This is a genomic window from Pseudomonas sp. PsB (assembly GCF_043658375.1).
GTDB lineage: Bacteria > Pseudomonadota > Gammaproteobacteria > Pseudomonadales > Pseudomonadaceae > Aquipseudomonas > Aquipseudomonas putida_Z.
In genome coordinates, this window is the sequence record NZ_JBIGLU010000002.1 from 114,518 (window position 1) to 332,644 (window position 218,127).

At 63.4% G+C, this 218,127-nt stretch carries 192 protein-coding genes, 3 tRNA genes and 2 pseudogenes (1 of these 197 running past the window's edge); 60 read left to right on the top strand and 137 right to left on the bottom strand.

The genetic code is table 11. From position 1 onward, the window contains the following. From ACGLHT_RS05295 to ACGLHT_RS05305, 3 genes are all read left to right on the top strand, one after another. Positions 1-99, top strand: partial view of a flagellar hook-length control protein FliK gene (locus tag ACGLHT_RS05295; RefSeq protein ID WP_137164516.1) — the 3' end only. 1,458 nt of this gene lie to the left of the window's left edge; 99 of the gene's 1,557 nt are visible here — the last part of the coding sequence; its start codon lies off the left edge, out of view; its stop codon occupies positions 97-99. After that, positions 96-437: an EscU/YscU/HrcU family type III secretion system export apparatus switch protein gene (locus ACGLHT_RS05300; protein WP_075045906.1), complete on the top strand. Its 342-nt coding sequence runs from the start codon at positions 96-98 to the stop codon at positions 435-437. Before ACGLHT_RS05295 ends, ACGLHT_RS05300 begins: the two co-directional genes overlap by 4 nt. Before the next feature lie 91 nt (positions 438-528). Then, positions 529-1,500, top strand: a complete 972-nt coding sequence (locus tag ACGLHT_RS05305; protein WP_023663289.1) for a GlxA family transcriptional regulator — start codon at positions 529-531, stop codon at positions 1,498-1,500. A gap of 10 nt (positions 1,501-1,510) precedes the next feature. Here ACGLHT_RS05305 and ACGLHT_RS05310 read toward each other — a convergent pair whose 3' ends face one another. The 6 genes from ACGLHT_RS05310 to ACGLHT_RS05335 form a co-directional block, all read right to left on the bottom strand. Next, positions 1,511-2,437, bottom strand: a complete 927-nt coding sequence (locus tag ACGLHT_RS05310) for a dienelactone hydrolase family protein (protein WP_085691633.1) — start codon at positions 2,435-2,437, stop codon at positions 1,511-1,513. 71 nt (positions 2,438-2,508) lie between these two features. Further along, the gene (locus ACGLHT_RS05315) at positions 2,509-2,736 is read right to left on the bottom strand and encodes a hypothetical protein (protein WP_085588993.1); all 228 of its coding nucleotides are present in this window, start codon (positions 2,734-2,736) and stop codon (positions 2,509-2,511) included. Beyond that, positions 2,729-3,994, bottom strand: coding sequence for an aminotransferase class I/II-fold pyridoxal phosphate-dependent enzyme (locus tag ACGLHT_RS05320; RefSeq protein ID WP_137164517.1), 1,266 nt, complete (start codon positions 3,992-3,994; stop codon positions 2,729-2,731). Before ACGLHT_RS05320 ends, ACGLHT_RS05315 begins: the two co-directional genes overlap by 8 nt. A gap of 50 nt (positions 3,995-4,044) precedes the next feature. After that, a complete protein-coding gene (locus tag ACGLHT_RS05325; RefSeq protein ID WP_024087451.1) occupies positions 4,045-5,274 on the bottom strand; it encodes an MFS transporter in 1,230 nt (409 codons plus the stop codon). Between the two features lie 23 nt (positions 5,275-5,297). Next, on the bottom strand, positions 5,298-6,020 hold the full coding sequence (locus tag ACGLHT_RS05330) for a TenA family transcriptional regulator (protein ID WP_075045910.1): 723 nt from the start codon (positions 6,018-6,020) through the stop codon (positions 5,298-5,300). 75 nt (positions 6,021-6,095) lie between these two features. After that, positions 6,096-6,671 carry an N-acetyltransferase gene (locus tag ACGLHT_RS05335; RefSeq protein ID WP_013973573.1) on the bottom strand — a complete coding sequence of 192 codons (576 nt, stop codon included), beginning with the start codon at positions 6,669-6,671 and terminating at the stop codon, positions 6,096-6,098. A 234-nt stretch (positions 6,672-6,905) separates the two neighbouring features. Here ACGLHT_RS05335 and ACGLHT_RS05340 point away from each other — a divergent pair, with 234 nt between their 5' ends. Continuing rightward, complete coding sequence (locus tag ACGLHT_RS05340; RefSeq protein WP_137164519.1) at positions 6,906-9,659, top strand: dermonecrotic toxin domain-containing protein; 2,754 nt, start codon at positions 6,906-6,908, stop codon at positions 9,657-9,659. After that, positions 9,656-12,520 (top strand): dermonecrotic toxin domain-containing protein, encoded by a 2,865-nt coding sequence (locus ACGLHT_RS05345; RefSeq protein WP_274120215.1) that lies wholly within the window; start codon positions 9,656-9,658, stop codon positions 12,518-12,520. Before ACGLHT_RS05340 ends, ACGLHT_RS05345 begins: the two co-directional genes overlap by 4 nt. 56 nt (positions 12,521-12,576) lie before the next feature. On the opposite strand, the gene ACGLHT_RS05350 is transcribed toward ACGLHT_RS05345, so the two are convergent. The 56 genes and pseudogenes from ACGLHT_RS05350 to ACGLHT_RS05625 form a co-directional block, all read right to left on the bottom strand. Next, complete coding sequence (locus tag ACGLHT_RS05350) at positions 12,577-12,972, bottom strand: DUF2802 domain-containing protein (protein ID WP_025340064.1); 396 nt, start codon at positions 12,970-12,972, stop codon at positions 12,577-12,579. Between the two features lies 1 nt (position 12,973). Beyond that, a complete protein-coding gene (locus ACGLHT_RS05355; RefSeq protein ID WP_003254393.1) occupies positions 12,974-13,453 on the bottom strand; it encodes a chemotaxis protein CheW in 480 nt (159 codons plus the stop codon). Positions 13,454-13,494: 41 nt separating this feature from the next. Then, a complete protein-coding gene (locus ACGLHT_RS05360; RefSeq protein WP_025340065.1) occupies positions 13,495-14,388 on the bottom strand; it encodes a CheW domain-containing protein in 894 nt (297 codons plus the stop codon). After that, positions 14,388-15,176 (bottom strand): ParA family protein, encoded by a 789-nt coding sequence (locus ACGLHT_RS05365; protein WP_274120214.1) that lies wholly within the window; start codon positions 15,174-15,176, stop codon positions 14,388-14,390. The genes ACGLHT_RS05360 and ACGLHT_RS05365 overlap by 1 nt, the downstream gene beginning before the upstream one ends. Before the next feature lie 221 nt (positions 15,177-15,397). Beyond that, entirely contained in the window at positions 15,398-16,255 is an 858-nt protein-coding gene (gene motD / locus ACGLHT_RS05370; RefSeq protein WP_075045915.1) for a flagellar motor protein MotD, read from the bottom strand. A gap of 3 nt (positions 16,256-16,258) precedes the next feature. Then, positions 16,259-16,999: a flagellar motor protein gene (locus ACGLHT_RS05375; protein WP_085614522.1), complete on the bottom strand. Its 741-nt coding sequence runs from the start codon at positions 16,997-16,999 to the stop codon at positions 16,259-16,261. Continuing rightward, positions 16,999-18,132 (bottom strand): chemotaxis response regulator protein-glutamate methylesterase, encoded by a 1,134-nt coding sequence (locus tag ACGLHT_RS05380; RefSeq protein ID WP_137164523.1) that lies wholly within the window; start codon positions 18,130-18,132, stop codon positions 16,999-17,001. Before ACGLHT_RS05380 ends, ACGLHT_RS05375 begins: the two co-directional genes overlap by 1 nt. Before the next feature lie 46 nt (positions 18,133-18,178). Next, a complete protein-coding gene (locus ACGLHT_RS05385; RefSeq protein WP_274120213.1) occupies positions 18,179-20,404 on the bottom strand; it encodes a chemotaxis protein CheA in 2,226 nt (741 codons plus the stop codon). 12 nt (positions 20,405-20,416) lie between these two features. Next, on the bottom strand, positions 20,417-21,205 hold the full coding sequence (locus ACGLHT_RS05390) for a protein phosphatase CheZ (RefSeq protein WP_025340071.1): 789 nt from the start codon (positions 21,203-21,205) through the stop codon (positions 20,417-20,419). Positions 21,206-21,225: 20 nt separating this feature from the next. Further along, positions 21,226-21,600, bottom strand: a complete 375-nt coding sequence (locus ACGLHT_RS05395) for a chemotaxis response regulator CheY (RefSeq protein ID WP_161551427.1) — start codon at positions 21,598-21,600, stop codon at positions 21,226-21,228. A gap of 103 nt (positions 21,601-21,703) precedes the next feature. Then, entirely contained in the window at positions 21,704-22,444 is a 741-nt protein-coding gene (gene fliA, locus ACGLHT_RS05400) for an RNA polymerase sigma factor FliA (RefSeq protein WP_274120212.1), read from the bottom strand. Then, positions 22,441-23,274: a flagellar synthesis regulator FleN gene (gene fleN, locus ACGLHT_RS05405; protein ID WP_274120211.1), complete on the bottom strand. Its 834-nt coding sequence runs from the start codon at positions 23,272-23,274 to the stop codon at positions 22,441-22,443. Before fleN ends, fliA begins: the two co-directional genes overlap by 4 nt. Positions 23,275-23,367: 93 nt before the next feature. Next, a complete protein-coding gene (gene flhF / locus ACGLHT_RS05410) occupies positions 23,368-24,675 on the bottom strand; it encodes a flagellar biosynthesis protein FlhF (RefSeq protein ID WP_274078403.1) in 1,308 nt (435 codons plus the stop codon). A gap of 11 nt (positions 24,676-24,686) precedes the next feature. Continuing rightward, entirely contained in the window at positions 24,687-26,816 is a 2,130-nt protein-coding gene (flhA, locus tag ACGLHT_RS05415) for a flagellar biosynthesis protein FlhA (protein ID WP_025340073.1), read from the bottom strand. 218 nt (positions 26,817-27,034) lie between these two features. Beyond that, the gene (flhB, locus tag ACGLHT_RS05420; protein WP_274078404.1) at positions 27,035-28,177 is read right to left on the bottom strand and encodes a flagellar biosynthesis protein FlhB; all 1,143 of its coding nucleotides are present in this window, start codon (positions 28,175-28,177) and stop codon (positions 27,035-27,037) included. 2 nt (positions 28,178-28,179) lie between these two features. Then, on the bottom strand, positions 28,180-28,956 hold the full coding sequence (gene fliR, locus ACGLHT_RS05425; protein WP_025340075.1) for a flagellar biosynthetic protein FliR: 777 nt from the start codon (positions 28,954-28,956) through the stop codon (positions 28,180-28,182). A 7-nt stretch (positions 28,957-28,963) separates the two neighbouring features. Next, positions 28,964-29,233 carry a flagellar biosynthesis protein FliQ gene (gene fliQ, locus ACGLHT_RS05430; protein WP_013973591.1) on the bottom strand — a complete coding sequence of 90 codons (270 nt, stop codon included), beginning with the start codon at positions 29,231-29,233 and terminating at the stop codon, positions 28,964-28,966. A 21-nt stretch (positions 29,234-29,254) separates the two neighbouring features. Continuing rightward, positions 29,255-30,010, bottom strand: coding sequence for a flagellar type III secretion system pore protein FliP (gene fliP / locus ACGLHT_RS05435; protein ID WP_003257293.1), 756 nt, complete (start codon positions 30,008-30,010; stop codon positions 29,255-29,257). Beyond that, on the bottom strand, positions 30,010-30,444 hold the full coding sequence (fliO, locus tag ACGLHT_RS05440) for a flagellar biosynthetic protein FliO (RefSeq protein WP_085589202.1): 435 nt from the start codon (positions 30,442-30,444) through the stop codon (positions 30,010-30,012). The genes fliP and fliO overlap by 1 nt, the downstream gene beginning before the upstream one ends. Positions 30,445-30,456: 12 nt before the next feature. Continuing rightward, positions 30,457-30,927 (bottom strand): flagellar motor switch protein FliN, encoded by a 471-nt coding sequence (gene fliN, locus ACGLHT_RS05445; protein WP_025340077.1) that lies wholly within the window; start codon positions 30,925-30,927, stop codon positions 30,457-30,459. 47 nt (positions 30,928-30,974) lie between these two features. After that, positions 30,975-31,943: a flagellar motor switch protein FliM gene (fliM, locus tag ACGLHT_RS05450; RefSeq protein WP_013973595.1), complete on the bottom strand. Its 969-nt coding sequence runs from the start codon at positions 31,941-31,943 to the stop codon at positions 30,975-30,977. Between the two features lie 9 nt (positions 31,944-31,952). Beyond that, positions 31,953-32,450, bottom strand: a complete 498-nt coding sequence (gene fliL, locus ACGLHT_RS05455) for a flagellar basal body-associated protein FliL (protein WP_025340078.1) — start codon at positions 32,448-32,450, stop codon at positions 31,953-31,955. A 420-nt stretch (positions 32,451-32,870) separates the two neighbouring features. After that, entirely contained in the window at positions 32,871-34,139 is a 1,269-nt protein-coding gene (locus ACGLHT_RS05460) for a flagellar hook-length control protein FliK (protein ID WP_274120210.1), read from the bottom strand. Positions 34,140-34,211: 72 nt separating this feature from the next. Then, a complete protein-coding gene (locus ACGLHT_RS05465; RefSeq protein ID WP_025340080.1) occupies positions 34,212-34,559 on the bottom strand; it encodes an Hpt domain-containing protein in 348 nt (115 codons plus the stop codon). 48 nt (positions 34,560-34,607) lie between these two features. Further along, positions 34,608-36,299, bottom strand: a complete 1,692-nt coding sequence (locus tag ACGLHT_RS05470; protein ID WP_274120209.1) for a fused response regulator/phosphatase — start codon at positions 36,297-36,299, stop codon at positions 34,608-34,610. A gap of 8 nt (positions 36,300-36,307) precedes the next feature. Further along, a complete protein-coding gene (locus tag ACGLHT_RS05475; RefSeq protein ID WP_015271215.1) occupies positions 36,308-36,613 on the bottom strand; it encodes an STAS domain-containing protein in 306 nt (101 codons plus the stop codon). Between the two features lie 244 nt (positions 36,614-36,857). After that, on the bottom strand, positions 36,858-37,310 hold the full coding sequence (gene fliJ, locus ACGLHT_RS05480; protein WP_025340083.1) for a flagellar export protein FliJ: 453 nt from the start codon (positions 37,308-37,310) through the stop codon (positions 36,858-36,860). A 6-nt stretch (positions 37,311-37,316) separates the two neighbouring features. After that, a complete protein-coding gene (gene fliI, locus ACGLHT_RS05485) occupies positions 37,317-38,672 on the bottom strand; it encodes a flagellar protein export ATPase FliI (protein WP_274120208.1) in 1,356 nt (451 codons plus the stop codon). Continuing rightward, positions 38,662-39,450 (bottom strand): flagellar assembly protein FliH, encoded by a 789-nt coding sequence (fliH, locus tag ACGLHT_RS05490; RefSeq protein WP_274120207.1) that lies wholly within the window; start codon positions 39,448-39,450, stop codon positions 38,662-38,664. Before fliH ends, fliI begins: the two co-directional genes overlap by 11 nt. Positions 39,451-39,618: 168 nt before the next feature. After that, positions 39,619-40,638, bottom strand: coding sequence for a flagellar motor switch protein FliG (gene fliG / locus ACGLHT_RS05495; RefSeq protein WP_003257289.1), 1,020 nt, complete (start codon positions 40,636-40,638; stop codon positions 39,619-39,621). Next, complete coding sequence (gene fliF / locus ACGLHT_RS05500) at positions 40,631-42,409, bottom strand: flagellar basal-body MS-ring/collar protein FliF (RefSeq protein WP_274120206.1); 1,779 nt, start codon at positions 42,407-42,409, stop codon at positions 40,631-40,633. Before fliF ends, fliG begins: the two co-directional genes overlap by 8 nt. 15 nt (positions 42,410-42,424) lie before the next feature. Then, entirely contained in the window at positions 42,425-42,757 is a 333-nt protein-coding gene (gene fliE / locus ACGLHT_RS05505; protein ID WP_013973606.1) for a flagellar hook-basal body complex protein FliE, read from the bottom strand. A gap of 262 nt (positions 42,758-43,019) precedes the next feature. After that, the gene (locus ACGLHT_RS05510) at positions 43,020-44,375 is read right to left on the bottom strand and encodes a sigma-54 dependent transcriptional regulator (protein WP_274120205.1); all 1,356 of its coding nucleotides are present in this window, start codon (positions 44,373-44,375) and stop codon (positions 43,020-43,022) included. Continuing rightward, complete coding sequence (locus ACGLHT_RS05515) at positions 44,375-45,592, bottom strand: PAS domain-containing sensor histidine kinase (RefSeq protein ID WP_274120204.1); 1,218 nt, start codon at positions 45,590-45,592, stop codon at positions 44,375-44,377. The genes ACGLHT_RS05510 and ACGLHT_RS05515 overlap by 1 nt, the downstream gene beginning before the upstream one ends. Positions 45,593-46,229: 637 nt before the next feature. After that, a complete protein-coding gene (locus ACGLHT_RS05520; protein ID WP_264316411.1) occupies positions 46,230-46,685 on the bottom strand; it encodes a transposase in 456 nt (151 codons plus the stop codon). Between the two features lie 451 nt (positions 46,686-47,136). After that, positions 47,137-48,612, bottom strand: a pseudogene (gene fleQ / locus ACGLHT_RS05525) (transcriptional regulator FleQ). A gap of 167 nt (positions 48,613-48,779) precedes the next feature. After that, complete coding sequence (locus ACGLHT_RS05530; protein ID WP_274120203.1) at positions 48,780-49,073, bottom strand: flagellar protein FliT; 294 nt, start codon at positions 49,071-49,073, stop codon at positions 48,780-48,782. 18 nt (positions 49,074-49,091) lie between these two features. Beyond that, positions 49,092-49,487: a flagellar export chaperone FliS gene (gene fliS, locus ACGLHT_RS05535; protein WP_274120202.1), complete on the bottom strand. Its 396-nt coding sequence runs from the start codon at positions 49,485-49,487 to the stop codon at positions 49,092-49,094. Between the two features lie 79 nt (positions 49,488-49,566). Beyond that, the gene (fliD, locus tag ACGLHT_RS05540; protein ID WP_274120201.1) at positions 49,567-50,922 is read right to left on the bottom strand and encodes a flagellar filament capping protein FliD; all 1,356 of its coding nucleotides are present in this window, start codon (positions 50,920-50,922) and stop codon (positions 49,567-49,569) included. A gap of 78 nt (positions 50,923-51,000) precedes the next feature. Then, on the bottom strand, positions 51,001-51,351 hold the full coding sequence (locus tag ACGLHT_RS05545; protein WP_274120200.1) for a flagellar protein FlaG: 351 nt from the start codon (positions 51,349-51,351) through the stop codon (positions 51,001-51,003). A gap of 77 nt (positions 51,352-51,428) precedes the next feature. Next, positions 51,429-53,450 (bottom strand): flagellin hook IN motif-containing protein, encoded by a 2,022-nt coding sequence (locus ACGLHT_RS05550; protein ID WP_274120199.1) that lies wholly within the window; start codon positions 53,448-53,450, stop codon positions 51,429-51,431. Positions 53,451-53,910: 460 nt separating this feature from the next. Beyond that, positions 53,911-54,840, bottom strand: a complete 930-nt coding sequence (locus ACGLHT_RS05555; RefSeq protein ID WP_137164540.1) for a ketoacyl-ACP synthase III — start codon at positions 54,838-54,840, stop codon at positions 53,911-53,913. 494 nt (positions 54,841-55,334) lie between these two features. Next, the gene (locus tag ACGLHT_RS05560; RefSeq protein ID WP_274120198.1) at positions 55,335-56,900 is read right to left on the bottom strand and encodes a flagellar hook-associated protein 3; all 1,566 of its coding nucleotides are present in this window, start codon (positions 56,898-56,900) and stop codon (positions 55,335-55,337) included. A 13-nt stretch (positions 56,901-56,913) separates the two neighbouring features. After that, positions 56,914-58,956 carry a flagellar hook-associated protein FlgK gene (gene flgK / locus ACGLHT_RS05565; RefSeq protein WP_274120197.1) on the bottom strand — a complete coding sequence of 681 codons (2,043 nt, stop codon included), beginning with the start codon at positions 58,954-58,956 and terminating at the stop codon, positions 56,914-56,916. A 12-nt stretch (positions 58,957-58,968) separates the two neighbouring features. After that, positions 58,969-60,123, bottom strand: a complete 1,155-nt coding sequence (flgJ, locus tag ACGLHT_RS05570) for a flagellar assembly peptidoglycan hydrolase FlgJ (RefSeq protein WP_274120196.1) — start codon at positions 60,121-60,123, stop codon at positions 58,969-58,971. An 11-nt stretch (positions 60,124-60,134) separates the two neighbouring features. Continuing rightward, positions 60,135-61,244, bottom strand: a complete 1,110-nt coding sequence (locus ACGLHT_RS05575) for a flagellar basal body P-ring protein FlgI (RefSeq protein ID WP_015271237.1) — start codon at positions 61,242-61,244, stop codon at positions 60,135-60,137. Positions 61,245-61,256: 12 nt separating this feature from the next. Further along, on the bottom strand, positions 61,257-61,952 hold the full coding sequence (gene flgH, locus ACGLHT_RS05580; protein ID WP_015271238.1) for a flagellar basal body L-ring protein FlgH: 696 nt from the start codon (positions 61,950-61,952) through the stop codon (positions 61,257-61,259). A 50-nt stretch (positions 61,953-62,002) separates the two neighbouring features. Then, complete coding sequence (gene flgG, locus ACGLHT_RS05585) at positions 62,003-62,788, bottom strand: flagellar basal-body rod protein FlgG (RefSeq protein WP_013973621.1); 786 nt, start codon at positions 62,786-62,788, stop codon at positions 62,003-62,005. A gap of 47 nt (positions 62,789-62,835) precedes the next feature. Continuing rightward, on the bottom strand, positions 62,836-63,576 hold the full coding sequence (flgF, locus tag ACGLHT_RS05590) for a flagellar basal-body rod protein FlgF (protein ID WP_025340097.1): 741 nt from the start codon (positions 63,574-63,576) through the stop codon (positions 62,836-62,838). A 160-nt stretch (positions 63,577-63,736) separates the two neighbouring features. Then, the gene (locus ACGLHT_RS05595; protein ID WP_025340098.1) at positions 63,737-63,919 is read right to left on the bottom strand and encodes a hypothetical protein; all 183 of its coding nucleotides are present in this window, start codon (positions 63,917-63,919) and stop codon (positions 63,737-63,739) included. Positions 63,920-64,214: 295 nt separating this feature from the next. Beyond that, positions 64,215-65,537 carry a flagellar hook protein FlgE gene (flgE, locus tag ACGLHT_RS05600; RefSeq protein ID WP_274079312.1) on the bottom strand — a complete coding sequence of 441 codons (1,323 nt, stop codon included), beginning with the start codon at positions 65,535-65,537 and terminating at the stop codon, positions 64,215-64,217. 28 nt (positions 65,538-65,565) lie between these two features. Next, on the bottom strand, positions 65,566-66,267 hold the full coding sequence (flgD, locus tag ACGLHT_RS05605; protein ID WP_025340100.1) for a flagellar hook assembly protein FlgD: 702 nt from the start codon (positions 66,265-66,267) through the stop codon (positions 65,566-65,568). A gap of 12 nt (positions 66,268-66,279) precedes the next feature. Continuing rightward, entirely contained in the window at positions 66,280-66,723 is a 444-nt protein-coding gene (gene flgC / locus ACGLHT_RS05610) for a flagellar basal body rod protein FlgC (protein WP_025340101.1), read from the bottom strand. Between the two features lie 2 nt (positions 66,724-66,725). Next, positions 66,726-67,136: a flagellar basal body rod protein FlgB gene (gene flgB, locus ACGLHT_RS05615; RefSeq protein WP_137164545.1), complete on the bottom strand. Its 411-nt coding sequence runs from the start codon at positions 67,134-67,136 to the stop codon at positions 66,726-66,728. 368 nt (positions 67,137-67,504) lie between these two features. Continuing rightward, positions 67,505-68,332, bottom strand: a complete 828-nt coding sequence (gene cheR / locus ACGLHT_RS05620; RefSeq protein WP_015271244.1) for a protein-glutamate O-methyltransferase CheR — start codon at positions 68,330-68,332, stop codon at positions 67,505-67,507. A gap of 50 nt (positions 68,333-68,382) precedes the next feature. Beyond that, entirely contained in the window at positions 68,383-69,312 is a 930-nt protein-coding gene (locus tag ACGLHT_RS05625; RefSeq protein WP_039612677.1) for a chemotaxis protein CheV, read from the bottom strand. Between the two features lie 77 nt (positions 69,313-69,389). Between ACGLHT_RS05625 and flgA the strand changes: the two genes are divergently transcribed. The 4 genes from flgA (at position 69,390) to ACGLHT_RS05645 (ending at position 71,962) form a co-directional block, all read left to right on the top strand. Further along, entirely contained in the window at positions 69,390-70,142 is a 753-nt protein-coding gene (flgA, locus tag ACGLHT_RS05630) for a flagellar basal body P-ring formation chaperone FlgA (RefSeq protein WP_025340103.1), read from the top strand. A 164-nt stretch (positions 70,143-70,306) separates the two neighbouring features. Next, positions 70,307-70,621 carry a flagellar biosynthesis anti-sigma factor FlgM gene (flgM, locus tag ACGLHT_RS05635; RefSeq protein ID WP_025340104.1) on the top strand — a complete coding sequence of 105 codons (315 nt, stop codon included), beginning with the start codon at positions 70,307-70,309 and terminating at the stop codon, positions 70,619-70,621. A gap of 49 nt (positions 70,622-70,670) precedes the next feature. After that, entirely contained in the window at positions 70,671-71,138 is a 468-nt protein-coding gene (locus tag ACGLHT_RS05640; RefSeq protein ID WP_061304389.1) for a flagella synthesis protein FlgN, read from the top strand. An 80-nt stretch (positions 71,139-71,218) separates the two neighbouring features. Beyond that, positions 71,219-71,962, top strand: a complete 744-nt coding sequence (locus tag ACGLHT_RS05645) for a flagellar brake protein (protein WP_274120195.1) — start codon at positions 71,219-71,221, stop codon at positions 71,960-71,962. 340 nt (positions 71,963-72,302) lie between these two features. Here ACGLHT_RS05645 and ACGLHT_RS05650 read toward each other — a convergent pair whose 3' ends face one another. Then, positions 72,303-73,643 carry an MFS transporter gene (locus ACGLHT_RS05650; RefSeq protein ID WP_003257254.1) on the bottom strand — a complete coding sequence of 447 codons (1,341 nt, stop codon included), beginning with the start codon at positions 73,641-73,643 and terminating at the stop codon, positions 72,303-72,305. 250 nt (positions 73,644-73,893) lie between these two features. Here ACGLHT_RS05650 and ACGLHT_RS05655 point away from each other — a divergent pair, with 250 nt between their 5' ends. Beyond that, positions 73,894-74,478, top strand: a complete 585-nt coding sequence (locus tag ACGLHT_RS05655) for a hypothetical protein (RefSeq protein WP_137164547.1) — start codon at positions 73,894-73,896, stop codon at positions 74,476-74,478. Between the two features lie 24 nt (positions 74,479-74,502). Here ACGLHT_RS05655 and bkdR read toward each other — a convergent pair whose 3' ends face one another. Beyond that, complete coding sequence (gene bkdR, locus ACGLHT_RS05660; RefSeq protein WP_012273540.1) at positions 74,503-74,988, bottom strand: Bkd operon transcriptional regulator BkdR; 486 nt, start codon at positions 74,986-74,988, stop codon at positions 74,503-74,505. 198 nt (positions 74,989-75,186) lie between these two features. On the opposite strand from bkdR, the gene ACGLHT_RS05665 reads away from it, so the two are divergent. The 4 genes from ACGLHT_RS05665 to lpdA are packed head-to-tail and all read left to right on the top strand — an operon-like array spanning position 75,187 to position 80,148. Next, a complete protein-coding gene (locus tag ACGLHT_RS05665) occupies positions 75,187-76,419 on the top strand; it encodes a 3-methyl-2-oxobutanoate dehydrogenase (2-methylpropanoyl-transferring) subunit alpha (protein ID WP_085614551.1) in 1,233 nt (410 codons plus the stop codon). 1 nt (position 76,420) lies between these two features. Then, a complete protein-coding gene (locus ACGLHT_RS05670; protein WP_015271253.1) occupies positions 76,421-77,479 on the top strand; it encodes an alpha-ketoacid dehydrogenase subunit beta in 1,059 nt (352 codons plus the stop codon). After that, complete coding sequence (locus ACGLHT_RS05675; protein WP_274079315.1) at positions 77,480-78,766, top strand: dihydrolipoamide acetyltransferase family protein; 1,287 nt, start codon at positions 77,480-77,482, stop codon at positions 78,764-78,766. It begins immediately after the preceding gene. Positions 78,767-78,768: 2 nt separating this feature from the next. Next, positions 78,769-80,148 (top strand): dihydrolipoyl dehydrogenase, encoded by a 1,380-nt coding sequence (gene lpdA / locus ACGLHT_RS05680; protein ID WP_274120194.1) that lies wholly within the window; start codon positions 78,769-78,771, stop codon positions 80,146-80,148. 243 nt (positions 80,149-80,391) lie between these two features. Here the strand turns inward: lpdA and ACGLHT_RS05685 are convergent, their stop codons facing one another. Beyond that, a complete protein-coding gene (locus ACGLHT_RS05685; RefSeq protein WP_274120193.1) occupies positions 80,392-81,390 on the bottom strand; it encodes a diguanylate cyclase in 999 nt (332 codons plus the stop codon). 251 nt (positions 81,391-81,641) lie between these two features. Continuing rightward, a complete protein-coding gene (locus tag ACGLHT_RS05690; protein ID WP_274120192.1) occupies positions 81,642-82,520 on the bottom strand; it encodes a LysR family transcriptional regulator in 879 nt (292 codons plus the stop codon). A 121-nt stretch (positions 82,521-82,641) separates the two neighbouring features. Here ACGLHT_RS05690 and ACGLHT_RS05695 point away from each other — a divergent pair, with 121 nt between their 5' ends. Further along, positions 82,642-83,376: an AzlC family ABC transporter permease gene (locus ACGLHT_RS05695; RefSeq protein WP_274120191.1), complete on the top strand. Its 735-nt coding sequence runs from the start codon at positions 82,642-82,644 to the stop codon at positions 83,374-83,376. Next, entirely contained in the window at positions 83,373-83,699 is a 327-nt protein-coding gene (locus ACGLHT_RS05700; protein WP_025340115.1) for an AzlD domain-containing protein, read from the top strand. The genes ACGLHT_RS05695 and ACGLHT_RS05700 overlap by 4 nt, the downstream gene beginning before the upstream one ends. Positions 83,700-83,887: 188 nt before the next feature. Here the strand turns inward: ACGLHT_RS05700 and ACGLHT_RS05705 are convergent, their stop codons facing one another. From ACGLHT_RS05705 to phnN, 3 genes are all read right to left on the bottom strand, one after another. Beyond that, the gene (locus ACGLHT_RS05705) at positions 83,888-85,216 is read right to left on the bottom strand and encodes an MFS transporter (protein WP_085589083.1); all 1,329 of its coding nucleotides are present in this window, start codon (positions 85,214-85,216) and stop codon (positions 83,888-83,890) included. A gap of 306 nt (positions 85,217-85,522) precedes the next feature. Beyond that, positions 85,523-85,599, bottom strand: a tRNA-Arg gene (locus ACGLHT_RS05710). 111 nt (positions 85,600-85,710) lie between these two features. Next, complete coding sequence (gene phnN / locus ACGLHT_RS05715) at positions 85,711-86,304, bottom strand: phosphonate metabolism protein/1,5-bisphosphokinase (PRPP-forming) PhnN (protein ID WP_264316440.1); 594 nt, start codon at positions 86,302-86,304, stop codon at positions 85,711-85,713. Positions 86,305-86,649: 345 nt separating this feature from the next. Between phnN and ACGLHT_RS05720 the strand changes: the two genes are divergently transcribed. Next, the gene (locus ACGLHT_RS05720; protein ID WP_003254499.1) at positions 86,650-86,976 is read left to right on the top strand and encodes an Arc family DNA-binding protein; all 327 of its coding nucleotides are present in this window, start codon (positions 86,650-86,652) and stop codon (positions 86,974-86,976) included. Between the two features lie 226 nt (positions 86,977-87,202). On the opposite strand, the gene mgtE is transcribed toward ACGLHT_RS05720, so the two are convergent. The 6 genes from mgtE to alaS form a co-directional block, all read right to left on the bottom strand. Then, on the bottom strand, positions 87,203-88,645 hold the full coding sequence (mgtE, locus tag ACGLHT_RS05725; protein ID WP_025340118.1) for a magnesium transporter: 1,443 nt from the start codon (positions 88,643-88,645) through the stop codon (positions 87,203-87,205). A gap of 515 nt (positions 88,646-89,160) precedes the next feature. After that, a tRNA-Arg gene (locus ACGLHT_RS05730) sits at positions 89,161-89,237 on the bottom strand. Positions 89,238-89,343: 106 nt separating this feature from the next. Next, positions 89,344-89,434 (bottom strand) — tRNA-Ser (locus ACGLHT_RS05735). Positions 89,435-89,506: 72 nt separating this feature from the next. Continuing rightward, the gene (csrA, locus tag ACGLHT_RS05740) at positions 89,507-89,695 is read right to left on the bottom strand and encodes a carbon storage regulator CsrA (protein WP_003254503.1); all 189 of its coding nucleotides are present in this window, start codon (positions 89,693-89,695) and stop codon (positions 89,507-89,509) included. A gap of 165 nt (positions 89,696-89,860) precedes the next feature. Then, a complete protein-coding gene (locus ACGLHT_RS05745) occupies positions 89,861-91,096 on the bottom strand; it encodes an aspartate kinase (protein ID WP_013973645.1) in 1,236 nt (411 codons plus the stop codon). Between the two features lie 148 nt (positions 91,097-91,244). Then, positions 91,245-93,869, bottom strand: coding sequence for an alanine--tRNA ligase (gene alaS / locus ACGLHT_RS05750; RefSeq protein WP_137164555.1), 2,625 nt, complete (start codon positions 93,867-93,869; stop codon positions 91,245-91,247). A gap of 265 nt (positions 93,870-94,134) precedes the next feature. Between alaS and ACGLHT_RS05755 the strand changes: the two genes are divergently transcribed. Next, positions 94,135-95,412 (top strand): M91 family zinc metallopeptidase, encoded by a 1,278-nt coding sequence (locus ACGLHT_RS05755; RefSeq protein ID WP_137164556.1) that lies wholly within the window; start codon positions 94,135-94,137, stop codon positions 95,410-95,412. A gap of 21 nt (positions 95,413-95,433) precedes the next feature. On the opposite strand, the gene astE is transcribed toward ACGLHT_RS05755, so the two are convergent. The 13 genes from astE to acs all read right to left on the bottom strand — a co-directional run bounded on the left by astE (position 95,434) and on the right by acs (position 110,349). After that, complete coding sequence (gene astE, locus ACGLHT_RS05760; protein ID WP_085589087.1) at positions 95,434-96,441, bottom strand: succinylglutamate desuccinylase; 1,008 nt, start codon at positions 96,439-96,441, stop codon at positions 95,434-95,436. A gap of 10 nt (positions 96,442-96,451) precedes the next feature. Beyond that, on the bottom strand, positions 96,452-96,742 hold the full coding sequence (locus ACGLHT_RS05765) for a topoisomerase II (RefSeq protein WP_003256592.1): 291 nt from the start codon (positions 96,740-96,742) through the stop codon (positions 96,452-96,454). 14 nt (positions 96,743-96,756) lie between these two features. Beyond that, entirely contained in the window at positions 96,757-98,106 is a 1,350-nt protein-coding gene (astB, locus tag ACGLHT_RS05770; RefSeq protein WP_274120190.1) for an N-succinylarginine dihydrolase, read from the bottom strand. A 23-nt stretch (positions 98,107-98,129) separates the two neighbouring features. Continuing rightward, a complete protein-coding gene (gene astD / locus ACGLHT_RS05775; protein WP_137164557.1) occupies positions 98,130-99,593 on the bottom strand; it encodes a succinylglutamate-semialdehyde dehydrogenase in 1,464 nt (487 codons plus the stop codon). After that, positions 99,594-100,622, bottom strand: coding sequence for an arginine N-succinyltransferase (gene astA, locus ACGLHT_RS05780; protein ID WP_085589092.1), 1,029 nt, complete (start codon positions 100,620-100,622; stop codon positions 99,594-99,596). 78 nt (positions 100,623-100,700) lie between these two features. Beyond that, positions 100,701-101,720: an arginine/ornithine succinyltransferase subunit alpha gene (aruF, locus tag ACGLHT_RS05785; protein WP_085601600.1), complete on the bottom strand. Its 1,020-nt coding sequence runs from the start codon at positions 101,718-101,720 to the stop codon at positions 100,701-100,703. A 146-nt stretch (positions 101,721-101,866) separates the two neighbouring features. Next, positions 101,867-103,087, bottom strand: a complete 1,221-nt coding sequence (locus tag ACGLHT_RS05790; RefSeq protein WP_013973653.1) for an aspartate aminotransferase family protein — start codon at positions 103,085-103,087, stop codon at positions 101,867-101,869. Positions 103,088-103,634: 547 nt separating this feature from the next. Further along, on the bottom strand, positions 103,635-104,615 hold the full coding sequence (gene argR, locus ACGLHT_RS05795) for a transcriptional regulator ArgR (RefSeq protein ID WP_274120189.1): 981 nt from the start codon (positions 104,613-104,615) through the stop codon (positions 103,635-103,637). Positions 104,616-104,713: 98 nt separating this feature from the next. After that, complete coding sequence (locus ACGLHT_RS05800; RefSeq protein WP_025340127.1) at positions 104,714-105,478, bottom strand: ABC transporter ATP-binding protein; 765 nt, start codon at positions 105,476-105,478, stop codon at positions 104,714-104,716. A 22-nt stretch (positions 105,479-105,500) separates the two neighbouring features. Next, the gene (locus tag ACGLHT_RS05805; RefSeq protein ID WP_003260115.1) at positions 105,501-106,199 is read right to left on the bottom strand and encodes an ABC transporter permease; all 699 of its coding nucleotides are present in this window, start codon (positions 106,197-106,199) and stop codon (positions 105,501-105,503) included. Then, positions 106,196-106,885: an ABC transporter permease gene (locus ACGLHT_RS05810; protein WP_003260113.1), complete on the bottom strand. Its 690-nt coding sequence runs from the start codon at positions 106,883-106,885 to the stop codon at positions 106,196-106,198. Before ACGLHT_RS05810 ends, ACGLHT_RS05805 begins: the two co-directional genes overlap by 4 nt. An 88-nt stretch (positions 106,886-106,973) precedes the next feature. Beyond that, positions 106,974-107,759, bottom strand: coding sequence for an ABC transporter substrate-binding protein (locus ACGLHT_RS05815; RefSeq protein WP_075045965.1), 786 nt, complete (start codon positions 107,757-107,759; stop codon positions 106,974-106,976). A gap of 628 nt (positions 107,760-108,387) precedes the next feature. Next, positions 108,388-110,349 carry an acetate--CoA ligase gene (gene acs, locus ACGLHT_RS05820; protein ID WP_015271271.1) on the bottom strand — a complete coding sequence of 654 codons (1,962 nt, stop codon included), beginning with the start codon at positions 110,347-110,349 and terminating at the stop codon, positions 108,388-108,390. A gap of 397 nt (positions 110,350-110,746) precedes the next feature. Between acs and ACGLHT_RS05825 the strand changes: the two genes are divergently transcribed. Beyond that, positions 110,747-111,001, top strand: a complete 255-nt coding sequence (locus ACGLHT_RS05825) for a DUF2790 domain-containing protein (protein WP_003260110.1) — start codon at positions 110,747-110,749, stop codon at positions 110,999-111,001. Positions 111,002-111,144: 143 nt separating this feature from the next. Here the strand turns inward: ACGLHT_RS05825 and ACGLHT_RS05830 are convergent, their stop codons facing one another. Then, entirely contained in the window at positions 111,145-112,704 is a 1,560-nt protein-coding gene (locus tag ACGLHT_RS05830; RefSeq protein WP_274120188.1) for a sigma-54-dependent transcriptional regulator, read from the bottom strand. A gap of 256 nt (positions 112,705-112,960) precedes the next feature. Between ACGLHT_RS05830 and phhA the strand changes: the two genes are divergently transcribed. From phhA to ACGLHT_RS05850, 4 genes are all read left to right on the top strand, one after another. Further along, entirely contained in the window at positions 112,961-113,749 is a 789-nt protein-coding gene (gene phhA / locus ACGLHT_RS05835) for a phenylalanine 4-monooxygenase (protein WP_025340130.1), read from the top strand. Between the two features lie 39 nt (positions 113,750-113,788). Beyond that, complete coding sequence (locus ACGLHT_RS05840; RefSeq protein WP_003254532.1) at positions 113,789-114,145, top strand: 4a-hydroxytetrahydrobiopterin dehydratase; 357 nt, start codon at positions 113,789-113,791, stop codon at positions 114,143-114,145. Between the two features lie 290 nt (positions 114,146-114,435). After that, complete coding sequence (locus ACGLHT_RS05845) at positions 114,436-114,564, top strand: hypothetical protein (RefSeq protein WP_015271274.1); 129 nt, start codon at positions 114,436-114,438, stop codon at positions 114,562-114,564. Between the two features lie 90 nt (positions 114,565-114,654). Next, positions 114,655-115,842: an MFS transporter gene (locus tag ACGLHT_RS05850; RefSeq protein WP_274120187.1), complete on the top strand. Its 1,188-nt coding sequence runs from the start codon at positions 114,655-114,657 to the stop codon at positions 115,840-115,842. Positions 115,843-115,965: 123 nt separating this feature from the next. Here ACGLHT_RS05850 and ACGLHT_RS05855 read toward each other — a convergent pair whose 3' ends face one another. Next, positions 115,966-118,986, bottom strand: coding sequence for an FAD-binding and (Fe-S)-binding domain-containing protein (locus ACGLHT_RS05855; protein WP_274120186.1), 3,021 nt, complete (start codon positions 118,984-118,986; stop codon positions 115,966-115,968). Positions 118,987-119,138: 152 nt separating this feature from the next. Between ACGLHT_RS05855 and ACGLHT_RS05860 the strand changes: the two genes are divergently transcribed. Beyond that, positions 119,139-120,023, top strand: coding sequence for a LysR substrate-binding domain-containing protein (locus ACGLHT_RS05860; RefSeq protein WP_013973663.1), 885 nt, complete (start codon positions 119,139-119,141; stop codon positions 120,021-120,023). 177 nt (positions 120,024-120,200) lie between these two features. On the opposite strand, the gene ACGLHT_RS05865 is transcribed toward ACGLHT_RS05860, so the two are convergent. From ACGLHT_RS05865 to ACGLHT_RS05890, 6 genes are all read right to left on the bottom strand, one after another. Then, positions 120,201-121,619 carry an amino acid permease gene (locus ACGLHT_RS05865; RefSeq protein ID WP_170978866.1) on the bottom strand — a complete coding sequence of 473 codons (1,419 nt, stop codon included), beginning with the start codon at positions 121,617-121,619 and terminating at the stop codon, positions 120,201-120,203. Positions 121,620-122,361: 742 nt separating this feature from the next. Next, positions 122,362-123,429 (bottom strand): 23S rRNA pseudouridine(2605) synthase RluB, encoded by a 1,068-nt coding sequence (gene rluB / locus ACGLHT_RS05870; protein WP_274120185.1) that lies wholly within the window; start codon positions 123,427-123,429, stop codon positions 122,362-122,364. Between the two features lie 274 nt (positions 123,430-123,703). Beyond that, on the bottom strand, positions 123,704-124,474 hold the full coding sequence (gene scpB, locus ACGLHT_RS05875; RefSeq protein ID WP_274120184.1) for an SMC-Scp complex subunit ScpB: 771 nt from the start codon (positions 124,472-124,474) through the stop codon (positions 123,704-123,706). Further along, the gene (locus ACGLHT_RS05880; protein WP_162276787.1) at positions 124,461-125,186 is read right to left on the bottom strand and encodes a ScpA family protein; all 726 of its coding nucleotides are present in this window, start codon (positions 125,184-125,186) and stop codon (positions 124,461-124,463) included. Before ACGLHT_RS05880 ends, scpB begins: the two co-directional genes overlap by 14 nt. Before the next feature lie 125 nt (positions 125,187-125,311). Then, complete coding sequence (locus tag ACGLHT_RS05885) at positions 125,312-125,941, bottom strand: L-threonylcarbamoyladenylate synthase (RefSeq protein ID WP_038408376.1); 630 nt, start codon at positions 125,939-125,941, stop codon at positions 125,312-125,314. A gap of 13 nt (positions 125,942-125,954) precedes the next feature. Further along, complete coding sequence (locus ACGLHT_RS05890; protein WP_274120183.1) at positions 125,955-126,815, bottom strand: PHP domain-containing protein; 861 nt, start codon at positions 126,813-126,815, stop codon at positions 125,955-125,957. Positions 126,816-126,882: 67 nt separating this feature from the next. Here ACGLHT_RS05890 and ACGLHT_RS05895 point away from each other — a divergent pair, with 67 nt between their 5' ends. From ACGLHT_RS05895 to ACGLHT_RS05915, 5 genes are all read left to right on the top strand, one after another. Then, positions 126,883-127,476 carry a septation protein A gene (locus tag ACGLHT_RS05895; RefSeq protein WP_003259096.1) on the top strand — a complete coding sequence of 198 codons (594 nt, stop codon included), beginning with the start codon at positions 126,883-126,885 and terminating at the stop codon, positions 127,474-127,476. Position 127,477: 1 nt separating this feature from the next. Next, complete coding sequence (locus ACGLHT_RS05900) at positions 127,478-127,777, top strand: YciI family protein (RefSeq protein WP_015271283.1); 300 nt, start codon at positions 127,478-127,480, stop codon at positions 127,775-127,777. Positions 127,778-127,982: 205 nt separating this feature from the next. Then, positions 127,983-128,660, top strand: coding sequence for a response regulator transcription factor (locus tag ACGLHT_RS05905; protein WP_274120182.1), 678 nt, complete (start codon positions 127,983-127,985; stop codon positions 128,658-128,660). A 101-nt stretch (positions 128,661-128,761) separates the two neighbouring features. Continuing rightward, positions 128,762-129,178 carry a Spy/CpxP family protein refolding chaperone gene (locus ACGLHT_RS05910; protein ID WP_137164566.1) on the top strand — a complete coding sequence of 139 codons (417 nt, stop codon included), beginning with the start codon at positions 128,762-128,764 and terminating at the stop codon, positions 129,176-129,178. Positions 129,179-129,238: 60 nt separating this feature from the next. Then, the gene (locus ACGLHT_RS05915) at positions 129,239-130,579 is read left to right on the top strand and encodes a HAMP domain-containing sensor histidine kinase (protein ID WP_085691668.1); all 1,341 of its coding nucleotides are present in this window, start codon (positions 129,239-129,241) and stop codon (positions 130,577-130,579) included. Between the two features lie 147 nt (positions 130,580-130,726). On the opposite strand, the gene ACGLHT_RS05920 is transcribed toward ACGLHT_RS05915, so the two are convergent. Next, positions 130,727-131,284, bottom strand: a complete 558-nt coding sequence (locus tag ACGLHT_RS05920; RefSeq protein ID WP_025340139.1) for a nitroreductase family protein — start codon at positions 131,282-131,284, stop codon at positions 130,727-130,729. 102 nt (positions 131,285-131,386) lie between these two features. On the opposite strand from ACGLHT_RS05920, the gene ACGLHT_RS05925 reads away from it, so the two are divergent. After that, a complete protein-coding gene (locus ACGLHT_RS05925; RefSeq protein WP_013973677.1) occupies positions 131,387-132,841 on the top strand; it encodes a TrkH family potassium uptake protein in 1,455 nt (484 codons plus the stop codon). Here ACGLHT_RS05925 and ACGLHT_RS05930 read toward each other — a convergent pair. Further along, a complete protein-coding gene (locus ACGLHT_RS05930) occupies positions 132,798-133,859 on the bottom strand; it encodes an AraC family transcriptional regulator (RefSeq protein WP_025340140.1) in 1,062 nt (353 codons plus the stop codon). The genes ACGLHT_RS05925 and ACGLHT_RS05930 overlap by 44 nt on opposite strands. A 152-nt stretch (positions 133,860-134,011) precedes the next feature. Here ACGLHT_RS05930 and ACGLHT_RS05935 point away from each other — a divergent pair, with 152 nt between their 5' ends. Beyond that, the gene (locus ACGLHT_RS05935) at positions 134,012-134,323 is read left to right on the top strand and encodes a DUF962 domain-containing protein (protein ID WP_025340141.1); all 312 of its coding nucleotides are present in this window, start codon (positions 134,012-134,014) and stop codon (positions 134,321-134,323) included. A gap of 83 nt (positions 134,324-134,406) precedes the next feature. Here the strand turns inward: ACGLHT_RS05935 and ACGLHT_RS05940 are convergent, their stop codons facing one another. Then, complete coding sequence (locus ACGLHT_RS05940) at positions 134,407-135,219, bottom strand: UDP-2,3-diacylglucosamine diphosphatase (protein ID WP_085589115.1); 813 nt, start codon at positions 135,217-135,219, stop codon at positions 134,407-134,409. A gap of 131 nt (positions 135,220-135,350) precedes the next feature. On the opposite strand from ACGLHT_RS05940, the gene ACGLHT_RS05945 reads away from it, so the two are divergent. Both ACGLHT_RS05945 and ACGLHT_RS05950 read left to right on the top strand, forming a co-directional pair. Next, positions 135,351-136,124 carry an AraC family transcriptional regulator gene (locus tag ACGLHT_RS05945; RefSeq protein ID WP_085691671.1) on the top strand — a complete coding sequence of 258 codons (774 nt, stop codon included), beginning with the start codon at positions 135,351-135,353 and terminating at the stop codon, positions 136,122-136,124. 178 nt (positions 136,125-136,302) lie between these two features. After that, positions 136,303-137,193: a DMT family transporter gene (locus ACGLHT_RS05950; RefSeq protein ID WP_274120181.1), complete on the top strand. Its 891-nt coding sequence runs from the start codon at positions 136,303-136,305 to the stop codon at positions 137,191-137,193. Between the two features lies 1 nt (position 137,194). Here ACGLHT_RS05950 and ACGLHT_RS05955 read toward each other — a convergent pair whose 3' ends face one another. Further along, the gene (locus ACGLHT_RS05955; protein ID WP_274120180.1) at positions 137,195-137,476 is read right to left on the bottom strand and encodes a SelT/SelW/SelH family protein; all 282 of its coding nucleotides are present in this window, start codon (positions 137,474-137,476) and stop codon (positions 137,195-137,197) included. A 67-nt stretch (positions 137,477-137,543) separates the two neighbouring features. Here ACGLHT_RS05955 and ACGLHT_RS05960 point away from each other — a divergent pair, with 67 nt between their 5' ends. After that, entirely contained in the window at positions 137,544-139,730 is a 2,187-nt protein-coding gene (locus ACGLHT_RS05960; protein WP_274120179.1) for a patatin-like phospholipase family protein, read from the top strand. A gap of 115 nt (positions 139,731-139,845) precedes the next feature. Here the strand turns inward: ACGLHT_RS05960 and ACGLHT_RS05965 are convergent, their stop codons facing one another. After that, entirely contained in the window at positions 139,846-140,283 is a 438-nt protein-coding gene (locus ACGLHT_RS05965; RefSeq protein WP_046614656.1) for a MarR family transcriptional regulator, read from the bottom strand. A gap of 150 nt (positions 140,284-140,433) precedes the next feature. Next, the gene (recQ, locus tag ACGLHT_RS05970; protein WP_085589121.1) at positions 140,434-142,581 is read right to left on the bottom strand and encodes a DNA helicase RecQ; all 2,148 of its coding nucleotides are present in this window, start codon (positions 142,579-142,581) and stop codon (positions 140,434-140,436) included. A gap of 246 nt (positions 142,582-142,827) precedes the next feature. Between recQ and ACGLHT_RS05975 the strand changes: the two genes are divergently transcribed. The 3 genes from ACGLHT_RS05975 (at position 142,828) to ACGLHT_RS05985 (ending at position 145,458) form a co-directional block, all read left to right on the top strand. Beyond that, a complete protein-coding gene (locus ACGLHT_RS05975) occupies positions 142,828-143,415 on the top strand; it encodes a YecA family protein (RefSeq protein WP_025340148.1) in 588 nt (195 codons plus the stop codon). Further along, positions 143,369-143,788: a YbaN family protein gene (locus tag ACGLHT_RS05980; protein ID WP_162276778.1), complete on the top strand. Its 420-nt coding sequence runs from the start codon at positions 143,369-143,371 to the stop codon at positions 143,786-143,788. Before ACGLHT_RS05975 ends, ACGLHT_RS05980 begins: the two co-directional genes overlap by 47 nt. Before the next feature lie 311 nt (positions 143,789-144,099). Continuing rightward, the gene (locus tag ACGLHT_RS05985; protein ID WP_085618603.1) at positions 144,100-145,458 is read left to right on the top strand and encodes a TolC family outer membrane protein; all 1,359 of its coding nucleotides are present in this window, start codon (positions 144,100-144,102) and stop codon (positions 145,456-145,458) included. Between the two features lie 128 nt (positions 145,459-145,586). Here the strand turns inward: ACGLHT_RS05985 and ACGLHT_RS05990 are convergent, their stop codons facing one another. The 3 genes from ACGLHT_RS05990 to ACGLHT_RS06000 form a co-directional block, all read right to left on the bottom strand. Then, positions 145,587-146,186, bottom strand: a complete 600-nt coding sequence (locus ACGLHT_RS05990) for a tRNA-uridine aminocarboxypropyltransferase (RefSeq protein ID WP_085618605.1) — start codon at positions 146,184-146,186, stop codon at positions 145,587-145,589. Positions 146,187-146,350: 164 nt separating this feature from the next. Then, positions 146,351-147,916, bottom strand: a complete 1,566-nt coding sequence (locus ACGLHT_RS05995) for a PAS domain-containing methyl-accepting chemotaxis protein (RefSeq protein ID WP_137164573.1) — start codon at positions 147,914-147,916, stop codon at positions 146,351-146,353. A 140-nt stretch (positions 147,917-148,056) separates the two neighbouring features. Continuing rightward, on the bottom strand, positions 148,057-148,950 hold the full coding sequence (locus ACGLHT_RS06000; RefSeq protein ID WP_025340153.1) for a LysR family transcriptional regulator: 894 nt from the start codon (positions 148,948-148,950) through the stop codon (positions 148,057-148,059). A 225-nt stretch (positions 148,951-149,175) separates the two neighbouring features. Between ACGLHT_RS06000 and speB the strand changes: the two genes are divergently transcribed. After that, complete coding sequence (speB, locus tag ACGLHT_RS06005) at positions 149,176-150,126, top strand: agmatinase (protein WP_025340154.1); 951 nt, start codon at positions 149,176-149,178, stop codon at positions 150,124-150,126. Between the two features lie 264 nt (positions 150,127-150,390). Then, complete coding sequence (locus ACGLHT_RS06010) at positions 150,391-151,770, top strand: sodium:solute symporter (protein WP_025340155.1); 1,380 nt, start codon at positions 150,391-150,393, stop codon at positions 151,768-151,770. 189 nt (positions 151,771-151,959) lie between these two features. Here the strand turns inward: ACGLHT_RS06010 and ACGLHT_RS06015 are convergent, their stop codons facing one another. Then, complete coding sequence (locus tag ACGLHT_RS06015; RefSeq protein WP_009683677.1) at positions 151,960-152,088, bottom strand: PA1414 family protein; 129 nt, start codon at positions 152,086-152,088, stop codon at positions 151,960-151,962. 124 nt (positions 152,089-152,212) lie between these two features. Next, a complete protein-coding gene (locus ACGLHT_RS06020; RefSeq protein ID WP_137164575.1) occupies positions 152,213-153,106 on the bottom strand; it encodes a LysR family transcriptional regulator in 894 nt (297 codons plus the stop codon). Between the two features lie 106 nt (positions 153,107-153,212). Between ACGLHT_RS06020 and ACGLHT_RS06025 the strand changes: the two genes are divergently transcribed. After that, the gene (locus ACGLHT_RS06025; protein ID WP_137164576.1) at positions 153,213-154,385 is read left to right on the top strand and encodes an MFS transporter; all 1,173 of its coding nucleotides are present in this window, start codon (positions 153,213-153,215) and stop codon (positions 154,383-154,385) included. Positions 154,386-154,512: 127 nt separating this feature from the next. On the opposite strand, the gene ACGLHT_RS06030 is transcribed toward ACGLHT_RS06025, so the two are convergent. Beyond that, positions 154,513-155,439, bottom strand: coding sequence for a DMT family transporter (locus ACGLHT_RS06030; protein ID WP_137164577.1), 927 nt, complete (start codon positions 155,437-155,439; stop codon positions 154,513-154,515). A gap of 106 nt (positions 155,440-155,545) precedes the next feature. Continuing rightward, positions 155,546-155,941: a hypothetical protein gene (locus ACGLHT_RS06035; protein WP_013973698.1), complete on the bottom strand. Its 396-nt coding sequence runs from the start codon at positions 155,939-155,941 to the stop codon at positions 155,546-155,548. 176 nt (positions 155,942-156,117) lie between these two features. On the opposite strand from ACGLHT_RS06035, the gene ACGLHT_RS06040 reads away from it, so the two are divergent. Next, positions 156,118-156,420, top strand: a complete 303-nt coding sequence (locus ACGLHT_RS06040) for a type II toxin-antitoxin system RelE/ParE family toxin (RefSeq protein WP_025340160.1) — start codon at positions 156,118-156,120, stop codon at positions 156,418-156,420. Next, on the top strand, positions 156,413-156,706 hold the full coding sequence (locus ACGLHT_RS06045) for an addiction module antidote protein (RefSeq protein WP_025340161.1): 294 nt from the start codon (positions 156,413-156,415) through the stop codon (positions 156,704-156,706). The genes ACGLHT_RS06040 and ACGLHT_RS06045 overlap by 8 nt, the downstream gene beginning before the upstream one ends. A 45-nt stretch (positions 156,707-156,751) precedes the next feature. On the opposite strand, the gene ACGLHT_RS06050 is transcribed toward ACGLHT_RS06045, so the two are convergent. The 3 genes from ACGLHT_RS06050 to ACGLHT_RS06060 form a co-directional block, all read right to left on the bottom strand. Continuing rightward, positions 156,752-157,552: a LuxR family transcriptional regulator gene (locus ACGLHT_RS06050; RefSeq protein WP_274120178.1), complete on the bottom strand. Its 801-nt coding sequence runs from the start codon at positions 157,550-157,552 to the stop codon at positions 156,752-156,754. Between the two features lie 85 nt (positions 157,553-157,637). Next, positions 157,638-158,870, bottom strand: a complete 1,233-nt coding sequence (gene eutH, locus ACGLHT_RS06055; protein ID WP_025340163.1) for an ethanolamine utilization protein EutH — start codon at positions 158,868-158,870, stop codon at positions 157,638-157,640. Between the two features lie 98 nt (positions 158,871-158,968). Further along, positions 158,969-159,733 (bottom strand): SDR family NAD(P)-dependent oxidoreductase, encoded by a 765-nt coding sequence (locus ACGLHT_RS06060; RefSeq protein WP_274120177.1) that lies wholly within the window; start codon positions 159,731-159,733, stop codon positions 158,969-158,971. A 156-nt stretch (positions 159,734-159,889) separates the two neighbouring features. Here ACGLHT_RS06060 and ACGLHT_RS06065 point away from each other — a divergent pair, with 156 nt between their 5' ends. Further along, positions 159,890-160,162, top strand: coding sequence for a hypothetical protein (locus ACGLHT_RS06065; RefSeq protein WP_274079297.1), 273 nt, complete (start codon positions 159,890-159,892; stop codon positions 160,160-160,162). 126 nt (positions 160,163-160,288) lie between these two features. Here ACGLHT_RS06065 and ACGLHT_RS06070 read toward each other — a convergent pair whose 3' ends face one another. Then, entirely contained in the window at positions 160,289-161,650 is a 1,362-nt protein-coding gene (locus ACGLHT_RS06070) for a DEAD/DEAH box helicase (protein WP_274120176.1), read from the bottom strand. A gap of 103 nt (positions 161,651-161,753) precedes the next feature. Between ACGLHT_RS06070 and ACGLHT_RS06075 the strand changes: the two genes are divergently transcribed. After that, the gene (locus tag ACGLHT_RS06075; RefSeq protein ID WP_274120175.1) at positions 161,754-163,055 is read left to right on the top strand and encodes a mechanosensitive ion channel family protein; all 1,302 of its coding nucleotides are present in this window, start codon (positions 161,754-161,756) and stop codon (positions 163,053-163,055) included. A gap of 133 nt (positions 163,056-163,188) precedes the next feature. Here the strand turns inward: ACGLHT_RS06075 and ACGLHT_RS06080 are convergent, their stop codons facing one another. From ACGLHT_RS06080 to ACGLHT_RS06095, 4 genes are all read right to left on the bottom strand, one after another. Beyond that, the gene (locus tag ACGLHT_RS06080; protein ID WP_274120174.1) at positions 163,189-164,565 is read right to left on the bottom strand and encodes a cytosine permease; all 1,377 of its coding nucleotides are present in this window, start codon (positions 164,563-164,565) and stop codon (positions 163,189-163,191) included. Between the two features lie 72 nt (positions 164,566-164,637). Next, entirely contained in the window at positions 164,638-165,519 is an 882-nt protein-coding gene (locus tag ACGLHT_RS06085) for a carboxylate/amino acid/amine transporter (RefSeq protein ID WP_274079300.1), read from the bottom strand. Between the two features lie 284 nt (positions 165,520-165,803). After that, positions 165,804-166,403, bottom strand: a complete 600-nt coding sequence (locus ACGLHT_RS06090) for an FMN-dependent NADH-azoreductase (protein ID WP_085704974.1) — start codon at positions 166,401-166,403, stop codon at positions 165,804-165,806. A 109-nt stretch (positions 166,404-166,512) separates the two neighbouring features. Then, positions 166,513-166,827 carry a hypothetical protein gene (locus tag ACGLHT_RS06095; RefSeq protein ID WP_012051530.1) on the bottom strand — a complete coding sequence of 105 codons (315 nt, stop codon included), beginning with the start codon at positions 166,825-166,827 and terminating at the stop codon, positions 166,513-166,515. Positions 166,828-166,875: 48 nt separating this feature from the next. Between ACGLHT_RS06095 and ACGLHT_RS06100 the strand changes: the two genes are divergently transcribed. The 4 genes from ACGLHT_RS06100 to ACGLHT_RS06115 all read left to right on the top strand — a co-directional run bounded on the left by ACGLHT_RS06100 (position 166,876) and on the right by ACGLHT_RS06115 (position 171,071). Next, positions 166,876-167,799, top strand: a complete 924-nt coding sequence (locus ACGLHT_RS06100; protein ID WP_137164599.1) for a LysR family transcriptional regulator — start codon at positions 166,876-166,878, stop codon at positions 167,797-167,799. A 13-nt stretch (positions 167,800-167,812) separates the two neighbouring features. Next, a complete protein-coding gene (locus ACGLHT_RS06105; RefSeq protein WP_137164600.1) occupies positions 167,813-168,625 on the top strand; it encodes an alpha/beta fold hydrolase in 813 nt (270 codons plus the stop codon). Then, positions 168,619-169,176: a peptidylprolyl isomerase gene (locus tag ACGLHT_RS06110; RefSeq protein WP_085618620.1), complete on the top strand. Its 558-nt coding sequence runs from the start codon at positions 168,619-168,621 to the stop codon at positions 169,174-169,176. Before ACGLHT_RS06105 ends, ACGLHT_RS06110 begins: the two co-directional genes overlap by 7 nt. A 62-nt stretch (positions 169,177-169,238) precedes the next feature. Beyond that, positions 169,239-171,071, top strand: a complete 1,833-nt coding sequence (locus tag ACGLHT_RS06115) for an ABC transporter ATP-binding protein (protein ID WP_274079301.1) — start codon at positions 169,239-169,241, stop codon at positions 171,069-171,071. A 164-nt stretch (positions 171,072-171,235) separates the two neighbouring features. Here the strand turns inward: ACGLHT_RS06115 and ACGLHT_RS06120 are convergent, their stop codons facing one another. Beyond that, the gene (locus ACGLHT_RS06120; protein ID WP_274120219.1) at positions 171,236-172,363 is read right to left on the bottom strand and encodes a GNAT family N-acetyltransferase; all 1,128 of its coding nucleotides are present in this window, start codon (positions 172,361-172,363) and stop codon (positions 171,236-171,238) included. A gap of 263 nt (positions 172,364-172,626) precedes the next feature. Here ACGLHT_RS06120 and ACGLHT_RS06125 point away from each other — a divergent pair, with 263 nt between their 5' ends. After that, a complete protein-coding gene (locus ACGLHT_RS06125) occupies positions 172,627-173,871 on the top strand; it encodes a putative porin (RefSeq protein WP_025340175.1) in 1,245 nt (414 codons plus the stop codon). A gap of 231 nt (positions 173,872-174,102) precedes the next feature. Here the strand turns inward: ACGLHT_RS06125 and ACGLHT_RS06130 are convergent, their stop codons facing one another. Beyond that, positions 174,103-175,224 carry a beta-ketoacyl-ACP synthase III gene (locus tag ACGLHT_RS06130; protein ID WP_274120173.1) on the bottom strand — a complete coding sequence of 374 codons (1,122 nt, stop codon included), beginning with the start codon at positions 175,222-175,224 and terminating at the stop codon, positions 174,103-174,105. A 237-nt stretch (positions 175,225-175,461) separates the two neighbouring features. Next, a complete protein-coding gene (gene hrpA, locus ACGLHT_RS06135) occupies positions 175,462-179,367 on the bottom strand; it encodes an ATP-dependent RNA helicase HrpA (RefSeq protein ID WP_047933722.1) in 3,906 nt (1,301 codons plus the stop codon). Positions 179,368-179,936: 569 nt separating this feature from the next. Between hrpA and ACGLHT_RS06140 the strand changes: the two genes are divergently transcribed. Then, complete coding sequence (locus tag ACGLHT_RS06140) at positions 179,937-181,301, top strand: glutamine synthetase family protein (RefSeq protein ID WP_274079310.1); 1,365 nt, start codon at positions 179,937-179,939, stop codon at positions 181,299-181,301. A 24-nt stretch (positions 181,302-181,325) separates the two neighbouring features. Further along, on the top strand, positions 181,326-182,633 hold the full coding sequence (locus tag ACGLHT_RS06145) for an FAD-binding oxidoreductase (RefSeq protein WP_274120172.1): 1,308 nt from the start codon (positions 181,326-181,328) through the stop codon (positions 182,631-182,633). Between the two features lie 158 nt (positions 182,634-182,791). On the opposite strand, the gene fadD1 is transcribed toward ACGLHT_RS06145, so the two are convergent. Then, positions 182,792-184,489: a long-chain-fatty-acid--CoA ligase FadD1 gene (fadD1, locus tag ACGLHT_RS06150; protein ID WP_025340179.1), complete on the bottom strand. Its 1,698-nt coding sequence runs from the start codon at positions 184,487-184,489 to the stop codon at positions 182,792-182,794. Positions 184,490-184,849: 360 nt separating this feature from the next. Then, positions 184,850-186,538 carry a long-chain-fatty-acid--CoA ligase FadD2 gene (gene fadD2, locus ACGLHT_RS06155; RefSeq protein ID WP_274120171.1) on the bottom strand — a complete coding sequence of 563 codons (1,689 nt, stop codon included), beginning with the start codon at positions 186,536-186,538 and terminating at the stop codon, positions 184,850-184,852. A gap of 219 nt (positions 186,539-186,757) precedes the next feature. On the opposite strand from fadD2, the gene ACGLHT_RS06160 reads away from it, so the two are divergent. Together ACGLHT_RS06160 and ACGLHT_RS06165 are read left to right on the top strand one after the other, a co-directional pair. Continuing rightward, positions 186,758-187,702 carry an alpha/beta hydrolase gene (locus tag ACGLHT_RS06160; RefSeq protein WP_085691688.1) on the top strand — a complete coding sequence of 315 codons (945 nt, stop codon included), beginning with the start codon at positions 186,758-186,760 and terminating at the stop codon, positions 187,700-187,702. Positions 187,703-187,736: 34 nt separating this feature from the next. After that, positions 187,737-188,207 carry a MaoC family dehydratase gene (locus ACGLHT_RS06165; RefSeq protein ID WP_012273633.1) on the top strand — a complete coding sequence of 157 codons (471 nt, stop codon included), beginning with the start codon at positions 187,737-187,739 and terminating at the stop codon, positions 188,205-188,207. A gap of 126 nt (positions 188,208-188,333) precedes the next feature. On the opposite strand, the gene ACGLHT_RS06170 is transcribed toward ACGLHT_RS06165, so the two are convergent. The 7 genes from ACGLHT_RS06170 to ACGLHT_RS06200 form a co-directional block, all read right to left on the bottom strand. Further along, on the bottom strand, positions 188,334-189,572 hold the full coding sequence (locus ACGLHT_RS06170) for an RNA polymerase sigma factor (RefSeq protein WP_274120170.1): 1,239 nt from the start codon (positions 189,570-189,572) through the stop codon (positions 188,334-188,336). Continuing rightward, positions 189,572-190,057, bottom strand: coding sequence for an SRPBCC family protein (locus ACGLHT_RS06175; protein ID WP_015271313.1), 486 nt, complete (start codon positions 190,055-190,057; stop codon positions 189,572-189,574). The genes ACGLHT_RS06170 and ACGLHT_RS06175 overlap by 1 nt, the downstream gene beginning before the upstream one ends. Positions 190,058-190,078: 21 nt before the next feature. Next, positions 190,079-190,423, bottom strand: coding sequence for a YciI family protein (locus ACGLHT_RS06180; RefSeq protein WP_013973721.1), 345 nt, complete (start codon positions 190,421-190,423; stop codon positions 190,079-190,081). Positions 190,424-190,467: 44 nt separating this feature from the next. Further along, complete coding sequence (locus ACGLHT_RS06185; RefSeq protein WP_137164610.1) at positions 190,468-190,893, bottom strand: nuclear transport factor 2 family protein; 426 nt, start codon at positions 190,891-190,893, stop codon at positions 190,468-190,470. A 158-nt stretch (positions 190,894-191,051) separates the two neighbouring features. After that, complete coding sequence (locus ACGLHT_RS06190) at positions 191,052-191,384, bottom strand: type II toxin-antitoxin system HicB family antitoxin (protein WP_015271315.1); 333 nt, start codon at positions 191,382-191,384, stop codon at positions 191,052-191,054. Beyond that, entirely contained in the window at positions 191,381-191,635 is a 255-nt protein-coding gene (locus ACGLHT_RS06195; RefSeq protein WP_015271316.1) for a type II toxin-antitoxin system HicA family toxin, read from the bottom strand. Before ACGLHT_RS06195 ends, ACGLHT_RS06190 begins: the two co-directional genes overlap by 4 nt. Before the next feature lie 138 nt (positions 191,636-191,773). Next, positions 191,774-192,031, bottom strand: a complete 258-nt coding sequence (locus ACGLHT_RS06200) for a DUF2790 domain-containing protein (RefSeq protein ID WP_004375752.1) — start codon at positions 192,029-192,031, stop codon at positions 191,774-191,776. 354 nt (positions 192,032-192,385) lie between these two features. On the opposite strand from ACGLHT_RS06200, the gene ACGLHT_RS06205 reads away from it, so the two are divergent. Continuing rightward, positions 192,386-192,754 (top strand): GNAT family N-acetyltransferase, encoded by a 369-nt coding sequence (locus tag ACGLHT_RS06205; RefSeq protein WP_337993832.1) that lies wholly within the window; start codon positions 192,386-192,388, stop codon positions 192,752-192,754. On the opposite strand, the gene def is transcribed toward ACGLHT_RS06205, so the two are convergent. The 3 genes from def to ACGLHT_RS06220 all read right to left on the bottom strand — a co-directional run bounded on the left by def (position 192,709) and on the right by ACGLHT_RS06220 (position 194,539). Next, the gene (gene def / locus ACGLHT_RS06210; RefSeq protein WP_013973724.1) at positions 192,709-193,245 is read right to left on the bottom strand and encodes a peptide deformylase; all 537 of its coding nucleotides are present in this window, start codon (positions 193,243-193,245) and stop codon (positions 192,709-192,711) included. The two genes, ACGLHT_RS06205 and def, sit on opposite strands and share 46 nt — an antisense overlap. Beyond that, entirely contained in the window at positions 193,242-194,201 is a 960-nt protein-coding gene (locus ACGLHT_RS06215; RefSeq protein ID WP_025340186.1) for a YihY/virulence factor BrkB family protein, read from the bottom strand. Before ACGLHT_RS06215 ends, def begins: the two co-directional genes overlap by 4 nt. A 158-nt stretch (positions 194,202-194,359) precedes the next feature. Beyond that, positions 194,360-194,539: a CsbD family protein gene (locus tag ACGLHT_RS06220; protein WP_015271319.1), complete on the bottom strand. Its 180-nt coding sequence runs from the start codon at positions 194,537-194,539 to the stop codon at positions 194,360-194,362. 186 nt (positions 194,540-194,725) lie between these two features. Here ACGLHT_RS06220 and ACGLHT_RS06225 point away from each other — a divergent pair, with 186 nt between their 5' ends. After that, positions 194,726-195,106 (top strand): hypothetical protein, encoded by a 381-nt coding sequence (locus ACGLHT_RS06225; RefSeq protein WP_013973727.1) that lies wholly within the window; start codon positions 194,726-194,728, stop codon positions 195,104-195,106. On the opposite strand, the gene ACGLHT_RS06230 is transcribed toward ACGLHT_RS06225, so the two are convergent. After that, positions 195,107-195,943 (bottom strand): S1 RNA-binding domain-containing protein, encoded by an 837-nt coding sequence (locus tag ACGLHT_RS06230; RefSeq protein WP_013973728.1) that lies wholly within the window; start codon positions 195,941-195,943, stop codon positions 195,107-195,109. A 131-nt stretch (positions 195,944-196,074) separates the two neighbouring features. Between ACGLHT_RS06230 and ACGLHT_RS06235 the strand changes: the two genes are divergently transcribed. Further along, entirely contained in the window at positions 196,075-196,935 is an 861-nt protein-coding gene (locus ACGLHT_RS06235; RefSeq protein ID WP_137164612.1) for a DUF6279 family lipoprotein, read from the top strand. 129 nt (positions 196,936-197,064) lie between these two features. Here the strand turns inward: ACGLHT_RS06235 and aceK are convergent, their stop codons facing one another. Further along, on the bottom strand, positions 197,065-198,780 hold the full coding sequence (gene aceK, locus ACGLHT_RS06240) for a bifunctional isocitrate dehydrogenase kinase/phosphatase (RefSeq protein WP_137164613.1): 1,716 nt from the start codon (positions 198,778-198,780) through the stop codon (positions 197,065-197,067). 248 nt (positions 198,781-199,028) lie between these two features. Here aceK and ACGLHT_RS06245 point away from each other — a divergent pair, with 248 nt between their 5' ends. Continuing rightward, a complete protein-coding gene (locus ACGLHT_RS06245; protein ID WP_274120169.1) occupies positions 199,029-199,904 on the top strand; it encodes a DMT family transporter in 876 nt (291 codons plus the stop codon). A gap of 13 nt (positions 199,905-199,917) precedes the next feature. Further along, entirely contained in the window at positions 199,918-200,376 is a 459-nt protein-coding gene (locus tag ACGLHT_RS06250; RefSeq protein ID WP_025340190.1) for a DUF4265 domain-containing protein, read from the top strand. A 3-nt stretch (positions 200,377-200,379) separates the two neighbouring features. On the opposite strand, the gene ACGLHT_RS06255 is transcribed toward ACGLHT_RS06250, so the two are convergent. Continuing rightward, positions 200,380-201,261 carry a DMT family transporter gene (locus tag ACGLHT_RS06255; RefSeq protein WP_041505660.1) on the bottom strand — a complete coding sequence of 294 codons (882 nt, stop codon included), beginning with the start codon at positions 201,259-201,261 and terminating at the stop codon, positions 200,380-200,382. Between the two features lie 116 nt (positions 201,262-201,377). Then, on the bottom strand, positions 201,378-201,542 hold the full coding sequence (locus ACGLHT_RS06260; RefSeq protein ID WP_170978868.1) for a hypothetical protein: 165 nt from the start codon (positions 201,540-201,542) through the stop codon (positions 201,378-201,380). Positions 201,543-201,851: 309 nt separating this feature from the next. On the opposite strand from ACGLHT_RS06260, the gene ACGLHT_RS06265 reads away from it, so the two are divergent. Continuing rightward, entirely contained in the window at positions 201,852-202,712 is an 861-nt protein-coding gene (locus ACGLHT_RS06265) for a formylglycine-generating enzyme family protein (RefSeq protein ID WP_137164614.1), read from the top strand. A 126-nt stretch (positions 202,713-202,838) separates the two neighbouring features. Beyond that, positions 202,839-205,301 (top strand): TonB-dependent siderophore receptor, encoded by a 2,463-nt coding sequence (locus ACGLHT_RS06270; protein WP_274120168.1) that lies wholly within the window; start codon positions 202,839-202,841, stop codon positions 205,299-205,301. A 156-nt stretch (positions 205,302-205,457) separates the two neighbouring features. On the opposite strand, the pseudogene ACGLHT_RS06275 reads toward ACGLHT_RS06270, so the two are convergent. After that, positions 205,458-218,127 (bottom strand): annotated as a pseudogene (locus tag ACGLHT_RS06275) (amino acid adenylation domain-containing protein); the annotation flags it as partial.

Genomic DNA, 218,127 nt, shown 5'->3' on the forward strand with positions numbered 1-218,127 from the left:
CGGGGCCTGGATGTGGGTGATCTGGAATGCCATCCTGGTATCCCGCCACAAGGCCCGCGTACGCGGGTTGAACAACGCTGGGTGGATGAGAACGCATGACGCACCAACCTGCACGGCAGGCGATTGCCCTGTTCTACGACGGGCAGCAAGCCCCTACCCTCACCGCCAAGGGCGACGATGCGCTGGCCGAGGCCATCCTGGCATTGGCCCGCGAGCACGAGGTGCCGATCTACGAAAATGCCGAGCTGGTGCGCCTGCTGGCGCGCCTGGAGCTGGGGGACCAGATACCGGAGGCGCTGTACCTGACCATTGCCGAAATCATCGCCTTTGCCTGGCACCTGCGGGGCAAAGTGCCTGCGGGCTTCGATGACGAACCTGCCGCCCCAGGGCCTACCCCACCGCTGCTCGGAAGGCTGCCCGGAGGCGAAGGCGCCTGACCGCCATGGTATCCATGCAAATTGCCTTTTTGCGCCATATTGGTAACGTGCCGTTCAAGGTCAGGCGCTTGGCGATGTAAGGAATACTGTAATGCGTACCATCTGGTTCTTGCTGCTCCCGGGCACCCACATCCTTGATCTAGGCGGCCCGCTACAAATCATGGCGAGCCTCGAAGAACTCCAGCTGGCACCGGTCAACGTACGTTGCATAGCCGCCAGACAACAGGTCAGCAGTTTTCAGGGCGTGACACTGAGTGGCCTGCACCAGTTGCCTGAGCGGCTCGCACCGCAGGACTTGCTGTTCGTGGTGGGCAACAAGCTCTCTGCGACACCCGCCGAAACAGCGATATTGACCGCCACCGCCCTGTGGCTGGCGAAGGTGGTCAGGCAAACGCCGGATATAAAGCTGTGCTCCATATGCACCGGTGCGTTCCTGCTGGGCGAAGCTGGCTTGCTGGATGGCCGACAGTGCACCACGCACCATCGTTACGTCGATTTGCTTCGAATGCGCTACCCAGCAGCCAAGGTGCTGGAGAACCGCCTGTTCGTCGAGGACGATGGCGTGTTCACCTCGGCAGGCGTGTCCAGCGGAACTGACCTGGCACTGCACATCGTCAGCCTGGAATTTGGCAAGGTCGTGGCCAACCAGGTGGCGCAGGAGCTGGTCATCTACCGGCGCCGCGCTGGCGAAGATGTGCAGCTGCGCGCGGCAGACCTGGCGCGCAATCACATCCACCCGTTGGTGCATGCGGCCCAAGACTACATCGATGCACACCTGGGTACCCACTTCAGCTTCGAACAACTGGCCAGCCAGTTCAATGTCAGCTACCGGCACCTGGCGCGGCTGTTCCGCGACAATACCGGTCAAACGCTGCAGAGCTACCTGCGCACCCAACGCATCGACCTGGCCCGTGAGCTTTTGCGCAGCAGCCACCTCAACGTGGAACAGATTGCCGAACGTTGCGGCTACGGCAGCAGCCATGCCTTTCGCCTGGCATGGCGCCAGGAAATGCCGCAACCGCCCCTGCAGTTTCGCCATGCTCTCGCCCACGAGCGCGCCTAGATTTCGACTGCTACCGCTCGCTTATCGCAGTCGGGGCGAAGCTTTCGGTGAAGAACTCCACCACGGCCTGGCGCGAAGCGTCGCGCGCCGCCGGGTCAGGTGCCGAACGCCCCACGCCGCCCTGACCACGGTGCAGGAACGGGTCCTGATACTCCTGGGCGGCCTCCAGCCCGTTGAAACCGTGCTCTGCGCCGGGGTAAACCAGCACCTGCGCACGCGCCTGGTCTTCGCTGGGCAGGTTTGAAATCAGCGACGGGCAGGCACGCGGGTCATCGTCGTACTGGTCGTTTTCGCCTACCAGCACCAGCAAGCGAGCCGGGGCCAGATGCTTGAAGGTATAACCTGGCACATGGTTGTAACCCCAGCACACGGGGTAAAACGCTGCCATCGAGATGGGGCGAATACCTGAGGCTTGCTCCAGCTCGTCGTTGATGGGCGCAGAGGCGGCGAGCATGGCCTGTACGCCCCCCCAGGAAAACCCGAGCACTCCCACGCGCTGGCCGTCGACGCCAGGCTGCTTGGCCAGGTAAGCCAGGGCGCCTGCCAGGTCCGGCAGGGTATCGTGCACGCGTGGCGGCCGCCCTTGTGCACCGCCAGTGAGCCTGCGCGCGCCCCACATGTCCAACTCCAGCGTTGCGATGCCGCGGGCATTGAGGTCACCGCCATGCAAGGGACCACGCGAATCCATACCCGCCGAGCCATGCAGGATGATCACAGCCGGTACCGGGCCCGCGGCCTTGGCCGGCAACGACAACACCGCCGGAACCCGAATCGGTATCGCCTTGCCGGCGGATGGCAGTGGCTGACTATAGAAAGAGACGAGCCGTTTGCTGACTGTGGCAACGGTGCCGCTATTGGTGGCAGCGACCTCAGCCCGAGCCGTTGCGACCTGAAGGGCACAGCCCAGCACCAAGCTGATGGCCATTACTTTGAACATCTGGTTACCCCTGAACGTCATGAGCGGGTCTTGAACCGGCACCCGTTATCGAAAATTGACGGCGCCCGGCATCATCCGCACATCGCCATTACTGCGAGGCCGTCGACATGCCATTGGGTGAATGCCAATGGGTCGAGCATCGCCATGCCTGCCATCACGCAACTCGCCAATGCGAAAGCCACGGCATAGAAACGCACTTCCTTCGCGCAGGCCGTGCCATACACCGCGATCAATGCAAGGATCTGCACGCCCACGGCGAACACGCCAATGCCGAATCCTGAAGCGAGCAGTTCAGCCATTGAATACCGCGTTCCGGTTATGGCCGACCGGCGCTGCCATGGATGTTTGCAAGGACACGGCCTGGAAAGCCTGTTGCAGGTCGGCCTTGATATCGTCCACACGCTCCAGGCCGACGCACAACCTGATCAAACCATCCGAGATACCCGCCTGATGCCGCGCCTGTGCGTCCAGCCGCCCGTGTGTGGTTGTGGCTGGATGCGTGACCATGCTGCGGGTGTCGCCAATGTTGGTGCAGCGCGCCACGCAACGCAGTTGGTCAATCCATTGCCAGGCTGCGGCCTGGCCCCCGACGATCTCGAAAGCCAACAGTCCGCCATGGCCGTCCTGCTGGCGGCATGCCAATGCATGCTGGGGGTGGTGCTCCAGGCCGGTGTAATGCACCGCGGTCACCAGCTCCTGATGGCTAAGCCAGCGGGCCAGCTCGAAGGCGCTCTGCTGTGCCCGCATCATCCTGACTTCGAGGGTTTCCAGGCTTTTGAGCAGCAGCCAGGCGTTGAACGGGCTGCAAGAAATGCCCAAGGTACGCAGAACACCCCGCAACACCTGCATCAGGCTTTGCGACCCCGTCACGACGCCCGCCAATGCGCGCCCCTGGCCATCCATGTACTTGCCAGCGGAGTGGATGACCAGGTCCGCTCCCAGTGTGTGTGGCCGCTGAAAAACCGGGGTCAGCAAGGTGTTGTCCACCACCAGCAACGCCCCTTTTTCATGTGCCAGCAAGCTTACGGCGCGGATATCACCGATTTTCAGCAGCGGATTGGAGGGCGACTCCAACACCACCAGGCGGGTCCTGCCGTCGATTGCCGACTTCCACTGCGCCAGGTCTGTCAAATCGACGAACCGGGCCTCGATCCCGAAGCGGGCCATGTAGTAGCTGAAGGCATTGACGGTAGTGCCGAACACGTCACGGCTGCAGACGATGTTGTCGCCTTGCTGGAGAAAGGCGTGACAAAGCGCGGTGAAAGCGCCCATGCCGGAAGCGAACGCCACTGCACTTTCAGCGTGTTCGAGCGCCGCCACACGGCTTTCAAACGCTTGAACGGTCGGGTTGGTGAAGCGGCTGTATACATTGCCCTGCTGTTGCCCGCTGAAGCGCTCGCAAGCCTCTTTCGCTGAAGCGAAGGTATAGGCGGACGTCATGGCCAACGGCTCGCAGAACACATCGGACAAGTCGCTGACCCGGTGAGCATGCAGTGCCCCAGTTGCATTGAAATCAGTTGCGTTGAAATCATCCAGGCCAATCACGGTCGATTGCATGGTTTTGCGCCTCCTTGTTTGCATTGAACAATGCGCAATTGATTGGTGGACTATTCAGGTTCAGCGAGTTGAGCAGCCAGGGTTTCGCTTGATGGGCGAACCGCTATCAGCCACAACGATGCCAGGGCAGCCACCGCCGTGGCCGTGGCCAGGCCGGCCAAGGTCAGCTGATAGCTTTGATGCCGGTCGAAATCCAGTGCGCCCAGCTGCGTGGCCACCAACGCGCCAAGTTGATGTACCAGGAACAGCATCCCGAACACCTTGCCTTTGATTTCGGCGCCATACAGCGCGAAGCAGAAGGCAGATGTGAGCACCACCGTTCCGAGGTAACTGGCGCCAAACAGCACAGCGAACACGTACGTTCCAAGGGGCCCGGGCGTGGTCAGCAGCACGATGACCGCAGCGGTTCGCAGCAGGTAGAACATCATCAGCAGCAGGCCCTTGTTGTAGCGGGTAGCCAACCAACCCGCGAGCAGGCCGCTGACCAGCTCCAGCACACCTAACAGGCTCAGGCCGCTGGCCTGCACCGAACTGGGCAGCGCCTCACCCTGCCAGAACGACACCAGATGAACATCGATGAACGCCATGGTGGCACCACAACTGGCGAAACTGAGGGCCAGCACGAAGAAGCGCGGGTCACGCAGCAGAAACATCACCGGATGCCTGACCTTCGCAGCCTGCGGGTCGGGCTTCAACGGCACGGTGCGGGATACCCAATACAGCGCCAGGCTCAAAGGCACCAGAAAGATCAGGCCAACCCAGGAGAACACCGACTGCCAGGGCACGCTCTGCTGCAGCATGATCCACAACGGCGACAGCACGATGAAGCCAATGGAGGTGCCGTTGGTGACGAATGCGAAAGCGAAGGCCTTGAACCGTTCAGCGACCAGGCGATCGACCAGAATACCCATGGGTACATAGGTCATCGCAGCGAGGGCAAAGGCGCCGAGCAGGCCATACAACAGTGTGAACACCAGCAGGTGCGTGCCTGCGAATGTCACGCCCAGCAGCACCACCCCGCCGCTGACACTGCCCAGGGCCACCGTGCTCAAGGGCCCAACCCTGTCGCTCAGCCACCCCACCACGGGCGATACCAGGCCAATGGTCAGGACGAACAGCGATCCTGCGGTAGCCAAGGCTGCGCGCCCCTCGCCAAAGTGGGAGGCCAGGTCGACGAAGTAGACTTGGTACAACCCCTTCAAGGCGCTGGACAGAAACATCACCACGAAGCCGACGACCAGCACCGAGACGATCAAGGTAGAGCTGAATTTCTGTTTCATGGCCAATCCTTATCGTGTGGGCATTACACCGCCTCGGCCTGCGGAGCTCGGCAATACGCCTGGTACATGTTTTCGTACATCGCGTAGAACAGCTGGCAGGTGTGGTCTACAGCCTGCAACGCCTCTTCTTGCATCTGCGCCGTGGTGCACAACTGCGAGACAAGGTCCAAGCCTTCATTGACGTGGCCCACGTCTTCCTTCTGGTGCACCGAGAAGAACAGCAAGTCTTGTTCGGCCAGGCCATAGGCACGCCCCAGCAACACATGCCGTGCATCTCCAGCGACGGTCTCGAGGTTTTGCCCTTCGCTGGCGATCATCACTGCTGCCGCACCAATGTGGTAACGCGCCGGGTCACGTACCGCCTGCAGGCGGAAATCGATCAGTTCCCAGGTGGCTGGCAGCGGCTGCTCGGCATCACGCTCGGCATCGCTGATGCCGAGCGCCCTCAGGAAATTCTGCATGAGCACGACATGGTTGTCGGTGCGGGAAAGCCGGCCGGTTTCTTCTTCGAAACAATTGGTGATCAGTGCCCGCTTGTGGGCAGGCAACGGGCAATGAAAGAACAAGTGCTCGACATAGGTCAGGAAGTACTTGGTGAGCTGATAGCCTTGCAACGCGACCTTGCGCAGCAGCGGCCTGTTGCCCTCAGGCGCAAGCAGTTCCTTGAATATCGGGTGGGACAGGGTCAGATGGTGGTGCAGTTTCTGCTCCAGCTGATCGCGAAAGGCTGCAGTAGATAAGGCCATTCAGGGTGTTCCTTGGGTGAGAGAGGCAGGTGCCGTTGACCGCGATGGCCACAGGCAGAGTCGACGAAGGGCAACTCAGTCCAGGTTGAGTCGCAGCGCAAGGCTTTCCACGGGCTGGGCCATGTAATGGCCGCGATGCTTCACGCCATCGACACGTGCGTAGTCGTCCAGCACGCCGTAGGTCTGGAAGCCGAAGGTTTGCCATAACCGGTGTGCACGGGTGCCCTCGCGTACATCCAGGGTCAACAGCTCGATACCTTGGGCCTGGCACAGGCGCACGACTTCGCTGAAAGCCCGTGCCACCAGGCCGGTCCCGCGATAGGCCGGGTGCACCACGCCTTTGCTCAGGTCGGCAATATGCCGGCAGTTCGGCATGCTGCTGCGCGAAACAATGACCAGGCAGGCCGGCCCCGCCATTGCCTGGCCGAGCAAGACATGGGTATTGCCGCCATGGATGCGCTCTTGCAACGAGGCCGTGAATTCGACGCTCTGCCCGGCAGACATCTCATGCTCGTAACCCAGAACACCGCCATCGCCAACCGTGCTGTTGATCAGTTGCATGATGGCCGGCGCGGTATCGCTGTCGGCCTGACGCAACCACTGCAACTGTGGCTCGCCAGGGGCCACCTGCTTTGAAGAGAGGGTGTTCATTGCGTAAATCCCTTGTGCGTACAAGCAGGGATTTAAACGTTTAAGTGCGATGCCGGGTAAGAAGGGAACCGGACAGGAAGCGGAAGGATAGTGACATCCACGACCAAAATGCCATCAGCGCGCGAGGGCCAGGGGGTGACGAGATCGGCCAGGCGCCGTACCGACATATCTACCACCGTCTTTTCGTGCCCCTGCTTCAACCTTGCCGGCTTCATCTCAGCGCAAGGTACCCCCATGCATTCGACTCGCATCAACGTGATGGGCACGCATTACGTTATAGACCACCTCGGCCATGTGCCTCGTCCCGATCGTGAAGCCAACCGCGCCATCCGCCAATGGCTCGCAAAGCAAGGCCATGACCTGGACCCGGACCAGCTCGACGTCGTTACCCTTCACTATTGCCCGGACGGCGCAGGTGGCCATCTGGCCGCAATCAGCCAGCGCACCAGCCTGACTCAGGCACTGCTGGGCAACTGGCAGGGCGAGTCTGCCAGTGACATGTTCGGCAAGCTGCTGCAAGCACCGTGGGCCGGTGCGCTACCCGCAGGCCCGATACGGTTGGTGGGAACCCTCCCGCAACCCATCTTCAATCACTACGGGGCACCCTTCGAAGTATTCAACGGCCTGTTTCGGCGCACTACCCCGCAACGCTACGACGCTTCCACCCATTTGCCGGTAAGCGCCGAAGCCTTCCAGCAGTTCATCAGCAACCTGGACTTCCAGCAGCCTTTCAAGGCGGCGCTGGATGTGTACTGGCGTGACCATCTGCACAGTCACAGGCTGGCGCTGAAGCTCAACTTCATCGCAGCCTGCAACAGACAGGTCAGCGAGGGCAGCCTCAGCGAGCCTGCACGGCAACTGGTCTGGCAAGCGGCCGGGCTGATGCCACGGCGTAACAGGCTGCGATGCAGTACCTTGAGCATCTACGGCTATGCAGCGACCGACCTGCTGTACCTGAACGACCCCGCCACCGACCTGACGGTGCTGTACGTACCTGGCAACAGCTCACCGTTGCTGACGTTCAGCAGCGAACGAGAATTGAAGGCCTGGGTCGGCGAACAATGTAAAGACCCGACCAAACGCCAGGCCCTGAAACAGCATTTTCGCCTGGCAGATTGCCCGCAAGGCCTCGACTTCAGCGGCCTGGACACTGCCATGGAGGGGCTGGGTGCCTACCCTGAACGGCACCTGCTGCCTCCCGAACACGGCTATTTCAACGACGACGGCACCTGGCCGCCGCAGACCTATGTCAACTATCGACCTACCAGGTACAACCCAAGGATCAAGGGCGACCTTTTCCAGGCATTGGCCGAGCGCCAGCGTCAGCGCAGCTACGACGATGCCGCGTTTCTGATCACGGCTGACAGCGAAATCATCAAGGCCAGGTGGCGTGGCTACCTGGCCACTACGCTCAACCTGCTGGCGCCACTGTGCCTGGTGGTACCCGGCCTGGGGCCGCTGCTGGCCATCGGTGGCATCGCCCAGCTTGGCCTGGGGCTCGACCAGGCAATCAACGGCAAGTCACTGCAGCAACAGCAAGAAGGTATCGGCAACATCACCTGGGGCCTGTTCAACGCCTTGCCCCTGGCGGCAGGCGCTGCCGCAAGGGGCAAGGCACTGTTCGAATTCAAGGTCGAGGGTTTCGCGCCGCCGACGCGGCTGAATGAACAGATCGGCTACCCTCTGAGCCCACTCTCGCCACCGCGCTTTCCCGAGCCCGAGGGCGCAAGCTACTTCCATATCACCGACCCGATAGAGCCACTGCCGGACTGTGACCAGGCGGTTGCCGACGCAGTCATTCGTACGCCCCAGTACGATGGTGAGCCAGACACCCTGGCAGCGAACATCAAGGGCTACAACGCCAGAATGATCTACGACATGGAGCGGGATGTTTTCATTCGGGCCGAAGACCTGAACCAGGTCGACCCTGTAGGCTTCGTGGCGGTACCCGACAGCCGGAACCTGAGCCCCGCGCCGCAAGGGCGCGTGGTTACCCATGCAATGCGCAACCGCACCCTGCGGGCGCTGGGCGTGGACCTGCCATTGCCGCTACAGGTACCTGCCAGAGCGCCGGGCAGTTGGCCAATACCCAAACGCATCTCCTGCCTCTGGGTCGGTGACCGGGTCATCGGCCCGGAGCTGCTGGCCAATCTGGGCCAGAACGCAGCGCAGTTGCAAGACAGCGAATACAGCATACGGTTGTTCCTTTCCAGCACTGCCCGGCACGCCTATGCCGAAAACCTGGATCTGCTGGCCAGTCATGCTCCGGGCTTGCAAGTTCTGCCGCTGGAGGAGCAGGCCTTCTTCAGGGCTTTTCGACAAAGCAGATACTACGCGCAGTACGACGCTGCCCTGGATGGCAACGGCGGCGTTGCCAGCAACTATGCATCGGCATGCGATGTGCTGCGCTACCCGATGCTGCACCACGAAGGTGGCTTGTACATGGATGTCGATGACACCTTGCTCGCGCCAGGCGAGTACTCATTGATCATCGACGGGCAACCGGTAGGTCCCGCCGGTGAACCCATCGATCAGGTCGAACTGAGCACGGACGCCACAGGGCTGCTGCTGGTACCGCCCATGTCCAATGAAAAGATGAGCATGAACAGCCTCTACAATTCCAGCCTTATCGGCAGCCACCCCGGCAACCCCACCCTGGAGGCCATTTCCGAAGAGATGCTCGCACGCTACCAGCTCAATCGCGACTTCTACGACAGCAAGCCCAGCCTGGCTGAAGACCCGGGGAATTTCTATGAGTATGCCAGGCGCCTGAGCTACCTCACCGGCCCTGCCCTGCTCAGCGACGTGGTCGATCGGCAACTGCCGAGCCTGCGCATCCTGCGCCAGCTCACCAATCTCTATGGGATGCCGCGCATCAATGCCTACCGGTTCGTCGATCTGCCACGCATGCGCGACTCGGTGCGTACGCTCCTGCCCCTCAACCGGTTCGCCACTGTCGGCGGCAACCATTCCTGGAGCCGAACATGAACCCGCGTCAACCTGTGGTCGGCGCAGCCGGCCAAGACTACGTCAAGGCAATGCTGGGTTCCGTGCCTCGCCCTGACCGCAGTGCCAGTGCAGCCATCCGCGAATGGGCCAGCCAGCAGCGGCTGGACGTGGAACCCGACAACACGCTTGCAGTGACCTTGCATTGCAAATTCGTTCCCAAGCAGGGCTGGCTGGCCAAGGTCGTCCAACAAATGAGCATGACCGAAGCGCTGCTTGGCAACTGGCAGCAAAGCGGCTACTCCAAGGTTGCCGAGCAAACCGCGCAGCTGCTGCTGAGAGGCGGGATGGCCACCGTCGACCTGCTCGGTGTACTGCCAGAGCTGTCCCTGCCACACGGTCGAGCGCCCTGGGCCCAGGCCTTCAGCCATGGTCAGGTGACGATCGTCGATGAATTGCCAGGAAGCGGCCTGGCCCATGACATCGATGTGCACACCGAATTCCATGGCCTTTTCCGCCAGACCGCACCCATGCGCTACGACGCCAGCACTTATGTGCAGTTCGACGCCACGACCTTCCAGTCCTTCATCTGGCAACTCGACTTCCAGGGCGTATTCAAACGCCAGCTCGATGACTTCTGGGCCCATGCCGCCAGCCAGTACAGCGTCAGCGCGTGCATCGCATTCCTCGCTGCCTGCAACCGGCAGGCATTGCGGGGCAACCTCAGTGAACAGGGACGCAGCCTGGCGTGGCGGGCGGCAGGCGTGGAACGCTGGCACCACGGCGCCAGCCTCAGTGGCAACGGGGTAGACGCCAGGCTGCTGAACATCAATGGCTACCCATCAAGCGACATACTCTGCCTGAGCGATACGCGCAGCCGCCTGACCTTGCTGTACATACCGGGCAATACGGCGCCGTTGCATGAGTTCGCCAACCCGGGCGCCATGCGTGCGTGGCTTGCCAGGCAGTGCCGCGACGCCGACAAACGGGCGGCCCTGCTTGCCCACTTCAGGGCCTGCGATATTCCGGACAGGATTGGCCGGTCGGGGTTGAGCCGGGTACTTCAGGGCATGGGCGATTTCCCGCCCCGACGGATCATCCTGCCTGCAACCAGCGTGTATCGCCTGGCCAGGGTATGGAACCCGCACACCCTGATCAACTACAAGGCGGACACTTACAGCCCACGCATCGAATACAACCTGTTCGAGGCATTGACGGTGGCACAACGTCAACGCAGCCAATCCGACGCCGACTTCCTGATCACGGGCGACAGTGAAGTGACCAAGGCCGCATGGCGCAGCTATTTCTACCTGACCATGAACCTGGCCACACCGTTTCTGCTGGTGGTTCCCGGACTGCTACCCCTGGCTGCCGTGGCCGGGGTGGCCCAATTTACAGTGGGCCTGGACCAGGCGCTGCACGGCAAGGATGTGAACCAACAGCTCGAAGGCGCGGAGCAGGCCGTGTTCGGCCTGCTGAACGCAGCCCCGGGGCTGGCGCGCGGGGTCAAGGCGAGCAAGGCGCTGTTCGGCCAACGCCCCATTGGCTTCATCAAACCGGTGAGGCTCAATGGCCGCATAGGCTACCCGCTGAGCCCGGTCTCGCCGCCACGCTGGCCCGGGCCTGCGATGACACCCTATTTCCAGGATCTGGCAGTAGCGGGCGACCAGGTAGCCGCCAGCTGGTCCGGCGCCGATTCACACATTGCCCGTTGCGTAACGCGGCGCAGGGCATTCGGCACGGGTGACGAACTGATCGGCGATGTGGGCAATGGCCCGCACCCGCTCTACTACGACGCCCGACGGGACAGCTTCGTGCTCAAGTACCCCAACGGTACACGCGGCGCCCAGCACTATGTGGCCAGCGCCGATCCGCTGCAGCCCTCGATCAGCCGACTGCTGCCCGATACGGACCCGTTGCGGGAAATCAGCCCGGCATCGCGCTCGCGCACACTGCGGGCACTGGGTATCGATCTGCAGCTGCCCGTCGACCTCGATGCACTGGGGACTGCACCAGGCATACCCGTCCCCAGGCAGGTATTTCACATCTGGCTGGGTGACAGGACGATCGCCGGTGATTACCTGGCTGCGCTCGACAACAATGTGCAGGCACTGCGCAACAGCGATTTCACGCTCAAGCTCTACCTCTCCAACGCCACCCCTCGGGCATTCGAACGCAACATGACCCTGCTGCAGCCCCGCATCGCCGAGGGGCTGGAGGTTGCTGTGCTGGAGTATCAGACCTTCTATCATCAATTCGCGGCAAGTGAATACTTCGGCCAGTACCAGGCTGCGCTGGAAGGGAATGGCGGTGTGGCGAGCAACTTCTCCTCGGCCTCCGACATCTTGCGCTACCGCGTCCTGCACAGCGAAGGGGGCATCTACCTGGATATCGACGACCATCTGCTGGTCGAGCCGGACGCAACCGGGCAGCTGCGGGCAAAGATCGACAGCGTACCGCTCACCACACCCCTCGACGGGCTGCTGTTGAGGAGCCCGGTGTGCAATGCGCAATTGGGCATGTATACCAGCTACAACACCAGCATGATTGGTAGCCGTGCTGGCAATCCGGTGCTGAACGCCATTTCCGACGAGATACTGGCCCGTTACCTCACCCCGGAGGGCCAGGCGTTCTACGAGGCCCCCAAACCGCCGCGACAGCATGCGGCGGCATTCCAGGCCTATACCGAAAGGCTCAACACGCTGACCGGGCCTGCGGTGCTCAACCATGTGATCGACCAACGTCTACCTGAGCTGTACACCTTCAGGCAGGTGGCGGACCTGGCAAACATGCACACCCTGAACTACGACGCGCTGCTGGATGAAGCAGCACAACGGCGTGCAGAGCTGCGGCTTCTACCACTGGAAGAGGTCGCAATGGCGGGGAACGCACAGGGCTACTGACTGCCGGGCGAGCTTGCGCGGCCACTGTATCAGGGGCCGCGCAATGCTCATGGCAATCAGTTGCTGCGATGCAGCTTGCTCATCAGCTCCGCCTCGGCCTGGGTCAGGCCGCAGCTTTCGGTCAGCTCTGCCACGCTGGCGCCCATGCCCACCAGCTTGGCCGCCTGGGTAAAGGTGACGTTGTGCGGGTCGCGCTGCTCCAGCTGCTGGATCTTGTCTGGCAGCGGGGCAACCGCCACGCGCAGGTCGTGCAGCGCCTCGCCCATGCGCACGGTACCGTTCTGGTAGTCGTCCAGGCGCTTGGCGAGGTCCTTGATGCGCTGGTCACGCAGGGCATCACCCTCGGCCTGTTGCGCGGCCAGCTCGCGCTGGCGCTTGCTGTAGTTGAGGAAGAACCACAGGCTCAGCGCCCAGACCAGCGCCAGGAAGATGACAGCAACCTGTAGGATCAACTCAGATGTTCTCCAGCTCGGACCACTCTTCCTCGGTCATCATCTTGTCCAGCTCGACCAGGATCAGCAGTTCGCCATTCTTGTTGCACACGCCCTGGATGAACTTGGCCGATTCTTCGTTACCCACGTTCGGCGCGGTCTCGATCTCGGACTGGCGCAGGTAAACCACCTCGGCCACGCTGTCGACCAGGATACCGACCACTTGCTTGTCGGCCTCGATGATGACGATACGGGTGTTGTCGGTGACTTCGGTCGGCATCAGGCCAAAGCGCTGGCGGGTGTCGATCACGGTCACCACGTTGCCGCGCAGGTTGATGATGCCCAGCACGTAGCTTGGCGCACCCGGCACCGGGGCGATCTCGGTGTAGCGCAACACTTCCTGCACCTGCATCACGTTGATGCCGTAGGACTCATTGTCCAGACGGAAGGTAACCCACTGCAGGATCGGATCTTCGGAACCTTGTGCAGACGACTTTTTCATTCCCCTACCCTCAAAATCCGCCATCGGCGGTGTATTCGGTGTCATTTCTGTTTGGCATGCATCTGCTTGACCGCACCGCTGGCGATCAGCTCGGCCAGTGCAGCGACGTCGAGCAGTGCACACATGTGTTCAATCACCGTGCCGGCCAGCCACGGGCGCTGGCCACGCTGGCTGCGCCACTTGATCTCGGACGGGTCCAGGCGCAGCGAGCGGCTGACCTGGTGCACGGCCAGCCCCCATTCGTAGCCCTGCACGGAAATCACGTATTGCAGGCCCTGGCGAAAATCATCGCGGTAGCGGTCGGGCATCACCCAACGCGCGGTATCCAGCACCTTCAGGTTGCCGGCCTGGCAGGTCAGGATGCCGAGGAACCAGTCGGGCTGGCCGAACAACGGTGTCAGCTCCTGGCCGGCCAGGGTGTAGATCGAACCCAGGCACACCAGCGGCACCGCCAGGGTCAGGCCCGCGACGTCGAACAGCAGGCATTCGAACGGCTCGGCGGCCCAGGCCGGGCGGCCATCGACCGTGGCCGGGGGCACGGGCACCTGCGGCGCCGGCAGGTGCACATCCACCAGCGGCACTGCCGGTTCCACGGTTTGCTCTTCGACCAGCACCGGGATGCTGGCTTCGGCCACCACTTCGCGCTCGACCACCGTCACCACCGGTGCTTCCACCGGCATCACGCGGGGCAGCACCGCCAGCCTGGGCTCGGCGAACGGCCGTGGTGCGGGGCTGACGGTCGCTTCGGCTGACGCCGGCCTGGCTTGCTGCAAGGCATCACGCGCCTGCTCTTCGCGCACCGCTTCGGCGAACTCGTCCGCCGCCGCTGGCGCCTCGAACAGGTCTTCGGCTTCGGTGGCCTCCTGCAGCAGGCCGTCGAGGTATGACTGCAGGGCCATCTGTGGCCGGGTATTGGTTTGCCGGGTCTGGGTCATCAGGCCACCTGCGCTGCAGTCTTGTAGGTCAGCAGGTGCTTGAGCAGCGCCCGATAGGCAATCAGCCCGCGGCTCTTGCTGTCGAATTGCGAGGGCGTGACGCCCTTGCGGCTGGCATCGCGCAGGCGCGTATCCACCGGGATGTAGCCCTGCCATACATGCTGGTCGTAGGTGTCACGCAGCAGCTTGAGCGTGGCCAGCGAGGCCTGGGTGCGGCGGTCGAACAAGGTCGGCACGATCTGGTACGGCAGCGCTTGCTTGCGCGAGCGGTTGACCATGGCCAGGGTACCGACCATGCGCTCCAGGCCCTTGACCGCGAGGAATTCGGTTTGCACCGGGATCACCAGCTGCTGGCTGGCTGCCAGGGCATTGACCATCAGCACACCGAGCAAGGGTGGGCTGTCGATCAGGGCAAAGTCGAAATCCTGCCACAGCTGCGCCAGACTCTTGGCGATCACCAGGCCCAGGCCGTTCTGCCCCGGTGACTGGCGCTCCAGCACCGCCAGCGCGGTACTCGACGGCAACAGCGAGATGCGTTCGTCACTGGTGGGCAGCAGCAGTTGCCCGGGCAGGCCCTCGGGCACCGCGCCCTTGTGCAGGAACAGGTCGTAGCAGCTGTGCTCCAGGGCATCGGGGTTGTGCCCGAAATAGCTGGTCATCGAGCCGTGCGGGTCGAGGTCGACAATGACCACGCGCTTGCCGGCCTCGGCCAGCAGGCCGGCCAGGGCGATGGTAGTGGTGGTCTTGCCGACGCCACCTTTTTGATTGGCTACTGCCCAGACTCTCATCAAGCAAACTCTATCTATTGATTTGGCAGGGACACTGCTGGGGCAACTGTCTTGCTCAACATCGGAAGCTGGCGCGATCCCTGTGGGAGCGGGCGCGCCCGCGAACACCGGCGCAGCCGGTGCCATTTACCGTATCGCCTGATTCGCGGGCTCGCCCGCTCCCACAGGGGACAGTACTGCATTCAAATTTGTGTTCGTGGCAACGTCGGGGAATTGACGGATCACTGCCCCGCCACCGTTGCTGGCGTAGCCGGTGCACTTTGTGTGCCAGCCCGGCGCAATGCGGCATCCGGCGTGGCATTGGCACTGCCCGAGCCCGTCAGGCTGCGGCGCACTTCGAGGTTGCGCGAAATCACCAGCACCACGCGGCGGTTGCGCGCACGGCCTTCGGCAGTGTCGTTGCTGGCCACCGGCTGGTACTCGCCATAGCCGACCGAGGCCATGCGTGCCGGGTTTACCCCTTCCATGGCCAGCAGGCGCACGATGCTCGCCGCCCGCGCCGATGACAGCTCCCAGTTGGTCGGGTACTGCGCGGTGCGGATCGGCAGGTTGTCGGTAAAGCCTTCGACGTGCACCGGGTTGGCGAACGGCTTGAGAATGCCGGCCACCTTCTCGATGATGGCAAATGCCTTGTCGCTGGGCATGGCATCGCCACTGCCGAACAGCAACGAGGAATTGAGCTCGATCTCGATCCACAGCTCATTGCCGCGCACCGTCATCTGGTCGCTATTGATCAGGTCGCCAAAGGCATCGCGCACGTCATCGCTGATGGTTTTCAGCGGGTCGACACTGGTCGCCCCAAGGCCTGCATCGGTCTGCTCGCTGTCCTTCACCAACGGCTCGGCCGGGCGCACGCTCAGCGGGCGCTCTTCACCGATGGGGATCGGCTTCATGCTGCGCTCGGGGTCGTTGAACACCCCGAGCAATGCCTGGGAAATGACCTTGTACTTGCCCTCGTTGATCGAGGAAATCGAGTACATCACCACGAAAAAGGCGAACAGCAAGGTGATGAAGTCGGCGTACGACACCAGCCAGCGTTCGTGGTTTTCGTGTTCCTCGGTATGACGACGGCGACGCATGGGTTACTCCATGAAGCCTTGCAGCTTCAGCTCGATCGAGCGCGGGTTCTCACCCTCGGCAATCGACAGCAGGCCCTCGAGCAGCATCTCGCGGTAGCGCGACTGGCGCATGACGATGGCCTTGAGCTTGTTGGCGATCGGCAGCAGTACCAGGTTGGCGCTGGCCACGCCGTAGATGGTCGCGACGAAGGCCACGGCAATGCCGTTGCCCAGCTGCGACGGGTCGGCCAGGTTGCCCATCACGTGGATCAGGCCCATCACCGCACCGATGATGCCGATGGTCGGCGCGTAGCCACCCATGCTTTCGAACACCTTGGCGGCCTGGATATCACGGCTTTCCTGGGTCAGGAAATCCACTTCAAGGATGCTGCGGATGGCCTCTGGCTCGGCGCCATCCACCAGTAGTTGCAGGCCCTTGCGCGCATACGGGTCAGGCTCGCTGTCGGCCACCCCTTCCAGGCCCAGCAGGCCTTCCTTGCGCGCGGTCAGGCTCCAGTTGACGACGCGGTCAATCCCGCCCGCCAGGTCGACCCGTGGCGGAAACAGGATCCAGCGCAGAATCTGCAAGGCACGCTTGAACGACGACAGTGGCGACTGCAGCAAGGCCGCCGCCAGGGTACCGCCCAGCACGATCAGAGCCGCCGGGCCATTGATCAGGGCGCCGACATGGCCGCCTTCGAGGAAGTTGCCACCGACGATGGCGACAAAGGCGAGGATCAGGCCGATCAGGCTGAGCACGTCCATCAGACGCACGCCTCCACCAGGTGCTTGCCGATTTCGTCCAGGCTGTACACCGCGTCGGCCAGGTTGGCCTTGACGATGGCCATGGGCATGCCATAGATCACGCAGCTGGCTTCATCCTGGGCCCACACCGTACTGCCGCCCTGCTTGAGCAGGCGCGCACCTTCACGGCCATCGGCGCCCATGCCGGTAAGCACCACCGACAGCACCTTGTCGCCATACGACTTGGCCGCCGAGCCGAAGGTGATGTCCACGCACGGCTTGTAGTTCAGGCGCTCGTCACCGGGCAGGATCTTCACCGTGCCACGGCCGTCGATCATCATCTGTTTGCCACCCGGGGCCAGCAGGGCCAGGCCCGGGCGCAGCATGTCGCCGTCTTCGGCCTCCTTGACGTTGATGCGGCACAGCTTGTCCAGGCGTTCGGCAAAGGCCTTGGTGAACGCCGCCGGCATGTGCTGGATCAACACGATCGGCGCCGGGAAGTTGGCCGGCAACTGGGTCAGCACCCGCTGCAGGGCGACCGGGCCACCCGTGGAGGTGCCGATGGCCACCAGCTTGTAAGGCTTGCGCTTGGGTGCCGGCGAATGTGCTGGCGCCGCAGCCGGGGCCGCCGCACGAGCAGGCGCAGGCGTGCGCGCCGCTGCCGGGCTGGCGAAACTGCTGGTGGGTGCGTGGCTGCTGCCTGCCGGCGCAGGTGCGGCAACCGGCGCATGGCTGGCGTAGCTGCCAAAACGGCGGTTGCTGCGGGAAATGGTATGCACCTTCTCGCACAGCAGTTGCTTGACCTTGTCTGGGTTGCGCGAGATGTCCTCGAAGTTCTTCGGCAGGTAATCCACCGCACCGGCATCCAGCGCATCGAGGGTGACACGGGCGCCTTCATGGGTCAGCGACGAGAACATCAACACCGGCGTCGGGCAGCGCTGCATGATGTGCCGCACCGCGGTGATGCCGTCCATCATGGGCATTTCGTAGTCCATGGTGATGACATCGGGCTTCAGCGCCAGCGCCTGGTCGATTGCTTCCTTGCCATTGGTCGCGGTACCCACTACCTGGATCGTCGGATCCGCCGAGAGGATTTCCGAGACGCGGCGGCGGAAGAAACCGGAATCATCCACCACCAGGACCTTGACTGCCATAAACACTCCATTAGGCGGCGCAACCCGCCAGGGTGCGCCACCGAAATCAAATACGCCGCGCGGCGTAACGCTTGAGCATGCTCGGGACGTCGAGAATCAACGCGATGCGACCGTCGCCGGTGATGGTGGCCCCGGACATGCCCGGGGTGCCCTGCAGCATCTTGCCCAGCGGCTTGATTACCACTTCTTCCTGGCCAACCAGTTGATCGACGACAAAGCCGATGCGCTGGGTGCCGACCGACAGGATCACCACGTGGCCCTCGTGCTGCTCTTCGTGCACCTGGCCCTGGACCAGCCAGCGCTTGAGGTAGAACAGCGGCAGCGCCTTGTCGCGCACGATCACCACCTCCTGGCCGTCGACCACGTTGGTGCGCGACAGGTCGAGGTGGAAGATCTCGTTGACGTTGACCAGCGGGAAGGCGAACGCCTGGTTGCCCAGCATCACCATCAGGGTGGGCATGATCGCCAGGGTCAGCGGCACCTTGATGACGATCTTCGAGCCCTGGCCCTTGGCCGAGAAGATGTTGATCGAGCCGTTGAGCTGGGAGATCTTGGTCTTGACCACGTCCATGCCCACACCGCGGCCGGACACGTCGGAAATCTCGGTCTTGGTCGAGAAGCCCGGGGCGAAGATCAGGTTGTAGCAGTCCGACTCGCTCAGGCGATCGGCGGCATCCTTGTCCATCAGGCCCTTTTCCACGGCCTTGGCGCGCAGGATGTTGGGGTCCATGCCCTTGCCGTCGTCAGAGATCGACAGCAGGATGTGGTCGCCTTCCTGCTCGGCCGACAGCACCACGCGGCCGGTGCGCGCCTTGCCGGAGGCTTCACGCTCTTCGGGCATTTCCACGCCATGGTCGACGGCGTTGCGCACCAGGTGCACCAACGGGTCGGCCAGGGCCTCGACCAGGTTCTTGTCGAGATCGGTCTCTTCGCCGACCAGCTCCAGGTTGATCTCTTTCTTGAGCTGGCGGGCCAGGTCGCGCACCAGGCGCGGGAAGCGGCCGAAGACTTTCTTGATCGGCTGCATGCGGGTTTTCATCACCGCGGTCTGCAGGTCGGCGGTGACCACGTCGAGGTTGGACACGGCCTTGGACATGGCCTCGTCGCCGCTGTTCAGGCCCAGGCGCACCAGGCGGTTACGCACCAGCACCAGTTCGCCGACCATGTTCATGATCTCGTCCAGGCGCGCGGTATCGACCCGCACGGTGGTTTCCGCTTCGCTGCCATGCTTCTCGGCAGCCGGCGCCGGGGCGCGGGGTGCTGCGGCAGGTTTGCTGGCAGGTGCCGGTGCCGGCGCAGCAACTGCGGCTGGCTTGGCCACGGGCTGGCTGTCGGCCTTGGCCGCGACCGGCGCTTGCACCTTGGCCGCAGCCGGGGCTTCGACGGCGGCAACGTCGCCACCGAACTTGCCCTTGCCGTGCAACTGGTCCAGCAGCGCCTCGAACTCGTGCTCGCTGATTTCGTCGCTGGCTGCGCTGGTGTCGGTTGCGGCAGGCGTCTGCGCCTTGGCAGCGGGCAAGGCATCGGCCTGGAAGGTGCCCTTGCCATGCAACTGGTCCAGCAGCGATTCGAACTCGGCGTCGGTAATTTCGTCGCTGGCCGCTTCCGGCACGCTGGCAACCGGCTGCGCGGCAACCTCGGCGCTGAACTGGCCTTTGCCGTGCAACTGGTCGAGCAGCGACTCGAACTCGGCGTCGCTGATTTCGTCACCCTCACCGCTGACGGTCTCGCCCTGCATCTGCTCGTCGGCCGCAGCTTGTGCCTTGACCGCATCGAGCGAATCGAGCAGCTGCTCGAACTCGCTGTCGGTGATGTCCTGCTCCTCGGCAGGCGCTTCGGCAACCGGTGCCGCAGCGGCAGGCACTTCAACGGCTTCGGCGCCGCCCGGCTCGGCCAGGCGCGACAGCGCCGCCAGCAGCTCGGGGGTGGCCGCGGTTACTTCGGTGCGCTCGCGCACCTGGCCAAACATGCTGTTGACCGTGTCCAGTGCCTCGAGCACCACATCCATCAGTTCCGCGTCGACCCGGCGCTCACCTTTGCGCAGGACGTCGAACACGTTCTCGGCGATATGGCAGCACTCCACCAGCTCGTTCAGCTGAAGGAAGCCGGCGCCCCCTTTTACAGTGTGGAAACCGCGAAAGATCGCATTGAGCAGGTCGGCATCGTCGGGCCGGCTTTCCAGCTCGACCAGTTGCTCGGACAGTTGCTCAAGAATTTCGCCGGCTTCTACCAGGAAATCCTGGAGGATTTCTTCATCGGCGCCGAAGCTCATCAAACGTGCTCCTTAAAAACCCAGGCTGGACAGCAAATCATCGACATCGTCCTGACCGGACACGACGTCTTCACGCTTATCGGCATGAATCTGCGGACCTTCACCCCGAGTCGGATGTTTTTCTCGATCTTTTTCTGCGCGCAGTTGATCGTGGTCATGCTGGATGCCCGCAAAGCGGTCGACCTGGCTGGCCATCAGCACCAGTTTGAGCAGGTTGCTTTCCACCTCGGTGACCAACGTGGTGACGCGCTTGATCACCTGGCCGGTCAGGTCCTGATAGTCCTGGGCCAGCAGAATGTCGTTGAGGTGGCCGGCGACCTTGCGGTTACCTTCGGCGCTGTGCGTCAGGAAACTGTCGACGCGCTTGACCAGCTCACGGAACTCCGGCGCAGCCACTTCGCGGCGCATGAAACGCTGCCAGTCGGTGCTCAGGGCCTGGGCCTCGCTGGCCAGGTCGTTGAGCACCGGGGTACTTTCCTCGACCAGGTCCATGGTGCGGTTGGCCGCGCCCTCGGTGAGCCTGACCACGTACGACAGGCGCTCGGTGGCGTCGGTTATCTGCGACACCTCCTCGGCCTGCGGCATGGTCGGGTCGATCTGGAAACTGACGATGGCACTGTGCAGCTCGCGGGTCAGCTTGCCGACTTCCTGGTACAGGCCGCGGTCGCGGGTCTGGTTCAGCTCGTGAATCAGCTGCACCGCCTCGCCGAAACGGCCCCGCTCCAGGCTTTCGACCAGCTCCTGGGCATGCTTCTTCAGGGTCGATTCGAATTCGCCCAAAGACGTTTGTGATGAATCCATGGCGCGCCCCCTGACGTGACTCAGCCGTTGACGCGTTCGAAGATCTTCTCGATCTTTTCTTTGAGCACCTGGGCGGTGAACGGCTTGACCACGTAGCCATTGACGCCGGCCTGGGCCGCTTCGATGATCTGGTCGCGCTTGGCTTCGGCGGTCACCATCAGCACCGGCATGGTTTTCAGGCGATCGTGGGCACGCACCTTGCGCAGCAGGTCGATGCCGGACATGCCAGGCATGTTCCAGTCGGTCACCAGGAAGTCGTAGTGGCCGTTCTCCAGCATCGGCAGCGCCGTGGTGCCGTCGTCGGCTTCTTCGGTGTTGGTGAAGCCCAGGTCACGCAACAGGTTCTTGATGATCCGCCGCATCGTCGAAAAGTCGTCAACGATGAGGATTTTCATGTCTTTGTTCAAGTAGACCTCCAAGCAGTCTCAAACGCGCTCGGCCCCGAGCGCGCATTCACAATTCGGTACAACGTAGAAAACGACTGCAACGACAGCGGGCTCAACGCGCCCGCCATTCCCCCAGGCGGCTGCGCAGGCGCGCGGCACACTGGCTGTGCAACTGGCTGACCCGCGACTCGCTGACCCCCAGCACCTCACCGATTTCCTTGAGGTTCAGCTCTTCGTCGTAGTACAGCGCCAGCACCAGGCGCTCACGCTCCGGCAGGTTGGCGATGGCCTCGGTCAGGGCGACCTGGAGGCGCTCGTCCTCCAGGCCACGCGCAGGTTCTACCTGGCCACTGGCGCCATCCTCATGCAGCCCTTCGTGCTCGCCGTCCTGCAACAGGTCGTCGAAGCTGAACAGGCGGCTACCCAGGGTATCGTTCAAGATCCCGTAGTAATCATCGAGACTCAATTGGAGTTCGGCAGCAACTTCATGATCTTTAGCGTCACGACCGGTTCTGGCTTCAACCGCACGCATCGCGTCGCTGACCATGCGGGTGTTGCGGTGCACCGAACGCGGTGCCCAGTCACCCTTGCGCACTTCGTCCAGCATGGCCCCGCGAATGCGGATGCCGGCGTAGGTTTCAAAGCTGGCGCCCTTGCTGGCGTCGTACTTGTTGGCCACTTCCAGCAGGCCGATCATGCCGGCCTGAATCAGGTCCTCGACCTGCACGTTGGCCGGCAGCCGCGCCAGCAGGTGGTAGGCGATGCGCTTGACCAGCGGGGCGTAGCGCTCGATCAGCTCGTACTGCGCGTCTTTCGACGCCCGGCTGTACATCTTGAAGCCGCTGGCGTTCATAGCACAGGTCCCGCGCTGGTGGGCTGCACCAGACGCTCGACAAAGAACTCCAGATGGCCGCGCGGGTTGGCCGGCAGCAGCCAGCTGTCGACCTTCTGGGCAATCGCCTTGAAGGCCAGCGCGCATTTGGAGCGTGGGAAGGCTTCGTACACGGCACGCTGCTTCTGCACCGCCTTGCGCACGCACTCGTCATAGGGCACGGCGCCCACGTACTGCAGGGCAACGTCAAGGAAGCGGTCGGTGACCTTGGTCAGCTTGGCGAACAGGTTGCGGCCTTCCTGCGGGCTCTGCGCCATGTTGGCCAGCACCCGGAAACGGTTCATGCCGTAGTCGCGGTTGAGCAGCTTGATCAGGGCGTAGGCATCGGTGATCGAGGTGGGTTCGTCGCATACCACCAGTAGCACTTCCTGGGCGGCGCGGACGAAGCTGACCACCGAATCACCGATACCGGCCGCAGTGTCGATCACCAGCACGTCAAGGTTGTCGCCGATTTCGCTGAACGCCTGGATCAGCCCGGCATGCTGGGCCGGGGCCAGGTGCACCATGCTCTGCGTGCCCGAGGCTGCCGGCACGATGCGCACACCACCTGGGCCCTGCAACATCACGTCGCGCAGCTCGCAGCGCCCTTCGATGACATCGGCCAGGGTCCGCTTGGGGGTAAGGCCCAGCAGCACGTCGACATTGGCCAGGCCCAGGTCAGCGTCGAGCAGCATGACCCTGCGGCCAAGCTCGGCCAGCGCCAGGGACAGGTTCACTGAAACGTTAGTCTTGCCGACGCCACCTTTGCCACCGGTCACGGCGATCACCTGTACGGGATGCATGCTACCCATGTCTGTTCTTTACCTTGTCTCGCTGGGACTCAGGCCACACGTAGGGCAATTCTGCGTACCCTTTGGCATAGCTACCTTGCACACACTTCATCATCAACCCGCTCGCCGTGGGTTGTGATAGAGATCAGCGAACATGTCGGCCATGGCCTCTTCGCTGGGCTCGTCCTGCTGCTGCACATTGACCGCGCGGGTGACCAACTGGTGCCCCCGAGGCAGGTGCAGGTCGTCAGGAATGCGCGGCCCATCGGTCAGGTAGGCCACTGGCAGTTCATGACTGATGGCAAGGCTCAGCACATCGCCAAGGCTCGCCGTTTCATCGAGTTTGGTCAGGATGCAACCGGCCAGGCCGCAGCGCTTGTAGCTGTGGTAGGCGGCGGTCAGCACCTGCTTCTGGCTGGTGGTGGCCAGCACCAGGTAGTTCTTCGCGGCAATGCCACGCCCGGCCAGGGTTTCCAGTTGCATGCGCAGGGCCGGGTCGCTGGCCTGCAGGCCGGCGGTATCGATCAGCACCACGCGCTTGCGCAACAGCGGCTCCAGCGCCGCGGCAAGCGACTGGCCCGGGTCGACGTAGGTCACCGGCACGTTGAGGATGCGGCCCAGGGTCTTGAGCTGCTCCTGGGCGCCGATGCGGAAGCTGTCCATGCTCACTAGCGCCAGGTTCTGCGCGCCGTACTTGAGCACGTAGCGGGCGGCCAGCTTGGCCAGGGTGGTGGTCTTGCCCATGCCGGCCGGGCCGACCATGGCGATCACCCCGCCCTCTTCGATCGGCTCGACCTCGGGGATTTCGATCATCCGCGCCAGATGCGCCAGCAACATGCGCCAGGCCTGGCGTGGCTCGTCGATCTCGGCAGTCAGGTCCAGCAGCTCACGGGCGATCGGCCCGGACAGGCCGATGCGCTGCAGCCGACGCCAGACGGTGGCCTGCTGCGGCTTGCTGCCCTGCAGCTGGTTCCAGGCCAGCGAGCCGAGCTGCACTTCCAGCAGCTCGCGCAGGCCCGACAGCTCGGAGCGCATGGCATCGAACAGGCGCGGGTCGACCGGCGCCGACGCAGGCGCTGCAGCAGCCTCGGGAACATCGACGTGCGGTTCGATCAACGGCTCGGCGGCGGTCAGCGACTGCCCGGCGAACAATTGGCGGTTGTTGTCGCTGCTGTCCGGGCGGTGGTCCAGCTCGGCCTGGGCAGTGGCGATGCGCGTATGGGTCTTGCGCAGCTCTTCTTCCAGCTCGGCGTTGGGCACACGCGGGGCCAGGGCGGACAGCTTGTAGTCCAGCGCGGCCGTCAGCTCGACACCGCCGGCGATGCGACGGTTGCCGATGATGGCGGCATCGGCGCCCAGCTCATCACGGACCAGCTTCATGGCCTGACGCATATCGGCGGCGAAAAATCGCTTAACTTGCATTATCCCCTACCTCAGCCGTTAGGGCCCACGGTGGCAACGATGGTGACTTGCTTGTTGTCCGGTATTTCCTGATACGCCAGAACATGCAAATTCGGTACAGCCAGGCGACCGAAACGCGACAGCATGGCGCGGATCGGGCCGGCGACCAGGAGGATGGCCGGCTGGCCCTGCATTTCCTGGCGCTGGGCCGCCTCGATCAGCGAACGCTGCAGCTTCTCGGCCATGCTCGGTTCCAGAAGAACACCGTCTTCCTGACCTTGCCCGGCCCTTTGCAGACTATTGAGCAAAATCTGTTCCAACCTTGGCTCCAGGGTAATCACTGGCAGCTCCGACTCAACGCCGACAATGCTTTGCACGATGGCGCGACACAATCCGACGCGCACTGCCGCCACCAGCGCGGCGGTATCTTGACTCTTGCCGGCGTTGTTCGCGATCGCCTCGGCGATACTGCGAATATCGCGCACTGGCACTTGTTCAGACAACAGCGCTTGCAGCACCTTGAGCAGGCCCGACAAGGAAATGACACCCGGCACCAGCTCTTCTGCAAGTTTAGGCGATGCCTTGGCCAACACCTGCAGCAGTTGCTGGACCTCTTCATGGCCGATCAGCTCGTGGCAGTGCTTCTGCAGGATCTGGTTCAGGTGGGTGGCCACCACGGTGCTGGCGTCGACCACGGTGTAGCCCAGCGACTGCGCCTGGGAGCGCTGGCCGACATCGATCCACACGGCTTCAAGGCCAAACGCCGGGTCGCGCGCGGCGATGCCGTTGAGGGTGCCGAACACCTGCCCCGGGTTGATTGCCAGTTCGCGGTCCGGGTAGATCTCGGCCTCGGCCAGGATCACCCCCATCAGGGTCAGGCGATAGGCGCTGGGCTGCAGGTCGAGGTTGTCGCGGATGTGCACGGTGGGCATGAGGAAGCCCAGGTCTTGCGACAGCTTCTTGCGCACGCCCTTGATCCGCGCCAGCAACTGGCCACCCTGGTTGCGATCGACCAGCGGGATCAACCGGTAGCCGACCTCCAGGCCAATCATGTCGATCGGCGTGACGTCGTCCCAGCCCAGCTCCTTGGTTTCCAGCGCACGCTGTGGCGAGGGCAGCAGGTCCTGCTGGCGCTGCGCCTCCTGCAGCGCCTGCGCCTTGGCCTTCTGTTGCTTCTTCCATACCAGGTAGGCGCCACCACCGGCCAGCAGGCCGAGGCTTAGGAAGGCCACGTGCGGCATGCCCGGCACCAGGCCCATGACGATCATCAGCGCGGCGGACACCGCCAGGGCCTTGGGCGAATCGAACATCTGCCGGTTGATCAGCTTGCCCATGTCCTCGGAGCCCGAAGCACGGGTAACCATGATCGCGGCAGCGGTGGACAGCAACAGTGATGGCAACTGCGCCACCAAACCGTCACCGATGGTCAGCAAGGCGTACACCTTGCCGGCATCGCCAAAGCTCATGCCGTGCTGCAGCATGCCGATCAGCATGCCGCCGATCAGGTTGATGAACAGGATCAGCAGGCCGGCGATGGCGTCACCGCGGACGAACTTGCTGGCACCGTCCATCGAACCGTAGAACTCGGCTTCCTGCGCCACTTCGGCACGACGGTGCTTGGCCTGGGCCTGGTCGATCAGGCCGGCGTTGAGGTCGGCGTCGATGGCCATCTGCTTGCCGGGCATGGCGTCGAGGGTGAAACGCGCGCTCACTTCCGAGATACGCCCGGCGCCCTTGGTCACCACCACGAAGTTGATGATCATGAGGATGGCGAACACCACGGCACCGACCACATAGTTACCGCCGATCACCACCTCGCCGAAGGCCTGGATAACCTTGCCGGCAGCGCCGTGGCCCTCCTGGCCATGCAGCATCACCACCCGGGTGGAAGCCACGTTCAGGGCCAGGCGCAACAGCGTGGCCACCAGCAGGATGGTGGGGAATGCGGCGAAGTCGAGCGGGCGCAGGGCGTAGACGCAGACCAGCAGGACCACGATCGACAGGGCGATGTTGAAAGTGAAGAACACGTCGAGCAGGAACGGCGGTATCGGCAACATCATCATTGCCAACATCACCAGCAGCAACAGCGGCACACCCAGGTTGCCCCGGCCGAGCCCGGCCAGGTTGTTACGGGCGTTGCTGATTAACTGAGTGCGATCCACCGCGAGTCCTCTTGATGCAAAACTTTGACGCACAGGGGGCGCCTGGCGCTGGCTGTGCAAGAAGCCTTCCAACTTTGCTCGACGGGGGATTTATGTTGTCTGTTCCGGCCTCTTCGCGGGTGAACCCGCTCCCACAGGGGCCGCACAGCCTTCAAGGCCCGCAGAGGACCTGTGGGAGCGGGTTCACCCGCGAAAGGGCCAGAAGCCCTGACACAAGGTCAACTGTCGCGGCGCAGGTCCGGCGGAATCGGCAGGTCGTCCTTCAGCGGCTCTGGCCGCTTGCCCTTGCCTGCCCGGTACTGGCGGATCTGGAACACATAGGCCAGCACCTGCGCCACCGCCAGGTAAAGCCCGGCAGGGATTTCCTGCTCGAGTTCGGTGGAGTAGTAGATCGCCCGCGCCAACGCCGGCGATTCGAGGATCTGGACCTTGTGCTCCACGCCGATCTCGCGAATCTTCAGGGCAATGAAATCCGTCCCCTTGGCCAGCAGCAACGGCGCCGCCCCGCCTCTCTCCGGGTCGTATTGCAAGGCCACCGCATAATGCGTCGGGTTGGTGATGATCACATCGGCCTGCGGCACCGCCGCCATCATGCGCCGCTGCGACACCTCACGCTGCAGCTGGCGAATACGCTGCTTGACCTCGGGCTTGCCTTCGCTGTCCTTGTACTCGTCGCGCACTTCCTGCTTGGTCATCTTCATTTTCTTGTGGGTCTGCCACAGCTGGAACGGCACATCCGCCGCCGCAATCAGCAACAGCCCGGCCGACATCCACAACGCACTCCAGCCCACCACCTGCAGGCTGTGGATGATCGCCTGCTCCAGCGGCTCGTTGGCGATCGACAGCAAGGCCTGACGATCGCTGACCAGCACCACCACCGCCACCACCAAAATCACGAAGAACTTGGCCAGCGCCTTGAGCAGCTCGGTCAGGGCATGCATCGAGAACATGCGCTTGATCCCCGACAGCGGGTTCATGCGGCTGAACTTGGGCTGCAGCAGGCTGCCGGAGAACAGGAAACCGCTCAGCGCGATAGGTGCCACGAAGGAGATCACGAACAGCAGGATCAGTACCGGCTGCGTCGCCCATATCGCCATCTTGCCCGAGGCCAGCAGGAAGGCGCCCATGGCCCGCTCGTCGACGATGATGTCGCGGGTCAGGCTGAAGTTCATGCGCATCATCTCCAACAGCGTCTCGGCCAGGTGGCCGCCGAACGCCAGCAGGCCACCGGCGCCGGCCAGGGTCACCGCCACCGTGTTCAGCTCCTTGGAGCGCGCGATCTCGCCTTTCTCGCGGGCATCGCGCTTGCGCTTTTCGGTGGGGTCTTCTGTCTTGTCCTGACCGCTCTCGCTTTCCGCCATGCTCAGCGCGCCCTCGCCAGTTCACGCAGCCATTGCAGCGCTTCGCTGGCCAATGCCTGGTAGTGGGACAGCACATCGGCCAGGCCGACCCAGAAAATGAACATGCCCATGACCAGGGTCAGCGGAAAACCGATGGAAAAAATGTTCAGTTGCGGCGCGGCGCGGGTCATCACACCAAAGGCAATGTTCACCACCAACAGCGCGGCGATCACCGGCAGAATCAGCAGCAGGCCCGCGGCAAACACCCAGCCCAGGCGCCCGGCCAGCTCCCAGAAATGATTGACCACCAGCGCGTTGCCCACCGGCAAGGTGGTGAAGCTTTCGGTCAGCACCTCGAATACCACCAGGTGGCCATTCATCAGCAGGAACAACACACTTACCAGCATGGTCATGAACTGGCTGATCACCGTGACGTTGACCCCGTTGGCTGGGTCGACCATCGAAGCGAAGGCCATACCCATCTGCACCGCGACGATCTGCCCGGCAATCACGAAGACCTGGAACAGCAACTGCAACGCCAGGCCGAACAGCGCGCCGACAATGATCTGCTCGGCACACAGCAGCAAACCGCGCAGGCTCAGCGGGTCGAACTCAGGCAGGGGTGGCAGTGCCGGGACGATTACCACGGTAATCGCCACCGCCACGTACAGGCGCACCCGCGCCGGCAACATGCGGGTGCCGAAGATGGGCATGGTCATCAGCACCGCTGTCACCCGGAACAACGGCAGGATGAAGGTGGCGACCCAGGTGCCGATCTGCGTGTCGGTCAGCTCCAGCATCGGCGCGTCAACCGATCAGCTGCGGGATGTTGGTGTACAGACTGGTGATGTACTCCATGAACTTCTGCACCAGCCACGGCCCGGCGATGATCAGTGTGACCAGCATCACCAACAGGCGCGGCAGAAAACTCAGGGTCTGTTCGTTGATCTGCGTGGCGGCCTGGAACATGGCCACTACCAGGCCAACCAGCAGGCTCGGCACCACCAGCACGGCGACCATCAGGGTGGTCAGCCACAGGGCATCACGGAACAGGTCGACTGCGACTTCAGGTGTCATCGGCGGCTCTCCTTGACGGCTTCAGACGCCGCCGAAACTGCTGGCCAAGGTGCCCATGATCAGCGCCCAGCCATCGACCAGCACGAACAGCATGATCTTGAAGGGCAGCGAGATGATCAGCGGCGACAGCATCATCATACCCATGGCCATCAGCACGCTGGCTACCACCATGTCGATGATCAGGAACGGGATGAAGATCATGAAACCGATCTGGAACGCGGTCTTCAGCTCGGAGGTGACGAACGCCGGCACCAGGATCGTCAGCGGCACCTGGTCCGGGCCGGCGATGTCGGTACGCTTGGACAGGCGCATGAACAGGTCGAGGTCGCTTTGCCGGGTTTGTGCCAGCATGAAGTCCTTGAGCGGCCCCTGGGCCTTGTCGATGGCCTGCTGGGCAGTCATCTGCTCCTTCAGGTACGGCTGCAGTGCGTCCTGGTTCACCCGGTCGAACACCGGCGCCATGATGAACATGGTCAGGAACAGCGCCATGCCCGTCAACAGCTGGTTCGACGGCGTCTGCTGCAGACCCAGGGCCTGACGCAGGATCGAGAACACGATGATGATGCGGGTGAAGCTGGTCATCAGGATGACGAACGCCGGGATGAAGCTGAGCGCCGTCATGATCAGCAGGATCTGCAGGCTGACCGAATACTCCTGCTGCCCGTCCGCGGTATTGGACAGGGTAATGGCCGGGATCGACAGCGGGTCGGCCCCCAGGGCCAGCGGCGCCGCCAGCAGCAGCGCCAGAGTCAACAACACACGCAGCGCGCCACTCATCACTTCTTGTCCTTAGGGTCCTTGCCCATCAGCTCCATCAGCCGCTGGGCAAACTCCGGCGTCGCCTGGCGGGCGTTTTCCGGCACTTCCACGGGTTCGGCCAGCACATGCAGGGCCTCGATGCTGCCAGGGGTATGGCCGATCAGGATCTGCTCCTTGCCCACCTGCACCAGCAGCAGGCGGTCACGCGGGCCGATGGCCCGGCTGCCGACGATCTCGATCACCTGCCCGCCCTTTACCGCCGTGCTTTGCATGCGCCGCAGCAACCAGGCCAGGAAGAAGATCAGGCCGACCACCAGCAGCAGGCCGAAGACCATCTGCGCCAGCTGCCCACCGAGGCTGCCAGGCGCGGTTGCCGGGGTTGCCGCCGGTGTGGCCGCGGCCAGGCAAGCCTGGCTGGCGAGCAGCGCGGCGAGCGCCGCGATGGCGCGCATCGTGCCCTTCACTCAGCGCAGCTTCTTGATACGTTCGCTGGGGCTGATCACGTCGGTCAGGCGGATGCCGAACTTCTCGTTGACCACCACCACCTCGCCATGGGCAATCAGCGTGCCGTTGACCAGCACGTCGAGCGGCTCGCCGGCCAGGCGGTCGAGCTCGATCACCGAGCCCTGGTTGAGCTGCAGCAGGTTGCGGATGTTGATCTCGGTACTGCCCACTTCCATGGAAATGTTCACCGGGATATCCAGGATCACGTCCAGGTTAGGGCCTTCGAGGCTGACGTTTTCGTTCGGCTTCGGCGAGCTGGCGAACTCCTCCATCGGCAGGCGGCCCGTGCCGCCGGTGCTGCTACCGGTGTCACCACCCAGCAGTGCATCGATATCGGCCTGGCCGGCCGCACCGGTTTCTTCCAGTGCCGCAGCCCATTCATCGGCCAGTGCCTGGTCCTCTGCGGAGGTGATCTCGTTTTCGTTAGCCATGGTTTCCTCGACAGGCATTCAATTCGTTATGAGCGACCGGCACGCCGTCAGCGGCGTTCGATCGGGTCGATGATCTGCAGCGCCAGGTTGCCCTTGTGCGAACCCAGGCGCGCCTTGAACGACGGCACGCCGTTGGCGCGCAGCACCAGGTGCTCGGGCAGCTCCACCGGGATCACGTCGCCAGGTTGCATGTGCAGGATGTCGCGCAGTTTCAGCTGGCGCCGGGCTACGGTGGCGGTCAGCGGCACGGCCACGTCCAGCACGTCCTCGCGCAAGGCCTTGACCCAGCGCTCGTCCTGGTCGTCCAGGTCGGACTGGAAACCGGCGTCGAGCATTTCCCGCACCGGCTCGATCATCGAGTACGGCATGGTCACGTGCAGGTCGCCGCCACCGCCGTCCAGCTCGATGTGGAAGGTGGACACCACCACCGCCTCGCTGGGGCCGACAATGTTGGCCATGGCCGGGTTTACCTCGGAGTTCATGTACTCGAAGGTGACCGGCATGATTGCCTGCCAGGCTTCCTTGAGGTCGACGAAGCACTGGTCCAGCACCATGCGCACCACGCGCAACTCGGTGGGGGTGAACTCGCGGCCTTCGATCTTGGCGTGGCGGCCGTCGCCGCCGAAGAAGTTGTCCACCAGCTTGAACACCAGCTTGGCGTCGAGGATGAACAGCGAGGTACCGCGCAGCGGCTTGATCTTGACCAGGTTGAGGCTGGTCGGCACATACAGCGAGTGCACGTATTCGCCGAACTTCATCACCTGCACGCCGCCCACTGCCACATCGGCGGAGCGGCGCAGCAGGTTGAACATGCTGATACGGGTGTAACGGGCGAAACGCTCGTTGATCATTTCCAGGGTCGGCATGCGACCCCGCACGATACGGTCCTGACTGGTCAGGTCGTAGCTTTTGATGCTGCCAGGCTCGGATGCACTCTCGGTCTGCACCAGCCCGTCGTCGACGCCATGCAACAGGGCATCGATTTCATCCTGGGACAGCAGGTCCTGTACGGCCATTGCGGACTCCTACTGCAATACGAAATTGGTGAACAGCAACTGGTCGACGACCGGCTTGCCGACTTCCTTCTGCGCCACTTCCTGAACCACTGCGGTGGCCTTCTGGCGCAGCATTTCCTGCCCCACCGGGCTGCCAGCCAGGGTGTCGAAGCCTTGCCCGGAGAACATCATCACCAGGTTGTTGCGGATCACCGGCATGTGCACCTTGAGGGCGTCCAGGTCAGCCTGGCTGCGCGCTTGCAGGGTGATGCTCACCTGCATGTAGCGCTGGCGGCCGTTCTGGTTGAAGTTGACCACGAAGGCCGGGGCCAGCGCTTCGTAGATAGCCGCTGGCTTGACGTTGCTGGCTGCAGGATCGGCGGCCGGGGCCGGCTCGCTCTTGTGCATGATGAACCAGGTAGCGCCCACCGAAAGGCCGATCGCCAGCAACAGGCCCACTACCGCCAGCAGGATCAGCTTGAGTTTGCCTTTAGTGGCGGGGTCTTTGACTGCTTCGCTCTTCGCCATGCCAATAATCCGTCGTCCATCGGGGGGTTCAAGGGAGGATGGCTTGGCTTGAGCAAGTGTTATGCCAGTTTTGGCTGGAGGGATGGGATGGGGCTTAGAGGGGTTCGACGGTAGATGTGTTGCGCTTGTGAGATCGAGCGCCGCCCGCGCGGCGCTTCGCAGCACAAAGCTGCTCCTACATCTGTTTCGGACCAGTCACTCCTGTGAGTTCACCTCTGTCCGCCTTGTTTGTTCCATTCAATATCGAGGGAGGGCGCGGCTGCTTTTCATCAATCCTCAGCCATGCACCAAGGCTGCAACCCACCTGGCACAGGAGATATTGGCCCGAAACAGATGTAGGAGCAGCCTTGTGCTGCGAAGCGCCGCGCGGGCGGCGCTCGATCTAACAGGCGCAAAAAACCTTAAGGCATGCACCCCGCATCACGCGTAATAATCGACCGCACTGTCGCCAACAACCACCTGCTGCTCCACAGGCCGGGCGCTATCGACTGCCTCTGCCCCGCCCTGCTCGGCCCGGCGCGCCGCCACCCCGGACAGGTTGCTGCCCTGCGCCTGCCCCTGCTGCTGTTGTTGCTGCCCACGCGACTGGTCGGCCACGTTGACATCCGGCTGTGCCAGCCCCTGCTGGGCAAACAGCTCGCGCAGGCGGTGCACCTGGCTGTCGAGGGCGTCACGCACGCCGGCGTGACCGCTGATGAAGGTGATCTGGGTCGACTGGTCCGTCGCAACATTGACGCGAATGTCCAGGCGGCCCAGTTCCGCCGGTTCCAGCTGGATATCCGCCGACTTGAGGTTCTGGCTGGACAGGTACATGACCCGGTTGACCAGGCCCTCGGCCCAGGCGTTCTGGTTCATCGGCAGCGGTTGGTGCAATGGGCTGGCATTGGCCGGCACGGCATTGGCGGTCTTGGCCGTGGCGGCCTGGGTCAGGTTGGCCAGGCGGTTGGCGAAATCGTCTACGCGTGTATCGCTGCCAGCGCTCTTGGTGTCTTTCAGGCCATCTTCAAGCAAGCCAGCAAAGGCCTTGTCGCCAGGCTCGCCCGTTTCACCCTCGGCATTCTCGACCAGATTCGCCAAGGTATTGACGGCCATCTGCCCCTCTTCGCCCTGAGCCTGCGAAGGGTCCAGCGCATGCGCCGAGGTCGCTCCCTTGGCCTGGGCGCTTTGTTCCAGCGCCAGGCGCAGGGTCGGCAGGTTGGCCAAAGGGTCGGCGTCAGGGTCGAAGGCTTCCTCGGCGGCCGCCTCCTCGGGTAGCTCGGCGGTGACCTGCGCCTGCGCCGCGGCGGCCTGCAACACCGGCGCCACCGCCTCGGCCTGGGCCTGGATCAGTTGTGCGCCAGGCTGGGCGTCGGTGACCTGGCCGGCAACCAGGCTGGCATCGCGCAAGCCGGCGTCGGCCTGGGCTTGGTCGTCGGCTGGCAATTGTTTGCCGTCATCGGCAACCGCGGGTTTGTCGGCAGCGGCTTTCTTGCCGCCCTGCGCCGCCTCGGGCTTGTCCTTGGGCTTGGCCTCGGCGACCTTGTCGTCCTGCCCGGCGGCCTTGTCGCGGCCCTGCCGGGCCATCACCTGGCCGAAGCCGTCGCCCTTGTCGCCCGGCGCCTGCAGCGGCTTGTCGGCCTGTGCGGTGGCCGAACGCGAGGTGTTGGCAATGGCGTTGCCTTGCAACAATGGGTTGGGTGCGACAGGCATCGAGCGGTCTCCGCGCCAGAAACAAAAAAATCATCCAGCCAGAGACAGGCAAGACTCGCGCCAAGTCGTGTTTCAACCCGCCGAAATGCGCTGCTGCTCACCTCGGTAGAAGCGCTGCACCTCGACGAACTCCAGGTCGATGCGGTTGATCAGGTCCTCGATGCCATACAGCGGGGGCCGCCGCGCGCGCTCCTCCAGCTGCTGGCACAGGCTGGCCAATGCAACCGCGCCCATGTTGCTGCTGCTGCCCTTGAAACTGTGGGCTGCGGAACCGAGCTCTTCGGCACTTTTGGCCGCGTGCAGCTGGCCCAGGCGCCGTTCGGAGTCGTCGAGAAAGGTTTGCACCAACTGCAGGTAGCCATCTTCCATGACCTCACGCAGGTCGCTGAGTACCTTGTGGTCAATATGCATGTCAGTCACTTGTTCACTCCTTGATCAAGCCAGATTATGCCCGAGCCAACCCGTGGCTCACCAGACGAACTCCACATGCGCGCAGCGCCCACCCTCACTCCAGTGCGCGCTGCTGGCCAGCCGCTGCACCAGGTTCAGGCCTCGCCCGCTCAGCCCCTGCTCCAGCGAGGGCCGCGACAGCACCCGTTGCACATCGAACCCGGCACCACTGTCACGGACCTCGATCATCAGACGCCCGCCGTCAGCTTGCGGTTCAACCTTGAAATCGATGCGCACGTAACCGTCGGCCAGTACCCCAAGGCGCCGGGCGCGCTCCTGATAATAGTCGGCAAAGCCCTGTACATCGCGCTTGAGTTGAGAGTCCAGGCCCAGCACGCCGTGCTCCAGGGCGTTGGAATACAGCTCGCTGAGCACGCTGTGCAGGTTGCCGGTACGCGCGCGCAGGCCATGAATCTCCTGCAACAACTGCACCAGGTACGGCACCGGGTTGAAGCGCTTCAGGCTCTGGCCACGCACCTCGAACCCTAGCGACCAGTCCAGCGGGCTGGAGCGGCCGCTATCAGAGTAGATCATCGGCGCCGGCACCCGCTCCTCGGCGCTGAACATACGAATGTCGCACAGGCTGATGTCATCGCGCGGGCGCCCGCCAAAGCGCTCCAGGGCCTGCATCACTTCGTCGAACAACCGCACCGGGTCCCGGTTGTCGGCCAGCACCCTGCGCAGGCGCTGCACACCAAACAGGCGTTCCTGGTCGTCGGCGGTGTCCAGCACGCCGTCCGACAGCAGCAGCAGGCGCTCGCCCGGTGCCAGCGGCAACACCTCGGTACTGTCATCGAAACGCTCGGCGTCCAGGATGCCCAGCGGCAGGTGTCGCGAAGTCAGCGCCGACAGCACCTGGCCATCCACTGCCAGACGATAGCCATCAGGCATGCCACCGTTCCACACCTCCACCGAACCGCGCTGCATGCTGAGGTTGAGCAGCAGCGCACAACAGAACATGTCCACCGGCAGGATACGTTTGAGCTTGGCATTCATCTCGCGCAGGATCTGCGCCATGCCGTAACCCTTGGCAGTCATGCCGTAGAACACTTCGGCCAGCGGCATGGCGCCTACCGCCGCCGGCAGGCCGTGGCCGGTGAAATCGCCAAGCAGCACGCGCATGTCGCCGGACGGGGTGAACGCGGCCAGCATCAGGTCGCCATTGAACAGCGCATAGGGCGATTGCAGGTAGCGGATGTTGGGCGCGGCCAGGCAGCCGGAGTGGGCCACCTTGTCGAACACCGCCTTGGCCACCCGCTGCTCGTTGAGCAGGTGGTGGTGGTGCCGGGCAATCTGGTCGCGCTGCTCCAGCACGGTGGCCTGCAGCCGGCGCAGGCGGTCCATGGCGCGGATCTTGGCGCCGAGAATCACCGCACTGTAGGGCTTGGCCATGAAGTCGTCGCCCCCGGCCTCCAGGCAGCGCACCAGGCCTTCCTCCTCGTTCAATGACGTCAGGAAAATGATCGGCACCAGCGCTTCGCCGGCCAGGGCCTTGATCTGCCGCGCCGCCTCGAAGCCATCCATCACCGGCATCAGCGCATCCAGCAGCACCAGTTGCGGGCGCCGCTCGACGAACAGCGCCACCGCCTGCTCGCCGTTTTCTGCGGTGAATACCTGATGGCCCTGACGGCGCACGATCTGCGCCAGCAGCAGGCGGTCGGCGGCACCGTCTTCGGCGACCAGCACTGTCAACGCCTGTTCGGCCGGCATGTCGGCGCTCAACTGATATCGAAGAGTTTTTCGAAATTGGAGATGGCGAGGATCTTGCGCACATCGGAGCTGGCATGCACCACACGCACATCCGACTCATCGCCGCCCGCATGGTCACGCAGCAACAGCAGCATGCCGAGCGCGGAACTGTCGAGGTAGGTGGTGTCCTTCAGGTCGACGACCACCGAATCTGGCCGGTTGGGCTGGCGTTCGTAGGCGTCACGAAATTCCTGGTGCTTGCCGAAATCGAAGCGCCCCTTGATCTTTATCGTCAGCTTTTTCCCGTCCTGCGAAAAATCAGTCTCGACTGCCATGCTAGCGATTCCTTCGATGATGGCGGATGCAACTCCTTAAAGGTTTAGCAGGCGATGGCGGGGGTGGCAAGCATGCCATTCCCACAGGCGGTGCACCCAGTGTAGGAGCGGCCTTGTGTCGCGAAAGGGCCGCAGAGCGGCCCCGGCGATATTTGCTGCGAAGCTGAAATCCTGGGGCCGCTGCGCGCCCCTTTCGCGACACAAGGCCGCTCCTACAGGGTACCGCGCAAGCCCAATGGGCAGCTTAAAGGTGATTCTGCCGCGGCAGACGTTGTGACAGCTCGTCGAGCAAGCGCTGCTCGCGCTTGTCTTCGGCGCGCCGGGCTTCGTCCAGGTAGCGCTGCACCAGCTTGCGCAAGCCTTCCACCCGGGCATAGGCCTGCTGCCAGGTGCCGCGTGCGTTGTCGAGGTTGTTCTGGTGCCAGACCAGGCTCTGGCGCTGCTGGGTCATGGCCGTTTCCAGCTGCCCGAGGAAGCGCTGGTAATTGACCAGCCAGCTGCCATTGACCCCCTGCCCGCCACGGTTGATCCACTGCAGCTGGTAATCCTCGCGAAACCGCTCGAGTTCGGCCAGCTTGGCCTGGGCCGTGGCCACCTGCTGCTGGAAATGCCCAAGGCGCTGGGCAGCCTTGCGCTCGGCCTCCTCGGCCATGTCCACCACCGGCGCCAGGCGCGCGGCACGTCCGGGCAGCGCCATGATCTATCAGCCGGCCGGGGGCGTGAAGATCGCCCCCAACTGGTCGCGGCTTTGCGCCATGCCCACGTTCTCGCGCAAGCCCTGACGCAGAAACTCCACCAGCTTCGATTGCAAGGCAATGGCCAGGTCGGTTTCCGGGTCGCCACCGGCCACATAGGCACCCACGCTGATCAAGTCGCGGCTCTGCGACAGGCGCGACCACAACTGCTTGAACTTCTGCGCCTGGCGCAAATGGTCGGCATCGACCACCTGGGGCATGACTCGGCTGATCGAGGCTTCGATGTCGATGGCCGGGTAATGGCCTTCCTCGGCCAGCCGCCGCGACAGCACGAAGTGGCCATCGAGTACACCACGCGCCGAGTCGGCAATCGGGTCCTGTTGGTCGTCGCCCTCGGACAACACGGTGTAGAACGCGGTGATCGAACCACCACCTGGCTCGCCGTTGCCGGCCCGCTCTACCAGTTTGGGCAGCTTGGCGAACACCGACGGCGGGTAACCCCGGGTGGCCGGCGGCTCGCCGATAGCCAGGGCAATTTCACGCTGGGCCTGGGCGAAACGGGTCAACGAGTCCATCAGCAACAGCACGTTCTTGCCCTTGTCGCGGAAGTACTCGGCAATACGTGTGCAGTACATGGCGGCGCGCAGGCGCATCAGCGGCGCATCGTCGGCGGGCGAAGCGACCACCACCGAGCGCTTGAGGCCTTCCTCACCAAGGATATGCTCGATGAATTCCTTGACCTCGCGGCCCCGCTCGCCGATCAGGCCGACGACGATGATCTCGGCTTCGGTGAAGCGGGTCATCATGCCCAGCAACACCGACTTGCCCACACCGGTACCGGCGAACAGGCCCAGGCGCTGGCCGCGACCGACGGTGAGCAGGCCATTGATGCTGCGAATACCCACATCCAGCGGCTTGCTGATGGGGTCGCGGTTCAACGGGTTGATCACCGGGCCGTCCATCGGCACCCAGTCCTCGGCCTTCATCCCGCCCTTGCCATCCAGCGCACGGCCGGCGCCGTCGAGCACCCGGCCGAGCATGCTCATGCCCATGGGCAGGCGGCCGCCGTCATCCAGCGGCACCACCCGGGCGCCGGGGGCGATGCCGACGATGCTGCCGACCGGCATGAGGAATACCTTGGGCCCGGCAAAGCCCATGACTTCGGCCTCCACCTGCACCGGTTGGTAGCTGTCGTCGTTGATTACCAGGCAGCGGCTGCCGACTGCAGCGCGCAGGCCTTCGGCTTCCAGGGTGAGGCCGACCATACGCAGCAGGCGGCCTTCGACGATGGGCTGGGCCGGCAGCTCGATGGCCTCGGCATAACTGCCCAGGCGCTTGCCGAAACTGGTGCGCTTAAGGTGCATCGGGGGTATCCACCGGGCGGTCCAGGTCAACGGACATATCCGCTGCCGCCGGGTGCAGCGAATGGTCGTGCAACTGGTCGAACAGTTGCGCCACGGCTTTCTCGATGCGGGTTTCCATGGTCGCGTCGATGCGGCTGTGCGCGGTCTCGATACGGCAGCCGCCTGGTAGCAGTGCGCTGTCCTCGAGCAGCCGCCAGCTTTCCTCATGGCGCTCGCGCAGGGCCTTGGCCAGCTCGAAATCCTGCGGGTTGAGGTGGATGCGGATATTGTCCGCGCCCATGGGCAGCAGCTTGAGCGCTTCGCGCAGTACCTGGGTGATCTGGCTGGAATCGCCCCGCAGTTCGCGACCGATCACCTGGCGGGTCATGTGAGCCACCAGGTGGACCAGAGCCTTCTCGATCTGCGTGTCCTGCTCGGCGATCGGCTCCATCAGGTTGGTCATCAGCCGGTCGAGGCTTTCCAGCTTGGTCTTCAGGGCCTCTTCGGCCTCCTGGCGGACCTTGAGCTGGGTGCTATGGAAGCCCTCGCGCTCACCGGTGGCGAAGCCTTCGTTGTAGGCCTCCTGGCGGATGGCCTCGAGTTCTTCCAGGGTCAGCGGCTGGACTTCTTCCAGCGGCACTTCCTCGACTTCTTCCTCGATTACCTCGGGTTCCGGTTCCGGCTCCGGTTCGGGCTCAGGCTCCGGTTCCGGGTCGAAGCTGGGCAGCGCCCATACGTCCACGCCCTCGAGGTCGCGGGCGCGGATCAGGTCGCTGGGGTGATGTTCTTTGGTGGACATGTTTTCAGGTACTCAACGCATGTTCGACCAACGCGGGTCTCTGTGGGAGCGGGCATGTCGAGGCGTCGAACCGCCGCGAACACGGGCAACGCCCGTGCCATCCACCGCGGCGCCTGCTTCGCGGGCACGCCCGCTCCCACAAGGTCAACGGTGGGTTCACCATCAGTGTCAGATCATTTCCTCGGCACCCTTGCCGCCGAGCACGATCTCGCCGGCCTCGGCCATGCGGCGGGCGATGGTGAGGATTTCCTTCTGCGCCGTTTCCACGTCGCTGACCCGCACCGGCCCCTTGGCTTCCAGGTCGTCGCGCAACAGCTCCGAGGCACGCTTGGACATGTTCTTGAAGATCTTGTCCTTGACCCGCTCGTCGGCGCCCTTGAGCGACACCACCAGCACGTCGGACGAGACTTCGCGCAGCAGCGCCTGGATGCCTCGGTCGTCGACGTCGGCGAGGTTGTTGAAGACGAACATCAGGTCTTCGATCTGCTCCGACAGGTCGCTGTCGATCTCGCGGATCGCGTCCATCAGTGCACCTTCCACCGAGCTGTCGAGGAAGTTCATGATGTCGGCGGCGCGCTTGATGCCGCCCAAGGTGGTACGCGCTGCGTTGGAGTTGCCCGAGAACTGCTTCTCGAGGATCTGGTTCAGCTCCTTCAGCGCCGCCGGCTGCACGGTGTTCAGCGACGACACGCGCAGGACGATGTCCAGGCGCACCTTGTGGTCGAAGTTGCTCAGCACTTCACCGGCCTGGTCGGGGTCGAGGTAGGCAACCACGATGGCCTGGATCTGCGGGTGCTCGTAGCGGATCACGTCGGCAACGGCGCGCGGCTCCATCCACTTGAGGCTGTCCAGGCCGCTGGTGTTGCCACCGAGCAGGATGCGGTCGACCAGGCCGTTGGCCTTGTCCTCGCCCAGGGCCTGGTTGAGCATCTTGCGGATATAGGCATCGGAGCCCACGCCCAGGCTGGTCTGGTCGCCGACGATTTCGACGAACTCGCTCATCACCTGCTCGACCTGTTCACGGTGCACATTGCCCATCTGCGCCATGGCCACACCCACCCGCTGCACTTCCTTGGGCCCCATGTGCCGCAGCACCTGGGCGGCATCGGTCTCGCCCAGCGAAAGCAGGAGGATCGCCGCCTTGTCGACGCGGCTCAGCTTGGCGGTAACGGCTCGGTTATCACTCATCGGCGTTGATCCACTCTTTCACGACCTGGGCAACGCGGCCCGGGTCTTCGGCCACCAGGCCTTTGATTGCGTTGAGCTGTGCCTCGTAACCCTCGTTCGGGCTAGGCAGCAGAATGCTTGTCGGGCCACCCAGACTGACGCGGTCGTTGGCCAGTTCGCCATCCAGACCCATCATGCCGCCCAGCTCCATGTCGCTATCCGGGGCAGCCTGCTTGCCGCCCCCTGTAATGTTGTTCAGCACCGGGCGCAGCACACCGAACACCAGCACCAGGATGAACACCACGCCCAGCACTTGCTTGACGATGTCCCAGAACCACGGCTGCTGGTAGAAGGCGATGTCGGCGATCTCTTCGCCGCGGTCGGCGGCGAACGGCACGTTGATCACCGTCACGCTGTCGCCACGGCTGGCGTCGAAGCCGACCGCGTCCTGTACCAGGCGAGTGAAGCGTGCCAGGTCCTCGGCACCCCATGGCGCACGGGTGGCGTCGCCGGTGGCCGGGTCGATCTTGACCTGGTCGTCCACCACCACCGCCACCGACAGGCGGGTCATGCGCCCCTGCTGCTGGCGGGTGTGGCTGATGGAACGGTCCAGTTCGAAGTTCTTGGTGCTTTGCTGGCGCTTGTCCGACGGGTACGGCGCGAGCATCGGCTGGCCGGTGGCCGGGTCCATGATCTGCTGGCCGTTGGCATCCACCAGCGGCTGGCCAGGCTGGATGGCCGCGGCCGGGGTAGCGGCACCACCGGTGGTCTGCGGTGCCGAGGCCGGGCCTGGCGGCTGGTTGCTCAGCGCACCGGGTACACCTTGCGGGCCCTGGCTGCTGGCACGTTGTTCATCGACCGACTGCTCGCTGCGCAGCGCCGGCTGATCTGGGTTGAATTGCTCGGAGGTGGACTCGACCGCACTGAAGTCCAGGTCGGCGGACACTTCGGCCTTGTAGCGGTCATTGCCCAGCACCGGCTGCAGGATGTTGTGCACCCGCTGGGTGAGCATGCTTTCCACCCGGCGGCTGTAGTCGAACTGTTTGCCTGCCTGGGTCAGGGCGGTGTCCTGGATCTGCTCGGACAGCAGGTTGCCCTTCTGGTCGACCACGGTGACCTGGGACTTGTCCAGTTCCGGCACGCTGGTGGCCACCAGGTTGACGATGGCCATCACCTGCCCGGCTTCCAGGGCACGGCCCGGGTACAGCTCGACCAGTACCGAGGCGCTGGGCTTGCGTTCGTCACGCACGAACACCGAGCTTTTCGGGATGGCCAGGTGCACGCGCGCACCCTTGACGTTGTTCAGGCTGGACACGGTACGCGCCAGCTCGCCTTCCAGGCTGCGACGGTAACGGGTGGCTTCCATGAACTGGCTGGTGCCCAGGCCCTGCTCCTTGTCGAGCAACTCGAAGCCGACGTTGCCATCGCTTGGTGCCACGCCGGCGGCCGCCAGTTTCAGGCGCGCACGGGAGAGGTCGTCGGCCTTGACCAGCAGAGCACCGGAATTGGGCTCGACGTTGTAGGGGATGTCGGCGGCGGCCAGGGTGTCCATGACCTGCTTGGTGTCCATGCCCGCCAGGCTGCCGTACAGCGGACGGTAATCGGGTTGTTGCGACCACAGCACCACGGCAAAGCCGATCGCCACGCTGGCGGCCAGGCCGACCAGAAGGCCGATCTGACGCAGCATGGGCATCTGCGCGATGTTTTCCAGAAACGCCATGCCGAACAGCGGCGGTTTGGCCGCGGGCGGGCCGCTTTTGGCAGGGGCGTTGTCGACGACTGCTTCAGCCATGGTTTACGTCCGTCCTCAAACCGGCATCTGCATGATGTCCTGGTACGCCTGGACCAGCTTGTTGCGTACCTGGGTCAGGGCCTGCATCGACACGCTGGCCTTTTGCGAAGCGATCATCACGTCGGTCAGGTCGACGCCACTCTTGCCGATCTCGAAAGCGTTGGCCAACTGGGTCGAAGCCTGCTGCGTCTCATGCACCTTGCCGATGGCCTGGCCGAGCATGTCGGCAAAGGTACTTTGCCCGGGTGCCAACTCGGGGGCAGCGGCCACCTTGGGCAGCGACATGGCATCGGCCTGCATGGCCCGCATGTCCAGCATCAGACGATTGAATTCAACACCTTGGCTCATGACCCTTCTCTCTCCTGCGGCCGCATTTTTTTGACAGTGATGCGGCGAATAGCCAACCTAAAGCAACAAAGGTGCCAGCCTTGGGAATCACCGCCCCGTCCGCTTGCGCGATCTTTGTAGGAGCGGCCTTGTGTCGCGATAGGGGCGCGGAGCGGCCCCACATCTGCGCTTCGCCGCCGATATCGCCGGGGCCGCCTTGCGGCCCTATCGCGACACAAGGCCGCTCCTACAGGGGGCGCATCTGCAGCGGCTGCAGTGTCAATCAGCCGAACAGGCTGGCCTCGACGTCAAACCCGGCATCGCGCATCTGCGCCAGCTTGTAGCGCAGTGTACGCGGGCTTATCCCCAGGCGTTCGGCGGCCTCTTTGCGGCGGCCGCGCTCGGCGCGCAGGGTGTCGATGATCATCTGGTACTCATGACGACGCATGTCATCCCCCAGCCCGCCAGGCTCGGCCAGCACCTCAGGTGATGGCTCGATGCCAGCTGACAATGGAATGGCGCCTGCCAGACAAAAATCCGCCGCCTCGATCACCCCGCCCTGCTGCAGGATCAGCGCCCGCTGCAGGGCGTTGTCCAGTTCGCGTACGTTGCCCGGCCAAGCGTACGCCTGCAGGCAGGCTCGGGCCTGGGGCGACAGCTGCACCGGGGCGTGCTTCATCTTCGCCACGTGACGCGCCAACAGGCGCTCGGCCAGTTGCAGGATGTCACCCGGGCGTTCGCGCAGCGGGCGCCAGGCCAGGGGGAACACCGACAGGCGGTAGTACAAATCTTCACGGAAACGCCCGGCCGCCACTTCGCCAGCCAGGTCACGGTTGGTGGTGGCCAGCACGCGAATATCCAGACTGATCGGCTTGCGCCCGCCCACCCGCTCCACCTCGCGCTCCTGCAGCACGCGCAGCAGCTTGGCCTGCAAGGCCATTGGCATTTCCGAGATTTCGTCGAGCAGCAAGGTGCCACCTTCGGCCTGCTCGAACTTGCCGGCCTGGGCAGCGATGGCGCCGGTGAAGGCACCCTTCTCGTGGCCGAACAGGGTGGCCTCGAGCATGTTGTCGGGGATGGCAGCACAATTGATCGCCACGAAGGGCTGCGCCGCCCGCGGCGACTGCTGGTGAATGAAGCGCGCCAGCACTTCCTTGCCGGTACCGGATTCGCCGGAAATCAGCACGGTCGAGTCACTGCGCGCCACCCGCGTGGCCAGCTCCAGCAACTGTCGACTGGCCGGCTCGCAGGCCACCGGGCCTTCCTCTTCAGCCACGCGCCCGGCGGCATGCCGCTCGACCAGGCTGAGCAAGGCCTTGGGTTCGAATGGCTTGACCAGATAGTCGGCAGCCCCTTGGCGCATCGCCTCGACGGCACGCTCCACCGCGGCATGCGCGGTCATCAGCAACACGGGCAGTTGCGGTTGCTGGCGGCGCAGCTGGGCCAGCAGTTGGTGCCCATCCATGCCAGGCATGTTCACATCGCTGACTACCAGGCTGAAGGCCTCCTCCAGCACCGCTTCCAGCGCTTCTTCGGCACTGCCCACCGCCTGGTAGGCGAAGCCGCCGATTTCCAGGGTATCGCCCAGCGCCTGGCGCAATACGCGGTCGTCCTCGACCAGCAGCACCTTGATCGCCATTACATGCCCTCCGCCAGTTGCCCGTCGATCAACGGCAGCTCCACCCGCACACAGGTACCACGGCCAACCTTCGAGCGCAGGCGCAGCGTACCCTGGTGCGCGCGCACCACGGCCTTGACCACGGCCAGGCCCAGGCCGGTGCCGGTAGTCTTGGTGGTCAGGAACGGTTCGCCCAGGCGGCCGAGCAGCTCGGCATCGATGCCACTGCCGGCGTCGCTTACACACAGCTGCAGGCTGCGCTCGCGGCGGAACAGGTGCACCTTCAGTCGCGCCGGGCCGTCGCTGGCTTGCAGCGCATTTTCGATCAGGTTGAGCAATGCACCAACCAGGGTGTCCCGGTTGCACAGCAGCTCACCCAGGTGGCTGTCACACTGCCAGCGCACGGCGTGCCCTTGCACATGCGCCTGGGCAGCCTGCTGCAGGGCCTGGAACAAGGCTTTTGGCGTGACTCGGTCATTCAGCGGCAGTTCGCCACGGGCGAATACCAGCATGTCGCGCACCTGGTGTTCCAGCTCATGCAGGCGCTCCTTCAGGGTGCCGGCAAAGCGCTGGCGGGTTTCCGCGCCCAGCTCTTGTTCGGGATCAGCCAGGTGGCTGGCGTAGAGCATTGCCGCGGACAGTGGCGTGCGGATCTGGTGCGCCAGCGAGGCGACCATGCGCCCCAGCGAAGACAGGCGCTCGTGGCGGGCCAGTTGGTCTTGCAGGCGACGGGTTTCGGTCAGGTCGTTGAGCAACACCAATTGGCCAGGCTCGGCATCCAGCGAGCGAGTGGCAATGGACAGACGGCGGCCGTCGCGCAGCGAGACTTCGTGACCGTCATCCTTGCGCGGGGCAAAGCTGCGGGCGATTACCTGGCGCCACAGCTGGCCGACCAGCGGCTCGCCGAGCAGTTCGCAGGCGGCCGGGTTGGCTTCGCGTACCAGGCCGTGGCCATCGATCACGATCACCCCGCCAGGCAGCAGGTCCAGCAGGTTCTGCAGGCGGTTGGCCAGGCGTTCCTTTTCGCTCAGTTCATCGATGCGCTGGGCGCTGACCACCGCCAGCTCGCCCTTGAGTTCGCTGACCCGGGCTTCGAGCAGGCTGTAGGACTGGCTCAGTTGGCTGGACACCTGGTTGAACAGCGCGAAGGCTTGTTCGACACCCTGGCGGCTGTCCTGCTCGACCGGGGTTTGCCCCTGCGGATCGGGGGCTAGGGATACGTGGGCGGCCTGGGGCATCTTGCTCTCTCGCGTGGCTGACCGTCATAAAAACGGTGTGTTGCCAGCGGTGTAGCAATAGCCGTGCCGGAGATGGGGTTTAATGCAGGGCTTGAGATTTGTGGTGGGGCGCAAATCGAGCGCCGCCCGCGCGGCGCTTCGCGGGTATACGCCTTGACACTTTCTGCGCCCGTGAGACCGAGCGCCGCCCGCGCGGCGCTTCGCGGGTATTCGCCTTGACACTTTCTGCGCCTGTGAGATCGAGCGCCGCCCGCGCGGCGCTTCGCGGGTATTCGCCTTGACACTTTCTGCGCCTGTGAGACCGAGCGCCGCCCGCGCGGCGCTTCGCGGGACAAGCCCGCTCCCACATTTGTTGCAACGTGGCCATGCCTGTGGGAGAGGCGTTGCCAGCCTTGGTGCAAGGCTTGAGACAAGTGGAGCGGCAGTAGTGCCAACCCAGAAATACAGCCACCCCACCAAGGCTGACAACCATGGCCTGACAGGTTCGGCACGTTGCAACAAATGTGGGAGCGGGCTTGTCCCGCGAAGCGCCGCGCGGGCGGCGCTCGATCTCACAGGCGCAGAAAGTGCAACGGCAAACGCAACGACAAACACTCGCGAAGCGCCGCGCGGGCGGCGCTCACCGCTTCCAGATGACTCAGACCCATACGGCGTCCCAATGTGGATAATCACCGACCCTACTTGCCAACCCCGCCCGCAATGGGTTGCAAATTACATATTTCGCCACCCTGCGAATGTCTTCCTCTCGCCGAATGGCATGGTCCTGATAGCCCGCTTGCCACACTTTTTCGCGCCTCATTCCTCGGTGATACAACGCATGACTGCTGCGCGACTTAAATCGTCGCATCAAGCTACATAATGTCGAGTCGTTCAGCTGAATCAACCAATGGAGATGGTCCGGCATCACAACCCAGGCCAATGACTGACACGCACCTTCGCGCTCAGCCTGCCGAAGTTGCTGAATCACCGCTCGGGCCAGCCAAAAATCCGTGAAGATTCGCTTTCGATTATTCGTTACGGTTGTTAACAGATACATGCCGCCGGGCATGGAGAAGCGGCCACGGCGCAAGAGATGGGATTGAGCACGCTCCATGTGGTTTCCTCGCACAAAGGTTCAGGAAACATAGGCGCATGCGAAGGATTGGAGCACTGAAAAGTATTGCGGAATGTGGGGTGTATGGGGTGCGATCGAGCGCCGCCCGCGCGGCGCTTCGCGGGACAAGCCCGCTCCCACATTTGTTGCAACGTGGCCATGCCTGTGGGAGAGGCGTTGCCCGCTTTGGCGGAGTGTTTGGGACCTGCGAGGCGGCGGTAGCGCCAGCCGGGAAACCGCGTCAAGGCAACAAGGCTGACAACCATGGCCTGATAGGTTCGGCACGTTGCAACAAATGTGGGAGCGGGCTTGCCCCGCGAAGCGCCGCGCGGGCGGCGCCCGATCTCACAGGCGCAGAAAGTACAACGGCAAACACCCGCGAAGCGCCGCGCGGGCGGCGCTCGATCTAACAGGCACCATCAACGCCAAGCCGAACACCCCGCCCCAGCCGTCAATCCTCCGCCTGGTCCTCGCCCCCCTGACGGCTCATGCCGTACTTGCGCATCTTCTCGACCAGGGTGGTACGACGTATACGCAAACGTTCAGCCGCGCGCGCAACGATACCGTTGGCATCGTCCAGCGCCTGTTGGATCAGGCCCTGCTCCAGGCTACCCAGGTAGTCCTTCAGGTCCAGGCCTTCAGGTGGCAGCATGGCGTGGTTGCTGAAGTTCGGCGTATGGCCGTTGATCGCCACGCGCTCTTCCAGGTCGCTGCGCAGGCTGTCGACCATCTGCTCGTCTTCGTCATCGACGTAACGGAATTTCTTCGGCAGCTCGGACACGCCAATCACCCCGTACGGGTGCATGATCGCCATGCGCTCGACCAGGTTGGCCAGCTCGCGAACGTTGCCCGGCCAGCCGTGGCGACACAGCGACATGATCGACGCGGAGTTGAAGCGGATGGACCCGCGCTTCTCGTGCTCCATGCGCGAGATCAGCTCATTCATCAGCAGCGGGATGTCTTCCACCCGCTCACGCAGCGGCGCCATCTCGATGGGGAACACGTTCAGGCGGTAGTACAGGTCTTCGCGGAACGTGCCCTCCTCGATCATGGTCTCGAGGTTCTTGTGGGTCGCGGCAATGATGCGCACATCGATGCTCTGGGTCTTGTTGCTGCCCACGCGCTCGAAGGTACGTTCCTGCAGCACGCGCAACAGCTTGACCTGCATCGGCAACGGCATGTCACCGATTTCGTCGAGGAACAGGGTACCGCCGTTGGCCAACTCGAAACGCCCGGCACGGCTGGTGATCGCCCCGGTGAAAGCGCCCTTCTCGTGGCCGAACAGTTCGCTTTCCAGCAGTTCGGCCGGGATCGCACCGCAGTTGACCGGCACGAACGGCGCCTCGCGGCGCTTGGAATGGTAGTGCAGGTTGCGCGCGACCACTTCCTTGCCGGTGCCGGACTAACCCAGGATCAGCACGCTGGCATCGGTATCGGCCACCTGCTGCATCATCTGCCGCACGTGCTGGATGGCACGGCTGGTGCCGACCAGACTGCGGAACAGGTTGGGTTCGCGCTGGCGACCACGCTCGCGCGCCTGGTCGTACATCTCGCGATAGACCTGGGCACGGTGCAGCGAATCCAGCAGCTGGCTGTAGCTTGGCGGCATTTCCAGGTTGGAAAGCACCCGGCGGCGAAGGTCTTCCGGGAACTCAGCAGAAGAAATTTCACCTAAAAGCAGAACCGGAAGGAACTCATCCCACCCAGTCACTGTCTTAACGAGCCCAAGCACACTGCCCGGGGCATTTACAGTGCCGATAAGCACGCACAGCACTTCGCGACTCGAAGACAACGGCTCGACCACCTGCTGCCAGTCCTGGCTGGAGCAAGCGAGGTTTTCTTCGCCGAGGAAGTTAAGCACCACCGCCAGGTCGCGGCGGCGTGCGCTGTCGTCGTCGATCAGCAGAATCTTGGTTTCACGCCACATGCAATAGCAACTTCCCTAGTCATATCGGCGCCCGAGGGCGTGCTCGACATCATTCCGACTGAATGGTCAGTGTTCGGACGTCTGAAATTCGAAAACAGCCACTAGTAAAGTCAAAAACTTAAAGGCAGTCAAATTTATGGCGCCGAAGCGTTGCATTCTGGCCAGCTTCAGCTGAACAGATGGTATACCTTTGTGGCGTGTTTCGCTTGGTTGATATTCGACATTTGTGTGACCAAGGATTGACGCTCGTCACTTGCAACGTCGATTAGCTGACGATAAACCGCCATCAACGCCTCCAGATTAGCCCGCACGGCGGCTTCATCCCCCTGCCCTTCCTGCAGCACTTTATCCATCAGGGCCCGACACACCAGGTCGAGTTCACCGATGGCCGCCCAGTCGCGCGCTTGCAGGGCCTGGCTCAGGGCCAGACGGGTATCTTCAATTTGCTGCAACGCGCTCATAGGGGTGTCCTCAGGGTGTTATTGCTCGGCGGTGGCGATGGCGTCCCAGCCGCTTTTCACAGTGATCATCAGCTGTGCGACTTCATCGATAATTGCCGGGTCGCTGTGCAGGTTGGCCTGGGTCAGTCGACGGGCCATGTAGTCGTACAGGCTGTCCAGGCGGTCCAGTTCGTCCGGGTTGTCGGTCTTTTCCTTGTCCAGGCCTTCACGCAGCCCGCCGATGATGTCGATGGCCTTGCCCAGCATCAGGCCCTTCTGCGCGACATCACCGCGAGCAAGGGCACCTTTCGCCTGAGCCATGCGATCAAGCGAGCCTTCCATCAGCATCTGCACCAGGCGGTGCGGGGTGGCTTCGGAAATCTGGGCGTGGGAATTGACCTTCTGGTACTGGCGAAGGGCTCTCATCGGGTGCATGGGGGATCCTCAGTGAACGGGGCTGAACGGGGGCCGCATACCTATTGCATCGGCCTCAGCCCGGCTTTCTTTAACGTAATCAGTCGTCGCTATTGGACTTGTTCAAGGCGTTAAGCGTGGTCATCACGCTGTCGCTGGTGGCCTTGAGCTGAGCAACCATGGTGTCCATGGCGTTGTATTTTTTGGTCAGCGTATCGGTAAGCGACGTGATACGGCGATCAAGCGCTGCCTGTGCCTCATCTAGATCCTTGAGCTGGTTGGTCAAGTTTGTCTGGCGAGTCTCCAGTATCCCGCCAGTTTTTACATAATCCTCGGTAGTGTTTGTCAGCCGGGTCAGAAGGCCATCTTTACCGGTAAACAGGCCACTGATATCAGCCCCGTAGGTCTTGACCGCTGCATCCCACTTCGTATCGTTAAATTCCAGCAGGCCGGTCTTCTGGACAGTATTGATGCCCAGCTGTGACAGGCTACTCAAACCGGTAATCCCGACGCTACGAGTGATCTCGCTACGGATCGAGTTGACAAGCGAGCGCATGGTTGCGTCGCCGGTCAACGCTGCCGCTCCGGTGGCAGAGCCGTCAGCGCCCGTGGTGACCTTGGTCTGGGCGTTGACTGCAGTCATAAGCGCGTTGTACGCCGTGACAAAGGACTGTACGGAGGTCTTTAAGGTATCGTTGTTGCTGGTGATACCAAGGTTGGCCTTACCCTCCTTGACCAGCGTGATATCGACACCACTGACAGCCCCAGTGACAGTATTGGAAGCTGACTCCAGCTCCAAACCGTCCAGTGTGTATTTGGCATTTTGCGGTTTAGCGATTGTAGTGACCCCGGTCGCCATGCTGGCATCTCCACCAAGCGTCAACTCGGTACCTTCGCCCATCTTTGTAGACGAGAATATCAGCCGCGAGCCTTTGGCATCTGTAACGATGTTGGCTGTAATACCTTTGGACTGAAGCTGACCGTTGATTGCATCGCGAGCCTCCTGCAGCGTTGCACCATCAGCGATGGAAACGCTGTGGGTAGAACTGCCCTGACTGATAGTGAGGGTTTGGGATGCACCCGAATCGTTTACAACGGTAGAGGTCTTGTCATAAACCTGCGTCGATATCTTCGAAGCCGTTGCCAACTGGGTTACCTCAAGCGCGTAATTGCCCGACGAAGCCCCGTCGCCCAGCTTGATCTTTGCAATCGCCTCGTCCGACGACGACGACGCCAGACCAGAGAAGCTTGATGCCGTATTCAGCTTGGCGATAGCCGCACGGAACGTGTCCAGCGCACTTTTGATGGTACCGATGGCCGACAGCGAAGTAGTGGCCGTGGTGGCTTGGGCATTGATCTGTTTCTGCTTGGGCGCCTTTTCGGCATTTGCTAGCGCCGCAACGATTTCGTCGATCTTAAGACCAGAACCCAGGCCGGTAATAGTTGAACTCGCCATCTTCACTCTCCATTTCGGTGACCGTCGAAAAGCCGACGAAAACGCGTCCGTGCGGCTTTACAACAAAAGCCGTGCCAATCAGGCCTGAATGTCGAACAACAGGCTGTTGGCATCCTTCAGATTTTCCGCCAGCTTCAGCGCCACTTCGGAGGGCAGCTGACGGATGACTTCGCCGCTTTGACGGGCAATAACCTTGACCACCACCTGACCGGTGGAGTCATCGATTGAAAAGTCCAGTTGTCGCTCTGAAGCCTTGACGAAGTCCTGGATGGCACTGAGGGCGCTTTCCAGTTCTGGCCGAGCTACAGGCTGAGATTCTTGATTGGCAGGCTCGTTGGCCGCCTGGTCGCTTGCTTGCCGCTTGCTCGTCGATGTGTCGGGCGCAGCGGAGGCGGGATAGGACAGGCCCAGTTTCACGCTCATATCCATGTCTTACACCTCTTATTCTCGGAAAGACGAAAGGGTACGTCACCGTACCCTTCGTCAAAACTACTCAGCTTTTGGAATTAGCCCAGCAGTTTCAGTACCGACGATGGCAGCTGGTTAGCCTGGGACAGGATCGCGGTGGATGCCTGTTGCAGGGTCTGCTGCTTGGTCAGTTCGGCAGTTTCAGATGCGAAGTCGGCATCTTGTACACGGCTGCGGGCAGCAGTAGAGTTTTCGCCGATGCTCTGCAGGTTATCAACGGTGCTGTCGAAACGGTTTTGAACAGCACCCAGCTGAGAACGCTGGCTGTCTACCTGCTGGATTGCACCATCAAGAGCCTGGATCGCTTGCTGCGCGCTGGCGGCGTCCAGGATGCTCAGGTCGTTGACCGAAGTATTCATAGTCACTGCGTTGGTGGTACCAGCGCTCAGACCCAGAGCAGCAAGGCCAGTGCCATTGCTACCATCTGCAATTACGATGTTTTGGTCAGCGAACAGGCCCAAGGTACCGTCGTCGTTTACAGAGGCAGTAACGCCGCTGCTCGAGCTGTTGATAGCTGCAGCGATGGCCGCCATGTCGTCGTCTTTCTTGAATTTGACTTCGACATTGTTGACGGTGATCGAGGTAGCCTCGGTCAGCTTGGCCTTGGTGTTACCGGAGGTCAGACCCAAGGTGTCCAGTGCGCCAGCGCTGTTGTTTTCCAGCTTGATGTCTTTGCCATCGGCCGAGGTCAGGATCAGGCGACCATCAGCGCTGGCGCTAGCGGTCACACCAGTGGCCTTAGTACCAGCGCCAGAACCAGCAGCACCAGCACCGTCATTGATCGAAGCAACGATAGAGCTCAGGGTATCGCCAGCCTTGAAGCTGAACGACTGACCATTGACCTTGATGGAAGCATCGGAAGTCAGGCCAGTAGTGGTCGTTACTGCTTTATCGGCTGCAGCGGTGTTATAGCCAAAGGCGGTTGCAATAGCGGTACTAGTGGCCTGTCCAATGGTGAAATCAGTTTTGGAACTCAGGCTAAGCGAGCCAGTGCCATCACCGTTATCAGCAATTTTGGCAGTTACACCAGTCGAGGAAGAGTACTGGTTAACTTTATTTACAACATCTTCCAGGGTATCAGTTGCTGCGAGACGAATTGCAGAACTGCCAATGACCAAGTCGCCGGCTGCGCCAATTGCCTGGACACCCATCTGCACGGTGCCGTCCGTGTTAGCACTACCACCGATTGCGGTAGCACCGGCTGTCAGACCGATTGCGGTCAGGGTACCGGCATCACCAGCGAGGGCCATGTCGGCACCGGTATTGTTGAGGCGAAGCACACCGCCTTGATTCGATGCAGTGATGCCGGCGACACCTGCAGCATTGATCTTGGTAACGATGCTATCCAGATTATCGGTTGCAGCCAAATCAACATCAGTAGTGCCAAGGGTGATTTTGCCAGCACCAGCAGCGCCCAACGTTTTCTCTTGAGCAACAAATTTCGCGGAACTTACGTCGTTCGCATTGGAAGTAATTACCCCAGCCTTGCCTGTTACAACAGCGCTCAGCTTGTTGGTACCCGCATCTACCGAAGCTTCGTTATAAGTACCTTTCAACTCACTAGCGCTAACGCTCTTCATGCCGAACGAGATAGTTTCGTTCGCATTCGCGCCAACCTGGAAGCTGGTGCTGGTGAAAGTACCATCCAGCAAGTTACGACCACCGAAAGTAGTGGTGCTGGAAATACGGGTCAGTTCGCCCGACAGTGCGGTGAACTCTTGCTGCAGCGAGGTACGGTCTTCATCGCTGTTCGAGCCGTTCGCCGATTGCAGAGCCAGTTCGCGCATACGCTGCAGGATGTTGGTGGAAGCCTGCATCGCGCCTTCAGCGGTCTGGGCGATGGAGATACCGTCGTTGGCGTTTTTAACGGCAACGTTGAGGCCGCTGATCTGGCTGGTCAGACGGTTGGAAATTTGCAGGCCAGCGGCGTCGTCTTTGGCGCTGTTGATTTTCAGGCCAGAGGACAGGCGGGACATCGAGGTACCCAGCGCGTCGGAAGCACGGTTCAGGTTCTTCTGAACGCCCAAGGAGGTGATGTTGGTGTTAACGGTCAAAGCCATGACGAATTCCTCGTTGTATGGATACTGCGGCTTCCGGCCCTGGCGACAGCCGGGTGTGGCCTAGAGAACCTTCGTAATAGTTATCGTCGGGTGCGCGGGTTGCTTGAGGGCGTTTTTGAAAAAAAAATGCTGGCATGGGGCCAGCCCTGAGAAATCAAGGGGTTAAGGGCGGTTTATTGGCGTCAAAAACCGTGTAAAGAGCAGGCTAAATGCCATCTCCCAGTAGCACTACCCTCCCCGTGTGGGAGCGGGTTTACCCGCGAAGAAAGCGACGCGGTGGCTGGCACCGGCTTCGCCGGTGTTCGCGGGTGAACCCGCTCCCACAGGGAGTGGTGCAGGCTTTCAGGTTTTTGAGCTGGACAGTTGCCCCACAGAGCCTGATGTGAGGCCAGACATTTTTTTCAGGTATGAAAAAAGCGCCGGGCGGTGGCCGCCGGGCGCTTTTTTTGGACTGCTGGGATCAGTCGCGGTACAGGATGGCCGAGCCCCACGACAGGCCCACGCCAAAGCCACTGATCGCCACGCGCTTCCAGCTGCCGTCGAGCATGTGCTTCTGCAGCAGCAGCGGCACGCTGGACGACACGGTGTTGCCGGTTTCCAGCATGTCCTTGACGAACTTTTCCGGATGCTCCTCTTCGAAACGCCGGGCCACGGCATCGACAATCGCCGCACTGCCCTGGTGGATGCAGAAGGCGTCGATATCCGACGACTTCAGGCCGCTGGCATCCAGCAGTTCGTGCAGGTGCGCCGGCACCTTGACCAGGGCAAAGTTGAACACCTGGCGGCCGTTCATGAAGAACTTGCCATCACTCACCTTGAGGTGCTCGGCGCCGGAACCGTCGGTGCCGAAGCGCGCCTGGCCCAGGTTCCAGACCGCGTTCTCACCCATCCAGGTGGCCGTGGCGGCATCACCGAACAGCATGGTGGTGTTGCGGTCTTCCGGGTCGACGATCTTCGAATACGGGTCGGCGGTGATCAGCAGACCGTTCTTCAGCCCTGCCGCTTCCATAAAGCCCTTGATGGCGTACAAGCCGTACACGTAGCCCGAGCAGCCCAGCGACACGTCGAACGCCGCCACGCGGGTGGACAGGCCAAGCTTGCTCTGCACGATGGCGGCAGTGTGCGGCAGGCCTTCTTCGTCACCGTTCTGGGTGACCACGATCAGCGCATCGATCGATTGCGGGTCGAGGTCGGGATTGCTGGCGAACAGCGCCTGGGCGGCTTCCACGCACAGGTCGGAGGTTTCCTGCTCGGCGGCCTTGCGCGGCAGGAACGAGGCGCCGATCTTGCCGAACATGAACTCTTCGTCCTTGCCGAACTTCGCACCCTGGACGTAGTTGTCCAGACCAGCGGTGGGCACGTAACTCGCGATGCTTTTGATGCCAATCATTCTGGCTTCCCAATGAAAACAGCCAAAGACCACCACTCGATGAATTGAGGGCGCCAAATACCGGAGCGTCACCGCTGGGGGTTGAAGGCAGTGCTCGCCTGCGCACCGGTAACAAAATGCTGCAACAGCTGTTGCATAGAATACAGGGAAGATGACCGTTTTGACTCATTGGTCACATTGAAATGCTACGAAAGCCGTGCGGAAGGTGTGGGGACTGTGGAATTCGGGAGTGACCGGGCGGACACAACACCTGCGGGGTAGGCCTTCTGTCGCGTAAATCGGCAAAAAGAATCCCACAGGTAAGTGGGATCCTGAAACCTGCTCGACACCTGTGGGAGCGGGTTCACCCGCGAAGCAGGCGACGCGGTGGATGGCACCGGCTGCGCCGGTGTTCGCGGGTAAACCCGCTCCCACAGGGATCGCGCCAGCTTCCAGAAATTGAGCAGGGCAGCAGCGCCCACTAGGGCGAGCGCTCCAGCCTGCCAGGTGACCGATCAGATCTTGTCGAAGAGGCTCAGCTGCGAAATGCGCGCAAAGGCCAGCTGCGAGGCTTCGAGCATGGCTTGCTGCAGGGTCAGCTGGATGGTCGCCGAGGCCATGTCGGTGTCACCAATGGCACTTTGCGTGCTTTTGTTGGCCAAGCCCAGGCTTTCGTTCTCCTGTGCCTGAATTTCCAGCGAGTTGGCCCGCGCACCGATGGAGCCACGGGTAATGTCGATGCGGTCACGGGCACTGGCCAGGTTGGAGATCGCCGAGTCGGTGGCAGTTTTCAGCGCAGCCTGCGCCTCTGGCGAGTCCAGGGGCTTTTCCAGGGCACTGCGCAGCTGGCCCAGGGTGTCCAGCACGTTTTGCGAACGATGGGTATTGGCATTGACCGAGAACTGGTCACCCTGTGCCGGTGCACTGTCGAACTGGTAGGTAACGCCGGCCACCGTGACCGCATTGCCCGCCCCTACCGTACCGGTAGCAATCGGCTTGCTATCGGCAGTGTACGGCTGCGCATACAGCGAATACTCCGTATCACTGGTGAAGCGGATCACCGCACCGTTGCTGGGGAAGGTGCTGCGGTAGGCATCAGGGTCGGTGATGCTGGTACCGGTCACCTGCGCAGTCGATGGGTTGCCAGCGCTGCGGGTGGCAGTCAAGGTGTCTGGCTTGGCTTCGAGGGTGAAAACGTGGCCAGCCACCACGGCGTCGGCATCATCGCCCTCTGCCAGGTTCAGGTTGATTTCGAAGTCGACACCCCGCAGCGAAATCATCTTGCCGCCTTCGGCGTTGACGTCGAACTTGCCCTTGCCCGCCGTTTCGGTGGTGATGTCGTTGCCGGCTGCGTCCTTCACGCTGTACTCGGTGGCACTGGTGAATGTGACGGTATAAGGCTGGCCAGCAGCAAACTGGTTGCTGTAGGTGGTGGCCGACGTCAGCAGGCCGCCAGAGAGCAGCACCTTGCCATCATCCGGCGACGGTGCCACCAGGTTCGACTGGGTGCGGCTGTTGTTGGTGGCCTGGTCGAAAATGCTGTAGCCGGTGTCGTTGGTCGCCAGGCGCAGGGTGTCGGACACCTGCAGGCTCAGCTGGGTCTGGTCGCCCTGGTAGCTGTAGGTGCCGTCGGCGTTGCGCACATAGGGTGGGGTCGACGACTTGGAGCCGCCGAACATGTAGTCGCCGTTGGCGTCGCGCGAGTTCAGCAGACCGAAGACGTTGGCTTCGATTTCCTTGATCTCACTGGCAATCGAGGTACGGTCGGCATCGCTCAGGCCACCGTTGCCGGCCTGAAGCGCCAGCTCGCTGGCGCGCTGCAGGGCATCGTTGATGGTCGACAGCACGCTCTCTTCCTGCAGCAGGGCGTTCTTGACCGTGGTCATGTTGCCGCTGTACTGGTCCAGCAAGGCGCTCTGTTGCTGCAACACCAGCAGGCGCGCAGCGCCGACCGGGTCGTCGCCGGCCGACTGGATGCGAGACTTGGAGGTAACCTGTTCGGTGATCTTGGCCAGGTTGGAGTAGTTCTGCGAGTAGCTGGTGGCGCTGGTCTCGTAGAACTGAGCAGTGGAAATGCGCACGGTAGTCTACTCCTTACAAGGCGTTGATCAGGGTGCTGAAGGTTTCTTGCGCCGCCTTGATGATCTGCGACGACGCCGTGTAGTAGTGCTGGAACTTCACCAGGCTGGCCGCCTCGTCATCGAGGTTGACGCCCGACACCGCACTTCGGCTTTCGGCGGCGGACTTGAACACCGCTTGGGTCGCCGTGGTATCGATGGCGGCCTGGCTGGCCTTGGCCCCTACCCGCTCGACCAGCGAGGCGTAGGCCGAGGTGAAGCTGGTGCCGGTTCCGGAGTTGGTGCCCACGGTCGACTTGGTCTGCAGGTCCAGCAGTGCGTTGGCGTTGCGGTTGTCGGCCTTGCCGTCGGCATTGAACGACAGGGTGAAGCTGTCGTTGGTAGCCGGGCTGCCGCCAATGGTGGTTTCGACGGCAAAGGTACGCGGATTGCCGCTACCATCGAGAATCGGGTTACCGGACGCATCACGCATCGGCACGGCGATCGACAGCTTGTTGTCCTGCCCTGGCACCACGCTGCCGGTACCAATCTGGGTCCCCTTGGCATCGTAAAGCTTGTAGCCTTGCGAACCCCCGCTGGCGGCGTCGAACACCACGCGTACCGGCATCGAGTCCCGTATCGCCTGCTGCACCAGCGCGGTATCGGCACCGCCATAGATATCCAGCGATTCGCCCAACGTTGGCTGGGTGATGGTGCCGGTGCCGCTGTTGCCGCTGCCCGCCGTGGCACTGATCGGCCCGGCGAAGGCCAGCTTGTTGGCATCGGTGAGGGTGGTGGTGATGCTGCCGGCTGCCGCACGGGTGGGGATCACCTTGAAGCTGTCCCCTGCCGCCAGGCCGCCGCCATTCAGCGACAGGCTGAAGCCGTCGATCACCGGTGCCGGGTCGGCGCTGAGGTCGAAGGTGCCCATGTCGGTACCGTCCGAGCGGCGCACGCTGTACTGGTTGGCGCTGGTGAACTTCACCTCGTAGTCGTAGGTGGTCAGCTTGCCACTGTCGGCAATGGTCACGTTGAGGTTGCCAGAGCCGGAGCTGTTGTTCGACGAGGCCAGGCTGCGCTGGGCAATGGCAGTGGCGCTGTTGATGCTGGAGAACAGCGAGCTGCCGAACTGGCCGTTGGCATCCAGGCCCTGGCCCAGTTGGCTGTTGATGCTGTCGGCGACCACCAGGGCAACGCGGCCCAACTCGTTCATCGACGGCATCAGGACGTCCTGGCGATAGCGCAACAGGCCGCCGATCGCGCCACCGCTCACCACCGAGGTCACGTCCGAGCTGAAAGAATCGTAGTTGATGCGCAGGCTGGCTTGGCTCTTGTCGGCAACACCAGGCTCGACCGACAGCGTGTTGGCCTTGTTACCGGTGACAAGCGACTGGCCACTGCCCAGGTACACGTCATAGTTGCCGTCACGCTCCTGCACGGTCACGCCGACCAGGTCGTTGAGCTGGCGCACTGCTTCGCTGCGTGCATCCAGCAGGCTGTTGGGAGTGCTGCCCGTGCCGCTGGCGGCAGCGATCTGCTTGTTGTACTCGGCAATGCTGGCGGTCAGCTTGTTGACCTGGCCGGCCATGGTGTCGAGCTGGGTGTTGATCGTGGCGTTCTGCTGGGTCAGCTGGCTGCTTACCGCGTTGAAACGGTTGCTCAGGGTTTGCGCCTGAGTCAGCAGCAGCTGGCGCGAGGCGACGTCACCAGGCTTGGCCGCTGCGGTCTGCAGCGCCGAGAAGAATGCGGTTAGAACCGAGCTGATGCCGGTGTCACGGTCGGCCAGCAGCTTGTCGACGCTGGTGATCTGGTCCTGAAAGGCAACTGCGTCTGCCTGCAACGAGGTAGCCGTCTGCAGCTGGTTGTCCAGGTACGAGCTGTAGATACGGCGCACATCCGCCAGGGTGGTCCCAGTACCGAGGAACCCTGCGCCGATGTTGTGCGAAGGCCCCGCCGCCTGGATCGCCTGCTGCCGCGAATAGCCACTGGTAGCGGCGTTGGCGATGTTGTTACTGGTTACCGACAATGCCGCCTGGCTGGCACTCAGGCCACTCAGGCCGATGGAAATCAGGCTCGACATGATTTAGTCCTTTTATAGATTCGTGGTTCTGCCAGCCATGGCGTATTGCGGGGTTGCTTGCATTTGCCGGGCGATGCTGATGATTTTTTTCGCATAGCCCGGGTCGGTCGCATAACCTGCCTTTTGCAGCTCTCTTGCAAACTGCTCAGGGTTATCGGCCGAATTCAGGGCATCTTGATAGCGGGAATTGCTCTGCAACAGGCTTACCAGGTCGTGGAAGCTGTCCTGATACGAGTCGTAGCTGCGGAATGCCGCCGTTTCCTTGACGAACTGGCCGTCACGGAACTCGCTGGTGATCGCCCGCGCCTGCTCGCCCTGCCAGTTGCCGGTGGCCTTGATGCCGAACAGGTTGTGGCTGCTGCTGCCATCGGTATTGCGCATCACCGATTTGCCCCAGCCGGTTTCCAGGGCGGCCTGGGCCACCAGGTAGCGCGGGTCGATACCAATGCGTTTGGCAGCCTGCTCGGCCATCGGCAGCATGGTGGCGACGAATTCGTCACTGTCGGCAAAGGCCTTGTTCGGGGCCAGTGGCGGTTGGGCCACGGCGCGGCCAAGTATGCGCAGGCCGTTGTCCGGCACGGCGAAGGCCTTGGCCACTTGCTGGCCGTCACGGGCCGGTACGGCAGCGCTATTGGTAGTCGCCGCCGACGGCACGATACCAGCCAGCAGGCGGTCGGTGAGCTTGCTCGGCAGTGCCAATCGTCGCGCATTGAGCGCGGCAACATCGTTGCGGCCAGACGCCGAATCAGCGGCATGCACCGGCTCCGCCACCTTGCTGCCCCACAATGCCGGGCCACCGGCCTCGGCCCGTGGGAACGGGCTGGTGTTGATGGACGCACTGCGGCCCTTGGTCAGCTGGCGCACCAGCACGTCCTGCAGGCCGATACCCCCACCTTCGCGGGACATGCTCACGGCCAGCTGCTGGTCGTACATGTCGCGGTACTGTTTCACCGTTTCGGTGTTCATCGGGTTGTCGTCGGCCAGCACGTCACTGGCCTTGCGCGACGCCTTGAGCATTTCGCTGATAAACAGCGACTCGAACTCCTGGGCCACCTTGCGCACGTTGGCGTCGCTGTCGCGGTCGCCCACCTTCAGCGAGCTGAGGCGGTTGAGGTCGGTGTAGGCGCCGCTGTCGACGCTGCCGGAAACCAGGCTTTTGCTGTTCATCCGCGCCGTCCTCAGATCACGATCAGGTCGGCCTGCAAGGCGCCGGCCTGTTTCAGGGCTTCGAGGATGGCCATCAGGTCGCTGGGCGCTGCGCCCACCTGGTTCACCGCACGGACGATTTCATCCAGCGTGGTGCCCGGGCCGAACTTGAACATCGGCTTGGCTTCCTGCTCGGCGTTCACCCGCGAGCGCGGCACCACGGCGGTCTGGCCATTGGAGAACGGCCCCGGCTGGCTGACGATCGGGTCTTCGGTAATGGTCACGGTCAGGCTGCCGTGGGTCACTGCGGCCGGCGACACCTTGACGTTCTGGCCGATGACGATGGTGCCGGTACGCGAGTTGATGATGACCTTGGCGACTGCCTGGCCCGGGTCGATCTCGAGGTTCTCGAGGATCGACAGGTAGTCCACGCGCTGGCTCGGGTCCATCGGCGCAGTGACCCGCACCGAACCGCCGTCCACGGCCTGGGCCACGCCTGGGCCGAGCAGGTCGTTGACCTTGTCGACGATGCGTTTGGCGGTAGTGAAGTCGGGGCGGTTGAGGTTCAGGGTCAGGCTGTTGCCCTGGTTAAAGCCGCTCGGCACCGCACGCTCGACAGTAGCACCGCCAGGGATACGACCGGCCGACGGAACGTTGACGGTAATCTTGGAACCGTCACGGCCCTCGGCATCGAAGCCGCCCACCACCAGGTTACCCTGGGCCACGGCATAGACGTTGCCATCAATACCCTTGAGCGGGGTCATCAGCAGGCTGCCGCCGCGCAGGCTCTTGGAGTTGCCGATCGAGGACACGGTAATGTCCACCACCTGGCCTGGCTTGGCGAACGCCGGCAGGTCGGCATGCACCGACACTGCCGCAACGTTTTTCAACTGCACGTTGCCGGAGCCGGCCGGCACCTTGATGCCGAACTGCGACAGCATGTTGTTGAAGGTCTGCAGGGTGAACGGCGTCTGGGTGGTTTGGTCACCCGTGCCATTGAGCCCCACCACCAGGCCGTAACCGATCAGCTGGTTGGAGCGCACGCCAGAAATGCTGGCGATGTCCTTCAGGCGCTCGGCCTGGGCGCCGAAGGCACAGGACAGGAGCAGGGTTGCGGCAATCAGCTGCCTCACGTTGAACATGGTCATCCGTACTCAGAAAGGCCAAAGCGGGCTGATGAAGAAGCGGTCCAGCCACCCGGGCTGGCTGGCATCGGCGAACGAGCCGGTACCGGAATAGGTGATGCGCGCGTCGGCCACGCGAGTGGACGGCACGGTGTTGTCGGTGGCGATGTCGTCGGCGCGGATCATGCCGGCAATGCGCACCAGCTCTTCACCGGTGTTCAGGGTCAGCCACTTCTCGCCGCGCACGGCGATGATGCCGTTGGGCAGCACTTCGGCCACGGTCACGGTGATGGAACCGGTCAGGGTGTTGCCCTGAGTGGCCTTGCTGTCGCCCTTGGTAGCGCGCTCGCCGCTGTAGCCGGCCTCCAGCGACAGGTCACCGCTGCCGAACGGGTTGTTGGTGTTCGGCGTAGTGCCGAACAACGATGTCAGGCCGATGTTGGCGTTGCTGTTTTTCTGGATCTGCGAGCCTGCGTTCTTGCTGGCCGATGTGCGCTCGTTGAGGGTGATGGTGATGATGTCACCCACCCGGAACGCCTTGCGGTCGCTGTACAGGTTCTGCTCGAAACCGGCCTGGTAGATCGAACCGTTGTTGGCCGCTGCCGGCAACGGGGTGCGCGGCAGTACCGGCGCGTAGTACGGGTCGTTGGGCTTGGGCGTCGGCGCGACGCAACCTGCCAGCAACACCGCCCCCCCCAGGGCGAAAACGGACAACAGACGATTCATGACGCTTACCTCACGGGTGCAACGGAGTGACGGGGTTAGAGCTGCCTGCTTCAGAGCTGTTGAGTAACGAACGACAGCATCTGGTCAGCGGTGGAAATGACCTTGGAGTTCATCTCGTAGGCACGCTGGGTGGTGATCATGTTCACCAGCTCTTCCACGGTGCTGACGTTGGAGTTTTCCAGGGTCTGCTGCAGGGTGGTGCCGAAACCGTTCAGGCCCGGGGTGCCGACTTGCGGCGCGCCACTGGCGGCGGTTTCGAGGAACAGGTTGTCGCCAATCGCCTGCAGGCCGGCCGGGTTGATGAAGTCGGCGGTCTGGATGTTGCCGATCACCTGCGCAGCCGGGTTGCCGGCGGTGGTGATCGACACGGTGCCGTCCTGGCCAACGGTGAAGGTCTGCGCGTCGTTCGGCACGACGATGGCAGGCTCCAGCGCGTAACCGTTGGCGGTGACGATCTGGCCGTCGGAGTTCAGGTGGAAGGTACCGTCACGGGTGTACGAAACCGTGCCGTCCGGCTGCAGGATCTGGAAGAAGCCACGGCCGTTGACCGCCATGTCCAGCGGGTTTTCGGTGGTCTGCAGGCTGCCGGCGACGAAGCTTTTCTGGGTGCCGACGATACGCACACCGGTACCGACCTGCAGGCCCGAGGGCAGTTCGCTGTCCTGGGTCGACTGGGCGCCGGGCTGACGGCGGATCTGGTACAGCAGGTCCTGGAACTCGGCGCGGTCACGTTTGAAACCGGTGGTCGAGACGTTGGCCAGGTTGTTGGAAATGACCGTCAGGTTGGTGTCCTGGGCGGACAGGCCGGTTTTAGCGACCCAAAGAGCCGGAAGCATGTTGATTCTCCTCGTGCGCCTGTTTTACGGCACCCGTTCAAAAGTGATTAGCCGATTTGCAAAACCCGAGCCATGGCTTCATCGCCTTCCTTGGCCGTGTTCATCATCTTGACGTGCAGCTCAAACTGACGGGACAGCGCCAGCACCGAGGTCATTTCCTCGACGGCATTGACGTTGCTGCCTTCCAGGAAGCCCGACACCACCCGCACGTTGACGTCGGCGTCGGCCGGCTGGCCGTCGCGGGTATGGATCAACCCATCCAGCCCCTTGGTCATGCCTTTGGTGTCCGGGTTGACCAGCTTGATGCGGTCGACCTCGGCCATCACCCGCGGGTCTTCACCCATGGAGCGAATGCTGATGGTGCCGTCGGCGCCCACTTCCACCTTCTGCTCCGGCGGAATGGCGATCGGGCCGCCGTTGCCGATTACCGGCATGCCGTTGCCGGCACGCAGTACGCCAAGAGCGTCGATGTTCAGGCTGCCGGTACGCACGTAGGCTTCGCTGCCATCGGGCGCCTGCACGGCAATGAAGCCTTTGCCGGTCACCGCCACATCCAGGTCGCGGCCGGTCTCGACCATCGGGCCCTCACTGAAGTCGGTGGCCGGGCGCTCGGTCATGGCAAAGGCGCGCGACGGAAAGCTGTCGCCGAACACCGGCATCGAACGTGCCTGCTCCAGGTCACGCTGAAAACCGTTGGTGGAAATGTTCGCCAGGTTGTTGGCGTGGGCCTTCTGCGCCAGCGCGTTCTGGCTGGCGCCGGTCATGGCCACATAAAGCAGTTTGTCCACAGCATCTCCTCTGCGCGTAGCTGCCGCGCTGTCACTGGGCAGGTTCAAAGCAATAATCGAACCAAGTCTGAAAGCCCTTGTTTACGGGGGTTTCAGCGTGGTGACGGGCATAAAACGTCAGTTTGTCGGCGGATGTTTGCCGCCTGCGGCAAGGGTTTGCTCAGAAGGTGCGGCAAGCGGCGTTGTTGTAGGGGCCGGAATGGCGCACCCAGCCCTCGCCCGGGCTGCTGGCCGAGCACATGTAGCGACCGGTGGCCAGGCTTTGCCATTGGTAGAACGGGGCGGGAGCGGCCGCGAGCGGCAGGGCCATGGCCAGCAGGGCTGTGAGCATTAGCCGTTTCATGAGCGTGAACCTTCAAGATTTCAGGGCCGCCTTTGGGCCCATCGCAGGCAAGCCAGCGCAGAGAACAAATATCGCTCGTCTGACGCGCCCTTTGTAGGAGCAGCCTTGTGCTGCGAAGAGGCCGGTACAAGCAACAGACAGGCTTTGTCAGTACCGGCCTCTTCGCAGCACAAGGCTGCTCCTACAGAACCTCGCCGAACCAATGAGTCATGTGTTGTTGTATGAGAGCTGGCTTGACTGCGATGGGCTGCAAAGCAGCCCCGATTAAAGAAAACACCACACCATCAAACAACCATCAGGTCATCTGGATGATGGTCTGCATGATGGTGCTTTCGGTGGAGATGGTCTTGGCGTTGGCCTGGTAGTTGCTCTGCGCCTTGATCAGGTTGACCAGCTCGCCGGTCAGGTCGACGTTCGAATCTTCCAGCGCACCGCCGGTGATCTGGCCCAGGGTACCGGTGTCCGGGGCGCCGATCACCGGCACGCCCGAGGCGTAAGACTCTTTCCAGCTGGTGCCGCCAATCGGGGTCAGGCCCTGCAGGTTGGCGAAGTTGGCGATGGCCACTTGGCCGATGATCTTGTCCTGGCCGTTGGTGAAGTTGGCGAACATGTTGCCGCTTTGATCGATGGTCAGGCCCGACAGCTCACCGGTAGCGAAGCCGTCCTGGCTCTTGGCGGTGGTGGCACTTGCCGCGTTGTACTGAGTGGTGCCGAGCATATCCAGGTTCACCCCGGCCAGGTTGGCAGTGGCGCCGTTCGGGCTCCATACGCCGGCAGCGTTCTTCTGTGCCGGGATCCAGTTATCCAGGGTGAAGGTCTTGTCGGCAGCGATGGTCATGCCACCGGCTACCGGGCCTGCGGTCATGGCCGCAGTGTCCAGGGTGCCGTCAGACTTGAACGGCAGCTTGTTGGACAGTGGCGTGGTCGAGGTCGGGTCGGCCGGGTTGCGCCCATCGATGGTGGTGTACATGGTCCAGGAGTTGCTGCTGGCATCCTTGACGAAGTACTGGTTCAACTGGTGCGCATTACCCTGGCTGTCGTACACGTCGGTGTTGAACGTGTAGTTGTAGCTGCCGGTATTGGCGGGATCGAACGGCGTCACGGCCGGTGCGGTGGCACTGGAGTTCAGGTTGACGTTCTCGGAGATTTTTCCGGTCGGATTGGGCGTCAGGTTCGAGGTGTCGATCTGCAGGTTGGTCAACACGCCCTGGATGATCTTGCCATTGGCGTCCACGGCATAGCCTTGCAGGTTGGCGCCCGAGGAGTTGACCACGTAACCGTCCTTGTCGCTGTAGAACGCACCGGCACGGGTGTAGATCTTCGAACCGTTGTCGCTCATCACGAAGAAGCCGTTGCCATCGATGGCCATGTCCAAGGCCTGCCCGGTGCCGTTGATATTGCCCGGGGAGAACATCTGCGACACCGCAGCAGTCTTCACACCAGTGCCTACCACGTTCTTGCCGGCACTGGTGCCGCGAATGGAGTTGGAGTACTGGTCGGCGAATTCTGCACGCGACGACTTGAAGCCGGTGGTGGCAACGTTGGCAATGTTGTTGCCGGTAACGTTCAGGGCCTTGTTTGCTGCATAGAGGCCGCTAAGGCCGATATTGAAAGACATGTGTAACTCCTGTCGTTTTGCTCAGGCCCTAGATGCCGATGCTTTGGATTTTGGAAAGCGCAACACTGCCCAGCCCAGCGAGGTTGAGCGTCATCTCCGAACCATTGGTGCCCATGGTCACACTAGTGACCGAGGCCGGCAGGTTGGTGGTCATGGTGGTGGCCTTGCCATCGATCGAGGCGGTGGCCTTGAAGGTGTAGGTACCTGCTGCCACGGCTTCGCCGTCGTCATCCAGGCCATTCCAGGTAAAGTCGATCTTGCCGGCTTTCTGGGTACCCAGGTCGATGGTGCGCACCAGCTTGTCGTCCTTGTCGTAGATGCCCACCGAGGTGGCAGTACTGGACGACGTCAGATTGATCGTGCCTTTCATTTCCTTGCTGGTGTCGACCACAGCCTTGTTGGTCTCGACAATTACGTTGCGCCCGACCAGTGACGACGCCTGCAAGGCCTGGGATGACTGCAGGCCCGCCGCGATATAGGTCACCGAATCATTCAGCGACTGCATGCTTTCGAGGCTGCTGAACTGCGCCAGCTGCGCCACGAACTCGCCGTTCTCCTGCGGGTCGAGCGGGTTCTGGTTCTTCATCTGGGTAACCAGCAGCTGCAGGAATGCATCCTTGCCCAGGGCGCTGCCGGCAGCGCCGGTGCTGCTGTCGGTCTTCGACGTCTGCTTCTGCAGCGAGGTCAGGTACGCGCTACCGACCTCGGTGGTGGAATTGGTGGTGGTCATGTCGGCTTCCTATCACTGCCCCAGGGTCAGGACTTTCTGCATCATGCTCTTGGCCGTATTCATCAGCTCGGCGTTGGTCTGGAACGCGCGGCTGGCGGAGATCATGTCAGCCATCTCCTCGACCACGTTGACGTTCGGGTAGTAGACGTAGCCGTCCTTGTTCGCCGCCGGGTGGTTGGGCTCGTAACGGGCCTCCAGGTTGCTCTGGTCCTCGACGATGCCTTTTACCTGCACGCCCTGCCCTGCTTCGCCCTGGTCTTCGAACAGCGACTGGCTGCCGCCGGCCTGCGCGTCCTGGAAGGTGGTGGCGAACACCGGGTGACGGGCGCGGTAGGTCTGGTCGATGCTCGAGGACACGGTCTCGGCGTTGGCGATGTTGGAAGCAACGGTGTTCAGGCGCGTGTTCTGCGCACTCATGCCGCTACCGGCAATGTTGAAGACACTGGAAAGGGACATGGTCATTCTCCCCGCAGGGCCGAAACCAGCCCTTTGAATTTACTGTTGAGCAAGGTGAAGCTGGCCTGGAAGCCGATGGCGTTTTCGGTGTAGTTCGATTGCTCGATCTGCGCGTCCACGGTGTTCTGGTCGATCGACGGCTGCGTTGGCGTGCGGTACTTGAGGGTATCGTCGGCCATGGCCAGGCCCTCGGCCTCGATATGGCGGCCGTTGGTACGATCGAGGCTGAAACGGCCGCCACTCTGCTGCTTGTCGCTCTCGGCAGCGAGCACCGAGGCGAAGTCCATGTCGCGCGCCTTGTAGTTGGGCGTGTCGGCGTTGGCGATGTTGTTGGCCAGCACTTCGGCACGCTGGGCGCGGAAGCCCAGGGCCTTTTCGTGAATACCAAGCGCCTTGTCGAAACTGATGCTCATGTCGGGGAAACCTTCGGAGGTTGACCGGAATATCGTTGGGCAAGGTATAGCAAGGGCTGTGCCAACCAACAGAAAGCCCGGAAATACGGGCTTGCAGGGCAAGGTGCTGTCAGAGTGATGCCAGAAAAGCGGCAAAGGCCTTCCGCCTTGAGCGGCGAAAGCGGCAATTGCCGGGCGGCAAAAGCGGCAAAACAAAAATTTGACGTCAGCATTTCTCCTGCGCTGGCCTCTTCGCGGGTAAACCCGCTCCCACAGGGTTCTGCACAGCTTTCAAGGGCGGCGCGGTAGCTGTGGGAGCGGGTTTACCCGCGAAGAGGCCGGCACAGGCAAACAAAAAGGCCGGCAACTTTCGCTGCCGGCCTTTGTGCTTACTTCGCCTGGTAGATGATCCCCGGGCTGCACTGCACCATCTGGTAATGGTCCGGCAGCCCGTTCAGCGCCTCGGAAGCCCCGAGGAACAGATACCCACCCGGCTTCAAGGTACTGTGGATACGCAACAGGATGTCCTTCTTCACCTGCGCCGAGAAATAGATCAGCACGTTACGGCAGAACACCACATCGAACTTGCCCAGGCTGGCATAGCTGTCGAGCAGGTTGAACGAGCGGAACTCGACGCGGCTGCGGATCGCCGGCTTGACCGCCCAACGCCCCGGCCCCTTGGTGTCGAAGTAGCGCTGCAGGCGCTCCTGGGACAAGCCACGGGCAATCGCCAGGCTGTCGTACTCGCCGGTCTTGCAGTTGGTCAGCATGGTGCCGGACAGGTCAGTGGCAACGATCTGCGCGCCCATCTTCAACTGGCCGAGGTTGCTGCGCTCGAATTCGTCGATGGCCATCGAGATGGAATACGGCTCCTGCCCCGACGAACAGGCCGCCGACCACATGCGCAGGCGCTGGCCGGGGTTGTTGCGGATGAACTCGGGGATGACCTTGTTCTTCAGCACCTCGAACGGGTAGGTATCGCGAAACCACAGGGTCTCGTTGGTGGTCATGGCATCGACCACCTGCTCGCGCAAGCCGCCACGCGGCTGGGCCTGGATGCGCTGCACCAGCTCGCCCAGGCTCTTGATGCCCTGTTGCTCCATCAGCTTGTTGAGACGGCTGGAAACCAGGTACTGCTTATTCTCGCCCAGCAGGATGCCACAGGCTTTCTCCAGGAAGACCCGGAACTGTTCGAAATCCAAATTACCCGTAGACACTACTGCCGCCTCTTTTAAATCACTGGTGCCGGGGGCCTGCCCCGGCTGCTTCAATGCGTTGCCTTGATCCGGTCGACCACCCGCTGGGCCAGGTCGTCCGGCTTGAACTTGGCCAGGAAGTCATCGGCACCGACCTTCTTGACCATCGCCTGGTTGAACACCCCGGAAAGCGAAGTATGCAGGCAGATGTGCAATTTTTGCATGCGCGGATCGCTGCGGATCTCCGCCGTTAGCGTATAGCCGTCCATTTCCGGCATTTCAATGTCCGAGATCATCATCAGGAACTCTTCTTCCGGCTTCTTGCCTTCATCCACCAGCTGGCGCAGGTAGTTCAGGGCCTGGCGGCCGTCATTGAGCGCCACCACCTCGACCCCCACGGTCTGCAGGCAGCGGCTGACCTGCTTGCGCGCCACCGACGAATCGTCGACGGTGAGCACCCGCAACAGCACGGCCTTGTCCTGCACCTCGGCATCGATCACCCCGGCCGACACCGATTCGGACGACGGCGCCACTTCGGCCAGCACCTTCTCCACATCGATGATCTCGACCATGCGGTTGTCCACCCGGGTGACCGCGGTCAGGTAGTGGTCGCGGCCGGTGCCCTTGGGTGGCGGATGGATTTCTTCCCAGTTCATGTTGACGATGCGCTCCACCGAGTGCACCAGGAAGCCTTGGGTCTTGGTGTTGTACTCGGTGATGATCACGAAACTGTTGCGCGTGTCTTCCTGCAGCGGCCGCAACCCGGTGGCCATCGACAGGTCGAGGATCGGGATGGTCGCCCCGCGTATATTGGCAACACCGCGCACCACCGGGTGCGCCTTGGGCAGCAGGGTCAGCGCAGGGCATTGCAGCACTTCCCTGACCTTGAATACGTTGATGCCGTAAAGCTGCTCGCCATTGAGGCGGAACAGCAGCAATTCCAGGCGATTCTGCCCCACCAGCTGCGTGCGCTGGTTGACCGAATCCATAACACCTGCCATGCCAGACTCCTTTATGTTTCAGCCTTTCGTTGCAACTCAGATAGCGAGTCGGCACGGGCTTTGCTTTTTTGAGCGCCATGTACACGAAAACGACATTTTTCCGACGATTGACGCGCCTGCTGACTGGCTCGCTGGCCATGCTGTGCCTTCTGGTGCCCGGCGTTCGCACGGTAGCGGACGCGTTTACCTTGCCTGAACAGCTTATCGGTGTCACTCAAGGGTTTCTTGAATTCAGCGTCGAAGATTATCTGGCAACCACCCAGACCGCCGGCCGTTACGAGATCCAGGTCAACCCGCTGGACCCGCGCCTGCGCATGCCGCTGTGCAGCCAGCAACTGGACGCCTCGCTGGAAAGCCCGGCCCAGCCGCTGGGCCGCGTCACGGTAAAGGTGCGCTGCGAAGGCACTGCGCCTTGGACCGTATTCGTGCCGGCCACCGTGCGGCTGTTCCGCGACGTGGTGGTGGTGACCCGGCCGCTCAAGCGCGACAACGTGGTGGGCGAAGGCGACGTGGCCCTGCGCGAGCGCGATGTCGGCACCCTGGGCCAAGGCTTCTTGACCGAACTGGAGCAGGCGGTGGGCATGAAGATGCTGCGCCCCACGGTGATCGACCAGGTACTCACCCCGCAACACCTGGAACAGGCCGAGGTGGTGCGCAAGGGCGACCACGTGGTGATCATCGCCCGCAGTGGCAGCCTGAGTGTGCGCATGCCCGGAGAAGCCCTGAGCAAGGGTGGCCTGAGCGAACAGATCCGGGTCCGCAACCTCAATTCCAAACGGGTGATCAAGGCCAGGGTGACCGGCCCCGGCCAGGTCGAGGTAAGTATGTAGCCAGCCCATTGATTTGCGCTGGCGGTGAGGAACCGCTTTTCCTAAACTGTGTCAGAAAACGGGTTCGCGAGCTTGCTGACAGGCGGCTATGCATTTGTGCCTAAAGTTTCTTTCGGGTTGGCCGAAAACAAGGCAAGCGTCCAAATACCCAGAGGTTTCTGATCATGGTCATCGACTTCAGTCGTTTGAATAACTCCCCGTCCGTCACGGGCGGCGTGCGCGGCAACACCGCGAACGGCAGCGCCGAAAAACCGGCAGCCAGCCAGGAAGCGGCAACCGCCACCAGCGCCAGCGGAGAAGCGGTACACCTCAGCCAAGAGGCCCAGCAGTTGCAGAAGATCAGCGACAAGCTGCGCGACGAGCCAGTGGTCAACAGCGCCCGTGTGGCCCAGTTGAAACAGGCAATCGCCGACGGCAGCTACCAGGTCGATGCCGGCCGGGTCGCCAGCAAACTGCTCGATTTCGAAGCCCAGCGCTGACCGTTCGGCGCGCTGACTTCACGGACGCTAGAAAAGCCAAGAGTTAGCCATGCACGACACCACCTTGCTGCAACTGATCGAAGATGACATTGCCCCCATGCAGGAACTGCTTGACCTTCTGCAAAAGGAAGCGATCGCCCTGCATGGCCGCGACATGCCGCTGCTGGAACAGATCCTGGCGCGCAAGCAGTCGTTGATCATCTTGCTCGAGCAGCACGGCCAGCGCCGCAGCCAGTTGCTCGGCAGCCTGGGCCTGAGCGCCGATCGGGCCGGTGTGCAGGCGGTGGCTGCGCAATCGCCCCATGGCGAAGCGATGCTGCAGCGGCTCGACATGCTCTCGCAGCTGATGGACAACTGCCAGCAGGTCAACCAGACCAATGGCCGGATCATCCAGGTGCAGCAACACGTCACCAACAACCAGATCCGGATCCTCATGGGCGGCGATTCTCCGTCGCTCTACGACAGCCGCGGCAGCACCTCGCCGTTGGCCAAGCCACGGGCGCTCAGCCAAGTGTGATTTTTTCTATCAAGGCACGGAACATACTGGCAAAATGCCGTTAATTGCGTGTGTCGCTTTTGCCTGGAGAACGATAAGCCGTGTTCAATGAATCCGATGCCCCGCAGCCGCCAAAGGTGCTGAACACCCCTTTGGAGATTGCGGCCAACTTGCGGCAGCTGCAGGAAAGCCACGACCCCCTGATCACCACCTTCCACGACCGCAGCCAGCGCTTCCAGAGCTACGTGGTGCACGTGGACCGTGAAAGCAACACCCTGGCGCTGGACGAGATGATCCCGCGCGACGGTGAAAAGTTCATCGAGAACGGCGAACACTTCCGCGTCGAAGGCTTCCACGATGGCGTGCGCATCGCCTGGGACTGCAACCACGAGCTGAAGATCAGCGAAGTCGATGGCAACCGCTGCTACCGCGGCGCCATGCCATTGGAGATGACCTACCACCAGCGCCGCAATGCGTTCCGCGCCGCGCTGAAGCTGTCGCAGCTGGTCGATGTCATCCTCGATGGCGCCCACCTCAAGGGCAACGGCGCCCTGCGTGGCAAGCTGCTGGACATCTCCGCCACCGGCTGCAAACTGCGCTTCGAAGGCAATGTCGAGGATCGCCTGCAACTGGGCCAGGTGTACGAGCGTTTCAAGGCGGGCAACCCGCTGGGCCTGGTCGACACCATGGTCGAGCTGCGCCACCTGCACTATGAAGAGCGGATCAACACCACCTTTGCCGGCGTGCGCTTCCATAACCTTACCGGGCAGGCGCAGCGCAAGGTCGAGAGCTTCGTGTACCAGTTGCAGCGTGAGGCGCGGCGGTTCGACAAGGACGACTATTGATCGTCGGCCGAGTACAAAAACGCCACCTATCAAGGTGGCGTTTTCATTTGTGCTTCTCCTGTGCCGGCCTCTTCGCGGGCACGCCCGCTCCCACAGAACTGCACATAACTCATTGAATTAGCAGGGACTCTGTGGGAGCGGCTTTAGCCGCGAACACCGGCGCAGCCGGTGCCATGCACCGCGTTGGCTTCTTCGCGGCTAAAGCCACTCCCACAGGGTACGCGTACTGCTTGCAGATCCAGTTATCTACGCGAAAGCTCTCCCACAGGTACAGCGCATGCTTCGAACCCGGCGCGGTCGCTGTGGGAGCGGGCGTGCCCGCGAAGAGGCCGGCACAGGCCTACACCGACTTGCTGACCTCACCTTCCGGCTCAGGCTCCTTGTCAGCCCCCTTCTCTTCCGCCTCGGTATCCTCCGCCGCCACCGGTGCCTGCATCACCTCCTGTACCGTCTGCTCATCCACCCGTGGGTCCAGCGCCGCCGACAGTGGCGAACCGGCAGCCGGCATGGCAACGTGGCCCAAAGGCGCATCCTGCACCTGGTGCAGCCCGGTGACCGCCTTCGGCCGAATGCGCCACACCAGCACCAGGGCAAAGAACACGAAGAAGGCATACAGCATCTGCGGGCCCAGCACCTTCATCAGCACGCCTGCCGCCAGCGGCCCGATACACGCGCCCACGCCGTAGGTCACCAGCAGCATTGCGGTCAGCGACACCCGCCGTTCGCTTTCCACATGGTCGTTGGAAAACGCCACCGCCAGCGGGTACAGGCAGAACTGCAGCAACGAAATCACGAAACCTATGCCGAACAGCAACTCCAGCGGCACGCTGGGCAACATCGCCAGCGGCGCCGAGGCCAGCGCCAACCCCACCGCCACGCTGCGGATCAGCACGGCCCGATCGTAGCGGTCAGACAACCAGCCCAGCGGCCACTGCACCAGCAGGCCGGCAAAGATGCAGCTACCCATGAACAGGCCGACCTGCTCGGTAGTCATGCCCTGGCTGGAGGCATACAAGGGCGCCAGGCCATAGAACGAGCCGACGATCAGCCCCGAACCCAGCACCGTGCTGAGCGACTGCGGCACGCGCTTGATGAAGAACTTCGGCTCCATCGGGGCCGGGCGCAACGGTGCGGGGTGTATGCGCCGGGTCATGGCGACCGGCACCAGGCACAGGGTGAAACACATGGCCACCAGCATCAGCAGCTCCAGGCCAAGCTGTGGGTGCACCACCAGGATCAGCTGGCCGAGCACCAGGCCCAGGTAGGAGGCGATCATGTAGCCGCTGAACACCGCGCCACGATGCTTCACGTCGGCCTGCTCGTTCAGCCAGCTCTCGATGACCATGTACTGGCACATCATCCCCAGGCCGACGATCATCCGCAGCCCGACCCAGGCCGGCAGCCAACTGGTCAAGCCATGGCCGAGCACCGCCGCGCCGACAATGCCGGCGCAAGTGGCATAGGCGCGAATGTGCCCTACCCGGCCAATCAACCGGTGGCCGACCTTGCCGCCTACCGCCAGGCCAAAGTAGTTGGCCGCCATCAAGGCACCCACCCACAGGCTGTCGACATGATCGGCTGCCAGGCGCAGGGCCAGGTAGGTACTGAGCAGGCCCGAGCCGATCAACATCATCAGCGCGGCGAAATACAACGACTGAAACGGCTTCCAGATATTTCGCATAGGTCCCTTGCGGCTCCCGGGTCAGGTGGCGATGGGTTGCAGACAAGCATAAGGGCAAATGCCAAGGAATGAGTGCGGTGGCGGGTAAAATGCTGTTGCCGGGGCGCGTCCGGTGCAGGTCATGTCGCGATCAGGCCTGTACAGCAGGCTGACAGGCACCCCCTTCCGTTGGCTGAAACGCATCCATGTCCCAAGTCGACAGGCAGTGCCTTAGCCTGGGCTACCGCCTCAGCAATCATCGGAGACTTACATGATAAGGGCCAATTTCACCGCTACACTTTCTAACGTCCACCGTGGCCAGATAGTTGTTGCGGACAACAACGTACACCCAGTGCTTGGCCTGGATGAAGACGGCTGGCTGTGCACCACCGCCGCGCGCAGGAGCGTGCCACGCAGTGCAAATGAATTCCAACGACTTGCATTCCATTTCGAATTTATCGAGCACCGTGAAGACCGCACGCACTACTACATTACCTGCGCAGAACACTGGGCCTATATTGGCGCCAGGCTTGAAAGCAGTTCCAATGGCTGGCTAGGCCTGTATGGTACGCATGTGGCCGGGCGGGTCCGGGCTGTGCTCAACGCCCCACATCCGTACAACCTGCTACGTACCCGGCCCTACTGGAAAATCGAAACGCTCCAGCCATGGGACGGCACAGTGGAGAGCGCCGGCTTTGTTCCCTTCTACCTGCGGGACATGAACGGCTACCGTGTTGCGGAGTCGCTCTCGGACAATGTCCCGGTACTTGACCTGGGCCGCCAGTACTACCTCAACGCCGGCGAGCGCACCGGTGACGTGCTCGAATTCTTCCTGAGCGATATTCAGCTGACCTGACCAGCAAGCGCAGTACTCGGACGGCTACTCCCGCAAGGTCATGCCATTGGCCGGCAGCGGCAAGGCCGTCTTGTAGCGCACCTGCTTCAAGGCAAAACTGGAACGGATGTTGGCCACCCCTGGCAACCGAGTCAGGTAATCCAGGAACCGTTCCAGCGCCTGGATGCTGGGCAGCAGTACCCGCAACAGGTAGTCCGGATCGCCCGTCATCAGGTAGCACTCCATCACTTCTGGCCGTTCGGCAATTTCTTCCTCGAAACGGTGCAACGACTGCTCGACCTGTTTTTCCAGGCTTACATGGATGAACACGTTCACGTCCAGCCCCAACGCCTCGGGCGACAGCAAGGTCACCTGCTGGCGGATCACCCCCAGTTCTTCCATGGCCCGCACCCGGTTGAAGCACGGCGTGGGAGACAGGTTCACCGAGCGGGCCAGTTCGGCGTTGGTGATGCGGGCATTTTCCTGCAGGCTGTTGAGAATGCCGATATCGGTACGATCGAGTTTGCGCATGAGACAAAATCACCGGTTTTTTGTGTTTATGCGGAATGTTTATCTGCCCTGCTCGGCAAAGGCAATCAACTTGAGAGAAAAATTCTCCTGCCGGCCCACTAAGATGTAGGGGACGCTGACCTACCAGTCACAAGCCGGTACTCAGCGGCGGCCGCTTCAGAGCTCACAAAAACAAATACCCGAGCGAGCGTAAAAAGCATGAACGAGTACGCCCCCCTGCGTTTGCATGTGCCCGAGCCTACCGGCCGGCCAGGCTGCCAGACCGATTTCTCCTACCTGCGCCTGAACGATGCAGGTCAAGCCCGTAAACCCCCAGTCGATGTCGACGCTGCCGACACCGCGGACCTGTCCTACAGCCTGATCCGCGTGCTCGACGAGCAAGGCGACGCGCAAGGCCCGTGGGCCGAAGACATCGACCCGCAAGTTCTCCGTCAGGGCATGCGCGCCATGCTCAAGACACGGATTTTCGACAGCCGCATGGTGGTCGCCCAGCGCCAGAAGAAGATGTCCTTCTACATGCAGAGCCTGGGTGAAGAAGCCATCGGCAGCGGCCAGGCCCTGGCGCTGAACCGCACCGACATGTGCTTCCCCACCTACCGCCAGCAAAGCATCCTGATGGCCCGCGACGTGTCGCTGGTCGAGATGATCTGCCAGCTGCTGTCCAACGAGCGTGACCCGCTCAAGGGCCGCCAGCTGCCGATCATGTATTCGGTACGCGACGCCGGTTTCTTCACCATCAGCGGCAACCTGGCAACCCAGTTCGTGCAGGCGGTCGGCTGGGCCATGGCCTCGGCGATCAAGGGCGATACCAAGATCGCCTCGGCGTGGATCGGCGACGGCGCAACCGCCGAGTCGGACTTCCACACCGCCCTCACCTTCGCCCACGTGTACCGCGCCCCGGTGATCCTCAACGTGGTCAACAACCAGTGGGCGATCTCCACCTTCCAGGCCATCGCCGGTGGCGAGTCGACCACCTTCGCCGGCCGTGGCGTGGGTTGCGGCATTGCCTCGCTGCGGGTTGACGGCAACGACTTCGTCGCCGTGTACGCCGCCTCGCGCTGGGCCGCAGAACGCGCCCGTCGCGGCCTGGGCCCATGCCTGATCGAGTGGGTCACCTACCGTGCCGGCCCGCACTCGACCTCGGACGACCCGTCCAAGTACCGCCCGGCCGATGACTGGAGCCACTTCCCGCTCGGCGACCCGATCGCCCGCCTGAAGCAGCACCTGATCAAGATCGGCCACTGGTCCGAGGAAGAACACCAGGCCACCACTGCCGAGCTGGAAGCCGCGGTGATCGCCGCGCAGAAGGAAGCCGAGCAGTACGGCACCCTGGCCAACGGTCACATCCCGAGTGCCGCCTCGATGTTCGAGGACGTGTACAAGGAAATGCCCGACCACCTGCGCCGTCAACGCCAGGAACTGGGGGTTTGACATGAACGACCACAACAACAGCATCAACCCGGAAACCGCCATGGCCACCACTACCATGACCATGATCCAGGCCCTGCGCTCGGCCATGGATGTCATGCTCGAGCGCGACGACAATGTGGTGATCTACGGCCAGGACGTCGGTTACTTCGGCGGCGTGTTCCGCTGCACCGAAGGCCTGCAGAACAAGTACGGCAAGTCCCGTGTGTTTGACGCGCCGATCTCCGAGAGCGGCATCGTCGGCACCGCCGTGGGCATGGGTGCCTACGGCCTGCGCCCGGTGGTGGAAATCCAGTTCGCCGACTACTTCTACCCGGCCTCCGACCAGATCGTTTCCGAGATGGCGCGCCTGCGTTACCGTTCGGCCGGCGAGTTCATCGCCCCGCTGACCCTGCGCATGCCCTGCGGTGGCGGGATCTATGGCGGCCAGACCCACAGCCAGAGCCCGGAAGCGATGTTCACCCAGGTGTGCGGCCTGCGCACTGTCATGCCGTCCAACCCGTATGACGCCAAGGGCCTGCTGATCGCCTCGATCGAATGCGATGACCCGGTAATCTTCCTGGAACCCAAGCGCCTGTACAACGGCCCGTTCGACGGCCACCACGACCGCCCTGTAACGCCGTGGTCGAAGCACCCGCAAAGCGCGGTGCCCGATGGCTACTACAGCGTGCCGCTGGACAAGGCGGCCATTACCCGCCCCGGCAATGACGTGACCGTGCTGACCTACGGCACCACGGTGTACGTGGCCCAGGTGGCCGCCGAAGAAACCGGCGTCGACGCCGAGGTGATCGACCTGCGCAGCCTGTGGCCGCTGGACCTGGAGACCATCGTCGAGTCGGTGAAAAAGACCGGCCGCTGCGTGGTGGTACACGAGGCCACCCGCACCTGCGGCTTCGGCGCCGAACTGGTGTCGCTGGTGCAGGAACACTGCTTCCACCATCTGGAGGCGCCGATCGAGCGCGTCACCGGCTGGGACACCCCCTACCCCCACGCACAGGAATGGGCTTACTTCCCAGGGCCTTCGCGGGTAGGTGCGGCATTGAAAAAGGTCATGGAGGTCTGAATGGGCACGCACGTCATCAAGATGCCGGACATTGGCGAAGGCATCGCGCAGGTCGAGTTGGTCGAGTGGTTCGTCAAGGTCGGCGACATGATCGCCGAAGACCAGGTAGTGGCCGACGTCATGACCGACAAGGCCACCGTGGAAATCCCTTCGCCGGTCAGCGGCAAGGTGCTGGCACTGGGTGGGCAGCCCGGTGAAGTGATGGCGGTCGGCAGCGAGCTGATCCGCATCGAAGTGGAAGGCAGCGGCAACCATGTGGATGTGCCCACCAAGGATGTGCCCAAGCCCGAACAGGTCGAGGCCCCCGCTGCCCCGGTAGCCGCCAAGCCAGAGCCGCAGAAGGAAGCAAGACCGGCCGCGTGCCAGGCGCCCGTCAACCACGAGGCAGCCCCGATCGTGCCGCGCCAGCCAGGCGACAAGCCGCTGGCCTCGCCGGCGGTGCGCAAGCGTGCCCTGGATGCCGGTATCGAACTGCGTTACGTGCATGGCAGCGGCCCGGCCGGGCGCATCCTGCACGAAGACCTCGACGCCTTCATGAGCAAGCCGCACAGCGCTGGCGGACAAGCCCCGAGCGGCTATGCCAAGCGCACCGACAGCGAGCAGGTGCCAGTGATCGGCCTGCGCCGCAAGATCGCCCAGCGCATGCAGGACGCCAAGCGCCGGGTCGCGCACTTCAGCTATGTGGAAGAAATCGACGTCACCGCCCTGGAAGCACTGCGCCAGCAACTCAACAGCAAGCACGGCGACAGCCGCGGCAAGCTGACCCTGCTGCCGTTCCTGGTGCGTGCGCTGGTCGTGGCACTGCGCGACTTCCCGCAGATCAACGCCACCTATGACGACGAAGCCCAGGTCATCACCCGCCATGGCGCGGTGCATGTGGGCATCGCCACCCAGGGTGACAACGGCCTGATGGTGCCAGTTCTGCGCCATGCCGAAGCTGGCAGCCTGTGGAGCAATGCCGGCGAGATCTCGCGCCTGGCCAACGCTGCCCGCAACAACAAGGCCAGCCGCGACGAGCTGTCCGGTTCGACCATCACCCTGACCAGCCTGGGCGCCCTGGGCGGTATCGTCAGCACACCGGTGGTCAACACCCCGGAAGTGGCGATCGTCGGCGTCAACCGCATGGTCGAGCGGCCTGTGGTGATCGACGGCCAGATCGTCGTGCGCAAGATGATGAACCTGTCCAGCTCGTTCGACCACCGCGTGGTCGATGGCATGGACGCCGCGCTGTTCATCCAGGCCGTGCGCGGCCTGCTCGAACAACCCGCCTGCCTGTTCGTGGAGTGAGCATGCAACAGACTATCCAGACTACCCTGTTGATCATCGGCGGCGGCCCTGGCGGCTACGTGGCTGCCATCCGCGCCGGGCAACTGGGCATCCCCACCGTGCTGGTGGAAGGCCAGGCACTGGGCGGTACCTGCCTGAACATCGGCTGCATCCCGTCCAAGGCGCTGATCCACGTGGCCGAGCAGTTCCACCAGACCTCGCGCTTTGCCGGCCCGTCGGAGCTGGGCATCAGCGTCTCCTCGCCGCGCCTGGACATCGGCCAGAGCGTGGCCTGGAAGGACGGCATCGTCGACCGCCTGACCACCGGCGTCGCCGCCCTGCTGAAAAAGCACGGGGTCAAGGTGATCCATGGCTGGGCGAAGGTGCTCGACGGCAAACAGGTCGAGGTCGATGGCCAGCGTATCCAGTGCGAGCACCTGTTGCTGGCCACTGGCTCCAGCAGCGTCGAACTGCCGATGCTGCCGCTGGGTGGGCCGATCATTTCCTCGACCGAAGCCCTGGCGCCGAAAACCCTGCCGCAGCACTTGGTAGTGGTGGGCGGTGGCTACATCGGCCTCGAGCTGGGCATCGCCTACAGCAAGCTGGGCGCCCGGGTCAGCGTGGTGGAGGCGCGCGAGCGCATCCTGCCAACCTACGACAGCGAGCTGACCGCCCCGGTGGCCGAATCGCTGAAGAAGCTGGGCATCACCCTGCACCTGGGCCATAGCGTCGAAGGTTACGAAGGCGGCTGCCTGCTGGCCCGTGATGGCCAGGGCGGCCAACTGCGCCTGGAAGCCGACCAGGTGCTGGTGGCCGTGGGCCGTCGGCCGCGCACGCAAGGTTTCAACCTGGAGTGCCTGGACCTGAAGATGAACGGCGCCGCCGTCGCCATCGACGAGCGCTGCCAGACCAGCATGCGCAACGTCTGGGCCATCGGCGACGTGGCCGGTGAACCGATGCTGGCGCACCGGGCCATGGCCCAGGGCGAGATGGTCGCCGAGATCATCGCCGGCAAGGCACGCCGTTTCGAACCCAGCGCGATTGCCGCGGTGTGTTTCACCGACCCGGAAGTGGTGGTGGTCGGCAAGACCCCGGAACAAGTTAGCCAGCAAGGGCTGGACTGCATCGTCGCGCAGTTCCCGTTTGCCGCCAATGGTCGGGCCATGAGCCTGGAATCGAAAAGCGGTTTCGTGCGGGTGGTGGCGCGCCGTGACAACCACCTGATCCTGGGTTGGCAGGCGGTTGGCGTGGCGGTTTCCGAGTTGTCGACGGCGTTTGCCCAGTCGCTGGAGATGGGCGCGTGCCTGGAGGATGTGGCCGGCACCATCCATGCCCACCCGACACTGGGTGAGGCGGTACAGGAAGCGGCACTGCGCGCCCTGGGCCACGCCCTGCATATCTGACACTGAAGCGGCCGAGGCCGATTTGGCCCGCAGCGCTCCAGGCGTTGCGGGTCTTTTTTCATTCAGGCCTTACGGCGGTCCAAGACGCTGAAGCTAGCGCGACCGCTGTAGGAGCGGCCTTGTGTCGCGAAAGGGCTGCGTAGCAGCCCCGGCAATTTGTGCATCCTCGCTGAAACCCTGGGGCTGCTTCGCAGCCCTTTCGCGACATAAGGCCGCTCCTACAGGGGATCTGCGCCAGGCGGCCTATTCGGCTATCGCGTTCTTGCCAGCATCCTTGGCCCGGTACAGCGCCGTGTCGGCACGCGCCAGCAGTGCATGCTGGTCCTCTCCTTCCTGCCATTGCACCACGCCGTAACTCATGGTCAGCCGGCAATCGCCCACCGGCTCCACCTGCACCATCGCCTGGCGCAAGCGTGCTGCCACCTCCAGCGCCTCGCCCAGCGAGGCCTGCGGCAATACGATGACGAACTCGTCCCCACCCCAGCGCGCCAGCAGGTCCTGCTCCCGCAGGCAAGCACGCAGGACATCGACCACCCGCACCAGCGCCGCATCGCCACGGGCATGGCCATAGCGGTCATTGATCGGCTTGAAGTCGTCCACGTCCATGGCTATCAGCGACAACGGCTGGCGAAAGCGCTTGGCACGCTCGCACTCCAGTTGCAGCGCCTTCTCCAGCCGATAGCGGTTGGCAACGCGGGTCAACGCGTCGCGCTCGGCCAGCTCGCGGTTTTCATCCAGCTGCCGCTGCAACTGCTGGTTCACCCAGGACAGCTCGCGGGTGCGTTCGGCCACCTGGCTTTCCAGCGACTGGTTCCTCTGCTCCAGTTGCGCCACCAGGCGCTTGTTGGCGTCGATGTTGCGGTGGGCACCGAGCATGCGCGCCACCGAGCCGTCCTCGTTATGGGCGATGATGTAGCCGCTGTCTTCGATCCACAGGTAGCTGCCATCGTGGCAACGGCAGCGGTATTCGACCAGGTAGTGCTCGTTGCGCTGGTTGATGTACGCCTCGAAATGCGCCATCACCCGCGAGTAGTCCTCCGGGTGGATCACGCTTTCCCAGGTGAGCACCGAGTTGGCCATGGAGTGACTGGGGTAGCCGAGCATGGCGTACCAGCCCGGGTTGCGATAGACGTAGCCGGTATTGGCATTCCAGTCCCAGATACCATCGCTGATCAGATCGAACAACGTATGCAACTGCTGTTCACTGAAGCCGGCGGGTACCGGCCGGGTTTCCTGACTCATGGACGCTCTCCCTGATGCCCAGCCACAAGTGGCATGCCTCTGACGGGCAAGCATATGCCTAGCGTGGCACCATCGGAATAGCCCCAACGCCCTATTTTCGCGGTGCTGACGACGGGCATGGCATTTGCCCCGTTCGGCCTCTGTGGGAGCGGGCGTGCCCGCGAAGCAGGCGCTGCGGTGTAGGGCACCGGCTTCGCCGGTGTTCGCGGGCACGCCCGCTCCCACAGACACCGTGCATGGCTTGAGGGCGCTCAAGCCAACTGCAACAGCGCCTCCTCCACGGCAGCAACCACCTGGTTGCCCTTGGCACCCGGCAGCCGCCATGCGGCGATGGTCATGCCCAGTGGCACCGCGCGGTCGATGGGGGCGACCAGTTCGCCGCTGTCGAGGTAGCGTTGCACCAGGCTTCTGCGCCCTATCAGCACCCCGGCGGCCAGCAAGGCTTGCTGCAGGGCGATCGAGTACAGGGAAAAACCCGGCCCACGGGCAACGAACTTGTGCCCGGGCATCACCGCCCCCGTCCACACCGCCCAGTCGTTCCAGCCCACGTCGGCGATGCAACGGGCGTCGGCAAGGTCCTCGGGCTTGGCGATGCCGGCGGCCAGGGCCGGCACGCACACGGGCAGGACTTCTTCCGTGGCTATCCTGCGTTGCCAGCGCTCGGGCTTTTCGGTGTAGAACAGGCACAGGTCGAACGGGCTGCGCTTCAGGTTGGGCGGCTCATCCACCGCCGTCACCGAGATCTCTATGGGTGCCAGCAGCCGGGTCAGTTCCGGCAGGCGTGGCCCGATCCACAACTGCGCCAAGGCAGGGGATGTGACGATATGCACCCGCTGCGGTGCGGCCAGGCGGCGCAGTGTGCGTGCAGCGGCTTCCACGGCGTCGAACGCCTCGGTGAACTGGCCTTTCACGCTTTCACCCAAGGGCGTCAGGCGTACACCTTTGGCATGGCGCTCGAACAAGGCTGCGCCATATTCGCTTTCCAGGGTCTTGACCAGGGCGGCGATGGCCCCCGGGGTCACCTTCAGCTCGAGTGCGGCACGGGCAAAACCGCCCAGGCGGGCTGACGCTTCGAAGGCACGCAAGGCATTGAGCTGCAGCGAGTGCCGGGTAGGGGTATCGAGGTGCACGGTTTCAGGCCTATTTTTTTTAGGCCTACTATTCCAGAAATCTGACGTTGAGGCCAACTGTCGCGCGCATTAACGTGGACGTACCGCCCTTGCACCGTCTGCACTCTTTCAAGGATTTCAAATGCCGTATCCAAGCGGGACCCAAGCGTTCAGGCAAGGTGCCCACAGCGCCCTGCCATTGACCTCCGGCATCGTGCCCTTCGGCCTGATCACCGGGGTCACGGCGATCGGCATGGGCCTGTCGCCAACCGATGCCATCGGCATGACCTTGCTGTTCTACTCCGGTTCGGCACAAATGGTGGTGATGCAGTTGATGCAAAGCGCCGCCCTGCCGGTGACCATGGTAATCACCGCACTGGTGATCAACCTGCGCTTCCTGATGTACAGCGCCAGCCTGGCCCCGCACCTGGGCCAGCTGCCGCGCCGCCACAAGTGGCCGATGGCGTACATGCTGTCAGATCAGTCCTTCGCCCTGTGCACGCTGAAGATGGGCTCGGGCGGGCTCGGGCAGCATGCCTACCCCTACTATGCCGGTACGGCAATCACCATGTTCTTCGGCTGGAACCTCTCGGTGCTGGCGGGCATGTACCTGGGCGCGAGCATTCCTGAAGACTGGTCGCTGGGCTTTGCCATTCCATTGTCATTCCTGGCCCTGTTGATACCCGGCATTCGCAATGCGGCCACGCTTGGCGCAGCGCTGACCGGCGGCGTGCTCGCCGTGCTGGCCGCCAACCTGCCCTACAACCTGGGCCTGCTGGCTGGCGCGCTGGGCGGCATCATCGCCGGGCTGGCCATCGAGAGCTGGCAAAAACAGCAAACCGTGGCAGACGCCAATACCGAGCAGGAAGCATCATGAGCGAAACGACCCAGTGGATAACCTTCATTCTGATCGGCCTGGGCACCTTCGCCATCCGCCTGTCGTTCATCGAGTTGCACACGGTGTTGCGCATCCCGCCACTGTTTCGCCGCGCCCTGGCGTATGTGCCGGCCAGCGTGCTGGCGGCATTGGTACTGCCGGCCGTGGTATTCCCTGACCGACAGGCGGGGTTCGACTGGATGAACCCGCAGATACCAGCGGCGATACTGGCCGCGCTGGTGGCGTGGCGTACGCGCAGCACGATGCTGACGCTGATTGTGGGCATGGGAGTGCTGTGGGCCTTGAAGCATTTGGGGATGTAGGATGCGTCAGCGCTGATATTCCTGCTCTACACGGCCCCTGTAGGAGCGGCCTTGTGTCGCGAAAGGGCCGCAAAGCGGCCCCAGGATTTTGGCTTCACAGCTGATATGGCCGGGGCTGCTGCGCAGCCCTTTCGCGACACAAGGCCGCTCCTACACGGCCAGCGTCAGCTCAGCGGCTTCTTGCAGTATCAGACCGCGCTGGCCTTGGCCAGGTCCAGCGAGCGTGTCTCGGGCGCCATCAGCCAGGTGCAGAGCAGCCCGACCATCGAAATGCCGAACGCCACGATCATGGTGTTGGCAATGCCGAGCGACTCCAGCGACATGGGCACCAGGTAGGTGCCGATGGCGGCACCGATACGCGACAAGGAGGTTGCCAGGCCAACGGCCGAACCCCGGACCTCGGTTGGGAACAGCTCGTTCGGGTACACGTACTGCAACACCTGCGCCCCGCCAATGAACAATGCATAGCTGCCGAACAGCGCCAGGGTCACCAGCCCTGCCCCGTCCGGGTACAGCCCCAGCAGCAGCAAGGCCAGGCCCGACCACAGGAAGCTGTGGATCAGCATGTTGCGCCGACCCATGGGGTTGATCAGCTTCACGCCCAGCAAGCAACCGAACACGAAGATGACGGTGATCGCCACAGCGCCCCACGCCGCCAGGTCACCGGTAAGGCCCATGGCCGAAAGGATCTTCGGGGCGAAGGCGTAGATGGCGAACTGCGGGATGATCGAGCAGGTCCAGAACATGCTGACGAAGAAGATGCGCTTGCCATAGCTGGAGTGGAACAGCGACCAGACCGACACCTTGCGAATCGACGGCGCTTCGGCCAGGTCGGTGATGGAAAAGCTGTTGCCATAAACCCTTTTCACTACCTGGTCGGCCTCTTCGATGCGCCCCTTGCTCAGCAACCAACGGGCCGATTCCGGGGTGCCGGCGCGCATGATCAGGAACAGCACGCCAGGCACCGCCGCACTCGCCAAGGCCCAGCGCCAGGCTTCCGGCCCCATGCTGCGCAGAATGAATTCACCGGCCACATAGGCCATGGCAGCACCGACGAACCACATCATCACCAGGCTGGCGAGAATCGAACCCCGCTGCTTGCGCGGCAGGAACTCGGCCAGCAGCGAAGTCGCCAGTGGGTGGTCGGCGCCAATGGCGACACCCAGAGCAAAGCGCAGGGCAATCAGTGCGGCGGCTGAGGTGACCCAGAACTGGCCAAGGGAAAACAGCGTGAGTGCAACCAGCACCAGCACATATAGCGTCTTGCGGCCCAACCTGTCGGTAAACAGCCCACCGACGAAACCGCCGAAGAACATGCCAACCAGCGATGCGGCGGCTACCAGGCCCTCTTCGAGCACCGACAGTTGTAGCGACTGGCTGAGTTGCACCAGGACCACGCCAATGATGCTCAGGATATAGCCATCCAGAAACGGCGCACCCGAGGAGTAGATGGCGAGCTTCTTGTGGAAGCTGTTGAGCGGGGCGTCTTCCAGGGAAATATTATGTTTATTGGTCATGGGTTTGGCCTTTGTTGCTGCTCGGCGCAGACCGCCCGCAAGCGTTGGCCTGCAGGGAGATCCGATTATTTTTGGAGTGCAATCGATCGCTGCTGAGCCATCCATGAAGCTCATGGCGAAGACAGTAAACTCACATGACCTGGGGTGATGTAAGGGTTACTCCAAAGAATGCGACATCTCGGTCAAGCACACGGGGACGGCTGCGATGGCAGGCGAACGCAGGCACAAGCGAGCAACATATGGAGCACGCCATCGTTGCTGGCCAACGCTGGGTGAGAGGGGTATGAGAATATGAGAGATAGGAAATGGCGTCCCAGGCAGGAATTGAACCTGCAACCTTCCCCTTAGGAGGGGGATGCTCTATCCAATTGAGCTACTGAGACGCAAGTGCCGGCAGCGGACGCTGCACAGCAGGACGGCCAGCATGTTAACCAGCATGCTGGCGTTTGTCATGCCTCAAGCGGGCTTTTTCGCGTAATCCTTTTCTGCCAATGCTACACCTGCGGCAGCACGCCTTCATCACGCAGCAGCGCGAACAATGCCGCGACCGCGGTTTCCAGGGTGGTGGAGTTGTCCAGCACATGCAGCGACGGATCGGCCAGCGCCTGCAAGCGTGCATTACGTGCCAGGCGCTGCTCGACTTCCTCTGCGCTTTCCCGGCCGCGGGCCACCAGGCGCTCGCGCAGCACCTCGTGCCGGACCTCGACCAGCACTGCCAACAGGTTCGGGTAGCGCCGGCGCGCCTCGGCCAGATAAGCCCGCGAACCATTCACCAGCACCGCCCTGCCCTCCGCCAGCCACTGGTCCACCTGCAGTGGAATGCCGTAATCCAGGCCATTGGCTCGCCAATGCATGGCGAACGCGCCTTGCGCGCGCAGTGCTTCGAACTGTTCGGCCGTGACTCCATGGGCGGCTTCGCCCTTGGCTTCGGCCGACCGGGTAATGACGCGACGGGCGATTTCCACCCCGGCGGCTGCCAATCGCTCACGAGAAGCATCGATCAGGGAATCTTTCCCGGAACCCGACGGTCCTACCAGATATATCAACCGACCTGTCCCTGATTGGCGGTCGCTTGCGTCATGTTGCATAGCCACTATGCTCTATGGAGGGAAACCAGCACATTCTAGGGGCTTTCCCAGCCTTTTGCTGCCTTTTACCAGTTTTTGACGGCAAAAGTCTGACGATTGGGCAAGCTGGAGCATGTAAAACTTTTCAAACCAGTACTCATTTCTGATAATTGGTACTGGCACAAAGCCTTTATCCGGCTCACTATTTGTCACAGAATTGACGCCAAGGAAACGGCGACCATGAGGCAAGATGAGCATCCATTTTTCACAGACGGTTGAACATTTCGTCGTCGCCACGGTCGTACTACCACCCCGTGCGGCCAATTTGAGAACCGCTTCCCCTGAACCAAAATCCGGTCAATTTATATGCGCCCAATGAAACAGGCTATTTATTCGAGCCGCACCGCTGACAAGTTCGTCGTCCGCCTGCCAGACGGGATGCGTGAGCGCATTGCCGAGGTAGCGCGCAACCATCACCGCAGCATGAACTCCGAAATCATCGCGCGCCTGGAACAGAGCCTTATCCAGGAAGGTGCGCTGGGTGACGAGTTGAGCATGCGCCTGGACAGCCCTGAACTGTCCCTGCATGAACGCGAGTTGCTGCAACGCTTCCGCCAACTGTCGCACCGCCAGCAGAACGCGCTGGTCGCCCTCATCGCTCACGATGTGGAAATGGCTGCCGACGCCTCTTGAGGTTTGCAGCCGAACATGAAAAAGCCAGCGTAAGCTGGCTTTTTTGTGGGCTTACCGCCGCTGTAGGATCACTGCCTTTGTGGGAGCGGCCTTGTGTCGCGAAAGGGCCGCAAAGCGGCCCCGCGATGCCAGCGGCACTGCGCATACTTCCGGGGCTGCTTTGCAGCCCTTTCGCGACACAAGGCCGCTCCCACAAGAACCTCATCAGCTTGTGGAAGTTAAACGGCTACAGCAGGAACAGCGTGGCCAGCCCGAGGAAGATGAAGAACCCGCCGCTGTCGGTCACCGCGGTAATCATCACGCTGGAGCCCATCGCCGGGTCGCGCCCCAGGCGCGTCAGGGTCATCGGGATCAACACTCCCATCAAGGCCGCCAACAGCAGGTTCAAGGTCATCGCCGCAGTCATCACCAGGCCCAACGACCAACTGCCATACAGCCAGAACGCCACCGCACCGATCACCCCGCCCCAGATCAGGCCGTTGAGCAGCGATACCGCCAGCTCCTTGCGCATCAGGCGGCTGGTGTTGCCCGGCGACACTTGGTCCAGCGCCATGGCGCGCACGATCATGGTGATGGTCTGGTTACCGGAGTTGCCACCAATACCCGCCACGATCGGCATCAGCGCAGCCAGGGCCACCAGCTTCTCGATCGAACCTTCGAACAGGCCGATCACTCGCGACGCAACGAAAGCAGTAATCAGGTTGATGGCCAACCAGGCCCAGCGGTTGCGCAGCGAACGCCAGACCGAGGCGAAGATGTCTTCTTCCTCGCGCAAACCGGCCATGTTCAGCACTTCGCTCTCGCTTTCTTCACGAATCAGGTCGACCATTTCGTCGATGGTCAAGCGGCCGATCAGGCGTTCGTTCTTGTCCACGACCGGCGCAGATACCAGGTCATAACGCTCGAAGGCCTGCGCCGCATCATAGGCATCTTCCTCGGGGTGGAAGGAGACCGGGTCGGTCGCCATGACCTCCGCTACCTTCTTTTCCGGGTCATTGACCAGCAGGCGCTTGATCGGCAATACACCCTTGAGAATGCCGTCATAGTCGACCACGAACAGTTTGTCGGTGTGGTTCGGCAGTTCTTTCAGGCGGCGCAGATAGCGCAACACCACTTCCAGGCTGACGTCTTCGCGGATGGTGACCATCTCGAAGTCCATCAGCGCACCAACCTGCTCCTCGTCGTAGCTCAGCGCCGAACGCACGCGCTCGCGTTGCTGGGCATCGAGGGTTTCCATCAGCTCGTGAACAACGTCACGCGGCAGCTCAGGAGCCAGGTCGGCCAGCTCGTCGGCGTCCATTTCCTTGGCGGCGGCGAGCAGTTCGTGATCGTCCATGTCGGCGATCAGCGATTGCCGCACGGCGTCGGACACTTCCAGCAGGATGTCGCCATCGCGATCCGAGCGCACCAGCTGCCAGACCGTCAGGCGGTCTTCCAGGGGCAAGGCTTCGAGGATGTAGGCGATGTCGGCGGGGTGCAGGTCATCGAGCTTGCGCTGCAGCTCGACGAGGTTCTGGCGGTGGACCAGGTTTTCCACCAGGTCGTTGTGGGCGCCTTCCTGACGGTGGGTCAGGTCTTCGACCACGCGCTGGCGTTGCAGCAGTTCGACCACCTGGGCCAGGCGGTCCTGCAGGCTTTCCTGCGCTTTTTTTACTTCTACTTCAGTCATAGGCGAACTCCACTCCCAGCAGCGGAGCACGCCGGGAGAATCAATCGGTCAGATCTTTCTGTATGAATCTTGTTAGCGAGTAACTACTGGGTAAGTCCATGGTGGTTTTCCACAAGCCCCGGCGGGGCTGACGGGCGCAATCATACACTGCTAAAGCTGTCAGATCGCTTAAAATTTTGGCCAGAACAATCGTTTGCGTGATAAAGCTGGGACAACGCTCGAAGCTATCAGTGCGACGGTGGGTCTGGCGGTTAAAGCACATTTGTTGTGTGCCTGGATGTGTATGCGGTGCCTGATCGATACTGGGGCTGCTTTGCAGCCCATCGCGACACAAGGCCGCTCCTACAAGGGATCGCGTACTTCTGTAGGAGCGGCCTTGTGTCGCGAAAGGGTCGCGCAGCGGCCCCAAAGGCACAGGCTCAATCTACAGAAGAGCTTAGATCGACATCACCAACAATTCATTGGCGCAGAAAAACAAAAAGCCCGCTCAATTGAGCGGGCTTCTTGATTTGGTGTGGCGGACTCAGGAGGATTCGAACCTCCGACCGCTCGGTTCGTAGCCGAGTACTCTATCCAGCTGAGCTATGAGTCCGTGTCTTGCCGCGTATTATAGGTCGCTGAAACATTTTTGCAAGAACTTTTTCGTTTAAAATCAACTACTTAGCGTTCTTACTGCTTACAGCGCCCTAAGCGAATAATGGCGGTGAAGGGGGGATTCGAACCCCCGATACCCTTATGAGGTATACTCCCTTAGCAGGGGAGCGCCTTCGGCCACTCGGCCACCTCACCGCAACACGAGGCGAATATTAAACAGGCTCTTCCTCGTTTGCAACCCTTTTTTTGAAAAAAACTTCAAAAAAATTAAAGGCTTGGCTCCTCGTCCTTCTCTTTCTTGATCCGCAGGTAGATTTCCTCGCGGTGCACAGCCACTTCTTTCGGGGCGCTGACGCCAATACGCACCTGGTTGCCTTTGACGCCGAGCACCGTCACGGTGATCTCGCCGTCTCCAATGATCAGGCTCTCGGCGCACCGACGAGTCAGAATCAACATAGCTTTCTCCTTACGCAAAACATTCAGGGGTAACAGTCTTGGGTGTCGCGGCCTGGTCGTGGACGACGACCAGGGCCCGGTTACTCGCCACACAGGGCAGGACAGGCCTGTGTGGCGAGCAGAAACGCGAAGGGCGCGGCAAGCCGCGCCCTTCCAGGCAGCGTATTACTCGCTCTGTCGTGCCGGAGCGTCGAGCTCGAACGCGGTGTGCAGCGCGCGTACGGCCAGCTCCAGGTACTTCTCTTCGATCACGACCGAAACCTTGATCTCGGAGGTGGAGATCATCTGGATATTGATGCTCTCCTTGGCCAGGGCTTCGAACATGCGGCTGGCAACACCGGCGTGCGAACGCATGCCGACGCCAACGATCGAGACCTTGGCGATCTTGGTGTCGCCGATCACTTCACGGGCACCGATTTCGCGGGCAGTGTTTTCCAGCACGCTCTGCGCCTTCTCGTACTCGTTGCGGTGTACGGTGAAGGTGAAGTCGGTGGTGTTATCGTGGGCAACGTTCTGCACGATCATGTCGACCTCGATGTTCGAGGCGCTGATCGGGCCGAGGATCTTGAAGGCCACGCCCGGGGTGTCCGGCACGCCGCGAATGGTCAGCTTGGCTTCATCACGGTTGAAGGCGATACCGGAAATGATCGGCTGTTCCATGGATTCCTCTTCATCAATGGTAATGAGGGTACCCGGACCCTCCTTGAAGCTGTGCAGCACGCGCAGCGGAACGTTGTACTTGCCGGCGAACTCCACCGAACGGATCTGCAGCACCTTGGAACCGAGGCTGGCCATTTCCAGCATCTCTTCGAAGGTGATCTTCTCCAGGCGCTGGGCCTGCGGCACAACGCGCGGGTCGGTGGTGTAGACGCCATCGACGTCGGTGTAGATCTGGCACTCGTCAGCCTTCAGCGCAGCCGCCAGGGCCACGCCCGTGGTGTCGGAGCCACCACGGCCCAGGGTGGTGATGCTGCCGTGCTCGTCGACGCCCTGGAAGCCCGCTACCACGACCACGCGGCCTTCCTTGAGGTCGGCACGAATCTTCTGGTCGTCGATCTGCAGGATGCGCGCCTTGTTGTGCGCGCTGTCGGTGAGAATGCGCACCTGGTTGCCGGTGTAGGACACCGCTGGCACACCACGCTTGATCAAGGCCATGGTCAGCAAGGCAATGGTGACCTGCTCACCGGTCGACACGATCACATCCAGTTCACGCGGAACCGGCTGATCGGTGATCTGCTTGGCCAGGTCGATCAGGCGATTGGTTTCACCGCTCATGGCCGACAGCACAACCACCAGGTCGTCGCCCGCCTCACGGTGTTTCTTGACCTTATCGGCTACCTGCTCGATCCGCTCGATGGAACCGACAGAGGTGCCGCCAAATTTCTGTACGATCAACGCCATTTCAATGGTGCCTCAGCCCATACAGGGCCCCAAAAAACAATCCAACATGAAGAGGCCGGATGGGAGTGGCCTGTGTGGCTAATTCTTGCACTCGAATTTGAGCGCAAGAATTAGCCGTACAGGCCCCTAGACCGCCGGCCCCCTCATCTCAAAGTCCCTGCTCTGCGAATGGCACGGCCAGCGCCAGGGCCTGGTCCAGTGCAGCGACGTCGACGCCGCCACCCTGGGCCATGTCCGGACGGCCACCGCCCTTGCCACCCACCGCCGCAGCGGCTTGTTTCATCAGATCGCCAGCCTTGAGTTGGCTGGAGAGGTCCTTGGTCACGCCGGCCACCAGCACGACCTTGCCCTCATGCTCGCTGCCCAGCAGGATCACTGCGTGGCCGAGCTTGTTCTTCAGCTGATCGACCAGCGCCAGCAGGGCCTTGCCGTCCTGCCCATCCAGGCGGGCGGCGAGCACCTTGGCGCCCTTGACCTCAACGGCCGCGTTGGAGAGATCATCCCCGGCGGCGCTGGCGGCCTTGGCCTGCAGCTGTTCCAGCTGCTTCTCCAGCTGGCGGTTGCGCTCGAGCACAGCCGACAGCTTGTCGATCAGGTTGTCGCGATTACCCTTCACCAGCTGCGCGGCTTCCTTGACCTGCTCTTCGGCAGCGTTCAGGTAGGCCAGCGCAGCAGCGCCGGTGACCGCTTCGATACGGCGCACGCCAGAGGCCACGCCGCCTTCGCTGATGATCTTGAACAGGCTGATGTCACCGGTGCGCTTGGCGTGGATACCGCCGCACAGCTCCACCGAGAAATCGCCGCCCATGCTCAGCACACGCACGGTATCGCCGTACTTCTCGCCGAACAGCGCCATGGCACCCTTGGCCTTGGCGGTTTCGATGTCGGTCAGTTCGGTTTCCACCGCAGTGTTCTTGCGCACTTCGCGGTTGACGATGTCTTCCAGGGCCTTGATCTGCTCCGGTTTCACCGCCTCGAAGTGGCTGAAGTCGAAACGCAGGCGCTGGCTGTCGACCAGCGAGCCTTTCTGCTGCACGTGCTCGCCCAGTACCTGACGCAGCGCTTCGTGCAGCAGGTGGGTGGCGGAGTGGTTCAGCGAGGTGGCGTGCTGCACGTCGGCATCGACCTTGGCCTGGACCGGCGAACCGATCACCAGCGCACCGCTGGCAACCACGCCGTGGTGCAGGAAAGCACCACCGGTCTTGGTGGTGTCGCGCACGTCGAAGCGCGCAGCGCCAGCCTGCAGGTAGCCGGTGTCGCCCACCTGGCCACCGGATTCGGCGTAGAACGGCGTGCGGTCGAGCACGACCACGCCCTGCTCGCCCTCACCCAGCTGGTCGACGGCCTGGCCGTCCTTGTACAGGGCGATGATCTTGCCCTGGCCTTCGGTGGCCTCGTAGCCGAGGAACTCGGTGGCGCTGTCGACCTTGACCAGGCTGTTGTAGTCCATGCCGAAGGCGCTGGCGGAACGGGCGCGCTCACGCTGGGCGTCCATTTCGCGCTCGAAGCCGGCTTCGTCGATGGTCAGCTCGCGCTCGCGGGCGATGTCGGCGGTCAGGTCCATCGGGAAGCCGTAGGTGTCGTACAGTTTGAACACCACATCGCCCGGCACCACCTCGCCCTTCAGCTGGGCCAGGTCCTGCTCGAGGATGCGCAGGCCCTGCTCCAGGGTCTTGGCGAACTGTTCTTCTTCAGCCTTGAGCACGCGTTCGATGTGCGCCTGCTGGCTGTTCAGTTCCGGGAAGGCCTCGCCCATTTCGGCAACCAGCGCGGCAACGATCTGGTAGAAGAAGCTGCCTTTGGCGCCCAGCTTGTTACCGTGGCGGCAGGCACGACGAATGATGCGGCGCAGCACGTAGCCACGGCCTTCGTTGGACGGCAGCACGCCGTCGGCGATCAGGAAGCCGCACGAACGGATGTGGTCGGCGACCACTTTCAGCGAGGCCTGGCCCTCATTGGCGCAACCGATGGCCTTGGCCGCGGCCGACAGCAGGTTCTGGAACAGGTCGATCTCGTAGTTCGAGTGCACGTGCTGCAGCACGGCGCTGACGCGCTCCAGGCCCATGCCGGTGTCCACCGACGGCGCTGGCAGCGGGTGCAGCACGCCGTCGGCGGTGCGGTTGAACTGCATGAAGACGTTATTCCAGATCTCGATGTAGCGGTCACCGTCTTCTTCCGGCGAGCCGGGTGGGCCGCCCCAGATGTCCGGGCCGTGGTCGTAGAAGATCTCGGTGCACGGGCCGCACGGGCCGGTATCGCCCATGGTCCAGAAGTTGTCGGAGGCGTACGGGGCGCCCTTGTTGTCGCCGATGCGCACCATGCGCTCGGCCGGCACGCCGACTTCCTTGGTCCAGATATCGTAGGCTTCGTCGTCAGTGGCGTAGACGGTGACCCAGAGCTTTTCCTTGGGCAGGTTCAGCCATTTTTCCGAAGTCAGGAAGGTCCAGGCGAAGGTGATCGCATCGCGCTTGAAATAGTCACCGAAGCTGAAGTTGCCCAGCATTTCGAAGAAAGTGTGGTGACGCGCGGTGTAACCGACGTTTTCCAGGTCGTTGTGCTTGCCACCGGCGCGCACGCACTTCTGGCTGCTGACGGCACGCGTGTAGGCACGCTTCTCCGCACCGAGGAAGCAGTCCTTGAACTGGTTCATGCCGGCATTGGTGAACAGCAGGGTCGGGTCGTTGTTCGGGATCAGCGAACTGGAGGCGACTCGGGTATGTCCCTGCTCTTCGAAGAAGCGAAGGAAGGCTTCACGGATTTCTGCGCTTTTCATAGGTTCTTCCACGGAAACGGCGGCCGTTTGGGCTAATACGTCGAATCGACGAAACGACGGCAAAGGGCGCCATTATAGCCAGCCTGAACGGGAGATACAGTGTGTTTGTACACCAGAACAGCAATCGGCGGATGAAAAGCCGTTCATGAGCACGGCCAGGGCGGCAAAGCGGACCTGCAGGCCTGCCCATGCGGTACATAAGCAACACCTGACCCGCGCAGCGGAACGGGATCCTGCCGGCCCATCCTCGCTGCCGGAGCACTCCATGCCTGAGCTGAACCTGTCCAAACTCCACTCGGATCCACACCCACTGCCTCACGAGGCTACCCTGGCCAATCCGAACCCGATCTACTACATAGATGCTCGCGAACCTGGTTACGCCCAGACCGCCTTTCCCAATGAAGACAACCCCCAGCAGCAGACCGAGGTCAAGTACATCCAGGCTGACCCCAACGTGCGAATCACCCTGGAACACACTTACCCGTTGGGGCGACGCTATCGCCGCAACACCCAGAACAGCGAGCTGCTGGTCTTCAACGTGGCCCCGCGTGCGCTGCGCGCGGACGAGCAGCAAAAGCGCGTACGTATCGCCCCTCGCGAATGCCTGCTGGAAGTGACCATCAACGATGCGGTATTCATGGTCGCCGCGCATACCACCCAAGCCATCGCCATTCGCCTCACCGATGGCAATCACCACATCGTCATCGCCCGGGAGGTGAAGAGGACGGTGCTGATCGACATGATAGGGAGCGGCAACAGGATCGAGACCGGCGCAGGTATCGTCCACATCGACGCCCATACCGGCACGCACCAGATTGTGGTCGGTAGCGGACCGGTGCTGATCGACAAGGGCGACGCGGTTGTCAACGTCACGGGGCACCGCCTGCTTGGCCGCGAATCCTCCAGGGTCGAGCTCTACCGCGATACCGAAAACGATGCACGACTGGCCCGGCCCGTGACGGCCGAACATCAGGCCCTGGGCAATATCGGCGTGCGAGTGACGGGTAGCGACCCGTTCAGGCAAGCAGCACAGGATGCGCTGGAGCTCCTGCGCAAATTACCCTGCGGCCAGGCGCTGCTGGCGGCCCTGGATAAAAAGGCTGGGCAGTCCGGGACACCGATCAGCCTGATCGAAGCATCCAGGCACCAATTCACGACCTATACACCCAGCGACCACGAAGAAGATGAAGACGAAGGCCACTTCATCATCGACGAAAACCAGAGTAGCTGGGGCTACAGCGGCGGCACCCTGGCATATAACCCAGGCTGGTCGACCGCAGCGCAACTGCCACTACTCGACCTTTACCGCTGCCTTTGCCAAGGCTGGAACTCGATGTCAGGCACAGTCTTTCCGGGCCAGACCGAGGTTCAAGGCAAAAACGGCGCTTATCCGGTGGACAACCTGCTGCTGCAGAGCATCGGCTTACCCACCGATTGCAGGTTCACATTCGGCGGCAGCACCGCCCTGAACACCAACCCACCCGCCTTCACTGAAAACGGGCTGCGCCAGGCGCTGCAACTGGAGCTGCGCACACAGCCGTGAGCCCAGTGTATCGGGGCCAGCTCAGCCTAGTCGCTGGCCGGAGTCAGGAACGATCAGAATCCCCGCCCTGAGGCCATTCTTGACCTTGGGGTTGGGGAAGATGATGCGCGCGCCCTCCTCCTCGACCACCCAGCGCGTCTCGGCCAGGTCTTCGGCCAGCAGGTAACCCTTGCTCAGCTCGGAGAAATTCTCGATGTCCGCCGGCAGGTGCAGGTGGAAGCTGTCGCTGTGCTTGATGATCTCGCGGGACACGCTGAACAGCTGCAGGCCATCCAGAGAGCCTTCGCCCTGTGGCTCGGTGTCTTCGATGATGTGGATCAGCCTCGCTTCCAGCTTGTCGAGGTTGACCAGCTCGTTCTGACCGAACGGGCGAGCCTTGCCCAGCTCCAGGGTAAAGGCTTCGGCCTCCAGCTGCTCGTAGGTGAAGGCGCTGAAGGTGATGGAAGACTTGCTCTGCAGCAACACCGCCTCCATGCCCGCCGCCGCCAGGCGTGCCAGCTCGCGACGGGAATGCTTGCGCCCCTCTTTATAAGGGTACAAGGCGAACTGCTCGATCTTCGAGCCGCGGATGGCGGTATGCAGGTCGTAGTGCAGGCGGTTGCGCCCCGGCTTGCTGAAGAACACCCGGGCGAACTGTTCCAGCTCGGCGGCACGCAGTGCCTCGAAGCCACTGGACAGCTCGTGGCGGCCGTTGAACAGGCGGTTGATGTCCTGCTCGATGAAGCGCTCGCCCTTGCGGATCGCTGCCGGGTTGCCGAACAGGAACAGCACCCGGGCCTTGGGTTTGATCTTGCCGTTGGCCACACCATGCAGCAGCCGCTCGAGCAACTCGATCGGTGCCGTTTCGTTGCCGTGGATGCCGGCGGACAACAGCAAGTCCAGCCCGCAATCCTCGCTTTCGGCCGGGCGCACTTCGAGCGCGCCCTCCCCCAGCCAACGCAAACGCGCGCCCTTGGGTGTCACTTGGGTCTTCTCGGCCGGTTCGTGATCGGTGAGGGTCAGCTCAAGCAATTTGCCAAGGGCGAGCATAGGTACTTCCTTAGTGGTGGTGGCCGCAGTCGGGGCCATGGACGTGATCGTCGTCTTCGCCGACCTCCGCCGGTTCCATTTCCAGCTGCAGGCTGACCAGGTTGGTGGCCATCGGGCGCAGCAGCAGATTGGCGTACTCGGTGTCGTCTTCCTCGACATCCACGCCGATCAGCAGCTGGCCACGACCATCCTGCTGAATCCACACTTCCTTGCCTTGCCAGACCACGGCAAAGCGGGTGCAGGAAGTTTCCAGCTGGGTGCCGTCTTCATCTTCCAGGATAAGGCGCAGGGCGTCGGTCATTGCAAAGTCTCTCTTCAAGGTTGGCGTTGGAACGGATACACCGAGCCCAACTTCAGGATCTGGGTCAATTCGTCCAGTGCCGTACGGCATTCCACCAGCAACTGCGGGTCGGCCAGGTCCGCCTCGCCAAGGCGATCGCGGTAATGCTTGTCGACCCACAGCAGCAGGGTGTCGTACAGCGAGGCGGTCATGATAACGCCTTGGTTGACCGCTGCCAGTTCCGTTTCCTTCAACGCCACGCGCAAACGCAGGCAAGCCGGCCCACCGCCGTTCTGCATGCTCTGCTTGAGGTCGAACACCTTGACCTCTTTCACCGCGCCGCCCTGGCTGGTCAACTGGCCCAGGTAGGCCCAGACCCGCTCGTTGTTGCGGCACTCTTCCGGCACCACCAACAGCATGGAGCCGTCGTCGCGGCTGAGCAGCTGGCTGTTGAACAGGTAGGAACGCACCGCGTCCTCCACCGTCACCGCTGCCCGCGGCACGCAGATGGCCTGGAAGTTGCCACCCTTGCTGGCCAGTTTAGCTCGCAGCTGGCCAAGTACCGCGTCGGTGTCGAGGAAAGCGTCCTCGTGGTAGAACAGCACCTCGCCGTTACCCACCGCAATTACATCGTTATGGAACACGCCCTGGTCGATCACGGCCGGGTTCTGTTGAGCGTAGACCACGCCGTCATCGCTCAGGCCATGCAGCCGGGCCACAGCCTGGGAAGCCTCCAGGGTTTGCCGGGCCGGGTACTTCTGCGGCGCCGGGTAGCGGCTGTCGAAGGCGCTGCGGCCGTAGACGAAGAACTCCACGCCGGCCTCGCCATATGCACGGCAGAAGCGCGTATGGTTGGCCGCCCCCTCGTCACCGAACTGCGCCACGGCAGGCAGTGCCTCGTGGTGGGTAAAGTGCTTGTCGTTGCTGAACATGGCACCCAGCACACGGCTGGTGGTCGGGTGCTCGATGCTGCGATGGTACTTGCAGTTGAGGTTGGCAGCAGTAAAGTGCACGCGGCCATCGGCTGTGTCGGCACTGGGGCTGACCGTGGCGGCGTTGGCCACCCACATGCTCGAGGCCGAGCAGCTGGCCACCAGCAATGGCATGGCCTCCTTGGCGGCGCGCTGGATCACTTCGGCATCGCTGCCGCTGAAGCCCAGGCGGCGCAGTGCGGCCACGTCGGGGCGCTCCTGCGGCGCCAGCACGCCCTGCTTGAAGCCCATGTCGGCCAGCGCTTTCATCTTCGCCAGGCCCTGGCGCGCGGCTTCGCGCGGGTTGGAACCCTGCTGGCTGTTGCTCTGCGAAGCCACGTTGCCGTAGGACAGGCCGCCATAGTTGTGGGTAGGCCCCACCAGGCCATCAAAATTCACTTCATAGGATTTCATCGGCTAGGCTCCGTGACCTGTTGTTATAGGGTGACGCCCGGCGTCAGGGTTGCCGGCAAGGCAAGGCTGGCGGTCTCCAGCGAAGCCACGGGGTAAGCGCAGTAGTCCGCCGCGTAATAGGCGCTGGCGCGATGGTTGCCACTGGCGCCCACGCCGCCGAACGGCGCACTGCTGGCGGCACCGGTCAGTTGCTTGTTCCAGTTGACGATGCCGGCGCGGCTACGCAGCCAGAAGTACTGGTAACGGGCGCGGGAATCGGACAGCAAGCCGGCAGCCAGGCCGTACTGGGTGTTGTTGGCCTCATCGATGGCGGCATCGAAGTCGGCATAGCGGATCACCTGCAGCAGCGGGCCGAAGAACTCTTCGTCCGGGCGCTCGGCCACGGCGGTGACATCGACAATGCCCGGGGTCAGCAGTGCGGCATCGGCCTGTGGCTGGGTCATTTCCAGCAGCTTGACGGCGCCCTTGGCGACCAGTTCGGCCTGGGCTGCAATCAGCGCCCGCGCTGCCTGCAGCGAAATCACCGAGCCCATGAACGGCGCCGGTTGCTGGTCGAACGCACCGACCGTGATGGATCTGCTCACCTCGACCAGGCGCGCGATCAGCGCATCGCCCCAGGCGCCTTGCGGCACCAGCAGACGGCGGGCGCAGGTGCAGCGCTGGCCGGCGGAAATGAACGCCGACTGGATAATGGTGTACACCGCCGCATCGAGGTCCTTGACCTCATCCACCACCAGCGGGTTGTTGCCGCCCATTTCCAGGGCCAAAATCTTGTCCGGGCGGCCGGCGAACTGCTGGTGCAGCAGGTTGCCGGTGCGGCTGGAGCCGGTGAAGAACAAGCCATCGATACCCGGGTTGGCGGCCAGCGCCACACCGGTTTCGCGCGCGCCCTGCACCAGGTTGAGCACACCCGCCGGCAGCCCGGCGGCAATCCAGCAATTGACGGTCAGCTCGGCGACCTTGGGCGTCAGCTCACTGGGCTTGAACACCACGCAGTTGCCCGCCAGCAGCGCCGGCACGATATGGCCGTTGGGCAGGTGGCCGGGGAAGTTGTAAGGGCCGAACACCGCCACCACACCATGGGGCTTGTGCCGCAGCACGGCCGTGGCATCGGCCAGCGGGCCGCTCTTTTCGCCGGTGCGCTCGCGGTAGCTCTGCACCGAGATCGCTACCTTGTTGATCATGCTGGTGACTTCGGTCGCCGACTCCCACAGGGGCTTGCCGGTTTCCTCACCGATGCACTGGGCCATGGCTTCGGCATGCGCTTTCAGTTGCGTGGCGAACTTCTCCAGCAAATCGATACGCGCTTCCAGGCTCAATTGCGCCCAGGCCGGGAACGCCTGACGGGCTGCCTGCACGGCGGCATCCACCTGGCTGGCGTCAGCACCCTGCCCCTCCCAGACGACGGCTTGCGTCACCGGGTTGAGCGACTGCAGGGTTTCACCCTGGCCAACCTGCCAATTGCCTGCGATGTAATGCGTGGTCATTTACTGGGCCTCCCGGCTTGCCGACAGCGGCACGGCGCGCACGTTGTCGCCGGCGCCCATGCGCAGGCGCTTGGCGGTCAGGGGGTCGACCACCAGGGTACCGGCAGCCAGCCGCGCAGGTGCGGCCGTGATGCGGCAGTCGTCGCGCTTGCGGTTGTGGATGATGTAAGGCGTCGCGTCATCGCCCGGCGTGCCCACCGCCAGCACCAGGGTCTGGCTCTCGCGCACGGCGCGGATCTTGGAGGTGTCGCACTCGATGGCGGGGCCGGCGTCGAAGATGTCGACGTAGCCCTGATAGTTGAAGCCTTCCTGCTTGAGCATCGCCAGCGCCGGCTCGGTGTCCTTGTGCACGCGGCCGATCACGTTGCGCGCTGCCTCGGACAGGAAGCAGGTGTACAGCGGGAACTTCGGCATCAGTTCGGCAATGAACGACTTGTTGCCCACGCCGGTGAGGTAGTCGGCCTGGCTGAACTCCATCTTGAAGAAGTGCCGGCCCAGGCTTTCCCAGAACGGCGAGCGGCCCTGCTCGTCGGACATGCCGCGCATTTCGGCGATGATCTTCTTGCCGAACAGCTCGGGAAACTCGGCGATGAACAGCATGCGCGCCCGCGACAGCAGGCGGCCGTTGAGGCCGGAGCGGTAGTCGCTGCGCAGGAACAGCGAGCACAGCTCGGAGTTGCCGGTCAGGTCGTTGGCCAGGAACAGGGTGGGGATTTCGCGGTAGATCTTCAGCTCCTGCGAGGCGCTGACGGTCAGGCCGACCCGGTAGTTGTACCAAGGCTCGCGCAGGCCGACGGCACCGGCGATGGCACTGATGCCCACCACCATGCCTTCGTCGTTTTCCAGCACGAACAGGTAGTCGGTGTCGCCACGCTCGGCTTCGCCGCGGAAGCTCTTCTCCGCCCAGCCAACGCGATGCCCCAGGCGCTCTTCGTTGGCCGGCAGCGTGGTCAGCCCGGTGGTACCGGTGCTGCGTGCCAATTCGATCAACGCAGGCAAATCGCTGCTGCGTACAGGACGAACGATCATGCTATCTCCTTTTGCGGCGGCGGCGGCCGGCGCGAAACTCTTCTAACGCATCAATCCCGAAACGTCTGTTGCCAGACCTCAGACCGCAACCAGACGCACGCTGGCACCCTCGCCCACCCCCAGCGCCTCGGCAGCGGCCGGGCTCAGGCTGACCGGCTTGCCCGGCACCCAGTCCAGGTCCAGCAGTACCGCGCGGTAATCCTGCAACTGGCCGTTGCACACCAGGTACGGGCGCCCGCCCTTGACCGGGGTGTCCTCGAGCTTCACCGGCACCACCCGGCTCTGGGCGATGGAGCGGATACCCGAAGTACGCGCATGCAGGGTCGGGCCACCATCGAAGATGTCGATGTAGTGCTCGGTCTCGAAGCCTTCGCGCATGAGGATGTCGAAGGTAATCTGCGCCCGCGGGTGCACCTGGCCCATGGCTTCCTGCGCCAGGTCAGGCAGCAGCGGCACGTAGATCGGGTAGTGCGGCATCAGTTCGGCGAGGAAGGTGCGGCTCTTCAGGCCGCACAGGCGCTCGGCGTCGGCGTAGTTGAGGTCGAAGAAGTTGCGGCCGATGGCATCCCAGAACGGCGATTCGCCCTGCTCGTCGCTGTAGCCGACGATCTCGGTCACCACCGAGTCGGCGAAACGCTCCGGGTGAGCGGCCATGAACAGCAGTCGGCCACGCGAATTGAGCTCGGCCCAGCCACTGTTCACCAGCTCCGGCAGCACATAGAAGCTGGTCAGCAGGCTGTTGCCGGTCAGGTCATGGCACAGCGACAACACGTGGATCTTGTTATGGATCTTCAGCTCGCGCGAGGCGTGCACGAAGGTCTCGTTACGAAAACTGTAGAACGGCTCGGAGTAGCCGGCCGAAGCGACGATGGCCGAGCAACCGGCCAGCTTGCCGGTCTCGCTGTCCTCGAGCACGAAGAAGTAGCTTTCTTCACCGTTGAAGCTGACCTCGGCGGCGAAGGAAGTCTCGGATGCGGCGATCTTGTCGCCCAGGCGAGCGGTGTCGTCCGGCAGCGAGGTGACACCAATGGGGCTGTCTGCAGCCATGCGCTGCACTTCGTTCAGATCAGCCATTTGCGCGGGGCGCATCACCAGCATGGTGTCACTCCTTTGGAATACGGGCCACTCACGGCGGCACGGAAAAACGGCAGGTGCACTGGCACCTGCACTGGAATCGGGTATCACCGGCCCGGTGCAGACTCGGGTTGAGCCTGTACCGGGGCGGCGAAGGAACCGCAGGCGGATCAGCCCTTGGTCAGGGTGGCCACGGCGCGCTCGAAGCGGTCCAGGCCTTCGTCGATGTCGGCGTCTTCAACTACCAGGCTTGGCGCGAAGCGGACCACGTCCGGGCCGGCCTGCAGCACCATCACGCCTTCTTTCTCGGCGGCGTTGAGCACGTCCTTGGCCTTGCCTTTCCAGGCCTCGGTCAGCACGCAGCCCAGCAGCAGGCCAACGCCACGCACCTGGCTGAACAGGTTGTACTTCTGGCCGATCTGCTCCAGGCGGACCTTGAAGCGCTCATGCTTGGCCTTGATGCCGGCCAGGGTTTCCGGGGTGTTGACCACATCCAGCACCGCGCAGGCAACGGCGCAGCCCAGCGGGTTGCCGCCGTAGGTGGTGCCGTGGGTGCCGACGGCCAGGTGCTTGGCCAGCTCGGTGGTGGTCAGCATGGCACCGATCGGGAAACCGCCGCCCAGGCTCTTGGCGCTGGTCAGGATGTCCGGGGTAACGCCGTAGTGCTGGTAGGCATACAGCGAACCGGTACGGCCAACGCCGGTCTGCACTTCGTCGAAGATCAGCAGGGCGTTGTGTTCGTCACACAGTTTGCGCGCGCCTTCCAGGTAGGCCTTGTCGGCCGGCACCACGCCGCTCTCGCCCTGGATCGGCTCGATCACCACGGCGCAGGTCTTGTCGGAAATCTGTGCCTTCAGCGCTTCCAGGTCGTTGTACGGCACATGGCTGATGCCGGTGATCTTCGGGCCGAAGCCATCGGAGTACTTCGGCTGGCCACCGACGCTTACGGTGAACAGGGTACGGCCGTGGAAGCTGTTCACGGTGGCGATGATTTCGTGCTTTTCCGGGCCGAAGCGGTCGTGGGCAACGCGACGGGCCAGCTTGAAAGCGGCCTCGTTGGACTCGGCGCCGGAGTTGCAGAAGAACGCACGGTCGGCAAAGGTGGCATCCACCAGCTTGTGGGCCAGGCGCAGGGCCGGCTCGTTGGTGAACACGTTGGATACGTGCCAGAGGGTGTTGGCTTGCTCGGTCAGGGCCTTGACCAGTGCCGGGTGGCAGTGGCCCAGGGCGTTGACCGCGATGCCACCGGCAAAGTCGATCAATTCGCGACCCGACTGGTCCCAGACGCGGGAACCCTCGCCTCGCACAGGAATGAAGGCCGCCGGAGAATAGTTGGGGACCATGACCTGGTCGAAATCGGCACGTTGCACCGGGGCTTGCTCAACGGACATCTGAGTCTCCTGAAGAGGAACGCTGGCCTGGAAGTGGCGAGCGATGGGGGGATTGTAAGGACTGATCCGCGCCTGTCCTTGCGGCCAAGCGACAACTTGTTACAGCGCAAAACCCAGTTTTGACAAGGCTTTCGGCAATGCGACAAACACTGTCGCAATCGCGCAGTGTACGGGAGAGAGGGGGCTGGGTGAACGGGTGTACACGAAGGTTTGTGAGGGGCTGGCTGCCTGGTGAATCGTGCAGGATGTCCGGCGAGGTTCGTGTGGCGCCTGTGAGATCGAGCGCCGCCCGCGCGGCGCTTCGCAGCACAAGGCTGCTCCTACATCTGTTTCGGGCCAGTTATTCCTGAGGCGAGGGCGCGCGACCCCTTGGTGTCCACCTAGATATCGCGTCGGGCAACCCAGGCGGTCGCGTGCGATGGTGCAGGCGTGACTGGCCGGAAACAGATGTAGGAGCAGCCTTGTGCTGCGAAGCGCCGCGCGGGCGGCGCTCGATTTCAGCCCCGCCATCAACCTCAAGGCATACGCCCCGATCCCACCCGGAACCTCAACCCTTTTCGGCAGGCGCCGAGCTCAGTTCGAACGGGCTGCTGCTACGCCGCTGGTTGCGATCCTCCCGCGGCGTTGCGCCAAAGAAGTTGCGGTAGGCACTGGAAAAATGCGGCCCCGAGGAGAAGCCGCAGGACAGCCCGATCTGGATGATCGACTTGCTGGTCTGCATCAGCATCTGCCGCGCCTTGTTCAGCCGCAGCTCCAGGTAATACTGGCTCGGCACGCGGTTCAGGTACTGCTTGAAGATACGCTCCAGCTGCCGGCGCGAAACGCACACGTGCTGGGCAATTTCGTCGGTGGTCAGCGGCTCTTCGATGTTGGCCTCCATCAGCAGCACCGCCTGGGTCAGCTTGGGATGGCTGGAGCCCAGGCGGTTCTGCAGCGGAATGCGCTGGCGCTCGCCACCCTCGCGGATGCGCTCGACCACCAGTTCCTCCGACACTGCCCCGGCCAGCTCCGCCCCGTGGTCACGGGCCAGCACCGCCAGCAGCAGGTCGGTCACGGCCATGCCGCCACATGCAGTCAGGCGATCGCGGTCCCAGTCGAACAGGTGACTGGTGGCGATGACCTTGGGGAAGCGCTCGGCAAAATCATCCTGCCAGCGCCAGTGCACCGCAGCCCGGTAACCGTCGAGCAGGCCCAGCATCGCCAGGGGGTAGACCCCGGCCGACAGGCCGCCGATCATGCAGCCACTGCGCGCCAGTTGCTTGAGCGCCGCCGACAACGCAGCCCCCACCGCCGGCGGCTGCTCGTCAGCCAACAGGAACAGCTTTTGGCACCCCTCAAGGCGGCCGTTCCACGGCTCGCCCGGCAGGCGCCAGCTGCCCTCTTGCGCCGGCTCCGCCTGCAGGAAGATTAGCTCGTAGGCCACCTCCGGGTGCACCCGCTGCGCCACCTGCAACACTTCCTCGGCCAGCGCCAGGGTCAAGGGCCGGGTGCTGGGCCAGATGAGAAAACCGATTCGCTGGGTGGTCATAGGGTGCGGTCCGAAACCTGAGGTCGTTCGAGTCTGTGCGCCGGGTCAGGCTGCGCTCGCCGCGCAGCATGCCCTATTCTGGTGCAAAATTGCAGTTTTTACTTCAGGCTGCCGGATAGGAACTGCTTCAGGCGCTCCGACTGCGGGTTGGCCAGCACTTCGCGCGGGCAGCCGGTTTCTTCCACCAGGCCCTTGTGCAGGAACACCAGCTGGTTGGACACCTCACGGGCAAAACCCATTTCGTGGGTCACCACCACCATGGTGCGGCCTTCCTGGGCCAGCGCCTGCATCACCTTGAGCACATCGCCCACCAGTTCCGGGTCCAGCGCCGAGGTCGGCTCGTCGAACAGCATCACCTCCGGTTCCATGGCCAGCGCCCGGGCAATTGCCACACGCTGCTGCTCGCCGCCGGACATGTGCCCCGGGAAGGCGTCCTTGCGATGAGCGACACCCACCTTGGCCAGGTAGTGCTCGGCCTTTTCCAGGGCTTCCTTGCGGTTCACGCCCAGCACGTGCACCGGCGCCTCGATGATGTTTTCCAGCGCTGTCATGTGCGACCACAGGTTGAAGTGCTGGAAAACCATCGACAGGCGCGAGCGCATGCGCTGCAGCTGACGCGGGTCGGCGGCCTTGAGCGCGCCGTCCTTGCCCGGTACCAGCTTCAACTCTTCGTTGTTGAGCAGGATCTTGCCGGCGTGCGGTTGCTCCAGCAGGTTGATGCAGCGCAGGAAGGTCGACTTGCCCGAACCGCTGGAGCCGATGATGCTGATGACATCGCCTGCCTTGGCCGACAGGGACACGCCCTTGAGCACTTCATGGCTGCCGTAGCGCTTGTGCAGGTCTTGGACTTCGAGTTTGTACATGCTGTCGATTCTCACAAAGCGGTCAGTGCTTGCGCGGCGCCAGGTAGCCGAGCCAGCGGCGTTCGGCCATCTTGAACAGGCGCACCAGGATGAAGGTCAGGCACAGGTAGAACACGCCCGCCGTGATATAGGCCTCGAAAGGCAGGTAGTACTGGGCATTGACCGTGCGCGCAGCGCCAGTGATGTCGATCAGGGTGACGATCGACGCCAGGCTGGTGGTCTGCAGCATCATGATCACTTCGTTGCTGTACTGCGGCAGCGCCCGGCGCAGGGCCGACGGCAGCAGGATGCGCCGGTACATCTTCATGCGCGACATGCCCATGGCCTTGGCCGCCTCGATTTCGCCATGGGGCGTGGCCTTGAGGCTGCCAGCGATGATTTCGGCGGTGTAGGCACTGGTGTTGATGCCGAACGCCAGGCAGGCGCAGAAGGTAGCGCTGGACAGCAGCGGCCACAGGAAGCTTTCGCGCACCGCCTCGAACTGCGCCAGGCCGTAGTAGATCAGGAACAGCTGCACCAGCATCGGCGTGCCGCGGATCACGTAGGTGTACAGCCACGCCACGAGATTGACCGCTGGCTGCTTGGACACCCGCATCAGGCCCAGCGGAATGGCCGCCAGCAGCCCGAAGAACAGCGAAATCGCCAGCAGCTTGAGGGTGGTCAGCAGGCCGCCGAAGTACATCGGCAGTGCCTCCCAGACGACGTTGTAGTCGAAGATCATAGTTCAGCCACCTTGACGCCCACCGAGTAGCGGCGCTCGAGATACTTCAGGGCCAGCAGCGAGATGCTGGTCAGCACCAGGTACAGGGCCGCCACCGCCAGGAAGAAGGTGAAAGGCTCGCGGGTGGCGTCGGCCGCCTGCTTGGCCTTGAACATCATGTCCTGCAGGCCCACTACCGAAATCAGCGCGGTGGCCTTGGTCAGCACCAGCCAGTTGTTGGTGAAGCCCGGGATCGCCAGGCGAATCATTTGCGGCACCTGGATGCGGAAGAACACCTGGCGGTTGCTCATGCCATACGCCACGCCCGCTTCGGCCTGGCCTTTCGGAATACCGAGGAACGCACCGCGGAAGGTTTCCGACAGGTAGGCACCAAAGATGAAGCCCAGGGTACCGATACCCGCGATCAGCGGATTCAGGTCGATGTAGTCTTCATAACCGAGCAGCGGCGCAACGCGGTTGATGATGTCCTGTCCGCCGTAGAAGATCAGCAGGATCAGGACCAGGTCCGGAATACCACGAATCACCGTGGAATACAGATCGCCCAGCCAGGCCAGCCAGCGCACCGGCGACAAGCGCAGCGCCACACCGATCAGGCCGAGCACGATGGCCAGGGCCATCGACGACAGGGCGAGCTGAAGCGTCAGCCACGCCCCGTCGAGGATGACTGCCCCGTAGCCTTTCAACATGATGAGGTCCTCGACCTAGAGAATGAAAAATGGTGCAAACCTCAGAGCCTCTGCTGTTTGCACCATTGCACAGGTGAAACCCGACGTCTTAGTTCGAGTCTGGACCGTAGATGTCGAAGTTGAAGTACTTCTTCTCGATTTCTTTGTACTTGCCGTTGGCACGGATGGCATCGATGGCAGCGTTGATGCGGTCGACGTTGGCCTTGTCACCCTTGCGCACGGCAATACCGATGCCGTCACCGAAGTACTTGGCGTCGGTGAAGGACGGGCCTACGAAGGCGAAGCCCTTGCCGGCGTCGGTCTTGAGGAAGCCGTCTTCCAGCAGGGTGGCGTCAGCCACGGTGCCATCGAGGCGGCCAGCTGCCACGTCCAGGTAGATTTCGTTCTGGGTGCCGTAAGGAACCACGGTGGCACCTTTGGCGCCCAGCACTTCCTTGGCGAAGCGGTCGTGGATCGAACCGCGCTGCACACCAATCTTCTTGCCCTTGAGCTCATCCAGGCTGTCGCTGACGGCGGTACCTTCCTTCATCACCAGGCGCGCCGGGGTCAGGTAGTAGCGCTTGGTGAAGTCGACCGATTTCTTGCGGTCTTCGGTGATCGACATGGACGACAGGATGGCGTCGATCTTGCGCACTTTCAGCGCCGGGATCAGGCCGTCGAACTCCTGCTCGACCCAGGTGCACTTGGCTTTCATCTCTTCGCACAGGGCGTTGCCGATGTCGTAGTCAAAACCGGCAATGCTGCCGTCTGGCTGCTTGAAGGCGAAGGGTGGGTAAGCGGCTTCGATGCCGATTTTCAGCGGTTTTTCATCGGCCTGCGACACCAGGGAAAACACGGACAGCGCCAGGGCGCCAAGCAGTGCGAGCTTCTTCATCAGGTAACTCCATCGGTACGGAGCAATACAAGGCAGGTAACGGCTGCCCGATATGCGAATGGGTACAACGCGAGCCGCGCAGGGTTCGACCAAGGTCGCAGACCACGAGCGAGTGATTGGCATTTTAACGACAGCCCGGTAGTCGATATTTCTTCAAAGCGACAACTACTTACAGAAGCGCTTGAAACGGCAGCGGGCGATGTTGACAGCCATTGCAAAATATGCAAGAGCGCAAGAAATAGAACCTATAGTACTAGCAATTCCCGGGCCTATTATTGGCAAAGCCTTGTATTACGGCAAGTGCAGCGTGCCGTGTCGCAAAAAAGGCTGCGAAAACGCACTGAAACAGGCCGGATTTGTTTCCTGGCGCCCCGATATTGTGCGGCGCCGGTGACAGAACAGTTACCGATGAATGTCGGGTAACAGTAAAGCAAAAAACCCCGCCGGTTGCCCGGACGGGGGTTTTATTGGCTGATCTCACAGGTACAGCACACGCCTTACCCTGTGGGAGCGGCTTCAGCCGCGAACACCGGCAACGCCGGTGCCATCCACCGCGCCGGGTTCTTCGCGGCTAAAGCCGCTCCCACAGGGATCGCATAAAGCCGTCAGCATGCGCCCTGCTTCGCTATCAGGCCGAAGCCAGGCTCATGGCCTTGTGGGTATCGATCAGGTGCTGCACCACACCCGGGTCGGCCAGGGTCGAGATATCGCCCAGGGCATCGTACTCACCCGTGGCAATCTTGCGCAGGATGCGGCGCATGATCTTGCCCGACCGGGTCTTCGGCAGCCCCGGCGCCCACTGGATCACATCCGGCGAGGCGATCGGGCCGATTTCCTTGCGCACCCAGTTTTTCAGCTCCAGGCGCAGCTGCTCGCTGGCCTCGATACCGGCGTTGAGGGTGACATACACATAGATGCCCTGCCCCTTGATGTCGTGCGGCACACCCACCACCGCGGCCTCGGCCACTTTCGCATGCGCCACCATGGCACTTTCGATCTCGGCAGTACCCATGCGGTGACCGGACACGTTCAGCACGTCATCCACGCGGCCGGTGATCCAGTAGTAGCCATCCTCGTCGCGGCGCGCACCGTCACCGGTGAAGTACATGCCACGGAAGGTCTTGAAGTAGGTATCGACGAAACGGTCGTGGTCGCCGTACAGCGAACGCGACTGGCCCGGCCAGGAATCGAGGATCACCAGGTTGCCTTCGGCAGCGCCCTCGATCAGGTTGCCCAGGTTGTCCACCAGCGCCGGCACCACGCCGAAGAACGGGCGGGTTGCCGAGCCCGGCTTGAGGCCGGTGGCGCCCGGCAGCGGGCTGATCAGGATGCCTCCGGTCTCGGTCTGCCACCAGGTGTCGACGATCGGGCAACGCTCCTTGCCCACGGTCTTGTAGTACCAGTTCCAGGCTTCGGGGTTGATCGGCTCACCCACCGAGCCCAGCAGGCGCAGGCTGGAGCCATCGGCACCTTCAACAGCAGCCTGCCCTTCGGCCATCATCGCGCGGATGGCGGTTGGCGCGGTGTACAGGATGTTGACCTTGTGCTTGTCGACGATCTTCGACACGCGGGTGATGTCGGGGTAATTCGGCACGCCTTCGAACAGCAGGGTGGTGGCGCCGTTGGCCAGCGGGCCGTAGACGATGTAGCTGTGGCCGGTGACCCAACCCACGTCGGCGGTGCACCAGTACACCTCGCCCGGGCGATAGTCGAACACGCGCTCATGGGTCAGCGCGGCGTATACCAGGTAGCCGCCGGTGGTGTGCAGCACGCCCTTCGGCTTGCCGGTGGAGCCGGAGGTATAAAGGATGAACAGCGCTTCCTCGGCACCCATCTCTTTCGGCGCGCAGTGGCTGGAGGCGACTTTCATCAGGTCTTCGTACCAGATGTCGCGGTGCTGGTGCCAGGCAATGTCGCCACCGGTGCGCTTGCACACGATGATCTTCTGCACGCTGTTGGTTTCAGGGTTGGTCAGCGCCAGGTCGACGTTGGCCTTGAGCGGGGTACGCCGGCCACCGCGCACGCCTTCGTCGGCGGTAATCACGACCTTGGACTTGCAGTCGATGATACGGCCGGCCAGCGCCTCGGGCGAGAAGCCGCCGAACACCACCGAATGGATCGCACCGATACGGGCACAGGCCAGCATGGCGACTACGGCCTCGGGGATCATCGGCATATAGATGGTGACCACGTCACCCCGGTGCACATCCTGGCCACGCAGGGCGTTGGCGAACTTGCAGACCTGCTCGTGCAGTTCGCGGTAGGTGATGTTGCGGTGTTCGGAAGGGTCGTCGCCTTCCCAGATGATGGCCAGCTGGTCGCCGCGCTCTTCGAGGTGGCGGTCCAGGCAGTTGGAGGAAACGTTCAGAGTGCCGTCGGCGAACCATTTGATATCGACGTGGTGGTCGTCGAAGGAGGTCTGCTTGACCTTGGTGAACGGCTTGATCCAGTCGATGCGCTGGGCCTGCTCGCGCCAGAAGCCGTCCGGGTTGATCACCGACTGCTGGTACATGGCCTTGTAGGTGGCCTCGTCGGTCAGGGTGGTGGCCGCAACCTCGGGACGAACGGGATACAGTGGAGCCGCACTCATCTGTGTTACCTCGGTGTAATAGTTGTTTTTGTATGGAACCGTTTGTAACTGTACCAGAGCGACAAAAGCCATTCGACGTTGGTAGTAATTTGGTACGCCCGTCCAGACAAAGCGCTCTGGCACGCACCTTACAGCCATGGCGAGGAAAGAATGGGGCCGTTTACCAGAGGATTGTTACAGATTCTGTCAAAACACTTTATCAAAAGACCCACTGTTTCGGCCTTGGCCCCAGCCATAAAATTCACCTCGCCAGCAACGGCAAGGCGATTAACAACTGGTAACAGCCCCCACGAAGGCAAACGTTAATCCCCATCAAACCCGATAGTTAAAACTAGCAATACTCGCGGCGCCATAAGCGCCGCGTGCCCCCTCACGACCTTAGACAGGTAAATTGAAAATGAAAGCTTTACTGGTATTGGTACTTGGCAGTCTTTGCGGCGCGGCGATGGCCGGCGAAGCCAAAGATGCCGAGCAGATTCCGGTTGAACAGTACAGTTACTCGCAGCACCTGGACATTGCCCGCGTCATTTCCATGAGCGAAGTGCCCAATGTGTGCGAAGTCGTGCCAGCCCGCATGACCTACGAGGACTCCAAGGGCCAGAAGCACATTCTCGAATACCGCGTGATGGGGAACGGCTGCTCGAACGGCTGATACCTTGTGAATTGGGGGCCCTGCGGGCCCCATTCGCGGGCTTGCCCGCTCCCACAGCCTTGAATTTGGCGCGGTACCTGTGGGAGCGGGCAAGCCTGCGAAGAATATTGCACCTGATTAACAGGTTATTGACCAACCGCTTATTAATCTACCGACTTGCCCAACGAATAATCCCTCAACTTGTTGGCAATAGTCGTATGCGAAACACCCAGTCTTTTACCTAAAGCCCGACTACTCGGGAATTCCCCCATCAAACTTTCCAGCACCGCTTTTTCAAAGCGCCCGACAATCTGCGAAAGATCCCCCTCCAGCGAAAACTCACCCAGCGGTTGGCGCACGCCGTAATCCGGCAAACGTATATGTTCACTTTTGACCACGCCGCCTTCGCATAACGAAACCGCCTGGAACAACACGTTTTCCAACTGCCTTACATTACCCGGCCAATGATACTGGCCAAGTTTGTCCATCGCCGCCGGCGCCAGGCGCGGCATGGCGCAGCCAATCTGTCGGCTGGCCTGGTCGAGAAAGTGCTGAACCAGCCCTTCCAGGCCATCCATGCATTCGCGCAATGGCGGAATGTGCAGCGACAACACATTGAGCCGGTGATACAGGTCCTGACGAAACTCGCCACGGGCACACAATTCGGACAAATCCACCTGGGTCGCGCAGATCACCCGCACATCCAGGTACACCTCTTCATCGCTGCCGACACGACGGAAACAGCCATCCTGCAGAAAACGCAGCAGCTTCACCTGCAGGCGCGGGCTCATCTCCCCTACCCCATCAAGAAACAGCGTGCCACCGGCGGTCAGCTCCAGCAGCCCCAGCTTGCCCTCGGCCCGTGCCCCTTCGAATGCCCCGGGCCCGTAACCGAACAGTTCGGTCTCGGCCATCGACTCGGGCAACCCGGCGCAGTTGAGCGCCATCAACGGCGACTGGCCGCGCGGGCTTGCCAGGTGGCAGGCACGCGCCAGCAACTCCTTGCCGGTGCCGGTCTCGCCCTCGATCAGCAATGGTGCGTCCAGCGGCGCCATGCGCCGCGCCTCGCGTACCACCGCAGCCATCACCCGCGAGCTCTGGAAGATACTGTCGAAACCGCGCAGCTCCTGCTTGCGCACGTTGTAGATGCGCTCACCGATACGGTCAGCGCGGTGCAGGGTCAACACCGCACCGGCCAGCGCCTCGCTGTCGTCGTGCTCAGACTGCAGCGGCGCGATATCGGCCAGGAACACATCGCCCTTGACCTTGATGCGCAGGCCGTTGATGCGCGACTTGTTGGCGCGCACCAGCTCTGGCAGGTCGAAATCCTCCACATAACGCGCCAGCGGCATGCCCGGCACCTCGTCCACCCGCACGCCCAGCAGCTGCGCAGCGGCCCGGTTGGCGGCGACGATGCTGCCACCCATGTCGATCGACAGCACCGGGAAGTCCAGCGCCCCCAGCAGCGCATTCAGCTCCATGTGCCGGCGCTCGCTGGGCATCAGCCCCACGCGCTTGACACCGAATACCCCGGCAATCGCCTCGAACTTCGGCCGCAGCGCCTGGAACTGCAGATTGATCAGGTTCGGGCAATGCAGGTAGATGGCGTTGCCATGGTCACCGCCCACCTCGCCGCGCAGCACGTTGATGCCGTACTCCACCAGCAGGTTGAGGATGTCGCGCAGGATGCCAATACGGTTCTGGCAATGCACTTTGATACGCATGAGGGCTCTCGAAGCGCCAATGTTTTTCAACACCGCGCGGAAAAGTCGTAAAGATAAGCTGACAAAAACAGCCGAAGCTTCAGCCAGATGCCTCGGATTTTCCGACACCTGCGCCTTTTTGTAAAATTATCGTTACGAAAACGTCGCCGGATGCCGGTCCCGCCCACTGGCCCACCCCGTGCAAAGCGGCCAGCGAAGGGATATTCCTAAGGCATGTCCTGCACATAACAAGAAAAGCCCTCACCAGGAGAGCCACATGAAACAGACGCAATACGTGGCACGCGAGCCCGATGCGCATGGTTTTATCGATTACCCGCAGCAAGAGCATGCGGTATGGAACACCCTGATCACCCGTCAGCTGAAAGTGATCGAAGGCCGCGCGTGCCAGGAATACCTGGACGGCATCGACCAGCTCAAGCTGCCTCATGACCGTATTCCGCAACTGGGCGAGATCAACAAGGTGCTGGGCGCCACCACCGGTTGGCAGGTTGCCCGGGTCCCGGCGCTGATCCCCTTCCAGACCTTCTTTGAACTGCTGGCCAGCAAGCGCTTCCCGGTGGCTACCTTCATCCGTACCCCGGAAGAGCTGGACTACCTGCAAGAGCCCGATATCTTCCACGAGATCTTCGGCCACTGCCCGCTGCTGACCAACCCTTGGTTCGCCGAATTCACCCATACCTACGGCAAGCTCGGCCTGGCCGCGACCAAGGAACAACGCGTGTACCTGGCGCGCCTGTACTGGATGACCATCGAGTTCGGCCTGATGGAAACCGCGCAGGGCCGCAAGATCTATGGCGGTGGCATCCTCTCGTCGCCAAAGGAGACCGTCTACAGTCTGTCTGGCGAGCCCGAGCACCAGGCCTTCGACCCGATAGAGGCCATGCGCACACCGTATCGCATCGACATCCTGCAGCCACTGTATTTCGTGCTGCCGAACATGAAGTGCCTGTTCGACCTGGCCCACGAAGACATCATGGGCATGGTTCACAAAGCCATGCAGCTGGGCCTGCACGCACCGAAGTTTCCACCCAAGGTCGCTGCCTGAGCGACCTCGCCGATAACAACTCGAACCGGAAAACACCACATGAATGCCTTGAACCAAGCCCATTGCGAAGCCTGCCGCGCCGACGCACCAAAGGTCACCGACGAAGAGCTGGCCGAGCTGATTCGCGAAATCCCGGACTGGAACATCGAAGTACGTGACGGCCACATGGAGCTGGAACGCGTGTTCCTGTTCAAGAACTTCAAGCACGCCCTGGCGTTCACCAATGCCGTGGGCGAGATCGCCGAGGCCGAAGGCCACCACCCGGGCCTGCTGACCGAGTGGGGCAAGGTCACCGTGACCTGGTGGAGCCACTCGATCAAAGGCCTGCACCGCAATGACTTCATCATGTGCGCACGCACCGACAAGGTGGCGGAGACGGCTGAAGGCCGCAAGTAACTGCTTGGAAATTGGGGCCGCTTCGCGCCCCTTCGCGGGCTTGCCCGCTCCCACAGGAACCGCGCAAGCCCTAATTTTCGCGGTCCTTGTGGGAGCGGGCAAGCCCGCGAAGGGGCGCGAAGCGGCCCCATTTTTTATGGGAAAAATGTCCGCTGTTCGCCCGCAAAACCGACAAGCGACCGCTAAAAAATCCAAACTGTCATCCAGACTTGTGTATCCTGCCCCAGCTTTGCGAAGCTTCAAACGCGCCTGGCGCAGACTTTTCACTCACACTTGCGAGGAACGACGAGATGCATGAAATCCCGAATCTTCCCTTCCCAAGCCTGAACCCAGAAGAGCCAACCGTGACCGTTCACGCCGAACCGGCAGCTGCCGTCGAGCAGGATGGTGACGATCAATCCAGCGCTGACCAGGAATAACCGCGCATCCCCGACTGTGTGAAAACGGCTGACCTGCGGGCTACCCCCGTCATCACGTTTTCACACCGTCCAGAACCCACGTAGGCCCTCATGCCCCACTCACCGCGCCCCCTTGCGGTCACCCTGCAAGTCGTCTCCATCGTCCTCTTCACCTTCATCGGCTACCTGAACATCGGCATCCCGCTGGCCGTATTGCCCGGCTATGTGCACAACGATCTGGGCTTCAGTGCCGTGGTCGCGGGGCTGGTGATCAGCGTGCAGTACCTGGCCACCCTGCTCAGCCGGCCCACCGCCAGCCGCATCATCGACAACCACGGCAGCAAGAAGGCAGTCATGTATGGCCTGGTCGGCTGCGGGCTCAGCGGGGTGTTCATGCTGGCCTGCGCCTTCCTCACCCACCTGCCCTGGCTGAGCCTGGCCTGCCTGCTGGTCGGCCGCCTGGTACTTGGCAGTGCGGAAAGCCTGGTGGGCTCCGGTGCCATTGGCTGGGGCATCGGCCGCGTAGGTGCCGAAAACACGGCCAAGGTCATTTCCTGGAATGGCATCGCCAGCTATGGAGCGCTGGCCATCGGTGCTCCGCTGGGCGTGCTGATGGTCAAGAGCCTGGGCCTGTGGAGCATGGGCGTGAGCATCATCCTGCTGTGTGCGCTCGGGTTGCTGCTGGCCTGGCCCAAACAGGCCGCACCGATCGTCAGTGGCGTGCGCCTGCCGTTTCTGCGGGTGCTGGGCAAGGTGTTCCCGCACGGCTCGGGGCTTGCCCTGGGCTCGATCGGTTTTGGCACCATCGCCACCTTCATCACCTTGTATTACGCCAGCCGCGGCTGGGCCAATGCGGCACTGACCCTGAGCCTGTTCGGTGCCAGCTTCATCAGTGCGCGACTGCTGTTCGGCAACCTGATCAACCAGCTTGGCGGGTTCCGGGTGGCGATCGCCTGCCTGTCGGTGGAAACGCTCGGGCTGCTGATGCTGTGGCTGGCGCCCAGCGCCGAACTGGCGTTGGCGGGGGCCGCGCTGAGCGGGTTCGGCTTCTCGCTGGTGTTCCCGGCACTGGGGGTGGAGGCGGTGAACCAGGTGTCGGCGGCCAACCGCGGGGCGGCGGTGGGGGCTTATTCGCTGTTCATCGATTTGTCGCTGGGGGTGACCGGGCCGCTGGTGGGCGCGGTGGCGGCGGGGTTCGGGTTTGCTTCGATGTTTCTGTTTGCGGCAGCGGCGGCGGCTTGCGGGCTGGTGTTGAGCCTGTATCTGTACAGGCAGGTGCGGCGTCAGCGGGGTCTCTAAAAACAGGGGGCGCGTTGCGCCCCTTTCGCGACACAAGGCCGCTCCTACAAGAAAAACGCGGTCTCTTGTAGGAGCGGCCTTGTGTCGCGATGGGCTGCAAGGCAGCCCCCGGGGCCCTGAAGGTCAGCGCTGCGCGTACTGCAGCACCACTTCCAGCGGGTGGCGCATCTGCCGCTCGGTCATGCGCTTGACCTGGCTGCGGCACGAGTAACCGGTCGCCAGCGGCTCGCCTTCCTTGTCCAGCTTGGTCGCCCACGACTGCTCGAAGATGGTCCGCGAAGTGTCCTGGTTACGCGCCTCGTGCCCATAGGTACCGGACATACCGCAGCAGCCAGTCGCCTCGGTCACCAGCTTCAGGCCAAGGCGGGCGAACACCTGCTCCCACTGCCTGGTGCTGGCCGGCACGTTGGTCTTCTCGGTGCAGTGCGCCATCAGGCGGAAATTGCCCGGCGCGGTCGGTGCCTGCTCCGGCAGCACATCCATCAACCACTCCTGCGGCAACAGCACCTGCGGGCAGCCATCCAGGCCCGGCACTTTCTGGTACTCCTGGCGATACACCAGGGTCATTGCCGGGTCCAGGCCCACCAGCGGCACGCCGCACTCGGCCAGGGCCTTGAGCTGGGTGGCATTGCGGATCGCCGCCTTGGCGAACGCACCGAGGAAGCCCTGAACGTGCAGTGGCTTGCCGTTGGCACTGTACGGCGCCAGGAATACCCGGTGGCCCAGGCGGTGCGCCAGGTCGATGAAGGCCGACAGCAGCGGCGTCTCGAAGTAACGGGTAAAGGCATCCTGCACCAGCACGATGCTGCGCTCGCGCTGGGCCGGGGTCAGTTCACGCAGGGCCGGCACGCTGGCCACGCCGACACGGCAGCGGGTCAGGGTGGCCTGGAAGTTGAAGCGGCTGATCAGCGGGCTGTCGACCATGCCGACCTTGTCGGCCAGCAGCTTGCTCACCCACTTCGAGCCCATCACCGCGTTGTACAGCCCTGGCGCGTGGGCCAGGTACGGGATGGTGAACTCCAGCGAACCGATCAGGTAGTCACGCAGCGGGCGCTGGTAGCGGCCGTGGTACAGCTCGAGGAAGCGCGAGCGGAAGTCCGGCACGTTGACCTTGATCGGGCACTGCCCGGCGCACGACTTGCACGCCAGGCACCCGGCCATGGCGTCATACACCTCATGGGAGAAGTCTTCCTGGCCCTGGCTGCGCGCACGGTTGTTGCGCAGGCGTGCCGGCAGGCCCTTGAGCCACGACACCTTGTTGCGCGCCGCCGCCAGCACATCGATGTTGGCCTCGCCCTGCAGGCGCAGCCATTCGCGCATCAGCGAAGCACGGCCCTTGGGCGAATGCTGGCGTTCACGGGTGGCCTTCCACGACGGGCACATGGCGTCGTTGGGGTCGTAGTTGTAGCAGGCGCCGTTGCCGTTGCAGTGCACGGCGCTAGGGAAGTCCTGCCACACGCGTTCGTCGATGGTGCGGTCGAGGTCGCCGCGCAGGGTCACGCCATCGACCTTGGTCAGGCCCTCGGCGCTGCCTGGCGGGGTGCAGATCTTGCCCGGGTTGAGCTGGTTGTGCGGGTCGAAAGCGCCCTTCAGGCGCTGCAGCGCCGGGTACAGCTCGCCGAAGTACTCCGGCACGTATTCCGAACGCAGGCCCTTGCCGTGCTCGCCCCACAGCAAGCCGCCATAGCTTTTGGTCAGCGCCGCCACGGCGTCGGAAATCGGCTTGACCAGTGCGGCCTGGGCCGGGTCCTTCATGTCCAGTGCCGGGCGCACGTGCAGCACGCCGGCATCGACGTGGCCGAACATGCCGTAGGCCAGGCCGTAGCCATCGAGCAGTGCACGGAAGTCGGCGATGTAGTCGGCCAGTTGCTCCGGCGGTACCGCGGTGTCTTCCACGAACGGTTGCGGGCGTACTTCGCCCTCGACGTTGCCCAGCAGGCCCACCGAACGTTTACGCATGGTGTAGACGCGGGTCACCGCCTCGGCACCCTCGGCCAGGGTGTGGCCCAGGCGCTCGACGCTGGTGTCGTTCTGCAGGTGCTGGATGAACGCTTGCACCTTGGCATTGACCTCGGCCGGCTCGTCGCCGCAGAACTCCACCAGGTTGATGCCCAGGGTCGGGCGCTCGGGGTCGGCCGGGAAGTACTCGGCGACGCTGTGCCAGACGATGTCCTTCATCGCCAGCATCAGCACCTTGGAATCGACGGTCTCGATCGACAGTGGCTTGTGCGCCATCAGCGCGTTGGCGTCACGCAGGGCATCCATGAAGCTGGTGTAACGCACGTTGACCAGCACGGCGTACTTGGGGATCGGCAGCACATTGAGCTTGGCTTCGACCACATAGCCCAGCGAGCCCTCGGCACCGCACAGCACGCTGTTGAGGTTGAAGCGGCCCTGCTCGTCGCGCAGGTGCGCCAGGTCGTAGCCGGTCAGGCAACGGTTGAGCTTGGGGAAGGTGGTTTCGATGAGGTCGGCCTGGGTTTCGTGGATCTCCCGCGCCATGCGGTACACCTCGCCGACCCGCCCGGGCGCGGCACAGGCCTGTTCCAGCGCGGCATCGTCGATCGGCAGGCTGTGCAGGCGCTCGCCACCGAGCAGCACGCTGTGCAGCTCCAGTACGTGGTCGCGGGTCTTGCCATAGGTGCAGCTGCCCTGGCCACTGGCATCGGTGTTGATCATGCCGCCGACAGTGGCACGGTTGGAGGTGGACAGCTCGGGGGCGAAGAACAGCCCGTGCGGCTTGAGCGCGGCGTTGAGCTGGTCCTTGACGGTACCGGCCTGCACGCGCACCCAGCGTTCCTCGACGTTGATTTCGAGGATCTTGTTCATGTGCCGCGACAGGTCGACGACGATCCCGTCGGTCAGCGACTGCCCGTTGGTGCCGGTACCACCGCCGCGCGGGGTCAGCTTGACCTGCTGGAAGCGCTCCTCGGCCATCAGCGTGGCGACCCGCGCCACATCGTCGGCGTCCAGCGGGAACACCGCCGCCTGTGGCAAGCGCTGGTAGATCGAGTTGTCGGTGGCCAGCACCGTGCGGGTACCGTAATCGGCACTGATCTGGCCACGGAAGCCGCTGCTGCGCAGGGCTTCGAGGAATTCGGGGTAGTTGGCGCTCGGGGCAACGGTCGGCAGCTGGGCGATCATCGAAGGATGGCCTCTTGATATTGGCTAATTCACGGGATTCCTGTCGTTCCGGCATGGGTGATGGCATGCGGAGGTGACGTGCAGGCCAATGTTCCTGTAGTTTCGCTTCAGGGGCAAACGGATAATCCTGCCGCTATTAATGACTTTCATGAATGAATTACCGCCATCTGACCCCATCCATGTCGCTGCTACTGGCTTTCGAGGCTGCCGCCCGGCATGAAAGCTACACCCGCGCCGCCGCCGAGCTGTCGCTGACCCAGAGCGCGGTCAGCCGCCAGGTGCAGGCGCTGGAGCAGCAACTGGGCCTGACCCTGTTCCGCCGCGAGGGGCGCCAGGTGCAGCTGACCGACGTCGGCCGCCTGTACCAGCGCGAGCTGAGCGAGGCACTGGGGCGCATTCGCAGCGCCACCTTGCAGGCACTGGCCTACCAGTCGGGGGTGGGCACCTTGCGCCTGGCCACCTTGCCCACGTTCGGCTCGAAATGGCTGCTGCCAAGGCTGCACGCCTTCTACAGCGCCCACCCGGGCATGCTGGTGCACATACATTCACGCATCGAAGCCATCAACTTCGACACCAGCGAGATCGATGCCGCCATCGGCGTGGCCAGTCACGACCTGCCGGGGTTGATCTGCCATCGCCTGCATGCCGAGGAACTGGTGGTGATATTGCCGCCGGAGGCTGGTGCGGACAGCCAGGGCTGGAGCCCTGCACGCATCAGTGAAGAGGTGCTGCTGAATGTGGCCAACAACCCGCATGCCTGGGGCGAGTGGTTTTCACACCATGGCCTGGCGCACCGGGCGATGCGCCTGGGGCCGAGCTTCGAGCTGACCTCGCACCTGATCCAGGCGGTACGCGCCGGGATCGGCATCGGCCTGGTGCCGCGCATACTGGTGGAGGAAGAACTGGCCAAGGGTGAGCTGTACAGCCCCGGGGTGGCATTTGCCAGCCAGCGCAGTTATTACCTGATCTACCCACCGCGCAATGAGGCATTGCCGTCGCTGCGGGCGTTTCGCAGTTGGTTGCTGGAGCAGATCTGAATGTCTGGGCTGCCTGTACCGGCCCTTTCGCGGGCACGCCCGCTCCCACAGGGACCGCGCTGAACTGGAACCTGTGGTGATCCTGTGGGAGCGGGCGTGCCCGCGAAAGGGGCGGCACAGGCAACAAAAAACCCGAAGCCAGTCACCCGGCTTCGGGTTTTCTATCGACGCAGCGCCTTACTTGGCCACGCTACCAGCAGCCCCAAGCGCCTGCGCCCTGCGGCGCGGCTTGACCATGTAGACCACGAACATGGCGAACAGCCACACCGGGATCGCATACACGGACACCTGGATACCCGGGATCATCGCCATGATGCCCAGGATCAGCACCACGAACGCAAGGCAAATGTAGTTGCCATAGGGGTACCACAGCGCCTTGAACAGCGGCTTCTGGCCAGTGCGGTCCAGGTGCTGGCGGAACTTCAGGTGCGAGTAGCTGATCATCGCCCAGTTGATCACCAGGGTGGCCACCACCAGCGACATCAGCAGCTCCAGCGCGTTTTGCGGCATCAGGTAGTTGAGCAGCACCGCGATCAGCGTCACGCCTGCCGACGCCAGGATCGAGCGCACCGGCACACCGCGGCTGTCGACCTTGGCCAACGATGCCGGGGCGTCACCTTGTTCGGCCATGCCCAGCAGCATGCGGGCGTTGCAGTAGGTGCCGCTGTTGTACACCGACAGCGCTGCAGTCAGGACCACGAAGTTCAGCAGGTGCGCAGCCACGTCACTGCCCAGCAGCGAGAACACCTGCACGAACGGGCTGCTGCCATAGCTGCCGCCGGAGGCATCGATGCTGGCGACCAGGTTGTCCCATGGGGTCAGCGACAGCAGCACCACCAGGGCACCGACATAGAAGATCAGGATACGGTAGATGACCTGGTTGATCGCCTTGGGGATCACGGTCTTCGGCTTGTCGGCCTCGGCGGCGGTGAAGCCGAGCATTTCCAGGCCACCGAAGGAGAACATGATGAAGGCCAGGGCCATCACCAGCCCGCTGACACCGTTCGGGAAGAAGCCGCCGTGCGACCACAGGTTGGCCACGGTGGCTTCAGGGCCGCCGCTGCCGCTGGTCAGCAGGTAGGCACCCAGGCCGATCATGCTGACGATGGCCACCACCTTGATGATGGCAAACCAGAATTCGGCCTCACCGAAGAACTTCACGTTCATCAGGTTGATGGCGTTGATCAGCACGAAGAACGCTGCCGCCGTGACCCAGGTAGGGATCTCCGGCCACCAGTAGTGGACATACTTGCCGACCGCCGAAAGCTCCGACATGCCCACCAGGATGTACAGCACCCAGCAGTTCCAGCCCGACAGGAAGCCGGCGAAACCACCCCAGTAGGTGTGGGCGAAATGGCTGAACGAGCCGGCCACCGGCTCTTCGACGATCATTTCGCCGAGCTGGCGCATGATCATGAAGGCGATGAAGCCGCAGATGGCGTAGCCAAGGATCATCGACGGGCCAGCGGATTTCATCACGCCTGCCGAGCCGAGGAACAGGCCGGTACCAATCGCACCGCCGAGGGCGATCAACTGGATATGGCGGTTCTTCAGGCCCCGCTTGAGCTCGCCTGAATGCATGTTTTGTCCACTCATGAACGAAGTCACCTGCATTGTTTTTATCTGTGACGGAATCGGACCCACCGCGCTCGTGGCGCAGCGGAATGGGCAAGGTGGTTACCTTGGGTTTCCTGACCTCAGGTGCCGCCGGGGCGGGTCAACCAGGCGTGATCAAGAGTGCGCGGTACGCAAGGGAGTCACAGGTAAAACGCGGCGCACTGTATACCCCTGCAAACGCGCAGGCGTCAACGCGTTGCATCGTTTCCTCGGGAAAAAACGCAGCGATCCTGTGGTGTGGGCCTTGAAAGGCGGAGTGATCGGCGTACATGGCGCCTCCATTTGTTGTTTTGTCAGCCTGGCTCTGTGGACAGGCTTTTGCACACGGCAATGGCGGCTATAACACCGTGGGGCGGGGCTTTGAGCAAGGGTGGGCGGGGCTTGGCTGGCTGTTTTGACGAGGGGTCGGCGGCAAGGTTTGTTTACACGATTCGACCTAATCTGAAATCCTGGCTGAAACCGACCACATTCGTACAATTTTCTTTACAGAGTGGTTCGGGAACTTGCCAGTCGTCCGAAAATTCTTTTTGTTCAATATCTTGGGGCCGCTTTGCGGCCCATCGCCGGCAAGCCAGCTCCCACAGGATGATCACAGGTGCGGCCATTGTGGTGACCCTGTGGGAGCTGGCTTGCCGGCGATGGGCTGCAAAGCAGCCCCAAAATCTGACAGGCATAAAAAAACCAGCCCGAAGGCTGGTTTCTCGATTACCACACAGGCCAATCAACCACGCGGTTTGCCGCGGCCACGCCCTGCCGGCTTGTCACCTTCAGGCTTGGCCGGACGCTTGCGCATCTCGCTCGGGCGCTCGGCCACGGTGCTGCCACGGCCGGTCTTGCGCGGAGCCTCTTCACGCGTCTGGCGCGCCGGGCGCTCACCGGCAGCAGCACCTTCGTGAGCCGGGCGCAGGCTGCGCACGCGCTCGCCACGGCCCAGCGGGCGGGTCGACTTGCGCTGCAGGCGCTCCATCTTGTCCTTGGCCTTGAGCTTCATGGCTGGCAGCGCCACCGGCTGCAGGCCAACTTCAGCAGCGAGGATGTCGATTTCGCCCTGGCTCATTTCACGCCAGCGGCCCATCGGCAGGTCGGAGTTGAGGAACACCGGGCCGAAACGCACGCGCTTCAGGCGGCTGACCACCATGCCCTGAGACTCCCACAGGCGACGCACCTCACGGTTGCGGCCTTCCATCACCACGCAGTGGTACCAGTGGTTGAAGCCTTCGCCACCTGGTGCCTTCTGGATGTCGGTGAACTTGGCCGGGCCATCTTCCAGCATCACGCCGGCCTTCAGGCGCTCGATCATTTCGTCGTCGACCTCACCACGCACACGTACCGCGTACTCACGGTCCATCTCGTAGGACGGGTGCATCAGGCGGTTGGCCAGTTCACCGTCGGTGGTGAACAGCAGCAGGCCGGTGGTGTTGATGTCGAGGCGGCCAATGTTGATCCAGCGGCCTTCTTTCGGCCGTGGCAGGCGGTCGAACACGGTCGGGCGGCCTTCCGGGTCGTCACGGGTGCAGATTTCGCCATCGGGCTTGTTGTACATGATCACCCGACGGGTGGCCTCGGCGGCCTCTTCGCGCTTGATCAACTTGCCATCCACGGCAATGGCGTCGTGCAGGTCGACGCGCTGGCCGAGGGTGGCCTCGACGCCGTTGACCTTGATGCGGCCCTGGCTGATCCAGGCCTCGACGTCACGGCGCGAGCCAACGCCAATGCGCGCCAGCACTTTCTGCAGCTTTTCGCCGGATGGAGGGGTGATTTCGGTATCTTGCAGGTCTTGCTCACTCATCTGGGCACCTCCCGGTGTAGGAATGAAATAAGGGTTCTGGCGACGAACGCGCCAAAAGGCCGCGCATCATACGCGGTTCGGCGGGGGAACGCACTGGAGGGTAGAGGGTTTTGTGGGCTTTGAGAGGGGTTTCTGCCTAATGGTTATGTATTGGCATGGCCGGCCCTTTCGCGGGCACGCCCGCTCCCACAGGTACTGCGCAGCCCTCAGGACCTGTGATATCCCTGTGGGAGCGGGCGTGCCCGCGAATGGGCCGGTACAGGCAACAAAGGAATCAGGGCAGTGACTTGCCCTCTTCTTCCATCGAGGCCTCAGCCTCTTCCTCGCGCAAATCATCGAAATCGGTCTTCAGCCCCTCTTCCATGGCATCCAGCTCCACCAGCAGGCTACGGAAGCTGGTCTCCTCCTTCGGTTCGGCAACCTGTTCCTCTTCCCCAAGGCTGGCATCCGCCAATGCCTGCAGGTGCGCCGGCACTGGCGCATCGTCCGGGTCGAGCAGCGGCTCGGGCTCCATTTCCCGCAGCTCGGCCAAGGCTGGCAGCTCGTCCAGGCTCTTGAGGTTGAAATGGTCGAGAAACGCCTTGGTAGTGGCGAACATCGCCGGCCGCCCGGGCACTTCGCGGTAGCCGACCACGCGGATCCACTCGCGCTCCATCAGGGTCTTGATGATGTTGCTGTTCACCGCCACGCCACGCACATCCTCGATTTCGCCACGGGTGATGGGCTGGCGGTAGGCGATCAGGGCCAGGGTTTCCAGCAGCGCGCGCGAGTAGCGCTGCGGGCGTTCTTCCCACAGGCGCCCGACCCACGGCGCAAAGTCCTCGCGAATCTGCAGGCGGTAACCGCTGGCCACCTCCTTGAGCTCGAAGGCACGGCCATTGCACGACTTGCCCAGCAGCTCCAGAGCCTGCCTGAAGACCTTGGGCTCCGGTCGCTCGGCTTCCTCGAACAGTTCGTACAGGCGCTCCAGGGATTGCGGCTTGCCCGAAGCCAGCAGGAAGGCTTCGATCAGCGACGCCAGGTCGCGGGGTTCATTCAGGTTCATCAGGTTCTTCAACAAGCGCGGGGCGAAGCCGCACGTGGATGGCGGCGAAGGGTTCATTCTGCACCAGTTCGATCAGCGATTCCTTCACCAGCTCGAGAATCGCCATGAAGGTCACCACCACGCCCAGCTTGCCTTCCTCGGCGGCGAACAGCTCGACGAACGGCACGAAACCGCCACCTTTCAGGCGTTCCAGCACCTGGCTCATGCGTTCGCGGGTGGACAAGGTCTCGCGGGTGATCTGATGGCTTTCGAACAGGTCGTTGCGGCGCATCACCTCGGCCATCGACACCAGCAGCTCTTCCAGGCTGACCTGGGGCAACAGCTTGCGCACCTTGGCCTGCGGCGCCTCCAGGCGCGGCACCACCACCTCGCGGCCAACCCGTGGCAATTCATCGATACCTTCGGCGGCGGCCTTGAAGCGTTCGTACTCCTGCAGGCGGCGGATCAGTTCGGCGCGCGGGTCGCCCTCCTCCTCCTCGACGTCGGCCGAGCGCGGCAGCAACATGCGCGACTTGATCTCGGCGAGCATGGCAGCCATCACCAGGTATTCGGCGGCCAGCTCCAGGCGCACGCTCTTCATCAGTTCCACGTAGCCCATATACTGGCGGGTGATTTCCGCCACCGGGATGTCGAGGATGTCGATGTTCTGCTTGCGGATCAGGTACAGCAACAGGTCCAGCGGGCCTTCGAAGGCTTCGAGGATGACTTCCAGGGCGTCCGGCGGGATGTACAGGTCCAGCGGCAGCTCGGTCAGGGCTTCGCCATAGACCAGGGCCAATTGCAGTTGGCGAGGCAACTCGGCCTGTTCGGCCGGCGCCTCGGGCGCTTCCACCTGGCTCACGCGTTGACCAGGAACGGCGTGGGGTCGCCGCAGCCTTCACGGACCAGCTCGGGTTCATCACCGGACAGGTCGATGATGGTCGATGCCTTGAGGTCACCGAAACCGCCGTCGATCACCAGGTCGACATGGTGCTCCAGGCGCTCACGGATCTCGTAAGGGTCGGTCATCGGCTCGGTGTCGCCCGGCAGGATCAGGCTCACACTCATCAACGGCTCGCCCAGTTCAGCCAGCAAGGCCAGGGTGATGGCATGGGCCGGCACCCGTAGCCCGATGGTGCGGCGTTTATCGTGCAACAGCAGGCGCGGCACTTCGCGCGTGCCATTGAGGATGAACGTGTAAGGCCCCGGCACATGTGCCTTGAGCAGACGGAAGGTGCCGGTATCGACCTTGGCGTACAACCCCAGCTGCGACATGTCGCAGCACATCAGGGTGAAGTTGTGGGTCTTGTCCAGCCCGCGCAGGCGCCGCACCCGTTCGATGGCCGCCTTGTCACCCATCTGGCAACCCAGCGCATAGGCCGAATCCGTCGGGTACACCACCACACCGCCCTTGCGGATAATCTCGACGGCCTGCTTGATCAGGCGCTGCTGCGGGTTCTCCGGATGAATCTGGAAAAATTGGCTCACGTAGTCGTCCTGTTCATACCGCCAAAGGCTGTTCATGGCTGAATCGGCGCCACAGAGGTGGCAGGTCCTCGGGCAAAGGCCGGTAGGCACCGATCTCGCCCCAGGTGCCGGGGCCGTGGAAGTCACTGCCAGCGCTTGCCAGCAGGCCGAACTCACGGGTGAGGATGGACATGGTGCCCACCTGCTCGGCAGGCATCATCCCGTTGACCACTTCAAGCGCCTGCCCGCCTGCCTGAATATAGTCGGCAATCAGCCTTCTGCGCTTGCTGCGGGTCAGATCGTAGTGCATGGGATGCGCCAGGCTCACCCAAGCGTTGGACTGGCGCAGGGTGGCGACGGTTTCATCGAGGGTAGGCCAGTGCTGCTTGACGTCCCCCAGCTTGCCGGCGCCCAGCCATTTGCGAAACGCCTCGCCGCGGTCCTTGACGTGCCCGGCACGCACCAGGTACTCGGCAAAATGCGGGCGCGCCGGGGCGTTGCCGCTATCGCCCAGTTCGTGCTGCACGGCGCGGGCGCCGTCGAGGGTACCGGGCATGCCCTTGGCCGCCAGCCGTTTGTCGATTTCTTCGGCGCGCAGCCAGCGGCCACGGTGCAGCGCTTCGATCGCCGCCTGCAGGGGCGGCGCGTCGAGCGGGAAGTCATAGCCCAGCACATGGATGGTCGCGCCACCCCAGGTGCACGACAGCTCCACCCCGCTGACCCAGTGCATGCCCTTGTCGCGGCACGCCTGGCGCGCCTCGGGCAGGCCTTCGATGGTGTCATGGTCGGTCAGTGCCAGCGTTTGCACCCCATGCTCATGGGCCCGGGCGACCAGTATCGAGGGCGACAGGGCGCCGTCGGAGGCCGTGCTGTGACAGTGCAGATCAACATTCATGGAGGAGCGCTTTCGCTGGAATCGATGTTTGTTATTATGCCGTCACATCCCGATTCTGGCTGCCATTGTGAAACAATTCATCGATTTCATCCCGCTGCTGCTGTTCTTCATCGTCTACAAGCTCGACCCGCGCCCCATGGAAGTCGCCGGCCACAGCTTCGAATTCGGCGGCATCTACAGCGCCACGGCCATGCTGATCATCAGCTCGCTGGTGGTTTACGGCGCGCTGTTCCTGCGCCAGCGCAAGCTGGAAAAGGGCCAGTGGCTGACCTTGGTAGCCTGCCTGGTGTTCGGCGGCCTGACCCTGACCTTCCACAGCGAAACCTTCCTGAAGTGGAAGGCGCCGGTGGTGAACTGGCTGTTCGCCCTGGGCTTCGCCGGTAGCCACTTCATCGGCGACCGGGTGCTGATCAAGCGCATCATGGGCCACGCCCTGAGCCTGCCCGATGCCATCTGGACCCGCCTGAACCTGGCCTGGATCGGCTTCTTCCTGTTCTGTGGCGCGGCCAACCTGTTCGTCGCCTTCACCTTCCAGGACTTCTGGGTCGACTTCAAGGTGTTCGGCAGCCTGGGCATGACCGTGATGTTCCTGGTAGCGCAGGGCGTGTACCTGTCGCGCCACCTGCACGACGACCCTTCTACCTCCAAACCCAAGGATTGACATGCTCTACGCCATCATCGCCAGCGACGTCGCAAACTCCCTGGAAAAGCGCCTGGCCGCCCGCCCGGCGCACATCGAACGCCTGCAGCAGCTGAAGGCCGAGGGCCGCGTGGTACTGGCCGGCCCGCACCCGGCCATCGACAGCAACGACCCGGGCGAAGCGGGTTTCAGCGGCAGCCTGATAGTTGCCGAGTTCGACTCCCTGGCCGCGGCGCAGGCCTGGGCCGATGCCGACCCTTACATTGCCGCGGGCGTGTACGACAAGGTGGTGGTAAAGCCGTTCAAGCAAGTGCTGCCTTGATCTGAGACGGCGTGGGCTTCTTCGCGGGCTTGCCCGCTCCCACAGGGACACCACAGGTCCTGAGGTTTGTGGGTTACCTGTGAGAGCGGGCAAGCCCGCGAAGAAGCCCACGCGGTACCGGCAGTTATACTGTTGCCATCAGTCTGCGGTATCTTTGCCACTGGCGGGCCGAATAGCCGCCGTCAATGGTTGAATTGAGTGAGTCATGAGCGAGCTGTTACTGATAGATGATGACCAGGAGCTGTGCGAGCTGCTCGGCAGCTGGCTGACCCAGGAAGGGTTTACCGTGCGCGCCTGCCACGATGGCCAGAGCGCACGCCAGGCCCTGGCCACGCATGCCCCGGCGGCCGTGGTGCTGGACGTGATGCTGCCCGACGGCAGTGGCCTGGGACTGCTCAAGCAGTTGCGCAGCGAGCATGCCGAACTGCCGGTGCTGATGCTCTCGGCCCGCGGCGAGCCGCTGGACCGCATCCTCGGCCTGGAACTGGGCGCCGACGACTATCTGGCCAAACCTTGCGACCCGCGTGAACTCACCGCTCGCCTGCGTGCCGTGCTGCGCCGCAGCCACCCCACCGCCACCACCAGCCAGGTGGAACTGGGCGACCTGGTCTACAGCCCTGCCCGTGGCGTGGCCAGCATCGATGGCCGCGAAATGACCCTGACCCTGTCCGAAAGCCGCATTCTCGAAGCCCTGCTGCGCCAACCCGGCGAGCCGCTGGACAAGCAGGAACTGGCGCAGATCGGCCTGGGCCGCAAGCTGACCCTGTACGACCGCAGCCTGGACATGCACGTCAGCAACCTGCGCAAGAAGATCGGCCCCCACGCCGATGGCCGGCCGCGCATCGTCGCCCTGCGCAGCCGTGGTTATTACTACTGCCTCTGAACATCTTTACCGAGCCTTTACCATCCACTGACCGCGCTTGACGGTGATCTCCCTAGACTGTGCTCATCCGGTAACCACCGGCCCATGAAAGGAGAGACACCATGCGCAAGACCCTTATCGCCCTGATGTTCGCCGCCGCCCTGCCGACCGTGGCCATGGCCATGCCTGAAGGCGGCCCGCGCCACGACGGCCCACATCATCGCGGTGATGCGCCTTTCCACCAACTGGACCTGAGCCGTGACCAGCGCCAGCAGATCGGCAAACTGATGGGCGAGCAGATGAAACAGCGCCGCGACATCACCGAGCGCTACCTGTCCAAACTGCCGGCCGCCGACCAGAAGGCGCTGAAGGACGAACTGCAGGCCAACCGCGACAAGACCGACAGCGCGGTCCGTGCCCTGCTCAAGCCAGAGCAGCAGAAGAAGTTCGACGAACTGCAGAAGGAACGCGCCGCACAGAAAGCCGAGTGGCAGGAGTTCCAGGCCTGGAAAGCTGAAAAAGGCAACAAGGCCCAGTAAGCTGTCCGCCCGATGCCCGGCCCGCCTCAGTGCGAGCCGGGCTTTTCTTGTTTGCAGGAGGTGCACTTGCGTTCACTGTTCTGGCGCATCCTGGCCAGTTTCTGGCTGGCCATCACCCTGGTTGCGGGCCTGTCGATCCTGCTGGGCCATATGCTCAACCAGGACGCCTGGATCCTCAGCCGCCACCCGGGCCTGAATACCCTGGCCAGCAAGTGGGCCAAGCATTACGAACAGGAAGGCCTGGCTTCGGCACAGCACTTCCTGGAACGGCGCAAGGACCGCTACAAGATCGACGTGCAGGTGCTCGACGACAGTGGCGAAGCCGTGGTGCCCGGCACCTTCCCGCGCCGTGCGGCGGCCTTCGAGGCACGCCAGCACAATGACCAGCGGCGCCTGCCGTGGCGCCGGTTGACCGAGGAATACACCAGCCCCGACACCGGCGAGACGTACCTGCTGATCTACCGCATCCCCCACCCGGCGCTGGATGCCTGGCACCGCGAAAGCCTGTTGTGGCCGCTCAGTGCGCTGGGCATTGCCCTGGTGGTGCTGACCCTGTTCAGCCTGCTGGTGACCCTGTCCATCACCCGCCCGCTCAGCCGCCTGCGCAGCGCCGTGCATGACCTGGGCCAGACCACCTACCAGCAGAACAGCCTGGCGCAGCTGGCGGCGCGGCGTGACGAGTTCGGCGTGCTGGCCAAGGACTTCAACAAGATGGGGGCGCGCCTGCAAAGCACCATCGGCAGCCAGCGCCAGTTGCTGCGCGATGTGTCCCATGAACTGCGCTCGCCGCTGGCCAGGCTGCGTATCGCCCTGGCCTTGGCCGAGCGCGCCGAGCCTGAGCAGCGTGAGGCGCTGTGGCCACGCCTGACCCGCGAATGCGACCGTCTGGAAGACCTGATCAGCGAAATTCTCGCCCTGGCGCGGGTCGATGCCGAACAGGCCCATGCCGAGCCGGTCGACCTCAACGCCCTGCTCGGCAGCGTGCGCAAGGACGCCCAGCTCAGCGCACCAGAGCAGGACGTGCGCCTGGAGGCACAACCGGGGTTGACCTTGCAGGGTTGGCCAACGCTGATCGAGCGTGCCGTGGACAACCTGCTGCGCAACGCCCTGCGCTTCAACCCGCAGGGCCAGCCAATCGAAGTCAGCGCCATGCGCGAGCAGGATCGTATCGTGATCAGCGTGCGTGACCATGGGCCGGGAGCGGCGGCGGAACACCTGGCGCAGCTGGGGGAACCGTTCTTCCGTGCGCCGGGGCAGGATGCGCCGGGGCATGGGCTGGGGCTGGCGATTGCACGCAAGGCGGCAGAGCGGCATGGTGGCAGCCTGGTGCTGGAGAACCATCCACAGGGGGGCTTTGTGGCGCGGCTGGAGTTGCCTGTGACTGAAGCGACAGGCAGTTGATTTGATGTAAATGCATCCGGCCTCTTCGCGGGCTTGCCCGCTCCCACAAGTACAACACTGCCTTCAAGGCCTGTGTAGTACCTGTGGGAGCGGGCGAGCCCGCGAAGAGGCCATCTGCCCCTATGGAGCAATCAGCCCAAGGCCGCGTTACTCGCCCCAGGCACTGACGAAATCAGCGGTTTCCAGAATCGGCGCGGTGCGCGGCTCGGTCAGCGGCGTACCCACATACAGATACCCGATCAGCTCCTCGTTCGCGGCCAGCCCCAGGCCCTTGTGCACATGGGCATCGAAAGCCATGTCCCCAGTGCGCCACACCGCACCGATACCTTGCGCATGCGCCGCAATCAGAATGCCGTGCGCCGCACAGCCTGCCGCCAGCCGCTGCTCGGACTTGGGCACCTTGAAGTGGTCCTGCAGCTTGGCAACGACCACGATCAGCAACGGCGCCCGCAGGGGCATGGCGCGGGCCTTGTCCAGGGCAGCCTGGCTGGCATCCCCCTTGTGCTGCAGCGCTTCGGCGAACAGCTCACCCAGCTTCTCGCGGCCCTGGCCCTCGATGGTGAGAAAGCGCCACGGCCGCAGCTGGCCGTGGTCCGGAGCGCGCAGGGCGGCCTGGAACAGCGCCTCGCGCTGGGCGGCATTGGGCGCCGGGTCGGTCAGGCGTGGCACGGAAACACGGTTGAGCAATGCGTCGAGAGCCTCCATCGGCTACCCTCCTGGCAGGTAAATGTGCCGCCATTCTAGCGTTTACATCACCAGACCCATAGGTAGAATGGCGCCCTTCCGTTTCGAGTCAGAGCAGATCACATGGCGTTGCCGACCTTAAGGATCATTGGTTTCATCATCGGCATCTTCCTGATTACCCTCGCCGTCAGCATGGCCGTGCCCATGGCGACCCTGGTGATCTTCGAACGCACCCGTGACATGCCGTCGTTCCTCTGGTCGAGCCTGATCACCTTCATTGCCGGCCTGGCCCTGGTGCTCCAGGGCCGCCCCGAGCATGTGCACCTGCGCCCGCGCGACATGTACCTGCTGACCGTCAGCAGCTGGCTGGTGGTGTGCGTGTTCGCCGCCCTGCCATTCCTGCTGACCCAGCACATCAGCTACACCGACGCCTTCTTCGAAAGCATGTCGGGCATTACCGCCACCGGCGCCACGGTGCTCAGCGGGCTGGACAACATGTCACCGGGCATCCTGATGTGGCGTTCGATGCTGCACTGGCTCGGCGGCATCGGCTTCATCGGCATGGCGGTAGCGATCCTGCCGCTGCTGCGCATCGGTGGCATGCGCCTGTTCCAGACCGAATCGTCCGACCGCTCGGAGAAAGTCATGCCGCGCTCGCACATGGTCGCCAAGTCGATCGTGGGGGTATACGTCGGCTTCTCGATCCTGGGCGCGCTGGGATTCTGGTGGGCCGGCATGAGCCCGTTCGATGCGATCAACCACGCCATGTCGGCGATTTCCACTGGCGGGTTTTCCACCTCCGACCAGTCGCTGGCCAAGTGGGATATCCCGGCCGTGCACTGGGTCGCGGTGGTGGTGATGATCCTCGGCAGCCTGCCCTTCACCCTTTACGTGGCAACCCTGCGCGGCAACCGCAAGGCACTGATCCGCGACCAGCAGGTGCAGGGTTTGCTGGGCATGCTGGTAGTCACTTGGCTGGTGCTTGGCACCTGGTACTGGGCCACCACCAACCTGCACTGGCTCGATGCCCTGCGCCACGTGGCGCTGAACGTGACTTCGGTGGTCACCACCACCGGCTTCGCCCTGGGTGACTACAGCCTGTGGGGCAACTTCTCGCTGATGCTGTTCTTCTATCTGGGCTTCGTCGGCGGCTGCTCCGGCTCGACGGCGGGTGGCATCAAGATCTTCCGCTTCCAGGTCGCCTACATCCTGCTCAAGGCCAGCCTCAACCAGCTGATCCACCCACGCGCGGTGATCAAGCAGAAGTACAACGGCCACCGCCTCGACGAAGAAATCGTGCGTTCGATCCTGACTTTCTCGTTCTTCTTCGCCATCACCATCTGCGTCATGGCGCTGCTGCTGTCGTTGCTTGGCGTGGACTGGATGACCGCCCTGACCGGCGCTGCCGGCACGGTCTCGGGTGTGGGCCCGGGCTTGGGTGAAGTGATCGGCCCGTCAGGCAACTACGCCACGCTGCCGGACGCTGCCAAGTGGATTCTCGCCAGCGGCATGCTGCTCGGCCGATTGGAAATCATCACCGTGCTAGTGTTGTGCATGCCGGCGTTCTGGCGTCACTGACCACCTCGGGCTCGGCACCCAGGCGGGCGCGGTACTCACTGGGTGTGGCATGGAACCAGCGGCGGAACGCCCGGTAGAAGTTGCTGGGGTCGGCAAAACCCAGCAGGTAGGCGGTTTCCAGCAGGGTCATGCCTGGCTGCGCCAGGTACTGTTCGGCCAATTCGCGGCGGGTATCGTCGAGCAGGGTCTGGAAGCTGGTGCCTTCTTCCTGCAGCCGCCGCTGCAAGGTGCGCTGGGACAGGTGCAGGGCCTGGGCCAGGGTTTCGCGCTTGGGCTCGCCCTGCGGCAGGATGCGGCACAGTACCTGGCGCACGCGGTGGGTGACCCGGCTTTCCGAGAAGCGCGCCAGGTATTCGCCGGCAAAGCGGTCATGCAGGATGGCCATGGCTTCGTTGGCGGTGGGCAGCGGCGCCTCCATGTCGGCGCGCTCGAACACCAGCGCATCGTGCGGCGCACCGAACACCAGCGGCGAATGGAACGCCACCTTGTACGGCTCGATATTCTTTGGCTGCGGCCCCTGCACCAGCACCCGGCGCGGTTGCACCGGCCGACCGCTGAGCCAGCTGCACAGCGCCAGCGCGCAGGCCAGCGATGCCTCGGCACTGTGCCGGGTCGGTGGCAGATGGTCGCCGTGTACGGTCAGGATCAGCGAATAACCCTCGGGGCCGAGGACGAAGCTGAGGTCGGAGCTTTCGGCGATGATGCGCTGGTAACGCACCAGGCGCTCGAAGCCTTCGGCCAGGGTGCGGCTGGACATCAACGCATAGCCCACCACATGGAACGACGCCGGGCGCACCACCCGTGCCATGTTCAGGCCTATGGCCTCGTTGCCCGACAGTTCCACTGCCAGTTGCCACAGCCGGGTCATGGAGTCCTGGGGGAAGCGCGCGTCGGGGTCGTCGAGGGCAGCGAAATCCAGCCCCAGCTGCTTGAACATGGCCCGGCAGTCCAGCCCTTCCAGCTCGAGTGCCTTCACGATCCCTGATGCCCAGCTGGCTGACGTGGTTCTTTCGCTCATGACAGGCATTTATGCTGACCGCTCCTGCGGTGAACCCCAAGGATATTCAATTGGCGCCTATTGTCACTGATAGGCCTCGCCAGTCACTCTAGACTCGATTCGGGCTCCACGCCGTGCATCTTGTCCAGAAGTATTAATCCCGGAGCACTGTCATGAACCGCACAGCGCAGTTTCGCAGTTTTGCCGAGTTCTACCCTTACTACCTGGGGGAGCACAGCAACCCCACCTGCCGCCGCCTGCACTTCGTCGGCACCAGCCTGGTGATAGCCCTGCTGGCCTATATCATCGGCAGTGGCAAATGGTTGTTGCTGCTGGCCTTGCCCGTGTTCGGCTACGGCTTTGCCTGGGTCGGGCATTTCTTTTTCGAAAAGAACCGGCCTGCGACCTTTACCCATCCGCTGTATAGCCTGATCGGGGATTTCGTGATGTTCAGGGATATCCTGTTGGGCAAGATCAGCCTGTAGATTTTTTGGGGCCGCTTTGCGGCCTGTGGGAGCGGCCTTGTGTCGCGAAAGGGCTGCAAGGCAGCCCCCTTGGCCCTCAACCCCTACGCCGGTTCGCGCACCGCCGCCGCTGCCTGCGCCTCCCGCGCCTGCGCCTCCGCCAGCCGATAAAGCTCGATCGTGCCATCCCAATGCTCGATCAGCGCCGTGCACGACTCCACCCAATCCCCGCAATTGAGGTACTCCACCTCCCCCACCTGGCGAATCTCGGCATGGTGGATATGCCCACACACCACCCCATGAAAACCGCGGCGGGTGCACTCGTGGGCAATGGCATCCTCGAAGTCGCTGATGAAGTTCACCGCGCCTTTGACCTTGTGCTTCAGGTACGCCGACAGTGACCAATAGCCGTATCCATAGCGGGCACGCCAGTGGTTGAGCCAGCGGTTGAGCACCAGGGTGAACTCGTAGGCACGGTCACCGAGGAACGCCAGCCAGCGGTGGTAACGGGTAATCACGTCGAACTGGTCGCCATGGATCACCAGCAGGCGGCGGCCATCGGCGGTCAGGTGCTCGGCCTCGTCCACCAGCTGGATGTTGCCGAGCATCAGCTTGGAGTAACGGCGCAGGAATTCGTCATGGTTGCCGGTGACGTAGATCACCTCGGTGCCGCGCTTGCTCATGGTCAGCAGGCGGCGGATCACGTTGGTATGGGCTTGAGGCCAGTAGATTCCGCCGCGCAGCTTCCAGCCATCGATGATATCGCCCACCAGGTAGATGCGGTCGGCCTGGTAGCCCTTGAGGAACTGCGACAGGTGTTCGGCCTGGCAGTCGCGGGTGCCCAGATGCACATCGGAAATCCACAGGGTACGCACGCGTTGCTTGCGCGAGGGACGGGACAGTTCGGCATGGGTCATGGGCAGGCTCCGGCGCAGTTTGCTGGAGACTGGCAGGCGCGGATGACAGCGCAGTGGCAAAACCGTTACGAGTGATGGACTGCAGGGAATGAGGCACAATGCGGTTCTGCCCTGCGAGGACGACTCTCCCCATGACCGCCGGCCCGATCCTCTCGCTGCGCCATTACCGCGACAGCCTGATCGCCCACAGCCACGAACACCCGCAACTGGTGTTCGGCCTGCGCGGGCGCCTGGAGTTCGAGGTGCAGGGGCATGGCGCCGGGATCGATCGACAGGGGCTGATCGTGGTACCGGCGGGCGCCCATCACACCTGCGCCAGCGATGGCGGCAGCGATTGCCTGGTGCTGGATGTACCAGGGGACCACTGGTTGCGCGAGCAACTGGGCGAACATGCCGATGCCAGCCGCCGCCTGCTCGACCGCCCCGCCGCCCTGGGCCTGGACGAGCGTCAGCAGCAATTGGTTGACTGGCTGGCGACCAGCCCCATGCACGACCCGCTGATTGCCCGGCAAGGGGCAGCGCTGCTGCTGGCCAGCCTCAACCCCACGGCAGCAGCCAGCGTCGCAGCCAGCCAGCGCCTGCCCTATGCCGCCTTCGATGCGCATATCGAGCGGCATGCCGCCTACCCGCTGCAAGTGGCTGACCTGGCGCGCATCGCCGGGTTGTCCAGTGCCCGCCTGCATGCGCGCTTTACCGCAGAATGCGGGATGACGCCGATGGACTACATTCGCCAGCGGCGCTTGCTCAAGGCGCGGCGGCTGGTGATGCAGACCTTGCTACCGATGGGGGAGATTGCGGCGCAGGTGGGGTACAGCTCGCAGAGTGCGTTTTCGGCGGCGATGTTGCGGGCGTTCGGGTGTACGCCGTTGGCATTGCGGCGAGAGTCTGGCGACAACTCACACTAGCCTTGCGACAGAATGCATTCTTCTGTGCCTATACACTGAGCCTGTACCGGCCCTTTCGCGGGCGCGCCCGCTCCCACAGGTGTTGCACCGTTTTCAACACCTGTGCAGTACCTGTGGGAGCGGGCATGCCCGCGAAGAGGCCGGCACAGCCAGTAGAGATCTTGAGCAAGGACCACCCATGAACCACCGCACCGCCCTCGGCGCCCTGCACATCGGCGCGCTGTTCTTCGGCCTCACCGGCGTCTTCGGCAAACTGGCCGCCAGCGCCAGCCCGGCGATCATCGTCTTCGGCCGCGCCGCCTTCGCCGTGCTCGCCCTGGCCCTGTTCGCCAGCCTGGCCGGGCCGGGCTGGCAACGCCTGAGCGGCCAGGACGCCCGCCGCCTGCTGCTCGGCGGCGTGCTGCTGGCCGGGCACTGGGTCAGTTTCTTCATCGCGGTAAAGGTCGCCGGCGTGGCCATCGCCACCCTCGGCTTCGCCAGCTTCCCGGCCTTTACCGTGATCCTCGAAGGCCTGCTGTTCCGCGAACGCATCCGCCGCAACGAGGCTTTGCTGGTGTTGCTGGTCAGCATCGGCCTGGTACTGGTCACACCGGCATTCGACCTGGCCAGTGAAGCCACCGGCGGCCTGCTCTGGTCATTGCTGTCGGGGCTGCTGTTCTCCCTGCTGTCACTCACCAACCGCGCAGGCTCCGGCCGTCTGCCTGCAGTGCAGGCGGCGCAGTGGCAGAACCTGGTGGTGGGCTTGTGCCTGCTGCCGTTCGCGGCACCGGACCTGGCCGGCGTAGCCACCATGGACTGGCTGTGGATCGCTCTGCTCGGCATCTTCTGCACCGGCGTGGCGCACAGCCTGTTCGTCGCCAGCCTGTCGGTGATCAAGGCGCGCACCGCCGCCGTGGTGTTCGGCATGGAACCGGTCTACGGCATTGCCGTGGCCTGGGTGGTGTTCGCCGAAACCCCGACCCTGCGCATGCTGCTGGGCGGCGCGCTGATCATCTTCGCCATCGTGCTGTCCAGCCGCCTGGCCGCCGAGCAACCGCCCAGGCAGCGGCCGCTGGCCGAGGGCGCCTGATTCAGCCGTCGTTGTGGCCCAGGTCACGCTGCGGGTCGATCTGGTCGCGCACCCGCTGCTTCAGCACCTTGGCCTCGGGGAAACCACCGTCGGCCTTGCGCTCCCAGATCTGCACACCATTGCAGGTGATGCGGAAGATACCGCCGGTGCCAGGCTCCAGGGCCACCCGGCCAAGGTCGTCGGTGAAGGTGCTGAGCAGTTCCTGGGCCAGCCAGGCGGCACGCAGCAGCCATTGGCACTGGGTGCAATACGTGATGACGATTTCCGGTTTGCTGTCGGCCATGGTGAGGCATCTCCAGGTGAGGGGCCGCTTATACTAGCGGTCTTTAGCCCACGGTTTGAGACTCACGATGCGCCGTTTGCTGTTCTGTTTCCTGCTCACCCTCACCTCCCTCACGGTATTCGCCGCCGAACCGGCCAGGCCCAAGGTTGGCCTGGTGCTGTCGGGGGGCGCGGCCCGTGGCCTGGCCCACATCGGTGTGCTCAAGGCCCTGGAGGAACAGGGCGTGCGCATCGACGCCATCGCCGGCACCAGCATGGGCGCTGTGGTCGGCGGCTTGTATGCCTCGGGCTACAGTGTCGAAGAGCTGGAAAAGCTCGCCACCACCCTCGACTGGCAACAGGCGCTGTCCGATGCCCCGCCGCGCAAGGACGTGCCGTTCCGGCGCAAGCAGGATGACCGCGACTTCCTGGTCAAGCAGAAGCTCAGCTTTCGCGACGACGGCAGCCTGGGGCTGCCGCTGGGGGTGATCCAGGGCCAGAACCTGGCGCTGTTGCTGGAAAGCAAGCTGGCGCACACCGCCGACACCCGTGACTTCGACAAGCTGCCCATTCCCTTCCGCGCAGTGGCCACCGACATCGCCAGTGGCGAAAAGGTGGTGTTCCGCCGTGGCCACCTGCCCCAGGTGATCCGCGCCAGCATGTCGATCCCGGCGGTGTTCGCCCCGGTCGAACTGGACGGCCGGCTGCTGGTGGACGGCGGCATGGTCGACAACATCCCGGTGGACGTCGCCCGCGAAATGGGTGTGGACCTGGCCATCGTGGTCGACATCGGCACCCCGCTGCGTGACCGCAAGCAGCTGGCCACGGTGGTCGATGTGCTCAACCAGTCGATCACCCTGATGACCCGGCGCAACTCGGAAGAACAACTGGCCAGCCTGCACCGCGACGACATCCTCATCCAGCCACCACTGACCGCCTTTGGCGTCACCGACTTTGGCCGCGCCCGGGAAATGATCGAGGCCGGCTACCGCGCCACCCGCCTGCTTGACCCGCGCCTTGCCGCCCTGCGCCAGCCCGAAGGTGACAGCAGCCTGGCCGTGGCCCGCTCGCCGCGCCAACGCACGCCGACGATCACCGCGATCAGGATCGAAAACGACTCCAAGGTCAGCGACGAGGTCATCCGCTCGTACATCCGCCAACCGATCGATGCGCCGCTGGAGCTAGGCCGCCTGCAGACCGACATGGGCACGCTGTACGGCCTGGACTACTTCGACCGGGTGCAGTACCGCGTGGTGCACAAGGGCGACGACAACACCCTGGTGATCAACGCCCGCGGCCGACGCGGTGGCACCGACTACCTGCGCCTGGGCCTGAACCTGTCGGACGACCTGCGCGGCGACAGCGCCTTCAACCTGGGCGCCAGCTACCGGGTCAACGGCATCAACAGCCTCGGCGCCGAATGGTTGACCCGTGGCCAGATCGGCGACCAGCAGGAATTGTACAGCGAGTTCTATCAGCCGCTGGACGTGGGCTCGCGCTACTTCATCGCGCCGTACCTGGACTTCAGCTCGCAGAACATCGAAGCCACCCTGGACAACGACCCGGTGGCCGAGTACCGCCTGGAGCGTTACGGCTTTGGCCTTAACGTGGGGCGGCAGATCGGCACCAACGGCGAAGTGCGCCTGGGCGTGGGCAAGGCCTGGGGCGAGGCCGAGGTACGCATCGGCGACCAGGACCTGCCCAAGGTCAGTTTCAACGAAGGTTTCTACGAGCTGAAGTACTCGTGCGACACCCTCGACAACGTGTACTTCCCGCACAGCGGCGAGGATATCGGCCTGACCTTGCGCAAGTATGACCAGTCGCTGGATTCCGACCAGGATTACCGGCAGTGGATGTTCAACCTGGACAAGGCCCTCAGCAGCGGGCCGAACACCTTCGTGCTGGGCGGGCGCTACGGGCGCACGCTGGATGATACCGAAGTGGTGACGTCGAGCTTCGTGCTGGGTGGCGCGCGGGAGCTGTCAGGCTTCCGCCAGGACTCGGTGTCGGGGCAGAACGTGAGCCTGATGCGCATGGTCTACTACCGCCGCCTGACACCACGGGCCTACGTGCCGCTGGACTTCCCGCTGTACATCGGCGGGTCGCTGGAGCGAGGGCGAGCGTGGAACAACGACAACGAGTTCGACAGTGGCTACATCAATGCGGCGAGCATCTTCCTGGGGCTGGAGACGCCGTTGGGGCCGTTGAACCTGAGCTACGGGGCCAACAGTGCGCATGAGCAGGCGGTGTACCTGAACCTTGGGCATACCTTCTGAACCGTCGGGGCTGCCTTGCAGCCCATCGCGACACAAGGCCGCTCCTACAGGAGTACGCGATCCCCTGTAGGAGCGGCCTTGTGTCGCGATGGGCCGCAAAGCGGCCCCAGGCCCCTCAGGATTTCTCCAGGTTGGCCAGGATCTTGGCATGCACCCGCATGCACACCTGCAGCTCCGCCTCGTCAACCCCGGTGAACAGCTCTACCCGCAGTTGATTGGCAATGGTCTCGATCTGGTCGATCAGCGGTTTGGCCGGCGGGCACAGCACAATCTTCTTCGCCCGCCGGTCTTCCAGCACCGCCTGCCGGCGTACCAGCCCCTGCGCCTCCAGGCTGTCGAGCAGGCGCGCCAGGGTCGGGCCTTCGACGCCCACGCTCTGGGCCAGCTCACGCTGGGTCGGGGCATCTTCGAAACGGGCCAGGTGCAGCAACACCAGCCAACGCGCCTGGGACAGGTTGAGCCCGGCCAGGCGGCGGTCCAGCTCGGCACGCCAACCCCGGGACATCTGGGCCAGCTGCATGCCGAAGCGGTGTTGGTTGTCGGTCAGGGGCATAAGCAACTCATTGAACAGATCTAATTATTAGGCAGCTAACCATGGCCCGTCCCACGAGGCAAGGCTCGGGCACCCTGGAATGTTCGATAATCGTCAAAAAACATGACAAAGGTCAGCAGATGGCAGTTCTGCCTTCGATCCTGTCGTCACTTACAGCTCGAACTCGGCCGCCAGCGCAGCCCGCACGCAGTACAGCACGCCCTCCGGTACCCGCGCCCCGAACAGCGGCGCAATCGCCGATACCGGTGGCAGCTCGCCCTCGCCATCGAGGAAGGCATCCTGCACTTCCATCAACAGGTCTTCCGGCAGGTCCAGGGCCTGTTCCAGGCTCAGTTCCTGGCGGCCCAGCGCCTCGGCCAACAGGCTGTAGACGTTCTTCTCGCTGCAGTTGAGCTGCCCGGCGATCTGCGCCGGGGTCATGCCGGCACGGGCCAGGCTGACCAGTTCGTGGCGCAGGTCGAGTACCACTTTCGGCGCTTCGTCGGTGCCGCCGCTGTTGTTCAGCACCTCGAGGAAGGCCTGGCCATAACGCTCCAGCTTGCGCGCACCCACGCCGCTGACCTGGGCCATGTCGCTGAGGCTGACCGGCTGGCTGCGCAGCATCTCCAGCAGCGTCGAGTCGGGGAAGATGACGTAGGGCGGCACGCTGTGCTCCTCGGCCAGCTTGCGCCGCAGGGTACGCAGCGCTTCCCACAGTTCGCGCTCTTCGGCACGCACCAGCTGGCTGGCCGGGCTGCCGCCACTGGACGACGAAGTCCTGGCGGTGGTCTGCGGCTTGAGGTCACGGCGCAGCTGCAAGGTCACTTCGCCACGCAGCAGCGGCCGGCAGCTGTCGGACAGGCGCAGGCCGCCGTAGCCTTCCAGGTCGATGTCGACCAGGCCGCGCGCCACCAGCTGACGGAACAGCGAACGCCACTCGACTTCGGCCAGCCCCTTGCCGACGCCAAACACCGAGAGCTTCTCGTGGCCGAAATTGCGCACCTTCTCGGTGTCCTTGCCCAGCAGCACATCGACCAGGTGACCGACGCCATAGCGCTGGCCGGTGCGGAACACCGCCGACAGCGCCTGGCGGGCCGGCTCGGTGGCGTCCCAGGTCTGCACCTGGTCGACACAGTTGTCACAGTGCCCGCACGGTTGCTCGAGGGTTTCGTCGAAATAGGCCAGCAGCGACTGGCGGCGGCAGCGGGTTTCTTCGCACAGGGCCAGCATGGCGTCGAGCTTGTGCTGCTCGATGCGCTTGTGGCGCTCGTCACCTTCGGAGTTCTGCAGCATCTGCTTGAGCATCACCATGTCCTGCAGCCCGTAGGCCATCCAGGCATCGGACGGCAACCCGTCACGGCCGGCACGGCCGGTCTCCTGGTAGTACGCCTCGAGCGACTTGGGCAGGTCAAGGTGGGCGACAAAGCGCACGTTGGGTTTGTCGATACCCATGCCGAAGGCGATGGTGGCGACCATGATCAGACCTTCCTCGTTGAGGAAGCGGTGCTGGTTGGCCGCACGCGTCTCGGCAGCCAGGCCGGCGTGATACGGCAGCGCGGGGAAGCCCTGGTCACAGAGGAAGGCGGCGGTTTCGTCGACTTTCTTGCGCGACAGGCAATAGACGATACCGGCGTTGCCGCGGCGCTCGCCGAGGAACGCCATCAGCTGCTTGCGCGGCGCCTCCTTGGGCACGATGCGGTAGAAGATGTTGGGCCGGTCGAAACTCGACAGGAAGCGCTCTGCGCCTTGCAGGTGCAGGCGCTGGACGATCTCCTCGCGGGTGCGCATGTCGGCGGTGGCGGTCAGCGCAATGCGCGGCACATGCGGGAACAGCTCGGCCAGCTGGCCCAGTTGCAGGTATTCGGGGCGGAAATCGTGGCCCCATTGCGACACGCAGTGGGCCTCGTCGATGGCGAACAGCGAGATGTCCAGGTCGCGCAGGAAGTCGAGCATGCGCGGCTGCACCAGGCGCTCCGGCGCCAGGTACAGCATCTTCACTTCACCACGGCGCAGGCGCCCGGCCAGGTCACGCTGCTGCTCCGGGGTCAGCGTGGAGTTCAGCGCAGCGGCCGGCACACCCAGTTCGTCGAGCGTGGCGACCTGGTCGTCCATCAGCGCGATCAGAGGCGAGACCACCACCGTCAGGCCCGGGCGCAGCAGCCCCGGCACCTGGAAACACAACGACTTGCCGCCGCCGGTGGGCATCAGCACCAGGGCATCGCCGCCATTGGCCACGCAGTCGATGATCGCTGCCTGGCGCCCGCGGAAACTGTCGTAGCCGAAGACGTCCTTGAGAACGCGCTGAGCCTGTTCGAGCATGTGCAACTCCACAAATCGCCGTACCATCCCGGATACAGGCTGGACGAAAAACCCGCCCCGCACACGCCAAATGCGTAAGCGGTTTTTGCCAGGTAGCCGGCAAACCCTGCCCCTGGATGAAAAATCGCGGAGTATACCGCAGCACCGCCCCGCGCAGGGCACCACGGCGATAGACGTTCCCTTTACCCCGCCGCCGTCGCAAGGTGCTAGAATTCGTTATCGTTTATTCCCCAAGGTAGCCCTGTAATGTCCTTCGCCGAGCAACTGACCCGCCTGCAAGCCTTCCTCGACGCCGACGAGCTGCACGAGGAAGCGCTGGACTATGTCGCCGCCCACGGCTACCTCACCGCCCTTTCGATCAATGCCGAGGAAGTGCCCGAGCGCGAGTGGATCGACGCCCTGTTCGCTGAAGAGCCGCACTACGCCAGCGATGCTCAGCGCACCGAGATCGAGGCCACCCTGGTGGCGCTGAAAGCGCACATTGCCCGCCAGCTGGCCAGCGACGACGAGTTCGAGCTGCCATGCGACCTCGACCTGACCGACGAGCCGGACGATTCCGACCTGCGCGGCTGGTGCATCGGCTTCATGGAAGGCGTATTCCTGCGTGAAGAGGCCTGGTTCGAGAACGCCGAGGAAGAAGTCAGCGAGATGCTGCTGCCGATCATGGTCGGCTCGGGCCTGTTCGACGAGCAGCCGGAGTTCGCCGACATCGCCAGCAACGCCAACCTGCAGGACGACATGATCGTACAGATCCCCGAAGCGCTGACGGCGCTGTTCCTGCTGCTGCATGCCCCAGACGAAAAACCGGCGCTGCTCAAGCCACGCCACCACTAAGTCGCCTGTGCGCTACCTGCTGCTGGCCACCGGCTGGCTCAGCGTCGCGTTGGGGGTGTTGGGGATATTCCTGCCGGTATTGCCCACCACCCCGTTCCTGCTATTGGCGGCCGCCTGCTTTGCCCGCAGCTCGCCGCGCTTTCACCACTGGCTGGTCCATCACCCCAAGCTCGGGCCATGGATCCGTGACTACCTCAGTGGTGAAGGCATCCCCCTCAAGGGCAAGGTCTACGCCATCGGCCTGATGTGGGCCAGCATCGGCCTGTCGTGCTATCTGGTGCCCCTGTTCTGGGCGCGCACCTTCATGTTGACCAGCGCCGTACTGGTAAGCCTGTACATCCTCAGCCAGAAAACTTTGCACAAGCCAAAGTGACAATATTTTGTCGCCAAATATCAATTTCGCCTAACGATTATTCTCCTTATCCGAAATGATTCTGGAACTCTGTTAAGCCCCCGTATTAATTGGCTTTCATGGACTTTTCCGCTGCCATTCCCTGGGTCCTTCTGCGAGCCCATTAGACAATTTATATATTATATGGCAATTTGATATGAAGAAATCTTCTTATCTATCGCGTTGAATGTACTTAGCTGTGTTATTAAAAACCTGCAACACTATATGCAATAACTTTATCGTCATTTTTTTGGCGATCAGCAGGATAAATTCCAGAATCAGGGAGATGTAGCATGCGCGTTTTGAACCCCATCACCAGTGCATTACTGTTGGCCCTGGCGAGTGCCAACGTACAGGCGATGTCGATCACCGAGGCTGTCCAGAGCGCCGTGGACTACCACCCGCAGGTCAGCTCCAACCGCAACAGCAAGCTGTCGGCCGATGAAGATGTGAAGTTCGCGCGTGGTGGCTACTACCCTTCCGTGGATCTGGTCGCCGGCTATGGCCGCCAGCGTTCGGACAACACCACGACGCGTGCCGAGGGCAACCACAACAAGGAAACCCTCAACTACACCCAGTCCGAACTGCGCCTGCGGCAAATGATCTTCGACGGCTTCAACACCTCGAATGAAGTGGGCCGCACCGAAGCAGTCTCCACCTCCCGCGCCTACTACACCCAGGCCGTTGCCCAGGATGTCGCCCTGCGTGCAGTCGAGGTGTACCTGGAAGTGCTCAAGCGCCGTGAACTGGTGACCCTGGCCAGGAACAACCTGCAAGCCCACCTGCGAGTCAACGACCAGATCGGCCTGCGCAACGAGCGCGGCGTCGGCAGCACCGCCGACCTTGACCAGTCCCGCGCACGTCGCGCCCTGGCGGAAAACAACCTGGACACCGCCGAAGTCGACCTGGCCGATGCCGAGGCCAACTTCTTCAGCGTCGTCGGCCGCATGCCGGACGAGCTGGAAAGCCCGCAGACCATCAAGGGCGAGGTGCCTGGCACCCTCGACGAAGCCCGCGACGGCATGCGCCAGAACAACCCGTACATCAAGTCTGCCCAGGCTGACGTGAATGCTGCCGAGCAGCAATACGAAGTGGCCAAGTCGACCTTCTACCCACGCTTCGACGCCATTCTGGCCACCGGTGCCAACAACAACACCGGCGGCGAGAAAGGCCACAACAACAACGACTGGCAAGCTGGCGTGGAGATGAACTACAACCTGTTCCGCGGTGGCAGCGACAAGGCTCGCCTGCAGTCCGACGCGCACAAGATCAACCAGGCCCTGGACATCCGCAACAACGCCCTGCGTGAGCTGACCGAAAACCTGAGCCTGGCGTGGAACGCCATGAACAACGCCAGCAAGCAGCTGCCGACTGCGCGTGAATACGCCGAGACCACCAAGCGCGTGCGTGCTGCCTACCAGGACCAGTTCGGCCTGGGCCAACGTACCCTGCTCGACGTGCTCGACAGTGAAAACGAGCTGTACAACGCCGACCGCCGCTACACCGAGGTGCGTTATACCGAGGAGTTCTCGCGCTACCGCGTGCTGGCGACCATGGGCGAGCTGCTGAGCAAGCAGCGTATTTCGCTGCCGCCGGAAGCGCTGGCTACCACCGAAGTACGCACCGAGGCGCGTTTGCCTGATATGCGTTGATCGGGTTCGAGATTTTTGGGGCCGCTTTGCGGCCCATTCGCAGCACAAGGCTGCTCCTACAGGAAAGCGCGCAACATCTGTAGGAGCAGCCTTGTGCTGCGAATGGGCTGCAAAGCAGCCCCCTGCCCTCACTCGCTACCATGGTTACGCTGGAACGTCTCCAAACCCATGGCCCTGATCTGCCCCTCGATCAACGCCTCGAACGGTGCCAGCAGCGCATCGAAACAGGCAGGCTGCTCCAATGCGTTCAGCGCTCCCACCACCGCCTCGATAGTCGATAACGCCCCCGCCTCCGGCGCCTTGCGCAAGCGGTAGCGTGAAGGCGCGACAGCCCCCAGCGTCACCCGCGGCAACGCCTCCAGCAACGGGTTCAGGTACAACAGCTTGCGCGCCTTGCGCCAGGTGCCGTCGGGCACGATCAACAGCAAGGGTTGGTCGTCCGTCTCGCCATAGGCCACCAATTCCTGGGCGTCGTCACCCGGGAATAACAGGGCTGGCCGGTAGCCGGGGGTCGCCAGCAATTCGTTCAGGTCATCGAATACCTCGCCTACTCGCAACTCGGCATTGTTCAGGCCAAGGGCGGCCAGGCGGGCGGTATTCAGGGCATGGGTGGTTTCACTGGGGTGCTGCAGCAGGATGACGCGGGTGCGGCTGTCGAGTGCGGGGATCAGTGGGCAGAGGCAATGGTCGAGCGGGCGCTGGCAGCGCTCGCAGCGGGGTCTGGGCATGGGATTCTCCTTGGCGGGAACAGTTTGCCACAGAACCGGGGCCCGCTTTGCGGGCCATTCGCCGGCAAGCCAGCTCCCACAGGTATTGCACAAGGCCCAGGTCTGTGGTGATCCTGTGGGAGCTGGCTTGCCGGCGATAGGGCCGCAAGGCGGCCCCGGCAATCTCAACGGTTGAACCGCTCCGCCAGGCTATGCAGGTACTCCGCCATGCGCTCCAGGTCCTGGCTGATTTCCGCGCCTTGCCTGGCCTGCCCGGCACTCTGGTCGCACAGGTGGGCTATGCGCACGATCTGCTGGTTGATGTCCTCGGCCACATGGCTCTGCTGCTCCGACGCCGTCGCCATCTGCTGGCTCATGCCGGTGATGCGGCTGACCGCCTGGGCAATCCCGCTCAACGCTGCCTGCACCGCCTCGACACTGTGCACGCTGTCCCGCGAGATCTGTTCGCCGCGGCTGGCGGTGCTCACCGCGCGCTCTGCCCCGGCGCGCAACGAGGCGATGATCTGGTGAATCTCCTCGGTCGAGGCACGGGTGCGCTGGGCCAGCGATCGCACCTCATCCGCCACCACGGCAAACCCGCGCCCCTGTTCGCCGGCACGCGCCGCCTCGATCGCCGCATTGAGCGCCAGCAGGTTGGTCTGCTCGGCGATCGAGGTAATCACATCGACCACGCTGCCAATCGACTGGGTCTGCTCGGCCAGGGCATTGACGGCCTGGCCGATGTCGTTGACCGCATTGCTCATGCTGCCCATGGCTTGCAGGCTCTGCATGGCCAGCTCGCTGCCCTGCTGCGCCAGCTGGTCGGCATCGCCCGCTGCGTGCGCCGTGCTCTGCACGTTATGGGTAACCTGCTGAATGGTCGCCGCCATCTGCGCGATGGCGGCGGCGGACTGGTCGGTCTCGCTGCGCTGGCGGTCGAGCATCTGTGCCTGGGCATCGGACAAGTCGGAGGACTGCGCCGCCCGCGACTTCACCCCGACCCCGGCATCCACCAGGCGGGTCAAGGCCGTTTGCAGGCGAGCTTCCTCGCTGATGATGGCAAGATCCAGCTGGCCTTGCAGGCCTGGGTTGTCGCTGTAGGTCAGTGCCACCAGCGGGCTGGTGAAGGCCTTGGGGTGCTCGGCCAGCGTGCGGCGGATGGCCTGGTTCTGCCGGTGCTCGACCAGATACCAGGCCAGCAGCAGGCTGGCCATCAGTACCCCGAGCGCCGCGTAGGGCGGCAGCCACAGGTAGCCTGCCGCCGACAGCAGGCCCGCACCGATCAATGGCCAACCGTGACCCAGGCCATGCCCCAGACGGGCCGCCCACGGCACCGGCGCGCGGCCAGCCCGCAAGCGCGCGTACAACGCCTCGGCGCGGCGGATCTGCTCACGGGTGGGCACCGAGCGCACCGACTCGTAGCCACTGATGCGGCCCTGCTCGTAGACGGCCGTGACATAGGCGCTGACCCAGTAGTAATCACCGTTCTTCGCCCGGTTCTTGACTACGCCCATCCACGGTTTGCCTTGTTTGATGGTTTCCCACATGTGGCCGAACACGGCCGGAGGCATGTCCGGATGGCGCACCAGGTTGTGGGGTTGGCCGACCAGCTCGTCGTAGGTGAACCCGCTGATCGCCACGAAAGCGTCGTTGCAGTAGGTGATGCGGCTGTTGAGGTCAGTGGTGGAAATCAGGCGCTGATCGTTGGGAAAGGTTCTTTCGTGCTCAGTGACGGGCAAATTCATGCGCATCTTGGACAATCCTTGCAGGATGAAAGGGAGGTAGACAGCAGCACACACTGATTTGATATATAGCAGGGCTGCCATTATGTTGTCGGTCAGCGGCACCAACAATTTAACGGGGGCCGACGAAATACAGCATGTGCCGGACTTCAACCCACGTTGAGCTGGCTTTTCAGCAGGTCGCGGAAAGTCTGGATCAACGGTTCGCGGCTGCGCCCGCGGCGAATGATCAGCGAAAACGGTGCCTGGTAGCCGAAGGTGGACGGCGACAGCACGCGCAAGTCGCCCTTGTCGACCCAGGCCTGGGCATAGTGCTCGGGCAGGTAGCCGATGTAGGCCCCGGAGAGAATCAGGATCAACTGCGCCTCCATGCTCTCCACCGTCGCCGCACTGTGCTTGAAGCCATGCCGGGCCAGTTCGGCCTGGCTCCAGTAGCCACGCCCGACCATGCGCTGCTGGGTCACCACCTGCTCGGGGATGCGCCGTTCGGCATACAACGGGTGGCGGCTGCTGCAGTACAGCCAGTGCTGCTCACGGTACAGCGGCTGATAGAGCAGCCCGCTCATGCGCGAGGAAAACGCCCCGATCGCCAGGTCCAGGCGGTTGTCCTGCACGCCCAGTTGCAGCTCGTAAGGGCTGGACACCGACAGGTGCAGGTGCACCGCCGGGTGTTCCTGGCTGTAGGCGCCGATGGCTTCGGCCAGCGGCAAGGCCTGGTCACCGACCGTGGAGTCGATCACCCCCAGGTTGAGGGTGCCGCGCAACTCGCCCTTGAGGGCGGCGGCGTACTGTTCGAAACCGTCCAGCTCGGCCAGCAGGCGCAGGGTTTCCTGGTGGAACAGCTCGCCCTTGCTGGTCAGGCTGAAGCCGCCACGGCCGCGGTGGCACAGTACGATCCCCAGGGCACCTTCCAGCTGGCTCATGTAGGTGCTGATGGCCGAAGTCGACAGGTTCAGCTCGCGCTGGGCATTGGCAAAGCCCTGGTGGCGCACCACGCTGACGAAGATGCGCAGCAGTTTCAGGTCGGGCAAGGTCGAGGCCATGGTGCAACGGTTCCGCAAGGGTGTTTGCGCGCAGTCTAACCGCTCTGCCGGCCTTTAGTTCAGAAATTCCTGAACTAAGTATTTGCCGGTAGCGATTTTTCCCCGGCACTACCTTCAGCAGACTTGGCCGAAATGTCCCTGCCCGCCGGCAAGACCACACCTGGAAGGCGCGCGGCGGCACAGGTTCGAACAAACAGAACAATCGACCGACTGATGAGGCCCACCGTGGACAAGATCCTCCACCAACCACTGGGCGGCAACGAAATGCCGCGTTTCGGCGGCATCGCCACCATGCTCCGTCTCCCCCACCTGCAAAGTGCCCAAGGCCTGGACGCCGCCTTCATCGGCGTGCCACTGGACATCGGTACCTCGCTGCGCTCCGGCACCCGCTTCGGCCCGCGGCAGATCCGCGCCGAATCGGTGATGATCCGCCCGTACAACATGGCCACCGGGGCCGCACCGTTCGACTCGCTGTCGGTGGCCGACATCGGTGACGTGGCGATCAACACCTTCAACCTGCTGGACGCCGTGCGCATCATCGAAGAAGCGTATGACGAGGTCCTCGAGCACAACATCATCCCGCTGACCCTGGGTGGCGACCACACCATCACCCTGCCGATCCTGCGGGCGCTGCACAAGAAGCACGGCAAGATCGGCCTGGTGCACATCGATGCCCATGCCGACGTCAACGACCACATGTTCGGCGAGAAGATCGCCCACGGCACCACCTTCCGCCGCGCCGTGGAAGAAGGCCTGCTCGATTGCGAGCGCGTGGTGCAGATCGGCCTGCGCGCCCAGGGCTACACCGCCGATGACTTCAACTGGAGCCGCCGCCAGGGCTTCCGTGTGGTCCAGGCCGAAGAGTGCTGGCACAAGTCGCTGGAACCGCTGATGGCCGAAGTGCGCGAAAAGGTCGGCGGTGGCCCGGTGTACCTGTCGTTCGACATCGACGGCATCGACCCGGCCTGGGCGCCTGGTACCGGCACCCCGGAAATCGGTGGCTTGACCACCATCCAGGCGATGGAGATCATTCGCGGCTGCCACGGCCTGGACCTGATCGGCTGTGACCTTGTCGAAGTCTCCCCGCCTTACGACACCACCGGCAACACCTCGCTGCTCGGCGCCAACCTGCTGTTCGAGATGCTCTGCGTGCTTCCAGGCGTAGTGCGCCGCTAAACGAGAGCAACACCGTTCCCTGTGGGAGCGGGCAAGCCCGCGAAGGGGCCAGCACTGACAACCCCTGTGCATGGCAAGGGCTACGCCCTTTCGCGGGCACGCCCGCTCCCACAGGGGACTAGTGCAAGCCTCTAGAAAGTACCCCGGCAGGAGCCATATGGGAGGGCCATTGAGGCCCGCCAACAACACGACAAGACCGCCGGGCGCCGTGAACCCGCCCGCGTGGTCGATCTCGCCATAATAAAGATAATCGGGAGACCCCCAATGGCCTTGGACATCATTGTTGTAATGATCTATACCGCCGGCATGCTCGGGCTTGGCTGGTATGGCATGCGGCGCGCGAAAACCCACGAGGACTACCTGGTGGCCGGGCGCAACCTCGGCCCGGTCCTGTACATGGGTACCATGGCCACCACCGTGCTCGGTGGCGCTTCCACCGTCGGCACCGTGCGCCTGGGCTACGTCCATGGCATCTCCGGCTTCTGGCTATGCGCAGCCCTGGGCCTGGGCATCATCGCCCTCAACCTGTTCCTCGCCAAACCCTTGCTGCGCCTGCGCATCTTCACCGTGACCCAGGTGCTGGAGCAGCGCTACAACCCGGCCGCACGCCAGGCAAGCGCCGTGATCATGCTGGCCTACGCACTGATGATCGGCGTCACCTCGACCCTGGCCATGGCCACCGTATTGCAGGTGCTGCTCGACCTGCCGTTCTGGGCCTCGCTGCTGCTGGGCGGTGGTGTGGTGGTGCTGTACTCGACCATTGGCGGCATGTGGTCGCTCACCCTGACCGACATCGTCCAGTTCGTGATCAAGACCGTCGGCCTGATGTTCATCCTGCTGCCAGTGTGCCTGTACAAGGCCGGTGGCTGGGACACCCTGGTGGCCAAGCTGCCGGCGGCCAGCTTCCAGCTGACCACCATTGGCTGGGACACCATCATCACCTACTTCCTGATCTACTTCTTCGGCATCCTCATCGGCCAGGACATCTGGCAGCGGGTGTTCACTGCCCGTGACGAGAAGGTCTGCCAGCGCGCCGGCACCACCGCCGGTGTGTACTGCGTACTGTACGGCCTGGCCTGCGCCGCGATCGGTATGGCCGCGCATGTGCTGATGCCCGACCTGGCCAACCCGAACAATGCCTTTGCCGAGATGATCAAGACCACCCTGCCCGATGGCATCCGTGGCCTGCTGATGGCAGCGGCGCTGGCCGCCATGATGTCTACCGCCAGCGCCGGCCTGCTGGCTGCGTCGACCACCCTGACCGAAGACCTGCTGCCCAAGCTGCGTGGCGGCAAGGCGTCGAGCCTGGGCGTCAGCCGCCTGTTCACCCTGCTCACCGGCCTGGTGGTGCTGGGCATCGCCCTGGTGGTGAACGATGTGATCAATGCCCTGACCCTGGCCTACAACCTGCTGGTCGGCGGCATGCTGATCCCGCTGATCGGCGCGATCTTCTGGAAGCGCGCTACCACCGCAGGGGCTATCGCCAGCATGTCGCTGGGCTTTGCCACCGCGCTGCTGTTCATGTTCAAGGATGGGCTGGAGGCCAATACGCCGATCTACTACAGCCTGGCGGTTGGTCTGGTGAGCTTTGTGGTGGTCAGCCTGATGTCGCGTAAATCGGTGGCGGCGGTGAAGCTGGCCTGATAGATCGCGGCTGCCTGTACTGGCCCTTTCGCGGGTAAACCCGCTCCCACAGGAATATCACAGGTCTCGAGTGCTGTGGGGTACCTGTGGGAGCGGGTTTACCCGCGAAGAGGCCGGTACAGGCAACACACAACTGGCAGACACAAAAAGGCCGCTGCACCCACCCAGGTGCAGCGGCCTTTGTCTGTATCAGCGACGACGCGGTTGGCGTTTGCGCTGCTCTTCATCAGTCGGGATCGGCACCGGCTGCAAGGGTGGTGGAATCAGCCCCAAGGCGACAGCCAGGTCGTGGAGCCAGTTGGACAGTGGTTTATTCATAATGCCCCCTTGACGGGTCAGCCTCACGGCAATTCAATCCTGCGATGTTTCATACAGATCATAGCCCTATGTCCTGTATTACGCATGCCTCTACACCTACAGATACGGGCCATTTTGATACGGATCAAGCCGTAGCGGCGCATTCCGACGACTGGTTAATCGTTTCGCTTTGTTGCAGGTCGATCCAGGCCTGCAAATTCGCCCCGCGCATGCCCTGGCGCCACATCAACCAGGTGACCGCCTGATCGAACGGCGCCTGCAGCTGGTGCACCCGCACCCGGTCGCGCCCGGGCAGGCTGTCGAGCATCGACCTGGCCATCATCGCCACACCCGCGCCGGCGATCACGCAGGCCAGCATGCTCTGGTACGACTCGATCTCCATCACCCGGCCCATAGGCGTATGGGCATGGGCATACCAGGCCTCCAGGCGCATGCGGTACGAGCAGCCCTGGCGGAAGGTGAACACCGCCTTGCCCGCCACATCCTTGGCAGTGTGCACCACAGGGTGCTCAGGGCTGGTGATCAGCACCAGTTGCTCATCGCACAACGGCACGCCATCCAGCCCGGCCAGGCTCGGCGGCCCGTCCACCAGGGCCGCGTCCAGGCTGTGGTTGAGCAGGCCTTCCAGCAGTTCGCCACTGGGCGCTGCGCGTACCTGCAGGTTCACCGCCGGGTAGGCCTGGTGATAACGCGCCAGCAACCCCGGCAAATGGGTCGCCGCCGTGCTGTACATGGTCCCCAGCACGAAGTCCCCCGCCGGTTGGCCGCCCCGCACGGCGGCCAGTGCCTCGTCGCGCAAGGCTGACATGCGGTTGGCGTAATCCAGCAGCACCTTGCCCGCCGGCGAAAGCTGCAGGCGCTGGCGTTCGCGCAGGAACAGCTCGACACCCAGTTGCTCCTCGAGCTGGCGCAAGCGCGTTGACAGGTTCGACGGCACCCGATGCAGGCGCTCTGCGGCACGGGTGACCGAACCTTCCTCGGCCACGGCCTGGAAGATTCGCAGTTGGCTGAACTCCACGGCATTCTCCAAAACAGAACAACTTGATCATCATTATTCAATTTTATTGAAAAAGAAACCGCCCTAACCTGCCAGCCATCGCTTACATCCGTGCAGGAGACTCGTCATGTCGCCACTCATTCAACTGCTGGCCAGCGCCGTGGCGCTGATGATGGCCATGGGCATCGGCCGTTTCGCCCTGACCCCGCAGCTGCCGCAACTGATCGCCGAAGGCCAGTTCGACCTGACGGTCGCCGGGCTGGTGGCAGCGGCCAACTACCTGGGCTACTTCATCGGCGCGGTCGATGCCATGTTCGCTCGCTCGCCGGGCCAGGTGCGCCTGCGCCTGCACGGTGGGCTGTGGCTGTGCGTGCTGCTGACCCTGGCCTCATGGGCCGCAGACGGGTTCTGGAGCCACCTGCTGCTGCGCTTCGGCACCGGCGTGGCCAGCGCCTGGGTGCTGGTGATGATCACCAGCCTCAGCCAACAGGTGGCCAATGCCGACAACCGCCAGCGCCTGGGTGCCCTGGTGTTCGCGGGGCCCGGGCTGGGCATTGCGCTGACGGGTTTGCTGGCGCTGGTGGCGCATTTGTGGGGGCTGGGCTCGGCAGCACTGTGGCTGATCTACGCCGTGGCCGCGTTGGTGATGCTGCTGGCGGTCCGGCCTTGGCTGCCAAGGGCGCTGCAAGCGGCGCCCGTGCCGTCGGCTGCACGCCAGGGCCCGACGCGCAGTGTCGGCATCGGCCGCCTGGGGCTGGTGTATGCGCTGTATGGCGTGGGTTACATCCTGCCGGCCACCTTCCTGTCGCAAATGGCCAACCAGCAGTTCCACGGGCAGTGGCTGGCCGACCTGTTCTGGCCGGCGTTTGGCCTGGCGGCGGCACTGGGGGTGCTGCTGGTGAGCCTGCGGCGTGGCGGCCGCACCTCGGCCTGGCTCACCGCCACCCTGTGGCTGCAGGGGCTGGGTGTACTGGCCTGCCTGATGGGCGGGGGTGTCGGGCTGGCGTTGGGCGTGGTGCTGTGTGGCGGGCCGTTCCTGGCCTGCATGCAGCTGGTGATGCAACATTCGCGGGAGCTGGCGCCGCATGCCACGCAGCGCAATGCCGGGCTGCTGACGGCCTGCTTTGCCCTGGGGCAGTTGAGTGGGCCGCTGCTGGCGGCGGTCAGCAGCCATTACAGCGGCGGGCTGCAGCCGGCGCTGATGGTGGCTGCGGGTGGGTTGGTGGTGGCTGGGGGGCTGGTGCTGTTTGGCAGCTCTGCACAGCAGGGCAGCGCCTGTCAGGCCAAGGCAGCATCCTGAATCGTAGCTGCCTGTGCCGGCCTCTTCGCGGGCTCGCCCGCTCCCACAGGGGCCGCACAATCTTCAAGACCTGTGCAGTACCTGTGGGAGCGGGCGAGCCCGCGAAGAGGCCGGTACAGGTTATCGATCACCCCACAATCCGCCGCAACTGCTGCTTGACCCAAGGCTCGGCACTCACCAGGACCACCCCCAGCAGCACCATCAACGCGCCAACCACAAAGTTCAGGCTCAGCGGCTCATCCAGCAACAACACGCCGAAGGTCACCCCGAACAGCGGGGTGATGAACGAGAACACTGCCAGGTTCGACGCCAGGTATTTGCGCAGCAACCAGAACCAGGTCAGATAGCTGATGAACGACACCACAATCCCCTGGAACAGCACGCTGCCCATCGCCAGCGGCGTCAGCGTGACCGCGCCGATCTGGCCGCTGAGCAAGGCAATCAGCAGCAACCCGGCAAAGCCCACCGCCAGCTGATAGAACAGGGTCAGGGTCGCCGGTGCTTCCGACAGCCGCGAGCAACGCACCACCACCGTGGTCGCCCCCCAGGCCAGCCCGGCGATCACGCCAAAGGCATCCCCCAGCAGGGTGCGGCCATCCATGTGCTCGAACGACATGCCGCCGGCAAACGCCATGGCAATGCCGCCGAAGGCCAGCAGGATCCCCAGCCATTGCAGCAGCCGCAGGCGTTCGCTGGGCAACCTGAAATGCAGGCCTAACGCGGTAAACACCGGCGCGGTATAGAGGAACACCGACATGTGCGCCGCAGAGGTCAGCTTCAGCCCCTCGGCAATGAACAGGAACTCCAGGCCGAACAGCCCGCCCGCCACCACCCCGGCACGCCAAGTGCTGCCGACCTGCTCCCAGCCCCCGCGCCAGCACAGCATCAGGCCCACCAGCACGGCGGCGATACCGTTGCGCAGGGCCGCCTGCATCACCGGCGCGATATCGATGGCGGCAGTCTTGATCAACACCTGCTGGCAGCCCCAGATCAGGCACAGCCCCAGCATCACCTGGAAGGCAAAGGCGTCGGGGTTCTTGCGGACCGCGCTCATAGGCGGGCCTCTGTGGTGGTCATTGGCATGGGCAAGGGCTCGGCAGTGTTCAGGAACTACCGATTATCGGGTTTCCATGGCCGCCCTTGCCAGCCTCAAAACGACCTCAGGCAATCTGTGCCTTCGCCGACACCTGCTCGAAGGTGGTTTCGTCCAGCGCATCCTCCTGCTCGTCCAGCACCTGGCGCGGGTGCTCGAAGCCGGGAATGCTGCTGTCGATCAGGCTCATCAGCCGCGAACCGCGCTCGGTTAGCACGAAATTCTCGCCATTGCCGCCATCCTCTTCGGGCCGGGTTTCGATGAAACCACGCTCGAACAACAACCTTTCGTACTCGCAGGCACGGGTTTTCAGGTGGTCTAGGTCGCCCACCGGCTCCCCCTTGGCAGCCAGTGCCGCAGCGTGCTGCTCGGCATAGGGGCGTGGCGTGAAGCTGTGACCGGCGCCGTTCTGCACCTCGTGCAGCAAACGCTCGATCAGGTCCCAGTCGTAGGCGATGCTCATGGCTACGGGCTCCTGCTGTGGACGGAAGGGGTACACAGGTTGGGACCTGCCGGTGAGCCGTGGTGTTCCGAAAGATCTTGCACAGTGATACGCCACGCTCTGAAGCCGCTGGTACCGCAACAGGCAGAAACCATTTGCTGTCTAGCCACCTGTAGTTTATAAACTACATTCACTCGATGAAAAAAATCGAATCCAGCAGTTTCAGACATTGGGTGACCGGTCTCCGAGACGTTAGTGCCAGAGCCCGAATCATTTCTCGGATCAACCGGTTGATGGAGGGCCTGCCTGGCGACGTATCACCGGTTGGCCACGGCGTCAGTGAGCTCAGGGTTCACTATGGGCCTGGCTACCGGGTGTACTTCCATCAGGCTGGCAGCACATTTGTCATTCTGCTTTGCGGCGGCGACAAAGGCAGCCAACAGCGTGACATCAAGGCAGCCCACCAGATTCTGCGTTCGTGGAGGATGCAAAATGACTGAAACCTTCTCTGATTTCGACCCCGCCCAGTACCTCACTACCCCTGAAGCGATCGCGCAGTTCATGACCGACGCACTCGAAACCGGGGATGCCGGCTATGTCGCCAAGGCTGTAGGCGTGGTAGCGCGTGCAAAAGGCATGAGCGAGCTGGCTAAAGAAACCGGTCTGTCGCGAGAGCAGCTCTATCGGTCTTTCAGTGAGCATGGCAACCCGACTCTGAAGTCGTTCCTGACCGTGATGAAGGCGCTGGGAATAGACATGACGGCGCGGCCTCACCTCGCTGGGTAATAAACGAACACGCCGGCTCTCAGCTGATCGGTTAACGCGCTCAGGTTACTGCTTGACCAGATAGTTGATGAACAACCGAAACAGCTCCGCATTCCCGGCAATCCCCAGCCGCTGCCAGATGTTGTGGCGGTGTACTTTCACTGTGCCCTCCGAGATGCCCAGCTCGCGTGAGATCGACTGGCTGCTGTGCCCTTGCAGAATCAGCTTGGCCACATGCCGCTGGGTTTCGGTCAGCTGGCCCTGGAGGATATCGACGAAAGCATCTTCCAACTGGCTGTCGGACTCCTGCGGGTCGGCGAGGTCATCGACATGTGCCAGGCGCAGGTGCTGGCTGAAAATGGCATCGATGACCGGCGTCAACGCTGCCAGCCGCTGCGCTTCCTCGGCCTCGAACGCGCCCTTGTCCAGGCCACGCATCAACGAATACACCAATGCGGTCCGTGGCCTTACCGGCACGATGAAACCGATCTCCTCGATCAGGCTGCCGTGGTGCGACGAGACGCAGGGGTGGATGTCGTGGGAGATGGAAAAGCCCGAGGCGAAGAAGCTGTCCGGGGCCAGTTCGCGCATCCGCCACAGGCCACCCGGGTGGTTGTTGGTACAAGCGACGTAGAACGGGTCGAGCAGATAGCCGCCGCGCAGGTAGGCTTTCAGCGTACGTTCGGCGACTCGCTGGTTGTAGCCGTCATGAATCAGCCGCGCGGGCTGGTTGAAGCGAAACAGGTAGGCGCAGCTCATGTCGAAATCGACCACGCCCTTGAGCGCGGTGTCGAGGGCCGGGCCCAGGGCATCGCTGCCGATGCTGCGAATGACCGCACCCAGGCGGTTGGCGTTGTCGCTGTTCATTGCGGAGGCCCGTGCGGTGTGGGAGAAGGCGCAAATGCCGCCCGGCTGTGCAAGCCCGAACGGCATTGAACGATGCCTGGCCCTGTCAGTGCAACGGTGCACTGGCGGGCAGCAGGCCGGCCTCTTCTTCCTGGCGACCCAGTTCCAGTGCCTTGGGCACCGCCAGCCAGTAGGCCAGCAGCATGCCCAGCAGGCCACCGGCGAGCTTGCCGATGATCAGCGGCCCGATCAGCGTGGGCTGGAAGTTGGCCGAGTAGGCCAGGTGATCACCAAAGGTGAAGGCGGCGCACACGGCAAAGGCAATCACCAGCACCTTGTCTTTCGGCGGCATGTCGGCCACCAGGCGGAACATCGCCAGGATGTTGGCCGAGGCCGCGAGGATACCGGCCGCGCCCACCGGCGACAGGCCGAGTTTCGACGCCACCTTTTCGATCGGCTGCGACAGGAAACGCTTGATCAGGTAAACCATCGGGAACGCACCGCACAGCATGATACCCACGTAGCCGGCAATCTCCAGCGCCCGGAATTGGTCGTCCTTGTCGGCGATGATCGGGGCAAAGCCCCAGCCACCGAAGAGCGAAGTGAACGCACCGGTGAAGTATTCGACGATCGACGCCACCAGCACCAGCGTCACGGCGGCATACATCAACTGCCCCAGCTTGAGGAACAGGCTGACCATGAGGTTGGGGAAGTAGCGCAGCGCCGCTGCCAGTGCCACGCAGAACAGGATCAGCGGCGAAAGGTTGCGCAGCAGGGTCGGCAGGGTGAAGTGCAGCGCCTGGGTCGCAGCGCCTGCCGTGGCGATGTCCGGGCGCACGCCCAGGCCCATGGCCTGCATGCCCATGGCGATCAACACGATGCTGATCGGGATGCTCAGCAGCCCGGCCATGATGCCCAGCGCCATGTACTTGTGGTCGGCCTTGTTGAGCATTGCCAGGCCCACCGGGATGACGAAGATCACCGTCGAACCGCACTGGAAGCCAGTGATAAGGCCGAGGATCCAGCCTTCGGGGCTGTGCGACAGCGCCTGGGCCAGCTGGTAGCCGCCCAGGTCCGAGGCGATGAAGATCGGCCCGGCAATGCCAGCATCGGCGCCCATGGCCAGGAACAGCGGGCCGATGAACTGGCTGATGAAACTGGAAATGAACGGGATGGCGGCCATGATCCCGGCCACCGGGATGAAGATCGGGCCAATGCTGTGCAGGCCGGCGGTGAACTCCTTGGCCAGCTCGGATTCCGCATTGACGATCGATGCGATCGCGCCGATCACGGCGCACACCATGATCACGTAGATGACGTAAGTGCCTATGTTTTCCATCTGCTGCCTCTGTCTTGTTGGAATTGGCTTTGTGGGCAGAATTGAAGGGTGCTGCGTGTTGTTCTTGTTGGTGCCGGCAGGGTACTGCCGGCCGGGCATTACATGGCGGTGTAGGCGTTGTCGACGAACAGGTGCGAGCCGCTGACGAAGCTCGACTCGTCACTGGCCAGGAACAACGCGGCGTTGGCCACTTCGGCCGGGTCGCACAGGCGCCCCTGCATGGTCTTGATCGCTTCGTCGGAAGCATCCACGCCAAAACCACGCAGCAGGTCGAGTTCGCGGCGGCCATGGGCGGTGCCGATGAAGCCTGGGCAAATGGCGTTGCTGCGGATGTTCTGGTCACGGTATTCCACGGCCAGGGCGCGAGCGAACATGTGGCAGGCGCCCTTGGTGGTGCAATACAGCACCTCCATTGGCGTGCCGACCACCGCCGAGATCGACGAGGTGCAGATCACGCTGCCGCCGCCGGCGGCGAGCATGCCAGGCAACACCGCCTTGGTGACCAGGAACATGCTTTTTACGTTGATGCTCATCAGCCGGTCCCATTCCGCTTCGCTGGTTTCGAGGAACGGGCCGGCGGCGATGATCCCGGCGTGGTTCATCAGCACGGTGATCGGGCCGAAGTGCACCTGGGCCTGGGTTACGGCGCGGTGCACCTGGTCGGCCTGCGACACATCGGCGGCGACGAACAGCGCCTGGCCGCCATCCGCGTTGATGCGCGCCGCCACGGCTTCGCCCTGGCTGGTCGGCAAGTCGAGGATCACCACCTTGGCGCCCTCGGCGGCGAACAGTTCCGACGCGGCCAGGCCACAACCACCTGCGCCGCCGGTAATCAGTGCCACCTTGCCTTTCAATCGATCCATGGGTGTGTTCCTCGGTTGTCATGTTTGTGGCTTCAAACTAGAGCCGAGGATGAGCGCGGTAAATATACCCAGGGGTATAGCCACCGGTCGAAGGCGCTGAACTAACGGCCAGGCGCATGCCTCCACCGGGCATCACCACCGCCGGAGGTAGGAAGGATGAAACCGCTGCTGCCCATTGCCTGCGCCACTGCTCTGTTCTGCGCCCTGCCCGCCTGGGCCTGCACACCGGAAGAAGCAACGCAGAAACGTGAAGAGCTGGCCGGGTTGGTCACCCAGTTGACCGAGCAGAACCCGCAGAAGGCCAAGGAGATCAATGACGAGCTTCAAGGGATGGAGCTGGGGACGGCGAGCAAGGATTTGCCCGACAAGTGTCAGCTGATCGACAAGCGGATCAAGGAGTTGAAAGAGGCGGAGAAAAAGGCTGAATAAGGTGTCGCCTGTCCTGGCCCCTTCGCGGGCACGCCCGCTCCCACTTGGACAACACAGCCTTCGATATCTGTGATTATCCTGTGGGAGCGGGCGTGCCCGCGAAGAAACCAACAGCGCTACTGAAGGTTACTCAACCGCAGGCTTGCGCTTTTTCAGCGGCGCCAGGCCGTCAGCGCTGGCCAGCGGTGCATTGGCCTTCGGCTTGGCGGTTGGCTTGCGCTTGGCGGCCGCCTTCTTGTCACCGGTCTTCTTCTCGACCTTTTTCTTCTTGCTGCCAGCCGCCTTGCCCGAGGCCTTGACCTTCTTCGGCCCGTTGTAGGTGCCCTTCACTTCCTTGATCACCCGGCGCTCGAACTGCTGCTTGAGGTAGCGCTCGATGCTCGACATCAGGTTCCAGTCGTTGTGGGTGATCAGCGAGATCGCCAGGCCTTCGCCACCGGCACGGCCGGTACGGCCCACGCGGTGCACGTACTCGTCACCGCTGCGCGGCATGTCGAAGTTGATCACCAAGTCCAGGCCGTCGATGTCCAGGCCACGGGCCGCAACGTCGGTAGCCACCAGCACCTTGGAGCTGCCCTGCTTGAAGCGGTCCAGGGCCAGCTTGCGGTCCTTCTGGTCCTTCTCGCCGTGCAGCACGAAGGCCTTCACGTCCTTGGCCACCAGGTGGCCGTAGATGCGGTCGGCCAGGGCGCGGGTGTTGGTGAAGATGATCGCCTTGTCGAAGGTTTCGTTGGCCAGCAGCCACTGCACGATCTGCTCTTTGTGCTGGTCGTGGTCAGCGGTGATGATCTGCTGGCGGGTGCCTTCGGCCAGCTGCGAGACGCTGTTGAGCATCAGGTGCTCTGGGTCTTTCAGCACCTTGCCGATGATGTCGCGCAGGGCCGCACCACCGGTGGTGGCGGAGAACAGCAGGGTCTGCTGGCGGTTCTCGCACTCCTTGCACAGGCGCTCCATGTCTTCGGCAAAGCCCATGTCGAGCATGCGGTCGGCTTCGTCGAGGATCAGCACCTGCACGTGGGACAGGTCGAGGTTGCCGGCATTGAGCTGCTCGAGCAGGCGGCCCGGGGTGCCGATCAGCACATCCGGCACCTTGCGCAGCATGGCGGCCTGTTCCTTGAAGTCTTCACCGCCGGTAACCAGGCCCGACTTGATGTAGGTGAACTGCGAGAACAGCTGTACCTGTTTGAGGGTCTGCTGGGCCAGTTCACGGGTCGGCAGCAGGATCAGCGCGCGGATCTCGACGCGGCGTTCGCGCAGGTCGACCAGGCGGTTGAGCAGCGGCAGCACGAAGGCCGCGGTCTTGCCGCTGCCGGTCTGCGCGGTCACGCGCAGGTCACGCCCTTGCAGGGCCAGGGGGATGGCCGCGGCCTGCACCGGGGTTGGCTCGACAAAGTTAAGCTCGGCCACGGCTTTAAGCAGGCGTTCGTGCAGGGCGAATTGGGAGAACACGGAGGTAACCTCAGGCAAGTGCGGAAAATTCAGTTGCATAGGGTAACGTTTTCTGCCGCCTTAGCCGAATTTCTTTTGGCAACTTTGTCGCCATCCGCGCTCTAATGGCGCTTCGTTTGGCAACAAGACTGTACGCAAGCCCATGGATATCCAACGAATCTGGCGTGACTCCCTCGACCTGTGGGGCACGCTTGACCAACATCCGATGCTGCACGCGGCCATTGGCCTGGCGGTGCTGCTGCTCATTTCCCTGGTCATCGGCCGCCTGGCACGCTTCCTGGTGCTGCACGGCGCCCGCCTGCTGGCCCGCCAGCCAGCACTGAAGTGGCTGGATGACCTGCGCAACAACAAGGTGTTCCACCGCCTGGCACAGACCACGCCATCACTGGTGCTGCAGTTCGGCCTGAAACTGGTGCCCGAGCTGTCCGACACCGCCCAGCACTTCCTCGGCAATGTCGCCCTGGCCTTTACCCTGCTGTTCATGACCATGGCGCTGTCGTGCCTGCTGGATGCCCTGCTCGACATCTATGCCCGCACCGAACACGCCCGCACCCGCTCGATCAAGGGTTACGTGCAACTGGCCAAGATGATGCTGTGGATCTTCGCCTCCATCGTCATCGTCGCCACCCTGATCGACCGCTCGCCACTGTTGCTGCTGTCGGGTCTGGGTGCGATGTCGGCGGTGCTGCTGTTGGTGTACAAGGACACCCTGCTGTCGTTCGTCGCCAGTGTGCAGCTGACCAGCAACGACATGCTGCACGTGGGCGACTGGATCGAAATGCCCCAGGTAGGCGCCGATGGCGATGTGGTGGACATCACCCTGCACACGGTGAAGGTGCAGAATTTCGACAAGACCATCGTCTCCATCCCCACCTGGCGCCTGATGAGCGAGTCGTTCCGCAACTACCGCGGCATGCAGCAGTCCGGTGGCCGACGCATCAAGCGCAGCCTGTTCATCGATGCAGCCGGCGTGCGGTTCTTGACTCGCGAGGAAGAACAGCGCCTCACCCAAGTCAGCCTTCTGCGCGATTACCTGGCGGGCAAGCGCCAGGAACTGCAAAGCTGGAACGAAGCCCTGGGGCCGGTGGCCGAGCTGTCGGCCAACCGCCGCAAGCTGACCAACATCGGCACCTTCCGGGCGTTTGCCCTGGCCTACCTGAAGAACCACCCCAACGTGCACCCGAACATGACCTGCATGGTGCGGCAAATGCAGACCACCGCCGAGGGTGTACCGCTGGAGATCTACTGCTTTACCACCACCACGGCCTGGGCTGAGTACGAGCGGATTCAGGGGGATATCTTCGACTACCTGCTGGCGGTGTTGCCGGAGTTTGGCTTGAGCCTGTATCAGCAGCCAAGTGGCAACGACATGCGGGTGGGGTTGAGCGGGCGTGTATCGCAGGAGCCTGTGCCGCGTCGGCTGGAAGACATGAGCGAGGCTTGATATTGCCGGGGCTGCTTCGCAGCCCATCGCCGGCAAGCCAGCTCCCACAGGTACTGCACACGTCTCGAATTTTGCGCGGTGCCTGTGGGAGCTGGCTTGCCGGCGATGGGCCGCAAAGCGGCCCCTTTCCGAGTCAGGTGTGCACATTCATGGTTGTCGAAAGCCGGTTGCTCTCGCGCCCATGGACCATGCAATACAGCGCACCGGCCAGGATCAACCCCATCGCCCAACTGATATCCGCCCCCAGCCACTCGGCCACGAACCCCGTGTAGAACGAAAGCTTCATGAACGGGATGGTACCGATGATCGACACAGCGTACACACTCAGGCTTCGACGATTGAAGCACCCATAACGCCCCTTGGAGTCATACAGCGCCCCGACATCATAGTGGCCTCGGCATACCCAGTAGTAATCCACCAGGTTGATCGCGCTCCATGGGATCAACAGGTACAGCTGGCCGATCAGGATGTCGGCAAAGAACGTATCGAAATTGTATTGGGTAGCGATGGCGATCACCGTTGCCGCTGCGGTCAGCCCAGCCATCACCAAGGCCTTGGCAGTCGCGGTCACGCGCCGGATGGTCTTGAAGGCGCCAAAGATCGTGACCGACGACATGTAGGCGCTGTACAGGCACAGGACGTTGTACTGGATCACCCCCAGTGCAATCACTGCCAGCGCCAGCGGCGCCCACGGGCCAAACAACGCGGCAATGGCTGTGGCCGGGTCATGCCCCAGTGCCGAGGGCAATTCCACCGCCACCAGCGCGCCGAGCGCCATCATGGCGAAGGAGCCCAGCGCACAACCGCAATAGGTGGCCCAGAACGTGGCGCGTGGATTGACGTTGGCCGGGAGGTAGCGCGAGTAATCGGCTACATAGGGGCCATACCCCAGCGTCCAGGAGGCCGACTGGGCCACGATCAGGTTGAAGGCGGTGAACGAGAAGCCGGTACTCACTGCCGTCGTGGTTGCCATGTCGCCGGGGTGCAGCAGGATCAGCACCAGGGCGCCGGCAAAAACCAGCGTGGACAACAGGGTCATCCATGCGCCCAGGCGGTGGATGAGTTCGTAGCCGACAAAGCCGATGACAAAAGTCAGCAAGCCGACCACCACGATCGCCTGGTCATCGCTCATGGGCACCAGCGCCTGCAGGGCATTGCGCATCAGCACGCCGCTGGCGGCGAGGAACAGGACTGCGGCCGTGACCATCACCAGCAGAGGGAGCGCGGCACCATGGACACCGAACTGGGCCCGGCTCTGGATCATTTGTGGCACGCCCAGGTGAGGCCCCTGGGCAGAATGCGCGGCCATGAACACGGTGCCGATCAGGTTGCCGACCAACAGGCCCAGCAAGGTCCAGCCCAGACTCAGCCCCGAGGCAGCGCCCAGGGTGCCGACCATCAGGGCGGTTATCTGGAAATTGGAGCTGAACCAGATGGTGAACAATCGTTTAGGCGTGCCATAACGCTCGGCGTGTGGGACAAATTCGATACTTCGCGTTTCTAGCTTCACGCCGGTCTCCCGATTTTGTTTTCATGATTATCGGGTAGGGACTGGCGGAATTTGGGTTCAGTAACGAACGCGTCATAGCTGGCTGCGCCATGGCTTGCTTGATAACGTCAGGGTACCCAGGCGGCTCATCCACACCGACGCCAGGATCACTGCCCCGCCGATGAACAACCTGCCCAATGGCTCGTCCTGGTTCCAGATCAGTAGATTGAGCAGCAACCCTACCGGCACATGCAGGTTGTTCATCACCGCCAGCGTCCCGCCCGAAACCATGCAGGCGCCCTTGTTCCACCAGTACAGCCCCAGCGCCGTCGGGCACAGGCCCAGGAACAGCAGCACCAGCCACTGCACATCGGTGGTCGGCAGGTGCTGGGCGTTGCCAAACAGCAGGAAGGCCGGCAACACCACGATCAACGCGCCCAGGTAGAAGTAGCCAAAGCGCTTGTAGTGCGGCAGGTCGCTGGGGTGGCGTGCAACCAGATGGCGGTACAGCACCTGGCCGGCGGCGTAGGTGAAGTTGGCCAGTTGCAGCAGCAGGAAGCCGATGAAGAACTCGCCGCTGATGGTGTCGAAGCGGATCACCGCCGCGCCGGCCACCGCCACCAGCGCTGCCAGCAGCGCCCACGGGTTGAAGCGCCGGTTCATGGCGTCTTCGATCAGCGTCACGTGCAACGGCGTGAGAATGGTGAACAGCAGCACCTCCGGCACGGTGAGCACGCGAAAGCTCAGGTACAGGCAGACGTAGGTGATGCCGTACTGCAGCGCGCCGATCAGCAGCATCGAGCGCATGAAGCGCGGCTCGACCTGGCGCCAGCGGGTCAGCGGCAGGAACACCAGGCCAGCCAGCACCACGCGCGCGAGCACGGCAAAGTAGCTGTCGACGTGCCCGGCCAGGTACTCGCCGATCAGGCTGAAGGAAAACGCCTGGATCAGCGCGACGATTATCAGGTAGCCCATGGTTGCCTCTCGTGGATCAAGGCCGCGACCTTAGCGGGTTGCGGGGAATGAGTTCAACCATGAGGAATGTGGGGCTGTGCCGGCCTCTTCGCGGGCTTGCCCGCTCCCACAGGGACATCACAGTACCTGAGACCTGCGGTGTACATGTGGGAGCAGGCAAGCCCGCGAAGAGGCCGGCACAGGCACCCATGAAATTCCAGGCATAAAAAAGCCCGGCCATGCAGGCCGGGCAGGTACACCCAAAGGAGCAACAACAGGTGTCAGGGTTGGGAATTCGCTAAGCCTCAGGCCACCGCCGCCAGCTTGGCCTTGGCCTGGTTGACGCCCTTCTCGTGGAAGTCAGGGCTCATGTTCAGGCCTTCGGCATGGATGAAGTCGACATCGTGAATGCCGATGAAGGCCATTACCTGGCGCAGGTACGGTTCCTGGTGGTCGCTGGTGGCGCCGGCATGGATGCCGCCACGGGCAGTCAGGACGATGGCGCGCTTGCCGGTCAGCAAGCCCTGCGGGCCGGTGGGGGTGTACTTGAAGGTGATGCCGGCACGCAGCACGTGGTCCAGCCAGGCCTTGAGGGTGCTGGGGATGGTGAAGTTGTACATCGGCGCAGCCATCACCAGCACGTCGGCGGCGAGCAGCTCATCGGTCAGTTCGTTGGAGCGGGCCAAGGCGTCCAGTTCGGAAGCACTGCGCTGTTCTTCGGGCTTCATCCAGCCACCCAGCAGGTTGGCGTCCAGGTGCGGCACCGGGTTCACGGCCAGGTCGCGCACACTGATCTGATCGGCCGGGTGGGCGGCCTGCCACTGCTGGATGAAATCACGGGTCAGCTGACGGGAAACGGAATCCTGCTGGCGGGCGCTGCTTTCGATGATCAGTACGCGGGACATGGGGGGCCTCCATCGGCAAAAAGGGTTGCGATTCGATGGAGGTGAGATTACGGCTTGACCTATCGATAAAAAAGCGTAAAAAGTGGGTTCAATCTATCGATTTATCAGTTTATTCTGCACTGCAGTTCAAGGCGATCCGTAATTTGATGATCTGCCGGTTGAACTTGGCAGTGACATCGACGCTTTTACCGGCCGGTACGTTCACCCGGCGCACCCGCGGTGCCTCGGGGCCATTGCGGAAAGTCACCTTGCACGCGGCCGGTACCTGCCCATAGTTGTTGAGGGTGATGGCGCCAATGTCATAGGCCGTGTCATAGGCGGTGTAGTCGAGCTTTACCCCGGTCAGTTCTTTCTCAACGTCGATGGGATAAGCCATGGCCCCGAGGGGCAGGCACATCAGTATTGCCGCACAACATTTCTTCATGGGCCGCTCTCCTTGAAAGAGCGCAGCTTAGGACAACAGGAGCGAAAGATGAAAGCGCCGCGCGTAACCCTTGACCAGTGGCGAACCCTGCAGGCAGTGGTCGATCACGGTGGGTTTGCCCAGGCCGCCGAGGCACTGCACCGCTCGCAGTCATCGGTCAGCTACACCGTGGCCCGCATGCAGGAGCAACTGGGCGTGCCGCTGCTGCGCATCGACGGCCGCAAGGCGGTGCTCACCGAGGCCGGCAATGTCCTGCTGCGCCGTTCGCGCCACCTGGTCAAGCAGGCCAGCCAGCTCGAAGACCTTGCCCACCACATGGAACAGGGCTGGGAGGCCGAGGTACGCCTGGTGGTCGATGCCGCCTACCCCAGTGCCCGCCTGGTCCGCGCCCTGGCCGCGTTCATGCCGCAGAGCCGTGGCTGCCGGGTGCGCCTGCGTGAAGAAGTGCTGTCTGGTGTCGAGGAAGTGATGCTCGAAGGCATCGCCGACCTGGCCATCAGCAGCTACAGCATCGGCGGCTACCTGGGCGCCGAACTGAGCGCGGTGGAGTTCGTCGCCGTCGCCCACCCCGAACACAGCCTGCACCGCCTGGGCCGCGAATTGACCTTCCAGGACCTGGAAAGCCAGTTGCAGGTGGTAATCCGCGACTCCGGCCGCGCCCAGCCGCGCGATGTCGGCTGGCTGGGTGCCGAGCAACGCTGGACCGTCGGCAGCCTGGGCACCGCCGCTACCTTCGTCAGCAGTGGCCTGGGCTTTGCCTGGCTGCCCCGCCACATGATCGAGCGCGAGCTGCGCGAAGGCGTGCTCAAGCCGTTGCCGCTGGATCAGGGTGGCAGCCGCCATCCACTGTTCTACCTTTATTCGAGCAAAGAGAAGACCTTGGGCCCGGCTACGCAGATTCTCATCGACCTGCTGCGCAATTTCGACACCGCGCCACTGGACGTGCCCTTCGCAGCCCCCCCACAAGCCTGAGAGGACCGCGCCCATGGCCTATTTCGAACACGAAGGATGCGCACTGCATTACGAGGAATATGGCCAGGGCGAACCCCTGGTATTGCTGCATGGCCTGGGCTCCAGCTGCCAGGACTGGGAGCTGCAGGTGCCGGTGCTCAGCCGCTACTACCGGGTAATCCTCATGGACATCCGCGGCCACGGCCGCTCCGACAAGCCACGCGACGGCTACCAGATCGCCACCTTCAGTGCCGACCTGCTGGCCCTGCTCGAACACCTGCACACCGGCCCGGTGCACTTCGTCGGCCTGTCCATGGGTGGCATGGTCGGCTTCCAGTTCGCCGTCGATCACCCGCAGTGGCTGCGCAGCCTGTGCATCGTCAACAGCGCCCCCGAGGTCAAGCGCCGCACCCGCAGTGACTGGGCGTGGTGGCTCAAGCGCTGGGGCCTGGCGCGCCTGCTCAGTGTCGAAACCGTCGGCAAGGGCCTGGCCGAGCGGCTGTTCCCCAAACCGCAGCAGGCCGAACTGCGGCACAAGATGGCCCAGCGCTGGGCACGCAACGACAAGCGCGCCTACCTCAAGAGTTTCGATGCCATCGTCGACTGGGGCGTGCAGGAACGCATCGGCCAGATCCACTGTCCTACCCTGGTGATCGCCGCCGACCACGATTACACCCCGATACAACTGAAAGAACGCTACGTCGCCCTGATGCCCCACGCCAGGCTGGTGGTCATCGACGATTCCCGGCACGCTACACCCCTCGACCAACCCGAGGTCTTCAACCAGACCCTGCTGCAGTTCCTTGCAGCCGCTTCCACCTCTCAAGGATCTTTGAGCCCATGCTGAAAAAACTCCTGCTCACCGCCTGCTCGGTCGCCTTCGCCACCAGCGTCATGGCCTCCGACAAGACCCCGCACGTACTGCTGGACACCAGCTTCGGCCAGGTCGAAATCGAACTGAATGCCGAGAAGGCGCCGGTCAGTACCAAGAACTTCCTCGAGTACGTCGACAGCGGCTTCTACAACAACACCATCTTCCACCGTGTAATTCCGGGCTTCATGGTCCAGGGCGGCGGTTTCACCGACCAGATGGTCCAGAAAGACACCAAGGACCCGATCAAGAACGAGGCCAGCAACGGCCTGCAGAACACCCGTGGCACGCTGTCGATGGCGCGCACCTCCAACCCGAACTCGGCCACCAGCCAGTTCTTCATCAACGTCGCCGACAACGATTTTCTCAATCCGGGCCGCGACGCCGGTTACGCCGTGTTCGGCAAAGTGACCAAGGGCATGGAGGTGGTAGACCAGATCGTCAATTCACCGACCACCGTCAAGAAAGGCATGCGCGATGTGCCGGCCGATCCGGTCTACATCAAGTCCGCCAAACGCATCGACTGACCGCAGGTTTCACAGGGACGTGAAACCTTCCGGGGTCGGGTAGCACAGGAGTCTTGTCACCCATGCTGTACCGCCGTTTCGAGCAACTGATCGACATCTTCCGCGACGCGCCCAGCGAGTCGCCACCCGGCCAGGTGTGGCCGTTCTACCTCTACTACCTGCGCCAGGTGTGGCCGAGCTTTGTCGCCCTGCTGGTGGTGGGCCTGGTCGCCTCGCTGATCGAGGTGGCGATGTTCAGCTACCTCAGCCGCATCATCGACCTGGCCCAGGGTACGCCCAATACCAATTTCTTCAGCGAACACAGCGGCGAGCTGATCTGGATGCTGGTGGTGATCCTGCTGCTGCGGCCGGTATTCTTCGGCCTGCACGACCTGCTGGTGCACCAGACCATCAACCCCGGCATGACCAGTCTGATCCGCTGGCAGAACCACACCTATGTGCTCAAGCAGAGCCTGAACTTCTTCCAGAGCGACTTCGCCGGGCGCATCGCCCAGCGCATCATGCAGACCGGCAACTCACTGCGCGACTCTGCGGTGCAGGCGGTGGATGCGCTATGGCATGTGCTGATCTACGCCATCACCTCGCTGGTGCTGTTCGCCGAGGCCGACTGGCGCCTGATGCTGCCGCTGTTGCTGTGGATCGCCGGCTACATCGCCGCGCTGTTCTACTTCGTCCCCCGGGTGAAGGAGCGTTCGGTGATTTCCTCCGACGCCCGCTCCAAGCTGATGGGGCGCATCGTCGACGGCTACACCAACATCGCCACCCTCAAGCTGTTCGCCCACACCGACTTCGAGCAGCAGTACGCCCGCGAAGCGATCCGCGAACAGACAGAGAAAACCCAGCTGGCCGCACGCGTGGTCACCAGCATGGACGTGGTCATCACCACCCTCAATGGCCTGCTGGTGGTCGCCACCACCGGCCTGGCGCTGTGGCTGTGGAGCCAGTCGCTGATCACCGTCGGCGCCATCGCCCTGGCCACCGGCCTGGTGATCCGCATCGTCAACATGTCGGGCTGGATCATGTGGGTAGTCAACGGCATCTTCGAGAACATCGGCATGGTCCAGGACGGCCTGCAGACCATCGCCCAGCCGGTCACCGTCACCGACCGGCCCAACGCACCGGCGCTCAAGGTAAGCCGCGGTGCGGTGCGTTTCGATGACGTGGACTTCCATTACGGCAAGGCCGCCAACGTGATCGAAGGGCTCGACCTGGACATCCGCCCGGGCGAGAAGATCGGCCTTATCGGCCCGTCCGGGGCAGGCAAGTCGACCTTGGTCAACCTGCTGCTGAGGCTTTATGACGTGCAGGGCGGGCGCATCCTCATCGACGGCCAGGACATTGCCGAAGTGAGCCAGGCCAGCCTGCGCGCGCAGATCGGCATGATCACCCAGGACACCTCGCTGCTGCACCGCTCGATCCGTGACAACCTGCTGTATGGCCGCCCCGATGCCAGCGAGGCGGCGCTGCATGAAGCGGTGCGCCGGGCCCGCGCCGACGAGTTCATCCCGCAGTTGTCGGACGCCCAGGGGCGCACCGGTTTCGATGCCCATGTGGGCGAGCGCGGGGTCAAGCTGTCGGGTGGCCAGCGCCAGCGCATCGCGATTGCCCGGGTGTTGTTGAAGAATGCACCGATCCTGATCATGGACGAGGCCACTTCGGCGCTGGACTCGGAGGTGGAGGCAGCGATCCAGGAAAGCCTGGAGACGCTGATGCAGGGCAAGACGGTGATCGCGATTGCCCACCGGCTTTCCACCATCGCGCGGATGGACCGGCTGGTAGTGCTGGACAAGGGGCGGATTGTCGAGAGTGGCAGCCACAGTGAACTGCTGGAGCAGCAAGGCTTGTATGCCCGGTTGTGGCATCACCAGACCGGGGGGTTTGTCGGGGTCGACTGATCAGGGCAACAGCGCGCTTCCTGTAGGAGCGGCCTTGTGTCGCGAAAGGGCTGCGCAGCAGCCCCAGGTTTCCAGCTTCGCAGCAGAAATAGCTGGGGCCGCTTTGCGACCCTTTCGCGACACAAGGCCGCTCCTACAGGATTTGCGCCGGCCTTGAGCCAGGATCAGTCCCGGCGATAGGGCAACATCCCCCTGGCCTCCTCGGCATAGGCCCGCACCCCTTCTCGCTCCTGCGCCAGAAAATCCTCCACCGCCCGCCGCAGCCCCGGGTGCAGCAGGTAGTGCCACGACCGCGTCAGCACCGGCTCGAAGCCGCGAATCAGCTTGTGCTCCCCCTGCGCCCCGGCATCGAAACGCTGCAGCCCTTCGGCGATGGCAAAGTCCATGCCCTGGTAGAAACAGGTTTCGAAATGCAGCCGGTCGAATTCGTCCAGGCACCCCCAGTAGCGGCCAAACAGGCTGTCGCCCCCCACCAGGCTCAGGGCCATGGCCACATCACGGCCACTCTGCCGCGCCATCACCACGCGCAAGGCCTCGGGCATGCGCTCGGCCAGCAGGCTGAAGAACTCGCGTGTCAGGTAGGGCGCACGGCGGCGCACCGCGTAGGTATTGGCGTAGCAGCGGTAGACGAAATCCCACTGCGCCTCATCCAGTTCCCCCCCACGGTACCAGCGGAATTCAATACCGTGCCCGGCCACCTGTTCACGCTCCTTGCGCATCTGCTTGCGCTTGCGCGAACTCAGGCTGTCGAGAAAATCCTGGAAGTCACGGTAGCCGTGGTTACGCCAATGAAACTGGCAACCCAGGCGCTCCATCCAGCCCGGCTGGCCGGCCAGCTGTTCGTCCAGCGCCGGCTCGGTGAAATTGATGTGCGCGCCAGACAGCCCGCCCTTGCCCAGGTACTCCGGCAACGCCTGCAGCACCAGCAGACCATCGGCTGGGTCGGCGGCGAGCAGGCGCGGGCCGCTGACCGGGCTGAACGGCACGGCACCGAGCAGCTTGGGGTAGTAGGCAATGCCGGCCCGCTCACAGGCATCGGCCCAGCCATGGTCGAACACGTACTCGCCAAACGAGTGCCATTTGCGGTACGCCGGCAGCAGCGCCCGTACCTGCCCGTCACGTTCCAGCACCAGGTGCTCGGCGGCCCAGCCGGTGTTGCGCGCGACGCTGCCGCTGTCCTCCATGGCGCTGAGAAACGCATGGCGCAGGAACGGTTGGCCGGCCGGCACCAGGGCATCCCAGGTGGCCGCCGGTAGATCACGCAAATGGGCAAGGCTGTACAGGCTGGTCACGGTTTCGGCTCGCTGTTTCAAGGTACCCAGTATCCCCAAGGAAGGCCCGCCACTCAAATCACGATAGCCGGGACAGATCCTTTTATTCTCAATTACTTAACCGCAGTGCCACTAATTCGACATTAATCTGTCATTCGCCCCCGCAATACTTGCGCCTGTTTTCCGGAACCCCAGAACCTGTCTATTCAGGCCCTTTCCGAAGACATGCCAACACAGGGGCGGGCGCTTGAGCCTCCCCCATCTTATTCAACAGGGAGAACCTTATGCGTCTTGTTTCTACACTTACCGGAGTGAGCCTCACCGGCATGATGCTGGCTCTGAGTACTCCGGCCAGTGCAGCTGTCGACGCCAAGCTGCTCGAAATGCTCCGCGCCAATGGCTCGATCAACCAGGCGCAGTACAACGAACTGCAGGCGGACCTGGCTCAAGAAACCAAGGAAAAGGCCGCTCAGAAAGCTCAGTCCGAACGGATGAGCTCCTTTGAACAGAAAGTGGCATGGGCCGCCAAGACCCAGATCAAGGGTGATGTGCGCCTGCGTTACGAAGACGTCAACGTCGACGACCCGATCGCTCGCAGCGGCAACCAGGACCGTGAACGTGTACGTGCCCGTGTCGGCTTCTACAGCGAGATCAACCCGCAGGTCGACGCCGGCGTGCGTGTGGCCACCGGCAGCAGCGCCGATGCCCGCTCGACCAACCAGAGCCTGGACAACTACTTCGAGAAGAAATCGCTGTGGGTCGACCTGGCCTACCTCGACTGGCACCCGACTGCCGTCCCGAACCTGCACCTGATCGGCGGCAAGATGCTGCAGCCATGGGTGAGCATGGGCGACATCATCTGGGACAGCGACATCAACCCGGAAGGCCTGGCCGCTACCTACAAGACCAACCTCGGCCCGGCCGAAGTGTTCGGCAGCATCGGCCACTACAACCTGAAGGACAACGTCGACGGCGACGGCGTGCAGTTCAAGCACGACGCACAGCTGTACGCGGCCCAGCTGGGTACCAAGTTCAACGCGGCTGACACTGTCAAGGTCACCGTCGGCGGCAGTATCTACGGTTACGACAACGACAAGGAATCTGCTGCCCTGCGTTCGCTGGGCAACACCACCAACGAGTTCCAGCTGGTGGAAGGTTTCGGCCAGGTCGACTTCACCGGCTTCGCCATCCCGCTGTCGGCCTACGGCCAGTTCGTCAAGAACACCGAAAGCACCGATGGCAAGGACAAGGCCTGGCTGGCTGGTTTGAAGAGCAAGATCGGTGCCTGGAGCCTGGACTACAACTACCGCGACGTGCAGCGTAACGGTGTAGTCAGCCTGTTCACCGACTCTGACTTCGGTAACGGCTTCACCGGTTCCCGTGGCCACAAGTTCAAGGTGGGTTACGAAATCGACAAGAACTTCGCCCTCGGCGCGGCCTACATGATGGCCAAGACCGACTTCTCCAACCTGCCGAACAGCGATGCTGACGTAGACACGCTGCAGGTAGACCTGGAAGCCAAGTTCTAAGCGAAACCCTGCACTGCTTCACCTGAAGCGGGAAATGCCGACCCCATCCGGCATTTCCCGCTTTTTTTTGCCTGTGAAATTGCAGGGGGCTGCCTTGCAGCCCTATCGCGACACAAGGCCGCTCCTACAAGAGAATGCGTCCGTTGCAGGTACGCGATCTCCTGTAGGAGCGGCCTTGTGTCGCGATAGGGCCGCAGAGCGGCCCCGGCAATCTCGGATCAGACGAAGCAATCAGCGCTTGCGCAGGATCACGCTACCAATCGAGTACCCCGCACCGAACGAGCTCAACACGCCCAGCGAGCCCTTGGCCAGGTCGTCCTGGTAAAGGTGGAAGGCAATCACCGACCCCGCCGAACTGGTGTTGGCATAACGGTCGAGAATCACCGGTGCATCTTCCTCGGCCACTTCACGCCCCAGCAGCTTCTTGACGATCAGGTGGTTCATGCTGAGGTTGGCCTGGTGCAGCCAGAAGCGTTTCACATCGCTTGGTTGCAGCCCGTTTTCCTGCAGGTGCTCACCGATCAGCTCGGCCACCTTCGGGCACACCTCGCGGAACACCTTGCGGCCTTCCTGGATGAACAGCTTGTCCGCCGCGCCCTCGCCCTCTTCCGCCGCGCGGTTGAGGAAGCCGAAGTTGTTACGGATGTTGTTGGAGAACTCGGTCCACAGCTTGCTGCTGACGATGTCGAACTGGTGCGCCGAGGTGGCCTTGTCGGCACGCTCGAGCAATACCGCAGTGGCAGCATCACCAAAGATGAAGAGGCTGTCGCGGTCACGGAAGTTCAGGTGGCCGGTGCACACCTCCGGGTTGACCATCAGCACCGCGCGCGCCTGGCCCAGGGCCACGCTGTTGGCGGCGGTCTGGATACCGAAAGTGGCCGACGAGCAGGCCACGTTCATGTCGAAGGCAAAACCCTGGATGCCCAGCGCCTGCTGCACTTCGATGGCGATGGCCGGGTACGGGCGCTGCAGGTTGGAGCAGGCGACGATCACCCCGTCGACATCGGCTGCCGTGCGACCGGCGCGCTCCAGGGCCTGGCGGGCAGCGGCCACGGCCATTTCGCAGAGCACCGACGGTTCGTCGTTGGAGCGCTCTGGCAGGCGCGGCTTCATGCGCTGCGGGTCGAGGATGCCGGCCTTGTCCATGACGAAGCGGCTCTTGATGCCCGAAGCCTTTTCGATGAACGCCGCATCGGACAGCGGCGCCGCCTCGACTTCACCGCGCTCGATGGCGGCGGCGTTGTCCTGGTTGAACTGCTGCGACCAGGTGTTGAAGGACGCCACCAGTTCTTCGTTGGAAATGCTCTGGGCCGGGGTGTACAGGCCGGTGCCGCTGATCACGACGTTATGCACGGTCGTTCCTCTGGTCAAAGGCCATCGCCACGGGGCGCTGGCTGGAAACATGACAGGTTAATGGCACTTTAGTGCCAATTTATAGGCGAGGGCTGCGCCCTCGTTCGCGGGCACGCCCGCTCCCACAGGGATCGCACCGCTCCCGAGGACATCGCTGTACCTGTGGGAGCGGGCGTGCCCGCGAAGGGGCCGCCAGGCGGCCCCAAATTGCATCAATATTGCCACAACTGTGGAAGTTTAGCCCTCCACCTGGCTCCATTGCTTGCTCAATCGCTTGTCGGAAATCGGCACCTTGGTCCCCAACTGCTGGGCAAACAGCGAAACCCGATATTCCTCCAGCCACCAGCGGTACACCGTCAGTTGCTCATCACGCTTGCCTTCCTGGGCATGCTTGTCGGCACGGGCCTTGTACTGCGCCCACAGGTTGGCCAGCTCACCGCTCCACACCCGGTCCTTCTGCACCTGCGAACCCAGCTTCTCCAGGCGCAGTTCCACCGCCTTGAGGTAACGCGGCAGCTCCTTGAACCAGGCCCCGGGGGTTTCACGCACGAAGCCTGGGTACACCAGGTTGCCGAGCTGTTGCTTGATGTCGTTCAGCGCCACTGCCTGGCTCAGGTCGATCTTGCCCTTGAAGCGCTTCTGCAGACCATGCCACAGCTTCAGCACTTCCAACGTCTGCCGTGCCAGGCGCTCGGCATGCTCGGCCCAGCTGCCGCGCTTGCGCTCGGCCAGGCCAGCCAGGGCCGCACCATCGCGTGGCAGCGGCTGTTCACCTTCGAGGATGCAACTGTCCAGGCTGGCCAGCAGAATGTCCTCGACCAGCGCCTCGACCCGGCCCATTTCACGGTACAGCAGGCCCAGCTCGGTCAGCCCCGGCAGCTTGCCACGCAGGTACTTGGCCGGCTCGGCCAACTGCTGCAGCAACAGACGCTGCAAGGCGCGGCGGTGCTGGAATTCGGCCTCGGCCTGGGTCGAGAAGCGCCCTTCGCGCACGGTGCCGCCCTCTTCCACCAGCGCCGGGTACACGGTCATCGACAGGCCGGCGATCTTCTGCTGCGCGGTCTGCTTCACCTCGCTGAAAGCCTTGGCCTGCACCGGCTGCTCGCTCTTGGCGTCACGCGGCACGGCCAACGCTGCCTGGCTGGCTGCTGCAAAGCGCGCGGTCAGCTCGGCCAGGTCGCGGCCTTCACCCAGGAACTTGCCCTGGCCATCGACCACTTCGATGTTCATGCGCAGGTGGCCTTCGACCAGGTTGACCGACTCGTCCCATGCCTCGTCGGGCACACGGGCGCCAGTCATGCGCAGCAGTTCCTGGCCCAGGGCCTGCGGCAATGCGCCCTGGCCGAAGGTCATGCGTGCCAGCGAGGCCTTGACGAAGTCCGGCACCGGCACGAAGTTCTTGCGCAGCGCCTTGGGCAGGTTGCGCACCAGCGCCACGCACTTGGCTTCCAGCAGGCCGGGCACCAGCCATTCCAGGCGCTCGCCCGGCAGGCTCGGCAACAGCGGTGCCGGCACCCGCACGGTCACGCCATCGCGGGGGTGACCGGGCTCGAAGTGGTAACTCAGCGGCAGGCGCAGTTCGCCCACCTGCAGGCTGTCGGGGTACTGCGCGGCGGTGACTTCGCTGGCCTCGCGGGCCAGCACGTCTTCCTCGCGCATGATCAGCAGGTTGGCGTCCTTCTGGCTGCCCATGCGGTACCAGCTGTCGAAGGTCGCGGTCTGGTGGATTTCCGCCGGTAGACGCGCTTCGTAGAAGGCGTACAGCGTCTCTTCGTCGGCAAGAATGTCGCGGCGGCGGGCCTTGGCCTCCAGCTCGTCGAGCTCTTCCAGCAGGCGCTTGTTGGCCGCCAGGCACTTGGCCCGCGACTGGATTTCGCCACCCACCAGGCCTTCGCGGATGAACAGCTCGCGCGAGGTGACCGGGTCGATCGGGCCGAAATGCACCGGCCGACGGCCGACCAGGATCAGGCCGTACAGGGTGATCTGCTCGTAGGCCACCACCTGCCCGCGCTTCTTCTCCCAGTGCGGCTCGAAGTGGTTCTTCTTGACCAGGTGGCCGGCCAGCGGCTCGATCCAGTCCGGCTCGATCCTGGCCACCATGCGTGCGTACAGCTTGGTGGTTTCGACCAGTTCGGCCGCCATCACCCACTGCGGGCGCTTGCGCCCCAGGCCCGACGACGGGTGCACCCAGAAGCGCCGCTGACGGGCGCCCTGGTAGTCGCCCTCTTCGGTCTTCTGGCCGATCTGGCTGAGCAGGCCACTGAGAATGGCCTTGTGCATTTTCGGGTAGTCGGACGGGTCCTTGTTCACTGTCAGCTGCAGGTCACGGCAGATCAGTGCCAGCTGGCGATGGGCATCGCGCCATTCGCGCAGGCGCAGGTAGTTCAGGAAGTTCTTGCGGCACCAGTTGCGCAGCGGGTTGGCGGTCAACGCCTGGCGCTGTTCCTCGAAGCCACGCCACAGGTTGACCAGCGCGGCGAAGTCGGAATCCACGTCCTTCCATTGCGCGTGCGCCTGGTCGGCGGCCTGCTGGCGCTCCGGCGGGCGCTCGCGCGGGTCTTGCACCGACAGCGCACTGGTGACGATCAGCACTTCCTGCAGGCTGCCCAGGCGGGCGCCTTCGAGCAGCATGCGGCCCAGCCGCGGGTCGATCGGCAGGCGCGCCAACTGGCGGCCGATCGGCGTCAGCTGGTTTTCGCGGTTGACCGCCGACAGCTCCTGCAGCAGGTTGAAACCATCGCTGATGGCCTTGCCGTCCGGCGGCTCGATGAACGGGAAGGCGTCGATTGCGCCCAGACGCAGGTGCAGCATCTGCAGGATCACTGCCGCCAGGTTGGTGCGCAGGATCTCCGGGTCGGTGAACGCCGGCCGGCTGTTGAAATCCTCTTCGCTGTACAGGCGCACGCAGATTCCCGGCTCGACCCGGCCGCAGCGGCCCTTGCGCTGGTTGGCACTGGCCTGCGACACGGCCTCGATGGGCAGGCGCTGCACCTTGGCGCGGTAGCTGTAGCGGCTGATGCGCGCGGTACCGGTGTCGATCACATAGCGGATGCCCGGCACGGTCAGCGAGGTTTCCGCAACGTTGGTGGCCAGCACCACACGGCGCCCGGTGTGTGGCTGGAAGATGCGCTGCTGCTCGGCCGGCGACAGGCGCGCGTACAACGGCAGGATCTCGGTGTGGCGCAGTTGCGCCTTGCGCAAGATCTCGGCGGCATCACGGATCTCGCGCTCGCCCGGCAGGAAGATCAGCACATCGCCGGGGCCCTTGCCCTCACTCCGCTCGTGGTGCGCAAGCTCGTCCAGCGTGGCGAGGATGGCCTGGTCGACGGTGAGGTCGTCCTCGATCTGGTTGCCCTCCTCGTCCTGCTCGCTGGTCAGTGGGCGATACCAGGTTTCCACCGGGAAGGTACGCCCGGACACCTCGATGATCGGCGCGCCGTCGAAGTGTTTGGAGAAGCGCTCCAGGTCGATGGTCGCCGAGGTGATGATCAGCTTCAGGTCCGGGCGGCGGTGCAGCAGGGTCTTCAGGTAGCCGAGCAGGAAGTCGATGTTCAGGCTGCGTTCGTGGGCTTCGTCGACGATGATCGTGTCGTAGCGCTCGAGGAAGCGGTCATGCTGGGTTTCGGCCAGCAGGATACCGTCGGTCATCAGCTTGACCAGGGTGTTGGCGTCGCTCTGGTCCTCGAAGCGCACCTGGTAGCCGACCAGCCCGCCCAGGGGCGTGCCCAGTTCTTCGGCGACCCGCGCGGCAACGCTGCGGGCGGCGATCCGGCGTGGCTGGGTGTGGGCGATCAGGCCATGGCTGCCACGGCCCAGTTCAAGGCAAATCTTCGGCAACTGAGTGGTCTTGCCCGAGCCGGTTTCGCCGGCGATCACCAGCACCTGGTGCTCGGCCAGGGCCTTCTTGATTTCGTCACGCTTGGCAGCGATGGGCAGGCTGTCGTCGTAGCGCACGGTCGGCACGCTCTGCTGGCGCGCGGTGACCTGGGCGCAGGACGCCTGGACCTTTTCCACCCACTGCGCCAGCTTGGCCTCGTCGGGGCGCTTGCGCAGTTCGTGCAATTGCCGGCGCAGGCGATGGCGGTCGGCGATCATGGCGTGGTCGAGGTTTTGCAGCAGTTTGTCGATGGCGTGGTCAGTCATGGGGCTTTTTAGTGATGCAGGTGGGCCTGCTTTTTCATGATCGGCATTCGAAGGATGCGCGATTGTCGCAGATTTGAGCCTGCTTTGCTGTCCAGGCTGGCGCTGCCCCTGTAGGAGCGGCCTTGTGTCGCGATGGGCTGCGGCAGCAGCCCCAGGATCTTCGCTCCAGCACAAATTGCCGGGGCTGCTGCCGCAGCCCATCGCGACACAAGGCCGCTCCTACAGGGATCGCACGGCGGCTGAAAGTTTAGCAAGGGCTTATGTAAAGGTTGCCATTCACTGCTTTAATCAACCTTACGCCGCATGTGAGTATCAAAGGCATGACTCCCGTCCAGCCCATCGCCCCACCGTCGTCCCGCCCTTCGCAAGCGAAGGCCCGGCGCCGTGCCGGTGAGAATCCGCTGGTCCATATCATCCTCGCTTTCTGGGCCCTGTGGCACTGCCGTCACGCACGCCCACCGGATTTCTCGCTCACGCCGTTGTGACCAGACCCGGCCGTCTTCCGGCCGTTTGACTCAGCCGGGCCGCCTGCATGCGCGGTGGCCCGTGCGCCCGTGAGCGAATCCATCATGCACTTTGCACCTGTAGAGCAGGCCAGCCGTTTTCTGGCCGACAACCCCGATATCGAACTGTTCGAACTGTTCATCCTCGACGCCAACGGCGTGCCGCGCGGCAAGCTGCTGCACCGCGAGGAACTGCTGGCCGTGTACCAGACCGGCCGGCCGCTGCCCAGCACCATTCTCGGCCTGACCCTGAACGGCGACGACGTGGAAAACTCCGGCCTGGTGTGGGACGTGGGCGATATCGACTGCCGCGCCTACCCGCTTGAAGGCAGCCTGGTGCGCCTGCCCTGGCGCCGGGTGCCGACTGCCGCGGTGCAGGTGAGCATGCACCCGAACGAGGGCCTGCCGGCCAGCATTGCCGACCCGCGCCATGTGCTGCTGCGTACCATCGAAGCGTTGAAGGCCGACGGCTACCATCCGGTGATGGCCTGCGAGCTGGAGTTCTACCTGCTCGACCAGCACCGTGATGCCCAGGGCCGCCCGCAACCGGCGCTGGACAACGACGGCGGCCGCCCACGCACCACCCAGGTGTATGGCCTGCGCGAACTGGAGCAGATCGAGCCGTTCCTTGCCGACCTCTACGCCGCCTGCAAGGCCCAGGGCATCCCGGCGCGCACGGCGATTTCGGAATACGCCCCCGGCCAGGTGGAAATCACCCTCGAGCACGGCGACGCCCTGCAGGCGATGGACCAGGCCGTGCGCTACAAGCGCCTGGTCAAAGGCATTGCCCACGCCCATGGCATGCAGGCCTGCTTCATGGCCAAGCCGTTCGCGCAACTGGCCGGTACCGGCATGCACATGCACCTGAGCCTGGCCGACAGCGCCGGCAACAACCTGTTCGCCAGTGAGGACAAGGCAGGCACCCCGCTGCTGCGCCAGGCCGTGGCCGGCATGCTGCGCCACCTGCGCGACTCGCTGTTGCTGTTCTGTCCCAACGCCAACTCGTTCCGCCGCTTCCAGGCCAACAGCTATGCCCCGCTGGCGCCAACCTGGGGCGTCGACAACCGCACCGTGAGCCTGCGCATACCGGGCGGCCCGGCCAACAGCCGGCATGTGGAGCACCGCATCTGTGGCGCCGACGCCAACCCCTACCTGGCCGCTGCGGCGATCCTTGCCGCCAGCCACCGGGGCATCCGCGAACAGCTGGACCCGGGGGCACCGGTGGAAGGCAACGGCTATGCCCAGGCCACCGAACACCTGCCCACCGACTGGCTGACTGCCCTCGACGCCCTGCAGCATTCCAGCTGGGCTCGCGAAGCACTGGGCGAAGACTTCCTTGGCGTGTACCTGAAGGTCAAGCGCGCCGAGTACCGCCAGTTCATGGCCGAAGTCAGCGAACAGGACTGGCGCTGGTACCTGCACCAGGCCTGAGCCCCCAGATAACAAGGAACCCCCATGAACGCAGCATTGAACAAGGGCCCGGCGCAGCGCGCGCCGTCCTATTACAGCGCCACCCTCAACGACCACACCGAGTACCCGCAGCTCAAGGGCACGGTACAGGTGGATGTGGCGATCATCGGCGGCGGCTTCACCGGCGTGGCCACGGCGGTAGAACTGGCCGAGCGTGGCCTGAAGGTGGCCTTCGTCGAAACCAACCGCATCGGCTGGGGTGCCAGCGGGCGCAACGGCGGCCAAGTCACCGGCAGCCTGTCGGGTGACGAGGCCATGCGCGCACAGATGCGCAACCGCCTGGGTGCCGAGGTCGATGACTTCATCTGGCACTTGCGCTGGCGCGGCCACCAGGTGATCGAGCAGCGCGTGGCGCGCTACGGCATCGACTGCGACCTCAAGCGCGGCCACCTGCACGCGGCCATGAAGCCCTCGCACATGGACGAGCTGCGCGCATTCGAAGCCGAGGCCCGGCGGCGCGGCATGGGCGAGCAGGTGCAATTGCTGGACCGCGAAGCCATGGCCGAGCACCTGCAAAGCCCGTTGTACCTGGGCGCGCTGAAGAACCTGCGCAACCTGCACCTGCACCCGCTCAACCTGTGCCTGGGCGAGGCCCGTGCCGCCCATGGCCTGGGGGCGCTGATTTTCGAAAACTCCGAAGTGCTGGACATCGTCCACGGCCCGCGCCCGGCGGTGGTCACTGCCCACGGGCGGGTCGAGGCGCGCCAGGTGATGCTGGCCGGCGATGTGTACCACAAACTGGAAAAGCGCCAGCTCAAGGGCAAGATCTTCCCGGCCATGGGCGGCATCGTCACCACCGCACCGCTGGGGGAGCTTGCCGAACAGATCAACCCGCAGGACCTGGCGGTGTACGACTGCCGCTTCGTCCTCGACTACTACCGCCTGACCGCCGACAAGCGCCTGCTGTTCGGCGGTGGCGCCAACTATTCCGGCCGTGATTCACGGGATATCGAAGGCGAACTGCGCCCGTGCATCGAGCGCACCTTCCCGGCGTTGAAAGGCGTGCCGATCGAGTTCCAGTGGAGCTGCGCCATGGGCATCGTGGTCAACCGCATCCCGCAGCTGGGCAAGCTGTCGGACAACGTGTGGTATTGCCAGGGTTATTCGGGGCACGGCATTGCCACCAGCCACATCATGGGCGAGATCATGGCCGAGGCGTTGACCGGGACGCTGGAGAAGTTCGACACCTTTGCCCAGTGCAAGCATGTGCGGGTGCCGATGGGGGACTTGCTGGGCAACCCGCTGCTGGCGGCGGGGATGTGGTACTACCAGATGCTGGAGAAACTGCGCTGAACCTGAGGCCTGCGCAACCTCTGTAGGAGCGGCCCCGTGTCGCGATCGGGCCGCGAAGCGGCCCCAGCAATTTCAGCATCACGGCTGAAAACCTGGGGCCGCTTCGCGACCCGATCGCGACACAAGGCCGCTCCTACACAGACCGCGCTGGCTGGACGTCAGGCGATCTTCTTCAAACCCTGTTTCTTCAGCTCTTCATCGCGCAGTTCGCGGCGCAGGATCTTGCCCACGTTGGTGGTCGGCAGCGCGTCGCGGAACTCGATCTGGCGCGGGACCTTGTAGCCGGTGACGTTGGCACGCATGTGCTCCATCACCTGTTCCTTGGTCACGGTCATGCCCGGCTTGACCACGATGAACACCTTGATCACTTCACCGGACTTCTCGTCCGGCACGCCGATGGCCGCGCACTGAAGCACGCCCGGCAGGGCCGCCAGCACATCTTCCAGCTCGTTGGGGTACACGTTGAAGCCCGAGACCAGGATCATGTCCTTCTTGCGGTCGACAATGCGCATGTAGCCGTCCGGCTGGATCACGGCGATGTCACCGGTCTTCAGCCAGCCATTGCTGTCGAGGATTTCGGCAGTGGCCTCTTCGCGCTGCCAGTAGCCCTTCATCACCTGCGGGCCCTTGACGCACAACTCGCCCACCTCGCCCAACGGCAACTCGTTGCCGTTGTCGTCGATGACCTTGCACAGGGTGGACGGCACCGGAATACCGATGGTGCCGACCTGGTTGGCCTCCGCCGGGTTCACCGCAGCCACCGGGCTGGTTTCGGTCATGCCATAGCCTTCGCAGATGGCGCAGCCGGTCACGGCCTTCCAGCGCTCGGCCACGCTCAGCTGCAAAGCCATGCCGCCGGACAGGGTGATCTTCAGCGCCGAGAAGTCCAGGGCACGGAACGCCTCGTTGTTGCACAAGGCAACGAACAGGGTGTTGAGGCCGACGAAGCCGCTGAACTTCCACTTGCCCAGCTCCTTGACCATGGCCGGCAGGTCACGCGGGTTGCTGATCAGCACGTTGTGGTTGCCGATCAGCATCATTGCCATGCAATGGAAGGTAAAGGCGTAGATGTGATACAGCGGCAGCGGGGTGATGAGGATTTCGCAGCCTTCGTGCAGGTTGGAGCCCATCAGCGCCCGGCACTGCAGCATGTTGGCCACCAGGTTGCGGTGGGTCAGCATCGCGCCCTTGGCCACGCCGGTGGTACCACCGGTGTACTGCAGCACCGCCACGTCGTTGGCCTGCGGGTTGGCCTCGGTCACCGGCTGGCCCTTGCCCAGTGCCAGTGCGTCGTTGAAGCGTACGGCACGCGGCAGGTTGTAGGCCGGCACCATCTTCTTCACGTACTTGATCACGCTGTTGATCAGCAGGCGCTTGAGCGGCGGCAGCAGGTCGGCCACTTCGGTGACGATGACGTGCCTGACCTGAGTCTTGGGCACCACCTTCTCGGCCAGGTGGGCCATGTTGGCCAGGCACACCAGGGCCTTGGCGCCGGAGTCGTTGAACTGGTGTTCCATTTCCCGTGCGGTGTACAGCGGGTTGGTGTTGACCACGATCAGCCCGGCACGCATGGCACCGAATACCGCCACCGGGTATTGCAGTACGTTAGGCAGCTGCACGGCAATGCGGTCACCCGGCTTGAGGTCGGTATGCTGCTGCAACCAGGCGGCAAACGCCCCCGACAGCGCATACAGCTCGCCATAAGTGATAGTCTTGCCCAGGTTGCTAAAGGCCGGTTTGTCGGCAAAGCGTTGGCAGGATTGCTTGAGTACTGCCTGGATATTGGGGAATTCGTCAGGATTGATTTCCGCCGTAATCCCGGCTGGGTACTTATCCTTCCAAAAATGTTCGATCATGGAAGCCCACTCCTTCAGCAACAGCGAAGTTCGATTCACGCGTCGATGCGCTTATTATTGATATGAGATGACGGCTCGTTGCAAACCGGATCATCTGAAAGCGGGCCGAGAGTAACAGCTTTGCCTGGGGTCGCCTAGAGGCCAAAACAGGCCTCACGGTCACAAAAATGACTCAATGAACAATACAGGTCATTTTTAGAGTAATTATCCAAAATGTCGCAGATCGGGCTGTAAACAGCCTGCTAGAGCGGTTTGAAAGCATTCGCGGGTGAACCCGCTCCCACACAGGTACTGCACAGGCCTTGAGAACTGCAAGCCCCCTGTGGGAGCGGGTTCACCCGCGAAGAATCCAACTCGATCTCAAGCGATATCCCGCAGCTCCCGCCGCAGGATCTTGCCCACCGGCGTCATCGGCAACGACTCGCGCAGCACGATGTGCTTGGGTACCTTGTAGCCGGTGAAGTTGGCCTTGCAGTAGGCCTTCAGCTCATCCACGCTCAGCCCACCCTCGCGCGGCACCACGAACAGCTTCACCGCCTCGCCGGAGCGCTCGTCCGGCACGCCGATGGCCGCGCAGTTGGCAACCTTGGGATGGCCCATCACCACATCCTCGATCTCGTTGGGGTACACGTTGAAACCCGAGACGATGATCATGTCCTTCTTGCGGTCGACGATGCGGGTGAAGCCGTCCGGGTCGATCACCGCGATGTCGCCGGTCTTGAACCAGCCTTCCGCATCCAGGGCCTGGGCCGTGGCTTCGGGCTGCTGCCAGTAGCCTTTCATCACCTGCGGGCCCTTGATGCACAGCTCGCCCCGCTCGCCCAGCGGCAGCTCGTTGCCGTCATCGTCGATCACCTTGAATGCAGTGCCGGCCACCGGGATGCCCACCGTGCCCAGGCGCGCCAGCTGGCCATAGGGGTTGGTGCTGGCCACTGGGGAGGTTTCGGTCAGGCCGTAGCCTTCGACGATGCGGCAACCGGTAAGCGCCTCCCAGCGCTCGGCCGTGGCCTTGACCAGTGCGGTGCCGCCGGAGTTGGTGACCTTCAGCGCCGAAAAGTCGAGCTGGCGGAAGCCCGGGTGGTCCATCAGTGCGACGAACAGCGTGTTCAGGCCCAGCAAGGCGGAGAAACGCCATTTGCCCAGCTCCTTGATGAAGCCGGAAATATCCCGCGGGTTGGTGATCAGCACGTTGTGGTTGCCGGTGACCATCATGCACATGCAGTTCGCGGTAAAGGCATAGATGTGGTACAGCGGCAGCGGCGCGATCATCACTTCCTGGCCGTCCTTGATCAGCTTCTGCCCGTCTGGCCCGTGCTGCGAGAAGCAGGCCAGCACCTGCAGCATGTTGGCCACCAGGTTGCCGTGGGTGAGCATGGCGCCCTTGGCCAGGCCGGTGGTGCCACCGGTGTATTGCAGCACGGCAGTATCCTCCAGGCTGAGCGGCACCGGCTTGTGCGACAGCTCGCGGCCCTGGCGCAGCACGTGCTTGAACGACACCGCCTGGGGCAGCTGATAGGCCGGCACCATCTTCTTCACTTTGTCGACCACGGTGTTCACCAGCCAGCCCTTGGCGGTGGGCAGCATGTCGCCCATCCTGGCCTCGATCAGGTACTCGATGCCGGTGTCGGGCAACACCTCCTGCACGCGCTTGCCGAACATGTTCAGGTACACCAGCGCACGCGCGCCGCTGTCCTTGAACTGGTGGCGCATCTCGCGCTCGGTGTACAGAGGGTTGGTGTTGACCACGATCAGGCCTGCGCGCAGGGCACCGAACACAGCGATGGGGTATTGCAGCACGTTGGGCATCTGCACCGCGATGCGGTCGCCCGGCTTGAGGTCGGTGTGCTGCTGCAACCAGGCGGCGAAGGCCGCCGAGTGGCGCTCCAGCTCCGCGTAGGTCAGGGTCACGCCCAGGTTGCTGAAGGCCGGGCGGTCGGCGAAACGTTTGCAGGAGCGCTCGAACACCTCGACGACCGAGGTGTAGGCATTGATATCGATGGTGGAAGGCACGCCCGCCGGGCGCTTGTCATTCCAGAAGTCGGCTTGCATTTATTATTGTTCCTCTGCCTGGACCTGCTGTAAGTCCTGTAGTCCTTTCACCTGCCCGCTTGAAAGCGAAAAGGCGTTGATCCGACGTTAGCAGGTAAGCCCAAGGCGGCATATACGCCAAGTGCCGCCATTAACATTGTGAATCTTATTTGTGCCCTTCCTGCAATCCGGTCGGTTGTGCATACACTGTTCGGGTACCTGTGCGCACAAGGACCCGCCATGCCTCACGACGCCTTCTGGCTGCCCGCCAGCGAGCACTGCAGCCTGTACGTGCACCAATGGTTGCCGGCCACACCGGTAAAAGCCGTGGTGTTGCTGGCCCATGGCATGGCCGAGCATGCCGGGCGCTACCAGCACCTGGGCCATGCCTTGAGCGAGGCCGGCTTCGCCCTGTTCGCCGCCGACCAGCGCGGCCATGGGCGCACCGCCGAACTGGGCAGCCTCGGCCTGTTCGCCCGCCATCATGGCTGGAATGCCGTGGTCAACGACCTCGGGCTGCTGGCCCAGCACATCGGCCAGCAATACCCGTGCACGCCGCTGTTCCTGTTCGGCCACAGCATGGGCAGCTACATCGCCCAGGCCTACCTGCTGCACCACAGTGGCAGCCTGCATGGGGCGATCCTCAGCGGCTCCAACTACCAGCCGGCGGCGCTGTACCACGTGGCGCGGCTGATTGCCCGGCTGGAAGCCTGGCGCCAGGGGCCGCTGGGCAAGAGTGCACTGATCGAGTGGTTGTCGTTCGGCTCGTTCAACAAGGCCTTCAAGCCCAACCGCACGGCGTTCGACTGGCTCAGCCGCGACCCGGCGCAGGTCGACCTGTACGTCAACGACCCGCTTTGCGGCTTTCGCTGCAGCAACCAGTTGTGGCTCGACCTGCTGCAAGGCTTGGCGCAGATCAGCCAGCCGAGTAACCTCGCGCAGATCGATCCGAACCTGCCGCTGCTGGTGATCGGTGGTGAATGTGATCCGGTCAGTGCCGGCAAGCGTCTCACCCACCTGGCCGACGCCCTGCGCGCGACCGGCAATCGACATGTACAGCTGCGCGTCTATCCTGAGGCGCGGCACGAAGTACTCAACGAAACCAACCGTGACGAGGTCACCGCCGATATTCTCGGCTGGCTTGAACAGGCGCTGGCTCTTGGCCGCCCTGTGCGCAGTGAATGACAGCCGCCCTCGCCTACCGCTTAAGGAAGCCCCGATGTCCCAGGTCACCAACACGCCTTACGAAGCCCTCGAAGTCGGCCAGAAGGCCGAGTACAAGAAGTCCGTCGAAGAACGCGACATCCAGTTGTTCGCCGCGATGTCCGGTGACCACAACCCGGTACACCTGGACGCCGAGTTCGCTGCCAAGAGCATGTTCCGCGAGCGCATTGCCCACGGCATGTTCAGCGGCGCGCTGATCAGTGCTGCAGTGGCCTGCACCCTGCCTGGCCCTGGCACCATCTACCTGGGCCAGCAGATGAGCTTCCAGAAGCCGGTGAAAATTGGCGATACCCTGACCGTGCGCCTGGAAATCCTGGAGAAGCTGCCCAAATTCAAGGTGCGCATCGCCACCAATGTGTACAACCAGAATGATGAGCTGGTGGTCCAGGGCGAGGCCGAGATCCTCGCACCGCGCAAGCAGCAGACCGTCGAGCTGGTGTCGCCGCCGAATTTTGTGGCTAGCTGAAGATTGATGCAGGCAGTACCGGCCCTTTCGCGGGTAAACCCGCTCCCACATGGACCTCACAGCATCAAGCCGTGACGCAATCCTGTGGGAGCGGGTTTACCCGCGAAGAGGCCGGCGCAGCCAACATCATTCGATAGCCTGCAACCGCCGCTCGATATGCCTGCGCTCCGGCTCCTGCCGGGTCAGCGCCAGCGCCTGCCGCCAGGCCGCCCGGGCCTCTTCCATATGCCCCAGCTGGAAATGCAGCTCACCCCGCGTCGCATGCGCCAGGTGATAGTCCAGCAACTCTCCCCTCGCCAGAATCCCTTCGACTACCCGCAGCCCAGCCTCCGGCCCATCCCGCTTCGCCACCGCCACGGCCCTGTTCAGCTCTACCACTGCTGACGGCCAATGCCGCTGCAGCACGTCATACAGCCCGACGATCTCCGCCCAGTCGGTCGCTTCGGCCGTAGCCGCCTCGGCATGCACCGCCGCAATCGCCGCCTGCACGGTATAGGCACCGAACGCCCGGCTTTGCAGGGCCTGGCGCACCAGTTCGCAACCTTCGGCAATGCGTTGCCGGTCCCACAGGCTACGGTCCTGCTGCTCGAGCAATACCAGGTTGCCCCGCCCATCGGTACGCGCCCGCTGCCGGGACGCCTGCAGCAACATCAGGGCCAGCAGGCCGACCGCCTCCGGGTCGGGCAGCAACTGCACCAGCAGGCGCGCCAGGCGAATGGCTTCATCGCTCAGCTCCTGCTGCAACAACGCCTCGCCCGACGACGCCGAATAGCCCTCGTTGAACACCAGGTAGATCACCCGCAGCACGCTCTCCAGGCGCTCGGGCAGTTCGTTCAGCTCCGGCACCTGATAAGGGATGCCGGCATCGCGGATCTTGGCCTTGGCGCGCACGATACGCTGGGCGATGGTGGCCGGGCTCTGCAGGAAAGCACGGGCGATCTGCTCGGTGGTCAGGTCGCAGACTTCACGCAGGGTCAGCGGCACCTGGGCATCGGCGGACAAGGCCGGGTGGCAGCAGGTGAAAATCAGCCGCAGGCGGTCGTCGGCCAGCAGCTCTTCCTCGCTGGGGTCCAGCGCCTGGCCGTCGAGCAGCATGCTCAGGTCCGCCTGGGAACGGTCGAACCGGGCGCGCCGGCGCAGCGCATCGATGGCCTTGAAGCGGCCGGTGGACACCAGCCACGCCCGCGGGTTATCGGGGATACCGTCGCGCTGCCAGCGCTCGACGGCGATGAAGAAGGCATCGTGCATGGCCTCCTCGGCCAGGTCGAAATCACCCAGCAGGCGGATCAGCGTCGCCAGGATGCGCCGTGACTCGCTCCGGTAGACCGCCTCGACCTCGGCGCGCACCTGCGCCAGTGCCGTCATCAGTCGGGCATCCGCTGGGTCACCACCTCCACCAGGCGGTCCAGGCTTTCTCCCCACCCCTGGTGGAAGCCCATTTCCTCATGGGCGCGGCAATCGGCGGCATTCCAGTGCCAGGCGCGGGCGGTGTAGCGGGTTTTGCCCTGCTCCTCGTCAAAACTGATCACGGCAGTCATGAAGGCCTTGTCCGAAGGCACCCAGCCTGGGCCGAAGGCATCGGTGAACACCAGCCGCCGCGGCGCGGCGATCTCCAGAAACACGCCCTGGTTCGGGTACTCGCTGCCATCCGGCGCCCGCATCAGGGTGCGGAACAGGCCACCGATCCACAACTGCATCTCGCACTCCGGGGTGGTCATGCCGTGCGGCCCCCACCATTGCATCAGCCACTGGGGCTCGGTCCAGGCGCGGAACACCTTGGCCGGTGGCGCGTCGATCAGGCGGCTGATGGACAACTCGTGTTGCGCTTGCGCGGGGTGTGCAAGGCTCATGCTGGTAGGTCTCCATTGCTGTCAGGGTTGCAGTTCGCGCACCGGCCGCACCTCGACACTGCCGACCCGCGCGGCGGGGATGCCCTTGGCGATGTTCAGCGCCTCGTTCAGGTCGCGGGCTTCCACCAGGTAGAAGCCCGCCAGTTGCTCCTTGGTCTCGGCGAACGGGCCGTCGGTCAGGCTCATGTGCCCGTTGCGCATGCGCACTGTGGTGGCGGTCTGCACCGGCTTCAGCGCCTCGGCCGCCAGCATTCGCCCGGAGCCTTGGATGGATTCGGCATACGCCATGCATTCGGCGTCTTCCGGGCTGTCGGGCAGGCTGTGCAGCAGCCCCTCGTCACAATAGACCAGGCACAGGTATTTCATGGTCGCCTCCAGGGCATTGGCAAAGTGCGTTTGGCGATAACGGCTCAGGGCTTGAGATCGAACAGGGCTTTCTGGGTTTCCATGTCGAATGGCGCCGACCAGTGTTCGTGGATTACCTGCCACTGGCCACCTTGACGACGATAGCCCACGGTGGCGCGCATGAAGCCGCACTGGCTCTCGTTGTCCGCGGGGCCACAGCGGTTAAGCCAGTGCGCCAGGGCCAGGTCGCCAGCGGCATGCACGGTAAGTTCGGCGAATTCGAAAACCATCGGGCCGGGACACATGCCCATGCACATTTCCCAGTGCGCCTGGTAGGTTGCCTTGCCTTTGAATTGCAGGGCCTGGATGGCATCGAAGGCGACGATGTCGTCGGCATAGGGAGCGACGATGTTGGGTATGTCGCGGTCGCGCACGGCCTGCATCCAGCGCTCGATCAATTGGCGGATCTCGGTTTCGGCTGCGGTGTTCATCGGGAGTTCCTCCGACAGGTCATGGGTGATTGGGCACGGGGGTGCAACGTGCTCTCACCTATTGGTCGAACGGGAACTGGAGGAATCGACAGGCAACGGAAATTATTCTGCATGGGTAATTGCAGAATACCCGCGAGAAACAACGAAAGCAGGCTTGTTCAGGCCATTGCGGCTTGTTCGAAGACCTCGTCGGCCCACTGGTTGAGGCTTTTGCCGGCAGCACGGGCAGCAACACTCGCGGCAGCATGAACTTCGGGCCGGATACGCAGCATTACTTTGCCCGAGGCAGGTTTTTCCGGCGCAATGCCCTGCTCTGCGCAATCGGCCAGGTAATCTTCCAGCGCATCGCGAAACGCCTCATGCAGCTCGGGCACCGAGCTTGCGTGAAAACTGATGATGTCACGCATACCAAGCACACGGCCGACGAAGATATCGTCACGCGCGTCGTACTCGATACGGGCAGCGTAGCCTTTGTAGCGCATGCAACTCATATCCTGACTCCTGCCCGCAAGAGGAATTCACGGGCTTCTTCAATCTGATACCGCTTGGCTTCCTTGCCTGGATGAGGCCGATGGCATCTCCAGCATTGGCCACCCAGCACCAGCTTGACCCTGGAGCCTTGCCGCTCCAGCACCTCACCGCCCAGATGGAGTACCAATGCCTCGATCTCGGAGAAAGCCAACGACGCCGTGGTCGGCGTTCGGAAAATTGCGTCGAGGATTTTGCGGTATCGAGTGTTCATCAAAAAATGCTATCAAATTAAGATAGCACTTTTTCCTCGATATTCATTCAGGATTTTTCTGTTGCCCGAACTGCGAGACGGTTGATGGCCCCGTCACCCGCAGGCCGGCGAAAGGGCCATCAACACCAGGCAAGCCGATCAACCCTGCTGGCACCCCTCACCCATGGCTCGGTACTGGATGGTGTGCACCTGGCCCTGGTGGTCTTCGTAGGTCATGGTCGCAGGTACCACTTCGCAGACGTTGGGGATGGTCGACAGGTTGATCACCCGCTTGATGTCCAGATTCATGGAGTAGTCGTACTGCTGGGCGACGGGCTCGCTGGAGACGGGTCTGGCCTCATCGGCGAGGGCGAACGAGGACATACCGACCAATGCAAGAATCAGTAATGGTTTCATGTGAGTTTGCCTTTTGAGCATTCAAGCTGATCGATTGACTTCTATTGCCGTGCCCGGCGCGGAGAAGTTGCCATCTGCGGTGAAGATGGCACGAAGTACCGATCCCGCTTCGTACTGCCAGTGGGGATGGCTAAAAGTCTACTCCCGGCCTGGAATAGTTGAACCCCGAACTCGGACATTCACCCTTGCCAGATATGCAACAATCTGCGACAAGTTCACCGCAAAACATCGGGCCAGAGCCTCTGGCCACCTTTCAGGGCAGGGCGCGCAATTTCTGAAAATTTGTACTGTTCGAAACTTTCGGCCACGGAACGCCGGCTGCTGGACCACTTTTACCGCCAGCACGGCTCACGCATGCGTGCTGCGGGCGATGCTGAGCTGTGGGTGGCGCGGGCCCCCGGCATCATCGCAGGGTTGAGCCTGAGCCCGGTGGGCGATGGCTTCTGGCTGACCGGGTTGTTCGTCGACCCGCAGCGGCGCAGCCAAGGGGTGGCCGGGCGGTTGGTCGAGGCGGCGCTGGCGCAGGCTGGCGGGCCCACCTGGCTGTTCTGCCACCCGGACCTTGCGCCCTTCTACCAGCGCCTGGGCTTCGACATGACCCAGCAGCTGCCGGAAGCCCTGGCTGGCCGCCTGCAGCGCTACCAGCGCAGCAAGCGGCTGGTGGCACTGCAACGGGGTCAGTCGTCGCTGGCGTCGAGCCCGGGGAACAGCACCTCGGTGTAGCCGAACCGGGAAAAGTCCTGGATGCGTGACGGGTACAGCCGACCGATCAGGTGGTCACATTCATGCTGCACCACCCGCGCATGGAAGCCGTCGGCAAAGCGATTGATCGGGTTGCCCTGGGGGTCGATGCCTTCATAGCAGATGTGCTTGAAACGCGGCACCACGCCGCGCAGGCCGGGTACCGACAGGCAGCCTTCCCAACCGTCCTCGATCTCGCTGGACGTCGGCGTGATGACCGGGTTGAGCAGGATGGTCTGCGGCACCGGTTCGGCATCCGGGTAACGCTCGCTGCGCTCGAAGCCGAAGATCACCAACTGCAGGTCGATGCCGATCTGCGGTGCGGCCAGGCCCACGCCGCCCACATGGCGCATGGTTTCGAACATGTCGTCGATCAATTGCTGCAGTTCGGCACTGCCGAGCATGTGCTCGGGCACTGGCGGGGCGATGCGCAGCAGGCGTTCGTCGCCCATCTTGAGAATGTCACGGATCATCGGGGGTTCGGCTCGGAAGATTGCTGCTCGCTCGGTACAGGGTGCTCATGGCCCAGCACGGTAATGGTTTCGCGGGCCTTGTGCTCATCGGCGTCCTTCTCGCCAGGGTTCTTGCCCTCGCTCGACATGTGCTCGATCACTGCGTTCATCTCCGCGCCCAGCAGCAAAACGGCGGCGGAGATATAGAAATACAGCAATAGCACGATGATTGCACCGATACTGCCGTACATGGCGTTGTAGTCGGCAAAGGTCTTCACATAGTAGGCAAAGCCCAGCGAGGCCAAGATCCACACCACCACCGCCAGCACCGAGCCCGGGGTGATGAAGCGGAACTGCTGCTTCACATCGGGCATCACGTAGTAGATCAGCGCCACCGCCACCATCATCAGGATGATGATCGCCGGCCAGCGCAGGATGGTCCACACCGTGACGATCACCTCCTGCATGCCGACCTGGGCGGCAATCCACTCCATCACCTGCGGCCCCAGCACCATCAGCGCCGCAGCCACCAGCAACATGCCGGCAATGCCCACGGTGTAGATGATCGACAACGGAATGCGCTTCCACACCGGGCGGCCCTCGGGCACATCGTAGGCGGCGTTCATCGCGCTCATCATCAGGCGCACACCGGCCGATGCGGTCCACAAGGCAATCACGATACCCACCGACAACAGCCCGCCCTTGGACTGCTGCAACTGGTCGATCACCGGGTTCACCTGCTCCAGCGCCTGGGGTGGCAGCACCAGTTCCGATTGCAGGCGCAGCCAGGAGAAGAAGTCCGGCAGGTGCAGGAAACCGATCAGGGCAATCAGGAACAGCAGGAACGGGAACAACGAGAACAGCATCTGGTAGGCCAGTGCGGAAGCGTAGGTCGACATCTCGTCGTCGAGGAATTCCTTGACGGTGCGTACCAGCACGCGGTGCAGGGGCAGGCCGCGCAGGTCGGGGAAAATCATAGCGTCTCCTTTCGCCGCTCGATTCGTGTGTACCACGGTAAGTCTAATAGACCATGCCGCTGCTGTGCTGATCCCGGCCATGCTGCAAGAATTTGCTTACGCCAGTAGCGGCCTCTTCGCGGGCGTGCCCGCGAAAAGGCCGGGACAGGCCACTCACATCAAGGCTTTTTCACCGCGTCTTTCACGTTGCCCTTGATCTGTTGCCCCTCGCCCTTGAGCTCCTGCGCTTCACCCTCGGCCCGCAGCCGCTCGTTGTCGGTCACTTTGCCGACACCCTGCTTGACGTTGCCGATCGCTTCGTTGGCCAGGCCTTTCGCTTTGTCTTTGGTACCGCTCATGGCAAAACTCCTGCAATTGGGGGCACGTGGACCGTGCCGACAGTCGGTGGACCCGACGCCTTCGCCAAGCGTTCCAAGAGTTTTTTCGCCCTCGAGCCGAACGGCAAGGCGGTTGGCAAACCTTGCCCCGCTACCCGCCACCCCTCACAATGCAGGCCTTCATAGCGTCAACCCGCAGGAACCTGCATGAAACTCGACAAACCCGCCGCCATCGCCCGGCGCAACGAAGCACTGGCCCGCCCGGTGCTGACCAGCAGCAACACCCTGTTCGCCATTCTCGATCGCAAGCGCAACCTGTGGTGGTTCGAGGTGCCGGTGGCGCTGCTGCGCAAGGGCCAGCCCGACTGGGTCAACCTGCTGCTGCACACCCCGGAAAGCGACGAGCTGCAGCACCTGAAGGTGCCGACCAACTTCCTGCGCGCTCACCAGGAACAGATGGAAGTGCGCAACCCCGGCAAGCGCCGCTCGACCATCAGCCTGGCCCTCAGCGCCGACCGCGACTCGCTGCTGCGCGACACCCGCCCGGGTGGCGAGCAGCTGGACTTCCGTACCTTCGTGCAGGCCTGATCAGGCCTTCTCGATGCGATCGTCATGGATGACGATGCGGCCCTGCTTGAACAACCCGCCAATGGCCTTCTTGAAGTTGCCCTTGCTGACGTTGAACAGCTTGCTGATCAGCGCCGGGTCGCTCTTGTCGCACACCCCCAGCACCCCGCCTTCGGCCTCCAGGCGCGCCATGATCTGCTCCTGCAGGCTGTCGGCCAGGGCCGCACCCACCGGTTGCAGGCTCAAGGCGATCTTGCCGTCCGCGCGCACTTCCTTGATGAAGCCCTTCTCGTGCATGCCCGAGCGCAGGAACTTGAACACCTCGTTCTTGTGGATCAGGCCCCAGTGGCGGTTGTTGATGATCGCCTTGAAGCCCATCGGCGTCTCGCCGGCTACCAGCAGCTCGACCGGCTGGCCTACCTGGTAGTCCGCCGGGGTGCGGTCCAGGTAACGGTCCAGGCGTGAGGTGGCGGTGATGCGGCGGGTGCGCTTGTCGAGGTACACATGCACCACGCAGTAGTCGCCGATCTTCAGCGGCCGCGCCTCTTCCGAGTACGGCATCAGCAGGTCCTTGGACAGGCCCCAGTCGAGGAAAATGCCGGCACCGTTGATGTCCTTGACCTTGAGGCTGGCGAACTCGCCAACCTGCACCTTGGGCTTCTCGGTGGTGGCGATCAGCTGGTCTTCGCTGTCCAGGTAGATGAACACGTTCAGCCAGTCATCCACTTCGGTTTCGGCGTTTTTCGGGATGTAGCGCCCGGGCAGCAGGATCTCGCCGTCGGCGCCGCCGTCCAGGTACAGGCCGAAGTCCACGTGTTTTACGATTTGCAAACTGTTGTAACGCCCAAGCAGAGCCATTTCCGATGTTCCTCAAGACAAGGCGGCTATTCTACACCTGAAGCCAGCGCGCCGCCCGACCGCTGATGCAGTGGAACCGTCAGCGTCCCTCTTGCGTCTACCGTCTGGCCAGCACCCGCAAGGAACAGCCCATGCCGCTACGCCTGTCCAAAGCCCTGCTCGTCGCCATCGGCTGCGCCCTGGCCCTGGCTGCCTGCAGCCGTATCGACCTGGCCTACCGCAACCTCGACCGCCTGGTGCCGTGGTCGCTGGGCGACTACCTGGCCATGAACAGCGAGCAGAAGGCCATGCTTGACGACCGCCTGCGGGAGCACTTGGCCTGGCATTGCAAGACCCAGCTGCCTGGTTACCTCGACTGGCTGGACCGGGTACGCGGCATGGTCGCCGACGACCAGGTGACCGACCAGGCCCTGCAGCAGCGTACCCGCGAAGCCCGCGAGGCGATTGGCCGGGTAGCCGAGGAAATCACCCCTTCGGCCACCGAGTTGCTGCGCGGCATGAGCGATAGCCAGGTGGCGGAGATGCGCGAGGCGTTCCGCGAGGACATCAGCGAACGGCAGAAGAAGTATGTGGATACGCCGTTGGACAAGCAGATCGCCCGCCGTTCCGAACGCATGGAGAAACGCCTGACGCCGTGGTTTGGCGAGCTGACCGCGGTACAGAAGCAGCGCGTGCAGGCCTGGTCCCAGGCGCTGGGCGACCAGAACCGCGAATGGATCGCCAACCGCGCGCACTGGCAGCAACAATTGCTGCTGGCGATGAACCAGCGCAACGACGCCAGCTTCGAGCCGCGCCTGGCGACGTTGTTGCAGCGCAAGGAGAGTTTGTGGACGCCGGAGTACCGGGCGGCGTATCAGAATACCGAGCAGCAGGCGCGCAGCTTGCTGGTGGACCTGGTGCACCAGAGTACCCCGCAGCAGCGGCGGTTCCTGCAGGAGCGGTTGGGCAAGGTGCGTACCGATTTCAGTGAATTGAAGTGTTTGAAGGGGTAATTGGGAAAAGCAGGCCCGGCCTCCTCGCGGGTAAACCCGCTCCCACAGGGACCTCACTGGTTTCGAATCCTGTGCCGTACCTGTGGGAGCGGGTTTACCCGCGAAGGGGCCAGGCCTGCCAAAGCACAGTCACCGCCCCTTGCGCCGATACGGAAACACATCGATCACCTTCCCTTCACGAATCGCCGCTTGCAGCCCCTTCCAGTAATCCGCGTCGTACAACTCCCCATGCAGCCGGCTGAACAAGCGCCGCTGGCCGATATCGGCAAACAGGAACGGCGGAAACTCCTCGGGGAACACGTCATGCGGCCCGATCGAGTACCACGGCTCGCCCGACATCTCGTCCTCCGGGTAACGCGGCGGCGGGATATGGCGGAAGTTCACCTCGGTCAGAAAGCTGATCTCGTCATAGTCATAGAACACCACCCGGCCATGGCGGGTAACGCCAAAGTTCTTCAGCAGCATGTCGCCAGGGAAGATATTCGCCGCCGCCAGCTGCTTGATGGCCAGGCCGTAATCCTCCAGGGCCTCCAGCACCTGGCCCTCGCTGGCGTGTTCCAGGTACAGGTTCAGCGGCGTCATGCGCCGCTCGGTCCAGCAGTGGCGGATCAGCACCGTGTCACCCTCCAGCGCCACGGTCGAAGGCGCCACCTCCAGCAGTTCGGCCAGGCATTCCGGCTCGAACTTGCTACGCGGGAAGCGAAAATCGGCGAACTCCTGGGTATCGGCCATGCGCCCGACGCGGTCGACGCTTTTCACCAGCCGGTACTTGTCGATCACCGTGGCACGGTCGACCGTCTTCGACGGTGAAAAGCGGTCCTTGATGATCTTGAACACGGTGTTGAAGCCCGGCAGGGTGAACACGCTCATGACCATGCCGCGTACCCCGGGCGCCATGACGAAGCGGTCGTCGCTGCTGGCCAGGTGGTTGATCAGCGCCCGGTAGAACTCCGACTTGCCGTGCTTGTAGAAACCGATGGAGGTGTACAGCTCGGCCACGTGCTTGCCCGGCAAGATGCGCTTGAGGAAGTTGACGAACTCCGCCGGCACCGGCACATCGACCATGAAGTAGGAGCGGGTGAAGGAAAAGATGATCGACACCTCGGCCTCGTCGGTGATCAGCGCATCGGCCTCGATACCGTGCCCTTCGCGGTGCAACAGCGGGATTACCAGCGGCCACTGCTCGTCGCTGTTGAACAGCCGGCCGACCAGGTAGGCGCCCTTGTTGCGGTAAAGCACCGGCACAAACAGCTCCAACGCCAGTTTCGGATCCTTGCATACCCAGTCCGGCAGGCACTCGCGCAGTTGATCCTCCAGGCGCGCCAGGTCACCTTCCAGGTCGCCGTACGGCACTTCGAACGGGTAATCGCTGAACACCGCCCGCAGCAGGCTCTTGAGCCCAGCATCAGGCCGATAGGTACGGGTTTGCGCGGCGCGCTCACGGCTGCGCATGGACGGTCGGGTGGTGTGGATGAACATGCAGCCGTCGCTGATCAGGTCGTGGCTGAACAGGCTGCAGAACAGCGAGTTGTACCAGGTCTCGGACAGCTCGTCGTCCAGCCTTGGGTCGATCAGGTGGATATAGGCGTTCTTCACCAGAGGCCATTGTTCCACATCCAGCAGCACGTCCTCGGCAAAGCCCTGGCGCAGCCAGCCGTTGACCTCGGCAACCTTCTCTTCATAGAGATTGATGCGGGCGGCGGAGGCACGCTGGATATCCTGCCAGCGCGCCTGCTCGAAGCGCTTGCGGGCACCGAGGGTGATGCGCTGGAAATGGTCGCGGTAGTTGTCGAAGCCGGCGAGGATCATCCGGGCGATTTCGACAGCGGGCCAGGGCTGGGGCATGCGAGGACCTCGGTGCAAGGGTGAGATACAGAGCTTAGTCTGCCTGTCCGGAATACGGCGCCTGTGCCGGCCTCTTCGCGGGTAAACCCGCTCCCACAGGTTCTATGCAATGCTCGGCCCTGTGGTAATCCTGTGGGAGCGGGTTTACCCGCGAAGAGGCCGGCACAGCTTTACACCGCAAGAAAGCACAAGAATCCCCAGCCCCCCTGGCGTACACTCGCGCCCCAGCCCTGCCTCCGGAGACCGTTGTGAGCCCCATCGCCCTAGCCCGCCTGCTGACCCTTGCCGCCGTCTGGGGGGCGAGCTTCCTGTTCATGCGCATCATCGCCCCCGAATTGGGCACGGTGCCGACGGCGTTCTTCCGTGTGTCCATCGCCTGCCTGGGCCTGGTTGCACTGCTCGCTGCCGCCCGCGTGCGCTGGGACTTCCAGGGCAAGCTCGGCGCCTGCCTGGTGCTGGGCATGATCAACTCCGGCATCCCCGCCACGTTCTACTCCGTGGCCGCCCAGGTGCTGCCTGCCGGCTACTCGGCAATCTTCAACGCCACCACGCCGCTGATGGGTGTGCTGATCGGCGTGCTGTTCTTCCGCGAACCGATGACCCTGGCCAAGCTCTGCGGCATCTTCCTGGGCCTGTTCGGCGTCGGCATCCTCAGCGGCGCCGGCCCGGTGGCCCTGGACCTGGCCCTGCTGCAAGGCGCCCTCGCCTGCCTGGCGGCCACCACCTGCTACGGCTTTGCCGGCTTCCTCGCCCGCCGCTGGGTCAGCGGCCTGGACAGCCGCCTGTCGGCACTGGGCAGCATGCTCGGCGCCACCCTGATGCTGAGCCCGCTGTTCGCCTGGAGCGCGCTGAGCCAGCCACCTGCCAGCTGGGGCGGCTGGCAGGTGTGGCTGTCGCTGCTGGGCCTGGGCCTGCTGTGCACAGCGTTCGCCTACATCCTGTACTTCCGCCTGCTGGAGGAGATCGGCCCGGTCAAGGCCAGCACCGTGACCTTCCTGATCCCGGTATTCGGCGTATTGTGGGGGGCGTGGCTGCTGGACGAACCGTTGTCGATGGCGCACCTGTACGGCGGCCTGCTGATTGGCCTGGCATTGTGGCTGGTGCTGCGCCCGGCAAGCAGCTGAAACGGGGTACAGGATGAACGACGCGTACAAGAAGGTCCTGTTCCGCCTGGAGCAGGACGAAAACGGCTACCCGCCCGCCTCGGTCGAGGGCCTGTGGGCCAAGGCCGTGGAAGGCGGCTATGCCGTCGACAACATTCCCTTCCATGTCTACGGCATCGCCCCGGGCGACGTGATCGGCACCCGTGAGGAAGCCGGCGAAACCTGGTTCGCCGAACTGCGCCACAGCAGCGGCAGCTCGGTGTTCCGGGTTATCGTCAAGCCCCCGGAAACCCTGGACCAGGTACGCGCGGCCTTGCACGACTTCGGCTGCAACTGCGAAACCGAGCAGGCGGTGAAGATGCTGGCGGTCGAGGTCCCGCCGCAGCGCTCGCTCGACACCTTGCTCTACTACCTGCTCACCCAGCGCGAAGCCGGCCTGCTGGACTTCGAGGAAGGCGTACTGCGCCACGCCATCCCCGAAGAATTCCGCTAGGGCCTACGCCTCGGCCAGGCGCGCGGCGGGCTTGCGGAACACGAACAGCAAGCCCACCACGATCAGCCCCATGCCCAGCAGGCTGAGCGGCGCCAGGCGGTTGCCGAAGATCAGCAGGTCCATCACCGCGGTCACTGCCGGCACCAGATAGAACAGGCTGGTGACATTGACCAGGTTACCCTTGGCGATCAGCCGGTACAGCAGCAAGGTCGCCAGCAGCGAGACCACCAGCCCCATCCACAGCAGCGCGCCGACGAAACCGCCAGTCCATTCCACATGCAGCGGCTGCAGCGGCGCGAACAACGCGCACATGGCAAAGCCGGCCAGGTACTGCAGCGGCAGCGTGCCCATGGGGTTGTCGGTGATGCGCTTCTGCAGGATCGAGCCGAAGGTCATGCTGGCCAGCGCCAGCAAGGCGAACAGCATTCCCGCCAGTGACACCCCGCCCAGGTTGATGCCCTGGTAGACCACCATGATCAACCCGCCAAGCCCCAACCCCAGGCCGAACAAGCGGCTCCAGGAGCGCTGGCGCTCCATCAGCACCACGGTCAGGATCGGTTGTACCCCCATCACCGTGGCCATGATGCCGGGGGTGACATGGGTATCGAGCGCCAGCAGGTAGAAGATCTGGTAGGCGCCGAGCAGCACACAGCCAGTGCCCAGGGCCCGCAGGATGGCCCCGCGACTGCGCGGCCAGCGCAGCCCCAGCAATGGGCCGATCAGCAGCAGGCCGGCCAGGGCCAGCGCCGAACGCAACAGCAGGAAGGCAAACGGGCTGGCATGCGCCAGGCCGAGCTTGGAGACGATCGCCCCGCTGCTCCACAGCAGGACGAACAGGCTGGTAGTGGCCGCCGAGGCCACGGATGCTTTGCTAAAGACAGACATGTATTGCCACCTGATTCAAGGCGAATAAGCCAGACGGACGGCGTGCGCTTCAGCGTGGGAAGTCGCCGACCGTGTTCAGTAGGTTGCGTGTGCGAAGGGATGCGGCCAGAAGCCGATCAGCCCAGCACGACCACGCAAGGAGGCGGAGCTACGCCGCCTACGACGCCACTGACAGGTGGTGGTGGATAGTGACTGATCATCGCCGGCTGCTGGCAGCCACGCACGACCATGCCCGCGACTGGCGCGATGGCAAAGCTTGTGGTGGCTGGGCTGGCTGGCATGAACAGGTCTTCGGGAAGAGAACAATGGGCTGGACTATAGCCCGGTGCCCCATGCCTTGCAACCACTGCCTACGGTACTCGCGGGAACAGCTTTTGTGGGAGCGGCCTTGTGTCGCGAAAGGGCCGCAGAGCGGCCCCAGCAATATCTGCGGCGAAGCTGAGAGTGTGGGGCCGCTGCGCGCCCCTTTCGCGACACAAGGCCGCTCCCACAATAAGACCGCGCTACCTTGGATGTTGGTTAATTTCTCACCACCCCGATTCGTCTGAATGCGAAACGCAGCCCGCATTCACCCGTTTCGAGGACCACCGATGAACGTATCCGCCTGGCTCTACCGGCCAGCCCAGATCACCTGCCTGCTGCTGGTCAGCGCCTACGCCCACGCCGCCAAGCCCGGCGATGTGTTCAAAGACTGCAAGGACTGCCCCGAGATGGTCGTGCTGCCCGCCGGCAGCTACGTGATGGGGGCCCCTGACGACGAAGTCGGCCGCCAGCCCGACGAGGGCCCGCTGCACACCGTGACCTTCGCCAAGCCCTTCGCCATGAGCCGCTACCAGGTCACCGCCGGCGAACTGGACGCCTACATCAAGGCCACCGGCACCGTCATCAAGAGCGGCGACGACCGCCCCGGCCGCTGGTGCGAAGCCAGCAAGCCCAGCTACAAGCAAGGCCCCCGCCAGCCGGCGGTGTGCGTCGACTACGACGAAGTGCAGGCCTACACCCGCTGGCTGGCGAAAACCACCGGCAAACCGTACCGCATGGTCAGCGAAGCCGAACGCGAATATGCCGCCCGTGGCGGCTCCAGCGGCCCGTTCCCCTTCCCCTTCGACGAACCGGGCAAGTACGAGATCAGCAAGCACGCCAACACCTATGGCCCCAAGGACGGGCATACCTTCACCGCCCCGGTGGGCAGCTACCCGCCCAATGCCTTCGGCATGTACGACATGCACGGCAACGTCTACGAATGGGTCGCCGACTGCTACCACGACAGCTACGAAGGCGCCCCCATCGACGGCAGCGCCTGGATCCAGGACCCCAAGTGCATCCGCGCGCACATGCGCGGCAACGACTGGGGCGAACCGCCGATCTTCTCACGCTCGGCCAACCGCAACGACCGCCTCAAGACCACCCGCGGTGACTTCCTCGGCTTTCGCGTAGCACGCGAACTGTGAAGTTGTGACGCGGTTAACGCAGCACCGGCCAAAAAAATCGCCAATAAGAATCGTTCCGGTTTTTCACAGGTGCTGCGTCCTATAGCTGACATAGAAAAAAACCCTCTGCCAACGAGACCGCAATAGATGTCCAAGTCCCTCCCCGGCCCGCTCAACCCGCTTGCCAAAGCATTACTGATCCGTCATTCCCTTCGTCCCCAGCGCGCGCTCACACGCATCGGCCTGGGCCTGGCGATATCCGCTGCGATGGTTGCCCAGGTGCAGGCGCAGGAGTGGACGCTGGATATTCCTGCGCAGTCGATGAATTCGGCGTTGCAGGCACTGGCCAGGCAGACCGATACCCAGTTGCTGTACAGCCCGGAGGACATCAGTGGGCTGCGCTCCACGGCCCTCAAGGGCCGGCATGACCTGCAGTCTTCGTTGCGGACATTGCTGCAAGGCACCGGGCTGCGTTACCAGATCGATGGCAACACCGTGACGGTGACGGCCAGTTCGGGCGCACAGGCCGGCCAGGTCGAGCTTTCGGCGACCAACGTCAATAGCGTGGGCCTTGGTGCCACTACCGAAGGCACGGGCTCCTACACCACCGGTGTGACCAACACCGCGACCAAGATGAACCTGTCGATCCGTGAAACGCCCCAGTCGATCAGTGTGATCACCCGCCAGCGCATGGACGACCAGCAGCTCAACAGCGTGACCCAGGTGCTCAACCAGACACCCGGCATCACCATGTCCCAGGACGGTGGCCTGCGCTACAACATCTATTCCCGCGGCAGTGCCATCAACACCTACCAGCTTGACGGCGTGACCACCACCCAGGAAAACCAGACCCGCAACATGCCCAGCACGTTGCTGGACATGACCCTTTACGACCGCGTCGAAATCGTCCGCGGCGCCACCGGTCTGATGACCGGCGCGGGTGAACCCGGCGGTGTGGTCAACCTCATTCGCAAACGCCCGACCCGCGAATTCCAGTCGCATATCCAGGGCACTGTCGGCTCCTGGGACTCCTACCGCAGCGAAGTCGATGTTTCCGGCCCCTTGACCGAGGGTGGCAACCTGCGCGGGCGCATGGTGGCGGCCAAGCAGAAAAGCGGCAGCTTTCGCGACTGGTACAAGGAAGACAAGGACATCCTCTACGGCGTTCTCGAAGCGGACCTGAACGACGACACCCTGGTACGTTTCGGCGTCGACTACCAGAAGTTCAAAGCCACCGGTTCACCGGGTGTACCGTTGTTGTTCACCAACGGCAAGCAGACCAACTTCTCCCGCTCGACCAGTTCCGGCGCCCGCTGGATGTACGACGAGCTGGAAACCACCAACTATTTCATGGCCGCCGAGCATTCCTTCGCCAATGACTGGCAAATCAAGCTGGCCGCGAACTACATGGATTCCAATCGCGATAACTACAACGGCTCTTATCAGACCTCTTCGGGCCGAGCGTGGATCAATGAAGAAACCGGCGCTGCGCGAATGCTGCGTTACAACGCTGAAGCCGACCAGACCCAGCGCGGCCTGGACCTGACACTGCAAGGGCCTTTTTCCCTATTCGGGCGCACTCACGAGTTCATCACCGGCTTCAACTACCAGGATTACAAGAACGATCACACCGGTTATGACGTCGGCACCACAACCGTCAACTTCTATGACTGGGACAACTACCTGCCTCGGCCAACCGAGACTGGCGCACTTGGGGAAATTCTCAACATCAAGAGCAGCCAGCGCGGCACCTACGCGGCATTCAAATTCAACCTGATGGATGACCTGAACGTAATCGTAGGCGCGCGCACCTCCGACTATGACTACGACTATTACTACTGGCCTACCTCATTCGGCTCGCCGGACGTCAAGATGCACGAGCGGGGTGAAGTAACACCGTACGCGGGCATCATCTATGACCTGACCCCCGAGCAATCGGTGTATGCCAGCTATACCGATATCTTCAAGCCACAATCCAACCTCGATCGTAACGGTTCGGTCATTGGCCCTGTCATAGGCAGCAACTACGAAGTGGGCTGGAAAGGGGCGTTCTACGACGGGCGTCTGAACGCCAGTACGGCACTGTTCCTGGTCAAGCGTGACAACCTGGCGGTGGAGGACAGCGGAGAGATCGTGCAAGGCACGCTCGACCAACAAGCCTACAAGGGCGCAAAGGGTACCGAGACCAAGGGTATCGACCTTGAGTTGTCGGGTGAGGTCTTGCCTGGTTGGCAAGTCATGACCAGTTACAGCCATGCCCGCACGGAAGACGCCGATGGCGTGCTCCAGCTGACGCAATATTCCATGGACACCTTCCGCTTCTGGAACACCTATCGCTTCCAGGGTGACTGGAACAGGCTGACCGTGGGTGGCGGGGTGTCCTGGAACTCCAGCATGTCGCTCTACTACAACAGCCTCAAAGCCCGAGCCACCCAGGATGACTACACCGTTGCCAGCCTGATGGCGCGCTATCAGGTCACAGACCATCTGGCCGCCACTCTGAACCTGAACAACATCTTCGACGAGAAGTATTACTCGGGTATCGGCGGCAGTGTTGGCCATTACGGTGACCCGCGCAATGCCACCATGAGCCTGCGCTACGACTTCTAGGCCGACAGCCACCTGTACCGTTGTAATCGAAGCGGCGTCATCCACACAGGATGACGCCGCTTTTTTCGTCTCGGTGGCGACACTGCCGACATGAAAAAACCTGTGGGGCCCACGTTGAACGCGGGCCCCACAGGTCATTCAGCCGGCCTTGCCGGGTCACCCCATGACCGGCTCCGCCACCAGCCTGGCCGCAAGCCCCTCGATCACGTCCGGATGCTTGAGGATGTCATAGTGACCCGCTGCAACCGCGTGGTTCTCACCGCTTCCGTGAACCGCGAAGCGTTGGCCATGGTCACCTGCCCACCAGCACAAGGCAGCGGCGCGGGTTGCCGGCAATGCCGGCAACCGTTCCGACAACGCCTTGAGCCGCATCGCCACGGCAAAGGTGTGGGCCAGTTCGGCGCTTTCGACACTGGCGAAGGCCGACGCTACCTGCAGCCCCGAGCGTGCCTCTTCGATCAGCCGCTCAAGCAGCGGCACACCACTGCCCGCCGCAACGGCAGGCAGCACCAGCTGTTCCTTGGCCAGCCCCAGCAGCACACTCAGGAAGCTGCCAAGGTCGGCACTCCAGTCCGCTGCCGGCGTCGCCGGCGCACCGGTGGGGATGAAACTGTCGACCAGGCCAAGCAACGATACTTGCTGGCCCTGGGCTTCCAGCTCCTGGGCCACCAGCACCGCCAGCGTGCCACCCAGCGACCAGCCGGCAAGCTGGTATGGCCCTTCGGGCTGCTTCTGGCGAATGTACTGGGCATAGTCGATCGCCATGGCCTGCAACGAATCATCCTGCCAGTTGCGATCGAGCAGCATGCGGCATTGCACGCCGTAGACGCTGCAATGCCCTTCCAGCCGGCGCGCCAGCGGCTCGTAGTCGAACACCGTGCCAAAGCCGGCATGCAGGCAGAACAGCGGCCTGGCCCCGGCTACCCGGCTGTTGAGCAGCAACAGCGGGTCAAGGGCGACGTCGCCATCGGTATAGCCGGAAAGCTCGCCAATGGTGGGCCTGGCCATGACATCGCGCAGTTTCAGCTCGATCGACAGGTCGGGCCGTGCTCGTACCTTCGACAGCATCTTCAGCACGCGCAGCGAATCGCCCCCCAATTCGAAGAAGTTGTCATCGACACCAACTTCATCCACCTCCAGCACTTCCTGCCAGATGGCCGCCAGCGCCTTTTCCGTGTCATCGCGCGGAGCCACCCGCACCGGGCGCCCGGCCAACTCCGGGGCCGGCAGCGCCTTGCGATCGATCTTGCCATTGGGCGTGAGTGGAAACGCCGGCAGCAATACCCACTGGGTCGGCACCATGTAGTCCGGCAGGTCGGCACGCAAGGCGTCACGCAATGGCGTAGCGGAAGTCACCCCATTGCCGGTGACCAGATACGCCACCAGTTGCTTGCCGGTAGCGCCCTCCCGGGCCACCACCACAGCATCCCGCACATCCGCCAGATTACGCAGCCGTGCTTCGACTTCCCCGGGTTCGATGCGGAAACCGCGAACCTTCAACTGGTTGTCCAGGCGGCCGATGAAATCGATCACGCCATCCGCCCGACGGCGCACCCGGTCACCGGTGCGGTACAGCCGCCCGCCCTGGGCAAACGGGTCGGCGACAAAGCGCTCGGCGGTCAGGGACGGGCGCTGGTGATACCCGCGCGCCACACCCTCGCCACCAATGTAGAGTTCCCCGGCCACGCCATCGGGCACCGGGTTCAGGCCCTGGTCCAGCACATGCAGCGTGCGCTGGCCAACCCGCTCACCGATCGGCGCATACACCGCCTGGCATGACTGCTGCGCCGATACTTTCCACAACAGGGGGGTCACGACCGTTTCGGTAGGCCCGTAGCCATTGGTCAGGAACTGCGGGCGCAAGGTCCGCTTGACCAGTTCGAACAGTGCATCGGGCACTGCGTCACCGCCAAAGCAATAGATGCGCACCGGCGGTGCGGCCTCCTGGCGGGTTTGCGCGAACTCGGCCAGTTGCTGCAGATACGCCGGCGGGAAGCAGGCAATGTCGATGCGCTCGGCATGCAGTACCTGCCAGGTTTGCTCGGCAGTCCACAGCTGGCTACCGCGCACCACCAGGCAGCCGCCTGACGACAAGGTCGACAGCCAACGCTCCTGGGCACCGTCGAAAGCGAACGACATGAACAACAGCTCGCGAGTGCTTTCATCCATCTGGTAAAGGCGGGCGATTGCCTGGCAGTGCATGCCGATCTGCCCGTGGCTGACCGCCACGCCCTTGGGCTTGCCGGTAGAGCCAGAGGTATAGATCAGGTACGCCAGGTTGGTGTCGTGCACCATCACCTGAGGGGCATCGGACGGCAAGCTGGCGATAGCCAGAAGGTCCAGCTCCACGCAGTGCTCCACCCCGGCAAAACGCTGGCGCAAGCCGCTGCTGGTCACCAGAAGGTGCATGGCCGAATCCTCGACAATCCACTGCAAGCGGTCCTGCGGGTAGTCGATATCCAGCGGCACATAGGCGGCGCCGGTTTTCATCACCGCCAGGAATGCCACGATCACCTCCACCGAGCGTTCCAGGGCGATGCCCACCGTAACCTCCGGGCGCGCTCCCAAGGCAATCAGGTGGTGTGCCAGGCGGTTGGCACGCTCATCCAGTTGGGCGTAGCTCAACTGTCGCTCGCCACAGGCCACCGCAATTGCCTCTGGCCGCGCCTGGGCATGCCGGGCAATCAGCTCGGCCAGCCTTGGCATGGCCTGCTCGCATGGCTGCAAGCCGTTGCGAGCCTGGGCCTGCTGCGCTTGCGCCGGGGTCAGCATGTCCAGGCTGCCCACGGTGGCGTGAGGGTTGTCGAGCATGCCCTCGAGCAGCCGTTCGAAACTGCCACGAATGCTGTCGGTGGCTTGCTCCGTGAAGCGGTTGCGCAAGTAGAGGAACTCGACCGAGAGCGTCTCGCCCAGATGCACCGCCAGGTCCATGGCGTAGTTGGTCACGTCGCGGTTGCTCACCTCACCGAACTGCAGCGAGCCACCACCACCCTCCTGCAGGCGTTCGTCCACCGGGTAGTTCTCGAACACCACGATGCTGTCGAACAACGCTTGCCCGGCCTGCCCTGCCCAGCGTTGCACATCGGCCAAGGCTGCATGTTCGTGGTCGCGCAGTTCCAGGTTGCAGGCCTGCAGTTGCTGCAGCCAGTCGACAATCCGCTGCTGCGGTTGGGGCGTCTGCACCACCGGCAAGGTGTTGATGAACAACCCCAGCATTTCGTCGGCACCGGGCAAGCCGGCTGGCCGGCCCGCCACGGTGGCGCCGAAGCACACCGTGGCTTGCCCGGTATAGCGCTGCAGCAGCAGCAGCCAGGTCGCTTGGATCAAGGTGTTTGGGGTGATGCGCAAGCGCTGGGCCTGCTCGCGCAGTTGCCGGGTACGCGAGGCATCCCAACGCAGGTACAGCGCGGCGTGCCCCTGCAAGTCTGCCGCCGGGCGAGCCGCTAGGCTGTCCGCCAGCCAGGTGGGGCTTTCCAGCTCTTGCAGCTTGCCTCGCCAGAACTGCTCCAGCGCCGCCTTGGGCTGCCCGGCAAGCCAGCGGATGTAATCGCCAAACCGCCCTGCCGGCGCTCGCGCAGGGTGGCCATGGTAAGTCTGCAACACCTCGCCAAGCAGCCGCGAGGTACTCCAGCCGTCCATCAGTATGTGATGACGGGTCCACAGCAGGTGCAAACGTTCGTCGTCCAGCCGCACCAGGGTCAGGCGCATCAACGGTGCGACACTCAGGTCCAGGCCTTGTGCGGCATCGGCCTCGGCCAGCGCCTGCAGCATCTGCGCACTTACCGAGCGGTCGCGCCAGTCATGCACGACCACCGGCAATTCGACCTTGCGGTAGACAAGCTGCAAAGGTTCGGCCAAGTGGGGCGCCGACCAGAAGGCACTGCGCAGGATATCGTGACAGTCGATCACCTGCTGCCAGGCTGCCACGAACCGTTCGATTTCCAGGCCTTTGACTTCCACCGAAGTCTGGTTGATGTAAAGCGCGCCTTCAGGCCCCTGCAGCGAATGGAACAGCATGCCCTGCTGCATCGGCGACAGCGGGTAGATATCGGCCACCTGCCGTGCAACTGCCGGCAGCTCATCCAGCTGCTGTTGGCGCAGCGCGGCCAGTGGGAAGTCCGAAGGCGTTACACCACGGTTGCCAGGCTCGCAGCAATGAGCGATCAGCGCGCCAAGCTCTGCGGCATAGTCATCTGCCAACTTTTGCATGACAGCGGTGTCGTAGCGCTGCGCACTGAAGGTCCAGCCAAGTTTCAGCTCGCCGCCGTATACCTGGCCGTTCAGGGCGATCTGGCTATCGAGTGGCGCATCGGCTGGTTTGGCCGCACCGCCGTATTCCCGCGCGGGTGCGAACAAGCCCGACTGCTCGTCGAAACTGCCGTCGAACTGCCCGAGGTAGTTGAACACGATCTCGCCCTGAGGCAACGCAGCCAGGGCCTCACGCGCACCAGCCGGCCCCATGTACTTCAGCGCGCCATAGCCCAGGCCTTTGTTCGGCACGGCCCGCAGTTGCTCCTTGACCGCCTTGATCGATTCGGCGATCCCGCCCAGCGGGCTCAACTTCACTGGGTACATGCTGGTGAACCAGCCCACCGTGCGGCTCAGGTCAATGTCATCGAACAGGTCTTCCCGGCCATGGCCTTCCAGCCTGACCAGCACCTCCGGCCGCTCGGTCCAGCGGGCGATCACCCGAGCCAGGGCTGTCAGCAGCAGGTCATTGATCTGCGTGCGATAGGCCGCAGGGGCATCGTGCAACAACTGCCGGGTGGCTTCGCGGCCCAGCCGCGTGCTGACCGACGCAGCGTGCTGCTGCTGGTTGCCGCCCAGCGCATTGGCGCACGGCAGGTGGTCGCTGGTGCCCTGCAACTGCGCTTGCCAGTAGGCAAGTTCCGCTTGCAGCGCCTCGCTCTGGGCATAGGCCTGCAGGTGCTGCGCCCAGGTCTTGTAGGCGCTGGTCTTGGCTGGCAATTGCACCGGCTGTCGGTTGCCCAGGGCCTGGTAGGCCTGTTGCAGGTCCTCCAGCAACAGGCGCCACGACACGCCATCTACCGCCAGGTGATGAATGACCAGCAGCAGACGCTGGCTGCCATCGGGCAGGCTGGCCAGCAGCGCACGGACCAGCAAGCCTTGCTGCAGGTTCAGGCTGCGTTGGGCCTGGTCAGCGAGTGCGGACAACGCCTCCTCGTCCGCGCACGCATGCTCCCAGAGTATCCGCGCCTGCTGCTGTGGCTTGTACTCGGCTTGCCAGGCCCCCGCCTGCTGCTCGAAGCCCAGGCGCAGTGCATCATGATGGGCGACCAGTGCCAGCAACGCGTCGTGCAGGCGGTCCGCTTGCAGGGGTTCGCTGGGTGTCAGCAGAATCGACTGGTTCCAATGCCCACGCTCACCAATGTCGGCCTCGAAGAACCATTGCTGAATCGGTGTCAGCGGTGTGCTGCCCGTGATCGGCCCTTGCTCGCCAATACCTTCGAGAACACGCCGCGCCACCGTGGCCAGGCCTTGTACGGTCTGATGCTGGAACAGTTGCTTGGGGGTGAACTGCACGCCGGCCTGGCGGGCCTTGCCCACGACTTGCAGGGAAACGATGGAGTCGCCACCCAGTTCGAAGAAGTTGTCGCCAAGGCCTACCCGCTCCAGTTTCAGCACATCGGCCCAGATCGCCGCGATCTGTTGTTCCAGTTCACTCTGCGGGGCCACGTATGCCGCTTGCAGCAGGCTGGCGTCCGGTTGCGGCAATGCACGGCGGTCCAGCTTGCCGTTGGCGGTCAACGGCAGTTTGGCCAGGAACAGCAGGTGGGCCGGCACCATGTAGTCCGGCAGGCTCGCCTTCAGCGCAGTGCGCAGTGCCTCGCGCTCGGCAGCCTGGGCCTCGGTGCTGGCCATCACGGCCGCATCGGCAGGCACCACATAACCCACCAGCTGCTTGCCGCCCGGGCCGTCCTGGGCCAGTACCACGCCCTGGGTCACGTTGGCTTGCGCCTGCAACCGCGCCTCGATCTCGCCCAGTTCGATGCGAAAACCTCGAATCTTCACCTGATGGTCGATCCGCCCCAGGTACTCCACCGCCCCCGCGCCGCCGTAGCGGGCCAGGTCGCCCGAGCGGTACAGGCGACCACCCTGGCTGTCGAACGGGTTCGGCACGAAGCGTTCGGCGGTCAGCCCCGGGCGCCCGTGATACCCCCGCGCCAGGCCGGCCTGGCCGATCACCAGTTCGCCGTGGCTGCCCGGGGCCACCGGGTTCAGCGCCGCATCCAGCAGGTACCACGACAGGTCCGGGATCACCTCGCCGATCGGGCTGCTCGCGCCCTTGGCCAGGTCGGCCTGGGTGATCGGCCGGTAGGTCACATGCACCGTGGTTTCGGTGATGCCGTACATGTTGATCAGCCGTGGCTGCTGGTCGCCGAACACCTCGAACCAGGGTTCGAGGCTGCTCACGTCCAGCGCTTCGCCGCCGAACACCACATGCCGCAGGGCCAGGCCCTGCCCCTGCCGCGCTGCCGCGCAGGCCACCGGGATCAACTGGCGGAACGCCGACGGCGTCTGGTTCAGCACCGTCACCTGCTCGCGCTGCAGCAGCGCATGGAAGTCCTCGGTGGAACGCGCCACATCCTTGGCCACCATCACCGCCCGGCCGCCATACAACAGCGCGCCGAACAGCTCCCATACCGAGAAGTCGAAGGCGTAAGAGTGGAACACCGTCCACACGTCACTGGCGTCGAAACGGAACCAGCCCTGGGTCGCCGCGAACAGCCGGACCACGTTCTGGTGCGGCAGCAGCGTGCCCTTGGGCTTGCCGGTGGAGCCGGAGGTGTAGATCACGTAGGCCAGGTTCTGCGGAGCTACTTCGATATTCGGGTTAGCGTCGCTGTAGCCGACCAGAGCTTGTTCATCCAGCTCCAGGCACTCGATGGCGGCGGGAATTGGCAGCACCTCACGCAGGTGTGCCTGGGTCAGCAATAAAGTGATGCCGCTATCAGCAAACATGTAGGCCAGACGGTCTTCCGGGTACTCCGGGTCCAGCGGCACATAGGCACCACCGGCCTTGAGAATGCCCAGCAGGCCGACCACCATGTCCAGGCTACGCTCCATGGCGATGCCTACCAGCACATCAGGGCCAACGCCGAGCTCGATCAGCTTGTGCGCCAGCTGGTTGGCCCGGCGGTTCAGTTCGCCATAGCTCAGGGTCTGCTCGCCGAAGGTAACTGCCGGGGCCTCGGGGGCGGTGGCCACCTGGGCTTCGATCAGCTCATGAATGGTTCGCTCATCCGGGAAGGCGGCGGTGTTGCGGTTCCAGTCACGCAGCACCGCCTGCTGCTCGTCCTCGCCCAGCAACGGCAGCTCACTGATGCGCTGGCCCGGTTGGCGCACGATGGCTTCGAGCAGGTTGAGCCAATGCCGCGCCATGCGCTCGATGGTGCTGGTGTCGAACAGGTCGGTGGCGTACGTCAACGAAGCCCCGATGCCCTTTTCATGCTCGGAGGTGTCCAAAGCCAGGTCGAACTTGGCGGTGTGGTTGTCCCAGGCCAACTCCTCCATCTCCAGCCCCGCTATACGTCGGGGCTCGCCCTTGGCCTGGGTCTGATGGTTGTACAACACCTGGAACAGCGGATTGTGGCTCAGGTTGCGCTCCGGTTGCAGCGCATCGACAAGTTGTTCGAACGGCAGGTCCTGATGGGCCTGGGCGCCCAGGGCACGTTGCCTGACCTGTTGCAGCAGCTCGCTGAACGTCAGTTGCACATCGAACTCGGCACGCAGCACCTGGGTGTTGACGAAGAAGCCGATCAGGCGCTCGGTCTCGACCCGGTTACGGTTGGCAATCGGTACCCCAACGCGGATATCAGCCTGGCCCGAGTAGCGATGCAGCAGGGTCTGGAAGCTGGCCAGCAGCAGCATGAATGGCGTCACGCCCTGCTGCTGGGCAACCCGTCTCAGGTTGGTGGCCAGCTCATCGCCCAGCACGATCGGCAACCGTGCCCCTCTGTGGCTCGGCATGGCCGGGCGCGGATGGTCCAGCGGCAGCTCCAGCACCGGTTGCGCATCGCCCAACTGTTCGGTCCAGTAGGCCAGTTGCCGCGCCTGCTCGCCGGCCTCCATCCAGCTACGCTGCCAAATGGCATAGTCGGCATACTGGATCGGCAGGGCCGGCAGTTGCGTTACCTTGCCCTGGCTGAAACCTTGATAGAACTGCACCAGTTCATTGACCATCACCGGCATCGACCAGCCGTCGGCGACGATATGGTGCAGGGTCAGCACCAGCACGTGCTGGTCCGCCGCCAGGCGCAGCAGCCGGGCCCGCAGCAGCGGCCCCTGCTCCAGGTCGAAGGGTTGCCCTGCTTCGGTCTCGACCCAGGCCCGCACAGCGTCCTCGTCGGCGTTTGCCTGCTCTTCGATGACCAGCTCGAACGGCACTTGAGCATGAATGACCTGCACCGCCTGCTCACCGTCGCGACGGAACGTGGTACGCAGGGTTTCATGTCGCTCGATCAAGGCCGCGAAGGCCAGTTGCAGCGCTGTGGTATCCAGATTCCCCTTGAACTTCAAGGCAGCCGGGATGTTGTAGGTGGCACTGGCAGGCTCCCATTGCCACAGGAACCACTGCCGTTGCTGGGCGTATGAAAGCGCCGGCAACGGATGCTCGCCGCGCACCTCGGGGATCGGCAACTGGGCCAGGCTCATGCCCTTCGCCGCCAGTTTCTCGAGGAAGAGTTTGCGCTGTGGCAGCGGCAGGCCGATGAAGCGCTGCACCAGGGCCATGTTTCTGTTATCCGTTTGCATTTCAGACTGCCTCAAGCTCGCTCATGAAGTCCTGGAGTTCATCCAGGTCTGCATCGCTATGGGTATTCAAGCCATTGATCATTGCTGCGTAGTCCTGCAGCGTTTGCGCCTGGAACAACAACGCCAGGGGCAGGCTCGTGCCAATCTCGACCTGTAGCCGCGCCATGACCTGGGTAGCCAGCAAGGAGTGCCCACCCAGTTCGAAGAAGTTGTCACCCAGGCCTACCCGCTCCAGCTTCAGCACATCAGCCCAGATCGCCGCGATCCGTTGCTCCAGTTCGCTTTGCGGCGCGAGGTACTCGCGCTGCAACTGGCTGGCGTCCGGTTGCGGCAATGCACGGCGGTCCAGCTTGCCGTTGGCGGTCAATGGCAGCCTGGCCAGGAACAGCAGGTGGGCCGGCACCATGTAGTCCGGCAGGCTCGCCTTCAGCGCAGTGCGCAACGCCTCGCGCTCGGCAGCCTGGCCCTCGGTGCTGGCCATCACGGCCGCATCGGCAGGCACCACATAACCCACCAGCTGCTTGCCGCCCGGGCCGTCCTGGGCCAGTACCACGCCCTGGACCACGCTGGCCTGCGCCTGCAGCCGCGCCTCGATCTCGCCCAGTTCAATGCGAAAACCTCGAATCTTCACCTGATGGTCGATCCGCCCCAGGTACTCCACCACTCCCGCGCCGCCGTAGCGGGCCAGGTCGCCCGAGCGGTACAGGCGGCCACCCTGGCTGTCGAACGGGTTCGGCACGAAGCGCTCGGCGGTCAGCCCCGGGCGCCCGTGATACCCCCGCGCCAGGCCCGCCTGGCCGATCACCAGCTCGCCGTGGCTGCCTGGGGCCACCGGGTTCAGCGCGGCATCCAGCAGGTACCACGACAGGTCCGGGATCACCTCGCCGATCGGGCTGCTCGCGCCCTTGGCCAGGTCGGCCTGGGTGATCGGCCGGTAGGTCACATGCACCGTGGTTTCGGTGATGCCGTACATGTTGATCAGCCGTGGCTGCTGGTCGCCGAACACCTCGAACCAGGGTTCGAGGCTGCTCACGTCCAGCGCTTCGCCGCCGAACACCACATGTCGCAAGGCCAGGCCCTGCCCCTGGCGCGCTGCCGCGCAGGCCACCGGGATCAACTGGCGGAACGCCGACGGCGTCTGGTTCAGCACCGTCACCTGCTCGCGCTGCAGCAGCGCATGGAAATCCTCGGTGGAGCGTGCCACGTCCTTGGCCACCATCACCGCCCGGCCGCCATACAACAGCGCGCCGAACAGCTCCCATACCGAGAAGTCGAAGGCGTAAGAGTGGAACACCGTCCACACGTCACTGGCATCGAAACGGAACCAGTCCTGGGTCGCCGCAAACAACCGGACCACGTTCTGGTGCGGCAGCAGCGTGCCCTTGGGCTTGCCGGTGGAGCCGGAGGTGTAGATCACGTAGGCCAGGTTCTGCGGGGCTACGTCGATATTCGGGTTGGCATCGCTGTAGCCGGTCAGGTCTTCGACATCCAGATCCAGGCTGTGCAGGCCAACCGGGATCGGCAGGGCTTCACGCAGGTGCGACTGGGTCAGCAGCAAGGCAATGCCACTGTCGGCGAACATGTAGCTGAGGCGGTCTTCCGGGTACTCCGGATCCAGCGGCACATAGGCACCACCGGCCTTGAGAATGCCCAGCAGGCCGACCACCATGTCCAGGCTGCGCTCCATGGCGATGCCTACCAGCACGTCAGGGCCGACACCGCGCTCGATCAGCTGGTGCGCCAGCTGGTTGGCCCGGCGGTTCAGTTCGCCATAGCTCAGGGTCTGCTCGCCGAAGGTAACTGCCGGGGCCTCGGGGGCGGTGGCCACCTGGGCTTCGATCAGCTCATGAATGGTTCGCTCATCCGGGAAGGCGGCGGTGTTGCGGTTCCAGTCACGCAGCACCGCCCGCTGCTCGTCCTCGCCCAGCAACGGCAGCTCACTGATGCGTTGCTCGGGCTGGCGCACGATGGCTTCGAGCAGGTTGAGCCAGTGCCGCGCCATACGCTCGATGGTGCTGGCGTCGAAAAGGTCGGTGGCATAGGTCAGCGAAGCCCCGATGCCCTTTTCGTGCTCGAATGTATCCAGGGACAGGTCGAACTTGGCCGTATTCGTGCTCCACTCCAAGCCGGACATTTCCAGGCCCGGCAAGCGGTGCTGGCTGCCCTTGAGCTCGGTCTGGTGGTTGTACAGCACCTGGAACAACGGGTTGTGCCCAAGGTTGCGCTCAGGCTGCAAGGCTTCGACCAGTTGCTCGAATGGCAGGTCCTGGTGGGCCTGCGCGCCCAACGTGCGCTGGCGCACCTGTTGCAGCAGCTCGCCGAACGTCAGCTGCACATCGAACTCGGCACGCAGCACCTGGGTGTTGACGAAGAAGCCGATCAGGCGCTCGGTCTCGACCCGGTTGCGGTTGGCCGTGGGCACACCAACACGGATGTCGGCCTGGCCCGAGTAGCGATGCAGCAAGGTCTGGAAGCTGGCCAGCAACAGCATGAACGGCGTCACGCCCTGCTGCTGGGCAACGCGCTTGAGGTTGGCCGCCAGCTCATTGCCCAACTCAATCGGCCAACGCGCGCCTTGGTGGCTCGGTACAGCCGGGCGCGGATGGTCCAACGGCAGCTCCAGCACCGTTTGCTCATCACCCAAATGCCCGGTCCAGTAGGCCAGCTGCCGCGCCTGCTCGCCGGCCTCCATCCAGTTGCGCTGCCACACGGCAAAGTCCGCGTACTGGATCGGCAAGGCCGGCAACTGCGGCACCTGGCCCTGGCTGTAGCCGGCATACAGTTGCACCAGCTCGTCGACCAGCAACGGCATCGACCAGCCGTCGGCGACGATATGGTGCAGGGTCAGCACCAATACATGCTGGTCCGCCGCCAGGCGCAGCAGCCCGGCCCGTAGCAGCGGCCCCTGCTCCAGGTCGAACGGTTTCCCCGCTTCGGTCTCGACCCAGGCCCGCACAGCGGCCTCGTCAGCGTACGCCTGCTCCTCGACGACCAGCTCGAACGGCATCGGGCCATGAATGACCTGCACCGCCTGCTCGTCATCAAGGCGGAAGGTGGTGCGCAAAGTTTCGTGACGCTCGATCAAGGCGCCGAAGGCCTGTTGCAGGGCGGCGATATCCAGCGCCCCGGCCAGCTTCAGTGCGGCCGGAATGTTGTAGGTGGCACTGTGCGGTGCCCATTGCCACAGAAACCACTGCCGTTGCTGGGCATAGGAAAGCGCCAGCGGCTGCTCCCGGGAAACTCGCCCAATGACGCTGGAGCAAGCCTGCTCACCTTGCGCTGCAAGCCTGGCGAAGTCGGCCAGGCTCGACGTTTCGAACAGCGCGCGCAACTGCAGCTCCACGCCCAGGCTCTGACGTACCCGGGAGATCACCTGGACGGCGAGCAAGGAATGCCCACCCAGTTCGAAGAAGTTGTCGCCCAGGCCTACCCGCTCCAGTTTCAGCACATCGGCCCAGATCGCCGCGATCTGTTGTTCCAGTTCACTCTGCGGGGCCACATATTCCGCTTGCAGCAGGCTGGCGTCCGGTTGCGGCAATGCACGGCGGTCCAGCTTGCCGTTGGCGGTCAACGGCAGTTTGGCCAGGAACAGCAGGTGGGCCGGCACCATGTAGTCCGGCAGGCTCGCCTTCAACGCAGTGCGCAGCGCCTCGCGCTCGGTAGCCTGGGCCTCGGTGCTGGCCATCACGGCCGCATCGGCAGGCACCACATAACCCACCAACTGCTTGCCGCCCGGGCCGTCCTGGGCCAGTACCACGCCCTGGGCCACGCTGGCCTGCGCCTGCAGCCGCGCCTCGATCTCGCCCAGTTCGATGCGAAAACCTCGAATCTTCACTTGATGGTCGATCCGCCCCAGGTACTCCACCACCCCCGCGCCGCCGTAGCGGGCCAGGTCGCCCGAGCGGTACAGGCGGCCACCCTGGCTGTCGAACGGGTTCGGCACGAAGCGCTCGGCGGTCAGCCCCGGGCGCCCTTGATACCCCCGCGCCAGGCCGGCCTGGCCGATCACCAGTTCGCCGTGGCTGCCCGGGGCCACCGGGTTCAGCGCCGC

Coding starts and splice junctions, on each gene's coding strand:
- ACGLHT_RS06025 (WP_137164576.1), top strand. CDS start 153,213: ATGTCGCCACTCATTCAACTGCTGGCCAGCGCCGTGGCGCTGATGATG.
- ACGLHT_RS05945 (WP_085691671.1), top strand. CDS start 135,351: ATGACCGCCGGCCCGATCCTCTCGCTGCGCCATTACCGCGACAGCCTG.
- ACGLHT_RS06270 (WP_274120168.1), top strand. CDS start 202,839: ATGTCCAAGTCCCTCCCCGGCCCGCTCAACCCGCTTGCCAAAGCATTA.
- astE (WP_085589087.1), bottom strand. CDS start 96,441: ATGCTCGCCCTTGGCAAATTGCTTGAGCTGACCCTCACCGATCACGAA.
- ACGLHT_RS05365 (WP_274120214.1), bottom strand. CDS start 15,176: ATGAGAGTCTGGGCAGTAGCCAATCAAAAAGGTGGCGTCGGCAAGACC.
- ACGLHT_RS05530 (WP_274120203.1), bottom strand. CDS start 49,073: ATGAGCGCGTTGCAGCAAATTGAAGATACCCGTCTGGCCCTGAGCCAG.
- ACGLHT_RS06230 (WP_013973728.1), bottom strand. CDS start 195,943: ATGGCTCTGCTTGGGCGTTACAACAGTTTGCAAATCGTAAAACACGTG.
- fliP (WP_003257293.1), bottom strand. CDS start 30,010: ATGAGTGGCGCGCTGCGTGTGTTGTTGACTCTGGCGCTGCTGCTGGCG.
- ACGLHT_RS06185 (WP_137164610.1), bottom strand. CDS start 190,893: ATGAACACCGCAGCCGAAACCGAGATCCGCCAATTGATCGAGCGCTGG.
- ACGLHT_RS05355 (WP_003254393.1), bottom strand. CDS start 13,453: ATGAAAAAGTCGTCTGCACAAGGTTCCGAAGATCCGATCCTGCAGTGG.
- ACGLHT_RS05305 (WP_023663289.1), top strand. CDS start 529: ATGCGTACCATCTGGTTCTTGCTGCTCCCGGGCACCCACATCCTTGAT.
- flgD (WP_025340100.1), bottom strand. CDS start 66,267: ATGACCACCACCAATTCCACCACCGAGGTCGGTAGCGCGTACCTGACC.
- ACGLHT_RS06095 (WP_012051530.1), bottom strand. CDS start 166,827: ATGAAGAAATGTTGTGCGGCAATACTGATGTGCCTGCCCCTCGGGGCC.
- hrpA (WP_047933722.1), bottom strand. CDS start 179,367: ATGACTGACCACGCCATCGACAAACTGCTGCAAAACCTCGACCACGCC.
- ACGLHT_RS05520 (WP_264316411.1), bottom strand. CDS start 46,685: ATGGAGCGTGCTCAATCCCATCTCTTGCGCCGTGGCCGCTTCTCCATG.
- ACGLHT_RS05920 (WP_025340139.1), bottom strand. CDS start 131,284: ATGGAGGCTCTCGACGCATTGCTCAACCGTGTTTCCGTGCCACGCCTG.
- fliI (WP_274120208.1), bottom strand. CDS start 38,672: ATGCACCTTAAGCGCACCAGTTTCGGCAAGCGCCTGGGCAGTTATGCC.
- fliN (WP_025340077.1), bottom strand. CDS start 30,927: ATGGCTAACGAAAACGAGATCACCTCCGCAGAGGACCAGGCACTGGCC.
- ACGLHT_RS05855 (WP_274120186.1), bottom strand. CDS start 118,986: ATGATCGCCCAGCTGCCGACCGTTGCCCCGAGCGCCAACTACCCCGAA.
- ACGLHT_RS06040 (WP_025340160.1), top strand. CDS start 156,118: ATGAAAAAAATCGAATCCAGCAGTTTCAGACATTGGGTGACCGGTCTC.
- ACGLHT_RS05800 (WP_025340127.1), bottom strand. CDS start 105,478: ATGTACAAACTCGAAGTCCAAGACCTGCACAAGCGCTACGGCAGCCAT.
- ACGLHT_RS05905 (WP_274120182.1), top strand. CDS start 127,983: ATGAGCGAGCTGTTACTGATAGATGATGACCAGGAGCTGTGCGAGCTG.
- ACGLHT_RS05510 (WP_274120205.1), bottom strand. CDS start 44,375: ATGGCGATCAAGGTGCTGCTGGTCGAGGACGACCGCGTATTGCGCCAG.
- ACGLHT_RS05815 (WP_075045965.1), bottom strand. CDS start 107,759: ATGAAGAAGCTCGCACTGCTTGGCGCCCTGGCGCTGTCCGTGTTTTCC.
- ACGLHT_RS06145 (WP_274120172.1), top strand. CDS start 181,326: ATGAACGCAGCATTGAACAAGGGCCCGGCGCAGCGCGCGCCGTCCTAT.
- def (WP_013973724.1), bottom strand. CDS start 193,245: ATGATCCGTGACATTCTCAAGATGGGCGACGAACGCCTGCTGCGCATC.
- fleN (WP_274120211.1), bottom strand. CDS start 23,274: ATGGGTAGCATGCATCCCGTACAGGTGATCGCCGTGACCGGTGGCAAA.
- ACGLHT_RS06225 (WP_013973727.1), top strand. CDS start 194,726: ATGAAACTCGACAAACCCGCCGCCATCGCCCGGCGCAACGAAGCACTG.
- fliM (WP_013973595.1), bottom strand. CDS start 31,943: ATGGCCGTACAGGACCTGCTGTCCCAGGATGAAATCGATGCCCTGTTG.
- ACGLHT_RS05555 (WP_137164540.1), bottom strand. CDS start 54,840: ATGATTGGCATCAAAAGCATCGCGAGTTACGTGCCCACCGCTGGTCTG.
- ACGLHT_RS06200 (WP_004375752.1), bottom strand. CDS start 192,031: ATGAAACCATTACTGATTCTTGCATTGGTCGGTATGTCCTCGTTCGCC.
- ACGLHT_RS06215 (WP_025340186.1), bottom strand. CDS start 194,201: ATGATTTTCCCCGACCTGCGCGGCCTGCCCCTGCACCGCGTGCTGGTA.
- flgJ (WP_274120196.1), bottom strand. CDS start 60,123: ATGAACAGCAAAAGCCTGGTTTCCGGCAGCGTCGACAGCGGCGCCTAC.
- ACGLHT_RS06015 (WP_009683677.1), bottom strand. CDS start 152,088: ATGAATAAACCACTGTCCAACTGGCTCCACGACCTGGCTGTCGCCTTG.
- ACGLHT_RS05980 (WP_162276778.1), top strand. CDS start 143,369: ATGCCCCAGACGAAAAACCGGCGCTGCTCAAGCCACGCCACCACTAAG.
- acs (WP_015271271.1), bottom strand. CDS start 110,349: ATGAGTGCGGCTCCACTGTATCCCGTTCGTCCCGAGGTTGCGGCCACC.
- ACGLHT_RS05315 (WP_085588993.1), bottom strand. CDS start 2,736: ATGGCTGAACTGCTCGCTTCAGGATTCGGCATTGGCGTGTTCGCCGTG.
- csrA (WP_003254503.1), bottom strand. CDS start 89,695: ATGTTGATTCTGACTCGTCGGTGCGCCGAGAGCCTGATCATTGGAGAC.
- ACGLHT_RS06235 (WP_137164612.1), top strand. CDS start 196,075: ATGCCGCTACGCCTGTCCAAAGCCCTGCTCGTCGCCATCGGCTGCGCC.
- ACGLHT_RS05965 (WP_046614656.1), bottom strand. CDS start 140,283: ATGCCCCTGACCGACAACCAACACCGCTTCGGCATGCAGCTGGCCCAG.
- ACGLHT_RS06100 (WP_137164599.1), top strand. CDS start 166,876: ATGAAAGCGCCGCGCGTAACCCTTGACCAGTGGCGAACCCTGCAGGCA.
- astD (WP_137164557.1), bottom strand. CDS start 99,593: ATGACCACGCATTACATCGCAGGCAATTGGCAGGTTGGCCAGGGTGAA.
- ACGLHT_RS05325 (WP_024087451.1), bottom strand. CDS start 5,274: ATGAAACAGAAATTCAGCTCTACCTTGATCGTCTCGGTGCTGGTCGTC.
- fadD1 (WP_025340179.1), bottom strand. CDS start 184,489: ATGATCGAACATTTTTGGAAGGATAAGTACCCAGCCGGGATTACGGCG.
- flgB (WP_137164545.1), bottom strand. CDS start 67,136: ATGAGCATCAGTTTCGACAAGGCGCTTGGTATTCACGAAAAGGCCCTG.
- ACGLHT_RS05395 (WP_161551427.1), bottom strand. CDS start 21,600: ATGAAAATCCTCATCGTTGACGACTTTTCGACGATGCGGCGGATCATC.
- ACGLHT_RS05385 (WP_274120213.1), bottom strand. CDS start 20,404: ATGAGCTTCGGCGCCGATGAAGAAATCCTCCAGGATTTCCTGGTAGAA.
- ACGLHT_RS06085 (WP_274079300.1), bottom strand. CDS start 165,519: ATGGGCTACCTGATAATCGTCGCGCTGATCCAGGCGTTTTCCTTCAGC.
- ACGLHT_RS06160 (WP_085691688.1), top strand. CDS start 186,758: ATGCCTCACGACGCCTTCTGGCTGCCCGCCAGCGAGCACTGCAGCCTG.
- ACGLHT_RS05935 (WP_025340141.1), top strand. CDS start 134,012: ATGAACCGCACAGCGCAGTTTCGCAGTTTTGCCGAGTTCTACCCTTAC.
- fliG (WP_003257289.1), bottom strand. CDS start 40,638: ATGAGTGATAACCGAGCCGTTACCGCCAAGCTGAGCCGCGTCGACAAG.
- ACGLHT_RS05695 (WP_274120191.1), top strand. CDS start 82,642: ATGCCGTATCCAAGCGGGACCCAAGCGTTCAGGCAAGGTGCCCACAGC.
- ACGLHT_RS06175 (WP_015271313.1), bottom strand. CDS start 190,057: ATGAGCCTTGCACACCCCGCGCAAGCGCAACACGAGTTGTCCATCAGC.
- ACGLHT_RS05745 (WP_013973645.1), bottom strand. CDS start 91,096: ATGGCGTTGATCGTACAGAAATTTGGCGGCACCTCTGTCGGTTCCATC.
- ACGLHT_RS05830 (WP_274120188.1), bottom strand. CDS start 112,704: ATGCGTATCAAAGTGCATTGCCAGAACCGTATTGGCATCCTGCGCGAC.
- ACGLHT_RS06195 (WP_015271316.1), bottom strand. CDS start 191,635: ATGAACACTCGATACCGCAAAATCCTCGACGCAATTTTCCGAACGCCG.
- ACGLHT_RS05340 (WP_137164519.1), top strand. CDS start 6,906: ATGCATTCGACTCGCATCAACGTGATGGGCACGCATTACGTTATAGAC.
- flgM (WP_025340104.1), top strand. CDS start 70,307: ATGGTCATCGACTTCAGTCGTTTGAATAACTCCCCGTCCGTCACGGGC.
- aruF (WP_085601600.1), bottom strand. CDS start 101,720: ATGCTGGTGATGCGCCCCGCGCAAATGGCTGATCTGAACGAAGTGCAG.
- ACGLHT_RS06030 (WP_137164577.1), bottom strand. CDS start 155,439: ATGAGCGCGGTCCGCAAGAACCCCGACGCCTTTGCCTTCCAGGTGATG.
- ACGLHT_RS05665 (WP_085614551.1), top strand. CDS start 75,187: ATGAACGAGTACGCCCCCCTGCGTTTGCATGTGCCCGAGCCTACCGGC.
- ACGLHT_RS05950 (WP_274120181.1), top strand. CDS start 136,303: ATGAACCACCGCACCGCCCTCGGCGCCCTGCACATCGGCGCGCTGTTC.
- ACGLHT_RS05685 (WP_274120193.1), bottom strand. CDS start 81,390: ATGAGTCAGGAAACCCGGCCGGTACCCGCCGGCTTCAGTGAACAGCAG.
- ACGLHT_RS06265 (WP_137164614.1), top strand. CDS start 201,852: ATGAACGTATCCGCCTGGCTCTACCGGCCAGCCCAGATCACCTGCCTG.
- phnN (WP_264316440.1), bottom strand. CDS start 86,304: ATGCAACATGACGCAAGCGACCGCCAATCAGGGACAGGTCGGTTGATA.
- fliQ (WP_013973591.1), bottom strand. CDS start 29,233: ATGACACCTGAAGTCGCAGTCGACCTGTTCCGTGATGCCCTGTGGCTG.
- ACGLHT_RS05985 (WP_085618603.1), top strand. CDS start 144,100: ATGCGCGTTTTGAACCCCATCACCAGTGCATTACTGTTGGCCCTGGCG.
- lpdA (WP_274120194.1), top strand. CDS start 78,769: ATGCAACAGACTATCCAGACTACCCTGTTGATCATCGGCGGCGGCCCT.
- ACGLHT_RS05765 (WP_003256592.1), bottom strand. CDS start 96,742: ATGACCGACGCCCTGCGCCTTATCCTGGAAGATGAAGACGGCACCCAG.
- motD (WP_075045915.1), bottom strand. CDS start 16,255: ATGCGTCGCCGTCGTCATACCGAGGAACACGAAAACCACGAACGCTGG.
- fliL (WP_025340078.1), bottom strand. CDS start 32,450: ATGGCGAAGAGCGAAGCAGTCAAAGACCCCGCCACTAAAGGCAAACTC.
- ACGLHT_RS05910 (WP_137164566.1), top strand. CDS start 128,762: ATGCGCAAGACCCTTATCGCCCTGATGTTCGCCGCCGCCCTGCCGACC.
- fliE (WP_013973606.1), bottom strand. CDS start 42,757: ATGAGCCAAGGTGTTGAATTCAATCGTCTGATGCTGGACATGCGGGCC.
- ACGLHT_RS05805 (WP_003260115.1), bottom strand. CDS start 106,199: ATGATCTTCGACTACAACGTCGTCTGGGAGGCACTGCCGATGTACTTC.
- ACGLHT_RS05640 (WP_061304389.1), top strand. CDS start 70,671: ATGCACGACACCACCTTGCTGCAACTGATCGAAGATGACATTGCCCCC.
- ACGLHT_RS05345 (WP_274120215.1), top strand. CDS start 9,656: ATGAACCCGCGTCAACCTGTGGTCGGCGCAGCCGGCCAAGACTACGTC.
- ACGLHT_RS06065 (WP_274079297.1), top strand. CDS start 159,890: ATGAAACCGCTGCTGCCCATTGCCTGCGCCACTGCTCTGTTCTGCGCC.
- ACGLHT_RS05720 (WP_003254499.1), top strand. CDS start 86,650: ATGCGCCCAATGAAACAGGCTATTTATTCGAGCCGCACCGCTGACAAG.
- ACGLHT_RS05390 (WP_025340071.1), bottom strand. CDS start 21,205: ATGGATTCATCACAAACGTCTTTGGGCGAATTCGAATCGACCCTGAAG.
- ACGLHT_RS05890 (WP_274120183.1), bottom strand. CDS start 126,815: ATGAATGTTGATCTGCACTGTCACAGCACGGCCTCCGACGGCGCCCTG.
- ACGLHT_RS05360 (WP_025340065.1), bottom strand. CDS start 14,388: ATGACCCAGACCCGGCAAACCAATACCCGGCCACAGATGGCCCTGCAG.
- bkdR (WP_012273540.1), bottom strand. CDS start 74,988: ATGCGCAAACTCGATCGTACCGATATCGGCATTCTCAACAGCCTGCAG.
- ACGLHT_RS06165 (WP_012273633.1), top strand. CDS start 187,737: ATGTCCCAGGTCACCAACACGCCTTACGAAGCCCTCGAAGTCGGCCAG.
- ACGLHT_RS06115 (WP_274079301.1), top strand. CDS start 169,239: ATGCTGTACCGCCGTTTCGAGCAACTGATCGACATCTTCCGCGACGCG.
- flgC (WP_025340101.1), bottom strand. CDS start 66,723: ATGTCCCTTTCCAGTGTCTTCAACATTGCCGGTAGCGGCATGAGTGCG.
- ACGLHT_RS06220 (WP_015271319.1), bottom strand. CDS start 194,539: ATGAGCGGTACCAAAGACAAAGCGAAAGGCCTGGCCAACGAAGCGATC.
- ACGLHT_RS05930 (WP_025340140.1), bottom strand. CDS start 133,859: ATGAGCGAAAGAACCACGTCAGCCAGCTGGGCATCAGGGATCGTGAAG.
- ACGLHT_RS05475 (WP_015271215.1), bottom strand. CDS start 36,613: ATGGCAGTCGAGACTGATTTTTCGCAGGACGGGAAAAAGCTGACGATA.
- ACGLHT_RS06035 (WP_013973698.1), bottom strand. CDS start 155,941: ATGAGCATCGCCTACGACTGGGACCTGATCGAGCGTTTGCTGCACGAG.
- ACGLHT_RS05670 (WP_015271253.1), top strand. CDS start 76,421: ATGAACGACCACAACAACAGCATCAACCCGGAAACCGCCATGGCCACC.
- ACGLHT_RS05595 (WP_025340098.1), bottom strand. CDS start 63,919: ATGAAACGGCTAATGCTCACAGCCCTGCTGGCCATGGCCCTGCCGCTC.
- fliA (WP_274120212.1), bottom strand. CDS start 22,444: ATGAACGCCAGCGGCTTCAAGATGTACAGCCGGGCGTCGAAAGACGCG.
- ACGLHT_RS05865 (WP_170978866.1), bottom strand. CDS start 121,619: ATGAGTGGACAAAACATGCATTCAGGCGAGCTCAAGCGGGGCCTGAAG.
- ACGLHT_RS05335 (WP_013973573.1), bottom strand. CDS start 6,671: ATGAACACCCTCTCTTCAAAGCAGGTGGCCCCTGGCGAGCCACAGTTG.
- argR (WP_274120189.1), bottom strand. CDS start 104,615: ATGACCACCCAGCGAATCGGTTTTCTCATCTGGCCCAGCACCCGGCCC.
- ACGLHT_RS05545 (WP_274120200.1), bottom strand. CDS start 51,351: ATGGATATGAGCGTGAAACTGGGCCTGTCCTATCCCGCCTCCGCTGCG.
- scpB (WP_274120184.1), bottom strand. CDS start 124,474: ATGAACCTGAATGAACCCCGCGACCTGGCGTCGCTGATCGAAGCCTTC.
- ACGLHT_RS05650 (WP_003257254.1), bottom strand. CDS start 73,643: ATGCGAAATATCTGGAAGCCGTTTCAGTCGTTGTATTTCGCCGCGCTG.
- ACGLHT_RS05330 (WP_075045910.1), bottom strand. CDS start 6,020: ATGGCCTTATCTACTGCAGCCTTTCGCGATCAGCTGGAGCAGAAACTG.
- ACGLHT_RS05995 (WP_137164573.1), bottom strand. CDS start 147,916: ATGCGCATGAATTTGCCCGTCACTGAGCACGAAAGAACCTTTCCCAAC.
- ACGLHT_RS05925 (WP_013973677.1), top strand. CDS start 131,387: ATGGCGTTGCCGACCTTAAGGATCATTGGTTTCATCATCGGCATCTTC.
- ACGLHT_RS05375 (WP_085614522.1), bottom strand. CDS start 16,999: ATGGACGTGCTCAGCCTGATCGGCCTGATCCTCGCCTTTGTCGCCATC.
- fliF (WP_274120206.1), bottom strand. CDS start 42,409: ATGGCTGAAGCAGTCGTCGACAACGCCCCTGCCAAAAGCGGCCCGCCC.
- ACGLHT_RS05955 (WP_274120180.1), bottom strand. CDS start 137,476: ATGGCCGACAGCAAACCGGAAATCGTCATCACGTATTGCACCCAGTGC.
- ACGLHT_RS05840 (WP_003254532.1), top strand. CDS start 113,789: ATGAATGCCTTGAACCAAGCCCATTGCGAAGCCTGCCGCGCCGACGCA.
- ACGLHT_RS05810 (WP_003260113.1), bottom strand. CDS start 106,885: ATGTTGAAAGGCTACGGGGCAGTCATCCTCGACGGGGCGTGGCTGACG.
- fadD2 (WP_274120171.1), bottom strand. CDS start 186,538: ATGCAAGCCGACTTCTGGAATGACAAGCGCCCGGCGGGCGTGCCTTCC.
- ACGLHT_RS05975 (WP_025340148.1), top strand. CDS start 142,828: ATGTCCTTCGCCGAGCAACTGACCCGCCTGCAAGCCTTCCTCGACGCC.
- ACGLHT_RS05755 (WP_137164556.1), top strand. CDS start 94,135: ATGCCTGAGCTGAACCTGTCCAAACTCCACTCGGATCCACACCCACTG.
- mgtE (WP_025340118.1), bottom strand. CDS start 88,645: ATGACTGAAGTAGAAGTAAAAAAAGCGCAGGAAAGCCTGCAGGACCGC.
- ACGLHT_RS05470 (WP_274120209.1), bottom strand. CDS start 36,299: ATGCCGGCCGAACAGGCGTTGACAGTGCTGGTCGCCGAAGACGGTGCC.
- recQ (WP_085589121.1), bottom strand. CDS start 142,581: ATGCTCGAACAGGCTCAGCGCGTTCTCAAGGACGTCTTCGGCTACGAC.
- fliR (WP_025340075.1), bottom strand. CDS start 28,956: ATGCTGGAGCTGACCGACACGCAGATCGGCACCTGGGTCGCCACCTTC.
- ACGLHT_RS05675 (WP_274079315.1), top strand. CDS start 77,480: ATGGGCACGCACGTCATCAAGATGCCGGACATTGGCGAAGGCATCGCG.
- ACGLHT_RS05550 (WP_274120199.1), bottom strand. CDS start 53,450: ATGGCTTTGACCGTTAACACCAACATCACCTCCTTGGGCGTTCAGAAG.
- ACGLHT_RS05700 (WP_025340115.1), top strand. CDS start 83,373: ATGAGCGAAACGACCCAGTGGATAACCTTCATTCTGATCGGCCTGGGC.
- fliD (WP_274120201.1), bottom strand. CDS start 50,922: ATGGCGAGTTCAACTATTACCGGCCTGGGTTCTGGTCTTAAGATCGAC.
- ACGLHT_RS05900 (WP_015271283.1), top strand. CDS start 127,478: ATGCTCTACGCCATCATCGCCAGCGACGTCGCAAACTCCCTGGAAAAG.
- ACGLHT_RS05850 (WP_274120187.1), top strand. CDS start 114,655: ATGCCCCACTCACCGCGCCCCCTTGCGGTCACCCTGCAAGTCGTCTCC.
- ACGLHT_RS06140 (WP_274079310.1), top strand. CDS start 179,937: ATGCACTTTGCACCTGTAGAGCAGGCCAGCCGTTTTCTGGCCGACAAC.
- phhA (WP_025340130.1), top strand. CDS start 112,961: ATGAAACAGACGCAATACGTGGCACGCGAGCCCGATGCGCATGGTTTT.
- flhF (WP_274078403.1), bottom strand. CDS start 24,675: ATGCAAGTTAAGCGATTTTTCGCCGCCGATATGCGTCAGGCCATGAAG.
- aceK (WP_137164613.1), bottom strand. CDS start 198,780: ATGCCCCAGCCCTGGCCCGCTGTCGAAATCGCCCGGATGATCCTCGCC.
- ACGLHT_RS06125 (WP_025340175.1), top strand. CDS start 172,627: ATGCGTCTTGTTTCTACACTTACCGGAGTGAGCCTCACCGGCATGATG.
- ACGLHT_RS05825 (WP_003260110.1), top strand. CDS start 110,747: ATGAAAGCTTTACTGGTATTGGTACTTGGCAGTCTTTGCGGCGCGGCG.
- ACGLHT_RS05860 (WP_013973663.1), top strand. CDS start 119,139: ATGAATTACCGCCATCTGACCCCATCCATGTCGCTGCTACTGGCTTTC.
- astB (WP_274120190.1), bottom strand. CDS start 98,106: ATGAAATCCTATGAAGTGAATTTTGATGGCCTGGTGGGGCCTACCCAC.
- ACGLHT_RS06090 (WP_085704974.1), bottom strand. CDS start 166,403: ATGTCCCGCGTACTGATCATCGAAAGCAGCGCCCGCCAGCAGGATTCC.
- ACGLHT_RS05575 (WP_015271237.1), bottom strand. CDS start 61,244: ATGTTCAACGTGAGGCAGCTGATTGCCGCAACCCTGCTCCTGTCCTGT.
- ACGLHT_RS06060 (WP_274120177.1), bottom strand. CDS start 159,733: ATGGATCGATTGAAAGGCAAGGTGGCACTGATTACCGGCGGCGCAGGT.
- flhB (WP_274078404.1), bottom strand. CDS start 28,177: ATGGCGGAAAGCGAGAGCGGTCAGGACAAGACAGAAGACCCCACCGAA.
- ACGLHT_RS05300 (WP_075045906.1), top strand. CDS start 96: ATGACGCACCAACCTGCACGGCAGGCGATTGCCCTGTTCTACGACGGG.
- ACGLHT_RS05320 (WP_137164517.1), bottom strand. CDS start 3,994: ATGCAATCGACCGTGATTGGCCTGGATGATTTCAACGCAACTGATTTC.
- astA (WP_085589092.1), bottom strand. CDS start 100,622: ATGATCGTTCGTCCTGTACGCAGCAGCGATTTGCCTGCGTTGATCGAA.
- alaS (WP_137164555.1), bottom strand. CDS start 93,869: ATGAAAAGCGCAGAAATCCGTGAAGCCTTCCTTCGCTTCTTCGAAGAG.
- ACGLHT_RS05515 (WP_274120204.1), bottom strand. CDS start 45,592: ATGCCCCAGGCCGCCCACGTATCCCTAGCCCCCGATCCGCAGGGGCAA.
- fliJ (WP_025340083.1), bottom strand. CDS start 37,310: ATGGCGCTGCCCGGACGTGCCGCGCGCCTGGCGCCGGTGGTGGACATG.
- ACGLHT_RS05705 (WP_085589083.1), bottom strand. CDS start 85,216: ATGACCAATAAACATAATATTTCCCTGGAAGACGCCCCGCTCAACAGC.
- ACGLHT_RS05625 (WP_039612677.1), bottom strand. CDS start 69,312: ATGGCAGGTGTTATGGATTCGGTCAACCAGCGCACGCAGCTGGTGGGG.
- ACGLHT_RS06170 (WP_274120170.1), bottom strand. CDS start 189,572: ATGACGGCACTGGCGCAGGTGCGCGCCGAGGTCGAGGCGGTCTACCGG.
- ACGLHT_RS05380 (WP_137164523.1), bottom strand. CDS start 18,132: ATGGCAGTCAAGGTCCTGGTGGTGGATGATTCCGGTTTCTTCCGCCGC.
- ACGLHT_RS06255 (WP_041505660.1), bottom strand. CDS start 201,261: ATGTCTGTCTTTAGCAAAGCATCCGTGGCCTCGGCGGCCACTACCAGC.
- flgK (WP_274120197.1), bottom strand. CDS start 58,956: ATGTCGAGCCTGATTTCCATCGGCCTGAGTGGCCTGAGTGCCAGCCAG.
- ACGLHT_RS06050 (WP_274120178.1), bottom strand. CDS start 157,552: ATGAACAGCGACAACGCCAACCGCCTGGGTGCGGTCATTCGCAGCATC.
- ACGLHT_RS06000 (WP_025340153.1), bottom strand. CDS start 148,950: ATGGCCTCGACCTTGCCCGACCTGAAACTGCTGCGCATCTTCGTCAGC.
- ACGLHT_RS06110 (WP_085618620.1), top strand. CDS start 168,619: ATGCTGAAAAAACTCCTGCTCACCGCCTGCTCGGTCGCCTTCGCCACC.
- flgH (WP_015271238.1), bottom strand. CDS start 61,952: ATGAATCGTCTGTTGTCCGTTTTCGCCCTGGGGGGGGCGGTGTTGCTG.
- rluB (WP_274120185.1), bottom strand. CDS start 123,429: ATGAGTGAGCAAGACCTGCAAGATACCGAAATCACCCCTCCATCCGGC.
- eutH (WP_025340163.1), bottom strand. CDS start 158,870: ATGGAAAACATAGGCACTTACGTCATCTACGTGATCATGGTGTGCGCC.
- ACGLHT_RS06190 (WP_015271315.1), bottom strand. CDS start 191,384: ATGAGTTGCATGCGCTACAAAGGCTACGCTGCCCGTATCGAGTACGAC.
- ACGLHT_RS06260 (WP_170978868.1), bottom strand. CDS start 201,542: ATGCCAGCCAGCCCAGCCACCACAAGCTTTGCCATCGCGCCAGTCGCG.
- ACGLHT_RS05790 (WP_013973653.1), bottom strand. CDS start 103,087: ATGTCCGTTGAGCAAGCCCCGGTGCAACGTGCCGATTTCGACCAGGTC.
- fliO (WP_085589202.1), bottom strand. CDS start 30,444: ATGCGCGCCATCGCGGCGCTCGCCGCGCTGCTCGCCAGCCAGGCTTGC.
- ACGLHT_RS06205 (WP_337993832.1), top strand. CDS start 192,386: ATGCGTGCTGCGGGCGATGCTGAGCTGTGGGTGGCGCGGGCCCCCGGC.
- ACGLHT_RS06010 (WP_025340155.1), top strand. CDS start 150,391: ATGGCCTTGGACATCATTGTTGTAATGATCTATACCGCCGGCATGCTC.
- flgA (WP_025340103.1), top strand. CDS start 69,390: ATGTACACGAAAACGACATTTTTCCGACGATTGACGCGCCTGCTGACT.
- fliS (WP_274120202.1), bottom strand. CDS start 49,487: ATGCACCCGATGAGAGCCCTTCGCCAGTACCAGAAGGTCAATTCCCAC.
- ACGLHT_RS06070 (WP_274120176.1), bottom strand. CDS start 161,650: ATGCAACTGAATTTTCCGCACTTGCCTGAGGTTACCTCCGTGTTCTCC.
- ACGLHT_RS05940 (WP_085589115.1), bottom strand. CDS start 135,219: ATGACCCATGCCGAACTGTCCCGTCCCTCGCGCAAGCAACGCGTGCGT.
- flgG (WP_013973621.1), bottom strand. CDS start 62,788: ATGCTTCCGGCTCTTTGGGTCGCTAAAACCGGCCTGTCCGCCCAGGAC.
- ACGLHT_RS06045 (WP_025340161.1), top strand. CDS start 156,413: ATGACTGAAACCTTCTCTGATTTCGACCCCGCCCAGTACCTCACTACC.
- ACGLHT_RS06250 (WP_025340190.1), top strand. CDS start 199,918: ATGAACGACGCGTACAAGAAGGTCCTGTTCCGCCTGGAGCAGGACGAA.
- ACGLHT_RS05310 (WP_085691633.1), bottom strand. CDS start 2,437: ATGTTCAAAGTAATGGCCATCAGCTTGGTGCTGGGCTGTGCCCTTCAG.
- ACGLHT_RS05845 (WP_015271274.1), top strand. CDS start 114,436: ATGCATGAAATCCCGAATCTTCCCTTCCCAAGCCTGAACCCAGAAGAG.
- ACGLHT_RS05990 (WP_085618605.1), bottom strand. CDS start 146,186: ATGCCCAGACCCCGCTGCGAGCGCTGCCAGCGCCCGCTCGACCATTGC.
- ACGLHT_RS06180 (WP_013973721.1), bottom strand. CDS start 190,423: ATGAAATACCTGTGCCTGGTCTATTGTGACGAGGGGCTGCTGCACAGC.
- ACGLHT_RS05460 (WP_274120210.1), bottom strand. CDS start 34,139: ATGCCTGTCGCACCCAACCCATTGTTGCAAGGCAACGCCATTGCCAAC.
- ACGLHT_RS05655 (WP_137164547.1), top strand. CDS start 73,894: ATGATAAGGGCCAATTTCACCGCTACACTTTCTAACGTCCACCGTGGC.
- ACGLHT_RS05960 (WP_274120179.1), top strand. CDS start 137,544: ATGCGCCGTTTGCTGTTCTGTTTCCTGCTCACCCTCACCTCCCTCACG.
- flgE (WP_274079312.1), bottom strand. CDS start 65,537: ATGTCTTTCAATATCGGCCTTAGCGGCCTCTATGCAGCAAACAAGGCC.
- ACGLHT_RS06105 (WP_137164600.1), top strand. CDS start 167,813: ATGGCCTATTTCGAACACGAAGGATGCGCACTGCATTACGAGGAATAT.
- ACGLHT_RS06075 (WP_274120175.1), top strand. CDS start 161,754: ATGGATATCCAACGAATCTGGCGTGACTCCCTCGACCTGTGGGGCACG.
- fliH (WP_274120207.1), bottom strand. CDS start 39,450: ATGTCCACCAAAGAACATCACCCCAGCGACCTGATCCGCGCCCGCGAC.